Annotated in this window: 212 protein-coding genes and 2 tRNA genes (2 of these 214 cut by a window edge); 104 read left to right on the top strand and 110 right to left on the bottom strand. The window is 65.7% G+C overall.

The genetic code is table 11. From position 1 onward, the window contains the following. Positions 1-2,249 carry the 5' portion of a penicillin acylase family protein gene (locus U1707_RS12090; RefSeq protein WP_332800304.1) on the bottom strand. The gene continues 46 nt to the left of window position 1, outside the view, so the window shows 2,249 of its 2,295 coding nt (coding positions 1-2,249); the start codon lies at positions 2,247-2,249; its stop codon lies off the left edge, out of view. A 175-nt stretch (positions 2,250-2,424) separates the two neighbouring features. Further along, positions 2,425-3,633: a succinyldiaminopimelate transaminase gene (dapC, locus tag U1707_RS12085; protein ID WP_332800303.1), complete on the bottom strand. Its 1,209-nt coding sequence runs from the start codon at positions 3,631-3,633 to the stop codon at positions 2,425-2,427. A gap of 135 nt (positions 3,634-3,768) precedes the next feature. On the opposite strand from dapC, the gene U1707_RS12080 reads away from it, so the two are divergent. The 3 genes from U1707_RS12080 to U1707_RS12070 are packed head-to-tail and all read left to right on the top strand — an operon-like array spanning position 3,769 to position 5,122. Continuing rightward, a complete protein-coding gene (locus U1707_RS12080) occupies positions 3,769-4,140 on the top strand; it encodes a chorismate mutase (RefSeq protein ID WP_332800302.1) in 372 nt (123 codons plus the stop codon). Between the two features lie 39 nt (positions 4,141-4,179). Continuing rightward, the gene (locus tag U1707_RS12075) at positions 4,180-4,620 is read left to right on the top strand and encodes a VirK family protein (RefSeq protein WP_332800301.1); all 441 of its coding nucleotides are present in this window, start codon (positions 4,180-4,182) and stop codon (positions 4,618-4,620) included. After that, entirely contained in the window at positions 4,613-5,122 is a 510-nt protein-coding gene (locus U1707_RS12070) for a cupin domain-containing protein (RefSeq protein ID WP_332800300.1), read from the top strand. The genes U1707_RS12075 and U1707_RS12070 overlap by 8 nt, the downstream gene beginning before the upstream one ends. 268 nt (positions 5,123-5,390) lie before the next feature. On the opposite strand, the gene U1707_RS12065 is transcribed toward U1707_RS12070, so the two are convergent. Next, on the bottom strand, positions 5,391-5,687 hold the full coding sequence (locus tag U1707_RS12065) for a hypothetical protein (RefSeq protein WP_332800299.1): 297 nt from the start codon (positions 5,685-5,687) through the stop codon (positions 5,391-5,393). Between the two features lie 467 nt (positions 5,688-6,154). On the opposite strand from U1707_RS12065, the gene trpC reads away from it, so the two are divergent. The 5 genes from trpC (at position 6,155) to U1707_RS12040 (ending at position 10,746) form a co-directional block, all read left to right on the top strand. Next, on the top strand, positions 6,155-6,970 hold the full coding sequence (gene trpC, locus U1707_RS12060) for an indole-3-glycerol phosphate synthase TrpC (protein ID WP_332800298.1): 816 nt from the start codon (positions 6,155-6,157) through the stop codon (positions 6,968-6,970). 147 nt (positions 6,971-7,117) lie between these two features. Beyond that, positions 7,118-8,113, top strand: a complete 996-nt coding sequence (locus tag U1707_RS12055) for a 2-keto-3-deoxygluconate permease (RefSeq protein ID WP_332800297.1) — start codon at positions 7,118-7,120, stop codon at positions 8,111-8,113. 214 nt (positions 8,114-8,327) lie between these two features. Beyond that, positions 8,328-8,786 carry an MEKHLA domain-containing protein gene (locus U1707_RS12050; RefSeq protein ID WP_332800296.1) on the top strand — a complete coding sequence of 153 codons (459 nt, stop codon included), beginning with the start codon at positions 8,328-8,330 and terminating at the stop codon, positions 8,784-8,786. Between the two features lie 614 nt (positions 8,787-9,400). Then, a complete protein-coding gene (locus U1707_RS12045; protein ID WP_332800295.1) occupies positions 9,401-9,904 on the top strand; it encodes a hypothetical protein in 504 nt (167 codons plus the stop codon). Then, positions 9,901-10,746: a GDSL-type esterase/lipase family protein gene (locus U1707_RS12040; RefSeq protein WP_332800294.1), complete on the top strand. Its 846-nt coding sequence runs from the start codon at positions 9,901-9,903 to the stop codon at positions 10,744-10,746. The genes U1707_RS12045 and U1707_RS12040 overlap by 4 nt, the downstream gene beginning before the upstream one ends. 129 nt (positions 10,747-10,875) lie before the next feature. On the opposite strand, the gene U1707_RS12035 is transcribed toward U1707_RS12040, so the two are convergent. After that, positions 10,876-11,646: a ThuA domain-containing protein gene (locus U1707_RS12035; RefSeq protein WP_332800293.1), complete on the bottom strand. Its 771-nt coding sequence runs from the start codon at positions 11,644-11,646 to the stop codon at positions 10,876-10,878. A gap of 325 nt (positions 11,647-11,971) precedes the next feature. On the opposite strand from U1707_RS12035, the gene U1707_RS12030 reads away from it, so the two are divergent. After that, positions 11,972-13,585 carry a family 43 glycosylhydrolase gene (locus U1707_RS12030; protein ID WP_332800292.1) on the top strand — a complete coding sequence of 538 codons (1,614 nt, stop codon included), beginning with the start codon at positions 11,972-11,974 and terminating at the stop codon, positions 13,583-13,585. A 16-nt stretch (positions 13,586-13,601) separates the two neighbouring features. On the opposite strand, the gene U1707_RS12025 is transcribed toward U1707_RS12030, so the two are convergent. Together U1707_RS12025 and U1707_RS12020 are read right to left on the bottom strand one after the other, a co-directional pair. Then, entirely contained in the window at positions 13,602-14,594 is a 993-nt protein-coding gene (locus tag U1707_RS12025; RefSeq protein ID WP_332800291.1) for an alpha/beta hydrolase, read from the bottom strand. Positions 14,595-14,672: 78 nt separating this feature from the next. Next, entirely contained in the window at positions 14,673-17,675 is a 3,003-nt protein-coding gene (locus tag U1707_RS12020) for a TonB-dependent receptor (protein WP_332800290.1), read from the bottom strand. A 262-nt stretch (positions 17,676-17,937) separates the two neighbouring features. Here U1707_RS12020 and U1707_RS12015 point away from each other — a divergent pair, with 262 nt between their 5' ends. Further along, positions 17,938-18,363, top strand: a complete 426-nt coding sequence (locus U1707_RS12015) for a cupin domain-containing protein (RefSeq protein WP_332800289.1) — start codon at positions 17,938-17,940, stop codon at positions 18,361-18,363. Here the strand turns inward: U1707_RS12015 and U1707_RS12010 are convergent. The 6 genes from U1707_RS12010 to U1707_RS11985 all read right to left on the bottom strand — a co-directional run bounded on the left by U1707_RS12010 (position 18,360) and on the right by U1707_RS11985 (position 25,381). Next, complete coding sequence (locus tag U1707_RS12010; RefSeq protein WP_332800288.1) at positions 18,360-19,919, bottom strand: carboxylesterase/lipase family protein; 1,560 nt, start codon at positions 19,917-19,919, stop codon at positions 18,360-18,362. The two genes, U1707_RS12015 and U1707_RS12010, sit on opposite strands and share 4 nt — an antisense overlap. Then, positions 19,906-20,913 (bottom strand): sugar kinase, encoded by a 1,008-nt coding sequence (locus U1707_RS12005; protein WP_332800287.1) that lies wholly within the window; start codon positions 20,911-20,913, stop codon positions 19,906-19,908. The genes U1707_RS12010 and U1707_RS12005 overlap by 14 nt, the downstream gene beginning before the upstream one ends. A gap of 142 nt (positions 20,914-21,055) precedes the next feature. Next, positions 21,056-21,811: a 2-dehydro-3-deoxy-D-gluconate 5-dehydrogenase KduD gene (kduD, locus tag U1707_RS12000; protein WP_332800502.1), complete on the bottom strand. Its 756-nt coding sequence runs from the start codon at positions 21,809-21,811 to the stop codon at positions 21,056-21,058. Between the two features lie 145 nt (positions 21,812-21,956). Further along, complete coding sequence (kduI, locus tag U1707_RS11995; RefSeq protein ID WP_332800286.1) at positions 21,957-22,799, bottom strand: 5-dehydro-4-deoxy-D-glucuronate isomerase; 843 nt, start codon at positions 22,797-22,799, stop codon at positions 21,957-21,959. A gap of 12 nt (positions 22,800-22,811) precedes the next feature. After that, on the bottom strand, positions 22,812-24,254 hold the full coding sequence (gene uxaC, locus U1707_RS11990; protein ID WP_332800285.1) for a glucuronate isomerase: 1,443 nt from the start codon (positions 24,252-24,254) through the stop codon (positions 22,812-22,814). Between the two features lie 89 nt (positions 24,255-24,343). Continuing rightward, positions 24,344-25,381 carry a LacI family DNA-binding transcriptional regulator gene (locus U1707_RS11985; protein WP_332800284.1) on the bottom strand — a complete coding sequence of 346 codons (1,038 nt, stop codon included), beginning with the start codon at positions 25,379-25,381 and terminating at the stop codon, positions 24,344-24,346. 152 nt (positions 25,382-25,533) lie between these two features. Between U1707_RS11985 and U1707_RS19110 the strand changes: the two genes are divergently transcribed. The 5 genes from U1707_RS19110 to U1707_RS11965 all read left to right on the top strand — a co-directional run bounded on the left by U1707_RS19110 (position 25,534) and on the right by U1707_RS11965 (position 33,579). Further along, a complete protein-coding gene (locus tag U1707_RS19110) occupies positions 25,534-25,815 on the top strand; it encodes a hypothetical protein (RefSeq protein ID WP_503676858.1) in 282 nt (93 codons plus the stop codon). Positions 25,816-25,920: 105 nt separating this feature from the next. Next, entirely contained in the window at positions 25,921-26,718 is a 798-nt protein-coding gene (locus U1707_RS11980; RefSeq protein ID WP_332800283.1) for a 2-keto-4-pentenoate hydratase, read from the top strand. A gap of 39 nt (positions 26,719-26,757) precedes the next feature. Continuing rightward, the gene (locus U1707_RS11975) at positions 26,758-28,065 is read left to right on the top strand and encodes an MFS transporter (RefSeq protein WP_443025691.1); all 1,308 of its coding nucleotides are present in this window, start codon (positions 26,758-26,760) and stop codon (positions 28,063-28,065) included. A gap of 136 nt (positions 28,066-28,201) precedes the next feature. Further along, a complete protein-coding gene (locus tag U1707_RS11970; protein WP_332800281.1) occupies positions 28,202-32,002 on the top strand; it encodes a LamG-like jellyroll fold domain-containing protein in 3,801 nt (1,266 codons plus the stop codon). Positions 32,003-32,151: 149 nt separating this feature from the next. Beyond that, positions 32,152-33,579, top strand: coding sequence for a DUF885 family protein (locus U1707_RS11965; protein WP_332800280.1), 1,428 nt, complete (start codon positions 32,152-32,154; stop codon positions 33,577-33,579). 179 nt (positions 33,580-33,758) lie between these two features. Here the strand turns inward: U1707_RS11965 and U1707_RS11960 are convergent, their stop codons facing one another. From U1707_RS11960 to U1707_RS11915, 10 genes are all read right to left on the bottom strand, one after another. Next, the gene (locus U1707_RS11960) at positions 33,759-34,073 is read right to left on the bottom strand and encodes a hypothetical protein (RefSeq protein ID WP_332800279.1); all 315 of its coding nucleotides are present in this window, start codon (positions 34,071-34,073) and stop codon (positions 33,759-33,761) included. Between the two features lie 20 nt (positions 34,074-34,093). Then, positions 34,094-36,481, bottom strand: a complete 2,388-nt coding sequence (locus U1707_RS11955) for a TonB-dependent receptor (protein ID WP_332800278.1) — start codon at positions 36,479-36,481, stop codon at positions 34,094-34,096. Beyond that, complete coding sequence (locus tag U1707_RS11950) at positions 36,478-37,398, bottom strand: FecR family protein (RefSeq protein WP_332800277.1); 921 nt, start codon at positions 37,396-37,398, stop codon at positions 36,478-36,480. Before U1707_RS11950 ends, U1707_RS11955 begins: the two co-directional genes overlap by 4 nt. Further along, on the bottom strand, positions 37,395-37,931 hold the full coding sequence (locus U1707_RS11945) for an RNA polymerase sigma factor (RefSeq protein WP_332800276.1): 537 nt from the start codon (positions 37,929-37,931) through the stop codon (positions 37,395-37,397). The genes U1707_RS11950 and U1707_RS11945 overlap by 4 nt, the downstream gene beginning before the upstream one ends. 134 nt (positions 37,932-38,065) lie before the next feature. Then, positions 38,066-41,221, bottom strand: coding sequence for an autotransporter outer membrane beta-barrel domain-containing protein (locus U1707_RS11940; protein WP_332800275.1), 3,156 nt, complete (start codon positions 41,219-41,221; stop codon positions 38,066-38,068). 119 nt (positions 41,222-41,340) lie between these two features. Next, positions 41,341-42,663, bottom strand: coding sequence for a sensor histidine kinase (locus U1707_RS11935; protein ID WP_332800274.1), 1,323 nt, complete (start codon positions 42,661-42,663; stop codon positions 41,341-41,343). Continuing rightward, positions 42,660-43,334: a response regulator gene (locus tag U1707_RS11930; protein WP_332800273.1), complete on the bottom strand. Its 675-nt coding sequence runs from the start codon at positions 43,332-43,334 to the stop codon at positions 42,660-42,662. Before U1707_RS11930 ends, U1707_RS11935 begins: the two co-directional genes overlap by 4 nt. A 99-nt stretch (positions 43,335-43,433) precedes the next feature. Then, entirely contained in the window at positions 43,434-43,760 is a 327-nt protein-coding gene (locus tag U1707_RS11925) for a hypothetical protein (protein ID WP_332800272.1), read from the bottom strand. 8 nt (positions 43,761-43,768) lie between these two features. After that, positions 43,769-44,056: a hypothetical protein gene (locus U1707_RS11920; RefSeq protein WP_332800271.1), complete on the bottom strand. Its 288-nt coding sequence runs from the start codon at positions 44,054-44,056 to the stop codon at positions 43,769-43,771. Between the two features lie 257 nt (positions 44,057-44,313). Further along, positions 44,314-45,516, bottom strand: a complete 1,203-nt coding sequence (locus tag U1707_RS11915; protein ID WP_332800270.1) for an MFS transporter — start codon at positions 45,514-45,516, stop codon at positions 44,314-44,316. A 105-nt stretch (positions 45,517-45,621) separates the two neighbouring features. Here U1707_RS11915 and U1707_RS11910 point away from each other — a divergent pair, with 105 nt between their 5' ends. Then, the gene (locus U1707_RS11910) at positions 45,622-46,233 is read left to right on the top strand and encodes a TetR/AcrR family transcriptional regulator (protein ID WP_332800269.1); all 612 of its coding nucleotides are present in this window, start codon (positions 45,622-45,624) and stop codon (positions 46,231-46,233) included. Between the two features lie 92 nt (positions 46,234-46,325). On the opposite strand, the gene U1707_RS11905 is transcribed toward U1707_RS11910, so the two are convergent. Beyond that, positions 46,326-47,342 (bottom strand): LLM class flavin-dependent oxidoreductase, encoded by a 1,017-nt coding sequence (locus tag U1707_RS11905; protein ID WP_332800268.1) that lies wholly within the window; start codon positions 47,340-47,342, stop codon positions 46,326-46,328. A gap of 189 nt (positions 47,343-47,531) precedes the next feature. Beyond that, the gene (locus U1707_RS11900; RefSeq protein WP_332800267.1) at positions 47,532-47,771 is read right to left on the bottom strand and encodes a hypothetical protein; all 240 of its coding nucleotides are present in this window, start codon (positions 47,769-47,771) and stop codon (positions 47,532-47,534) included. Positions 47,772-48,264: 493 nt separating this feature from the next. Between U1707_RS11900 and U1707_RS11895 the strand changes: the two genes are divergently transcribed. From U1707_RS11895 to U1707_RS11875, 4 genes are all read left to right on the top strand, one after another. After that, positions 48,265-48,960 (top strand): glutathione S-transferase family protein, encoded by a 696-nt coding sequence (locus U1707_RS11895; RefSeq protein ID WP_332800266.1) that lies wholly within the window; start codon positions 48,265-48,267, stop codon positions 48,958-48,960. After that, positions 48,957-49,676 (top strand): DUF1428 domain-containing protein, encoded by a 720-nt coding sequence (locus U1707_RS19035; RefSeq protein WP_443025690.1) that lies wholly within the window; start codon positions 48,957-48,959, stop codon positions 49,674-49,676. The genes U1707_RS11895 and U1707_RS19035 overlap by 4 nt, the downstream gene beginning before the upstream one ends. Continuing rightward, a complete protein-coding gene (locus U1707_RS11880; RefSeq protein WP_332800265.1) occupies positions 49,673-49,801 on the top strand; it encodes a hypothetical protein in 129 nt (42 codons plus the stop codon). Before U1707_RS19035 ends, U1707_RS11880 begins: the two co-directional genes overlap by 4 nt. Before the next feature lie 292 nt (positions 49,802-50,093). Then, a complete protein-coding gene (locus tag U1707_RS11875) occupies positions 50,094-50,375 on the top strand; it encodes a hypothetical protein (RefSeq protein ID WP_332800264.1) in 282 nt (93 codons plus the stop codon). 152 nt (positions 50,376-50,527) lie between these two features. On the opposite strand, the gene U1707_RS11870 is transcribed toward U1707_RS11875, so the two are convergent. Next, positions 50,528-51,328, bottom strand: coding sequence for a Crp/Fnr family transcriptional regulator (locus U1707_RS11870; protein WP_332800263.1), 801 nt, complete (start codon positions 51,326-51,328; stop codon positions 50,528-50,530). A 246-nt stretch (positions 51,329-51,574) separates the two neighbouring features. Between U1707_RS11870 and U1707_RS11865 the strand changes: the two genes are divergently transcribed. After that, on the top strand, positions 51,575-52,336 hold the full coding sequence (locus tag U1707_RS11865; protein ID WP_332800262.1) for a Crp/Fnr family transcriptional regulator: 762 nt from the start codon (positions 51,575-51,577) through the stop codon (positions 52,334-52,336). A gap of 67 nt (positions 52,337-52,403) precedes the next feature. Here U1707_RS11865 and U1707_RS11860 read toward each other — a convergent pair whose 3' ends face one another. From U1707_RS11860 to U1707_RS11845, 4 genes are all read right to left on the bottom strand, one after another. After that, entirely contained in the window at positions 52,404-52,853 is a 450-nt protein-coding gene (locus U1707_RS11860) for a BLUF domain-containing protein (protein WP_332800261.1), read from the bottom strand. Beyond that, on the bottom strand, positions 52,837-53,823 hold the full coding sequence (locus U1707_RS11855; RefSeq protein ID WP_332800260.1) for a DarT ssDNA thymidine ADP-ribosyltransferase family protein: 987 nt from the start codon (positions 53,821-53,823) through the stop codon (positions 52,837-52,839). The genes U1707_RS11860 and U1707_RS11855 overlap by 17 nt, the downstream gene beginning before the upstream one ends. After that, positions 53,814-54,725 carry a macro domain-containing protein gene (locus U1707_RS11850; protein ID WP_332800259.1) on the bottom strand — a complete coding sequence of 304 codons (912 nt, stop codon included), beginning with the start codon at positions 54,723-54,725 and terminating at the stop codon, positions 53,814-53,816. Before U1707_RS11850 ends, U1707_RS11855 begins: the two co-directional genes overlap by 10 nt. Positions 54,726-54,980: 255 nt before the next feature. Then, positions 54,981-55,073: transfer RNA gene (locus U1707_RS11845), tRNA-Ser, on the bottom strand. A gap of 262 nt (positions 55,074-55,335) precedes the next feature. Between U1707_RS11845 and U1707_RS11840 the strand changes: the two genes are divergently transcribed. Both U1707_RS11840 and U1707_RS11835 read left to right on the top strand, forming a co-directional pair. Next, positions 55,336-56,115 (top strand): DUF1134 domain-containing protein, encoded by a 780-nt coding sequence (locus U1707_RS11840; protein WP_443025689.1) that lies wholly within the window; start codon positions 55,336-55,338, stop codon positions 56,113-56,115. Between the two features lie 197 nt (positions 56,116-56,312). Further along, a complete protein-coding gene (locus U1707_RS11835) occupies positions 56,313-56,666 on the top strand; it encodes a hypothetical protein (protein WP_332800258.1) in 354 nt (117 codons plus the stop codon). Positions 56,667-56,728: 62 nt separating this feature from the next. Here U1707_RS11835 and pyrC read toward each other — a convergent pair whose 3' ends face one another. Further along, the gene (gene pyrC, locus U1707_RS11830; protein ID WP_332800257.1) at positions 56,729-57,775 is read right to left on the bottom strand and encodes a dihydroorotase; all 1,047 of its coding nucleotides are present in this window, start codon (positions 57,773-57,775) and stop codon (positions 56,729-56,731) included. A 92-nt stretch (positions 57,776-57,867) separates the two neighbouring features. On the opposite strand from pyrC, the gene ygfZ reads away from it, so the two are divergent. Further along, positions 57,868-58,602, top strand: coding sequence for a CAF17-like 4Fe-4S cluster assembly/insertion protein YgfZ (gene ygfZ, locus U1707_RS11825; protein ID WP_332800256.1), 735 nt, complete (start codon positions 57,868-57,870; stop codon positions 58,600-58,602). A gap of 21 nt (positions 58,603-58,623) precedes the next feature. On the opposite strand, the gene U1707_RS11820 is transcribed toward ygfZ, so the two are convergent. The 19 genes from U1707_RS11820 to U1707_RS11730 form a co-directional block, all read right to left on the bottom strand. Next, positions 58,624-59,523, bottom strand: a complete 900-nt coding sequence (locus tag U1707_RS11820) for a hypothetical protein (protein ID WP_332800255.1) — start codon at positions 59,521-59,523, stop codon at positions 58,624-58,626. A 207-nt stretch (positions 59,524-59,730) separates the two neighbouring features. Further along, positions 59,731-60,852: an OmpA family protein gene (locus U1707_RS11815; RefSeq protein WP_131587287.1), complete on the bottom strand. Its 1,122-nt coding sequence runs from the start codon at positions 60,850-60,852 to the stop codon at positions 59,731-59,733. 120 nt (positions 60,853-60,972) lie between these two features. Beyond that, a complete protein-coding gene (locus U1707_RS11810) occupies positions 60,973-61,485 on the bottom strand; it encodes a DUF2793 domain-containing protein (protein WP_332800254.1) in 513 nt (170 codons plus the stop codon). A 24-nt stretch (positions 61,486-61,509) separates the two neighbouring features. Then, entirely contained in the window at positions 61,510-63,693 is a 2,184-nt protein-coding gene (locus U1707_RS11805; protein WP_332800253.1) for a phage tail protein, read from the bottom strand. Between the two features lies 1 nt (position 63,694). Beyond that, the gene (locus U1707_RS11800) at positions 63,695-64,066 is read right to left on the bottom strand and encodes a C40 family peptidase (protein ID WP_332800252.1); all 372 of its coding nucleotides are present in this window, start codon (positions 64,064-64,066) and stop codon (positions 63,695-63,697) included. After that, the gene (locus U1707_RS11795; protein WP_332800251.1) at positions 64,063-64,860 is read right to left on the bottom strand and encodes a phage/gene transfer agent baseplate hub protein; all 798 of its coding nucleotides are present in this window, start codon (positions 64,858-64,860) and stop codon (positions 64,063-64,065) included. The genes U1707_RS11800 and U1707_RS11795 overlap by 4 nt, the downstream gene beginning before the upstream one ends. A gap of 150 nt (positions 64,861-65,010) precedes the next feature. Then, positions 65,011-67,296, bottom strand: a complete 2,286-nt coding sequence (locus tag U1707_RS11790; RefSeq protein WP_332800250.1) for a DUF2460 domain-containing protein — start codon at positions 67,294-67,296, stop codon at positions 65,011-65,013. Positions 67,297-67,465: 169 nt separating this feature from the next. After that, on the bottom strand, positions 67,466-68,014 hold the full coding sequence (locus U1707_RS11785; protein ID WP_332800499.1) for a tail tape measure protein: 549 nt from the start codon (positions 68,012-68,014) through the stop codon (positions 67,466-67,468). Then, a complete protein-coding gene (locus tag U1707_RS11780; protein WP_443025697.1) occupies positions 68,004-68,147 on the bottom strand; it encodes a phage tail assembly chaperone in 144 nt (47 codons plus the stop codon). The genes U1707_RS11785 and U1707_RS11780 overlap by 11 nt, the downstream gene beginning before the upstream one ends. Before the next feature lie 44 nt (positions 68,148-68,191). Then, on the bottom strand, positions 68,192-68,506 hold the full coding sequence (locus U1707_RS11775) for a gene transfer agent family protein (RefSeq protein WP_332800248.1): 315 nt from the start codon (positions 68,504-68,506) through the stop codon (positions 68,192-68,194). A 172-nt stretch (positions 68,507-68,678) separates the two neighbouring features. Next, complete coding sequence (locus U1707_RS11770) at positions 68,679-69,086, bottom strand: phage tail tube protein (protein WP_332800247.1); 408 nt, start codon at positions 69,084-69,086, stop codon at positions 68,679-68,681. 71 nt (positions 69,087-69,157) lie between these two features. Next, positions 69,158-69,541 (bottom strand): DUF3168 domain-containing protein, encoded by a 384-nt coding sequence (locus tag U1707_RS11765; RefSeq protein ID WP_332800246.1) that lies wholly within the window; start codon positions 69,539-69,541, stop codon positions 69,158-69,160. Continuing rightward, on the bottom strand, positions 69,538-70,110 hold the full coding sequence (locus tag U1707_RS11760) for a head-tail connector protein (RefSeq protein WP_332800245.1): 573 nt from the start codon (positions 70,108-70,110) through the stop codon (positions 69,538-69,540). Before U1707_RS11760 ends, U1707_RS11765 begins: the two co-directional genes overlap by 4 nt. Positions 70,111-70,283: 173 nt before the next feature. Further along, on the bottom strand, positions 70,284-71,285 hold the full coding sequence (locus U1707_RS11755; RefSeq protein WP_443025688.1) for a phage major capsid protein: 1,002 nt from the start codon (positions 71,283-71,285) through the stop codon (positions 70,284-70,286). A gap of 130 nt (positions 71,286-71,415) precedes the next feature. Further along, positions 71,416-71,829, bottom strand: a complete 414-nt coding sequence (locus U1707_RS11750; RefSeq protein ID WP_443025687.1) for an HK97 family phage prohead protease — start codon at positions 71,827-71,829, stop codon at positions 71,416-71,418. After that, on the bottom strand, positions 71,817-72,122 hold the full coding sequence (locus U1707_RS11745; RefSeq protein WP_332800244.1) for a DUF6127 family protein: 306 nt from the start codon (positions 72,120-72,122) through the stop codon (positions 71,817-71,819). The genes U1707_RS11750 and U1707_RS11745 overlap by 13 nt, the downstream gene beginning before the upstream one ends. Next, positions 72,122-73,288 (bottom strand): phage portal protein, encoded by a 1,167-nt coding sequence (locus tag U1707_RS11740; protein WP_332800243.1) that lies wholly within the window; start codon positions 73,286-73,288, stop codon positions 72,122-72,124. Before U1707_RS11740 ends, U1707_RS11745 begins: the two co-directional genes overlap by 1 nt. A gap of 168 nt (positions 73,289-73,456) precedes the next feature. After that, entirely contained in the window at positions 73,457-75,079 is a 1,623-nt protein-coding gene (locus tag U1707_RS11735) for a DNA-packaging protein (RefSeq protein ID WP_332800242.1), read from the bottom strand. Continuing rightward, on the bottom strand, positions 75,076-76,218 hold the full coding sequence (locus tag U1707_RS11730; protein ID WP_332800241.1) for a hypothetical protein: 1,143 nt from the start codon (positions 76,216-76,218) through the stop codon (positions 75,076-75,078). Before U1707_RS11730 ends, U1707_RS11735 begins: the two co-directional genes overlap by 4 nt. 293 nt (positions 76,219-76,511) lie before the next feature. Here U1707_RS11730 and U1707_RS11725 point away from each other — a divergent pair, with 293 nt between their 5' ends. From U1707_RS11725 to U1707_RS11710, 4 genes are all read left to right on the top strand, one after another. Continuing rightward, on the top strand, positions 76,512-76,883 hold the full coding sequence (locus U1707_RS11725; RefSeq protein ID WP_332800240.1) for a hypothetical protein: 372 nt from the start codon (positions 76,512-76,514) through the stop codon (positions 76,881-76,883). Between the two features lie 10 nt (positions 76,884-76,893). Then, positions 76,894-77,214 carry a hypothetical protein gene (locus U1707_RS11720; protein WP_332800239.1) on the top strand — a complete coding sequence of 107 codons (321 nt, stop codon included), beginning with the start codon at positions 76,894-76,896 and terminating at the stop codon, positions 77,212-77,214. A 548-nt stretch (positions 77,215-77,762) separates the two neighbouring features. Next, positions 77,763-78,089, top strand: coding sequence for a hypothetical protein (locus tag U1707_RS11715; RefSeq protein WP_332800238.1), 327 nt, complete (start codon positions 77,763-77,765; stop codon positions 78,087-78,089). 490 nt (positions 78,090-78,579) lie between these two features. Then, a complete protein-coding gene (locus U1707_RS11710; protein ID WP_332800237.1) occupies positions 78,580-78,711 on the top strand; it encodes a hypothetical protein in 132 nt (43 codons plus the stop codon). 198 nt (positions 78,712-78,909) lie between these two features. On the opposite strand, the gene U1707_RS11705 is transcribed toward U1707_RS11710, so the two are convergent. Then, the gene (locus U1707_RS11705) at positions 78,910-79,785 is read right to left on the bottom strand and encodes a 3-hydroxyacyl-CoA dehydrogenase NAD-binding domain-containing protein (protein ID WP_332800236.1); all 876 of its coding nucleotides are present in this window, start codon (positions 79,783-79,785) and stop codon (positions 78,910-78,912) included. A gap of 141 nt (positions 79,786-79,926) precedes the next feature. Here U1707_RS11705 and U1707_RS11700 point away from each other — a divergent pair, with 141 nt between their 5' ends. After that, positions 79,927-80,424 carry a hypothetical protein gene (locus U1707_RS11700; RefSeq protein WP_332800235.1) on the top strand — a complete coding sequence of 166 codons (498 nt, stop codon included), beginning with the start codon at positions 79,927-79,929 and terminating at the stop codon, positions 80,422-80,424. Here U1707_RS11700 and U1707_RS11695 read toward each other — a convergent pair. Together U1707_RS11695 and U1707_RS11690 are read right to left on the bottom strand one after the other, a co-directional pair. Then, a complete protein-coding gene (locus U1707_RS11695) occupies positions 80,388-81,755 on the bottom strand; it encodes a chymotrypsin family serine protease (RefSeq protein ID WP_332800234.1) in 1,368 nt (455 codons plus the stop codon). The genes U1707_RS11700 and U1707_RS11695 overlap by 37 nt on opposite strands. 90 nt (positions 81,756-81,845) lie before the next feature. Then, positions 81,846-83,168, bottom strand: a complete 1,323-nt coding sequence (locus tag U1707_RS11690) for a chloride channel protein (RefSeq protein WP_332800233.1) — start codon at positions 83,166-83,168, stop codon at positions 81,846-81,848. 268 nt (positions 83,169-83,436) lie between these two features. On the opposite strand from U1707_RS11690, the gene U1707_RS11685 reads away from it, so the two are divergent. From U1707_RS11685 to U1707_RS11650, 8 genes are all read left to right on the top strand, one after another. Beyond that, entirely contained in the window at positions 83,437-83,811 is a 375-nt protein-coding gene (locus U1707_RS11685) for a PAS domain-containing protein (protein WP_332800232.1), read from the top strand. A gap of 7 nt (positions 83,812-83,818) precedes the next feature. Further along, entirely contained in the window at positions 83,819-85,111 is a 1,293-nt protein-coding gene (locus U1707_RS11680; RefSeq protein ID WP_332800231.1) for a sensor domain-containing diguanylate cyclase, read from the top strand. Continuing rightward, positions 85,108-86,316, top strand: coding sequence for an acyl-CoA synthetase (locus tag U1707_RS11675; protein ID WP_332800230.1), 1,209 nt, complete (start codon positions 85,108-85,110; stop codon positions 86,314-86,316). The genes U1707_RS11680 and U1707_RS11675 overlap by 4 nt, the downstream gene beginning before the upstream one ends. Continuing rightward, positions 86,313-87,131: an EAL domain-containing protein gene (locus tag U1707_RS11670; protein WP_332800229.1), complete on the top strand. Its 819-nt coding sequence runs from the start codon at positions 86,313-86,315 to the stop codon at positions 87,129-87,131. The genes U1707_RS11675 and U1707_RS11670 overlap by 4 nt, the downstream gene beginning before the upstream one ends. A 132-nt stretch (positions 87,132-87,263) precedes the next feature. Next, entirely contained in the window at positions 87,264-91,232 is a 3,969-nt protein-coding gene (locus tag U1707_RS11665; RefSeq protein ID WP_332800228.1) for a Pls/PosA family non-ribosomal peptide synthetase, read from the top strand. Beyond that, on the top strand, positions 91,229-91,828 hold the full coding sequence (locus U1707_RS11660) for a 4'-phosphopantetheinyl transferase family protein (RefSeq protein ID WP_332800227.1): 600 nt from the start codon (positions 91,229-91,231) through the stop codon (positions 91,826-91,828). Before U1707_RS11665 ends, U1707_RS11660 begins: the two co-directional genes overlap by 4 nt. Continuing rightward, on the top strand, positions 91,825-92,385 hold the full coding sequence (locus tag U1707_RS11655) for a GNAT family N-acetyltransferase (protein ID WP_332800226.1): 561 nt from the start codon (positions 91,825-91,827) through the stop codon (positions 92,383-92,385). Before U1707_RS11660 ends, U1707_RS11655 begins: the two co-directional genes overlap by 4 nt. A gap of 224 nt (positions 92,386-92,609) precedes the next feature. Further along, on the top strand, positions 92,610-93,113 hold the full coding sequence (locus U1707_RS11650; RefSeq protein ID WP_332800225.1) for a Ros/MucR family transcriptional regulator: 504 nt from the start codon (positions 92,610-92,612) through the stop codon (positions 93,111-93,113). A 146-nt stretch (positions 93,114-93,259) separates the two neighbouring features. Here U1707_RS11650 and U1707_RS11645 read toward each other — a convergent pair whose 3' ends face one another. The 13 genes from U1707_RS11645 to U1707_RS11585 form a co-directional block, all read right to left on the bottom strand. Continuing rightward, the gene (locus U1707_RS11645; protein ID WP_332800224.1) at positions 93,260-94,162 is read right to left on the bottom strand and encodes a flagellar motor protein MotB; all 903 of its coding nucleotides are present in this window, start codon (positions 94,160-94,162) and stop codon (positions 93,260-93,262) included. Between the two features lie 13 nt (positions 94,163-94,175). Beyond that, complete coding sequence (motA, locus tag U1707_RS11640; protein WP_332800223.1) at positions 94,176-95,039, bottom strand: flagellar motor stator protein MotA; 864 nt, start codon at positions 95,037-95,039, stop codon at positions 94,176-94,178. A gap of 92 nt (positions 95,040-95,131) precedes the next feature. Beyond that, positions 95,132-96,052: a flagellin N-terminal helical domain-containing protein gene (locus U1707_RS11635; protein ID WP_332800222.1), complete on the bottom strand. Its 921-nt coding sequence runs from the start codon at positions 96,050-96,052 to the stop codon at positions 95,132-95,134. A gap of 5 nt (positions 96,053-96,057) precedes the next feature. Continuing rightward, positions 96,058-97,404: a flagellar hook-associated protein FlgK gene (gene flgK, locus U1707_RS11630; protein WP_332800221.1), complete on the bottom strand. Its 1,347-nt coding sequence runs from the start codon at positions 97,402-97,404 to the stop codon at positions 96,058-96,060. A 5-nt stretch (positions 97,405-97,409) separates the two neighbouring features. Continuing rightward, positions 97,410-97,739 (bottom strand): rod-binding protein, encoded by a 330-nt coding sequence (locus U1707_RS11625; RefSeq protein ID WP_332800220.1) that lies wholly within the window; start codon positions 97,737-97,739, stop codon positions 97,410-97,412. After that, the gene (locus tag U1707_RS11620) at positions 97,736-98,827 is read right to left on the bottom strand and encodes a flagellar basal body P-ring protein FlgI (protein WP_332800219.1); all 1,092 of its coding nucleotides are present in this window, start codon (positions 98,825-98,827) and stop codon (positions 97,736-97,738) included. Before U1707_RS11620 ends, U1707_RS11625 begins: the two co-directional genes overlap by 4 nt. 10 nt (positions 98,828-98,837) lie before the next feature. Further along, complete coding sequence (locus U1707_RS11615) at positions 98,838-99,584, bottom strand: flagellar basal body L-ring protein FlgH (protein ID WP_332800218.1); 747 nt, start codon at positions 99,582-99,584, stop codon at positions 98,838-98,840. Between the two features lie 2 nt (positions 99,585-99,586). Further along, positions 99,587-100,375, bottom strand: a complete 789-nt coding sequence (flgG, locus tag U1707_RS11610) for a flagellar basal-body rod protein FlgG (protein WP_332800217.1) — start codon at positions 100,373-100,375, stop codon at positions 99,587-99,589. Between the two features lie 13 nt (positions 100,376-100,388). Beyond that, positions 100,389-101,141 carry a flagellar basal-body rod protein FlgF gene (gene flgF, locus U1707_RS11605; protein WP_332800216.1) on the bottom strand — a complete coding sequence of 251 codons (753 nt, stop codon included), beginning with the start codon at positions 101,139-101,141 and terminating at the stop codon, positions 100,389-100,391. A gap of 25 nt (positions 101,142-101,166) precedes the next feature. Continuing rightward, positions 101,167-102,447, bottom strand: coding sequence for a flagellar hook protein FlgE (locus U1707_RS11600; protein ID WP_332800215.1), 1,281 nt, complete (start codon positions 102,445-102,447; stop codon positions 101,167-101,169). Positions 102,448-102,478: 31 nt separating this feature from the next. Further along, positions 102,479-103,162 (bottom strand): flagellar hook assembly protein FlgD, encoded by a 684-nt coding sequence (locus U1707_RS11595; RefSeq protein ID WP_332800214.1) that lies wholly within the window; start codon positions 103,160-103,162, stop codon positions 102,479-102,481. Between the two features lie 2 nt (positions 103,163-103,164). Beyond that, positions 103,165-103,560 (bottom strand): flagellar basal body rod protein FlgC, encoded by a 396-nt coding sequence (flgC, locus tag U1707_RS11590; protein WP_131587772.1) that lies wholly within the window; start codon positions 103,558-103,560, stop codon positions 103,165-103,167. Between the two features lie 18 nt (positions 103,561-103,578). After that, entirely contained in the window at positions 103,579-103,917 is a 339-nt protein-coding gene (locus U1707_RS11585) for a flagellar basal body rod protein FlgB (protein WP_332800213.1), read from the bottom strand. A 726-nt stretch (positions 103,918-104,643) separates the two neighbouring features. On the opposite strand from U1707_RS11585, the gene U1707_RS11580 reads away from it, so the two are divergent. From U1707_RS11580 to U1707_RS11545, 8 genes are all read left to right on the top strand, one after another. Beyond that, positions 104,644-105,321: a motility protein A gene (locus U1707_RS11580; protein ID WP_332800212.1), complete on the top strand. Its 678-nt coding sequence runs from the start codon at positions 104,644-104,646 to the stop codon at positions 105,319-105,321. Next, positions 105,318-105,872 (top strand): alpha-crystallin domain-containing protein, encoded by a 555-nt coding sequence (locus U1707_RS11575; protein ID WP_332800211.1) that lies wholly within the window; start codon positions 105,318-105,320, stop codon positions 105,870-105,872. Before U1707_RS11580 ends, U1707_RS11575 begins: the two co-directional genes overlap by 4 nt. Continuing rightward, positions 105,869-106,363, top strand: coding sequence for a flagella basal body P-ring formation protein FlgA (locus U1707_RS11570; RefSeq protein WP_332800210.1), 495 nt, complete (start codon positions 105,869-105,871; stop codon positions 106,361-106,363). The genes U1707_RS11575 and U1707_RS11570 overlap by 4 nt, the downstream gene beginning before the upstream one ends. 101 nt (positions 106,364-106,464) lie before the next feature. Further along, positions 106,465-106,788, top strand: coding sequence for a flagellar biosynthesis anti-sigma factor FlgM (gene flgM, locus U1707_RS11565; RefSeq protein ID WP_332800209.1), 324 nt, complete (start codon positions 106,465-106,467; stop codon positions 106,786-106,788). Then, on the top strand, positions 106,775-107,092 hold the full coding sequence (locus tag U1707_RS11560; protein ID WP_332800208.1) for a flagellar protein FlgN: 318 nt from the start codon (positions 106,775-106,777) through the stop codon (positions 107,090-107,092). The genes flgM and U1707_RS11560 overlap by 14 nt, the downstream gene beginning before the upstream one ends. A 208-nt stretch (positions 107,093-107,300) precedes the next feature. Further along, positions 107,301-108,158, top strand: coding sequence for a lytic transglycosylase domain-containing protein (locus U1707_RS11555; protein WP_332800207.1), 858 nt, complete (start codon positions 107,301-107,303; stop codon positions 108,156-108,158). A 3-nt stretch (positions 108,159-108,161) separates the two neighbouring features. Next, complete coding sequence (gene flhA / locus U1707_RS11550) at positions 108,162-110,249, top strand: flagellar biosynthesis protein FlhA (RefSeq protein WP_332800206.1); 2,088 nt, start codon at positions 108,162-108,164, stop codon at positions 110,247-110,249. Continuing rightward, a complete protein-coding gene (locus tag U1707_RS11545) occupies positions 110,246-111,025 on the top strand; it encodes a FliA/WhiG family RNA polymerase sigma factor (protein ID WP_332800205.1) in 780 nt (259 codons plus the stop codon). Before flhA ends, U1707_RS11545 begins: the two co-directional genes overlap by 4 nt. Before the next feature lie 62 nt (positions 111,026-111,087). Here the strand turns inward: U1707_RS11545 and U1707_RS11540 are convergent, their stop codons facing one another. Together U1707_RS11540 and U1707_RS11535 are read right to left on the bottom strand one after the other, a co-directional pair. Then, a complete protein-coding gene (locus U1707_RS11540) occupies positions 111,088-112,755 on the bottom strand; it encodes an MFS transporter (protein WP_332800204.1) in 1,668 nt (555 codons plus the stop codon). A 50-nt stretch (positions 112,756-112,805) separates the two neighbouring features. Beyond that, positions 112,806-114,254, bottom strand: coding sequence for a DcaP family trimeric outer membrane transporter (locus U1707_RS11535; protein ID WP_332800203.1), 1,449 nt, complete (start codon positions 114,252-114,254; stop codon positions 112,806-112,808). Between the two features lie 154 nt (positions 114,255-114,408). Between U1707_RS11535 and acs the strand changes: the two genes are divergently transcribed. Both acs and U1707_RS11525 read left to right on the top strand, forming a co-directional pair. Continuing rightward, positions 114,409-116,364: an acetate--CoA ligase gene (gene acs / locus U1707_RS11530; RefSeq protein WP_332800202.1), complete on the top strand. Its 1,956-nt coding sequence runs from the start codon at positions 114,409-114,411 to the stop codon at positions 116,362-116,364. Then, on the top strand, positions 116,361-116,984 hold the full coding sequence (locus tag U1707_RS11525) for a response regulator (RefSeq protein WP_332800201.1): 624 nt from the start codon (positions 116,361-116,363) through the stop codon (positions 116,982-116,984). The genes acs and U1707_RS11525 overlap by 4 nt, the downstream gene beginning before the upstream one ends. Before the next feature lie 159 nt (positions 116,985-117,143). Here the strand turns inward: U1707_RS11525 and U1707_RS11520 are convergent, their stop codons facing one another. Together U1707_RS11520 and U1707_RS11515 are read right to left on the bottom strand one after the other, a co-directional pair. After that, positions 117,144-120,446, bottom strand: a complete 3,303-nt coding sequence (locus U1707_RS11520) for a PAS-domain containing protein (RefSeq protein ID WP_332800200.1) — start codon at positions 120,444-120,446, stop codon at positions 117,144-117,146. Positions 120,447-120,721: 275 nt separating this feature from the next. After that, positions 120,722-121,543 carry a flagellin N-terminal helical domain-containing protein gene (locus U1707_RS11515; protein WP_332800199.1) on the bottom strand — a complete coding sequence of 274 codons (822 nt, stop codon included), beginning with the start codon at positions 121,541-121,543 and terminating at the stop codon, positions 120,722-120,724. A 289-nt stretch (positions 121,544-121,832) separates the two neighbouring features. On the opposite strand from U1707_RS11515, the gene U1707_RS11510 reads away from it, so the two are divergent. The 18 genes from U1707_RS11510 to U1707_RS11425 all read left to right on the top strand — a co-directional run bounded on the left by U1707_RS11510 (position 121,833) and on the right by U1707_RS11425 (position 138,311). Next, on the top strand, positions 121,833-123,149 hold the full coding sequence (locus tag U1707_RS11510) for a sigma-54 interaction domain-containing protein (RefSeq protein ID WP_332800198.1): 1,317 nt from the start codon (positions 121,833-121,835) through the stop codon (positions 123,147-123,149). Continuing rightward, positions 123,146-123,508 (top strand): flagellar hook-basal body complex protein FliE, encoded by a 363-nt coding sequence (fliE, locus tag U1707_RS11505; RefSeq protein WP_332800197.1) that lies wholly within the window; start codon positions 123,146-123,148, stop codon positions 123,506-123,508. Before U1707_RS11510 ends, fliE begins: the two co-directional genes overlap by 4 nt. A 1-nt stretch (position 123,509) precedes the next feature. Beyond that, the gene (gene fliF / locus U1707_RS11500; protein ID WP_332800196.1) at positions 123,510-125,183 is read left to right on the top strand and encodes a flagellar basal-body MS-ring/collar protein FliF; all 1,674 of its coding nucleotides are present in this window, start codon (positions 123,510-123,512) and stop codon (positions 125,181-125,183) included. Next, positions 125,180-126,190 carry a flagellar motor switch protein FliG gene (gene fliG, locus U1707_RS11495; RefSeq protein WP_332800195.1) on the top strand — a complete coding sequence of 337 codons (1,011 nt, stop codon included), beginning with the start codon at positions 125,180-125,182 and terminating at the stop codon, positions 126,188-126,190. The genes fliF and fliG overlap by 4 nt, the downstream gene beginning before the upstream one ends. Next, positions 126,183-126,944 (top strand): FliH/SctL family protein, encoded by a 762-nt coding sequence (locus U1707_RS11490; RefSeq protein WP_332800194.1) that lies wholly within the window; start codon positions 126,183-126,185, stop codon positions 126,942-126,944. Before fliG ends, U1707_RS11490 begins: the two co-directional genes overlap by 8 nt. After that, complete coding sequence (locus U1707_RS11485) at positions 126,938-128,263, top strand: FliI/YscN family ATPase (RefSeq protein WP_332800193.1); 1,326 nt, start codon at positions 126,938-126,940, stop codon at positions 128,261-128,263. Before U1707_RS11490 ends, U1707_RS11485 begins: the two co-directional genes overlap by 7 nt. 1 nt (position 128,264) lies before the next feature. Continuing rightward, the gene (locus U1707_RS11480; protein WP_332800192.1) at positions 128,265-128,687 is read left to right on the top strand and encodes a hypothetical protein; all 423 of its coding nucleotides are present in this window, start codon (positions 128,265-128,267) and stop codon (positions 128,685-128,687) included. A 46-nt stretch (positions 128,688-128,733) separates the two neighbouring features. After that, on the top strand, positions 128,734-130,707 hold the full coding sequence (locus tag U1707_RS11475; protein ID WP_332800191.1) for a flagellar hook-length control protein FliK: 1,974 nt from the start codon (positions 128,734-128,736) through the stop codon (positions 130,705-130,707). Positions 130,708-130,723: 16 nt separating this feature from the next. Continuing rightward, positions 130,724-131,353 (top strand): flagellar basal body-associated FliL family protein, encoded by a 630-nt coding sequence (locus tag U1707_RS11470; RefSeq protein ID WP_332800190.1) that lies wholly within the window; start codon positions 130,724-130,726, stop codon positions 131,351-131,353. A gap of 3 nt (positions 131,354-131,356) precedes the next feature. After that, positions 131,357-132,319: a flagellar motor switch protein FliM gene (locus U1707_RS11465; protein WP_332800189.1), complete on the top strand. Its 963-nt coding sequence runs from the start codon at positions 131,357-131,359 to the stop codon at positions 132,317-132,319. Next, positions 132,316-132,606 (top strand): flagellar motor switch protein FliN, encoded by a 291-nt coding sequence (gene fliN, locus U1707_RS11460; RefSeq protein ID WP_056054132.1) that lies wholly within the window; start codon positions 132,316-132,318, stop codon positions 132,604-132,606. The genes U1707_RS11465 and fliN overlap by 4 nt, the downstream gene beginning before the upstream one ends. Before the next feature lie 4 nt (positions 132,607-132,610). Further along, the gene (locus U1707_RS11455) at positions 132,611-132,865 is read left to right on the top strand and encodes a flagellar biosynthetic protein FliO (RefSeq protein ID WP_056054129.1); all 255 of its coding nucleotides are present in this window, start codon (positions 132,611-132,613) and stop codon (positions 132,863-132,865) included. Positions 132,866-133,065: 200 nt separating this feature from the next. Beyond that, positions 133,066-133,812: a flagellar type III secretion system pore protein FliP gene (gene fliP, locus U1707_RS11450; protein WP_332800496.1), complete on the top strand. Its 747-nt coding sequence runs from the start codon at positions 133,066-133,068 to the stop codon at positions 133,810-133,812. Between the two features lie 172 nt (positions 133,813-133,984). Further along, entirely contained in the window at positions 133,985-134,254 is a 270-nt protein-coding gene (fliQ, locus tag U1707_RS11445) for a flagellar biosynthesis protein FliQ (protein ID WP_055874447.1), read from the top strand. A gap of 226 nt (positions 134,255-134,480) precedes the next feature. After that, positions 134,481-135,254, top strand: coding sequence for a flagellar biosynthetic protein FliR (gene fliR, locus U1707_RS11440; protein WP_332800495.1), 774 nt, complete (start codon positions 134,481-134,483; stop codon positions 135,252-135,254). Positions 135,255-135,269: 15 nt separating this feature from the next. Beyond that, positions 135,270-136,412 carry a flagellar type III secretion system protein FlhB gene (gene flhB, locus U1707_RS11435; protein ID WP_332800188.1) on the top strand — a complete coding sequence of 381 codons (1,143 nt, stop codon included), beginning with the start codon at positions 135,270-135,272 and terminating at the stop codon, positions 136,410-136,412. Positions 136,413-136,479: 67 nt separating this feature from the next. Further along, on the top strand, positions 136,480-137,916 hold the full coding sequence (gene fliD / locus U1707_RS11430; protein WP_332800187.1) for a flagellar filament capping protein FliD: 1,437 nt from the start codon (positions 136,480-136,482) through the stop codon (positions 137,914-137,916). Further along, complete coding sequence (locus U1707_RS11425; protein WP_131587215.1) at positions 137,913-138,311, top strand: flagellar export chaperone FliS; 399 nt, start codon at positions 137,913-137,915, stop codon at positions 138,309-138,311. Before fliD ends, U1707_RS11425 begins: the two co-directional genes overlap by 4 nt. 18 nt (positions 138,312-138,329) lie before the next feature. On the opposite strand, the gene U1707_RS11420 is transcribed toward U1707_RS11425, so the two are convergent. From U1707_RS11420 to argH, 6 genes are all read right to left on the bottom strand, one after another. Further along, complete coding sequence (locus tag U1707_RS11420; RefSeq protein ID WP_332800186.1) at positions 138,330-139,283, bottom strand: CorA family divalent cation transporter; 954 nt, start codon at positions 139,281-139,283, stop codon at positions 138,330-138,332. After that, a complete protein-coding gene (locus U1707_RS11415; RefSeq protein ID WP_332800185.1) occupies positions 139,280-139,549 on the bottom strand; it encodes a hypothetical protein in 270 nt (89 codons plus the stop codon). Before U1707_RS11415 ends, U1707_RS11420 begins: the two co-directional genes overlap by 4 nt. 104 nt (positions 139,550-139,653) lie before the next feature. Beyond that, positions 139,654-140,547, bottom strand: a complete 894-nt coding sequence (locus U1707_RS11410) for a precorrin-2 dehydrogenase/sirohydrochlorin ferrochelatase family protein (protein ID WP_332800184.1) — start codon at positions 140,545-140,547, stop codon at positions 139,654-139,656. Further along, a complete protein-coding gene (gene lysA / locus U1707_RS11405; protein ID WP_332800183.1) occupies positions 140,532-141,794 on the bottom strand; it encodes a diaminopimelate decarboxylase in 1,263 nt (420 codons plus the stop codon). The genes U1707_RS11410 and lysA overlap by 16 nt, the downstream gene beginning before the upstream one ends. An 11-nt stretch (positions 141,795-141,805) precedes the next feature. Next, positions 141,806-142,048: a hypothetical protein gene (locus U1707_RS11400; RefSeq protein WP_332800182.1), complete on the bottom strand. Its 243-nt coding sequence runs from the start codon at positions 142,046-142,048 to the stop codon at positions 141,806-141,808. Further along, a complete protein-coding gene (gene argH / locus U1707_RS11395) occupies positions 142,045-143,427 on the bottom strand; it encodes an argininosuccinate lyase (protein WP_332800494.1) in 1,383 nt (460 codons plus the stop codon). The genes U1707_RS11400 and argH overlap by 4 nt, the downstream gene beginning before the upstream one ends. Positions 143,428-143,443: 16 nt before the next feature. Here argH and U1707_RS11390 point away from each other — a divergent pair, with 16 nt between their 5' ends. Continuing rightward, entirely contained in the window at positions 143,444-144,073 is a 630-nt protein-coding gene (locus tag U1707_RS11390) for a TlpA family protein disulfide reductase (RefSeq protein WP_332800181.1), read from the top strand. A 30-nt stretch (positions 144,074-144,103) separates the two neighbouring features. Here the strand turns inward: U1707_RS11390 and U1707_RS11385 are convergent, their stop codons facing one another. Genes U1707_RS11385 through U1707_RS11360 form a run of 6 tightly spaced genes read right to left on the bottom strand, consistent with a single transcriptional unit; the run spans position 144,104 to position 150,695 of the window. Continuing rightward, positions 144,104-145,222: a glycosyltransferase gene (locus U1707_RS11385; RefSeq protein ID WP_332800180.1), complete on the bottom strand. Its 1,119-nt coding sequence runs from the start codon at positions 145,220-145,222 to the stop codon at positions 144,104-144,106. Positions 145,223-145,226: 4 nt separating this feature from the next. Beyond that, positions 145,227-145,898 carry a P-loop NTPase family protein gene (locus tag U1707_RS11380; protein ID WP_332800179.1) on the bottom strand — a complete coding sequence of 224 codons (672 nt, stop codon included), beginning with the start codon at positions 145,896-145,898 and terminating at the stop codon, positions 145,227-145,229. Then, positions 145,895-147,262: a GNVR domain-containing protein gene (locus U1707_RS11375; protein ID WP_332800178.1), complete on the bottom strand. Its 1,368-nt coding sequence runs from the start codon at positions 147,260-147,262 to the stop codon at positions 145,895-145,897. The genes U1707_RS11380 and U1707_RS11375 overlap by 4 nt, the downstream gene beginning before the upstream one ends. Next, positions 147,259-148,617, bottom strand: coding sequence for an ATP-binding protein (locus U1707_RS11370; protein WP_332800177.1), 1,359 nt, complete (start codon positions 148,615-148,617; stop codon positions 147,259-147,261). Before U1707_RS11370 ends, U1707_RS11375 begins: the two co-directional genes overlap by 4 nt. Before the next feature lie 58 nt (positions 148,618-148,675). Continuing rightward, on the bottom strand, positions 148,676-149,476 hold the full coding sequence (locus U1707_RS11365) for a polysaccharide biosynthesis/export family protein (RefSeq protein ID WP_332800176.1): 801 nt from the start codon (positions 149,474-149,476) through the stop codon (positions 148,676-148,678). 19 nt (positions 149,477-149,495) lie between these two features. After that, positions 149,496-150,695 carry a hypothetical protein gene (locus U1707_RS11360; protein WP_332800175.1) on the bottom strand — a complete coding sequence of 400 codons (1,200 nt, stop codon included), beginning with the start codon at positions 150,693-150,695 and terminating at the stop codon, positions 149,496-149,498. Between the two features lie 251 nt (positions 150,696-150,946). Here U1707_RS11360 and U1707_RS11355 point away from each other — a divergent pair, with 251 nt between their 5' ends. Further along, a complete protein-coding gene (locus U1707_RS11355; RefSeq protein ID WP_332800174.1) occupies positions 150,947-152,416 on the top strand; it encodes a hypothetical protein in 1,470 nt (489 codons plus the stop codon). 43 nt (positions 152,417-152,459) lie between these two features. On the opposite strand, the gene U1707_RS11350 is transcribed toward U1707_RS11355, so the two are convergent. Beyond that, positions 152,460-153,677, bottom strand: a complete 1,218-nt coding sequence (locus U1707_RS11350) for a glycosyltransferase family 4 protein (protein ID WP_332800173.1) — start codon at positions 153,675-153,677, stop codon at positions 152,460-152,462. Positions 153,678-153,720: 43 nt separating this feature from the next. Beyond that, entirely contained in the window at positions 153,721-154,278 is a 558-nt protein-coding gene (locus U1707_RS11345) for a serine O-acetyltransferase (RefSeq protein WP_332800172.1), read from the bottom strand. Positions 154,279-154,670: 392 nt separating this feature from the next. Between U1707_RS11345 and U1707_RS11340 the strand changes: the two genes are divergently transcribed. Continuing rightward, a complete protein-coding gene (locus U1707_RS11340) occupies positions 154,671-155,876 on the top strand; it encodes a glycosyltransferase family 4 protein (RefSeq protein ID WP_332800171.1) in 1,206 nt (401 codons plus the stop codon). A 50-nt stretch (positions 155,877-155,926) separates the two neighbouring features. On the opposite strand, the gene U1707_RS11335 is transcribed toward U1707_RS11340, so the two are convergent. After that, complete coding sequence (locus U1707_RS11335) at positions 155,927-156,991, bottom strand: glycosyltransferase family 4 protein (RefSeq protein WP_332800170.1); 1,065 nt, start codon at positions 156,989-156,991, stop codon at positions 155,927-155,929. A gap of 243 nt (positions 156,992-157,234) precedes the next feature. Between U1707_RS11335 and U1707_RS11330 the strand changes: the two genes are divergently transcribed. Both U1707_RS11330 and U1707_RS11325 read left to right on the top strand, forming a co-directional pair. Further along, the gene (locus U1707_RS11330; protein ID WP_332800169.1) at positions 157,235-158,623 is read left to right on the top strand and encodes a sugar transferase; all 1,389 of its coding nucleotides are present in this window, start codon (positions 157,235-157,237) and stop codon (positions 158,621-158,623) included. 52 nt (positions 158,624-158,675) lie between these two features. After that, positions 158,676-160,076 (top strand): glycosyl hydrolase family 17 protein, encoded by a 1,401-nt coding sequence (locus U1707_RS11325; protein WP_332800168.1) that lies wholly within the window; start codon positions 158,676-158,678, stop codon positions 160,074-160,076. Between the two features lie 60 nt (positions 160,077-160,136). Here U1707_RS11325 and U1707_RS11320 read toward each other — a convergent pair whose 3' ends face one another. From U1707_RS11320 to U1707_RS11300, 5 genes are all read right to left on the bottom strand, one after another. After that, a complete protein-coding gene (locus tag U1707_RS11320) occupies positions 160,137-160,604 on the bottom strand; it encodes a PilZ domain-containing protein (protein WP_332800167.1) in 468 nt (155 codons plus the stop codon). A gap of 114 nt (positions 160,605-160,718) precedes the next feature. Further along, positions 160,719-161,867 (bottom strand): acyltransferase family protein, encoded by a 1,149-nt coding sequence (locus tag U1707_RS11315; RefSeq protein WP_332800166.1) that lies wholly within the window; start codon positions 161,865-161,867, stop codon positions 160,719-160,721. A 31-nt stretch (positions 161,868-161,898) separates the two neighbouring features. Next, the gene (locus tag U1707_RS11310) at positions 161,899-163,137 is read right to left on the bottom strand and encodes a glycosyltransferase (RefSeq protein ID WP_332800165.1); all 1,239 of its coding nucleotides are present in this window, start codon (positions 163,135-163,137) and stop codon (positions 161,899-161,901) included. Next, positions 163,134-163,697, bottom strand: coding sequence for a serine O-acetyltransferase (locus tag U1707_RS11305; RefSeq protein ID WP_332800164.1), 564 nt, complete (start codon positions 163,695-163,697; stop codon positions 163,134-163,136). The genes U1707_RS11310 and U1707_RS11305 overlap by 4 nt, the downstream gene beginning before the upstream one ends. Beyond that, positions 163,694-165,022, bottom strand: a complete 1,329-nt coding sequence (locus tag U1707_RS11300) for a lipopolysaccharide biosynthesis protein (RefSeq protein ID WP_332800163.1) — start codon at positions 165,020-165,022, stop codon at positions 163,694-163,696. The genes U1707_RS11305 and U1707_RS11300 overlap by 4 nt, the downstream gene beginning before the upstream one ends. A 331-nt stretch (positions 165,023-165,353) precedes the next feature. Here U1707_RS11300 and U1707_RS11295 point away from each other — a divergent pair, with 331 nt between their 5' ends. From U1707_RS11295 to U1707_RS11285, 3 genes are all read left to right on the top strand, one after another. Further along, a complete protein-coding gene (locus U1707_RS11295; protein ID WP_332800162.1) occupies positions 165,354-166,490 on the top strand; it encodes an acyltransferase family protein in 1,137 nt (378 codons plus the stop codon). Then, positions 166,490-167,815 carry a hypothetical protein gene (locus U1707_RS11290; protein ID WP_332800161.1) on the top strand — a complete coding sequence of 442 codons (1,326 nt, stop codon included), beginning with the start codon at positions 166,490-166,492 and terminating at the stop codon, positions 167,813-167,815. Before U1707_RS11295 ends, U1707_RS11290 begins: the two co-directional genes overlap by 1 nt. Positions 167,816-167,901: 86 nt before the next feature. After that, complete coding sequence (locus U1707_RS11285; RefSeq protein WP_332800493.1) at positions 167,902-169,038, top strand: acyltransferase family protein; 1,137 nt, start codon at positions 167,902-167,904, stop codon at positions 169,036-169,038. A gap of 35 nt (positions 169,039-169,073) precedes the next feature. On the opposite strand, the gene U1707_RS11280 is transcribed toward U1707_RS11285, so the two are convergent. The 3 genes from U1707_RS11280 to U1707_RS11270 all read right to left on the bottom strand — a co-directional run bounded on the left by U1707_RS11280 (position 169,074) and on the right by U1707_RS11270 (position 177,889). Beyond that, a complete protein-coding gene (locus U1707_RS11280; RefSeq protein WP_332800160.1) occupies positions 169,074-170,465 on the bottom strand; it encodes an HlyD family type I secretion periplasmic adaptor subunit in 1,392 nt (463 codons plus the stop codon). Beyond that, positions 170,462-172,597, bottom strand: coding sequence for a type I secretion system permease/ATPase (locus tag U1707_RS11275; protein WP_332800159.1), 2,136 nt, complete (start codon positions 172,595-172,597; stop codon positions 170,462-170,464). Before U1707_RS11275 ends, U1707_RS11280 begins: the two co-directional genes overlap by 4 nt. 153 nt (positions 172,598-172,750) lie before the next feature. Beyond that, the gene (locus U1707_RS11270; RefSeq protein WP_332800158.1) at positions 172,751-177,889 is read right to left on the bottom strand and encodes a beta strand repeat-containing protein; all 5,139 of its coding nucleotides are present in this window, start codon (positions 177,887-177,889) and stop codon (positions 172,751-172,753) included. Between the two features lie 254 nt (positions 177,890-178,143). Here U1707_RS11270 and U1707_RS11265 point away from each other — a divergent pair, with 254 nt between their 5' ends. Next, positions 178,144-179,445, top strand: coding sequence for a UDP-glucose dehydrogenase family protein (locus U1707_RS11265; RefSeq protein WP_332800157.1), 1,302 nt, complete (start codon positions 178,144-178,146; stop codon positions 179,443-179,445). A 1,081-nt stretch (positions 179,446-180,526) separates the two neighbouring features. Here U1707_RS11265 and U1707_RS11260 read toward each other — a convergent pair. After that, positions 180,527-180,600: transfer RNA gene (locus tag U1707_RS11260), tRNA-Gln, on the bottom strand. Positions 180,601-180,784: 184 nt separating this feature from the next. Here U1707_RS11260 and U1707_RS11255 point away from each other — a divergent pair. Further along, on the top strand, positions 180,785-181,837 hold the full coding sequence (locus U1707_RS11255) for a Ppx/GppA phosphatase family protein (RefSeq protein ID WP_332800156.1): 1,053 nt from the start codon (positions 180,785-180,787) through the stop codon (positions 181,835-181,837). Further along, positions 181,834-182,505 (top strand): RlmE family RNA methyltransferase, encoded by a 672-nt coding sequence (locus U1707_RS11250; RefSeq protein WP_332800155.1) that lies wholly within the window; start codon positions 181,834-181,836, stop codon positions 182,503-182,505. The genes U1707_RS11255 and U1707_RS11250 overlap by 4 nt, the downstream gene beginning before the upstream one ends. A 196-nt stretch (positions 182,506-182,701) precedes the next feature. On the opposite strand, the gene U1707_RS11245 is transcribed toward U1707_RS11250, so the two are convergent. After that, entirely contained in the window at positions 182,702-183,031 is a 330-nt protein-coding gene (locus tag U1707_RS11245; protein WP_131587184.1) for a PilZ domain-containing protein, read from the bottom strand. Positions 183,032-183,359: 328 nt separating this feature from the next. Between U1707_RS11245 and sucC the strand changes: the two genes are divergently transcribed. The 4 genes from sucC (at position 183,360) to U1707_RS11225 (ending at position 187,859) form a co-directional block, all read left to right on the top strand. Further along, a complete protein-coding gene (gene sucC, locus U1707_RS11240; RefSeq protein WP_332800154.1) occupies positions 183,360-184,562 on the top strand; it encodes an ADP-forming succinate--CoA ligase subunit beta in 1,203 nt (400 codons plus the stop codon). A 264-nt stretch (positions 184,563-184,826) separates the two neighbouring features. Continuing rightward, entirely contained in the window at positions 184,827-185,573 is a 747-nt protein-coding gene (locus tag U1707_RS11235) for an electron transfer flavoprotein subunit beta/FixA family protein (RefSeq protein WP_332800153.1), read from the top strand. 95 nt (positions 185,574-185,668) lie between these two features. Continuing rightward, positions 185,669-186,598 carry an electron transfer flavoprotein subunit alpha/FixB family protein gene (locus U1707_RS11230; RefSeq protein ID WP_332800152.1) on the top strand — a complete coding sequence of 310 codons (930 nt, stop codon included), beginning with the start codon at positions 185,669-185,671 and terminating at the stop codon, positions 186,596-186,598. Positions 186,599-187,100: 502 nt separating this feature from the next. Continuing rightward, positions 187,101-187,859, top strand: coding sequence for an energy transducer TonB (locus U1707_RS11225; RefSeq protein ID WP_332800151.1), 759 nt, complete (start codon positions 187,101-187,103; stop codon positions 187,857-187,859). 12 nt (positions 187,860-187,871) lie between these two features. On the opposite strand, the gene U1707_RS11220 is transcribed toward U1707_RS11225, so the two are convergent. After that, entirely contained in the window at positions 187,872-189,062 is a 1,191-nt protein-coding gene (locus tag U1707_RS11220) for an acyltransferase family protein (protein WP_332800150.1), read from the bottom strand. Between the two features lie 3 nt (positions 189,063-189,065). Here U1707_RS11220 and U1707_RS11215 point away from each other — a divergent pair, with 3 nt between their 5' ends. Continuing rightward, complete coding sequence (locus tag U1707_RS11215; RefSeq protein ID WP_332800149.1) at positions 189,066-190,307, top strand: dipeptidase; 1,242 nt, start codon at positions 189,066-189,068, stop codon at positions 190,305-190,307. 164 nt (positions 190,308-190,471) lie between these two features. Here the strand turns inward: U1707_RS11215 and U1707_RS11210 are convergent, their stop codons facing one another. The 5 genes from U1707_RS11210 to U1707_RS11190 form a co-directional block, all read right to left on the bottom strand. Next, positions 190,472-191,719, bottom strand: a complete 1,248-nt coding sequence (locus U1707_RS11210) for an MFS transporter (RefSeq protein ID WP_332800148.1) — start codon at positions 191,717-191,719, stop codon at positions 190,472-190,474. Next, on the bottom strand, positions 191,709-192,713 hold the full coding sequence (locus tag U1707_RS11205) for a histone deacetylase family protein (protein ID WP_332800147.1): 1,005 nt from the start codon (positions 192,711-192,713) through the stop codon (positions 191,709-191,711). Before U1707_RS11205 ends, U1707_RS11210 begins: the two co-directional genes overlap by 11 nt. A 90-nt stretch (positions 192,714-192,803) precedes the next feature. Continuing rightward, the gene (locus U1707_RS11200; protein ID WP_332800146.1) at positions 192,804-193,361 is read right to left on the bottom strand and encodes a 2'-5' RNA ligase family protein; all 558 of its coding nucleotides are present in this window, start codon (positions 193,359-193,361) and stop codon (positions 192,804-192,806) included. Between the two features lie 257 nt (positions 193,362-193,618). After that, positions 193,619-195,184 carry a lysine--tRNA ligase gene (locus tag U1707_RS11195; protein ID WP_332800145.1) on the bottom strand — a complete coding sequence of 522 codons (1,566 nt, stop codon included), beginning with the start codon at positions 195,182-195,184 and terminating at the stop codon, positions 193,619-193,621. A 59-nt stretch (positions 195,185-195,243) separates the two neighbouring features. Then, a complete protein-coding gene (locus tag U1707_RS11190) occupies positions 195,244-195,549 on the bottom strand; it encodes a hypothetical protein (RefSeq protein WP_332800144.1) in 306 nt (101 codons plus the stop codon). A 267-nt stretch (positions 195,550-195,816) separates the two neighbouring features. Between U1707_RS11190 and U1707_RS11185 the strand changes: the two genes are divergently transcribed. Together U1707_RS11185 and U1707_RS11180 are read left to right on the top strand one after the other, a co-directional pair. Then, positions 195,817-198,516 carry an ATP-dependent DNA helicase gene (locus U1707_RS11185; protein WP_332800143.1) on the top strand — a complete coding sequence of 900 codons (2,700 nt, stop codon included), beginning with the start codon at positions 195,817-195,819 and terminating at the stop codon, positions 198,514-198,516. Between the two features lie 8 nt (positions 198,517-198,524). Beyond that, positions 198,525-199,061, top strand: coding sequence for a SixA phosphatase family protein (locus tag U1707_RS11180; protein ID WP_332800142.1), 537 nt, complete (start codon positions 198,525-198,527; stop codon positions 199,059-199,061). A 327-nt stretch (positions 199,062-199,388) separates the two neighbouring features. On the opposite strand, the gene U1707_RS11175 is transcribed toward U1707_RS11180, so the two are convergent. Further along, positions 199,389-199,913: a YceD family protein gene (locus U1707_RS11175; protein ID WP_332800141.1), complete on the bottom strand. Its 525-nt coding sequence runs from the start codon at positions 199,911-199,913 to the stop codon at positions 199,389-199,391. After that, complete coding sequence (locus tag U1707_RS11170; protein WP_332800140.1) at positions 199,910-200,416, bottom strand: ubiquinol-cytochrome C chaperone family protein; 507 nt, start codon at positions 200,414-200,416, stop codon at positions 199,910-199,912. Before U1707_RS11170 ends, U1707_RS11175 begins: the two co-directional genes overlap by 4 nt. 134 nt (positions 200,417-200,550) lie before the next feature. Between U1707_RS11170 and U1707_RS11165 the strand changes: the two genes are divergently transcribed. The 9 genes from U1707_RS11165 to U1707_RS11125 all read left to right on the top strand — a co-directional run bounded on the left by U1707_RS11165 (position 200,551) and on the right by U1707_RS11125 (position 210,025). Next, a complete protein-coding gene (locus U1707_RS11165; RefSeq protein ID WP_332800139.1) occupies positions 200,551-201,057 on the top strand; it encodes an outer membrane protein assembly factor BamE in 507 nt (168 codons plus the stop codon). A 235-nt stretch (positions 201,058-201,292) separates the two neighbouring features. Continuing rightward, positions 201,293-202,723 (top strand): glycosyl transferase family protein, encoded by a 1,431-nt coding sequence (locus U1707_RS11160; protein ID WP_332800138.1) that lies wholly within the window; start codon positions 201,293-201,295, stop codon positions 202,721-202,723. Beyond that, positions 202,720-203,730, top strand: coding sequence for a hypothetical protein (locus U1707_RS11155; RefSeq protein WP_332800137.1), 1,011 nt, complete (start codon positions 202,720-202,722; stop codon positions 203,728-203,730). The genes U1707_RS11160 and U1707_RS11155 overlap by 4 nt, the downstream gene beginning before the upstream one ends. Before the next feature lie 78 nt (positions 203,731-203,808). Next, the gene (locus U1707_RS11150; RefSeq protein WP_332800136.1) at positions 203,809-204,723 is read left to right on the top strand and encodes a sulfite exporter TauE/SafE family protein; all 915 of its coding nucleotides are present in this window, start codon (positions 203,809-203,811) and stop codon (positions 204,721-204,723) included. 62 nt (positions 204,724-204,785) lie between these two features. Further along, positions 204,786-205,505, top strand: a complete 720-nt coding sequence (locus tag U1707_RS11145; protein ID WP_056054789.1) for a TIGR02186 family protein — start codon at positions 204,786-204,788, stop codon at positions 205,503-205,505. Positions 205,506-205,582: 77 nt separating this feature from the next. Next, the gene (locus tag U1707_RS11140; RefSeq protein ID WP_443025686.1) at positions 205,583-207,265 is read left to right on the top strand and encodes an ATP-binding protein; all 1,683 of its coding nucleotides are present in this window, start codon (positions 205,583-205,585) and stop codon (positions 207,263-207,265) included. Positions 207,266-207,423: 158 nt separating this feature from the next. Then, a complete protein-coding gene (locus U1707_RS11135; RefSeq protein WP_332800135.1) occupies positions 207,424-208,047 on the top strand; it encodes a LuxR C-terminal-related transcriptional regulator in 624 nt (207 codons plus the stop codon). 273 nt (positions 208,048-208,320) lie between these two features. Beyond that, entirely contained in the window at positions 208,321-209,088 is a 768-nt protein-coding gene (locus U1707_RS11130; RefSeq protein WP_332800134.1) for a bacteriorhodopsin-like, read from the top strand. Further along, positions 209,051-210,025, top strand: coding sequence for a Brp/Blh family beta-carotene 15,15'-dioxygenase (locus U1707_RS11125; RefSeq protein WP_332800133.1), 975 nt, complete (start codon positions 209,051-209,053; stop codon positions 210,023-210,025). The genes U1707_RS11130 and U1707_RS11125 overlap by 38 nt, the downstream gene beginning before the upstream one ends. Before the next feature lie 73 nt (positions 210,026-210,098). Here the strand turns inward: U1707_RS11125 and U1707_RS11120 are convergent, their stop codons facing one another. Next, complete coding sequence (locus U1707_RS11120; protein WP_332800132.1) at positions 210,099-211,616, bottom strand: peptidoglycan DD-metalloendopeptidase family protein; 1,518 nt, start codon at positions 211,614-211,616, stop codon at positions 210,099-210,101. Positions 211,617-211,825: 209 nt separating this feature from the next. Between U1707_RS11120 and U1707_RS11115 the strand changes: the two genes are divergently transcribed. The 6 genes from U1707_RS11115 (at position 211,826) to U1707_RS11090 (ending at position 217,621) form a co-directional block, all read left to right on the top strand. Further along, the gene (locus tag U1707_RS11115; protein WP_332800131.1) at positions 211,826-214,318 is read left to right on the top strand and encodes a helicase-related protein; all 2,493 of its coding nucleotides are present in this window, start codon (positions 211,826-211,828) and stop codon (positions 214,316-214,318) included. Further along, positions 214,311-214,619, top strand: a complete 309-nt coding sequence (locus tag U1707_RS11110; RefSeq protein ID WP_332800130.1) for an RNA-binding S4 domain-containing protein — start codon at positions 214,311-214,313, stop codon at positions 214,617-214,619. The genes U1707_RS11115 and U1707_RS11110 overlap by 8 nt, the downstream gene beginning before the upstream one ends. A gap of 281 nt (positions 214,620-214,900) precedes the next feature. Beyond that, a complete protein-coding gene (gene fdxA, locus U1707_RS11105; RefSeq protein ID WP_031393648.1) occupies positions 214,901-215,242 on the top strand; it encodes a ferredoxin FdxA in 342 nt (113 codons plus the stop codon). A 214-nt stretch (positions 215,243-215,456) separates the two neighbouring features. After that, a complete protein-coding gene (locus U1707_RS11100; protein ID WP_056053923.1) occupies positions 215,457-215,990 on the top strand; it encodes a CarD family transcriptional regulator in 534 nt (177 codons plus the stop codon). Positions 215,991-216,112: 122 nt separating this feature from the next. After that, on the top strand, positions 216,113-216,862 hold the full coding sequence (locus tag U1707_RS11095) for a head GIN domain-containing protein (RefSeq protein WP_332800129.1): 750 nt from the start codon (positions 216,113-216,115) through the stop codon (positions 216,860-216,862). A 45-nt stretch (positions 216,863-216,907) separates the two neighbouring features. After that, positions 216,908-217,621, top strand: coding sequence for a GIN domain-containing protein (locus U1707_RS11090; protein ID WP_332800128.1), 714 nt, complete (start codon positions 216,908-216,910; stop codon positions 217,619-217,621). Between the two features lie 19 nt (positions 217,622-217,640). Here the strand turns inward: U1707_RS11090 and U1707_RS11085 are convergent, their stop codons facing one another. Both U1707_RS11085 and mgtE read right to left on the bottom strand, forming a co-directional pair. Beyond that, the gene (locus U1707_RS11085) at positions 217,641-218,057 is read right to left on the bottom strand and encodes a DUF1489 family protein (protein WP_332800127.1); all 417 of its coding nucleotides are present in this window, start codon (positions 218,055-218,057) and stop codon (positions 217,641-217,643) included. A 55-nt stretch (positions 218,058-218,112) separates the two neighbouring features. Then, positions 218,113-219,522 carry a magnesium transporter gene (gene mgtE, locus U1707_RS11080; RefSeq protein ID WP_332800126.1) on the bottom strand — a complete coding sequence of 470 codons (1,410 nt, stop codon included), beginning with the start codon at positions 219,520-219,522 and terminating at the stop codon, positions 218,113-218,115. A gap of 108 nt (positions 219,523-219,630) precedes the next feature. Between mgtE and U1707_RS11075 the strand changes: the two genes are divergently transcribed. Further along, positions 219,631-220,086 (top strand): peptidylprolyl isomerase, encoded by a 456-nt coding sequence (locus tag U1707_RS11075; protein WP_332800125.1) that lies wholly within the window; start codon positions 219,631-219,633, stop codon positions 220,084-220,086. Between the two features lie 236 nt (positions 220,087-220,322). On the opposite strand, the gene U1707_RS11070 is transcribed toward U1707_RS11075, so the two are convergent. Then, positions 220,323-221,207: a LysR substrate-binding domain-containing protein gene (locus U1707_RS11070; RefSeq protein ID WP_332800124.1), complete on the bottom strand. Its 885-nt coding sequence runs from the start codon at positions 221,205-221,207 to the stop codon at positions 220,323-220,325. 321 nt (positions 221,208-221,528) lie between these two features. Between U1707_RS11070 and U1707_RS11065 the strand changes: the two genes are divergently transcribed. The 3 genes from U1707_RS11065 (at position 221,529) to U1707_RS11055 (ending at position 225,042) form a co-directional block, all read left to right on the top strand. Then, positions 221,529-223,802, top strand: coding sequence for a CDC48 family AAA ATPase (locus tag U1707_RS11065; protein WP_332800123.1), 2,274 nt, complete (start codon positions 221,529-221,531; stop codon positions 223,800-223,802). Positions 223,803-223,956: 154 nt separating this feature from the next. Further along, complete coding sequence (locus tag U1707_RS11060) at positions 223,957-224,421, top strand: nuclear transport factor 2 family protein (protein ID WP_332800122.1); 465 nt, start codon at positions 223,957-223,959, stop codon at positions 224,419-224,421. A 336-nt stretch (positions 224,422-224,757) separates the two neighbouring features. After that, a complete protein-coding gene (locus U1707_RS11055) occupies positions 224,758-225,042 on the top strand; it encodes a hypothetical protein (protein WP_332800121.1) in 285 nt (94 codons plus the stop codon). 79 nt (positions 225,043-225,121) lie between these two features. Here the strand turns inward: U1707_RS11055 and U1707_RS11050 are convergent, their stop codons facing one another. Both U1707_RS11050 and U1707_RS11045 read right to left on the bottom strand, forming a co-directional pair. Then, a complete protein-coding gene (locus U1707_RS11050) occupies positions 225,122-226,453 on the bottom strand; it encodes an MFS transporter (protein WP_332800120.1) in 1,332 nt (443 codons plus the stop codon). After that, on the bottom strand, positions 226,450-226,773 hold the full coding sequence (locus tag U1707_RS11045; RefSeq protein WP_332800119.1) for an antibiotic biosynthesis monooxygenase family protein: 324 nt from the start codon (positions 226,771-226,773) through the stop codon (positions 226,450-226,452). The genes U1707_RS11050 and U1707_RS11045 overlap by 4 nt, the downstream gene beginning before the upstream one ends. 180 nt (positions 226,774-226,953) lie before the next feature. Here U1707_RS11045 and U1707_RS11040 point away from each other — a divergent pair, with 180 nt between their 5' ends. Then, entirely contained in the window at positions 226,954-227,568 is a 615-nt protein-coding gene (locus tag U1707_RS11040; protein WP_332800118.1) for a class I SAM-dependent methyltransferase, read from the top strand. 267 nt (positions 227,569-227,835) lie between these two features. Here U1707_RS11040 and U1707_RS11035 read toward each other — a convergent pair whose 3' ends face one another. Continuing rightward, a complete protein-coding gene (locus U1707_RS11035) occupies positions 227,836-228,996 on the bottom strand; it encodes a phospholipase D-like domain-containing protein (RefSeq protein WP_332800117.1) in 1,161 nt (386 codons plus the stop codon). A gap of 129 nt (positions 228,997-229,125) precedes the next feature. On the opposite strand from U1707_RS11035, the gene rpoZ reads away from it, so the two are divergent. Then, positions 229,126-229,470, top strand: a complete 345-nt coding sequence (gene rpoZ / locus U1707_RS11030) for a DNA-directed RNA polymerase subunit omega (protein WP_056053686.1) — start codon at positions 229,126-229,128, stop codon at positions 229,468-229,470. Positions 229,471-229,809: 339 nt separating this feature from the next. Here the strand turns inward: rpoZ and U1707_RS11025 are convergent, their stop codons facing one another. Continuing rightward, positions 229,810-230,686: the 3' portion of a ribose-phosphate pyrophosphokinase gene (locus U1707_RS11025; protein ID WP_093398251.1), read on the bottom strand. It continues 62 nt past the right edge of the window; the window shows 877 of its 939 coding nt (coding positions 63-939); its start codon lies beyond the right edge, outside the window — the gene reads right to left on this strand; it ends in the stop codon at positions 229,810-229,812.

Raw genomic sequence — 230,686 nt, 5'->3', positions numbered from 1 at the left:
ACCGCCGCCCGCGTATACAGCAGCGGAAAATATTCGCCCTTCGTCCATAGCGGGACCAGGTCGCGATAGTGCGGACTCGTCGGGGATCCGGACTGGCCGGGATAGTTGACGGCCCGCGAATTGTCCCAGTTACCAAGGTCGATGATCAATCGCGCCGACGGTCCGATCGTCTGCTTGAACCCGTCATCGTAGCTCGATTGGTTTGGCGTATAGGGGCTCCCGCCCCTTGGGAACGGGCCGACATCCAGCATTTTCGCATCGGCACCGGCTATCGCGCTCATCGGGTGACGAACCAAGCTGGTATGCAGCCTGCCCCACTGCCACTGTGCGGGATCGGGCCCTTGGATCTTCGACAGTTCATTGTACGCGGCATGCAGGCTGTTCAACATCAGGTTGTTCCTGGCGAGTTCGGGCTGGCGGCCGAACGCCGGTCCGGGCTGCTCCAGAGCGTCCAGCAGGACGGCTGTATCGGGAGCCTTGAACGTCTGCGCATCCGATGGCGACAAGATCAGTGCCTTGTAGGCGTTGCCTAGATATTTGCTGAACCACAGCTCTTCCAAAGCCGCGGCGTTCGATTCCGCGCGCAGGACGCCGTCCCACTGCCTTAGCAAGCGGAGCGCGGCACTGGTCACCGGATCGTCCGACTGCAGCGGTTTTAGCAACGCCACCAATCGCTGCGCGGGCAGAGAAACCTCGTCGTTCTGAAGCCTTTCCGAATCCTCGATCGTCACGACCGGCAGGCTGGAAAGCACGTTCGATAGTCTCGAATGTCGCGCGTCGTTCGCCCATTCGAAACCGACCTTTCGCTCGGCAACCGGGTAACCGGCCGGCAGGTTCATGTCGTTGGACGTCGTGAAATATCCCGACGCGGGGTTTAGTGCAGACGGGAGATCGCTGCCTTTCCAGAAGCCCTTCCACTCGTAGGTCCCATCTCCGGGTACCGGCATTAGTCCGTCCCACGTGTCGCGCTTCGGCGTCAGGCCAGCAGCGACCCATCCGATATTGCCCTTCACGTCGGCATAGACCTGGTTGACCGAGGGGGCTTTCCAGTCGGCCAAGGCGGTTTTGAACTGGCTGAAAGACGACGCTGTAAGATATCGGAGCGATCCCATATACGGGGCAGTACCAGGCTCGCTCCACGCCGATTTGACCGCATAGATCTTGCCGCCCTTCGCATCGGTGTAGATCACGGGTCCGTGCCGGGTGAACTGAAGATCGACCGACACGGGAGCTTGTCCGCGAACCGCCACGGACTCGCGGTGCGTAACGATCGGTTCCCATCGCCCCTTGTACCAGTATCGCGACGGGTCGGCCGGGTTCAGCCGGTACGCGTAAAGATCCTCCTGATCGATATTGAAGATGGTCAGGCCGAACGCGCTCTGGCTGTTATGCCCGATCGCAACGCCCGGCGCCGAAGGCTCACCCGCACCGATGATGTCGAGGCCTGGGCTGTTGAGGTGGACGAAGTATCGAAGGCTGGGAACGGTATAGGCACGGTGCGGATCGTCGGCGAGGACGGCGTGGCCGGTCGCCGACTTGGCAGGGGCGATGACCCAGTTGTTACTGCCTTCCGCGGCGGAAAGGTCATCGTTCGATGCCATGGCAACGACAGGTTGCCCGGGTTTGAACTTCGCCAGATCGGGCGTGCTTGTCGCCAACTCATAGACCTCGAGGACATCGTCTGGCAGGCATGGGTCGAGGTTCGCTGGAACGCTGGTCTTCCACGCCGGGCGGAGTTGCAGACGCACCGCGTCGACCGCGAGCGAGGCATGGCATGCCACCTTCGATCGGGCCACTTCGCTTTTCACGTTGCGGCTAAGCCCGGTCGTCCGGATCCTGACCACGTCCTCGGCGGACCATTTTTCGGGCTTATAGGAAAGTCGGCGGAATTCGTATGGGAGATCGCCGGGATGCGCGCCGACCCAATCGATATACGCGTTCACACCCGCCGCAAACCGGGAGACCGTTCGTTTCGCGGCGGGCCCATAGCTGTTCCACTCGGCCGCCATGTCGCCACGGTACAGGAACAGTCGTGCCGCCCTGTCCTGTTCAACATAGGCCGGCCCGAACGCTTGCGATAAATGACCCAGACCCTTCCGGTGGAGGAGATCGATCTGGAACAGCCGATCGCGCGCGACATTGAAACCCTGGAGGAAAAACGCGTCGTCGCCCGTCTTAGCGTAGATGTGCGCGACACCCCATTTATCCACCAATATTTCGGCGGGGTTCGATAGCCCTGGAACAGCCATCGTTGTCTTTGCGGGGCTCGCGTGCGCGGGGCCGCAAACGGCAAGACAGGCGGGAACGAGGAAAAGAGCGCAAAGTCCGGGCTTAACCATTATAGTCATGTACCGACCTTTCCGGATTCGGCGATGTACCGCATCGCTCAAGATACTGTAATCTAACGGTGTAGCCAGCTCGGTATCACCCTGTAGGTTGGGCGCCGAGAATGAAGTCGCGAATCCGTTCGGCTGCCGTTACGCAGTCCGCTAGCGGTGCGACGAGCGCCATGCGCACCCAACCGGCGCCCGGATCGACCCCGTCGACCGGTCGCGAAAGGTACGAGCCTGGGACGACCGTCACATTCGTCTGCTCGAACAGGCGCTGGGTAAATACGGTGTCGTCCATCCCCACCTCGGCCCAAAGGAAAAATCCGCCATCCGGTCGCGCCACATCCAGCACGGAAGATAGGATCGGGAGCACGGCGTCGAACTTTACCCGGTAGAGATCGCGATTGCTTCGGACATGGGCTTCGTCGCGCCACGCCGCCAGGCTGGCCAACTGGACATGAACCGGCATCGCACAGCCATGATAGGTCCGATACAGGAGGAAGCCCTTAAGAATCTCCGCATCCCCCGCCACGAACCCGGACCGCAGGCCCGGTAGGTTGGAGCGTTTCGAGAGACTGTTGAACACGACGCACCGCTTGAAATCGCTACGGCCAAGAGCCGCGCAGGCGCTTAGCAAACCGGGCGGCGGGGCACCCTCATCGAAGTAGAGTTCGCTGTAGCACTCATCCGAGGCGATGATAAAATCATGCTCGTCCGCCAGCATGATCAAGCGCTTCAGTATATCCAGCGGCATCACGGCGCCGGTCGGGTTGCCCGGGGTACACAAATACAAGATCTGACACCGCCGCCAGGTATCGACGTCTATGGCGTCGAAGTCCGGGATGAAGAAATGATTCTTTAGGCAGGGCAGGTAATAGGGCGTCGCTCCGGCCAGAATCGTCGCGCCTTCATATATTTGATAGAATGGGTTGGGCGTAAGAATCAGACCGTCGGCGTCGCGGTCGACCACGGCCTGTGCGAACGAGAACAAAGCTTCGCGCGTGCCGTTGACGGGCAGAACGTGTCGGCTCGCGTCGAGCCAGCCATCCGGAACATCGAACCGTCGTTCGCACCAGCGCGCGATCGTCTCGCGAAGGGCGGGCGTGCCTTGCGTGGCGGGGTAGATCGCCATCTGATCGAGGTTTGCCGCCAACGCCTCCCCGACAAGTGCAGGCGAAGGGTGTTTGGGCTCGCCAATCGAAAGCGCGATCGGCGCGACGTCGTTCCTTGAAGCTCCACTCGACAGGAGTGCTCGTAACCGCTCGAAGGGGTAAGGGTGTAAGCGGCGCAGATCGCTATTCATAGAGCCAACCCTGACGACTGTTTCGCAACGCAGCAATCCTGCGAGTCCTGCGAATCCTGTGCAATCTGGCCAACGGGTTTGGAGATGCGCCGAACCGTCGGGAATCGGCCTCGCCGTAGCGTCAATTGCAGGTATATGGCAGCGAACTGTCAAAAGGGTGTGCGTGTGGCTACCGACCTCCTGAACACATATCGCAAGACCATCGACAACATTGATGCAGCGGTAATATTCATGCTCGCCGAGCGGTTTAAGGTCACGCAGGCGGTCGGGTCCCTGAAGGCAGCGCATGGCCATCCAGCCGCCGATCCCGAGCGGGAAAAACGTCAGATCGCACGATTGCGCCAGCTTGCTGACGAGGCGCAACTCGACCCCGATTTCTCGGAGAAGTTTTTACGCTTCATTATTACCGAAGTGATCCGGCATCACGAGGGGTTCGCAAATGCACAAGCCTGCGATGGGGCACGCGTTAAAAACTTGCATGGCGCTCACTGTCACCAAGCGTTGTAATTTTCCTTCATCGCCAAACCTGTCCGTCGGAATAAATCGATGGGTATCGTTCGTAATATCCTGGTGGGTTTGGCGTTATTGAGTGCCTCTTCCGAAGCGTCCGCCACAACGACCTTGGGCGATCTGCCCGCGGTTGAACATGCGCTCGATGGTGGAGTTTCGGTTGCCGTGGTACTTGACCTGAGCCTGTGCCAACCCGCGTCGGCAGATTCGAAACCCACGAAGACGCGGGGTGGCAGGCACATCGACGCCTATCGTGTGACCGAGGACGGGAGCTTGGCGTTTGCCGACGATCATTTCACGATCGGTCGCGATGGCAAGCCGATACGGCAGTTCCTGCGGTATCAGGTTCATCCGGACGGCGAGGCGGACTTCTCGATGACTGTGTTCAGCGTGCCGGATTTCCAGCGTGTCGGGACGACGCTGGAGTATAAATGCGCGATCAACAGGGGCATGCGCTTCGTCGCGGTTCATGGCTGACTCGGCAGCGGTCCCGGATAAGACGGGGACATCAGCAAACAGAGATCGACACCAGCAGCGGATTTACGAGATTACCGACATCGTACAGTCGAGCGCCAAGACCTGCCGCCTCATGACCGCCGATAAAAGTGCCCAGGGGATCCAGGGCCTTGATTACGCGGTCGGGATTTCGGCGGAGCGCGTGGGCGCTACCGGCCTGCACATGCACATCGTCACGATCCCGCCGGGGGCTCGTGCCAAGGCGCATCTTCACGCTGGGCATGAAACAGCGATCTACGCGCTGAGCGGCGTGTCAGGATGCTGGTACGGCGACGCCCTAGAGGATCATGCCGTGGTCGGGGCGGGTGATTTCTTCTACATTCCTGCAGGCGTCGCACACCTGCCTTACAACCCCAGCGAAACCGAACCATTCGTCGCCGTCATCGCCCGTACCGATCCGAACGAGCAGGAAAGCGTCGTCCTTCGCCCGGATCTCGAGAGTGTGCATCCTGCAAATGGGTAAGCATGGCGCCTTGAGACGGAGGCGCGCAGACGGCCGGTAACGTTCGCGTCTGGAGACCAGCTTCAATATCTGGGTCTTTCGCGGTTTCCACCGCTCTCGCTCTTGGCGTCCCTATTCTCGGCACCGCTTATTCTCGGCGCCATGTCGGCCGATGTCGCGCAATATGCTGTCTACAGTCGCTGACGCTATGTTGGCTGCGCTCGCTTAGGAGCGTGGATACCGCTCAGCCACCCTTCCCGCCTGTCGCTTTGCCGTCGTCGCGCCCGCTTTATCGACCACCGGACTTGCCCAAACCGCGCAGGCCAGCCCGCGCTACGGCGCTTTCCGGATCGATCTCGCCACTGCCGACACAACTGTAAAGCCGGGTAACGATCTCGGCACATTCGCGAACGGCGGCTGGAACGCGGACGACCATTGCCGCGGATCGCTGCTCGGCGGGCGTCAAGGTCGTCGTGGGGGATCGGGCCGAGCAACTGGTTCGCGCGATCATCGACCATGCGGTCCGCGATCCGGCATCAGTAGGCGTCGGTGCCCGACAATTTGGCGGCAGGTATGCGAGTTTCATGGACGGGGCCGCCATTTAGCGGGCTGGCGTCGCACCGCTGAAACCGTAGTTCGCGAAAATCGACGCCGCGACCGACAGGCAGAAGCTTCAGGTGCTGTGCTCCACGATCAGTATCGTGCCTAGCCAACCCTGCTCCCTGTTCGAGAGCGGATGAATCCTTATTTGTGCATCCGTCGTACCGCTCGTGGTTGTATATCAACGATCGTGCGCTTGCCGCTTCGATCCATCTCACGCACGCGCAAACTGCCTTCTCGCAGCTTTGATCGATCACCATTGCAAGCTGCTACCGCCATGGATGTTCGGCTCGCGCAGGGCCGTCGAGGCCGGTCGAAACGGTCAAACTTCGCGATAAAGTACCGATTCGGCCCGATGCGGCAGCGATGATTGCCCTGTAGAAGGCATGCCGCCGTGCTGCCTGACAGCCGGAGTCGTCTTTTACCGCAGCGAATGAAAGAAGTGCGTCCGTCATGACCGGCATTCTTAAAAAAATCGAGGCTTACAAGCGTCAGGAGATCGCGGCAGCAAAGGCAGAAGTTTCGCTTGCAGACCTCAAGGCAATGCAAGCGGATCAATCGGAGCCACGGGGCTTTTGCCGAGCGTTGGTGGACAAGCAGACCGCAGGCCGCTTTGGCCTGATCGCCGAGATAAAGAAAGCCAGCCCTTCCAAGGGTCTGATCCGTCCGGACTTCGATCCACCCGCCCTCGCGAGAGCATATGAGGCCGGTGGTGCCGCCTGTCTTTCGGTGCTGACCGATGCACCCAGCTTCCAGGGCGCTCCCGGCTTCCTCACCGCGGCGCGTGATGTCTGCACGTTACCAGTATTGCGCAAGGACTTCATGTTCGAGACCTATCAGGTCCATGAAGCCCGCGCCTGGGGCGCAGACTGCATCCTGCTGATCATGGCATCATTGTCCGATGACGACGCGCAACGTCTCGAGAACGAAGCCTTCGCGCTCGGTATGGATGTATTGGTCGAAGTCCACGACGCATCGGAGATGGAACGAGCCCTGAAACTGTCGTCGCCGCTCATCGGCATCAACAATCGCGATCTGCGGACCTTCGATGTCAGTCTGGCCAACAGCGAGACTCTGGCACCGATGGTGCCGAGCGATCGTCTGATCGTCGGCGAAAGCGGCATTTTCACCCACGCCGACTGCCAGCGACTAAAGTCTTGTGGGATCAACGCGTTTCTGGTCGGCGAAAGCCTCATGCGCAAGGACGATGTCGAAGCTGCGACCCACAGTCTTCTGACGGGCGATGAATCGGCAAGGACCGAAGGATGATGGAAGACGCGCCGAACCGGACGGCACACATCCGCGCGTAATAAAAGATCGGTCGACCAGCCGTATGGGCCGATCATTCCCATGGCACCGTGAACAACATCGATCTTCGCTTGATTGAGCTAAACTCGCAACGATGGCGGCGTCAGTATGAATATCAAAGACCGTGTTGACCGTATTCCGGGTGGCATGATGATACTGCCGCTATTCATCGGTGCATCATGCCGAACTTTCGCCCCAACCGCACCGACGTATTTCGGGGGCTTTACGCAAGGACTCATGACTGGGATAATCCCTGTACTGGGCGTGTGGTTCTTCTGTATAGGAGCGTCCGTCCATCTGAGCACGACCACGACGGTGCTCCGAAAGTCCGGTTCGCTGTTGCTGACCAAGCTCTTCACCGCCTGGGTGATCGTTTCGATCGCTTCCCGGTACATTCCACCTGAAGGTATCCAGACCGGGTTTTTCGCTGGAATGTCTCTGCTCGCCATGGTCTGCGCAGTCGATATGACCAATGGAGGACTTTACGCGTCGCTCATGCAAAGCTTTGGAAGCACCGAAGAGGCGGGGGCTTTCGTTTTATTGTCAATTGAGTCCGGCCCGCTGATGAGCATGCTCATACTCGGTGCAGCGGGGGTAGCGCATTTCAGACTGGAGATCTTTATCGGCGCTATCCTGCCATTTATCGCGGGGTTTTCTTTTGGTAATCTGGATCCCAAGCTTCGGGCGTTCTTCTCGCCGGGATGTAGAATGCTGATCCCGTTCTTTGCGTTCGCGCTAGGTAATACCATTGATCTGCATACGCTGCTCTCCCCACTCGCTGCACTCGGTATCGTTTTCGCCCTTTTTGTAATTGTCGTAACTGGCGCCCCGCTCATAATCGCTGACATTCTGATTGGACGAGGCAACGGGACCGCCGGCCTTGCAGCATCGTCTACTGCTGGTGCCGCGGTTGCCAATCCATTGGCGATCGCGGCGATTGCCCCACAATTCCTGCCTACAGCCAAAAATGCCACGGCATTGGTCGCTATCTGTGTGATTGTGACATCGATCATTGTGCCAATTATTACTGGGCTTTGGCACAGGCAATTCGGCAGACAGGTGGAATGTATACCGCAGCAGGTCCGTCTTGAGACTAACTTTTGAGTTTATTAGCATAAGAGCCGAGGCGGTTCAGTAAAACTGACCCATCGTCAGTCAATCCTCGGCGGACGCATCGTACCAGATGGAACGGAAAAATTGCAGAAAACTGGCTTGCCGGGACAAAGGCCGGGTGGCTCTGCACACGGCTCAGGCCTCGGCGCCTTCCCAGAGCTGATCGGGTCCATATCCACATCCGCAGTGAAATTAGGAGTCTTTGATGCCCTCCGCTCAATCAGCTAACGAACTTTACAATGATAAGCCGTTCTTCGAACTCTTAGTTAACAGTTATCAACGCATCGTAGGAAAGCCCTTGGTTCCTGACAATCGCGATGAACAGTGGCTTTATGAATCCGCCCCATTTGCTGTGGTCGCACACAACTCCAACCCCGATCCGATCTTCATTTACGCGAATATAGCTGCTCAGCGCTGTTTTGGTTATGATTGGAAAGAAATCACGTCTCTGCCATCACGGCTATCCGCAGAACCAATTAATCGTGCGGACCGACAGATTCTCTTAGATAGGGTTAAAAAGCACGGGCATTACTCTGGATATTGCGGCATAAGAATAGCGAAGTCCGGCCACCGTTTCTCGATCGATGACGGCTGTGTCTGGCAGTTAATCGACCAGGATGGGTCAATGCAGGGACAAGCTGCAATATTTTCAATCCCTGGTTAAGTAAGCGCATTTATCACCCCGGCACGGTGCTGCTGGCGATGGGGCCCTTCCCTTTCGCCGCCGAAGGCTGGCCCGAACTCGGGATCGTCATCTGCAACCCAGCCTAAACGGACGATGCCAAGGGCCTGCGGGTACTTCTGAATGAACGCAAAAACTTTTCTGTGCCGGACTTCACCAATCTGTACGGTCCCCAATTAGACATTCGCGTGCCCTCCCCCCGCTTCCCAACTTCAGACGCTCATTCATCTCCACGATAACCGCTTTTGGCATTTGATATTCCGTTGTAATTGCCGTGGCTGGGAGGTTAGCGGACGTACTGATGCCGCTTCGTAGCGCCGAAATAAACCACCGGGGCGTAGATGCAGCAATCCAAAAAGGTGATGCCAACCGCAACGCGTCCTGCCCCTGAAATAGATCAACGAGATAACCGGTTACACGGTACGGCATTCACAGTGCGAGCATTTAGTCGGTGAGCAATTGATACGTCATACGCGATCTGCTGCATTGCCACAGCTTGACCAGCCCGGATGGTCCAGCCATGCCACGGTCTCGCCCACAGTAGCGGATCGCAGGGGCATTGTGTGGATACTATCAATAGAAGTCGGCGATTGTTGATGGCCGGTTTGACGGCGTCGTTGACCCTGCTCGCCACCTCCGCAGATGCGCAGGCCAGCCCTCTAGACGATACCGTTCCGCTCTGGCCTAGCAACATTCCGGGCGATCACCGCGCTAGAATTGTTCGCAAGGCACACGATCCTGCAAACCCGGACCAGTTCCTGTTCAATTTAGCACAACCGATGCTGGTGATGAAGCGCCCTGCACGCGCCAACGGGGCGGCGGTGCTGATCATATCGGGTGGCGGCTACGGCTTCCTGTCCTATTACAATGAGGGCGTCGATGAGGGGACGCGGCTCAGCGCTCGCGGCGTCACTTTGGTGCCGGTGGCCAACAGCATCGCGTTAGATACTGCGCCGTTCGCCGCCAAGCGCCCGGCAGCGCTGCACGTATCCGACGAAAGCGACCACGGTTTCGGCATTCGTCCGCCAAAGAGCGCCACCACCTCCGCCTGGCCCGACATCTTTTACGCCTACGGCGTGCGCAAGGGCGTGTTCGCGTGAGGCGTGCGCTACTGGCAATGCTGCTCGGCGTCAGCAGTGCCGCCTTTGCCCAGCGATCGGCAAGCCCGCCCGCGTCGAACGTTTACCAGAACTCGCCCGAGCGGCGGGTGGTCAAGGACAAGGACTGGGGCCCATGGCTCGGGCCGTACCGTACCCGGCTGATGCCCAGCCTGATGCAGGATTTCGGCGAGCGTTATATCTATGCCGACGCCGATCGCGCGCTGCCGCCGCCGAAACCCGGCGAGCGCCGGGTCGTCTTCCTCGGCGACTCGATCACCGATCGCTGGGACTTGGCGGCAAGCTTCCCTGGCAAGCCCTATGTGAACCGCGGCATCGGCAGCCAAGTAACCGCGCAAATGCTCCTACGCTTCCATCAAGACGTCGTCGCGCTGCAGCCGAGCGTGGTGGTGATACTTGCCGGGATCAACGACGTGCAGGGCTTCCTGCAACAGGAGACGCCCGAGCAAATCGAGACCAATTGGGAGGCGATGGCCGATCTTGTCGATCACCACAGCATCAAAGTGGTGTTCGCCTCGCTCTTGCCCGTCAACAATTACACAGACGAGGCCAAGGACGTGCTCAACGAGCGCAACCCCGCCGAGCTGCGCGCGCTCAACGCCTGGCTCAGGCGGTTTTGCGCGACCCGCGGCTATGCCTATGCAGATTATTACGCACGGCTGGTGGACGGATCTGGGCTGCTCGAACGGGGCCTGAGCGACGACGGCGTGCATCCGCTCGCCTCGGGCTATGCGCGAATGGCGCCCGTGGCGGAGGCGGCGATCGCGCGAGCGCTGGGGGAGTCGGCAAACCGTCAGATGTCAGTACGTCCGTCGCTGGAATGACGTAGTAGACCCAGAGGCGAACGTCCGCTGCCGATCAAGGGCGACGAAAGCGCTCGATCGTTCCATAGTCGTGCGGCCGGTTTCAGATCTCACGTCGAACAGGTCTGAACACCGCCCCTATTGAACGGATCAATGCTGTTGCCCCAGCCCCGTGGCCGTCCAGTAAATGCCGCCTAACAGATGCTGTAGATACCGCTCGTCACGATACATCTCGACATTGTGCCCGAGAAGGGTGACGAACACGCGCCCTTTTTCATACTGCTGGAACCATGCCGCTGGATGGTCCACGCCCATTCGTTTGCCGACTTGTCCGGGCCAGATTTTGGTAGGATCGTAGCTCGCCTCGTCCACTTTCAACACAGAGTTTATTGTGATGCGATATGGGTTGTTGGTGACGTAGAATTCGTCGCTCCAAATCCATCGATCGGGCAAGCCAAATGTCGCGGGAAATTTTTTGTCTGCAACGGTGACGACCCCTGTCTGAACCATCGGATGGTTGATGAAGGAGCGGCCGACCAACTTTTCATACCATGGCCAGGCATTCGGTGGGATGATCGCTGCACGGTGCACCACCATAGCATTCCCACCCGAGCGCATATACTGCTCGAAATGGCGGCGCTGAGCCTGGTTCAACTGCTCCGCTGGCGTGTTGAGGAAGAGCACCGCTGCATACTGACGCAGGTCGTCGTCGAACACGGCGGGGTCGCTTGTCCAAGTGATCCCGAACGAGTGGAGCCTCGCCAAACGCTCAAGGTTTTCCCGCGCGACGGGGATATACTCATAATGGTACTTGCTGGGTGCTGCGATCACCAGCAGCTTGAACTGATCCTCTGCAAAGCTTGCGGAGGGCATGAAGACGCACACTAGGGCAGCCAGGATCCGAACTACGGCCTTCATCATGTTCTCCCCTCAATATTTCATGTGCTAGTACAGCAGGGATCGGTTAGCGCCAGTCATACCTTTGTCGGTGAGCGACGCTGGTGTATGCCTGCTCTGCCGACAGCGAGCGGCCTCTCAAGCTGGCGGCATTGTCCCACAGCAGACACCTCCGGTCAGGTAGTTTCGCGGCAAGGCGGCCCGTAGCCGAATACTCGAAGATGGTTTTCGTACGCCCGACTCGAGGCACTTGTTAATCTGCATTTGCGCGTTCATCGCTCTAGAGTAACCGCTCTATACTCAATTTTTGCAACTCGGTCCCGGCGACGCATTAGAACAGGACATACCGATGGTTTATAGTCGCCGTGAGACGTTCGGACTGGCGCTAGCGGGCGGTGCGGTAGCACTTGCTCCGCCTACCCCGTCTGCCGCGGAAGCGCCTAAACCCGATACGTCCGTGCGGCGGTTCAATGAGGATTGGCGGGGTGGGTTCGAAGGGCAGCGTATTGCCGACCTCGGCAACGGACGGTTCCTCAATCCGCTGATCGCCGGAGACCATCCCGATCCCGCCATCCTGAAGGACGGCGCGGACTATTACATGACCTTCTCCAGCTTCGATTCCTATCCGGGGCTGACGATCTGGCACAGCCGCGACCTGGTGAACTGGCAACCGCGCAAAGCGGCGCTGACGAAGAACATCGGCTCGGTCTGGGCGGTTAGCCTGGAGAAACACGACGACCGGTACTTCCTGTACATTCCCGTCAAGGCCAAGCCGAACGCGATCCACGTGATCTGGGCCGACCATATCGACGGCCCCTGGTCCGACCCGATCGACCTCGGGCTGCCGGATCATATCGATCCCTGCCATACGGTCGGCGAGGACGGATCGCGCTGGTTGTTCCTGTCGGGCGGCGACCGCATTCGGCTCGCGGACGACGGTCTGTCGACGGTCGGGAAGGTCGAACATGTCTATGACCCGTGGCGCTATCCCGATACATGGGACGTCGAGGGTTTCAGTCCCGAAGGGCCGAAGATCACCCGTCACGGCGGCTGGTTCTACATGATCACCGCGGTCGGCGGCACCGCCGGACCACCGACCGGACACATGGTGATCGTGGCACGCTCGCGCTCGATCCACGGCCCCTGGACGAACGACCCCGCCAACCCGGTGGTCCGAACCGTCAGCACCGATGAGAAATGGTGGTCGCGTGGCCATGCCAGCCTCGTCGAGGCACCCGACGGCAGCTGGTGGTCGGTCTATCACGGGTTCGAGAACGGCTATTGGACGCTCGGCCGGCAGGCGTTGCTCGACCCGATCCGCTGGACCACCGACGGCTGGTTCGCAATGACCGGCGGGGACCTGTCGAAGCCTCTAGCCAAGCCAAAAGGTGGCGCAGCGCTGCCCCACGGCCAACCGCTTTCGGACGATTTCCGTACCTTGCAACTTGGCAGCAAATGGAATTTCTTCCGACCAGGACCGGACGAACACAACCGAGCCCGAACCGAACGCGGTGCGCTGATCCTGAATGCCAGTGGTACTGCCCCCGTCGACTCATCGCCGCTGATGCTGATCGCCGGAGATCAGGCCTATCGCTTCGAATGCGACGTCGAGATCGCGCTCGGCGGCACCGCAGGACTCGTGCTGTTCTACGACGACAAGCTGTATTGCGGCCTCGGCTTCGACGAACACCATTTTGTCACGCATCAATATGGCAACGAACGCGGGCGGCCGGCCAACCCATACGGACGCCGCATGCGAATCCGCATCGCCAATACCCGCCACATCGTCGCAATTCATACCAGCGGTGATGCCGGCAAGAGCTGGCACCGCTTCGATCGCGGGATGGAAGTATCGGGTTACCACCATAATGTCCGCGGCGGGTTCCTCATGTTGCGCCCCGGCCTGTATTCTGCCGGTAGCGGCGAGGCACGCTTTCGCGATTTCCGGTACGAGGCTCTCTAACCCCGGCGCTTTTCCCTCACCCAAGGCCTTGTGCGCGCGCCCATTCTTCGAACAGTTGCGGCCATAGTGCTGCTGGCTTGCCGACCGCCCTGCTGATGCCGAAGCCATGACCGCCGGTCGCGAACAGATGCGTTTCCACCGCCACGCCAGCCTTGATCGCAGCCGCTCGAAACGCCAGCGTATTGTCGACGGCAACGCTACGGTCGTCTTCGGCGTGAACGAGGAAGCAGGGCGGCGTCGCCGACGTGACGTTCGAGGCGGTCGAATGCGCATGCTCCAAGGCCGGCGTCGGCGAGGCCCCGAGCAACAGCGCGCGCGATCCGGGATGCGCGAGCGGCAATGCCATCGATTGCACCGCATACATCAACGCCGCGACGTCGGGCCGTGCGCTGCCTCGATCAGCAGCGTCGACCGGCGCGTAGGTTGGCTGCGCGAACCTCGTCGCCAGATCACCGCAGACATGGCCGCCGGCCGAGAAGCCCATCGCCGCAATACGATCGGGCTTGATCCCGTATAGGCTGGCCCTTGTGCGGATCAGCCGCATGGCCCGCTGCGCATCGGACAAAGCGACGTCCGGCCCCGCCGCCCAGCCATCGCCGGGCAGCCGATAGAACAGCACGAACACTGTCCAGCCGCGATCCGCCAGCCAGCGTGCGATCTCGTACCCCTCGCGGTCGACGACGATCCTGACATAGCCGCCGCCCGGCATCACCAATATTGCCGATCCGTTCGGCCTGGCCGGGCGAAACACGACCATGCGGGGCCGAGCGATGCCGTGGACGGCGCGATCGGTAGCCGCGGTACCGGTCGCCCGGTTTTCGACGATCTCGGTCGGCAACTGTCGCGGCGCCCCCGGCGCTACGACTGGCCAGAGGTCGATCGTTTCGGCCGGGTCCAGTTGCTTCGGCCCCCGGCCACCGACCTGCGCGGGCGGAGGCGTCTGCGCATCGATGCCGGTCGACAGACTGACCGCCAGCGTTCCCAGGATTGCACTCCGACGATCGATCATACGCTTCGGCCCATCAAAAAAATGGGCGCACTCCGTGAAGAATGCGCGCGAGAAGAGGAGAGACTATGCCCGGCGCGCCTACATCTTGAAGCGTGCGCCGACGAGAAAGGTGCGGCCGAAATGATTATTCTCGTAGTTCCGGTTAGCGTCGAGATCGGTGTACCGGCTGCGATAATTATCGGTCAGGTTGGTCCCTTCAAGCGAGACCTCAAGCGCTGGCGTCAGCTTGTAGCGCATCGACGCATCGACGTTGGTCGTCGCGGCATAGCCCTCGAAAAGGTTGCCCGTGGCCGATGCCCCGTCGATGTACGGGCTGCGATAGCTGATCGATCCGCGTGCGCTGAACTTGGCATCCTCATAATACAGCGTGCCGTTATACGCGCGCTTCGACAGGCCGTAGAGCGTCGCCGAGCGGGTCGTGTTCGGCAGCGCGCCGAGCGTGCCACCGGGTACGACGATGGTCGTCGCCGGACCGCCTTGCGAATAGCCTGCACTTGAATCGACGAACGTCGCGTTGGCCAGCGCGCCGAAGTTGCGCAGGAAGCCTGGCAGGAAGCGGAACGTCGTCTGGAGCGAGATTTCCGCGCCCTTCAACGAGGCACCCGTGCCGTTGATCGGCGAGGTGATCTGCCACAGCTGGCCTTCCGGAGCGCCGGCGGCCGGCGAACTCGCCGGGATCACCGACAGCGGCAGTCCGGTCGACGCAAACGTCCCGCTACGCGTTGCCGAGACCGGGAAGCTCTCGACGTTCTTCTTGAACAGCGCGACCGAGAAGATCGACTGCGGCGCGAAATACCATTCCGCCGAGATATCGAACGCGGTCGCACGGAACGGATCGAGCTGCGGGTTGCCGAACGTCACGCGGTAGTTGAAGCCATCGACCGAACCGCCCGGCGTCAGGCTACCCAGGCTAGGTCTTGTCAGGACCTTGGCGATCGCGCCGCGGATGATGACGTCTTCTGCCGGAAACAGCGCGACGTTGATCGCGGGCAACCAATCGTCGTAACTGCGGCCGACCGTCGCGGGCGTATTGACGGTAACGCCGCCGACGGTCGCCGAGGACAGCCCGGTCGAGCGCTGTTTGGTGTGGACGTAGCGGATGCCCGCGTTGGCGGCGTAGCGAAGCCCGAGTATGTCGCCCTTCACGTCGAATTCGGTGTAGCCACCGGTCACCTGCTCGGAGACGCTGCGGGTGTCCCCCACCAGTACGGTCGCGGGACGGTTATAGAGCCCGGTATACGCCGCCGATGCATCGATGTTCGGGATCAGGAAACTGGTCGTCGTTCCCGACGGCTGGCCCGCCTTCCCGAGGTTGAAGATCTCGCCGAGGTTGCCGGCTGGAAAGCCGTAGACCGCGGTCGGCCCGAACAGGGTGTTCGGCGAACAGGTGAGCGTCCCCAGCACGACATCCTTGCCGCCGGCGTTGGGGCAGACGACCGCGTCGCGCGAGAGGCCCTGCGTGTCGAAGGTGAACTTGCGGTACAGCGCGCCCGCCTTGATCTGGAACCCTTCCGCGACGTCCCATTCGGTTCGCAACTGCGCGGTGCGGAACTTGTTGACCGTTTCCGACGGCCGGTCGCGGATTTCCGCCAACTGGAAGTTCGCCGGATCGGTGACGCTGGTGCCGAAGGTCAGCGTCGGGCGCTTCATGTCGGTATAATCATAGCTATACCCCTGCGCATCGCGGTCGTCGAACACGAAGGTCGTCTCGACCGGGATCGTCGCATCCGACTTCGATATGCCGCCCATCAGCGTGAAGCGCAGCTTGTCGGTGACGTCCTGATCCCAGCTGCCGCCGATCTGGTAGAATTCGGTTTGCGACTTGCGCAGATAATGCTCGGTTCGCACCCAGGCGTCGTTGAGCGTTGCCTTGATCAGATTGTTGTTTGCGTCGATCGTGTAATTGCTGATGTCGATCGACCGCTCGTTGGAGCGCAGCAGGACCTCGCCCCATTTTTCCTCGCGGGTTTCCTTGAACCGGGAATACAGGCCGTCGATCGACACCTTGGTGGCATCGCTCGGCGACCATTGCACGCTGCCGGTGATCCCCAGCCGCTCGCGCTCGTGCCGGACCGAGCCGTAGCGCGGGATGCGCGGATGGAAGGCGAGCGCGGCCGCGGTGCATGCCGTGCTCGGCACATAGACGCCGCCCCGGTTCTGCGTGGTGTAGCAGCGCGTGCCGTCCACCGAGTCGAACGGCCCCTGCGCCCAGCGGACCGTATTGTTGCCGAGTTCGAAATTGTTCGTCTTCGAATAGGCAGCGGATGCCGCGACGCCGAAGCTGCCGTCGGCCGACTTCCACGACAGCAACCCGGCAAGGCGAGGCCCGGTATTCTTGCTCAAGTCATTGTAACTGGCCTGCGCCGAGCCGACCGCGGTGAAGCCGATCTTGCCCCCAAGAGGGTTACCCGTATTCAGGTCGACGACCGCACCAAGCGAACCCTCGTCGAGCGAGGCCTCCGCCGTCTTGTGCACGACGATCGAGTTGAACAGTTCGGACGCGAACACGTTGAAGTCGAACGCACGATCGCGGTTCGAGCTAGCACCATCGGTCGAGGTGGCGACCGTCTCCATGCCGTTGACGCGGACGCGCGTGAACTGCGCACCAAGGCCACGCACCGTGATCGCACGACCTTCGCCGGCGTCGCGCTGGATCGAGATACCGGGAATACGCTGCAGTGATTCGGCGAGGTTCTGATCCGGAAACTTCGCGATATCCTCGGCGACGATCGCATCGACCGCGGCGACCGACTGGCGCTTCACGTTAAGCGCGGCGTCGAGCGATTTGCGGAAACCCGTGACGATGATCTCGGCGGTCTCGCCGTCCGGCGTAACCGTCTCCGGTGCGGTTTGCGGTGCTGTGATGGCGGCCGGATCCGACGCGGTTCCCTGCGGGACGACCGCGGTCTGCGCTGGCGATGGATCGATCTGAGCGGGTGTTCCCGGCGTTCCGCTGTTAGGGATTTGCGCCGCCTGCGCCGACGCGATCGACGGCAGTGCCAGTGCGAGAACCAGACTGCCTGCGGATACGCCGCCGAGCCAGCCCATCCGTCGAATCGCAACCGTTGCTTGAACTTCCATTGCATCCACTCCCCGTCCGGCGATTGCCGATGACACCGGTTGCGCGATCGACAGCCCGTCGTGCGCTTCCGACCTGATCATTTTGGAGAGTTGGACCCGTTATCTACTACGGTGGCACCCGATCCTCTCCCGAAAGGTCAGCTCTTGCTGATCCTTCCACCGTCCCTTGCCTGCCTAGGTAACCGGTGTCAAAATAATGTCGCATGATCGGGGGTGTGTCAACATGCCGTGTCACGCATCGTATCAAGCAGGAGATGCTCCGATGAAATTGTTGCGAACTACCGCTCTTTCCGTCGTGCTCATGCTGTCGGCGTCCGGGCTTGCACAGCAGCCGGCATCGCGACCGATGGTCATCGTCGACGAGGCTGATACGGTACGCCGTGAACCGCCTCCGCATGGTGCGATCGGCTCCAGTACCGCCTATCGAATCAGCGATGCTGTCCCCGGGCGGACGATGGAGTTCCGCAAGCGCATCCTGCATCCCGGCAGCGCGATCGGCCTACACCGGATCGCTCACGACGAGGTCTATTACGTAGTTTCTGGAACGGGCGCGGTCTCGTCCGGCGGTACAACGCAGCCGGTCCAGGCGGGCATCGCCGCCTATCTGTTCGACGGTGAGACGGTCGGCATCCGCCAGACCGGCAGCAAACCGCTCGTGCTAATTATCGCCTATCCGATCCCGCGTTAGGTCCCAGGCTGAATATACGGGACACGGGCGAACAGTTCGCGCTCCCATCTGCGGGGATCGTTCTCAACCCTGGATCGGGCGTCGAAGATCATCGTTGCCCGCTTGGCCCGATCGTACCGCGGCCAGCTTGGTGCGCCGACACGACCGGGATCGCCGGTGGTCGCGAACGCGACGAAACTGTCCTGCATCGCCTTGGACGCCGCCTGCGCATCCGCCGCGGTGCCGGTGTGCGATCCTGCAGCATCCAGCGTACCAAACACGAGCGGGATATCCATCGTGTGGAACGCGCCGCGCCGCGGGTCCGTCCGCGAGGCGAAATCCACCTGGTAGACCCAAGTCGGCGCCCCTGCATCGGCCCGCGCCTCTGCCTCGATCACCTGCCCGCGCCAGCTCCGCCCCGCCGTCGTCGCGCCGTAAAAAACGTCGGTCGGCGACCAGTCCGGATAACGCGCACGGTACTGCGCCACGACCCATTCCGGCATGATGTCGATCTTCAGTTCGGGCGCCATCTGCGCCGCGAGGTTGCTCCAGTCGAGCCCCCTCACCTTCGGGGAGTCCAGCCCGATGAACGCCCGCGTTTCGTCATGCGTGTTGCCGAGCATCATCGGGATGCGATTGCCGAGTGGGTTGGCGTCCGGCCAGAACGGGTGCCGCGTCAGCCACGTCATGTCCAGCACCGGTCCGAAATACACGCCGCCACCCATGATCGGGTCGGTCGCCGACAGCGCGTCCACGAGCTTTTCGACCGGCATGGCGAGCAACGGCGCAAGGTCGGTCTCGGCGACCCCCAGCTTCGCCAGATACGCTCTCGCGCGCGACGTTGCGTTGAGAGGTCCGGACGCCGTTACCTGCTGCCCGCTCATCGTCGCCGCCCGGTGGAACAGGCCGGCCGCGGCGGGCATCCCCATCATCGTCGCGATCTTCGCGCCGCCGCCCGACTGGCCGAACACCATGACGCGGGAGGGATCACCACCGAACGCCGCGATATTGTCGCGCACCCATTTCAACGCGAGGATCAGGTCGAGCTGCCCTACATTGCCGCTGTCGGGAAAGCGTGGATCGAGCCGCGCTAGATACAGATAGCCGAGCGCATTGAGCCGGTGATTGACCGTCACGACAACGACATCGCCACGGGCCGCCAGCGCCTGCCCATCGTTCTGCGGATCGGTGACGCTGCCGTTCGAATAGGCGCCCCCGTGGATGTAGACCATCACCGGTTTCTTTGCGCGGCGGTCGATATCTGCGGTCCAGACGTTGAGGAACAGGCAGTCTTCGGATTGCGGCGCGTAAGGGCCCGACTGTGGACAGACCGGCCCGAAATCTCGCGCCGATCGTGCCTGTCCAGGCATTGCCACGGCTACCGGTGCTTGAAACCGCTCGGCACGGCCGTAGCGTATCCCCTTGAATGCGAGAACGTTTCGGTCCGACGATCCCACGAAATTGCCGGCCGGCGCGCGAACCGCGAGCGACGTCGCCGCGCGGGCGCCAGACGCCAGGATCAGCGCAGCGCCTCCACCCAGAGCACTGCGCCGCGTCCAGCCGTCAGCGACGGACATCGAGCCCGCCCGCCAGATACGCATCGATATCGGCCTGCCGGAACAGGCTTGCATCACCCGGCAGCGAATGCTTGAGCGCGGCGAGCGCGAGGCCGATCCGCGCAACGTTGGCGATATCCTCGCCTGATCGCAACCCGTGCAACACGCCCGCCGCGAATGCGTCGCCGCCGCCGATCCGATCGACGATGCCGGCCAACACGACCTCGTCGGTCTGGACATGCGTCGCGCGCGTGTCGATCCGTGCCGACAGCCGGTGGAGATCGACATGCTCGACGTGCCGCGCGGTCGACGCGATCGTCTGCAGCCGCGGAAACGCTTCGAATGCCGCCTCGGCCGCGTCGCGTCGCCGATCCTCCGCATCCCCCGAAAAGTCGCGGCCAAGCAGGAGCGCGATATCGCGGTGGTTGCCGAACATCAGATCCGCATGCGCGACAATTTGCGTGAGAATTGTGCGTGGGTCCGAATCCCAACGCTCCCACAGCTTGCCACGCCAATTACCGTCGAACGACACGGGAATGCCGCGCCGGGTGGCCGCCTCTACGGCGGCGAGCGCGCCCTCCGCCGGCACTGGCCCGAGTGCCGGGGTGATGCCGGACAGGTGGAAGCGGTCGACGCCTGCCAGCAGCGTATCCCAGTTCCACGCGCTAGCCGGCGCCTCGGCAAACGAAGACCAAGCGCGATCGTAGACCACTTCGGTCGCGCGCAGGCCCGCGCCCGAGGTAACGAAATACAGCCCCATCCGCTCGCCGCCGAATGCGATGGTCGAAGTTTCAACCCCGTGACCGCGCAGCGTCGTAATCGCCGCACGTCCCAGGTCGTTGTCGGGCACCATCGTCGCCATGCCGACATCGTGACCGAGCCTTGCCAGCTGCGTGACGACGTTCGCCTCGGCACCGGCAACCCAGACGTCGAGCTTGGGCGTCTGCAACAGCAACTCGCGCCCCGGCGGTGAAAGCCGCAGCATGATTTCGCCAAACGCCAGGAATTTGCTCATATCGCCCTCTCTAGTTCCTCCCCGGCACGGGGAGGGGGACCGCCGCCGAAGGCGGGGGTGGAGGGGGGCTTCCACGACCGCTACGCCCGTGGAGCCCCCCCTCCGTCAGCCTGCGACTGCCACCTCCCCGTGCCGAGGAGGTTTATCGCGCCAGCCAGCCGCCATCGACTGCCAGGATGTGCCCCTGGACATACTTCGCCGCCGCCGACGACAGGAACACCGCCGCGCCGCCGAGATCGCTCGGATCGCCCCACGCGCCAGCCGGAATGCGGTCCATGATCGACTTGTTGCGCACTTCGTCGGCCTGCAACGCGGCCGTGTTGTTGGTCGAGATATAGCCCGGCGCGATCGCATTGACGTTGATGCCCTTGCTCGCCCACTCGTTGGCCAGCAGCTTGGTGAGGCCGCCAATCCCCGACTTGGACGCGGTATAGCTTGGCACGCGAATGCCGCCCTGGAACGTCAGCATCGACGCAATGTTGACGATCTTGCCCGAGCCCTGTGCGATCATGTGGCGGCCTGCCGCCTGACACAGGAAGAACACCGACTTCAGGTTGGTGTCGATCACCGCATCCCAGTCGTCTTCGGTGAAATCCACCGCATCGGCGCGGCGGATGATGCCGGCATTGTTGATCAGGATGTCGAGCCCGCCAAGCGTGGCCAGCGTCTCGTCGACGACACGCTGGACCGGCTCGATCGTCGACAGGTCGGCGGACACGATCGCCGCCTTGCGCCCGATCGCACGGATCTGCGCGACGGTATCCTCGGCAGGCGTGCGACCGACGCAGGCGACGTCCGCGCCGGCGGTCGCAAGCGCAATGGCGATCGCCTGGCCGATGCCGGTGTTGGCGCCGGTGACGATGGCGACCTTGCCGGTCAGGTCGAACGGGCCAGATATGGAAGGAGTGGTCATGCTCTTCTCCTCCCCTCCCGTAGGCGGGAGGGGCCGGGGGTGGGCTCGCGCTTTCCTCACGCGGGTCGGTGGTGGTGAGCGCGTGCCCACCCCCTGCCCCTCCCGCAAGCGGGAAGGGGAACGGCGGACCTCAGGCCAACTGGCAGATATCCAGCACGTTCATATCGGTATAGTCCTGGTTCTCGCCCGCCATTGCCCAGATGAAGGCGTACGCCTTGGTGCCCGAGCCCATGTGGATCGACCAGGGCGGGCTGATCACCGCCTCCTCGTTTGCCATCACGATGTGACGGGTCGCCTCCCCTTCGCCCATGTAATGAAACACGCGATCCTTCTCGAGATCGTCGAGTTCGAAGTAGAAATAGATCTCGCTGCGACGCTCGTGGATGTGCGGCGGCATCGTGTTCCAGACCGAGCCGGGCTTCAACACGGTCAGGCCCATGACCAGCTGCGCGCTGTCGCAGATGCCGGGGATGACCATCTGGTAGATCGTCCGCTCGTTCGACTCCTCCAGCGACCCGCGCTCCAGCGTCGTCGCATCGCCGACCGAGATCACGCGCGTCGTGAACGCCTTGTGGGCCGGGCACGACGCCAGATAGAAGCGCGCGCCGTCGCCCGAGAACTGGACGTCCTTGGCGCCCATCGTCACGTACAGGCAGTCCTTGTTGCCGAGCGTGAACGTCTCGCCGTCGACCGTGACGGTGCCACTGGCCTTGCCGACGTTGACGACCGCGAGTTCGCGACGCTCCAGGAACGGATGACCCGCCGCCGATGCCGGCTCGGCCTGGTCGGGGAGCTTTACGCTACCGCTGGCGACTGCGACGCCGCCGATCACGAAACGCTCGGCATGCGTGTAGTTGAGTACGCATTCGCCGTCGCGAAACAGGTCCTGAATCAGGTAACGATCGCGAAGCTCGTCGTTGGAGACGCACTCCATCATATCGGGATGCGTGGCGTAGTAGGTGCGTTCGTACATAAAATGCTCCGTTCAGGCCGCTTGCGCAGCAAAAAAAGGTTCGTCGATACGGTAGGCGCGGCGGACTAGGCCGCTGGTCAACTCATGCGCGAGGTCCGCGGCTTCCCACTCGGCCAGGCGATGCTCGGCGACCAGTTGCGCAAGAAATCCGCAGTCAATCCGCCGTGCGACGTCGTGTCGCGCCGGGATTGAGAGGAACGCCCGCGTGTCGTCGTTGAAGCCGACGGTGTTGTAGAAGCCGGCGGTCTCGGTCGTCGTCTCGCGGAACCGGCGCATGCCCTCGGGACTGTCGTGGAACCACCAGGACGGCCCCAGCTTGAGACACGGATAATGCCCTGCGAGCGGCGCCAACTCCCGGGCATACGAACTCTCGTCGAGCGTAAAGAGGATGATCGACAGCTCGGTCGAGGTGCCGAACCTGCCGAGCAGCGGCTTCAACGCATTGACGTAATCGGTCCGCGTCGGGATATCCGCACCCTTGTCGCCACCATGGCTCGCGAACAGCCCGGCATTGTGGTTGCGTGACGATCCGGCGTGAATCTGCATCACCATGCCGTCCTCGACCGACATCGCCGCCATCCCGGTCAGCATCTGAGCGCGGAAGAGTTCGGCGTCCGACGGCGTCCAATCGCCGCGCGTCACCTTGGCGAACAGCGCGCCCGCCTCGACGTTGGACAGGTTGGCGGTCGCGGCGGTCGGGTGCCCATGGTCGGTCGCGGTCGCTCCTGCCGCACGGAAGTCCGCGCGGCGCTTGCGGTGCGCGGCCAGATAGCCCTTCCAGTCGTACACGTCCTCACCGGTCAGTTCGGCAAAACGCGCCATTGCCGGTTTGAACGTCTCATGCTCGACGTCGATGACGCCGTCCGGGCGATAAGTGGTGACGACGCATCCGTTCCAGCCCGACTGGCGAATCCGCCGATGCGCAGCGAGATCGTCATGCGCGCCTTCGGTCGTCGCGAGGAACTCGATCCCGAACCGGTTGAACAGTGCGCGAGGACGGAACGCTTCGGACGCCAGCTTCTCTCCGATAATGTCGAAATACTGGTCCGCAGTCGACGCTTCGAGCGCGACGTCGATCCCGAACACGTCGGCGAACACATGATCGAGCCATAGCCGCGACGGCGTGCCACGGAACAGCGGGTAATGCTCGGCGAACAGCTTCCAAGCCGCGCGGGGGTCGGTCGCGGGCGTACCATCCCGCCGAGGGATCGCCAGCGCATCGAGATCGCCGCCGTGGCTGTAGAGCATGCGGTAGAGATAATGGTCGGGCGCGACCAGCAAGGAAGTCGCGTCGGTCCAGTTGGCGTTGTCCGCGAACCAGCTAGGATCGGTATGGCCATGCGGGCTGACGATCGGCAACGCCGCCACTTCGGCGTATAGCGCCCGCGCACTCGCACGCGTCGCCGGTTCCGCCGGAAAAAGGCGGTCCGGATGCAGTTCCAGAGCTTTTGCCACCGTCCATCCTCCTTGCCGCTTCGCGCGATCCTAGGTCGACCTGGTAACCGGTGTCATCAAATCGCGCAACGTGATTTCTGCCGATCAGCTTACGGCTCTCCGTCGGACGGTGGCGAAACCGACGCGCGCCGGATCAGGGTCGACAGGAACAGCGATGGCTCCTCGACCAGATCGCTGCCATCATCGACGCCGGCGATCAACTTCAACGCGGCCGAGCGGGCCATCGACGCGATCGGCCAGCGCACCGTGGTCAGCGGTGGCCAGACATGCGCGGCGATCGGCGTATCATCGAAGCCGATGATCGAGAGGTCGCGCGGAATGTCGAGCCCGCGTTGCCGCGCCGCATGGATGATCCCAGCCGCCATCTCGTCGTTGGACGAGAAGATCGCGGTCGGTCGTGGCATCACGTCCAGCAACCGCTCCGCCGCGACCAACCCCGACTCGAACGTGTAGTTGCCGTCCGCTATCATGCTGCGTGGCAAGGCGATCCCCGCCGCGGCCAAGGCATCCTCGAACCCGAGACGCCGCTCGCGCGCCGATCGGAATCCGTGTGGTCCCGCAACCAGTCCGATCCGGCGATGGCCTTGCTCGATCAAATATTCGGTCGCGGTCCGCACCGCCTCGCGGTCGTTCGACGCGACCATATGCTCGGTATCGTCGATCACCGCGGAGCCCATGCGGACGTAGCGACAGCCGATCGAATCGCAGAGCTTGGCGACCGAATCATTCTCACTGACCGGTGGCATCAACAGCACGCCGAACAACCGCTGCCGCTCGAGAAAATGCCGAAGGTCGTCGAGCATCGTCGCAGAGCCTCGATCGAGCGGGCGTACCACCATCTCGAACTCGGTGCCCTGCAACGCCTCCAGCATACCCTGCTGCACGTTCAGCACGGTCTGCGCATTGGGATTGTCGTGGACCAGCCCGATCAGGAAATTCCGCCGAAGCGCCAGCGCCCGCGCCTGTGGATTGGGAATATAGCCGAGTTCGCCGATCACATCCTCGACGCGCTTGCGCGTATCGTCGTTGAGCAGCGGCGATCGGTTGATTACCCGGCTCACCGTCTTCTTGGAGACCCCGGCGATCCGGGCAACGTCGTTGATCGTCGGCTGACCGGTCTTTTGCATTACAACGGCATAGCCGGACCCGACCGAGCCGTCTTGCGGAAAAGTCTTGGCAGCCGCATCATGCTGATACGGGTTACCAATGCAAGAGGTTCGAGGGTGAAGGCTCTGAAGATCGATCCGCGCGACGGCGTGGCGATACTACTGACGATGCGATGGCAGGCGAGATTGCTACGATTGGCGACGGGGCGCTGCCGCCGACCGTCGATATAGGGCGCGGCCACAAGGTTGCACTTGCACTGATCGCCGCGGGCGATCACGTCGTGAAATACGGCTTGCCGATCGGTACTGCGACGCAGGCGATCGCAGGCTGGCAATACATACCCCGCGGATATCATCACACACTTGACTGGGGAAGGCCTTGGCATTCCTCGCGAAGTGCATGGGGATGCTGCGTTAATGGTCGCGCTCGGCCGCCCCGGGACCGATACCCCTGACGAACATAGACCCTCGCTGGTCGCTCACCAAGCTTGGACGCTTGCCAATGACACCGGTTTCCCATACACTTTGGCAAAATAGAATTGAGATTATAGGAGGGGTTCTTGGCGGCACAGCCGAACACGACCGACAACACGACACGGATCGCCAGGACCTTCGTGGAGGCGCGCCGAGAGGGTCATGCCGTTCCCGAATTCCCCGGGGACGTGCCGGTCACTCTAGACCAGGGCTATGCCGTGCAGGATACCGCGTTGCTGCTCGCGGACGGCCTCGTCGCGGGTTGGAAGGTCGGCCGGATCAACCCGCCACTCGACGGCATCGACCGATTGACGGGACCGATCTTCGCCGATCAGGTCGTCACGGCCAGCGCCGATCCCGTTGCGATGCCCGTGTTCGCGCAAGGATTTGCCGCCGCGGAGGCCGAGTTCCTGCTCAGGATCGGCTTTGCGCCCGACCCCGCCAAGTCGACCTACACGATCGACGAAGCCCGAGCGGTGATCGACGCGGTGCATGTCGGGATCGAGATCGCGAGTTCACCCTTCCCCGGAATCAACGCACTAGGGCCCACCGTCACGGTGTCCGATTTCGGCAACAACAATGGGCTAGTCGTTGGTGCGGATGCCGAAGGATGGCGCGATGCAGACATCAACGACTGGCCGGTCGAACTGTGGATCAATGACACGTTGATCGGTGCCGCGACGAGTGCGACGATGCTTGATGGACCGTTCGGTGCGGTCCGCTATCTGCTCGAACACATGGCGGTGCGCGGTATCGCGTTGTCGTCGGGACAATGGGTTTCGACGGGCGCGGTCACCGGCGTCCATGTCGTCGAAATAGGCGACCGGGTCGAGGCACGCTTCGACGGACGGTTCGCCGTCCACTGCACCATCAAGGCCCGCTAGAGGCTGATTTCAGGAGAGAGGCCAATGGCGAGCACGAACATGCCAGAGGTGGGAGCGAACGCCGGAGTCGGGCCGGCGATCGGCGATGCTGGCGTAGGTGGCAAGATCGGTCGGTATCGCTGGTTGATCTGCAGCCTGTTGTTCGCCGCCACCGCGATCAACTACGTCGACCGCCAGATGATAGGCGTGCTGAAACCGACCATCTCGGCCGAACTCGGCTGGAACGAGACGACCTATGCCGACGTCATCTTCTGGTTCCAGGCCGCCTATGCGATCGGGTATCTGAGTTTCGGCCGGATCGTCGACGTGCTGGGCGCGCGGATCGGCTATTCGGTGGCTTTCGTGATTTGGACACTCGGCCACACGCTGTGCGGATTCGCCGGCAACGCATTCCAGTTCTCGGCGGCGCGCGTCGTACTTGGCCTAGGCGAGGCTGGAAATTTCCCCGCAGGCATCAAGGCGGTCTCGGAGTGGTTCCCCGCCAAGGAGCGCGCGTTCGCGACCGGGGTGTTCAACGCAGGCGCCAATATCGGCGCGGTGATCACGCCGCTGATCGTCCCGATCATCACGATCGCGTTCGGCTGGCGAATGGCGTTCATCATCACTGGCGTAATCAGCCTGATCTGGCTCGTCGCCTGGATCGCGATCTATCGTCGTCCACGCGAAGTGGCGAAGCTATCGCCGGCCGAGCTTGCGCATATCGAGAGCGATCCGGCGGACCCAGCCAAGAAGATCGGCTGGCTCAAGCTGCTCGGCTACCGCGAGACCTGGGCCTACGCGCTCGGCAAGTTCCTGATCGATCCGATCTGGTGGCTCTTCCTGTTCTGGACCCCCGATTTTCTCGCCAAGACCTATCATCTCGATCTCAAGAGCTTCGGCCCACCGCTGGTCGCGATCTATCTGCTGTCCGATGTCGGCAGCGTCGCGGGGGGCTGGTCGTCGTCGAAGCTGATGAAGCGCGGCTATTCCGCTAATTTCGCGCGCAAGGTCACGATGCTGGCCTGTGCGTTCCTGGTGATGCCGATCTTCTTCGCGCAATATGTCGATAATCTCTGGCTCGCGGTCGGTATCGTCGGGCTTGCGACGGCGGCGCACCAGGCATTCTCGGCAAACCTTTACACCATTCCGTCGGACATGTTTCCGCGCGGCGCGGTCGGGTCGGTTGTGGGTATCGGCGGCACGGTCGGCGCGATCGGCGGTATGATGATGGCCAAGTTCACTGGCTATGTCCTGCAGACCACAGGGAGCTACACGCTTATCTTCGCGGTCGCCGGCAGCACCTACCTGATCGCGATCACCGTCGTCCATCTGCTGTCGCCGCGCCTGGCGAGAGTGGACGCGGGCTGAAACTCCCCCGTCACCCCGGACTTGTTCCGGGGTCCACCGTCCCGCACGCTCGTAGGCTCCTGAGTTTGCGGAACGGTGGATGCCGGAACAAGCCCGGCATGACGGGGTGCTTGCTGAATTCCTCTGGGATAGAACCATGAAGCGTTTCACCACGGTGTCCGTCCTCGCGCTAGCTGTCGCCAGCATCGCTCCCGTACAAGCGCAGGACGCGACCGGACTCCTCTTCCGCGTTTCCGCGGACAAGTCCCTCACCGCGGACTACGCGACCGGCGACCCCGTCCCGAATTTCCGCAGCGGCGTCGACATCACGCCAGATGGCGCGATCGGCATGGCTGCGCGGTGGGCGGACGACGGTTACGTCGCGTGGAAAGCCCCCGGCAACATCCGCGCCGACCGCGGTACGCTCGCCTTCTTCTGGCGCTCGCGAACGCCGGTCGGCGAAGCGCCGTTCGTGATCTTCCGCACTGGTTTCGCAGATCATACCAGCTGGGACATGGCGTTCCTGCGGATCGACTGGAACGGCCACGGCTTCGACGCCTTCGTGACCGACGCGAACCTCTCGCGCGTCCGCGTCTCCTGGACGATCCCGCAAGCTCCTGCCGCCGCCGCGTGGTCGCACATAGCTTTTGCCTGGGATGAAACCTTGGGAGTGCAACTCTTTGTCGACGGCAAGCTGGTCGCGCTGAAGGACCAGAAGGCCGATCTCGACAGCGGCCTCGACCAATTCGGTCTCGCCGGCCGCGTCATATCCCCGCACCAGGTCCAGAGTCGCTACAATTTCATGCGCGGCTCCGACCTCGACGAGATCCGCATCTACAACCGCATGCTCGCCGCCACCGACGTCGCGTCCCTCGCCGACAAGCGCGAACCAGCCTCCGCTCCCGAGACCGACCCCACCGCCAAACGTGCCGCGTGGCTACATCGCTACGGCTGGAACAAGACCGCGCCGCCGGTTCTCGACGCCGCCGTAACCCGGGTCCGGAAGGTCGAGTTCGCTGGCGCGAAGGACTTGAAGGAGTGGATGTGGAAGGGCGTAGACGGCATCGCAGAGACGACCTGGCCCGGCGTCTACAACCGCTCTCGCCTGCCCGGCCGTAACGATTATTTCGAGCTGCCTGACTGGAATACGTATGTCGAAGGCGGCAAACGCTATGATCTGACGATCCCGCCAGGCGAACGCGTCAACCGCGTTGAAATCCGGGGGGCGGCGTACGGCCGCCTCGACTGGAGCGACGGCAGCAAATCCTCGTCGATCGCCACGCGCGCGCAAGGCATGGTCCGCAGCGTCGACCAGTTCGTCCCCCGCACCGGCGGCACGCTGAGCTTCACGAACACTATGCAGGAGCAGCCGATTCAGGAACTCTGGGCGTACGACATCGGCGCCGGCGCTGAACCCGCAGGCAGCTTCAAGCTCTCCTACACCGTAGACGCAACCGCCTCCCCCAACCTCGCCGTCCTCGCCCCCCTCAACGCCTACATCGCCGGGCGCTTTGCTCCGGACGAACGCAGCACCGTCGTCGCGATGCCTTCCGCCGGCCTGAAAGCCGCGGTCGGCGCAGGCACCGGCGGCGCATCCGGCGCCCCCGTCCGCCGCGACAATGCCGCCCCGATCGTCCACATTCTGATCCCGGCCAGCTTCGGCGACGCGCTCCCCGACCGCCCGCTCGCCCGCGCGTTCGATTACGGCTGGCAGAATCTCAACGACGGCCTCGACGGCATCGCCCTCGACATTCCCGCGCTGAACGCCAAGCCCGACGCCGCCGGCCTGATCGCGCTGAACATTCGCGTGAAGGACCCGATCTGGCCGGGCCGCGACATGATCGACCTGTCCGTCTCGGTCCGCCCGAACGAAGCGCGTACATTGTGGCTCGACCTCCGCGACCGTGTCCTCCCCAACGACAGCCTCTGGCTGACGATCGCGAGCGCCGCCCCCGACTTCGACGCCGCCGCGCTGAACGGTGCCAGGATCCGTTTCGTTTTCAAACCCCGCGCCGCCGCCCTTTCCGAACACATCGCCGATCGCATGGCGCAGGTGAAAGACAATTGGGGCTTCCTTGTCGAGGAGCACACCGCGTCGAAACGTGCTGGCCTCTACCAGCGCCTGTTCGCGGATATCTCCGATCTGCTCCGTGTCGACCCCGGCAATGCCCGCGCCCGTGCCTATTGGGCCGACATCAACTATCGCCCCGAAAACCTGCCCGCGTTCGTCCAGCCGGTCGCCCCCGCCGGCGTCCCCCTGTGGGCCTTCCGCCAACTCGAAGACCTGAAACGCGTGCGGCAGTTCGTCATGTGGTGGATCGACGAGCGGCAAGTCACGTATGGCGATTTCGGCGGCGGCTTATCCGATGACACGGATCTCACCCAGCAATGGCCCGGTCTTGCGCTGATGGGAGTCGAGCCCGACAGGATCAACGCCTCGCTCCGCGCCCTGTCCGATGCGGTCTACAAGAACGGCATGATCGTGAACGGCCTCGGTTACATCACCGCCGACGAACTCCATGCGTACGAAGAGGGGCTGAACAGCAACGCCGAGCGCCTGTATCTCAACTGGGGCGAACCTAAGGCGGTCGAGCGCCTGATGGACAATACGCGTGCCCTGCAGACCGTAATCCTGAAGAACCCCGCCGGTCACATGCACTTCGCCAGCAACTGGTATGGCGGCCGAAAGATGTACCGCGAGGGCGCATGGGAATGGCAGAAACCCTATGCCTTCACCGTCATGCACGGTCCGATGCTGGTCGGCCTCTACAACGCCAACCCGCTCGCGCGTGGCCTCGTCACCGGCGTGATCGACGGCTGGATGGCGCACGGCAAGCAGGGGCCGGATGGCAGCTGGAATTATCCCAACGAGATCAACTGGCGCACCGATGCCGAACGCGTGGGCGACGGCGGCGGCATCACCACGTCGCTACAGGCGACCTGGGCCGCGTGGCGCTACACCGGCGATGCTAAGTACCTCCGCCCGATCGACGCTCGTCTCACCAAGGCCGGCCCCGGCGCACTCGCCGAGTTCAACGAGAACGCTTTCGACGCACTTCCCGGCGGCCCCGCGGCCCGCACAAAGCTCGCCGCCACCCCGTCGCAAGACCCGTTCGCCCGCTACACCGCCTGGGCCGCGACCGGCGACATCGCTCCGCTGGAAGCGCTCCACGCCGACGCCATCGCCGACAAGTCGCAGCACATGGACATGTACACCGAGGGCCATTGGTGGAGCGACCGCGTCGACCAACCGAGCGAGATCCTCCAACGCGAGCGCCTCGGTGGGATCGCGCTGCGGCGCAACCAGAGCTGGCCCGGCAACACGGTCAGCTGGCGCTTCGCCGAAGCGGGCGCGGCCGAACGAGTCGCGATCTTGCTGCCGGGCGCGACGCCGACCAAGTTCCGCGTGATCGCCTATAACACCAGCGATCGCGTCCAGCGCGCAACGATGTCCACCTGGACCGTCACGGCGGGCCGCTGGTCGATGCAGGCATCGAGTAGCACCGACGGCGGCAAGACCCTCTCACCCATCGGCAACGCGCAGACCATGACGCTCGAACGCAGCGCCAGCACCGACGTGACGTTCGCTCCCGGCACGACGCTCTTCGACTTCGCATTGGTTGAGGCCGGTGCACCAGTGGACGAGCGCGCCGACCTCGGCATCGGGGCGGACGACGTGGTCGTGAAGGGTCGAAGCGTAGCGGTCACCGTACACAGTCTCGGCGCAAAGGACGCAAAAGGCGGCCCGGCAGAACTAATCGACGCGACCGGCAGGATCTTTGCCACCGCGAACATTCCGCCGCTAGCGGCGCCACTCGATCTGCAACCCAAAACCGCGACGGTGAAGTTAAAGGTCCCTCCGGGCGTGGATCCCGCAACGCTGTTCGTCCGCATCGCGCTGACCGATGACGAGCCCGAGATTACCCGAGCCAACAACCGCGTGGCATTGATCCGATGATGTCCCCCCAATGACACTTCCCCAAGGTCTTTACGCCTGCCCCGTCGGTAGCGGGTCCACCCAAACCCTGCTCGTGCGGCGCGAGGTCGAAGCGCGCCTGCGCAGGGCCCATTCGTCGCCTTCGTTCGCGACGAATGGAGGCGTGGACGGTGATTCTTAACCGGAGAAGCATACTCGTTGGCCTGGGAGCATCAGCGTTCGCCCCCGCAAAGATCGATGCCCAAACCACCCCACCCCTGCGCCAGGCCCTCGATGCGGCCGCAGCAACCGATCCAGACACCGCGCTCGGACTGCTAGCCCCCTTCGACGCACACTCCCTGCCCACGGGCGACCGCCTCGACCTTACGACGGCGCGCGCCGGTCTTGCGATCGACGCCGCGATCGCACGGTCGTCGTTCGGCCCAACCGGACGCAGCCCCTACCGGGTCACGCCCACGACCGGCGCATGGAAGGCCACCCCTCCCGACGCAACCCGGATCGACGCAGACACCGCTGCACTTCTCGTCGACGCCAAGGCAGACATCATCCTTCCCCGCCGGTCTCTCGACCGCACGATTGACGCTCTTCGGACCGCCCCGGCAAACCTCGCGATCGACCGACAGATCACCGCGCTCGAAAGTCTTCGAGGCGTCGCGCCGTCGACTCCCGGAGTCGGTCGGTTCCGGGGTGGCGCAGACTGGTACGCTCTCCAACTTCGCCGCCCGCTAGGCACGATGACGCCCACCTATGCCGAACGTCGACTATTCGTCGTGCTGAACCGCCTGCACGCCCGCGCCGCCCGCCTGTTCGACCAGATCGGGGCGCCCAAGGGCACGGTCGCGGCACGCTACACCCAACTCTGGCTAGATGAGCGCTTTCTCTATCCCGACACTGACGCTGGCCGCACCCAAGCCATCACCGACATGAACCGCATGCGAGCCACCGCGCGAACCAATATCCAGGCGACGTTCGGCACGCTCCCGCCCTGGTGCCTAAACGCTAGCGCCCGCGCGCTTTCCCCGCAGGAAGTCGCCACCGGCCGCGCCGGTTATCGGGAGGTTCCGACACCGGCACACCCGGGCGCCTATGTCGTCGACCTCCAGGACATCCGCCGGCGCCCACGCTGGACGCTCCCTAGCGTCGTGGCGCACGAACTACTCCCTGGCCATATGATCCAACTGGGTCTGGAGGGTGCCAACCCGCCGCACCCGCTCCGCATCGAATACGCGTCGGCATTCGTCGAAGGCTGGGGCATCTACGCCGAGCAACTCGCCGAAAAAGGCGGCGCCTACGCCGACCCCTACGACGCGCTCGGCCACATTCACTGGCTCCTGTTCCGCGTCGCCCGCGCGCTCGTCGATCTGGGCATCCACCTTCACAGCTGGTCCATCGAACATGCCCGAGAGCGCCTTACCGAATGGCAAGGTCAACCTGCCTATTTTGCACCGTTCGACGTCGAACTAACCCGGATCCCACTCGAACCGGGCACCCGCGTTGCAGAGGCAATGGCGTGGTTGGCGATTGTGGACAATAGCCACAATAGATCGCTTACCAGCTATAATTCCGGCCTATTGCTCCCAGGACGAAAGCGATTGTGATTTCGAGACTTATAAATTAGCCTGATTTGACCTTTCCCACTATCCATAAATGTCGAGCGCCTCATAGCCCTGCCCTTTATATCATGTTGATCTCAGAATTTTTATTTGCCTATTGTGATTTACCATGTCTTTCTAGACTGGGTCACAACGATCTATGCCGCCTCTATCACCGGTCATCTTCAAACGACGGGGGTGCTTCGGTCAACAGAGGTATTTCTGGTCTGATAGATGCCTTTGCTCAGTTTCCGAACCGCGAGATCATCCTTCTTGTAGTCGCCCGGTCCGGGTTCGGCAGCGCCGGCGTTCAGCCCCGACCCTACAGTGGCCGCGCCTTCCTGGCCGGCAAGGCGAGTGCTTGCGGTGAGATCCACCCGAAAGCCTGCCGGTGCCGAACCGGACCTCCTTGCACCGTGCTCTCCATGCTTGAAAACTACGGAGTAACGAATGCCGAGGTAGGCCGAGTCTACTGATCCGTCGATAACATGCGCCGCCATCGCTCTCTCGCGGATGACGATCAGAAAGCGGTGTCGAGACCCAGGCGGAGCGTTCGGGGGCGGAGTGGGGTGACCTGGTCGCGGCCGGTGGTGAAGGGCGTGCCGAGCGCGAAACGGTTGCCGCGGACGTCTGCCAGGTTTGTCACGCCGATGGTTATTCCGAGTGTCCCCAAACCCAGCCGCGCGGTGAGGCCGGTATCGAGATAGCTGCCCTGGAGTTGCCCCAGCACCGGCCCGACCCCGAGCCTCGACGATCCGACGTAGCGCAGCCAGCCATCGACCTTGAGGTCCTTCGATCCGCCCAACCGACGTCGGTAGATCGCGCCGGTGCGCACGGTGATCCGGGCGATGTTCGGAATCTGGCGTAGCCGCGCAAGGATCTGGGCGCGGTTCTCGACCGCGATACCGCCGACGAGCGCGGACAGGCCGGCCGCGGACGCCGGATCGTCGATCCGCCCGTCATTGTACGACACCGCAGCCTCCAGCCGCAGCGCATCGCCGACCGGCCCGCCGATCATACCCTCGATCGTCCAGAGCTGCCCGTCGCCGATATTGGCGGTGCTGGGCAGGCCCGATCCGTCGATGAAGTCGGCCTGGATGTCGCGCCAGGAGGTATGCGCAAGCGTCACCGAGGCGTCGATGCCGGGCCCGCCCGTCCGCAACCCCGCCTCCATTGTCGCGACCCGGTCGTTGCGGAAGCGGCGGACGAAATCGCCGTCGATTGCGAGGCCGCCAGGGCGAAAGCCCTGCTGATAGCGCAGGAACACCTGCATGCGGGGCGTGAGGTCGATCAGCGCCGCGGCCGACGGCAGCACGATCGTCTGCACGCGTTCGGCGGTTGTCGCCAGTTGGACGAGCGCGATGCGTTCGGTGACATCGGCGCCTTCGCCGTCGAGCACCGACCGGGTCACGCGCAGGCCGCCAGTGGCGAGCAGGCCCGGCAGGATGCGCCAGCTGCCCTCTCCGTACAGCGTCGTCTCCGATATGCCGTTGACGACCCCGGTGACGGGTATGAGCTGGTCAGGCGTACCGAACAGCCGCGTCAGTCGGCTGCGGTTGTGGACGTAGCTGAAGCCCGCGAGCCAGCCGGATCCGTCGGGACGCGACGACCAGAGCCGGGTCTCGTTGGCCTGCATGCGCGTGCGGTTGGCCTGCGCGAACAGCCGCACGGGCTCGCCGGGCATGGTGGCGTCGTAGCGTTCCATCAGATCATGCGCGGTCACGCCGCTCGTCGAGCGAACACGTACCGCACCGATCGCGCCGTCGACGACGAGCTGTAGCTGCGTGAAATCCGCCGCGAACCCTTCGGTAACGGGCGAGGAGCGACTGAGCGGGCGACCGTCGCGGTCAGCATATTGGCTGTCGTCGCCACGAATGCGCTGGCCGATGCCGATCAGCCCGACGCTCCAGCCCGGCGCCAGGTCGAGATGCGCGGCGGCGCGGCCGCCTTCGATCCGCGTGCGGTTGACGTCGGTGCGGCCGAGCAGCGGCTTGTCGATATAGCCGCCCTCGGTCGCCGCGTTGGCGACGATCCGGATCGCGAGCCGGTCGGCGATCAGCGGCACGTTCGCCATCAGTTGCGTATCCGCGCCGGGAGCACCGTGCGCGGTCGTCGCTCCACCCAGCGTGGCCGATGCGCTGAACCGCGAGGAATCGGGCGCGTTGGGGACGAGACGGATCAGCCCGCCGAGCGAGCCGGCGCCGTACAGCGTGCCTTGCGGCCCCTCCAGCACCTCGACCGCGGCGAGGTCCGACAGGCGGAGGTCGGGATCGGGCGCGTTGTAGCTGAGCCGAAGATCGCCGAAATACTGGCCGACGGTCGCCTGGGTCGGGCCCGTAAAGCTAGAATCCGCGATACCGCGAATGAACAGCTTGTTACGGCCTGCGCCCAGATAGGTCGATGCGACGCTGGTCAGCCGATTGGCGAGACGTTCGGTGCCCCCTGCACCGCCGAATTCCAGATCGGTGCCAGCGACGCGGGAATATTGCCCCGCGAAATGGCGACGGCTGGTGTCGCGCTTGCTGGCGGTGACGACGATATCCGCGCCGCGATCTTCGGGCATCGGTACCGGCCGTTGGCGGGGGCGCGGCGGGCGCATCACTTTAACGCGGTGCTGCGGCACCAACCGCCAGCTTGCCGGACCGATCGCCTGTATCCTCGCCCCCGCGTCGCGTGCGATCCGGGCGAGCGCGGTCTCGATCGTCAGCTGCCCGTGCAAGGCGGGCACGCGTCGGGACCAGAGTTGCGCATCGGGCACGACGATGCTGGCCCGGCCGAGGCGACCGAGCGCCACCACCTGCTGGCCGACGCTGCCGGCGGGCAGATCGATGGTTATCGGCTCGGCGCCGGCGGTGGTGGTCAGCGCCACGACCGCCACGATCGCCGCAACGCCGCGCCAAGACTTCATCGCCGCGGTTCCAGCATCCAGCCCTCCCCGGTCTGGCGTACCGTGACGTCGAGCAAGGTGCCGAGCAGCGCCGGCCGGTCCGCGACCGTTGTCACGTTCAGCGTGCCGCGGAAGGTCCGTCTCGCGATCGCCGGCGCGGCGGTGACACGCCGGCCGAGATGGCGCGACAAATCCGCCGCGACCTCGCTCAAGGGAACGTCGTCGAACGCCAGCCGTCCTGCATGCCAGCCGCCGACATCGGCGACATCGACCGCGCGGCGGACGAGCGTGGTGCCGTCCGCGACGACCGCCTGGCCGGGAGCGAGCCGCATCGCGGCACCGTCAGGGTCAACCATCACCGCGCCCTCGGCGACCGCCACGACGGTGCGTCCCGCCGCAGTCTTGACGTCGAAGACGGTGCCGAGATCGATTAGGCGGAGCCCATCGACGCGGACCGCGAACGGCCGGGCGGCATCGTGACGGACGCGGAACAGCATCTCGCCACGGTCGACGGTGGCAAGGCGGGGATCGTTGGCGTCGAGCGTCACCTTCGATGCGCCGGCCAGCAGGATGCTGCTGCCATCGTCGAGCGCGACCGTGCGCCGCTCGCCGGCGCGGGTCTCAACGGCGTAGGGCCGCGGCATCTGCGTCCATGCACCAAAACCGATCGCGCCCGCCAGCGACGCCGCGAGCGCCGCACCGACCCAACGCCGCGACCGTGGGGACGCTATCGAATGCGGCACCGCCGCCAACTTCTCCGCGGCCGGCAACGCCGCCGCGGTCGCAGCGTCCTGGATCGCGACGACGGCGCGGTCGTAGCGTGCGCTACGCGTCGCGTCGCCTTCCAGCCACGTCATGAACGCGTCCCAGTCTGCATCCGGCTCGGCCATGCGGATCGCCCAGTCCAGCGCCTCGTCGTCGATCGGGAGGTGGGTCATCGCATCCGTTCCTTGAGGTCTGCCACCGCGCGGCAGGCGATCCGCAGGTCGCTTTCGACGGTGCTGAGGCTGATCCCCAGCTCGGCCGCGATCTGCCGCTGCGGCACGCCGTCGATCCGTGCGCGGCGGAAGATCATTTCCTTGCGCTTGCCGAGCGAGGCCAAGGTCTCGGCGACGCGTGCCGCTTCCTGGCGCGACGCAACGATCCGATCGGCCGACGGATCGCTTGCGACATCGCCATCGCCCTGCCCTTCGCTCCAATTCTGGTCGCGCTGCCCGGCCTGGCGCTGGGCGCGGTAACGATCGATCATCAGCGTGTCGGCAGCACGGAACAAATAGGCGAGCGGGTTGCCGATCGGACCATCGACCCGCCCCGACACCTTTATCCACAGATCGTGGACGAGATCCTCCGCGGCATCGCCGGCCCCGCGCGCCATCAGGAACCGAACCAGCTTGTCGCGATTGACGAGATAGACGGCCTCGATCCCGCTGAGAGACCCGGGGGGAGATCCGGGCGGAGAACCGGAGGGCATAATGGTGACCGGTGGAGAGGAACGGGAGGACAGCCGTCTAGCCGATCCGGTTGCGGTAAAGAAGGCGCCCCACCCCGGGGCAGGGTGGAGCGCCGGTAGACCGCACGTGCGGGGGTGGCGCACGCGCGCTTCGCCTAGAAGGCGAACTGGAGGGCGGCGCGCACCGAAAGCGCGACGTCGCCAAGCCGTTGTTCGGCGCCCGCCTCACCACTCAGGCGGACCTCGCTGGTGCCGGTGATCGCGCGGACCTTGCCGGTCCAGCCGCTGTCGCGCGCTTCGGGGTCGAGCGTGAAGGCGGTGCCGCTGCCGAAGCTGGCGGTGGTGCTGCCCAGCGTGCCGGCGAGATGCTGGCGACGGCCGCCCTCAAGCTCGAGGCGGCTCCACTGGGTGTAGCGATCATCGCCGCCGAAGTTGATACCCGCCGCGAGACTCGCGGTCAGCGCCAATTCGTCGCTGCTGCGCTTGCGCACCGTCAGGTCGTAGCCGGTGCCGCCGCCGGTTTCGCGATAGGCGTCCTCGTTGAACTTGTAGTAATCGAGCGCGAACACCGGGCGCAGGCTGAACTGGCCGACGACATGCTCGTACGATACCGACCCCGAACCGGTGTAGAGCATGCCGTTCCAGTCGCTGTTGGCGATGCGCTGCACCGCCTCGGTGCCGATGACGCCGTCGAACTGGCGAATGCCGTCGAGCGACACAAAGGCGGCGGACCCGCGTGCCTGTGCCGATATCCCGCCCCAGCGCCCGCGCCAGAAGCCGGCGAGTTCATACTGGCTATGGTTCACGCGGTTGACCGCCAGCCCCTCGCTGTCGCGCCCCTTCAGATAGCCGAGCGACACGCCGAAATTGCCGGCTGCGGTCTTGCGTTCGAGCCCGCTGCTGAGCCCCCAGCCGCGCACGTCGTAGCTGGTCGTACTGCGCGCCGCCTTCGACGCGTCCCAGCCGAACGGGGTGAGCCAGAAGCCCCAGCCGCCCTCCTCGCTGAACGCGCCCGCGGGTTCGCGAAGCTGCGCGGCCGCCGCGCGCGACCCCAGCGTCACGCTCTCGAACACGCCGCCGGCATAATTGGGCAGCATCTGGTCGACCGCACCGCGGAACGCCGCGCCGTCATAGATACCGCGCACCGCGGTGGCGAGCTTGGCATCGCTGCCGATCGCCGCATCGATCGCGTCGAATGCGCGGGTGGCGGCGCGGTTGAGGCCGAGCTCGGTCGTGGCCTTCCGGGCGACCTCGACCGCGATCTCGTTCGCCGCGCCGGCAACGATCGCGCCCTTGTAGATGAACGGCACCGCGGTGGCGGTTAGCGTCAGATTGTCGACGCCGGTCAGCGTGCCCGATCGCAGCACGACGTAGCGGCCGGCGATGTCGGCCCCGCCCGCGACGCGCAGGGCCAGCTGGCTGCCCGCGCCGATCGTCGTCGCGCCGCCGACCTGGATCAGGTTGCCGGTCGGGTTGGCCTTGTCGAGCGCGACGCTGAGGATCGATTGGTCGCCGAGCGCGAGCGAGGCGATCGACGCGCCGCCGCTGGCCGCGAACGTCCCGCCGCCGGACGCCACGGTGACCGCAAGGTTGGTCGCATTGGCCAGCTTGCCCGCGAACACGCCCTTGCCGCTGATCGCCAGCACGTCCTGCCCGCCGCCCGCGAAATCGGCAGTACCGTCGAACCGGGCGGTGCCGCCGATCGCAACCGTGTCGGCACCGCCCCCGAAGCTGGCCGACCCGGCATAGGCGCCGGTGCCGCTGAGATCGAGGCGGTTGCTGCCCGTACCGAACGCGACGTCGCCCGCGACCGCGCCGGCGGCGACCTCGAGCCGGTCGTTGCCGGTCCCGAAGCGGATCGTACCGGTGACCGTCGGTGCGTTGCCCGTGGTCGGCGCGGTCTGACGGACGACCGCACCGCTGGTGTTGGCGGTCAGGTCGATCGCGACCGACCGCGCGGCGTCGCCGCCCGCAGCACCGATGACGCCGCTGTTTTCCACCAGCGTCACGCCGCCGGTGCGATCGAGGACCGCGAAGGCGGTGGCCCCCGTGGCGGCCGAACGGATCGTGCCGCTGTTGCGGATCGTCGCCACCGACGCGCCGGTGTCGATCAGGACCGCGGTGGATTGCGTCGTCGCGGTGCCGCCGCCGGCTGCGTTCACCGCGCCCGTCACGCGCAGTTCGGGCGTTGTCGCCCCGGCACCGAAGCGGATGCCGGTCGCCGCCGCACCGTTTGCGGTCGCCTGGACGGTGCCGCCGATCGCCACGCCTTGCGCGATCGCGACGCTGCCGCCGAGACCGCCGATCGCGATGCCGGTTGCCGCGATGCCGCTATAGATGCCGTTGCCGGTGACCTTGCCGTTGACGATCAGCCCTGCCGCGGGCGCTGCAGCGGGCGGCGTGGCGGCGACGGCGCCGATCGTGATGCCGCGGTCGGCCGCGCCGATCTGGAAGGCTGGTGCGGCGCCGAACGACGCCACGTCGGCGGTCTTGCCGGTGGCGTTCGACAGCGTGATCCCGCCGGCCACGTCGCCCGCGACGATCAGCGCGGAGCCGCCCTGCAACAGATCGTCGGCGTCGAGCTTCGATACATCGGCGGGGGGCGTCGTGTACCGGTACCCGGTGGTGCCGATCGCGCCTTCGACGACGAGCGCACCGCCGATGTTGCCGTCGAACCGCGCGCCGACCGCGTCGCGACCGATCGCGGTGATCGTACCGCCCAGCGTGACGGTGCCGCTCACCGCCCCGGCCCGCACCCCGGTCGAGCGATCACCGAGAACGACGGTCTTGCCGGCATGGACGAGGTTGCCGGTCAGCGGGCCGCCCAGATGTATGCCCGCGGAGTCATTGCCTTCGACTGTGATCTCGCCGCTGTTGGTGACGGTGCCGGTGAACGCGCCCGCCGTGCGGATGCCGGTGCGGCTTGACCCTTGTGCGAACGGTCCGTCGAGATCGCCGTCCTTGTCGGTATCGGTGGCGGTGTAGCTCTCGTCGACGATGATCTTGCCGCTGTTGGTGATGTCCCCGCGCACCCCTGCCTGCGCCAGGATGCCGGTCGCGCCGTTGGCGTCGGCGACTTGGATCGTGCCGGCATTGGCGACGCTGTTGTTGCTGTCGATCGTCACCGCGGTGCCGCTGGTGGGAGTAACGCTGCCCGCTGCCGTGATGCTGACGGAGTCGGCGCTGCCGGCCTTGACGGTCGCGGTGTTGATGGGGGTGTTACGTTTCGTGTCGATGACCGTCTGTGCCGAAGCGGACGCAGCGGCGACGAGGGCGAGCGTTGCGGACGAGGTGAGAAGCAAGCGGTACACGTAATCGATCCCCTTCGGATGTCTTCATCCTCCAGACGGAGCCGATGTCCCCCAGCCTTGGTGCACGTCGATTTCACGTGTCTCATTCATAACAGCGCAGGCGCCTGCAGCGGGCACGATCAGCGAACGGGAAACGCCATTCGGACGATCGTGCCCCCGCCCGGTGCGCCGAGGATCGACACAATGCCACCATGTCGTTCGACGACCTGCTGTACCAGCGCGAGCCCGAGGCCAGCCCCGGTCGATCGCGGCCTCAGGCGATGGAATGGCTCGAAGACGCGTTCACGTTCATCCAGCGGTATCCCCGGCCCGTCATCCTCGACCTCGATGATCGATCCGGTGACACGAATGGTCACGCGCCGCCCGCCATGGTCGATCGCATTCTGCACCAGATTGACGATCACGCGTTCGATCGCGCCCGCGTCTCCGCTTATCGGCAGTGCCTGTTCGATCACGACCTCGATCGTGAGGTCCGACGCGATCAGCAGCGGTGCAAGATCGCCGGCGACACCTTTCACTAATGCTGGGAGGTGAATATCCGCGCGGGTCCCGATGACATCCAGCCGCTGAAGGTCGAGCAATTGCTCGGCAAGGTTGGCAAGCCGTTCGACGTCGCCAGCGAGCCGCCGCGTCGCAGGCTCGTCCGCCGCATCGACCTTGACCCGCAGGATGGCGATCGGCGTCCGCAGCTCATGCGCTGCAGACGCGATGAACCGGCGCTGGCGTTCATATCCCATGTCGAGGCGGCCGAGCACGTCGTTCACCGCGCGCACGAGCGGTAGGATCTCCCGTGGAACATCTGCTTCGCCAAGCCGCCAGCCGTGCTGGTCGGGGTCCATCTGCGTCGCTTCCGCCGCGATCCGGTTCACTCCGGCAAGCGATCGCCGGACCGTCCACGGCGTCACGATCAGCGATATCAAGGCGAGCACCAGAAACACCGGAATCGTGAACATGTTCGATGCCATGAAGACGACAAGGGTCAGTCCGGTCAGCTTGCCATGCCCCAGGACCGTCAGCGGGCCGGCTGGCCCCGTCTCACGTCGGATGACGGCGGACAGGCGGTACGGCGCCGATCGGTCGCGCAGGTGCGCGTAGGACAGTCCGTGCAGCTTCCCGATGAACGACGTGTACGCCACCGGGATCTGGCCGAACGCGACGCTTCGGCCGGTGTCGTCTTCCGCCACGAACCAAAGGTCGGGTGACGTCTTGTGCAGCTCGACAAGGTCGGGAGTCATACGGAATGACAGCCCGCCGCCTCGATCGCGGACGATCGCGTTGGCGATCACCGGGGTAATTGTCTCGTCGGTGTACAACCCGCCGCTATCGAGGCGCGTCGCGACGGCCAGTATGATCCAGAACGATATAAACAGCGTCACGAACTGAAAGATCAGCGGTTGGACGATCAGACGCCGCTTCAGCGACCGCGATTTCCTCGCCGTCATGGCAGCGCGCGTAACAAATAGCCGACACCCCTGATCGCGTGGATCTCGATCCCGGCCCCGGCTTCGGTGAGCTTGCGTCGAAGCCGCGAGACATGGGAGTCGAGTGTGTTGGATTGGACATCGTCGTCGAACCCATAAACCGCCTGTTCGAGCGCCTCGCGCTGGACGGTCCTGCCGCGTCGCTTCACCAGTGATCCGAGCACCAACAGTTCCCGGCGACCGAGGTCCAGCCGGTTGCCCCGAACGGTCGCCTCCTCGTTCGTCAGATCGAAAACGAGCGAGCCGACACGGACCTCCTCCAAACCCAGTTCGGCCGGACGACGTCTGACGGCACGGATGCGGGCGAACATCTCGTCGAGCGCGAACGGCTTGATGAGATAGTCGTCGGCCCCCTCGTCGAGTCCGGCGACCCGATCGAGCACTTCTCCCTTCGCGCTCAGCACGATGATCGGCAGCCCGGGATTCTCGGTGCGCAGTGCCGGGATGATCGAAAGGCCGTCACCGTCGGGCAGGGTCCGATCGAGAAGCACGAGGTCATAGCAGAAGCTGAGCGTCGCTTCGCGCGCCATCGCCAGCCGGTCGGCATGATCGACGATGAAATGCTCGCGTTCGAGCGCACCGCGTAGCGTGTCGGCAAACTCGAACTCATCTTCTACCAGCAGAATCCGCACCAAGGCACCTCATGTCGACGTTAATGGAAACTCCATCATCCAAACGATGGGCACAAGATGTCCCCGGAGCGGGGGGCTCGGCGGCACCCGGATGCCAGTCTAGTTGTTGTACTGGGCGCGTTCCTTCTCGCGGGCTCTGCGCGCCCGCTTTTCCGCGAGCTTTTCCCGGGCCGGTCTTCCCAGTTCCTGGTGCATCAGCTGCTGGTCTAGAAAGGTCGACATCTTCTGGTCGCGCCGTCGCTGCTGTTGCAGCATGCAATCGGTATAGGCCGGCGAGCCACGATGTGCGCCCATCGTGGCACAGGTAGCCTGATCCTTGTCACGTTTCTTTGCCGTGGCACCGCTGCTCAGCGTCATGGCGACCATCATGGTCGCGCCGATCGCAAGGTTGCGCAACACCGGCGCGTTTATTTTCAAATTGATCATGGGATCTCTCATGGTTCTGCGTGGGCAAACCAGCGCCAGGGCGTGCGTAGTCGGGGTTTGAACGGCGGCGTAAAGGCGGCAGCGGCAATCGCTGGTATTGGCCGCCGCCCATGCGTTCTACCGATACCGCCAACCGCCATGATGCCGGTAACGTTGATGGTAATAGCGCCCGTTATTATAGTATCGGCCGCGATACCGACGGTCGTCATGGCGACGAGCATTGTTGCCATATCGACCGGGACGATGCCGGATCTGATGACGATCAGGTCGACCACGACGGACTTCGCCGCGATCATGGCGCTGCTCGTAGCGAGACCGGCGGTCACCCTGTTGCGCAATGGCAGGAATGGCCGCGCCAAGCGTAACGAACGCGGCGACGGCAATCATAAGTCTTTTGATCATGTCACTCTCCTGTGACCTTACACTGTGGTCACCAGACGATGTGACAGGCGTAGATTGCCCGAACATGGCGGGTCAGCTTGATGCCAGATTAATCCGAGCCCGTTCCGAACGTCCGACCGCAAGCTTCAACCGGGTAACGCACGCCCTTCGGTCAAGCATGCACACGCGGACCGGGCTTGAACCCGTGCCGACGCGCACTGAAAGCAATGCACAGCGCGGTCAGCGAAAGGACAAGCACCACCCAGGAGAAGGTGCCCGCGCCCGAGCTATCGAGCAATATGCCGCCGACGATGCCGCCCGCGGCAATTGCGCTATTCCAGACGGTGGTGATCATGGCGTTAGCGAGGTCGACACCGTCGCCGGCAGCATCGGCAGACGCCGTCTGAAGCTGTGTCGCGGCACCACCGAATGACAGTCCCCAAACCACGATACCCCCGATCACCACCGCAGGGATCGTACCGAACAGGCTGAAGGCCAGCGCGACGGCCACAAAGGCGATCAAACTGGTCAATACCAGGCGGCGCAACATGCGGTCCACCAGCAGCCCCGTCACCCAGATGCCGACAAGCGCGGCAACTCCAAAGGTAAGCAGCAGCAGATCGACCCGACTTTGCAGGCCCGACAGCACGGCGAACGGCGCGACATACGTGTAGAGGATATTGTGAGCCGTCATCCAGGCGAAGATGGTCGCAAGGATCGGACGGACACCGGGGGTGGTGAAGACGGCGCGGATCGACACGCGCCGGTGCGCCGCTTGGCCAGCGAAGTCGGGCACGGCCCACAGCACCCAGCCTATGAGCAGGACAGTCGTTCCCGACATCGCGAAGAACGCCGCCCGCCAGCCTACGGTCGCACCGAGAAAGGCGCCAGCCGGTACGCCGAGCGAAAGGGCGATCGGCGTGCCGACCATGGCGATCGCCAGCGCTTTGCCCTTGAGCGGACCGATCACCATTCGGCGCGCATAGCCTGCCAGGATACCCCAAGCGAGGCCCGCCGCTACGCCGGCAAGGAAACGGACGACCAGCGTCAGCCAGTAATTACCTGAGATGGCGGTGATGGTATTGAAGAACAGGAAACCGACGATAGCCGCCAAGAGAGTAGGCTTTCGACGAAATCCTTGCGTCCAGGCGGTCAATGGTATCGCAGCGACCAACGAACCCGCAGCATAGGCGGTGACGGTCTGCCCGGCCAGCGCTTCGGAGACCCCGAGTCCCTCTGAGATGCGCGGGAGCAGCCCTGCTGGTAGCGTTTCCGTCAGGATTGCGGTGAAGCCGGTCATGGCAAGCGCCAGGAGCGCAGCGATCGGCAGCGTATCGCGCTCGCCTTCCGCGCGTGCGGGAATCGGGATTGCCATAGCATACCTCATTTGTGGATTGGATAGTCCATAAGTGCGCGGCGCGTTGCCGGTTGTCAACGATTTATGGATCGACTATTTCAGAAGTCAGCAGAGGAGCTCGATATGGCCCGCACCGGACGTCCGCGCGAATTCGATCGCGACGATGCAGTTACGCAGGCCATGCATCTGTTCTGGCTGCATGGCTTCGAAGGTGTGTCGTTGGAACAGCTGCGCCGATCGATGGGCGGCATTTCATCGGCAAGCTTCTACGCGGCGTTCGGGTCCAAGGAGGCGCTGTATCGCACCGCTCTTGAAAAATACCGCGGGACGCATGGCAAGGTGATGCTGGCTTTGCATGATGAGAGTCTTTCGCCGCGCCAACGCATCGAACAAGCGTTGCGCCGGTCGGCCGAGATGCAGACCGATTCCAGCCATCCGACGGGCTGCATGGTCACGCTTTCGAGCATGATCTGCTCTGCCGACGGGGGATCCGTTCAAGCGCTGACGTCTGCGGAGCGGGCAGCAAACCGAGAGGCCATCCGTGCCTGTGTCGATGCCGCCATCAAGGCCGGTACACTTCGGCACGACACCAATCCGGCTGGCCTGGCGGCGCTGTTCGAGGGAGTTCTGGTCGGCTTGTCTATTCAGGCGCGAGATGGCGTTTCACGCAACGACCTTGATGCGGGGGTCACGCAGGCACTGGCCGCTTGGGATGCGAACTCCGGTCGGCCTTGAAGTTGTGGTGGCAAACTGATTACCCAAAACAGTAAATCGATGACGCGCGCGCTCGTAGCCGCACACGGGAAAGCATGGTCGATCGCGCCGCCTCAACGCCATCCGAGCGCTGGTGCGACGTGGGTCAGGACGGACTCGAGCACATGCGCGTTGTAGTCGACGCCGAGTTGGTTCGGCACCGTGAGCAGCACCGTATCGGCTTCGGCAATGCCCTCGTCGGCGCGTAGCTGTTCGATCAGCTGCTCGGGTTCAGCCGCATAGGACCGGCCGAACACGGCGCGCATGTTGTCGATCACGCCGATCTGGTCGCTGCTCTCCCCGCGCCCGAAATAGGCACGGTCGCGATCGTTCATCAGCGCGAAGATCGAGCGCGAGACCGACACGCGCGGCTCCCAGTCATGCCCCGCATCCTTCCAGGCCTGACGGTAGAGCCGGATCTGCTTGGCTTGCTGGACATGGAGCGGTTCGCCGCTCTCGTCCGCCTTTAGCGTCGAGCTTTGCAGGTTCATGCCGTTCTGCGCAGCCCAGACCGCGGTCGCGTTCGACGACGATCCCCACCAGATGCGCCGTCGCAAGCCCGGCGCATGCGGTTCGAGCCGCAACAACCCCGGTGGATTGGGAAACATCGGGTTCGGGCTGGGCTGCGCGAACCCTTCGCCTTTCAGCACATCGAGCAGGACCGCGGCATGTCGGCGACCCATGTCGGCGTCGGTTTCGCCCTCGGCGGGCGCGTAACCAAAGTGACGCCACCCTTCGACCACCTGCTCGGGCGAGCCGCGGCTGATACCGAGCTGCAAGCGGCCACCGCTGATCAGGTCGGCCGCCCCTGCATCCTCCGCCATGTAGAACGGATTTTCGTAGCGCATGTCGATCACGCCGGTGCCGATCTCGATCCGGCTGGTCCTGGCACCGACCGCAGCCAGAAGCGGAAAGGGCGATGCGAGTTGCTGGGCGAAGTGATGCACGCGGAAATACGCGCCATCGGCACCCAATTCCTCGGCAGCGATGGCCAGGTCGATCGACTGCAACAACACGTCCGAGGCGGACCGCGTCGCGGATTGGGGCGACGACGACCAATGGCCGAACGAAAGGAACCCGATCTTCTTCATGACACGATCCTGATGTTCATCGCCGTCCAAGCTGATCTCGGCGAGTTGACTTCGTCCCACATAGATAGGGAGTGGGCGACGTCGCGTCGCGGCAACGGCGGGAAACGCAGCTATTCCGTTTTGCCGGCGACCCGCGATGATGCAGCGACACCCTCCGCGGTGCGCCTGCCCTGCGCGGAATTGATGACGTCAGTGGCCATCGTCCAGGTACCGCGAGCCGTGCAGGGCAAGGCCGGCCGACAGCATCGAACCGAGACGATCGGGGGAGGATACCGACAGGCTGTTCCACGAGAATGCCGAACGGGATGCCCCGCCATCCGACCAGATGCGCTGCGCAACGATCATCATTTCCTCGGGCGTGGGTGCTCTCCCCTCACCCACGCAATCGATGACGGCATCCACGAACAAGGGGCTGGTCGATCGCGACATGCTGAAGCTCCTCTTTGCGGCTGGAGTTGGATGTAGGTGTCGCCAGCTGCACCGACATGGCCTTCGACTTGATACGCGCCAGACGGACTATTGCGCGAGCCGGTTGACACGAACGCTGTATCTCCCGGACCCGTATCGGCGTAGGCTGCGGTATCGCCATCACCCTTGCCGCGAGCACGGTGACGATAGAAAGCTGGAACCAGCTTCCGCCCGCAGTGCCGAGTGCCTGCCATGCCCAACGTTCAAGACTACGATCTCGCCTACAGCAAGAAGCGCGAGCAAGCCGAGCGGCAGGCGTCCGCCTTGGCGAAGGACAGGTGTTCTAAAGCCGTCCATCGATCCTTGGCGATGCTGTACGGTGACCGCGTTATTTCCGCCCGGCGCGCGATCAATGAGGGCGGCTTGAAGCCATAGCGTCGCCGATGGCGCGCAGGTCAGTCCGAATATGGCCGTCGCAGCGATGGGCCAACAGAACCGCAACAGGAGTATTCCGATGCGTCCCACCATCACCGCGTTCGACTGGGTCCCCGATTTCGCGAAGGGGCAGGTCCGCGACCTCCGCGTCCGCTGGGCGCTCGAAGAGGTCGGCCAGCCCTATGACGTGATCTACCTGAGCCAAGGCGAGCAGAAGCAGGCGCCGCACCGGGGGCGCCAGCCCTTCGGCCAGGTCCCGACCTATGAGGAAGGCGACGTGTTGCTGTTCGAGTCGGGCGCGATCGTCCACCATATCGCCAACACGCACGGCGATACGCTGCTGCCAGCCGATTCCGCGGCACGGGCGCGCGCCGTCGAATGGATGTTCGCCGCGCTCAACACAGTCGAGCCGCCGATCATGGATCATGCGATCGCCACGCTGTTCGAGCGCGGCGAGCCGTGGTCGGCGCCGCGCCTGCCCTCGGTGCTCGACCGGATCGACGAGCGGCTCGGCGAACTGTCGCGACGGCTGGGCGACCGGACCTGGCTCGACGGCGACGTCTTCACCGCGGGCGATCTGCTGATGGTGACGGTGGTCCGAATCGTCGCCCAAGATGGTATGCTGGACGGCCATCCCAACCTGATCGCCTATGTCGAGCGGGGCACCACGCGTCCTGCCTTCGTAAAGGCACTGGCCGACCAGATGGCCGGCTTCACCGGCAGCCCCCCGCCCGAATTCGCCGCATGGCTCGCCACGCAGGGAGAACAGGCATGACCTATATCGAAGGCTTCGTCGTCGCGGTGCCGACCGCCAATCGCCAGGCCTATCTCGAACATGCGACCGGCGCGGTGGCGTTTCTCAAAGAGTTCGGCGTGGCGCGAATGGTCGAGAATTGGGGCGACGACGTTCCCGCCGGTACGCTGAACGACTTCGCAGGGGCGGTGCAGGCGACCGCGGACGAGACCGTCGTCTTCAGCTGGTTCGAATATCCCGACAAGGCTGCCCGCGATGCCGCCAGTGCCAGGATGATGACCGACCCGCGGATGGAGGCGATGGGCGCATCGATGCCCTTCGACGGCAGCCGGATGATCTATGCCGGTTTCCAGGCGGAGGTCGAGGTAGGCTCGGCGGCGGGTACGGGGTATGTCGATGGCATCATCCTGCCCGTCTCGCTCGCGAACAAAGACGCGTATTTCGCCTTGGCGCGTACGGTGTCGGCAGCCTTCCTCGAAAACGGCGCGATCCGCGTGGTCGAGACATGGGGCGACGATGTCCCCGCCGGCGAGAAGACCGACTATGCCCGCGCGGCGCATGCCACCGGAGACGAGGTCGTCGTCTATTCCTGGGTCGAATGGCCAGACAAGGCGACCCGCGACGCCGGCATGCCCAAGGTCATGGCGGACGCGCGGATGCAAACCCCGCCCGCCGACCTGCCGTTCGACGGCAAGCGCATGATCTATGGCGGCTTCTCCACCATCCTGGACGCATGAGGATACAGCCGCTGCACAATCCCGAAGGCGGTCCGATCCGGTTCGAACTTAACACCGCCGACGAGGCCAAGCACTTTTACGCGGCGACGATCGACTGGACGATAGCACCCTCGCCCATGGCCTAGCATGGCAGCTATTTGATCGCGCGTCTTAGCGGGACAGCCGGCGCTCCTGATCCGATCATCGACCCCGCTTTTGGTCCATCAGCACCACCTGCTCGGGGGGGCTTGTCTGTACGGCGGATGCAACGCGCCTTTTGCCCTCGAGCAGTTCCTCGCGCGTCCGATCAATGTAGGCCGTGCGCGATGCCGATTGTCTCGGAAATAACACCAACGACGTTTTCGGGACGCGCGTAGCTTCCCCATTCCACGATGGTGAAACGGGAATGGCAGGGCAACACGGGCAATTCGCGCATGATTGATCGATGTTGTCGATAACAAGATCGCTATCGATATACTTGATCCTATGCCTAGCTACACCGTCACCATCGTCAACGAACACTTCATTCAGTCGGGGGAGCAGGAGTCGCCCGATAATATCGAAGCGTGGAAATCTGCTGTCTCGAGCGCGATCACGATCGCTGCCGACCAGGTTTCACATGGTAGTCCTTTTTTCGGTGCGGAGGTTACCGTCGCGCTGGGTAAAGAGCAGATCGGTCGATACCTTGTTTCCGTGGGCGCCATCGCGTTGAAGGACTAAAATTAGGGATCGTGCGCAATCATCCAAACGGTGTTGCCGGAAACGAGCCGCGATCGATACGGCCGGCGTTGGAGCAATTGCGATAGCTGGACGGGAACTGTTCGGGCATTCGCAAGCTTAATATATGTCGACATGCGCTGATTTGACGGCAGCTAAACGACCTCTCCCTCGATCGTAGAGGCCAGTTCAAATGTCCCACCCAAAGCCCGCGTCGAAGTTTTCGGATTGTCCGCGTGCAGATAGGCTGCGTCAAAATCGCCGACCGCTGAAAGGGCTTCCCAGTTCTCGATCTGGACTGCCCGCTTGTCCCGCGTAACGAGCCCATCAGTACGGAGAAGCTGAAGCGTGCGGTTGACGTGCACCGGGGTAAGCCCCGTAGCATCGCCAATCTGCTCCTGCGTCATTGGCAGTTCATAGCGGTTTCCCGTCATCAGCCCCGCGGATCGGAGGCGTACCGCGATCTCGCACAGAAGGTGCGCGACGCGCGTTCTCGCGTCGCGGCGACCGATATTGGCTATCCATTCACGAAAAATCGAGCCTTCGACCAGCGTTTCGAGCCACAGTGCGCGGCCGATCGCAGGAAACGCAATGGCGATATCCTGCACTGCTCCTGCCGCCACGTAAGCTACGTCTCCCGCAGTAAGCATTTGAATGCTGTGATCAGCAACGCCCAAGAAGGCGTTCTGTATATCGAGCATGTCGCCCGGTATATGGATCGACAGGATCTGGCGTCCGCCATTCCCGACGATCTTGCTTCTAAACGCGAAACCGGAAATCAGGACGCAGCAATTCTTCGTCAGATCCCGTTCGCGAATTACATAGGAATGGGGACTGAGCGACCTGACATTGAAAGGTAGACCGTGAAAAGCATCCCGGTCCTTTCTAGATAATACGGCTCTCTGCTCCAGCTTGCGCAGTGCAGGCGCGAGATATCCCGTAGACGACAGGTGCATAAAAGTCTCACCGTTGCGGTGATGCGCAACCCATGCGGGTAAATATTTGCCTGCGCTATGCAGATTAAATCACGTTATTTGAGAAATCTCTGCGCTAGATCACAAGGGTCGAATTTATAATGGATTTGCTATGGTCTGATGCGGTGTTGAATGGGGGGTATAATGCGTCGCCGAACGTTCTGTTGGCACGGCATATGCCACGATGGGGCTAAACGAGCCGTATGCCCCGAACGGTGCGAGGACGCGATGAACAATCCCTGGGCGATTAAAATGGAGCAATTCACGTCGTTTACCGATAGCGAACGCGCTCGCCTCGACGCCATCATCAGTTCCAAACAGCGTGAATTCCAGGCACAGTCGGACGTGATCGCCGACGGTTCGCATTCGGAATACTGCCATGTTCTGCTGACGGGGCTGGCATGCCGTTACAAGATACTGCCGGACGGCGAACGCCAGATCATGGCCTTTCTGGTTCCGGGAGACCTTTGCGACGCCGAGATATTCATCTTGAAGAAGATGGATCACGCGGTTGGCGCGCTTGCCCCCAGCACAACGGCGATGATCCATTCCAGCGAGATGAAAACGCTTTTGCGTGAAACGTCTTCGATATCCGAAGCACTGTGGTGGGGGACGATGACGGATCTGGGAGTCCTGCGCGAACGCATCGTCGATCAGGGCAGGCGCGACTCCAGCGAACGCCTTGCCCATCTGCTGTACGAAATGCTGGTCCGCTACCGGGTCAGCGGCGCTACCAAGACAAACTCGATCGACTTCCCCATTACCCAGACCGATCTCGCCGATGCCACCGGCATGACGCCGTCGCACGTCAACCGCGTGTTGCAACGCTTTCGCGAGGACGGGACGATCGAGCTTCGGAACAGGACGTTGACCGTAACCGATCCGGCGCGCCTGAAGTCCCTCGGACAATTCAATCCTGCCTACCTACATTTGCACAGGACCGAGGCAAATGACCTGGCCGTCTCAGGCCGCGTCGGCGACCTGATTTAAGCAGCGAGTCGTTCGCTATGACGGCGCTTTTACTGGTGGGTTGAGTGAATTTGTGGGTTTCGACAAGTCACCGCGGATGAAGCCCAGTTGCGGTCTGGATGACTAACGGAGGCGTTGGTGTCGCGGTGCCAAGCAAGGCTGTAAAATGACCGCGAACTCCGTCCGATGCTTGATGAAGTAGCCGTCGTACTTGAGCATCGTACAGACTAGCCTCTTCGTTTGCTCGCCGGTGTATCATGTTCCACGTTCCAAATTCCGGAGTCGTGATCCGACGGTCGGACAACACTGTTAGATAATAATGCCGAGTATCGCGCTTGATCCGTTCGAAACATGCTTCGACGCTGACGCGAGGTCCTTCGATGGCCTGAAGAAAGCTTTTTCCGTCGGACCAGAGCAATCCGGTAATGCCGTCTATGGCGTTGTTGTGGCGGGACTGGTTGAGAATGCTGGCTAAATCAGCACCGTCGCCCCGAACACTACTCAGGCTCACATACACGATTTTAAAAAAGCGAATCACCGAGAACGATTGAATTTCTATACGCCAGATGCTTTTCCAAATAAACTTCAACTAAATACAAGTCGTCCTTCAGTTTTTTTCTAAATATCCAGTTATTACTTGGATTTGGTGGTAGCGGGGCGTGGGCGGAATTATAGAAGTCTATAACTTTATTACCATCGCTATCCCATGCGTTGATTTTCACCTCGACTTTTCCTCCATCTTTCCGGGGATTTAATCGAAATAAAATTCCATCATTTTTTAAACTTACGTGCTGCACAAAGGTATATTCTTTCTGGAAAACCTTTAGTGCATCGGAGACTTGGCAATACTTCTCCCATTCACGACTTTCATTACCCAGCATATGTAGCAACGTCTCTCGTTCTGGCTCCGATCTAAGGCAGATATTTCTTAAGCACTCGCGCAAATTAAGCGGAGAGTCGCATAGAACTTCAGCGCATCGCGCATCTGTATAGGATCGATCACCCCCGGTAGATCCTTCGGAAAAAACTTTCGAAAAGGGAATTTTCGAGAAATAATGCTCGGTGCTTCCTGGAACAGTATCCCCAAGTTGCATATTTTTGTTAGAGAACTGTACATTTTCACTTGTCAGAATCGTCTTCGCATCAAGTAATAACATGACAAATACGGGCGCATGCGCGGCCTCACCGTAGTTGCACTCACCTATTTTACGAATACCTTCAATATGCCATTGCGTTGGCGTTTTCGGCCTAAAGTAGAGCCTAGCCGAGTTGTGCGCATGGTCACGGGCGTCGATAACACCCGGCGCAGCAACATCTCTTTCGCGTTGATTTTGATCGTCGTTTCGCGAGCGGATACAGCCATCACGAAGAATACCAATCGCATTTTCGATTGGAGCATGATGAAAAAGATGGGCAGGCCAATGCTTGCGATGGGCATAAAACCCAGTCGTAAGGTTCGCCTGCCAAGTCGAGATATGATTGTCTACAAACGCCGCACTTAGTGCCATGATAGTTCATGCTGTTCTTTAGTCTGGCCTGTGGAGGCCAGACCGCGAAATTGTGGCTTGGGCTCTACCGCAAACTCTGGCTCGTTCTGACCCGCGCGCTGGATTTGAACGGGCCTCATGTCCGGCAACACGCTAAGAAGCGATAGTATCGGTTCAGCACCGACACTACTAGCCCAGCCAGCATCCCGCTTTGTTACCAAGCCGGATTGCACGTCAAACCAAACACCGCGCAAATCGTCCTCGTCCAACAGACAACTACTTTTTTCCGTCTCGATAGCCAAACCTCTGTCATGGCGTAAAGTCGCCCTGAAACTTGACGCAGAATCCAACGTTGTAAGACGGCCCTGTGAATAGGATATCACCTTACCGATGGATTCCATAAAGCCCGTAAAGTCGCTACTGGACGAGCGGTCGTTACGCAGAGCCTCGGCAATCGGCTCAAGATGCTCCGGCAATCCTACGTCGACGGTAAAGTCATGGATATAGACGGGAATATTGACCCGGCATAGGTAATGTTCCATTACGGGACGTACTTCGGCCCAGTCCAGCCCGCCATTTCCACAACCAAGCTGTGGGAAGGAAACTTCAGTAATACCTTGACCTACGTAGGCATCCACAAATTTTTCAAGACCCCGCTCGATCCACTCAATTTTGGAAGGGTTCTTCCAATGGATCTTGGTAGGAAAATTTAACACCCAGCCTTGCCGACCGCGCCATAGCCAAAGCTTACCGGGTTCAAGAGCCTTACGATCGCATATCTTCTTATAACCAGAAAACATGTCGGGCTCACGATGCTTAAAAGCTTGAGCCAGCCCCTTGCCCATAACGCCAACACAGTTGACGGTATTGACGAGCGTTTGCGCAGGCGAGTCAAATATACTTGTCCTGCGATAAATCAGCATTCGCCGTACCCCTTGCCGTGGTGTGAGGCGCTCGACACTCGCACATGGCAGAACATAATGAGAACAATCGCGTTAGCAGCTTCAGTATGCTCTGTCCACCTTAGTGAAGCATAAATCCAAAGCGCATGACAAGCGTTTGGCGAGATCAGTGTTAGGCGGCGCACAACCAAGGGGTTTGACTTTGTTGGGCGCTATGCTGGGTGCCGCCACGCCATTGCGCCCAAGGCCTTGATTTAGCGTTCTTTTTTGAACCGCTGGCGGAGACGGAGGGATTCGAACCCTCGGTACCAGTAAACCCGGTACGGCGGTTTAGCAAACCGCTGGTTTCAGCCACTCACCCACGTCTCCGGCTGCGGCAGATGCGGGGCTATAGCGAGGGTCGGCGAACGGAGCAACGACTGTATTCGCGTCATTCATCGCGAATTCGCCCAAATTCGACACGGGCGACCGGATCGTTCATTGCGCGGCAAGGACGAGGTTGGTTAACCTCGCTGCGTGATGGGGTCGTATCTACCGGTCTGGTCGGGCGACTTGGTCGGTCGGTTCAGGATCGACGATTTCGAAGGCGATCGTTTTGGTGCCCCATTTTGCGGACGCCGTTTTGGGGACAATGATCATGCGTAACTTCTGGCTCGGCTTCGGTGCCTTCGCCGCGGCGATGTGTGGAGGAATCGACGGGGCGGCCGCTCAGGTCCGCACGATCGATCCCAACCAGGCGATCGATGGCGATCTCGCGCCGCGGTCCTATTCCCAGCCCCCGCGCGCGGCGACGACCCAGCCATCGCGGCCTGCCGATCCCGACACCTCGATCCCGTCCGATCCGGCGCCCGCCCAAGCCACCGCTACGGCCCCGCCACCGGAGACGTCTTCGCAGGCCTCGCGTGCAGAGGCTACGACGCAGGCGGCCGAAACCTACCAGCGCGACGACCTGATGGCCGCGGGCGAAGGCGTGTTCGGTAAGGGTGCCGCAGGTCTTGGCGGGATCCTGGAGAAGATCCTCAAGGATCAGGGCGAACCGAACGCCTATATCGCCGGCCGCGAGGCGTCCGGCGCGTTCATCCTCGGCGTGCGCTACGGGTCCGGGATCATGAGCCACAAGGTCGAGGGGCAGCAACCCGTCTACTGGACCGGACCATCGGTCGGCTTCGACGTCGGCGGCGATGCGAACAAGGTCTTCGTGCTGGTCTACAACCTCTACGACACCGCCGAACTGTTCAAGCGCTTCCCGGCTGTCGAGGGCCGGCTGTACCTCGTCGGCGGGTTCGCCGCGACGTACCTGCGTCGCGGCAACGTCGTGCTGATCCCGATCCGCCTCGGCGTCGGGTGGCGCGCAGGCGTGAACGTCGGCTACATGAACATCACCCGCAAGAGCCGCTGGCTGCCGTTCTAGGCGCAGGCGGGCAGCCGGCCACGTCCGGCCAACTCCGCCAAGCCCGGCCGGCGGGCATAGCCCGTCCGACGGCATCGGCTTTGCCCATGACGCGCGCCGCACGGTACGATACGCCTATGTAACCCTGTGGCACCGCTACCGACGAATCGCTGCCGATCAAGGCTGCGAGTTGACGCCCCCACGCCAGGCGCTACCCCATGCGAATGGCAAAACCCGATCGTCTCGCCCGCCTCGATGCGCAACGCGAAGATCTCGAAACCGAGTACCGCGACACCCTGATCGTCGCGCTCGAAAAGACTGCGTCGGGATCGCTCGGGCTGTTCGACCGCAGCCCGGACCGCCGCGTCCGCGCCGCGATCGCTCCAACGGTCGACGCGCTTAACGAGATGGGCGCGGACATCGACGCGATGCGTGACCGCCTGATGCTTGAGCGCTTCGCCCTCCACCATGATTTCTTCGCGGCGCGGGGTCCAGTCAGTGCCAGCGCCATCGGCGAGCAAAAAGAAGCACGCCTATGGCTGGAACGACTGCGCCCGGTCGGGCCGGCCTGACGTTCGCCGTCCCCGATCGTAGTAACCCCGACGCCGCCTACGCCTGACGGCTAGATGCGCGGTCAGCCCTCGAACCGCCACCCAACCGTCGTTCCGGCCAGAAACGGCACGACCGCCGTCGCCCCCTCGCCGATCGACGCCGGCACGTCGACCGCATCGCGCACCAGGGTCACCGTTCCGTCGTTCAGCGGCAGCCCGTAGAATCGCGCGCCATGCTCCGATGCGAACCCCTCGAACCGGTCGATTGCGCCCTCTGCCTCGAACACGCTCAGATACGCCTCGAGCGCGAACGGCGCGTTGAAGATGCCGGCGCACCCGCAGCCGGATTCCTTCGCACCGACGACGTGGGGCGCACTGTCGGTGCCGAGGAAAAAGCGGGGACTGCCCGATACCGCAGCCTTGCGAACGGCCAATCGATGCGTCTCGCGCTTCAGCACCGGCAGGCAATAGGCGTGCGGCCTCAGTCCGCCGTCGAACAATGCGTTGCGATTGATCATCAGGTGCTGTGGCGTGATCGTCGCGGCGATCGGATGCGCCGCCTCGGTCACGAACGCTGCGGCTTCGGCAGTCGTGATGTGCTCCAGCACGATCTTGAGCGCCGGGTAGTCGCGCGTGAGCGGCGTCAGAACGCGTTCGACGAACACCGCCTCACGGTCGAAGATGTCGATGTCGCGATCGGTCACTTCCCCGTGGATCAGCAGCGGCATGCCGATCCGCTGCAACGTCTCCAGGACTCCGGTCAGCGCGCGGATATCGGTGACGCCGTGCGCCGAGTTGGTCGTCGCATGCGCAGGGTACAGCTTGCAGGCGGCGAACACGCCCTCGCCGTAACCGCGTTCGATCTCCGCGGGATCGCTGCCATCGGTCAGATAACAGGTCATCAGCGGCGTGAAGTCGCGTGCCTGCGGACCGTCGGCGAGCGCCGCCATGATCCGTTCGCGGTATGCGCGCGCCGCGGCGATCGTCGTCACCGGGGGTGTCAGGTTCGGCATGATGATCGCGCGCGCGAATTGCCGCGCGGTATGTTGCGCGACCGCCTCCAGCATCGCGCCATCGCGCAGGTGGACGTGCCAATCGTCGGGGCGGCGGATGGTGAGGCGCTCGGTCATGCCCTCCTCCTATCGGCGCAGACGCGCCGGCGCCATATCCGTCGTGCCGCGATCCGGCTTGGAAATCGCCCGCGCCGCACTAGGTGATGGTGATGGACCAGCAAACTCCCGGAACGATGCTCACCGATCGCAGTGTGATCCGTGTGGCCGGCGAAGACGCGCGGGGCTTCCTGCAAGGGCTGGTCACCGCCGATACCGCGGCACTCACGCCAGACGCACCGGCCTGGGCGGCGCTGCTCTCGCCGCAGGGAAAGGCGCTGTTCGACTTCATTCTTTGGGCCGATGGCGATGCAGTCTTGATCGACGCGGAGGCGGCCCAGGCCGATGCGCTCGCAAAACGCCTGACGCTCTACCGATTGCGGCGCGCGATCACCCTCCAGCCCGATGATCGCAAGGTCCATTGGTCGACAGATGGCGCGGGCACCCGAGACCCCCGCCTCGCAGCGCTGGGCCGGCGATGGCTTGCCCCCGCCGCCGAACCCACGCGCGATTGGCACGCGCATCGCCTATCGCTGGGGGTCACCGAGGGGGTCGCCGAACTCGGCGCGGGCGAGACGCTGTGGCTAGAATGCAACGCTCGGGAGCTGAACGGCGTCAGCTTCACGAAGGGATGCTATGTCGGGCAGGAGAACACCGCGCGGATGCATCACCGCGCCAAGGTCAACCGCCGCCTCGTTGTCGCACCGCTGACCGAAACCGGACCGCGGACCCGCGCGGCGTATCCGGAACTCCGCCTGATGGTCGAACATCGCCGCATCGACGCGCTGGGCGACGCGATCGTCCCGGATTGGATGGCCGCGGCGCTGGCGGACACCGCCTCGGACTGACGACCGTCCGACGGCACGCGGTCACTTCGCCGACGACGGCGTGATCTCGCTGCCCTTGACCCGCCACACGCGCTTGTCCGGCGTCGCGACGAACACCGGCATGTGCAGGCTGTACGAGGCGAACACATGGATCTCGGTCGGGACGGGATCGAGCAGATGATTGACCACGAACCCGACCGGAGTCGCGCTCGGCGGCAGTTTCGGCGCGGTCATGGGGAGGCAGCCGAGCGTGTAGGGGCGTGACGTCGACACCTTGCCGTCGCGATCGACGAGCACGCAGTAATGGCCGCCCATCGGAAACGTCGCCGCCTCCTTCTGCGCCGACAGCAGGTAGACCGCGATCAGTCCATCCTTTTGCGGCGGGAGCACGACGCTGTTGAAGGGCAACGGTGTGCAGGGCTTGGACCCGCGCGCGACGACCGCCTGTGTCGCAACCTCGCGGGCGCGCACCAGCAGAGCCTGCGCGGGTGTCAGCGCGGCCGCTCGCACGAGGACCTCTTGCGAAACGACCTTCCCGCCACGCACATCCGCCACGAAGAACGCCTGCGCCGCAGCGCCCGCGCCGCGGTAATAGGTCACGTGCAGCGTCCGCGGATCGGGCTGCTCGACGACATACCCGTCGGCACCGCGCAATTCACTTTTCGGGATCGCCGCGGTCAACGCATCCGAGCTGACCCACGCCGCCCGATCGAAGGTATAGAGCAGCGATCCGAGCCTTGCCGCCTGCGCGATACGTTGAGCGTCGGACGGCCCGTCCGGAATGGGGCTGCTTGGCGTTGGCCTGCTCGGAGTGGGCGGCGATGCTACCGAACCGGCAGATGACGCCTCATTTTGCCGGAGCACGGCGGGTTCGCGAGGAACGATCGCCCCCTGGAGAACGGCGGCACCGATCGTCAGGATATGCGCGATGACCAATGTCATGTCCCCCAGGGCAAAGCGCTATGCTGGACGCTGCACCGGCGACAGGCAAGGCCACGTCAATCTCGCCTAAGCCCGTCTCGATCAAAGCCCCCGGTCCAAGCCCCGAAATGCTGCACACCCCCGCATACAAAAGAAAAGGGAGGCCGGCTTGCGCCGACCTCCCCGATCTTCGTTCCGTAGCCGACCCGAGGGTCGACTGCGAAAGTCTTACTGGCCCGAACCCGGACCGTAGGTGACTTCCACGCGACGGTTCTGCACTTCGCGAACGCCATCGGCGGTCTCGACGCGCGGACGGGTCTCGCCGAACGCTTCCGTCGAGATGACACCCTCTGGGATGGCATGCGACGAGAGGTACGCCTTGGCGGCGTCTGCACGACGCTGCGAGAGGCCCACGTTGTACGATGCTGCACCCGACTTGTCGGTGAAGCCCGCGATCATGACCTGGGCATTGCCGCACGACTGGTACTGCGTGACGGCGTTGTCGAGGATCGATGCTGCCTCTGGCGTGATGTCCGACTTGTCCCATTCGAAGAACACGATGAACGGACCAGGCGAGCAGACGACTTCTGCTGGCGGCGGCGGCGGCGGCGGAGCAACTGGCTCCGGCGGCGGCGGCGGCGGCGGTGCGGCCGGCTCGGCAGGCGAACCGAAGTTGTACGTCAGGCCACCGAGGATGCTGTGCGAACGATAGCGACCGTCGAACACGCGGTTCGAAACGTCGACCAGCTTGACGTTCTCTGCATTGAAGAAGCGATACTTCAACGTTGCATCGACGTGGCTGCTGAGCGGCGCACGGATACCGGCGAGGCCCTGATATGCGAACACGGTGTCCGAATCGTTCAGGAAGTCACCACCCGAGGTCAGGCCGTACTTTGCCTTGACGCGAGCAACACCGACACCACCGCCGACGAAGCCCTGGATGCCGTCATCCGGACCGAAGTCCAGAAGGCCGTTCAGCATGAAGCTGAGCGCCGACGACGAACCACCGGCGCCGTCGAAGCTGCCAGCTGCTGCGTTGCCGCGAACGCCAGCCTGCGTGAACGTTGGCGTGGTCGTGGACGACGTGTAGCCGTCAACCGTTGCACGACGGTAGCCGACTTCGGTTTCCAGACGGAAACCACCGAAATCGTAACCCATCACGCCATCGACGTCATAACCATAGTTATGATCGACCGAACCGGCGCTGTTCAGGTTACCGATGTCATAGTTGATATCTTCAACGATCATCGCACCGCCTTCGACGCCAACGTACCACGACTTGTCGCGGGCGAGGGCGGGAGTGGCGAGTGCGGTGGAGGCGAGTGCCAGAACGACGGCAAGCTTCCGCATACTAAATCCCCTTTCATGAGTGTCACACGGACATCGCAAACTCCCTATCCTCGGCCTTGTTTCCACGCAAGCTAACAAAAGTTCCCACTGTGGCAGGAACGACACAGTTTTCGCTGTGTTTCAGGAAGATATCAGCCCGTGTCCCCGCAATGCCTCCAGAATAGCCTGAATCGCCGTTCTGGCATCCACATCCACGGGCGCGGAACCGGCCGGAACCGACGGGGGATTCGCGATCGCCGCACGCCGCGCGCCCACCACCGCCTGTCCCCCGATCGTGAGCGCGCTCCCCGACAGGACGCCGCTCGTCCAGGTTCCCGCATCGAAGCGCGCGACCTCCCTTTTGTCGATATTCCACACCGTCATGCCGTCGTGCGGTGCGACGAACCGCCACCCGCTGGTCGTCCAGCCCGCCAGCGCGAACGCGTGTCCCGCCCAGTCGCCGGTCGGGGTCGCGCCGAGGATCCAGGCCGCGCCCGGTTCCGGATCGGTTGGTGGCACCGTCGCGCCGACCGCATGGACGCTGGCCTGGACCGCGATGTCGAGGATCGCCAACGCCTCGTTGTGCGTCGATTCCTTCTGTGCCTGCCCTGGTTGCAGCAGCGGCAGCGAAAGCCGCGATGTCGTGTCGCTCATGGTCCACTCCCCTATCGTTCGAATTCAGGCCGGTATCGCCAGACGCGCCACGCGCGATTCCCCGAAGATCCCGCGCTGCGATATCGTCACGGAGACCGCGCCACCGGCGAGATCCGCTGCGGTCAGCCTGATCTGCGGCGTCGTCGTATCGACGATGCGCTCGACGCCGTGCGCGCCGATCGTGACCCGATATGCCTCGCTTTCCTCGGCGAGCGGCGCATCCACGCCATCGATCCAGCGCCACCCGGCGCGGCTGCGGCGAACCCAGCGCACCGTGGCCCCACCCTCTCCATCACGCACATACGTGAGATGCGTCGGCGAAGGCGGCACCACCGATGCACCGCGCATCGCACACCGCATTTCGACCGGCGTCACGTCGCCGACGCCCGACGCCATCACCCGCACGTCGCGACCCAGTACGGAAAGCGGCAGGTCGATCGTCCGCGCCGCATCCGTCTCCAGCAGGACGAACCGATCGCCGGCAACCGGCATGCTGGCCGCCTCGGTGCCGCGTCGCCCGCGCAACAGGGTCCGCAGCCGCCAGCGACCGCCGCCAAGCGGCTCGGCTCGTCCGAATTGCACCAGTTCGTCGCCGATCACCGCAAGATTTTCGCCCCTGTCGAGGGCATCCGGATCGGCATCCCCCAGTATCATGTCGGGATGCGCGAGCCGCACGTCGAACGCGCTGCGCCGGTCGATCATCGTCGCGGGCATCGTCACGGGCATCCTCGCTGGCATCGTCGCCGCCCCGGCCGGTACCACCGCCTCGACGACACCGATAACGCCCGGCGCCGCGCTCGCCCCCCCGGCAGCCCAGCTCACCCCGTCATCGACGCTGTAGAGGAGTGCCGCCTGTCGCCACGCCGCCCCCCCGCCCGCCGCGACCACCGTCAGCCGCGGCGTCGATAGCGGCGTGTCGTCGAGACCCGGTATCTCGAACGCCTGCAGGATCGTCGCGCCGACCACCGCATCGACCGCGCCGACGACCCGGCCGCTGGTCGCGGTCGCCGGGATCGAGGCGACCGTCACCGGCACCAGGCCAAGCGTCGTCACCATATTCTCGATCGCGCTGTCGGTCACACGCCAGACGCCAGGCTCACCTGCGATCGTAACGCAGGCACCCGGTGCGATCGCCATCGCCGCGAACCCGGCGGTCACGGTCCGCCGCACGCGGGTCGCTTCGGCCCGCGCCAGCATCGCCTCCGCCACCGTCTTTGCCGCGCCCGCGTCCAGCACCGCCGGCACCTCGACCCGTTCGTCCCGCAGGCCGGCGCCCGGCCGCCGCGCCCGCTGTACGCTCGTCTGGTAATCGCGCGCCGCATCGTAATACCCGAGCGTCACAGTACGCGGCACCGTCTCGATCGCGGCAACGGCACGCGTCCGCCGCGCACCCTTGCCGCCGACCGCAAAGCCTTCGTCGGTGACCGCGACGACCGACGGCGCCGCATCACGCATGTCCAGCCCGTCGCCGGCCGGCGCGAACCACGCCCCGCTAGCCTGCCCGAGCAGGTCCAGCACCGCGCGGACGCTACCCCCGGACGCCGCGAACCCGCCGACCGACAACGCAGCCTGCCCGGTCACCTCTGGCGCCAGCACCGCTGCGATCGTCGACACCAGCACCGGCCCCTGGTCCGCGATCACCTCGAACGTCAGCGACGGGATCCGATTGCCGAAATCCGCCAGCTGCAGCATTTCGAACACTGCATAGGCCGCCCCCCGATACGCCGGCGTCGCGCTGCCCTCCGCCGAAGCGATCAGCGGGTCGACCGCCTGATCCTCGCCTCCCAGGTGCAGCCGAAACCCCGTCGCCGTCTTGAAATCGCCGCCCGCCCCGCGCAGCAACTTCCCCTCCGCCCAGATCCGCCCCACCCCCAAAATCGCGCGCGCCGACAGCAGCACCGCGAACGATGCCGCATAGGAATAGGTCGCGGTGCCGGGCTGCCCCTTGCCGCCCCGCGACGTCGACCGGGTCTCGATCAGGTCGGTCGCCCAGATCACCGTCCCCGCCACCCGCAGCGTTCCGAACAGCGTCGGAATCTGGCTGCCGTACGACGAGGTCTGCACCGCCAGCTCGACCAGCCGCGGGCCTTCGCGTCGCTTGGGGGCGAACAGCGCCTGGTCCACCGACTGCCCGATCAGCGCACCGATCGCGCCGCCGATCGGCCCACCCACCGCGGTGCCCACGGCCGTCAAAATCAAGGTCGCCATGTCACCCCTCCATCCGCCACACACCGAGTATCGGCCAGGGCGGCTCACCCGGCCGCGCCACGACGCGACGCAGGCCCGCATCCGCATGCACGAAGCCCGCCGCCGTCCTGATCCCCAGGTGAAACTGTCCCGGCCCGACCGCCATCGCCAGCACGTCGCCGGGCTGGGCTTCCGTCACCCGCACCAGCAGCCGGTCGAGCATCGCCACATCCCCGCCGCGCAGCGCATAGCCGGTCGGCACCTCACCGCGATGGCCACCGGCCCGCAACGCCAACGCCACCAGCCCGACGCAATCAAGTCCATCCGCGTCCCGCCCATGCAACCGAAACCGCGTTCCGACCGCACGCAAGGCCGCCTCCGCGACGACGCTCACGCCCCCGGATACCGCGTAAGCAGGTCGATCCCCGGCAGATGCGGTTCGCCGCGAAAGTTCGCCGCGTTGCCGAACCGTCCGGCACAGGTGGCGAGGCTCTTGTCGCACCCCTCGACGACCTCGACCAGCACGCCCGCCTCGACCGCAAAGGTCGGCACGTACCGCACCGTCACCGCCGCGCCCTCGGCAGCCGCGATCACGCTCTCCAGCCCGCAATTCGCCCCGCCGAACCAGCGCAACAGCCCTCCGCCGAGCCCGGAAATCTCGCCATCGAGCGTCACCACCGCCCCTGCGCACGCCACCACCCGCGCGAACCTTTGCCGGCCCGCCATCGCCACCCGACAGCGCCGATCGCCCAGTTCCGCGCGACATTCGGGCGACGTCTCCTCCACCACCGATCGATCCAGCGCCGCGCTGCTGCCCCGCAACTCGGCGGTGAAGCCGGTCTCGCCCAACTCGACCGCGCCGATCAGGCCACTACCCAGATCCACCCGCGCGACCGGGTTCGTCCAGTCCACCGCGAACACCGCGACGCGTGCGCCATCCCAGCGCCCCGCGAGCAGATCCTGCTCGTCGATCGCCACACTCGTCAGCGCACCCGCGACATCCATCGTGTCCGCCTCCAGCCCGGCCGATCGCTCGATCGCCGACGGAGTCATCCCCGGTGCCGCGTGGTGCATCAGCCCGTCTACCACCAGATCGCGATCATGCGCGGTCAACCCGACCGCCACCCCATCGCGCCGCTCGATCCGCCAGCACAGCGCGATCGTCGCAAGCTCTGCATCCAGAAACATGGCAGCCTCCTTCTAAAGAGAACCCTCACCCCTCCGGGGAGAGGGAGGGGCCCGCGCGCCCTTGCGCGTGGGAGGGAGAGGGGAGTGAGGCTCGGGACATCCGCCCCAACTCCCCCTCACCCTCCCGCCGCCGCAGGAGAGAGGGACAAATCAAGCCTCGCGCACCTCGACCAACGGCACGCTCGCCGCGACCCCCGCCAGGAACGTCGCCCGCGCCACGCTCAACCGATCCTCGGCGAACCGCACCGGCACATCGAACACGAACCCCGCGATCACCGCGACGCCAGGCCCAGGCGCCACGTCAAGCACCACCCAGCCGCCGGCCTCGACCGCGAACGCGTTAGTCCCGACCCCGTCCACGCTCACCGAAACGCTGCCCGCGACCGGCCGCGTGATGCGCCGGGCGGCACGCTCGTACCATTTCACCAGCGCGAACCGCCGCGCGACGCCGTCCCCGGTACCGATCGCCTGCCCCCCCGCCGCGAAGTCGAACGGATCGCGCAACCGAAACCCCCGCGCCGCCCCCATCCGCGCCCGAAAGAACGCGAGCAGCACCGCGATATCCGCCTCGCTGCGCAGCCCGGGCCCGACATCATACGACGTCCGCGCCTCGGCCCAGGCCGCATTGCGCGCCTCGCGCCCCCCCGCGCTCGTCAGGATCGCGGTCGAGAACCCCGGCGCCACCTCCGCCTCGCGTCCCAGCTCCAGCGGAAAAAGCACATCGTCGAACGCGTCCACAGGCTCGGTCTCCCCGGTTGAACTGGCAGTATCGAAATGCACGAACCCGTCCCGCATCACCTGCGGCAGCGCCCACAGAAACGTCTCCGCCACGCCGCGCCGACGCGCGATCTGCGCCGCCGCCTCGATCAGCGTCCATTGCACCGCCTGATCCGGCTTCAGCACGAACCCCGACAGGTAATGCTGCCGGTCCACCGGATAGCCGAGCCGCGCGAACGCCACCGCCACGCCCTCGGCCGACGACGCGGAATCCCCCGCCGTCACCCAGTCGTAATCCTCCAGCTGCAACACATCGAACGCCGGGCTCGCCCACCCCACCGGCATGTTCGCGCGCTTCGCCTCGGGCGCCGCCGCATCCAGGACAGTCGGCAGATACGTCAACAGATGCGTGACACACCCCGTCGCCTCGGCCTTCGCCGCCGTCACCAGCGCCGCCGTAGACGCCGCCAGGCACACCCCGGCCGCATCCAGCGTCGCGATCCGCGCGGCATTCTTGGCCCCCAGGATGCTGCCGATCGCCACCGGCGCAAACGCCGCCACCGCGCTCGCATCGTACAGGCACGGCCGCCCGTCCGGCATGATCCACCACCACGGCTCGCCGACCTGAAACTTCGGCGCCAACCCCGCCGCCACCGCGATCGCCATGAACGCCCGCGCCACCGCCTGCAGATACCCCATCGCTCCGCCATGCGCCGGCGACAGCAACGTCGACGGCGGCTCCCACCCGGTCAGCGCCGGCGACCCATCGGCGGCCCGCTGCTTCCAGTCGTTCCAACAATGCGCGTCGAACAGCTCGTAACTCAGCGACCAGATCACGTCGAACCCGAACGCCCGCGCCCGCGCCGCAAAATCCCGGTGCCACGCTGCACACGCCGCGTTCAAAACGCCCCCCGCAGCCGAAACGTAAAGCCCGCCTCCAGCCGCCTCGAGCCGGAAATAATGGCTCATGCCCACATAATGCGTGATGCTCCCGCGGTACCCGAGATGTAGCGCATTGCGCAGCAACCGCGCCGGCGTCAGGTTGTAGCTGTCGTCATACCCGCCCGCGATCCGAAACCCGTGCTCGGGCACCACCGCATCGCCGATCGCCAGCACCGACCCCGGCCCCTCGCAGACCAGATCGGTCCACTCGACCCACCCCTCGCGCGGCGCAGCCAGCGGCAGGTCTGTCTCGGTATAGTCCGGCGGCACGACCGACACGAACATCCGGTCGATATCCCCCGCCCAGACCGGATCGGCATCCTCGGGCAGTTCGAACCCGCCCACCATCGCCGCAAAGTCGAGCGAGACGACCGCATCCTCCGGCGTCCCCACCGCATAATTCCACAACCGCACATACCACGCGCGAGAGACCCCAGCCGCATCGCGCCCCTCGATCGTCAGCGTCGGGCCGTTGATCGCGTCCAGCGCCATCACCCCCGCCGACCGCCACCGAAAGCGCAGCCGACAGTCCCGAAAGTCGCGCGAAGTCTCATACTTCAGCAGCGGATGATCGAACCGATCCTCCGCCGCCCAGATCACCCCGGCCAGATCATCCGCCTGATAAAACACCGCATCCACCCGCAGCGACGCGGGGCCGGTAGTCACAACGGAGGCCATCATCGGCCGAGGAAAATCCACGGTCCAGAACCGAGGATCGAACCGAGACACAAGCCCCTCGACCTGCACAGTCCGCCCCAAGCAAAGCCAATGCGCCATGAACATTCTCCTCTTACCCTCGCCCCTCCGGGGAGAGGGAGGGGCCCGCGCGCCCTTGCGCGTGGGAGGGTGAGGGGCGCGAGGCTAAGGACCCAAATCCCAACCACCCCTCACCCTCCCGTCGCCTACGGCTCCTCCTTCCCTCTCCCCGACGGGGAGAGGGACCAACTCATTCCACCGCCAAAGCCGCCTTCACCGCCCGCGCCACCTGCCGCCCCGACTGCGCCAACGCCCCCGCCGCACTCCCCCCGGCAGCATTGACGGTAATCGCCACCCGCACCTCCCGCACGCTACCGCCAGAACCAGTCTCGACCCGCCCGCTCGTAGTAGGCACGAACACCTCCGCCCCCCGCTCCCCGACGACGTAAGCCCGCCCCGGAGACACCGGCCCGCCGGTCGCCCGCCCCGGCAACCCACCAACCAGCCCCGCCAGCGCCCCACTCAAACCCCCACCACTCAACACCGACTGAACCCCAGCCTTCAAAGCCGACGAAGCGATCGCATCCAGCGCCGACAGCGCGACCCCCTTCAGCTCCTCGAACCCCAATTTCCCCGACCGCACCGCGCGCAAAAGCCCCGCCTCCAACCGAAGCGCCGCCCGCTCCGCCCCAGAGCCGAGCACCCCCTCCAGCTCCCCCCGCATCGCCTCGACATCACGCGAGAACCCGGCCGTATCCGCCCGCACGCTGACCAAAGCCGTGTCGAAATCATCCATCAGGAAAAGCCCCCCTCAACCGCGCGATCGTCGAAGCATCGGGCGGCACTGCCACGTCCCCGACCAAAGCCTCCACGACCCCCGCCAATTCCACCGGCGTAGCCCGCCAGAAAACCTCCGGCGCCCACCCCAACACCGCCCCCGCGAACCCCGCCAACCGCCCGGCGTTGTCTGCGAACGTCACTTCCCCGCCAAAATCTGCCGCAACAGCACCCGCAACACCGGCGTCACCGCCGCCAGCCCCGCCTCGACGACAGCCTCCCCCAACCGCTCCCGAGTAACCCCCTCGGGACACTCCCGCAGGCAATGCCAGAACAGCCCCACCATCTCTCCGATCCCGAGCTTCCCCTCCGCCGCACGCTCGACGAGCGCAAACAAAGGCCCCAACTCGCTTTCGGCAGCGACGAGCGCCGCAAAGCTAGGCCGCAAGACAAGCGTCTCCCCCGCGACCCGAAGAGAAGCCTCCCCCCGAACCGCATTCGCCAGATCCGTCATAAGATGTCTCCAAAAATTCCCTCGCCCCTCCGGGGAGAGGGAGGGGCCCGCGCGCTCTTGCGCGTGGGAGGGAGAGGGGCGTGAGGCTAAGGACACCAATCCCAACCACCCCCCACCCTCCCGTCGCAAGAGCTCCTCCCTCCCTCTCCCCGAAGGGGGAGAGGGACAGCACTCACCCCACCACCACCGCCCCGGAACTCTCCAGGCTAAGCGTATAAGACCGCTCCCCATTGAAATCCCCAGCGTAATCCAGCCGCGACACCAGGAACTTCCCCGTCATCGTATCCCCCCCCTCGAACGCCAGCCGATAATCATCGAGCACCCCGGTCAGCGCGCTGGCCTTCACCCGCAACTCCGCCACCGACCCGGTAAAAACCCCCGCGCCCGACACGGACACACTCCGAATCCCAGCCCCAGACAGCAACTGCCGCCACCCCCCAGAGTCCTTCGTCGTAACAACGATAGCCTCGCCATTCACCGACATCTGCGTCGTACGCAGCCCCGCCACCGTCGCGTAGACCACCGGCACCGCCCCGTTCCCCACCTTCAGCAGGAACGCACTCCCCTTCTCCACCGCCATGTCCGTCTCCCCCAGTGTTTCCCCGCGAAGGCGGGGACCCAGCCTGCACCGCGTCTTCGCGGCGCAAAATCTCAACTCTCCCGGTACATCCGCACCAGAAACTCGGACGTCCCCCGCCACCGATCCCCGACCCGCAGCACGCGCGACCGCACCAGCGCCAACCGGACCACCCGCCACCCCTCGCCGAGATCGGGATCGAGCGCCTCCAGCGCCTCCTCCGCCACTGCCAACAGCGTCCGCAGCCGAACCGGCCGCTCGCCCCCGTCGAACAGCGTCAGCATGACGCGTCCCTCCCGCCCGACCCACGTCTTCGTGCTCCAGTCCGACAGCACCGGCTCGTCGACCACCGCATAAGGCAGCCCGCCGCGTACCAGCGGCGCATCGAACACGCTCACGTCCAGCACCGCATTCAACCGCGCCACCAAAGCCGCCTGCAAAACCGCGCGGCCGCTCACGCCAGGGCTCCGGCCAGGGCTCCGGCGTACACCGCGGGCCCCAGCCGCATCCGCCGATACGGCCGCCACAAAGCCGCCACCGCCGCCGGCGGCGCGACATCGCTCTCGCGGTGATCGAACAGATGCGCGACCAGCATCGCCACGCCTTGCGCGACCGGCGCCGGCACGGCCGCGAAACTCGCAGCGAGCCCGGCGGAATAGGCGACGGCCACCCGCCCGGCCGACCCGGGCGACAGGATGCGAACCCAGCCGATCCCGTCCGCATCGATATCGACCGCATACGCCCCGACCGGCAGGACGAACGGCGCCCCCTCGCTCGGCAACCCGGTGACCCCCGCGATCACGGTAACCGGCGCCACCATCAACCGCCGCCACCCCGCCGCACCGGTCACCACGTCCTCGAACGGCCGCACGATCACCGCCGCCCCCAGAAACGCCTCCGCCAACAGCAAGGCCGTCTGCGCCAACCGCGCGAGCACCGCATCCTCCCCCGTCTCCACCCGCAACAAAGCCCTCGCCGCGACGACCACCTCAGCGATCACCCCGGCAGAAATCGCCGACCCCGTCATAACGATGTCTCCTATTTTCCCTCGCCCCTCCGGGGAGAGGGAGGGGCCCGCGCGCCCTTTGCGCGTGGGAGGGTGAGGGGAGTGAGGCACGGAACCCCCGCCCCAACTCCCCCTCACCCTCCCGTCGCAAGAGCTCCTCCTTCCCTCTCCCCGCAGGGGAGAGGGAGCACCACTCAAGCCACCGAGAACTTCATCAGCTTGATCGCCTCGGAATTCGTCACGCACCCACCGACCCGCTTGGTCGCGTAGAAGTTTACGAACGGCTTGTTCGAATAGGGATCGCGCAGGATTCCCGTCTCGGTCCGCTCGGCGATGATGTACCCCGCCTTGAAGTTGCCGAACGCGATCGCCAGCGCATTCGCCGCGATATCCGGCATGTCCTCGGCCTCCACCACCGGATACCCCAGCAGCGTCGCCGGCACCCCAGCCGCCAGCGAAGGCGCCCAGACGAACGCCCCGTCCGTGGTCTTGAACTTCCGGATCCGCGCCAAGGTCGCCGCATTCATGACGAAGCTAGCCCCCTGCCGATACGGCCCGCGCAACGACTGGACGAGATCGATCAACCGCTCCTGCGGACTGGCCGAAAAGTCCCCCGCCGCCCCGCTGGCCAGATACTGCAAAGTCCCGAAAGCCCGAACCCCATCCGCCGTCGCCGCGGTAGCCGACGTCAAAAACCCCTTGGGCCGGGAAACCCCCGACCCGGACACGAAAGCCGCCCCCTCGGCCTTAGCAAACTCCATCGCGATCTCGCCCGCCAGCCACTCCTCGACATCGAACGCGGCATCGTCGAGCATCGCCTGGCTAGCCGAGGGGTTCGCATACAGCTCCCCCGTAGGCGGTGCGATCTCGACGAAGACCGGCGAAGCCGTCTGCGGCCGCGCCGCATCCTCCGCCGCCCACCCGGACGGCGTGCCGCCCGTGGTGACCAGCTTGCGATACCCGGCGCTGCCGACCTTCACGACATTGGCAATCGCTCGGATCGGCGACACCGCCTTCAGCAAAGTATCGATCTGAGCATCGATCTCCCGCGGCACCGCAAACCCGCCCGAATCCCCCGTAACCCCGGTAAACGCCTTCATCTCCAGCGTAGCGCCAGTCCGAACGAACCCCGCAAACGCCGCATTCTGCATCAAGGGGAAAGCCCCCGCCAAAACCGGCCGGTCAACAACACTCATGCCCATCTCCTCCACCAAAACGAAAAAAGGCGCCCCGCAGGACGCCTCGTGAAACTTGCCGCCGTCATCCTGACGCAGCCTTCTCGTCATCCTGACGAAAGTCAGGACCCAAGGTACCGAACACCATCGCTCATGGGTCTGGATCCTGACTTTCGTCGGGATGACGGACGATCTCCAGGCGCGCCAAGACCTGCATCGGCACCGCCACCAGACTGACCTCAACCAGCGCCACCCGAAGCAACTCCCGCCGCCCCCCCTGCCGCACCGAAACCGCCCGATACCCGACCGACAATCCCGCCACCGCCCCGGACCGCACCAGCCGCGCCAGCTCCGGATCCTCGACCACCCCCTCGACCCGCAACCCCCGCGCATCCTCCCGAACCGAAGCGAGCGAACCCACCGCGTCCCCACGATGCTGCCACAACAAGGGCACCACCCCAGCCCCGGCAAAGGCCCCCCGCCGCACCACATCCCCCGCGCGGTCGACGACATCGAACACCGCCGCATACCCAGCGAACGCGACCGCGCCCGTCACTTCAACCACCCGGCAAACCCCAGCTTAACCGCCAGCCCCGCCAGCATCAGCGCCACCGCCAGCCGCGCCACCCACCCCGCCGCCGCCTTCCACACCGATCGCTTCGCATCACGCCACGCCGCCAGCAGCTCGCGCAGCTCGGCCACGTCCCCCCGCGCCCGCTCGTCGCTCAAGCCCAGCCGCGCCAGCGCCCGCGTCGCGCCCAGCTCCCCCGCCTCTTCCGCAATCGCCCTCAGCGTCACGAGGTCCGCGCCCCGCTCGCTCCCCTGCCGCATCAACTGCGCCAAAACCGCCCCATCCATCACGCCACCTCCTTGCCCGTCGCGCATCGCGCGACATCAAACGGCATCGCGCCCGGCGCGATCTCGAGCAGAGCCCGCTTCTCCGCATCGCTGAGAAACGAAGCCGCAGACACCATCCCCCAAAGCCGCTCGCGATCCTCCGCCAGCGCCGGCACCCGGTCGAGATCGACCGCCAGCGCCGCCCCCTCGAACCACCCCCGCAACCCCTGCGCGATTCCGCCCAGCACCGCCGTCGCCAGCGGCAGGATCGCCAGCCGCCACAGCGCGCGATTGGCCTCGCGGTAATTCGCATAGGCATTGTCCCCCGGCAGCCCGAGCAGCATCGGCGGCACCCCGAATGCCAGCGCGATCTCGCGCGCCGCCGCCGCCTTCGTCCCCATGAAATCCATGTCCGCCGGCGACAGGCTCAGCGTCTGCCAGCGCAGGCCGCCCTCCAGCAGCATCGGCCGCCCGGCATTGCCCGCCCCGGCAAAGCTCGCCTCCAGCTCACCCCGCAACCGTTCGAACTGCTCGGTCGACAGCGCCGCGCCGTCCTTCGGATCGTACATCAGCGCCCCCGAAGGCCGTGCGGCATTGTCGAGCAACGCCTTGTTCCACCGCGACGCCGCATTGTGGATCGCCACCGCCCCCGACGCCGCCCCCAGGCACCCCAGCCCATAATGATCGTCGACCGGATTGAAGCTTTTCAGGTGAATCACCTCGGGCCGCACCGGATCGGCATGCAGCCGCGTAACCCGCTCCCCCACCCGGTACCGGTAAGCAGCCGGCCACCCACTCGCATCCGGTTCGACCGTCACCCGCTCGGGCCGCAGCGCGTAAAGTTCCGCCGCCCCGCCCTCGACATCGCGCAACACCTGCACATACGCATTGCCGTGCAGCATCAGATGCGCCGCCACCGTCTCGATCAGCGTCTGCCCCCCCGATCGCACCGTCGCCAGCGCCAGCAGCGCCGGATCCGACGCGACGATCGCCGCACTCCCCAGCCCCTCCACCACCAGCTTGACCGCCCGCTGCGCGATCGGATTGTCGAGATACGCCTCGCGCACCTGAGCCTCGTAACTCCGCGGCCACTCGCCAAACGCCGCTCCCCCGATCGCCCCCGCCGAAGACCGAGACAACACCGGCCGCGACTCATCGCGCCCGGATTTCCACCCGAACAATTTCATGCCGATCTCCTAAATTTCCCTCGCCCCCACGGGGAGAGGGAGGGGCCCGCGCGCCCTTGCGCGTGGGAGGGAGAGGGGCGTGAGGCTAAGGACGTGAATCCCAACCACCCCTCACCCTCCCGTCGCAAAAGCTCCTCCTTCCCTCTCCCCAAAGGGGAGAGGGCCACCCTACAAAACCCGCACGGAAACCCGCGCCCGCGGCCCCAGCATCACCTCGGTCATCGCCCAAACCAGCGCATCCGCCCGATCCGGCGACCGCCCCGGCCCCTCATACCCGCCGCCTGCGATCAGCCCGCAAAGCTCGTCCTCCAGGTCCGGAAACGCCCCGACATGCCAGGCCCGCCCGGACTCATACAAAGCCGCCACCGGCTCGGCTCGCGCCACCTTCCCCAGCGACGCATGCACCAGCTTCACCGGCATCGCCCGGTCGGCGCCGGAAAGAACGCTCCCCACCATCTTCCCCCCCTGGTTGGCCTCCGCGATCACCCGGTCCGCCCCATGCCGCGCCGCGCACTCGGCCACCGCCCGAGCCCACCCCTCGGGACTGGCCCCCGAAACGCTCGCATCCTCCAGCACATACGCAAACCCGTCGCCCCCGAGCGCCACTGCCACGATCCCGCAAGCATCCCCCGGCCCCCCGGACACGCTGCCCGCGGGAGGATCCACGCCCACCACGACGCGCACGACGGCAGGCGCAAAAGCCACCCGCCGGGACTCCACCAGTTCCCGCGTCCAGAGCGCCCCCGCGACATCCTCGATCAGCTCGCCATCCAGCTCCTGCCGCCCCAACCGCGTCCCCGCATACGTGGCCGTCACCGCCGCGACGAAGCTCGGCGGCAGGTGCGGATTGTCGCGCGTCCGCCCGTGCGTCTCGACCAGGTCGGGCAGCGCCATCACCCGTCGCATCAGCGCGATCGGCCGCGGCGTCGTCGTCACCAGCGCGCGCGGCGTCTCGCCCAGCCGCAATCCCATCATCAGATTGTCCCAGGTCGCATCGCCGTGCCGCCACTTCGCCAGCTCGTCGCACCATGCCCAGCCGTGCTCGGGACCGCGCAGCGATTCGGGCGCTTCCGCCGAATAGGCATAGGCCTTCGCGCCGTTCGCAAAGTGCAGCTCGCCCACCGCACCGCGCCACACCGGTTCCTCGTCGTCGTGCGCCACCGCGATCAGCCCGCTTTCGCCCTCGATCATCACCCGCCGCACGTCGTCGAGCGTGGCCCCGACCAGCGCGATCCGCGCGTCGGGATACGCCCGTGCGATCTGCCACACCCATTCCGCCCCCGCCCGCGTCTTGCCAAAGCCCCGCCCCGCCCGGATCAGCCAGATCCGCCAGTCACCCTCCGGCGGATATTGCCCCGCATGCGCCCAGTGTCGCCACCGATCGCGCAATTCGTTGCGCTGGCCGCGCGTCAGCTTGCGCACGATCTCCGCGCGGTGGACGATCGGCAACCGCGCCAGCTCCGCCACCAGATCGCGATCCGGCCCCAAGTCGGGTGCCGGATCGGGTGCCGGGTCGGACCTCAAGGCGGGGCCCAGGGCAGACCCCGCAGCCAGCCCCGCAGCCAGCATCGCGGCGTCCTTCGCCTGTTCCACATCCGTGTCCCCCGTCACTCGCGCGACCGCCTGTCCCGCGACCGTCCTTCCCGCGAGCCGCGCCGCCTCCACCCAGGGACGCGGCACGCCCTTGCGCTTGGGTGCCACCGGCTTGGCGTTCGCGGTGCGTCCCTCGCGAGGGTCCGTCCCGGCGATCGGGCCGTCCGCGTCATCGGGACCCCCGCGCCACCGCGTCACGAGTCTTTCGCCATGCGTCGTGCCAGCGAATCCAGCAGCTTGCCCAACGCGGCGTCGGTGTCGATCGATGTCGCCCGATGGCTCTGGTTCTTCCGGCGACCGCGCGCCTGGTCCGCGCGATGCTGGTTCAGCATCGACAGGGCGAACTGTATGGCGGTCACGCTCGAAAGCTGGATCAATCCGGCGCCGGGTACCGCCTGCCCCCGTCCGAACGGCCCCGTCGCCGTCCCGCCCCCGCTACCAAAATCCCCACCGACACCCCCACCAACACCCCCGCCAACATTGCCGCCAACGTCCCCGCTCTCGCTCTCGTCGTCCGCTGTCTGTCCACCGGCAACGGTCCCCCCGACGGTCCCCCCGACGATTCCGCCGACGGTCCCCCCGACAATTCCGCCGCCGACCGACTCCAGCGCGGTCGCCAGCAGCAGTTCTTCCAGCCGTTCGTACCCCCGCACCAGCGCGGCCTGCCATCCCGCAGCGAACGCCGGATCGCGCGCCCGGCGGTTATACGCACCGCCGACCGACATGCCGACCACCGCCACCGACGTCGTCACGTTGCCGGTCATCGCCAACGCATCCAGGAACCGCATTTGCATCGCCGTGCTCCATTCGTTCACGCGCGGTTTGCGGATTTGCACGAGGCGGTTCTTGCCCCCTCTGATCCTCCCCGCTCGCGTCGTCCCCGCCCCGGTCGGCCCCGTCTCGATCGTCCCCGTCTCGATCGGTCCCGTCTCGATCGGTCCCGTCTCGATCGGTCCCGTCTCGATCGGTCCCGTCTCGATCGGTCCCGTCTCGATCGTCTCCGTCTCGATCGTCGCCGCCCCCGTCGTCTCCGGCTCGATCGTCCCCGTCTCGATCGTCACCCTGCCCCTCGCGCTCGTCATCCCGGCGCCAACGGGCTTGCTCCCAATGGCCCTGGTTTCGGCGATCGTGGTGTCAGCGACCGCGATTTCAGCCCCCTCGATTTCAACGACGGCGGTTTCAAAAACGGCCGTTTCAGGATCGGCGGTTTTGGGAACGGCGGTTTCGGCAATGGCGGTTTCGACCGAATGTCCGCTGATCCGAATTCGCCCTGCACCGATATCGGCCGGCGCAGAATCCCGTGTTTCCGCCAGCGCGACGGACTGCGTATGCGCCATCGGTTCTCCCTTTCCGCAACGACCACCAGAACACGAAAAAGCCGGCGACGTCCGAGGCTCCCACCCCGACCGTCCCGGCTTCCGTCACGCCGGACCAACCAGCCCGACCCGCAATTCTGCAGCGTTCCTGTTATGTACCAAAAGAGCGTGACGATGTCAATCGAATTAACCCTTCTGGATCATTGCGAGGGTCAGGTCGGTTTTTGGAAAGATCCCGGCAGTCTCGCTCCCCAAGCAACAAAGCATTTACCGTTCACGCGCTACCTCGATGGGACGATAGATCGGGAGCAGGTATGAATGGAGCTCATCTAGGGGCAACGCTGCTCGTTTTGGCGGGTTGTGCGCCTGGCAGCGCTTCTGCGATCAATCCGTCCGACGATCTGCACTGCGCTGTCGTGATTCGGACGTTGGAGAGAAACGCTGATCAGCTTGGAGCCAGCCCCACCGCCAAGAAGGGGCTCTATGTGCTTCAGACGTGGTACTTCTCAAAGATAAAACGCGAACGCCTCGAAGAGGCTCGAGGTGTTCTGGAGGCAACGAAAAAGTACCCGGCAGAAGTATCTTCTGTCGGTCAAAAGTGCTCGGATCGAGCGTTCAGTGATCCCAGCTTTACGCGCTGGATGTCGGTCGCTTCCGACGATTACGATCGAAAGGCGATGCGGTGAATCGCTACCGATGACGATCAATAAACGAATGCGAATTTTCGCATCAGCCGTTGCCAGCGGATGTTTTGTCATAGCTACCGTGCTTGCAGGCGGTGGACAGCCGGTGACATCCGAATGGATCTTTCCTGGCCTGGTGATGCTGCTGAATGGCTGGGGCATGATGTTCAATTTGCTGACGCTTGGCAGCGGGCGCGAAGCTGAGGCGTTCACGGTCAATTATCCGAACGATGGCGATGGGCCCGACCGTCCAATGTCGCCGCGCCGAACGACTGTCACGCTTGCATTATTTTGGGTCAACGGCGCGGCGTTGCTCGCAACCGCGACCCAATGACATCTTCCCCTGTCGCGCGATCCAACGAGTTTTGGAAAGCCGCGCGATTTCCCAGTCGCTGATCCCTCGCGAGCAAGCCAGATCGGACAAAAACGCCCATTCCCAGACATCTGGCATTTACTATGGCTTGCCTGCTAGCCGCCGTTCGTTCAGCATAACCCGATGGACCTCCAAGGCAATACACTTCGAAATGTCTACTTGACCATATCGCTGGCATGGATGGTGGTATTGGCACCATTAGTTTGGCTCGGAATTGGTTTCGGAGGGCTCGAAGCGTTTATAAAACCAGATAATGACTTAGCTAGGCTGGTTGGCGGCGCATTTGTAGGCTTGCCTATCCTCGTCTTGTTCCTGTGGATTGCTGATACAGTGAGACGAAGAACACGGCGTTGATGCAGGTGTAGTAATCGCCATCTGCCTTCCCATAAGCGGCCTGTCCGCTTTCCTTCCCATTCCGGCTATTCCGCTTACGCCCAATGTCAGACGTCACGTCATGTTGCGGCGTTACCCGAAAGCGGCCGTTCGCAAGGCTGCTCAGGCGCGCCCTGTTGGTGACCAGCCTTCCTATTCGGTTGCCGATCAACGCTCCTTACCCTGAGCGTTCCTCTCAGCGTTCGGGTCGTCTTCTCAACATCGCCGGTTACGATCATCCCGAACTCACAAAGGCTTATGTCCGCGCTGGATGCTGGTTGAATGACTTCTTCGGCAATCTTGCAACTTTGGCACTCAGGATCGAAAATCACACCGTAAAGGCCGGTTTTTCCCTCAATGCGGGCCAACGGACCGTCGTCACCATAGTGAACTATTTGGACGGGTTGCCGGCTCAGCCAAGAACCTACCTCCGGCAGGCTATCAGCGCGTCGGCATGCATATAGCGATGACACGGCGACGGATGCCCACAAGGCGGCTGGCTTGAACTTCATTCTCAGAGGTTTGCAGAACAGGACTATTCAAGCAATGACCGCTTTCCGACCTCCAACACCCAAAGCAGTCAGTCCGCTTTCCTTCCCATCCCGGCCATTCCGCCTGCGCCCAAACGCGGAGGTAGCTGGCCTGGTTCGCTGATCCGAACAGCGGACATGACCGACGCGGTGATACCGAAACGAGCACAAATCGATTGTTGCGCTGCAACATATATCAAGTCATTTTGAGGGAATGAGATCTCGCAAACCCATCAACGCCTTCGAAAGAAGGCTGGACAGATGGTTGACGCAGTCCGGGTTCATGCGACTCTTGCTTTGGCTATCTGCCCTTCTCAGCATCATACTGGCGGTAAAATTATATCATGGCGTTCCAGGTACGCGCCATATTCCGTCTGTTCTAAGCATCTTGTACGCAACCGGCGCATTGGCGGTCTCGCGCCATATGGGAAAGGTCGAACGTCCTTCGATCGCAACATGGCTGGCCGGCGTGTCGTTCCTGCTCCCCCTCCTGATCTACGTTGCGCAATTCACCGGCCTATGGGACGTGCTCGCGAAGCTCGCGCATTCCCGCTGATACGCGGTTGCACCGGGAACGGCTGCGTTCGGACCGTGCGGCGGACATCGACTACGCGAACCTTCGCCTGTCTCGACGAGATCGACGCAAGCCAACGCCCGCGCCAAGCCCAGCAGCGCTACGCTGTCGAACGCGCCATCGCGATCCTCGCCGCCAGGCTCTTGCGGCCACCACATGGCGAAGCATTGCGCCCCCACATCACCGCGTGGGCACAGGCTCCGCGCCCGAATAATCGTAGAACCCGCGCTTGGTCTTCCGCCCGAACCACCCGGCCTCGACATATTTCACCAGCACCGGCGCCGGCCGGAACTTCGGATCGCCCGTGCCCTCGAACAAGACCCGCGTAATCTCGAGGCACGTGTCGAGCCCGATGAAATCGGCCAGCGTCAGCGGCCCCATCGGATGGTTCAGCCCCAGCTGGCACGCCAGGTCGATGTCGCGCACGCTCGCCACGCCTTCGCCCAGCGCGAAGCACGCCTCGTTGATCATCGGCATCAGCACGCGGTTGACGATGAAGCCCGGCGCATCGTTCGCATGCACCACCTGCTTGCCGAGCGTCTCCGCATACGCCTCGACCGCCGCCACCGTGGCGTCCGACGTTGCGAGGCCGCGGATCAGTTCGATCGGCCGCATCACCGGCACCGGATTGAAGAAATGCACCCCCATGAACCGCGCCGGATCGGGCGCCGCCTGCGCGAGGCGCGTGATCGGGATCGACGACGTGTTCGACGCCAGGATCGCGTCGGGGCCCAGCACTTTGCCGACCTCGGCGAAGATCGCGCGCTTGACGGCTTCGCGCTCGGTCGCCGCCTCGACGACGATCGCGCAGTCGCCCATGTCGGCTACGCTTGCGACCGGCTCGATTCCCGCCAGCGCCGCGTCGCGCGCCTCGCCCGCGATCTTCTCCTTCTCGACCAGCCGGGCGAGCGCCTTGGCGATCCCCGCCTTGCCCTTTTCCGCCGCTTCCAGCGACACGTCGGCCAGCAGCACGCGGTAGCCCGCCTGTGCCGACACCTGCGCGATGCCCGCGCCCATCTGCCCCGCGCCGATCACGCCGATCGTTTGCCCAGCCATATCCGTCTCCATCGTTGTTGGCGCCGTTCCTACCCGCTTTTACGCGCGCGACCAGTCCCGATCGCAGTCCAGACCCATCCGCGTGGCACCAGCGCGGGTGCGGTGCGTTGTCGGCGCATCATCGTCAGGAATCCCATCACCATGATCGACACCATCGCCGAACTCGACCGCGTCCGCGACGACTGCAAACGCCTCGTCACGAACCGCTCGATGCTATCGGCGGGCGCCGCCGTGGTGCCGATCCCCGGCGCGGATCTGATCGCCGACATCGGCCTGCTGACCAAGCTCCTGCCGCAGATCAGCACGCGCTTCGGCCTCGATCACGATCAGGTGCAAAAGCTCGAACCCCATCTCGCGCAACAGGCGCTCGTGATGGCGTCCAGCCTGGGCAACACGATGATCGGCCGGATGGTGACGAAGCGGATCGTCGCGTCGCTGTTGCGGCGGATCGGTGCGCGGGTCGCTGCCGGGTCGATCGCCAAGTTCGTGCCGTTCGCGGGGTCGGCGGTCGCCGCGACGATCAGCTTCGGCGCGATGAAGCTGATCGGCAATTCGCATATCGAGGATTGCTACAAGACCGCGCTGGCGCTGCTCCCCGCCGATCAGCGGGCGATCGCGGCAGGCGCCGGCAAAGGCTGAACCATGATCGGCGCCGCTGAGGGCTGATGCACCAGCGTCCACCCTGGCGGCAAATAGTCGGTCGACATGTAATAATAGAACAGGCATGTCCCGTTCTTCGCATACGTCCCGCCCTTGACGATCCCCAGCGCCGCCGTGCCGTCGAACACAGGTGCGCCGCTATCACCGCCTCGGCATGTGGGCCCCTCCACCGCCACCCAGGTCGGTAGGCACGCGCCGCCGCACAGGTCCCCAGCGGGCGCGAAATCGACCATCGCGATCAGTGCGCAGCTATAGCCGGTCCGCTCGCCGCGATGACACACGAAGTCGCCCGCGCGCGTGCTCGTGCGGTACCGCCAGGTCACGACCGGGCGGGCCAGCATCTTGGCGGTATCGGCATAGAATAGCGGCCCCAGCGGACCGGTCGCGCCGTTCACCTGCACGTCCTGATAGCCCCACCCCCATTGTCCGACGAAGGTCAGCGGCCAGTCGCGGCGGGCGGCATCGACATAGGCGAGCGTATCCGGGCAATGCGCCGCGGTCGCCACGCCGTAACGCGCACCGTCGGTCACCACGAACCCGGTCGTGCACGCATAGCGCTTGCCGTCCACCGCGCCGATGACCCGCCCTCCGCCCCTGACCGGTTCGCTTCCGATCGCACCAGCCGTTTCGTCGGGCAAAGTGCCCACCACGTTTTGCGCCATGTTCTGGGCCGGCTGGTCTAGCACATCGATCCGCACGGGCACGCCGGTCATCGCCGCGATCCGCTGGCGCAGCGTGCCGTCGCGATTGAGATCCGCATCGCCCGACGAGATCGCCACGACCAGTTCGCCGGTCCGCTGGTCGACCCCCATGCCGGGCGGATGCGGCAACGATTCCCGGATCTTCGCCTGATATTTCGACAGTGCGGCGATCAGTGCGTCGCGCGTCGCGCCGGCGCCGGTGCGGAAGACGATCGGCATGACGATCCCGCCCGCCACGATCGTGCGGTCCGGCACCGGATCGGTCCCGGTCAGCAGCACGACGATACGGTAAGCCGGCTGATGCTCGATCGCGATGCCCGCCCAGCGATCGGCGAAACTCGTCCGCAGCGCATCGGTCGTCGGCACGCTGTCCGCCTGCGCCCGCAACCGGTGCATCGCGGTGTCGAGAGGCACGCCGAACCGCTGCGCGTACACCGCCGCATCCTGCATCGCCGCGTCGACGGGCAATTGCACGCCTGGCGTGACCGGCGTGACCGGCGCGCCTTGCACAACTGGCGAGACCAACACGGCCTGTTCGGCCGCAGCCGACGTACCAAACAACGACAATGCCGCGCAGGCTGCCGTCCACCATTCCCACCTTCTGCCCATGGACGACGCGATTCCGGTCTTGGAGTTTAGGGTTTGCGCATGGACCTTACGGCCTGAACCGGCGCTGTCGGTCCGCGACGGCACCGAGGCTTAGGTCGCGTGCGCTGCGCCCGGCGATGCCGCCCCGTCGGTCCGCAGGAATCCTGCCGACAGCACGTGGTACAGCCGCTCCTTCGACACCGCCTGCGCGACGAAATCCGCGATCAGCGCGGACGCGACGAGGGGCATCATCAGCCCGCGGCTGGCGGTCGTCTCGGAGATGATGATGACCGCGGTCAGCGGCGCGCGGACGACGCCGGTGAAATACGCGACCATCCCCAGCAGGACGATCGCGCCGGGTGGATAATCGGGGAAGACGCTGCGCAGCATGTCGCCGATCCCCGCCCCGACCGACAGCGACGGCGCGAAGATCCCGCCCGGCATGCCCGACACCGCGGTCGCGAGCGTCGTCGTGAACTTGGCCGCACCGAACCAGTGCGGCACGTCGCCACCGGTGATGATCCCGCGCGCGGCGCCGTATCCCGTGCCCCAGGTCAGCCCGCTCGCAACGCCGATGACCGCCACGACCATGCCGAGCCCACCGGCGAACAGCGTCGGATGCGCGCGCAACCATGCCACCGGCGCCAAGCGCGTCCGCCCGGTCGCGATCACCGACCGCGAAAACAGCGCACCCGCCAGTCCCCCCAGGATACCCGCGACGGGTGCCGCAAGCAGGGTCTCGCGGACGGTCAACGTCTGCCGCATCACGCCGAAATACACGTAATCCCCCGACAGTCCGAGGCTGACCATGCCCGCGATCAGCACCGCGGTCATCACCAACAGAGTCATCCGCTGTTCGTATGCGGCGGCGAGTTCCTCGATCGCGAAGGCGACGCCGGCCAGCGGCGTGTTGAACGCGGCGGCGACGCCCGCCGCGCCACCGGCGATGAACACCGATGCGCGCAGCGGGATCGCCATCACGCGGTGCGCATAGCCCATGATCGACGCGGCGACCTGTACCGTCGGCCCCTCGCGCCCGGTCGACGCACCTACGAACAACGTCCCGATCGTCAGCACCAGCTTGACGATGACCGTCCTGGCGGAGACCAGCCCGGTCATCGCATGATCGGGATCGCGCGTCGCTGCCATGACCTGCGGGATCCCCGATCCGCGCGCTGCCGGTGCGATACACAGCGTGATCCACGCGATCGCCGCATACCCTATCGGCGTCATCAGCAGCGGTGCCCACCACCAGCGCGCGACGATATCCGTGAAGGCCTCGCCCGCGCGATCCGCCGCTGCGGCAAACCCTAGCGCGACGACGCCGATCATGATCGCCCCGCCGAGGATCGCGACGCGCCGCCGCCAGACGACCGCGCTCGGCGCGTGCCGCTGCAACAGGATCCGCACGCGCGTCTTGGTCGTGCGCTTCATGCCCGCCCCCCGACCGACGCAGGGGCGGGCGCGGGAACCGGGTGGGCGGGGGCGATCATGCTGGTCATGCATCGGCTTATGCCCCGCAGACGACGGCGCGTCACCCTGGCGAGACGGAAAGGCCTTGCGGACCTGCACATATTTGCGAGCGCACGTCGTACCCGCATGCCCGTCCGCACGCGTTCGGACAGCCTTGTCGCCTGCGAACCGGTGCCGATTTTAGGCGATGCTTAACGCTCTCTGGAGCATAGCATCCTTACAAGGAGTCATGGTCGTGTCGCTGAACGAATCGAGTTTTGAAGCGGTTGCCCTGAGCGACCTCGAGAGCATGAGCGCGAGCCGGCGCGATGCCCTGCCGTTCGGGGTGGTCGGGTTCGCTGCGGATACGGTCGTGCAGGTCTACAACGCGGCCGAGGCGCGCATGGCGGGGCTCGATCCCGGCGCGGTCATCGGCGTGCCGTTCTTCGACGCCGTCGGACAGTGCATGAACAATTTCATGGTCGCCCAGCGGTTCGAGGACGAGCCCGAGATCGATGACATCATCCCCTATGTCCTGACGTTGCGGATGCGGCCGACCCGGGTCCGGTTGCGCATGCTCGCGAGTGCTGGAATGCCGCGCCGCTATATCCTCATCGAACGGTGAAACCGCGATGATGTGCGACACGTCCAGCGAGGAACAGCTGCTCGAATTCCTGTATGCCTGCCCCGTCGGGCTGATCGAATGCGATGCGACCGGCGAAATCGGGTTGATGAACCCGCACGCGATGCAGCATCTGTTGCCGCTCGCGGGGCCGCGCGATCCCGGCAACCTGTTCGCGGCATTCGAACAGCACGCGCCCGAGTTGCGCAGCATCGCCGCTGCCTATGCGCCCGCGACCGGGCGTATCTGCGACGGTCATCGCATCTTCGTCGACCTCGGCACCCGGCGGCATGTGGCGCCGCCGAAGGTGCTGGCCTGTACGCTGGTGAAACTGGGGCCGAACCGCCTGATGGCAACGTTGTCGGATATCAGCCAGCAGGTCGTTCAGGAGGAGCGGCTGCGCCAGGCGAATACCTGGTTTGCGACGCTGCTGGACGGGGTGAGCGACTATGCCGCCCTGACGATCACGCCGAGCGGCAGGATCATATCGGCCGACGCCTGCTTCACGCGCCAGACCGGGCATGCCTGTGCCGACGTGCTGGGACGCGATCTCGCGCATATCCTGGACACCGACACGCCCGGTGGCGACCTGCGGCTCGACGAGCAGCTGGTGATCGCCGCGCGCGAAGGATGGTATCTGCAGGAAGGGTGGCAGCAGCGTGCTAACGGCGAACGCTATTGGTGTCAGCGCCTCGTCGTCGCGCGATCGGGCCCCGACGACGACTGCCCATCCAGTTTCTCGGTCGTCCTGCGCGACGTTCCGCGCGGCGGCGAACCCGCCGAGGACATGCGCCGGCTGCTGACTACCGATCATCTGACCGGGGCGTCTAACCGGCGGTATTTCGGCCAGGTGATGGAGCGCGAGCAGACCCACTGGCGCGAATTGCGGCAATCCCTGTCGCTGGTCGTGATGGATCTCGATCACTTCAAGACGGTCAACGACACCTATGGCCATCCGGTCGGCGATACCCTTTTGTGCCGCGTTACGGACGCCTGCAAACTGCTGCTGCCGCCGTGCGGGATCTTCGCGCGACTGGGAGGCGAGGAGTTCGGCGTCCTCCTGCCGCGCTACGATAGCGACCAGGCGGTGCTTCTTGCCGAGCAGATACGCACGGCGATCGCCGCGCTCGAGGTGGAAACACCGAGTGGGCCGTTGACCGTCACCGCGAGCCTTGGATGCGCGACGCTCGATGAGGCCGATGGTTCGATCGATACGCTCATCGCGCTTGCCGACAAGCGCCTTTACGCCGCCAAGCGTGCCGGACGAAACCGGGTGTGCCACCGCCAGGCCTGCGCCGCGTGACGCTGTCCGTAGTGGCGCCCGAATTATCGCCCGTGTTGCAGCGCCCGGCGGCGCACCGCATCGCCTGCGCCGTGGTCGCAGCCGAACTGCGCCGCCTGCGCGATACCGACGACCGGCACGCTGCTCCCCGGACCTTGGCATGCGGGGACTGGCTGGACTCGACGCCGATCGCCGACGACGGGCTCGGACTGGATTCGATGGAACAGCTGGGTGCGCTCGGTGCCCTGGCCGAGACGTTCGACCTCGATGACAGCGTGCTGAGCCATGAACCGCCGCGCACCGTGGGGGCCTGGGTCGACTGGATCATGCACGCGCACGCCGCGGGCGACGGACGGATGACGGTGGCCACGTCCGGTTCGACCGGCAGCCCGCGCCCCTGCGTCCACGCCATCGCCGACCTGCTCGACGAGGCCGCGTTCCTTGCGACGCGGTTCGCGGATCGGCGCAGGGTCATCGCGCTGGTACCGGCGCATCATCTGTACGGGATCGTCTGGACCGGCCTGCTTCCCGACGCGCTGGGCGTTCCGGTCGTCGTGCGCACGATCGGCGCATCGTTGGGCCTTGATCCGGGTGATCTCGTCGTCGCGGTCCCCGATCAGTGGCAGGCCCTGAGCCGTATCATCCGCCGTTTCCCGGACGATGTCGTCGGCGTCAGCTCGGCGGGATCGTTGGACGATGGCGTGGCGGCGGGGCTGCTTGCCGCCGGGCTGGCGCGACTGGTCGATGTCTATGGCGCCTCGGAGACGGGGGGCATCGCCATGCGGGACGTGCCCGCGACCGGGTATGATCTGCTGCCCCGCTGGCACCTGCGGCCGAACGGCGCAGGCGATCTGCAACTCGTCGACCGCGACGGCCGGTATTTCGACCTGCCCGATCATGTCGAACGCATCGGCGACCGCGCGCTGCGGCCGATCGGCAGACGCGACGGGGCGGTGCAGGTCGCCGGACACAATGTCTGGCCGGAACGCGTCGCACGGGCCCTTCGCGCCGTCGACGGCGTCGCCGACGCCGCGGTACGACTGCATGCCAACGGGCGGTTGAAGGCGTTCGTCGTGCCGGGCGATGGTCAGGACATCGTGCTGCTGTCGGCGCGTATCGACCGGGTCGTCACCCCTCGCCTGACCGACCCCGAACGCCCACGCAGCTTTCGCTTCGGGCCGATTTTGCCGCGCAACGCCATGGGAAAACTGGAAGACTGGGCATGATGCACGCACCGATCCCGGCGGCCGATACCGCCCGCGCCACACCCGTGGCCGGACCGGCCGCCTGCCAGGGGTGCCGGACGGGCGCCCCGCTGCGCACGGCGATCACGATGGCGTTCCAGCCGATCGTCGATATCCATACCGGGTCCGTCTTCGCCTACGAGGCGCTGGTCCGCGGGACGGAGGGTCAGTCGGCGGGCCAAGTGCTTGCCGGCATCGAGCCCGACATGATCTACAAGTTCGATCAGGCGTGCCGGGTGAAGGCGATCGAACTGGCGGGCACGCTCTTCGCCCCCGACGACGGTGTGAAACTGTCGATCAACTTCATGCCCAACGCCGTCTACGAACCGAACGCCTGTATCCGTGCATCGCTGTCGGCGGCTCGCCGCGTCGGGTTCGACCCCGGCCGGCTGATGTTCGAGTTCACCGAGAACGAGCAGATGGTCGACGTCGTGCATGTCCGGCACATCATCGAAGCCTATCAGGCGCGCGGTTTCACCACGGCGATCGACGATTTCGGCGCGGGGTACGCCGGGCTCGGCCTGCTCGCGGACCTGCGGCCGGACATGCTGAAGCTCGACATGGCGTTGATCCGCGGCGTCGACAGCTCGGCGTCGCGCAGGACGATCGTCGCGAGCGTGGTTCGCATGGCCGACGAACTCGGCATCCGCTGCATCGCAGAGGGAATCGAGACCGCGGCGGAATTGCAGACGCTGCGCGAGATCGGCCTGCGCCTCTGCCAAGGATATCTGATCGCGCGTCCCGCGGTCGAGGCCCTGCCCTCCTTCGCGCTCGCCGACTCCCCGCTGGCGGCGTGACGAACGCACCCGCACGTCAGCCGCGCCGTTTCTGACATATAGCAAACTATCCAGGAGATGGGCTAAAGCCCGCCGATGCATCCAGACCTCTCGTCAAGCACCTCGCAACGCACGCTTTTGCCAGGTGCGGGCGTGCCATCGATCGTGCCCGCCCCGGCGCTGCGGCCGGCCGAGCCGTACGCACGCGACGAATTGCTGCACGAGCTGTTCGACGCCACGCGCGCCGCGCACCCGTATGCTACCGCGCTGCGGCTGATCGGTGCGGACGAGGAACATGACCGCAAGATCCGCTGGACCTATACCGATCTGGCGACGCGCAGCCTGGCGCTCGCGCACCGCCTCCGCGCAATGGGGATCGGCCGCGGCGACCGCGTCGTGCTGTGCCTGCCGCGCGGGCTCGATCAATATATGGCGATCCTCGGCGTGCTGCGCGCCGGCGCTGCCTATGTGCCCGTCGACTGGGGCTATCCGCAGGACCGCATCGACTTCATTGTCGAGGACAGCGAAGCCGCGCTGACGATCACCGTCGCCAGCCGGGTCGCCGATCTGAAGGGCAAGACGCTCGCACTCGACGCCGCGATGGGCGACCTCGCCGCGGAACCGGTCGAACCGATCGGCCGCGACGTGACGCACAGCAACCCGCAGGACCTCGCCTACATCATCTACACGTCGGGCACGACCGGGCGGCCGAAGGGCGTGATGATCTCGCACACCAATGCGTGCCACCTCGTACGCTCCGAAAGCGCGATCCTCGATCTCAACCCCGACGACGTCGTGTTCGGCGGGTTCAGCCTCGCCTTCGACATGTCGGTCGAGACGATGTGGAGCGCGTTCTTCGTCGGCGCCGTCGTGCTCGTCGCGACCGAGGCGCTGGCGACCAGCGGGCCCGACGTGGCGATCGCGCTGGCCGAGGCGGGTACGACGATCTGGCACGTCGTCCCCTCGCTGATCGCGCTCGTCGAGCATCCCGTTCCGACGCTGCGCCTGCTCAACATGGGCGGCGAGGCGTGCCCCGCCGACCTGCCGCGCAGGCTCGCGCGTCCCGGATTGCGGCTGCTCAATACCTATGGCCCGACCGAGACGTCGGTCACCGCGACCTGGACCGAAGTCTTTCCCGGCCAGCGCATCACGATCGGCAAGCCGCTGCCCGGTTACACAGCCTGGATCGTCGACGAGCATATGCAGCCGGTCCCCGACGGGCAGGAAGGCGAACTCGTGATCGGCGGCCCCGGCGTCGGCGTCGGCTACGTCAACCGCCCCGACCTGACCGCCGAGAAGTTCATCATGACGCCGTTCGACGGGCCGTCGGGCGCGCCTGAGCGGATCTACCGCTCCGGCGATCTCGTGAAGCTCGACGCCGCGGGTGACATCGATTTCGTCGGCCGCATCGACACGCAGGTGAAGATCCGCGGCTTCCGCGTCGAACTCGCCGAGATCGAGGCGGTGATCGGCGAATGGCCGGGCGTCGCGCAGACCGTCGTCCAGCTCTTCACCGACGACGACGGCTCCGAATTTCTCGCCGCATTCCTGATCGCACGCCCCGCCGAAGAAATCGACCTTGTCGGCCTCAAGACCCGCGTCGCCGAGCGCTTGCCCAACTATATGCGCCCGGCGGGCTACCAGATCCTGTCGCATCTGCCGACGCTGCCGGCTTCGGGCAAGGTCGACCGCAAGGCGCTGGTCAAGCCCGAGATCACCGTCACGTCGGACCGCGAGATGGTGCCGCCCGCGACGCCGCTGGAGGAAAGCCTCCACCGCGTCTGGACCGACGCGTTCGCACCGCAGCCGGTTTCCGTACTCGACGACCTGTTCGAGGATCTCGGTGGCCATTCGCTGAAGGCCGCACGCCTCGTATCGGCAGCGCGCAAGGTGCGCGGCCTAGAAGGCCTGTCGCTCGAAGACGTCTACGCCGCGCCCACCATTCGCGCCCTGGCGCTCCGGATCGGCGGCACCACGCCGGTCGCGATCCTCGACGAGACCAGTTTCCACCATATCGCGCCGTGGAAGCGCCGGCTGTGCGTCGCCGCGCAGACGCTCGCGCTGCTGCCGATCTACACGCTGGCGGGGCTCCAGTGGTTCTCGCCCTATCTCGCCTACACGCATCTCGCCGGCGACATGCCGCGGGTCGATGCACTGATCCTCAGCGGGCTGTTCTTCACGGTCGTGCCGATTGCGTCGATGTTCCTGTCGATCGTGCTCAAATGGCTGATCGTCGGGCGGTTCAAGGCAGGCGATTACCCACTCTGGGGCAGCTATTATTTCCGCTGGTGGCTGGTCCGCCGGATCATCGGCGTCACCGCGACGCCGTATCTTGCCGGCACGCCGATGATCCGCGGCTATTACCGGATGCTCGGCGCGACAATCGGCGAACGCGTGCATATCGGCACCGGGATCATCGACACCGCCGACCTGCTCCACGCCGACGACGATGCGATCATCAGCGACCAGTCGGTGCTGTCGACCAGCTCGGTCGAGCGCGGGTTGCTGCGGCTCGGCACGGTCAAACTCGGCAAGGGCGCGTTCGTCGGGTCGATGGCGGTGGTCGGCCGCAACGCCGCGCTCGGCGACGATGCGATGCTCGACGACCTGTCCGCACTGCCCGCCGATACGACGATCCCCGCCGGCCAGCGCTGGGCTGGCTCCCCCGCTGCGCATGACGGCGATGCGCCCCGCCGCCCTGCTATCCCGGCCCCGCGCCGCGCCGGCCCGTCGATCGGCCTGCTGCTGTGCGCGCTGATCCTGCCGCTGGTCGCGATCCTGCCGATCGCGCCCGGCCTGATCGCACTGATGGAGCTCGACTGGGCGACCAGCGGCTATGCCTATGTCGCGGTCGCGCCGCTGCTCGCGGTCACCTATGTCGTGATGATGTGCGTGCTGACCGTAGCGGCCAAGCGCCTGATCCTCGGCCGCGTCGCACCCGCGGTCTATGCGCTCAACAGCGGGTTCTACGTCCGCTACTGGTTCGTCCAGCAGATTAACGACCTCGCGCTACGCCTGCTCCACCCGATCTTCGCGACGTTGTACGTGGTGCCGTGGTACCGCGCGCTCGGCGTAAAGGTCGGCCGCCGCGCGGAAATCTCGACCGCCAGCGCGATCGTCCCCGACCTCGTCGAGATCGGCGAGGAGAGCTTCATCGCCGATTCGGTGATCTTCGGCGCAGCGCGGATCGGCCACGGCACGATCGAACTCGCGCATACCAAGATAGGCCGCCGCAGCTTCATCGGCAATTCCGCGCTGCTGCCGAGCGGCACGCAGATCGGCGACGAGGTGTTGGTCGGCGTTCTCTCGAAGCCACCGGCAGACCCGGCGCTCGCCACCGAGCCCGGCAGCACCTGGTTCGGGTCGCCCGCGATCAAGCTGCCGGTACGACAGGTCAACACGATGTTCGACGAGGGCGCACGGTTCAATCCGTCGCGCGCACTAATCGCCACGCGCCTGTCGATCGAGGCGGTCCGCACCACCTTGTCGCTGACCGCGTTCCTGGTGTTCTTCAGTCTGTTGCTCTCGGTGGTCGGCGACCTCGACGATCTCGACCATGGCGGGCTGGTGATCGCGGCCACCTTCCCGTTCCTCTATGTCGGCTTCTGCCTCGCCTGCGGCATCTTCGTGCTTGCGCTCAAATGGCTCGTCGTCGGCCGCTACAAGGTGACCACCGCGCCGCTGTGGAGCCCCTTCGTCTGGCGCACCGAACTCGTCACCGCGACCTACGAGAACCTCGCCGTCGCGAACCTGCTCGAACCGTTGCGCGGAACGCCGTGGATCGGCGTGTACCTCCGCCTGATGGGCGCGCGGATCGGCAAGCGCTGCTACATCGACACCACCGACCTGACCGAGCACGACCTGATCGACATCGGCGACGACGTCGCGCTCAACGATTTCGCGGGCCTGCAGACGCACCTGTTCGAGGACCGCGTGATGAAGGTCGGCGCGATCCGCGTCGGCGACCGCGCGACGATCGGCTCACTCGCGATCGTACTGTACGATGCGGAGATCGGCGCGGACGCACAACTCGGCGACCTGTCCGTGGTCATGAAGGGCGAAACGCTCCCCGACGGCACGAGCTGGGACGGGAGTCCCGCACGGATCGCCGTCGCCACGTGACGCCGATCTGGCACGATGGCCCGCTCTCCGAACTTGCTTGGGACGGGCAGTCGCCAGTGGCGTGGAGCGTTGCCGAGACCGGACCGTACGCCGCCGGGCTGCCCGGCGATGCGCGAGCGATCCGGCACGGCGAAGCCTGCGCCCTCATCCGCAAACTGGCCGGCGGGTCGTGCGATGTTCGACTGACCCACAGCCCCGCCGGCGCGCCAATCGTTGCAGCTCCCAACGGCTGGTATCTCGGCCTGTCAAGCCGCGGCGCGCGCGCCCTGATCGGCGTCGCGCGCGATCCGATCGCAGTCGACCGTGAAGTCGTCGACGCTCACCCCCCGCTCTGGGACATGCTCACCCCGACCGAAGCCGACGCCCTCCGCCGCCTGCCCGCCCCCGCCCAGCCCCACGCGTGGCTCCGGCGCTGGACCATCAAGGAGGCACACGCCAAGCTCATCGGCGAACCCCGCCGCATCCGCCCCGAGACAATCGAAACCGTCGTGACCGACGCGACCCACGCCACCGCGACCTTCGAAGGCACATCGCGCTGCTGGAGCCGTGCCACCAACGACGCGATCGAGACCATCGCGCAGTGGAGCCCGCAATGAGCAGAATCCTGACCCGCCGCTACGAGGAACAGGACCGCGCCGCCGTCCTCGCGATCTTCGACTCCAACCTCCCCGACTATTTCGGCGCAGGCGACCGCGAATGGCTGGAGGAGACGCTCGACGACCCCGACGGCCCCGCGTTCGTGGTCGACGTCGACGGCATCCCCAGCGCATTCGGCGGCTATGAGATCTGGGAGCATTACAACAAGGCGCTGCTTTTCTGGGGCATGGCCGCGCGCGCCCATCACGGCTCCGGCCTCGGCAAGCTGTTGCTGTTCGAACGCCTGCTCCACGTCGCTACCAGCGCCGAACCCGCCACGCGCTACGTCACCGTCGATACCTCCCCACAGGTCTCGCCCTTCTTCCTGCATTGCGGCTTCGAACTCACCAGCATCTGGCCCGCCGGCTACCGCTCCGGCATGGACATGCACGAACTTCGCTTCGATCTCGCGCGCACCTCGCTCAAAAGCCTCGAACAAAGCCGTGATGCCGCCCTTCGCCTCGCAGAGGCGCGTGTTGGGAACGTCAGCACACGCAGGCCGACCACATCATTGTGATCCCGTCCACCAGCACGGCTTGATATCGCCGGAATGAATACGGCAATGAAGCTGGCGCAATTCGCGCACGGCATTGACTGATCCACAGCAATCAAAATGAACTTATTTGGCCGCGAAACGACTTTCCATCATGTTTTTCTTGGATTAAAGACCCCGATTGCCCGCCATGTGGTTGAATACGTTGCCGATGCTCGCTAATGGGGCATTGGACAATGGAGTGTAGCATGGCCGAAGATACAACAGACCTTAATGCGGTCGAGCTCGCAACCGAACTGACGATCGCATGGCTCGGCAACCCGAACACGCGTAGTTCGGCCGAAGATGTCCCTGCATTCTTGGGCAAGATGCACGAGACGGTCTCTACCCTGCTCGACGGCACGACCGATGCCGCACCGACCGAAACCGCGACCGAATACACGCCGGCAGTCACCGCGCGCAAATCGCTCGCGTCGAAGGATCACATCATCTCGATGATCGACGGCAAGTCTTACAAGACGTTGCGTCGCCATCTCGCGACCCACGGCATGACGCCCGCCGAATATCGCGAACGCTACGGCCTGAAGCCCGACTATCCGATGGTCGCCGAGAATTATTCGGAGAGCCGCCGCGCGATGGCCAAGAAGATCGGCTTGGGCCGCAAACCCGGCGCACGCAAGGCCGAAGCGGCGCCCGCACCGGCCGCCGCCCGTAAGCGCAAGACCGACACTGCCGGCGCCGGCGCCGAGTAACCGCCGCAATCAGCGGCGGCGTCGTTCGACGCCGACAGTCATGACTAAGGCCCGGCATCTCGCGATGTCGGGCCTTAGTCATGTCACGTGGCGCCTTTCCCCGATCAGCGGTGCACGATTACTCGTCCGCACGTACCGGTCCCCGCTTATTTGCCGAACACGCCCCGCCGATAGAGCAATGTGATCGCAACGCGCCGGTTACGGGGATCGGCGCGATCCTTGACGATCAGCGGTTCGCGGTCGGCAACGCCTTCGATCCGTTCGAACCGCGTCTCGGGCGTACCGCCTAGCAACAGCCGGCGGCGAGTCGCCTCGGCACGACCCGACGACAGCATCCAGTTGTTCATCGCGCGCGGGTCGCCATACGGCACGCTGTCGGTATGGCCGCGGATCATGATCGAGTTCTGCGTCCCCTCGATCGATTTCGCGATCATCCCGATCAGGTCGCCCGCCTGCTGATCAAGCGCGGTCGTGCCCAGTGCGAACATCGAATAATCCGCATCGTCGACCAGGTCGATCCGCAGGCCGTCCTGCGTGGGCACGAAACGGACGTGGCTCGCCAGCCGCGACAGCTTGGGCGAGGCGGCGATCTGGCTCAGCACGCGCTTGCGCATCGATTCGAAGTTCTTGCGATCCTCGCTGGCGAGCGCCCGGCGGTTCTTGATCTTGCCCTGCTCGCCGGTACCGGTCGACGCGCCGCCCTTGCCCGCATCGGGAACCGCGATCTGCGGCATGTTCGTCTGGCCCGCCTTGGATCCGATCTTGTTCTTGTCGAGGATCGATTCGCCGCCGAACAGCGCGCCGCCGCCGATCCCGAGCGATCGCGTATCGAGCAGCGTCGGCGCGAAGTAATCGGCGATTCCCTTGCGCTGTTTCTCGGTGGTCGCACCCAGGATCCAGAGCAGCAGGAAGAACGCCATCATCGCGGTCACGAAATCGGCATAGGCCACTTTCCAGGCGCCGCCGTGATGGCCGCCATGCCCTTCGATATAGACCTTCTTGTAGATGATCTTGGGCGGCTGGTTGATGCCGTGCGGGGCGCGGGCCATGTCGGATCGTGCCTTACTTGCCGCGCAGGCCGTCGAAGACTTCGGCGAAGCCCGGCTGATTCTTGTGCGCGATGCCCGAGCGCGCGGCCTCGATCACCAGCGGCTGGGGATGACCATGCAGCGAGGCGATGATGATCTGCTTGACCACGCCGTAGATCGCCGCGTCGGCGTCCAGCACCTGCTTCAGCCGGTTGGCGAGCGGCGCGACCATGCCGTATGCCAGCAGCACGCCCATGAACGTGCCGACCAGCGCCGATCCGATCATCGAGCCGAGGATCGACGGCGGCTTGTCGATCGATCCCATCGTCTTCACCACGCCCAGCACGGCCGCGACGATGCCGAGCGCAGGCAGCGCATCGGCAAGGCTGGTCAGCGTGCCATGCGCGCTTTCCTCCTCGTGATGATGCGTCTTGATGGACTGGTCCATCACCTCCTCGACCGCGTGGACGTCGAGCGTGCCCGACGACACGACGACCAGCCGCAACGTGTCGGCGATCAGGTTGATGAGCGCCTTGTCCTTCAACAGCTTGGGATATTCCGCAAACACCGCCGACGACTGCGGGTCCTCGACATGCGGCTCCAGAGCGATCGGCCCGTCCATCCGCAGCATCTTCATCAGCTTGCTGACCAGGAAGATGACGTCGAGAAAGTCCTGCTTCTTGTATTTTGGGCCCTTGAAGACCTTGCCGAGTCCGGCGCCGAGCGCCTTCAGTTCCTTACCCGAATTGCCGATGATCAGCGCGCCGGCAGCGGCGCCGCCGATGATCAGCATCTCGTGCGGAATCGCCTCCAGGACGGGGCCGAGCGCGCCGCCGGTGAACGCGAATCCGCCGAACACCATGACGAGAAGGACGACGATGCCGATGACCGGAAACATGGTGCTGAAAATTCCCTCTGGGCCGACGATGGCGAATACTTAGCCAGAGAGTTAACCGGATTTCGTAGCCATCCGGTTACCGGACACGCAGATCAGCGAAGATAATCGAACAAGGACAACCCCGACAGCTTGGTGAAGCTCGCCTGCGTGGCCGACAGGATGGTCATCGTCTTCTGCAGTTCGATGACTGTGCTGGTGATATCGGTATCCTCGAGCCCCGATCGCGTCGCCTCGCGGTCCGCCGCGACGTCGGTCAGCCGCGAACTCTCCAGATCGACTCGCACCGCGCGCGCGCCGAGCGACGCCTGTACGGTCGACACCTGATCGGACGCCGCGCTGATATCGGCCAGCGACGTGTCGAGCGAGCTTGCCTTGAAATCGTCCGATTGCAGCGCAGTCGCGATCGCCGACAGCATCGCCAGCGTGTTGGTGCCGCCGTCGATACTGCCATCGGCCTTGGTCTTGCCGCCGACCGTAAAGATTCGCGCGGCGGTCTCGTTCGCCTGCACGCTCTGGCCGTCGCCGATCGGGATCCCCGACACCGGCTTTGCCGCAAGCGCATAGCTGCCATCGGTCGCGACTGCCGCCGCGCCGTCCGCGCCGCCGAACAGCGCCTGTCCGCGCGCATCCTTGGCGTTGGCGATGTTGGTCAGCGAGGCGACGATCCCGGCGATCTGCGCGCCGATCGCCTTGCGATCCAGTGCGCTGAGCGTCCCGTTCTTCGCCTGCGTCACCAGCGTCGTCGCGCTCTGCAACTGGTCCGACATCGCGCTGAGACTGGTATCGCCCTGCTTCAGGATCGATTCGGCAGTGCCCAGGTTCGCGGCATAGGCCTTGTCGTTCGCGGTATCGCGCGCCAGTCCGGCCAGCCGCTGATACGCGACGCTGTCCTGCGACGGCGCGGAAAACCGCTTGGTGGTCGCAATCTGGGTCTGCAGCGCGTCCGCCTTGCTGGCGAGCGACGTCATGGTCGCCGCCGACCGGTCGTAAAAGAGGCTCGTCGAGATCTGCATGGGCGTTACCGGATCTCGAGGATGGACTGGAACGTGTCGCGCGCAGTCTGGATCACCCGGCTCGACGCCTGATAGGCTTGCTGGAAGCGCAACAGGTCGACCGCTTCGTTATCCAGATCGACGCCGGACGCAGACGCCAGCGCGCTGACCGCGCCGTCGCGGATCGCGCTCTGCGCATCGGCAACGGTCGTGCGCTGTTCGAGTGCGGCGGCATTGCCGGCGATCAGGTTTACGGTGCGCGTTTCGAAGCCGCCGCTCGATCGGACGCCCTGCAACGCCGCCAGGTTCGACGCGTCGCGCATGCTGCCGTTCGCGCCGGCGGCGGCGATGCCGCGGGGGTCGGCCAGCACGACGGAAATGTCGGTCGGCGTATCGCCGGTCGCGAACAGCGCGGCACCGGCCTTGCCGTCGAGATCGCGCCCCTGCATCTGGACCGCATTGACCTGCGCGGTAAAGTCGCTGGCGATCGCGTTCAGCCCCTCGCGTGCCGTCGCGAGCCGCTGCGCGCCGTCGACGAACCCGGCGAGCGCCCCGCCCGAGGGCGACACCGTGGAGGTGACGCCTCCGCGCGCGACCGTGAACGCCATCGCGCCTTCGTCGTTGCGGGCGAACGACACCTGGCCGCTATCGTTACCGACGACGAACGCGGGTCCGGACGGACCACCGAGCCGCACCGTCGCACGCCCGAGTTCGTCGAACGCCGTAGTCACGTCGGTGAGCGTACTCATCTGTTCGAGCACTCGGTCGCGCTGGTCGGCGAGCTGCGCCGCACTCGACGATCCCGGCTGCGACCGGGCGATACCGTCGTTGACCTTGGCGAGCGCGACACCGAGCGAATTGAGCGAATCGACCGCCTGCGACGTCGAGGCCTCGAGTTCCGCGGTCGCGGTGTCGAGCGCCTTGCCGGTGGTCGCAAACGCGGCCGCCGCGCTGCCCGCCGACTCGAGCATGACTGCACGCGCGGGGATCGAGGTCGGGTCGGCGGACAATGTCTGCGCCGCGCCGAAGAACTTGGTGAGCCGGTCGCCGAGCTTGTTGTCGCCCAGCGACGATTCGATCCGGCTCATCCATGTGATGCTGGTTGCGGTCTTCGCCAGGTCGGTGCCGGCGCTGCGGACCGCTTGCGACCGATACGCGTCGGCGCTGCGACCGATACCGAGGATCGTCACCCAACTACCGGTCGACGAGATCCGCGAATTGACCCCGCCGCTGATCGACGACACTTCGCCGAGCGTGGTCGTCCGCCGCGTATAGCCCGCGGTGCCGGTGTTCGCGATGTTCTCCGACACCGTGGACAACGCGGTCTGATACGCGCGCACGCCCGAAGCGCCGATCGAGAGGAGATCGCTCATGTCGGCTAGTCTGGCGCGGCCGGGTTAATATCCGATTGAGATTTGCTGAGAAAATCGGTCATCGCCTTGCCGATGCCGAGCGGCGTGTGCTCGGCCATCGACTTGGCGATCAGCCCGTCCTGCATGTCGGTAAAGGTGTCGATAGCCTTCGAACTGAACAGCGGATCGGCAAGCTTGGCCTGCCGCATGCTCTTCAGCATCATGCCGGTGAACACCGCCTCGAACTTCTCGCCGGCCTTGTCGAGATTGTCCTTGGACTTGAGCCGGCTCGTGTCAGTCGAGATGCCGGTGGTCGCGGCAGTCGTCGGCGCGGCGGGTGCGTTGAGCGGGCTCACAGGACGATCAACTCGGCCTTGAGCGCGCCGGCTTCCTTCAACGCCTCGAGGATCGCGACCAGATCGGCCGGCGATGCGCCGATCGCGTTGACCGCCTTGACGATGTCGGCAAGCTTGGGGCCGGGCGCGAGCAGGAACATCGGGCGACGCTCCTCCTCGACCGCGACGCGGCTGTTCGGGACGATCGCGGTCTGGCCCTGGCTGAACGGCGCAGGCTGGCTGACCTGCGGCTTCTCGTCGATCCGTACCGTCATCTTGCCGTGCGTGATCGCCGCAGGACCCACGCGCACCGCAGAATTGATGACGACCGTCCCGGTGCGCGCATTGACGATCACCTTGGCGGACGGCTCGGCAGACACGACGGCGAGATTCTCGATCGTCGACATCAGGGTGGCGCGGATATCGGCACCGATCGGCGCACGCACCGCGACCGACACCGCGTCGATCGCCTGCGCACTGCCGAAACCGAGCTTGGAATTGATCGCTCCCGCGACGTTCTGCGCGGTGGTGAAATCGGCACGCGCGAGGTTGAAGGTGAGCATCGGCGCGCTGTCGAACCCGGTCGCCACCGCCCGTTCGACGGTCGCCCCCTCGGGAATGCGCCCGGTCGAGGGCACGTTGACGACGATCTTCGACCCGTCCGCACCTTCCGCACCCAGGCCGCCGACCGCAAGGTTGCCCTGCGCCATCGCGTAGATCTGGTTATCGGCACCGAGCAGCGGGGTCATGATCAGGCTGCCACCGCGGAGCGACTTCGCCTTGCCCATCGACGCGACGGTGATGTCCAAACGCTGGCCGGGCTTCGCGAACGGCGGCAGTTCGGCGGTGATCATCACCACCGCCGCGTTCTTCATCCCCGGATTCGCGGACGGCGGCAGCTGCAGGCCGAACCGCGACGCGACCGCCTTCAGCGACTGCACGGTGTATTCGAGATTGTCGTCGCCCGTGCCGGGCAGGCCGACGACGATGCCATAACCGGTCAGCTGGTTCGAACGGATACCCTGGAACCCGCCCAGATCCTTGATCCGGTCGGCCGAGGCCGGCGCGGCGATCAGGAGCGATGCGAGGAGGGCGAGCAGGAAGCGCATGGTCACGGCCTTAGAAGGGGCTGACGACGGAGAAGAAGCGGCCGAGCCACCCCTGGCGGCCGGCGCGGGCGACGTCGCCCTTGCCGGTGTACGAGATCTGCGCATCGGCCACGCGCGTCGACAGCACGCGGTTGTTCGCATCGACGTCGGCGGTGCGGACCAGTCCCTTGATCTTCAGGAACTCGTCGCCGCGATTGAGCGTCACGCGCTTCTGCCCCTGCACCAGCATCGTCCCGTTGGGATAGACCTGCGCCACCGTCACGCTGACCTCGCCCGACAGCGAGTTCGCCTGGTCGGCCGCGCCGGTGCCGTTGAAATTGCGTCCGCCGCTGATCGCCGCATCGCTCTTGTTGAACAGGTTCAGCGCACCGGTAGTCGGCGGCGTGATGCTCGCGCCGCCATTGCTGTCGAGCTTGGACCCCGACGACTTCGACGCGGCGGTCCGCTCGACCAGCACGATCGTCAGCGGATCGCCGACCTTCCGCGCACGCCAGCCCTCGTAGAGCGCCGCATAGCCGTCCTGCGCCTGGAAGATCGAGCCGGTCGCCATCACCGGCACCGGCACGACCGATACAGGCCGCGCGACCGAGAAATCCTCGGGCGGCGCCTTCTTGCCGAACAGGCCGGCATGGGCCGGCGAAGGACTGAACCCGGCGACGGCCAGCGCACCGGCGATCGCCACCAGCGTGATCTCCGCCCAGTGCGAACCGATGTGCGACGCGCCGAGGCGAAGCGTCGTGGAAGCCTTGGATGTCATGATCAGATGTTCTGGTTGACGTATTTGAGCATGTCGTCGGTCGCCGAGATCATCTTGGAATTGACCTCGTACGCGCGCTGCGTCTCGATCATGTCGACGAGTTCCTCGACGACGTTGACGTTGGATGCCTCGAGCATGCCTTGCTTGATGTTGCCGCGACCGTCCTGCCCGGCCACGCCGACATTGGCCGCGCCGCTGGCCGCCGTCTCGACCAGGTAATTGTCACCGGTCGCCTGCAGGCCTGCGCCGTTGGGGAAGTTCGCGACCTGGATCTGGCCGAGCTGCGTCGCTTCGGTCTGGCCGGGGACGGTCGCCGACACGGTGCCGTCGGACCCGATCGTGATTGCGGTCGTACCCTCGGGCACGGTGATGCCGGGCTGCACCTGATAGCCTTCGCTGGTGACCAGCAAGCCTTCCGCCGAGCGCGAGAAATTGCCCGAACGCGTATAGCCGAGCGTACCGCCGGGCATCTGCACCTGGAAATAGCCGTCACCATCGAGCGCGAGGTCCAGGCTGTTGCCCGTCGTCTGCATCGCGCCCTGCGTATCGATGCGCGCGGTGCCCTGGATCTTGACGCCGGTGCCCAGGTTGAGGCCGGTCGCGTATTTGGTCTCGGACGTGCTCTGCGAGCCCGGCGTCGTCACGACCTGATAGGCGAGCGTCTCGAACGCGGCGCGGTCCTTCTTGAACCCCGTCGTGTTCACGTTGGCGAGATTGTTCGAGATGACGCGCATGCGCATGTCCTGGGCGTCGAGCCCGGTGCGCGCGATATGCATGGCTGCGGATGACATTCGTCGGTTCCTTCTAGCTCGGCAGGCGCATCACGGATGCGCCGCTTTCATCCATGTCCTTGGCGGACTTCAACATGTTCGCCTGGACTTCGTAACTGCGCTGGTTCTCGATCATGTCGACCAGAGCCTGCGTCATGTTGACGTTCGATCCTTCGATCGCGCCGCCCTGTACCTTGGCATCGAGATCTTCGGGCAGCGTGCCCCCGCCCCGCACACGCAGCAGGTTGTCGAGCCCCTTGACCGTGTCCGACCCCTTGGTGTCGGCTAGCTTCAGCTTGTCGATGACCTGCGGGTTCTTCGCATCGCCACCCTGCGGCACGATCGAGATCGTCCCGTCGCCGGCGATCGACAGCGACTGGTAGGGCGGCAGGGTGATCGGCCCCCCCGAGCCGATCACCGGATGCCCGTCGCCGGTCTGGAGCACACCCGATGGCGCGACCTCCAGGTCACCCCGCCGCGTATAGGCTTCCGATCCGTCGGACGCCTGTACCGCCAGCCACGCGGTGGTGCCGGTGATCGCGACGTCGAGCGGCCGGCCGGTTAGCTGGATCGCGCCCGGCGAGCGGTCGGCGTCGGTCACCTCTTCCGAGGTCGGCGCACGCGCCTCCAGCGTGGTGCCGTCGCCCTTCAGGGTCATCCGGTCGAACACCACGCGATCGGCGCGGAATCCGGTCGTCGATGCGTTCGCCATGTTGTTGGCGATCGCCGCCTGCGCCGCCATGTGCGCACGCAGGCCCGATGCCGCGGTGTAGACCAGCTTGTCCATTCAGGGTCCCCTGCGCGCTGTTCGGTTAGCTGCGGATGTTGAAAATGGTCTGCGAAATCTGGCTGGCGGTATCCAGGGCCTTGGAATTCGCCTGGAAATTGCGCTGTGCCGCGATCAGGTTGACCAGCTCCTCGGTGATGTCGACGTTCGACCGTTCGATCATCCCCGACGTCAGGTTGCCGAGGCCACGCTGACCGGCCGATCCCGCGATCGGGCTGCCCGAGACGCCGGTCGATGCCCAGCCGCTGTCGCCGAGCTGGCGCAGACCCGACGGGTTCGAGAAGTTGACGAGTGCCACCTGGCCCAGCGCCTTGACGTCGCCGTTCGAAAAGCTCGCCTTCACGATGCCGGCATCGTCGACCGTCACGCCCTGCAACTGGCCGACCGCAAGGCCGTCCTGCGTCTGCGAGGCGACCTTGAACGGCGCCGCGGTCTGGCTGCTTGCGGTCAGATCGAGGCTGATCGACTGGGCGGAGCCGCTGCCCGGCGCGAATGCGTCGAACGTGGTCTTGGTCGTCGGGGTGGTCAACTGCCCGGTGCTGCCGAACTGAAGCTGCACGCTCTTGGCGGCGCCGACCTGCATCGGCTTGTCGCCGACGAAGCTGTAGACCGACCATGTCGACGACAGGTCGGCGGTGCCTCCGGGGGTGGTCGCGACCGGCGCCGTGTCGCGGACGTAATAGCTCGTCATCGCCATCGGATTGCCCTGCGCATCGTAGACCGAGGTCGTCGTCGCCTGATTGTAGGACGATACGTCGAGGCGGTTGAACGTCGCGGTTGCCGGCATCGCGGTGTTGGCGTTCAGGTTGACGCCCAGCTTGACGTCCTGCGTCGCCTTCAGCGTGCCGCTGGTCGCGGGCAGCGTCAGGTTCTGCAGCGTGTTCATGCTCGCCTGGATGACGTTGCCCGAACCGTCGACCGGATACACTTGCAGGAAGTTGCCGTTCGCATCGGTCACGTTGTTGTTGGCGTCGACCAGGAACGAGCCGTTGCGCGTATAGTTGACGCTCGCCGAGCTCGGATCGGGCTTGACCGCGAAGAAGCCGTCGCCCGACACGGCGAGGTCGAGCGCGTTGGCCGACTGGAGCAGGTTGCCCTGCCCGAACTGCTGGCGGTTGCCCTTAACCATGACGCCCGAACCGACCTGCTGCGCCGGTGCAACCGAGACGCTCGATGCGATCACGTCGGCGAAATCGGTGCGGCTCTTCTTGAAGCCGTTCGTCGAGACGTTTGCAAGGTTGTGCGAGATCGTCGCCATTTCGGCCTGCGAAGCCTGGAGACCGGAGAGCGAGGTATAGAAAGACATGCGGTGAACTCCTTGAGATTAGGGGGTGCGATCAGCCGATCTGGCGGACGGCGCTGACCGGCACTTCGCCGATGCCGGGGAGAGTGAGGATTGCGGAACCGGTGGTGGTCGAAACCGACTGGACCGGCGCCCAGACCAGGCTGGTCGCGGCGACCGAGGCGCCGCCGCTCTGCGCTGCGACGCTGATCGTGAAGGGGCCGTTGCCGGCATCGGCCCCGGACGCATCCTTGCCGTTCCAGTCATAGCCGACCGTGCCCTTGGCCTGCGGCCCCAGCGCCATCGTCTTCAACGCCACGCCGTTCGCATCGCTGATCGTCACGTTGACGCCGGACACGGCGGCGGCCAGCTCGACCGATCCGGCGATCCCGCCGCCGGTACGGCCATAGGCGGTGTTGCCTTCGGTCAGCACAGTCTTGCCGACATAGCCGAGCGCTTCGCTGGTGCTGGTGACGCCGAGCTTGTCGGCGATCGCCTTCATCGTCGAATTCATCTCGGAGATGCCCGAGGTGGTCGAGATCTGCGCCATTTGCGCGACCATCTGGGTGTTGTCGACCGGGTTGAACGGGTCCTGGTTCTGCATCTGCGCGGTCATCAGCTTCAGGAAATCGGACTGGTCGAGGTTCGACGAGCCCGTCGCGGTTGCCGTCTTGGCGGTGGCCGTCGAGGTGCGCGCGATGCCGAGACTGTTCAGCGTGGTATCGAAAGATGTCGCCATGATCAGCGGCCTAGCTTGAGGGTATCGATGATGAGCGACTTTGCCGTGTTCATCACTTCGACGTTGTTCTGGTAGCTGCGCGCGGTCTCCATCATGTCGACCATCTCGCGGGTTTCATCGACCGACGCCTCGAAGATGTTGCCGTCCTTGTCGGCCATCGGATTGTCGGGATCGTAGCGCTTGGTCGGCGCCTCGCCCGCGGTGACGACACGTTCGACGTCGACCGTCGACATGCCGCTGGCGGCGTCGAAGCTGGTGCGGAACACCGGCCGCATCGACTTGTAGGCGGTCTCGGCGGATCCGGTCGTGCCGCCCGCATTGGCGAGGTTGGACGCAGTGGCGTTCATCCGGACGAGCTGCGCGGACATCGCGCGGCCGGCCACCTGGAAGATCGTCATGGGCTGGTTGGACACGTCTTATTCCCCCTTCAGCGCGCGGGTGACCTGACTGATCCGCCCGTTCAGGAACGACAGCGTCGTCTGATACTGGACGGCGTTCTCGGCAAACGCGGTCTGCTCATGGCTCAGCTCGACGGTGTTGCCGTCGAGCGAGGTCTGCGTCGCTACGCGATATTTGGTCGCCGCGCTGGTGCTGCCGTCGTTCTCGACCGACGCGAGCGCCGCATTGAAATCGATGTCGCGCGCCTTGAAGCCGGGCGTCGATGCATTGGCGATGTTCGACGCCAGCACGCCCATGCGCTGCGAGCGCACCTCGAGTGCCGCCCCATGAACTCCGAAAAGCGTGTCGCCTGACACAGACCCGTCTCCTGGCGCAACCGTTGCGCAAACAGACCTAAGCAATGGCCGTGCCAATTCCCGTGCGGTGAGTGGAGGATGTCCGATTGCCGGGCAGCGGCAAGCCCGCGGCAGCCCGAACGGCAACGCCTTGCCGGTGCGGCAGCGGCGACCGGCAACGCCGTTGCCGCTTTGCGGCTCACCTAGATTGAAGGGGTTAGCGGGAACTTGGCGAGCACGGCGGCGAGCCATGCAGCCCACCCACCCCCAGCCCCTCCCTTCACGAGGGAGGGGAGCCAGGTTCCGGCGCACATCCCGCGCCGCCCCATGTTTCCCCACGAAGGCGGGCACCGAGCCTGGCCTCCCGCCTTCGCGAGAGAACAACGGGGAGTCACCCCGCTCCCCCACTCATCATCCCTCTCAGACGCGCCCTACAAACAATAGCACCACCCCGGCGAAGGCCGGGGCCCAATTGGAAAGGTCGCAGTAACCGCGCACCCCCTCAGTTAGCGACTTCCCCCAACTGGACCCCGGCCTCCGCCAGGGAGGTATTCATGCGGAGTATGCGAAGCGGGCAGGAAAACAGATCACCCTTACTTCCCCCCCCTCCCTCGTGAAGGGAGGGGCCGGGGGTGGGTGGGCCGCTTGGCGGACAAAACAGCCGCACAATCCGCCCCACCCTTCCCCACGCCACAAGACAGCGCCGCCCACCCCCAAACTGGCCCACACCTTGCAGAGGTCGCGCATATGATCACGCCCGACCTCCTGTTCGATCCCGTCGCGCTCGCCATCGTCGGCGGCGGCACGGCACTCGCCGTCGTCCTGCGCACGCCGGCCCGCGACCTCGGCCGCGCGTTCGTCGCGGTCACGACGCTCGGTCGGGGCCGGTTCGACGCCGACCCGTTGCTCCAGCAGATCACCGCACTCGCACGGATCGCCAAGCGGCACGGGGTGATGGCGCTCGATCGCTCGGTTATCACCGACAATGACGTCGCCGCCGGCATCGCCGCGATCGTCGATGGCGGCACGGCAGGCAGCGTGGCAGCGCTCGTCCAGCATCGTCGTCGTGCGCGGATCGAGCGTCACGTCGCCGCCGCCGACGTCTGGGCCGGTGCCGCCGACGTCGCACCAGCGATGGGCATGGTCGGCACGCTGATCGGCCTGGCGCAGATGTTCGCGACGATGAACAACCCCGACGCGATCGGCGGCGCGATGGCCGTCGCGCTGCTCGCGACGCTGTATGGTGCGCTGCTCGCCAATCTGGTGTTCATGCCGATCGCCAACCGCCTACGCGCGCAGGGCCGCACCGAAGCGTTCGAACGCGCCCGGATCGAAGCGCCGCTGGTGGCACTCGCCGAGCGCGAAACGCCGCGCGGCTACGTCGCACCCGTTCCGACATTGGTCCCAACGGTCTCGGCGGCATGACCGCGAGCGACTATCCCGAAACGCCGCCCGGCAAACCGCTGTGGCTGATGACGCTCGCCGATCTCGCGCTGCTGCTCGTCGGCTTCCTCGTGCTCGTCCAGGCAAGCCAGCACCTCGGCGCACGCGATCTGGCGAAGGGCATCCGCAAGGGCTTCGGCGCGAGCGTTACCGAACCGACGCCGATGCCGGTGGCCGCCGCCGGCATGCTCGATTTCGCACCCGGCTCGGCGATCATGCCGACCAGCCCCGGCGCGCTCGTCGCCTGGGCGCGCGAGGCCGGGCGCGATCCCCGCGTGATGCTGACCGTCACCGGCTCGACCGACGGTACCCCCGCCGACGTCGACCCCACCACCGGCAGCGCCGCGATCCTCGCCGCCGACCGCGCCCGCACGGTCGCCGCCGCGCTCTCGGCGGTCGCGCCGTCGCGCGTGACGATCGTCACCACGACCAAACCCGGCCGCCGCGCCGCCATCGTCTCCCTCGCCTTCGTCGGCGAGCCGCAGAAGGCTGCTTCCATGCCGAAGATTGCCCCCATGAGGACCATGCCATGATTCTTCCCCTCCTGCTGGTCGCCGCCAGCTTCCAGGACACCGCCACCCTCGACGCCTCTGTCGCCGCCTTCACCGGCCGGCCGACGGGTGCCGAGGGCGGCGCCCGCACGCCGGTCGACGCGCGCTTGCGGCTTGCGACCTGCCCGACCGTCTCGCTGTCGTGGCGCTCCGAACAGCATGACGCGGTCGTCGTCTCGTGCGCAGGACCGGCATGGCGTATTTTCGTGCCGGTGATCCGCCCGGCCACCGCGCCCGCCGCGATCGCCGCGTCGTTCGCGCCCCTGGCCAAGGTCCCGCCCGTCATCAAGCGCGGCGATCCGATCGTGATCGAGGCCGGCACCGAGGGTTTCTCGATCAGCCGCGAGGGCGTCGCGATGGGCGATGCCGCCCCCGGCGGCCGGTTCATGGTCAAGGTCGACGACACCCGCACGCCGGTCCAGGCGATCGCCGTCGAACAGGGGCGCGCGACGCTGCCCGGTTGGTCGAACTAAAGCCCGATCCAACTAAAATTCGGCGCATTGATTAATTTCGCTAAAGGTTTTCGCGGTGCGGTCGTTCCTCCAGATGTCAGCGCAAACCAAAGGATGCGGACATGGTGGACCCTATCGGCGCGAAGCCGTCAGTAGCCGGAGAACGCTCCGTCACGCGCGTCGCCGCCGCGACGCCGGCAATGATCGTGCAGACCCCGGTGCAGGCGCAGGCCCAAGCCCCGGCTCAGCCTCAGCCTCAGGCGTCGGCACTGCCGGAGTCGATCGCGCTCGCCAGGTCGATGGCGTCGTCGCCGCCGATCAACGCGACCCGCGTCGCCGAGATCAAGAAGGCGATCGCCGCCGGCACTTTTCCCATCCTTCCCGCGACCATCGCCGATCGGCTGATGGCGCTCAGCCTGGCCTGGAATTCCAATGAAACGGCGTGATGCCCTGATCCGCGTGATCGACGCGCTGCATGCCGAGATCGCCGCGCTGAAGTCGAACGACGTCGCCAGCCTCGAGCGCGCGACCGCTGACAAGCTCGCCGGGATCGAACAGGTCGCGTTGCTCGGCACGACGCCTGCAGGCACCGAGATCCGCGAGCTCGCCGACGAGGCGAACCGGCTGAACGAGACCTGCCGCATCTACACCAACCTGATGGCGGCAAATGTCCGCCGCCGCCTGCAAACCCTGACCGGTGACGGTGCCGTTGCCGGGTATCGGCCAGGGCTCAGGGCGGCGTACGCTTAAGCAGCGCGCTTACCCCTCCCCATCTCCGTCATCCTGACGAAAGTCAGGATCCAGGGTAACAGAGGGCGACACTACGTGGCTCTGGATCCTGACTTTCGTCAGGATGACGGCGTTATTCGTCAGGATGACGGCGTTACGGGAACCAAATACCCAAAACTGGCACGCCCCTTGCTGATCACCCCCTGAACCAGGGGCACCGCACACGGGCATGACCGTCAATCCTATCACTACCGGCCGGATCCAGTCCGCGATCGCGCTTGCAAGCAGCAAGACGGGCGTGGATTTCGACTATCTGCTGGGCCAGGCGAAGCTCGAGAGCGGGCTCAACGCCAACGCCAAGGCCGGCACGTCGAGCGCATCCGGCCTCTATCAGTTCATCGAACAGAGCTGGCTCTCGGTCGTCAAGAAGCATGGCGCCGAGCACGGCATGGCGTGGGCCGCGAACAGCATCGGCCAGTCGTCGAGCGGGCGCCTGTCGGTCGGCGATGCCGGCACCAAGGCGGCGATCCTCGCGCTGCGCAACGATCCCAATGCCGCCTCGCTGATGGCCGCCGAATATGCGTCGGACAACAAGGCCTCGCTCGAAGGCACGCTGAATCGCCCGACGTCCGGTACCGACCTCTACATGGCGCATTTCATGGGCCTGGGCGGCGCGACCAAGTTCCTGAAGACGATGCAGGGCAACCCTCAGGCGAGCGGCGCCGCGCTGTTCCCCGCCGCGGCGCGCGCCAACCACAACGTCTTCTACGATTCCCACAATCAGCCGCGCACCCTGTCGGCGATCTACGACCGGTTCGCCGACAAGCTCGGCGGTGCAGCCGTCGGTGCCAGCGCGACCGCAACGCCCACCCGCTACGCCGCGCAAGCCCTCGACATGGACGGCAGCACGGTCATCACCGGCGCCAACGAGAGCGCCGACGACGCGCTCGCCTGGGCGCAATCGGCAATGGGCACGGCCATGAACAGGTTCTCGGGCAAGGCGACGCAAACGGCGGTAAACGTCCTGCGCCCGACGCCCGACACCGCACGGCTCGCGTACATGATGCTCGCACGGTTGGGCGGCTAAGCCATGAACCGCATCCTTTCCAACGCCAGGGCGTCCGTCCTGCCGCTTGCGATCCTGCTGCTCGTGCTCGTCATGGTCGTGCCGATCCCGGCATTCATGCTCGACATCTTCTTCGTCGCGAACATCGCGATCAGCCTCGCCGTGCTGATGGTCGCCTTGAACGCGCAGAAGCCGCTCGATTTCTCCGCCTTCCCGACCGTGCTGCTGTTCGCCACGCTGTTCCGCCTCGGCCTCAACGTCGCATCGACCCGCATCGTGCTAGTCCACGGCCACGAAGGCGAAGCTGCCGCCGGCCACGTCATCGAGGCGTTCGGCACGTTCCTGATCGGCGGCGATTACGTCGTCGGCATCTTCGTCTTCGCGATCCTCATGATCATCAACATGATCGTCGTCACCAAGGGCGCCGGCCGCGTCTCCGAAGTCAGCGCGCGCTTCACGCTCGACGCGCTGCCCGGCAAGCAGATGGCTATCGACGCCGACTTGAACGCCGGCCTCATCACACCCGACGAAGCGAAAGCCCGCCGCGTCGAAGTCTCCACCGAAGCCGACTTCTACGGCTCGATGGACGGCTCGTCGAAGTTCGTGAAGGGCGATGCGGTCGCGGCCATGCTGATCCTCGCCGCCAACATCATCGGCGGCCTGATCCTCGGGCCGATCAGCCACGGCATGACGATCGCCGACGCCGCGCACAACTACATCCTGCTCGCGATCGGCGACGCGCTGGTCGCGCAGCTGCCGTCGCTGATGCTATCGATCGCCGCCGCCTCGATCGTCACGCGCGTCACCTCCGACAAGGATCTCGCTGGCCAGATCGGCGGCCAGTTCGGCTCGCCCCGCACCTGGACCCCCGTCGCGGTCATCCTCGCACTGCTCGGCATCCTGCCCGGCATGCCGCACATGGTCATCCTGCCCGCCGCGGCCATCGCCGGGTTCGCCGCGTGGAAGCTCCGCCAGATCGAGCGTCGCCCTGCCCCCGTCGTCGTCGTCCCGGTCGAGACGATCGACCAGTCGAAGATCGGCTGGGAGGAAGTCACCGACGGCATGCAGGTCAATCTCGACATCGGCTACGGCCTGGTGCCGCTCGCCGACGAGCGTCGCGGCTCGCCGCTGATGGGCCGCATCACCGGCGTCCGCCGCCAGCTGTCGAAGGAACTCGGCTTTGTCGTGCCGCAGGTCCGCGTCCGCGACGACATCAACCTCGCCCCCTACGTCTACCGCATCCTCGTCAACGGCGTCGTCGTCGGCGAGGACACCGTGTCGCCCGACGAGATGCTCGCGCTCGATACGGGGCAGGCGTTCGGCGACCTGTTCGGCAAGAAGGTCAAGGACCCGACCTTCGGGCTCGACGCGACCTGGGTCGATGCAGGCGATGCCGATGCCGCGACCGGTGCCGGCTATCTCGTGGTCGATCCCGGCACCGTGATGGCGACGCACCTAAATCACCTGCTCGGCCAGAACGCGGCCGAGCTGCTCGGCCAGGACGAAGTGCAGGCGCTGCTCGACGGTCTCAAGGAGCGCGCTGCGCAGCTCGTCGCCGCGCTCACACCGTTGCCGATCACGACGCTGACGCAGGTACTGAAAGGTCTGCTCGCGGAGAACGTGCCCCTCAAGGAATTTCGCCGCATCGCCGGCGCGATCGCGGTCGCCGCGCAGCGCACGCAAGACGCCGAAGAGATCATCGAGACGATCCGTCCCGAGCTCGGCGCGCTCATCATCCAGAAACTGTGCGGCGTGCGCGAACCGCTGCGCGTCATGACGTTGGAGGGTCAATTGGAAGGTCTGCTCGGCCAGGCGATGCGCGCCGATCAATCGCGCCGCCACGTCATCGAACCCGATCTCGGCCGCCGCATCGTCGAGGCGCTGCAACGCGCCGCCGAACCGCTGATCGCCGAGGCAAAGCCGTTCGCGCTGGTCGTCCAGCCCACGATCCGCATCGCCGTCCGCAAGCTGGTGCGGACGTGCCTGCCCGATACGCCCGTGCTCTCGTTCTTTGAAGTACCCGAGGAGAAGGCCGTCGAGGTCGTCGCGGTCATCGGTGCGTCCCAGCCGGCGCAAGTCGGAAACTTTGGGCAACAGGCGCTGGCCGCATGAGCGCGCTCCCGATGCGCGGCGCCTTCGCCGATGCCCAACCCCTCACCGGGCAGCCCTTTACAGGCCAGCCGCTCACCTACCGCCCGCACCAACGCCCCGGCGGCGACGCGGACCAGTTGGTGAAGCAGCATCTCCCCCTCGTCCGCCGCATCGCCTGGCACGTTCACGGCAGCATGAGCAGCAGCGTCGAGGTCGAGGATTTGATCCAGGTCGGCCTGGTCGCGCTGGTCGAGGCCGCCGCGAATTTCGACGAGCGCGGCATGCCGTTCAAGACCTATCTGATCACCCGGCTGCGCGGCAGCATGATCGACGAACTGCGCCGCCAGGCGACGTCGACGCGAGGCGCGATGCGTCGTCGTCGCCAGTACGCCGAGGCGATCTCGACGTTGACTGCCCGCACGGGGAAAGCCCCAGGAGAAGACATGATCGCGCAGCATATCGGCGTCACGATCGAGAAACTGCGCGCCGACTACGTCACCGCCGACGCGATCCGCTTCGACTCGATCGACGAGATGTACGCCGACGACCTGCCGTGGTTCGCAGACGACACCCCGGACGCGTTCGAACAGCTCGCCGACAGTGACATGCGCGACGCGTTGATCAGGGCGATCACCGCCTTGCCGGAACGTGAAGCCCAGGTGATCCAGCTCTATTACGTCGAGGAACTGAACCTCGAGGAGATCGGCGAAGTCTTCGGCATCGGCTCGGCGCGCGTCTGCCAGATCAAGGCGTCCGCACACGCAAAGTTGAAGAAGGCCCTCGCCCGTCAGATCTGACATAGTTCGGCCCGGAACCCGTGGACGCGTTCGGCGCCCTTCGGGTTCCGGGCCGACCTCGGTCAGCTATGGAGCGACCGGCGGAACGTCTCCGGCAGGAACACGAGGCCGACCAGCGCGGTCACTGCACAGGCAAGGATCGGGTACCACAGGCCGTAATAGATATCCCCGGTCGCCGCGACCATCGCGAACGCCGCGGTGGGCAGGAACCCGCCGAACCAGCCATTGCCGATATGATAGGGCAGCGACATCGACGTGTAGCGGATCTTCGTCGGGAACAGCTCGACCAGCAGCGCCGCGATCGGTCCGTAGACCATCGTCACGTACAGCACGAGCAGGACGAGGATCGCGACGACCATCGGCTTGTTGATCTGCGCCGGGTCCGCCTTTTCGGGGTAGCCGACTGCGGTGAGGGCGGTCTTTACCTCGGTCCCGAACGCCTTGATCGCCGCGGCACGGTCGGGACCGGTGACGACGGCTGGATCGACGACCGGAATGGTCGTGCCACCGATATGGATCTGCGCGACCGTGCCCGCGGGTGCGACGACGTTCGTGTACGAGATCCCGGCCTTCGCCAGATACGACTTGGCGATGTCGCACGAGCTGCTGTCGAACTTGTTCTTGCCGACCGGATCGAACTGGACCGAGCATTCCTCGGGGTTGGCGACGACGCTGACCGGCGAATTGGCCTGTGCTGCGTAGAGCGCCGGGTTGGCGGCCTTCGACAATGCATGGAACAGCGGCATGTACGTCAGCGCGGCGAGCGCACAGCCGGTCAGGATGATGTATTTCCGACCGATCTTGTCCGACAGCCAGCCGAAGAAGATGAACGCCGGCGTCGCGATCAACAGCGCGATCGCGATCAGGATGTTGGTGGTCGGTCCGTCGACGCGCAGGTTCTTCTCGAGGAAGAACAACGCGTAGAACTGGCTGGTGTAGAACACGACGCCTTGGCCGACGACCGCACCGAACAGCGCGATCAGCACGATCTTCAGGTTGCTCCACTGCCCGAACGCTTCGGTCAGCGGCGCCTTCGACGTCTTACCCTCGTCCTTCATCTTCTGGAACACCGGGCTCTCTTCGAGCTGCATGCGGATCCAGAGCGACACCGCGAGCAACGCGATCGAGACGATGAACGGGATACGCCAGCCCCACGACGCGAACGCCTCTTCGCCGACCAGCGTCCGTACACCGATCACCATCAGCAGCGCAGCGAACAGGCCGAGCGATGCAGTGGTCTGGATGAAGCTGGTGAACAGCCCGCGCTTTTTGTCCGGCGCGTGCTCGGCGACATAGGTCGCGGCACCGCCATATTCGCCGCCGAGCGCGAGGCCCTGCAACAGGCGCAATACCACCAGCGCGATCGGCGCTGCGACGCCGACCGACGCGTAGCTCGGCAGCAGGCCGACCAGGAACGTCGACAGGCCCATGATCGCCATCGTCACGAGGAACGTGTTCTTGCGCCCGACGACATCGCCGATCCGCCCGAACACCAGCGCGCCGAACGGCCGCACCGCAAACCCGGCCGCGAACGCCGCGAGCGCGAAGATGAACCCGGTCGTCTCGTTGACGCCCGAGAAAAACTGCGCGGTGATAATCGTCGCGAGCAGGCCGTAGAGATAGAAATCATACCATTCGAACACCGCACCCAAGGAGGATGCGATGATGATCAACGGCTGGCTCTGCTTCACGTGACCAAGGGGCGATGCGTCCCCGGTTGTCGTCGCCATGGCGGTATCCTCTCAGATGGGTTGGGTGGGGATCCTGGAGCGTTGCGCAGTCAGAACCCGTATTTGAATGCGAATTCGAGGCGGTCGAGCGCGCCGGTGTCACCCGAAACCAGCTCGCGGACGGCGTGGCGATATTCCACGCCGATGTCGAAGCCCTTGCCCGGCGACCAGAACAGGTTGCCAGCGCCGCCATAGGACTTGGCATTGGCCAACCCCGTGACGATCACGCCGGCCGGATAATTGGCCGATTGGTAACTGCCCATGACCGTCGAGTGGATCGCATCGGTCCAGCCGATGCGCAGCGCCGCGAAGCCCGCGAAATTGTCGATCCGCTCGAGCTGGGTGGCGGCGCCGCCATAGATCGCGTCGGGCACGTATCCCAATCCCAGGTACCGGCCGATGCCTTGCCCGTAAGTCGCCATGAAGCGCAGGTCGTGGCGCTTGCCGATAGGAATCTTGCCGGACCCGGAAACGCCCCACCCGAAGGCGGTATCGCCGCTGCCCAGCGTATCGGTGCGCAGCTCGCGGGCGATGCCGGCCAGCGCGAAATCGCCGAATTTCGGCTTCCAGTTCATCCGTGCCACCACGTCGGGCAGGCGGTCGTCATCCGTGTCGACCAGCGCCGCGTTGCCCGGCAGTGCGGTTTCCGTTTCGGGATTCTCGGCCGCGATCTGCAACGTCAGCCCGGATCGCAACGGGATGGAGTAGCGGACCTGGGCCTGGCGGTTGAACACGGTGCCGTCCAGCGGACCGACGAAATCCGTCGTCTCCGGCAGCACGGCGATGTTCTGGAAGGTCGACCATTCCTGCCCGACCAACAGGTTGCCATATTCGATGAAGCCACGGCGGAAGGTGGGCGTGTAGGGATTGGTCGCGCGCTGCGCACCGACCGGCGCCGTCGCGAGCGCAAAATCGAACTCCACCAGTGTCTTGATGTCGGTGCCGTTCATTGGGGTCGCCGTGCTGAACTGCAGGCGGGTCTGGCGCGCGGAGAGCAGCAGATCCTGTGTGGAGAACCCGCCGCCGACCGGAATCTGCTGCGGCAGGAAGAACTCCTTGCCCAGCCCGCCGACCGCGGCCTCGCCATCGCTATAACGGCTGGCGATAGCGTTGAGGCGGACGAAGCCGCCCAGCTTGACCGTGGTGTTGCCGACGCGAAAACCGTCGGTCGGTGCAGACTTTGTCGCAACAGGCTTGGCCTGGGCCACATTGGTCGCGCCGGGCGATCGGCCCGGCGACTCGGATGCCGCGCTCATCGAAGACGCGGTCATGGGATTGGCGGTCATCGGAGACGCGTTCATGGAAGTCGGGGCAACCGGCGCCGCAGCCGTCGCGCGCGCCGCGGTCAACTCGCCGCGCAGATCCTGCACGGCCGCTTCGAGCGCCTTCAGCCGTGTTTCGAGCTCGACCTCGCGCGCCGTCTGCGCCTGCGCCATACCCGGTATCAGTGCGGTGCTCGCGAGCAGGGCCGTCAAGGCCAGTCGCGTCCTGAACGCCATCCGTGTCATCCCCGTCTCCGCGCTTTTCCACTGGTCTTGCGCGTGGAATAAGCCTCGTGATCATGGCGCATTGCACACCCGCGTCCATCCCTTACTTTGGTTAGGGATGATCGCCCGACCGTGACCGCGTACAGCGCGGCAAAAGGAGAGCCAGATGACCGAGGCCAGCTATCCCGTCCCCGCGGCATGGGCAAAGGATGCCCTGATCGACGCCGCCGCCTACGACCGGATGTATGCCGAGGCCGCGACCGATCCCGACGCGTTCTGGGCGAAGGAGGCCAAGCGCCTCGACTGGATCGTGCCGCCGACCAAGATCAAGGACACCTCGTTCGACGAGGCCGACTTCCACATCCGCTGGTTCGAGGACGGCCAGCTGAACGTCGCCGCCAACTGCGTCGATCGCCACGCCGACGCCCGCCCCGACGCGATCGCCCTCCTGTGGGAAGGCGACAACCCCGCCGACGATCGCAAGATCAGCTATGCCGAACTGCGCGACGAAGTGTCGAAGCTCGGCAACGCGCTGAAGGCCAAGGGCGTCAAGAAAGGCGACCGCGTCACCATCTACCTGCCGATGATCCCCGAGGCGGCGTTCGCGATGCTCGCCTGCGCGCGGATCGGCGCGATCCACTCGGTCGTGTTCGGCGGCTTCTCGCCCGAGAGTCTCGGCAACCGCATCCACGATTGCGACAGCCGCATCGTCATCACCGCCGACGAAGGCTTGCGCGGTGGCAAGACCGTGCCGCTCAAGGCCAATGTCGACGCCGCGCTGACCCAGGACGGCGTCTCGGTCGACGCCGTCATCGTCGTCCGTCGCACTGGCGGGACGGTGACGATGACCGAAGGCCGCGACTGCTGGTATACGGACTGCGTCGAGGGCCAGTCGACCGACTGCGCACCCAAGCCGATGAATGCCGAGGACCCGCTGTTCATCCTCTATACCAGCGGCTCGACCGGCCAGCCCAAGGGCGTGCTGCACTCGACCGGCGGCTATCTGGTCTGGGCGTCGATGACGCACGAATACGTCTTCAACTACCGCCCCGGCGAGATCTTCTGGTGCGCTGCCGATGTCGGCTGGGTCACCGGCCACACCTATTCGCTGTACGGCGCGCTCGCCAACGGCGCGACGACCGTGATGTTCGAGGGCGTGCCCAACTATCCCGATCACAGCCGCTTCTGGCAGATCGTCGACAAATACCAGGTCAACATCCTCTACACCGCGCCGACCGCGCTGCGTTCGCTGATGCGCGAGGGCGACGACTGGGTCACGCGCACCAGCCGCAAGTCGCTGCGCCTGCTCGGCTCGGTCGGCGAACCGATCAATCCCGAGGCGTGGAACTGGTATCACACTGTCGTCGGCGAAGGTCGCTGCCCGATCGTCGACACCTGGTGGCAGACCGAGACCGGCGGCCACATGATCTCGCCACTGCCCGGCGCCACCGCGCTGAAACCCGGCAGCGCGACCAAGCCCCTGTTCGGCGTGGTCCCCGAACTGGTCGATGCGGACGGCAATGTCCTCGACGGCGCAGTCGAGGGCAACCTCGTCATCGCCGACAGCTGGCCGGGCCAGATGCGGACCGTGTGGAACGATCACGATCGCTTCTTCCAGACGTATTTCTCGACCTACCCCGGCAAGTATTTCACCGGCGACGGCTGCCGCCGCGACGAGGACGGCTATTACTGGATCACCGGCCGCGTCGACGACGTCATCAACGTCAGCGGCCACCGCATGGGCACCGCCGAGGTCGAGAGCGCACTCGTGGCGCATTCGAAGGTCGCCGAAGCCGCGGTCGTCGGCATGCCGCACGACGTAAAGGGCCAGGGCATCTACGCGTACGTCACGCTCAACGCGAACGCTGAACCGAGCGAGGACCTGCGCAAGGAACTCGTGCAATGGGTCCGCCGCGAGATCGGCCCGATCGCGACCCCCGACATCCTCCAGTTCGCACCCGCCCTGCCCAAGACGCGCTCGGGCAAGATCATGCGCCGCATCCTGCGGAAAATCGCCGAGAACCAGCTCGACCAGCTCGGCGACACCTCGACGCTCGCCGATCCTGCGGTCGTCGACGCCTTGATCGCCGGGCGCGAGGAGGCCGTTCCCCTCCCGGCATGACGCGCACGATCCTCATCGCCGACGACCACCCGCTGTTCCGCCAGGCACTCAAGCTGGCGGTCACCCGCGCCGCGCCCGATGCGCTGGTGATCGAGGCCGGACAGCTCGGCGAGGCGGTCGAGGCGGCGCGGACGGCGGCGCGCCTCGACCTGATCCTGCTAGACCTGCGCATGCCGGGCTCGGAAGGCTTTGCAGGCGTCGCATTGCTCCACGCCGAACGCCCCGACACGCCGATCCTCGTCATCTCCTCGGCCGACGAAGCCGAAGCGGCACCGCGGGCGCGGGCGTATGGCGCGATCGGCTTCGTCTCCAAGACCGCCGATCTCGCCACCCTCGAAAACGCCGTAGCCCGTGCACTGGCGGGCGAACGCGACGCGCCGATCGACGGCGCGCCCGTCGATGCCATCGCCGAGCGCGTCGCGAGCCTCACCCCGACCGAACTGAAGGTCCTGCTCGGCGTGCTAGCCGGCCGCCTCAACAAGCAGGTGGCGTTCGACCTCGGCATCTCCGAAGGCACGGTAAAGGGTCACATGACCGCCATCCTCCGCAAACTCGGCGTTCAGAACCGCACGCAAGCCGTACTCGCGGCGCGCGCGATGGACATTCACTTCGCGGATTAGGCGCGCACGGCCTGCCCCTCCCCAACGTCATCCTGACGAAAGTCAGGACCCAGGATACCACCCACCCCGACCGTGGCTCTGGGTCCTGACTTTCGTCAGGATGACGGCGTATGTCCGTGCCCCTCTTGATCCCCACCGCCGGGGGGGGATTTAGGAGGCTCAGCTCCCCCGCGCCGCCGCCGCCGAAGCCTCCTCGATGAACCGCCACAAATCCGCCGGCACCACCGGCTTCGTCAGCACCACTAGCCCAACACAGCGCGGATCGTCCGCAACCTCACGGTCGGCCGTCACCAGCGCAATCGCCGGGGCCGGGTTCATCGCCCGCAACCGCGCGACCACGTCGAGTCCGTCCTCTGCCGCCTCCAGATGATAGTCGACCAGCGCCACGTCCGGCTCCTCGTCCGCCGCCAGGTCCATCGCCTCGGCGATCGTCGCCGCCAGCAACGGCACGCACCGCCGTGCACGCAACGCCGCGTCGAGCGCCGCGAGGATCGTCGCATCATCGTCGAGGCACAGAACCCGCAACCCGGGCACCAGCGCGCGCGTCGCCGAGGGTGTCGGCAGCGGTACGTCGAGCCCGGCGGGCGCAAGCGGCACACGCACCGCAAACGTCGTCCCCCGCCCCGGCGCCGACCGCAACTCCACCGCCGCGCCGAGCAGCCGCGCGATCCGCCGGACGATCGCCAGCCCCAGCCCGACGCCACCGCCCGCGCTGCCCTTGCTTTCCAGCCGCTCGAACTCCTCGAAGATCCGCTCGCGGTCGGCCGCGGCGATCCCCGGCCCGTTGTCGCGCACCTCGATCAGCACGTCGTCGCCCCTTCGCCGCGCGCCGATCCAGATCCGCCCATCCGCCGAGTACCGCACGGCGTTCGACAGGAAATTCTGCAGAATCGAGCGCAACAAGGACCGATCGGTCGCCACGCTGAACGCCCCCGCATGCGACGCCAGCACCAGTCCCCGCTCGGCCGCCAACGGCCGGAACTGCATTACCAGTTCGTCGATCAGCGCGCCGAGCGCAAACCGCTCGACCTTCGGCACCACGCCCCCGGCATCGAGCCGCGACACGTCGAGCAACGCGCGCAGCAAAGTGTCCGCCGATCCGATCGCGCCATCGATCGCGCGCACCAGCTCGCCCTGATGCGGTGCCCTGTCCTCATCAAGATCCTCGTCGAGCGCCGCGCAGAACAGTCGCGCGGCGTGCAGCGGCTGCAACAGGTCATGGCTCGCCGCCGCCAGGAAGCGCGTCTTGTCGCGGGTCGCGGTCTCGGCCACCGCGCGCGCCTCATTCAGCATGTGGTTCGACTGCGCCAGGTCCTGCGTCCGCGCCGCCACCCGCGCCTCGAGATCGGCCTGCGCCTCCTTTTCAGCGGTGATATCGGTGAAGCTCTGGACGTATCCCCCACCCGGCATGGGCCGCCCGACCATCTTGATCCAGCGCCCGGACGGCCGTTGCCGCTCGAAACTATGCGGCGTCCCGCGCGACAAATGCCCTATTCGCCGCGCGACATGCGCTTCGATGTCGCCGGTGCCCCGGCCGTCGCGCTCGGCGTTGTAGCGGATCAGGTCGGCAATCGAGCGGCCGACGACGACATACCCCTCGGGATAGTCGAACATCTCGACATAGCGGGGATTCCACGCGACCAGCCTCAGGTTCGCGTCGATCACGCTGACGCCGGGGTCGATCGTCTCCAGCGTCGCCGACAGCAACGTGCGCGAGAAGCGCAGCGAACGCCCGCGCTGGTCGAGCAGGCCGACCACGTCGCTGACGTCCATCGCCGACCCCGCGATGCTGGATGCGACGATCTTGCGGGCCGACGGTGCGCCGATGACGCCGGCGATCAGACGCTCGGCGGAGCGCGCGGCGGGGCCATCGATCGGCGCGTCGGGGTCGCGCCACGCCCCCTCCAGCGCTTCGGGCGACTCGGCCTCGCCGACGAACCGCGCGACCAGCATCTGCAACTCGCCGATCGTCGCCACGTGATCCAGCGCGCTATGGCCGCGATAGCGCTTCATCGCGTAGGGCCCGGCCATCAGCGCGATGTTGACCGCCAGGCTCGATACCGTGCCGTTGACCAAAGGCGATCCGATCCGCCACCCCAGCAACGCGTCGGGATCGAGCCAGCCATAGGTCGCATGCGCCATCGCCGGCCCGACGCCGTCCGCGATCGACGGCAGCAACAGGCAATAGAGCCAGACGACGACCCCGCCCAGCAATCCTCGGCGCGCCGCATCATGGTCGGCAAAGCCCCAGCCCACCGTCGCGATCAGCGCGGGGGCGAACTGCGCGACCCCGGCAAACGCGATCAGGCCGATCGACGCGAGCGACAGGTCCGGCTTGACGTTTCGCCCGTACAACAATGCAGCGGCGATAATCGCGACGATGATGATCCGCCGCACGAACAACAGGCGACGGCCGAGATCGCCCTCGCGTCCGTCGGTCCGCCGCCGCAACAGGGCCGGCGCAAGCAGGTCGTTGGTCGCCATCGTCGACAGCGCGATCGTCTCGACCACCACCATCGCGGTCGCCGCAGAGAACCCGCCGAGAAAGGCGAGCAGTGCGACCAACTGATGCCCCTGACTCAGCGGCACGCTCAGGACGTACAGATCGGGCAGCGCCGAGGTCGGCAGGATGGTCATCCCCGCCAGCGCGAGTGGCAGGACGAGCAGCGAGATCGCGACCAGATAGGCGATGAATGGCCAGCGTGCGTGCGCGACCGCATCTGGTCCGTCCGCCTCCACCACGCCGATGTAGAATTGCCGCGGCAGACAGACGATCGCCATCGCCGACAAGAATGTACGGACCCAGAAGTCGGAGGTCAGCGCCTGCCAGGTGAAGCCATCGGCCAGCTTTGCGAGCGACGGTGCCAGCGCCACCGGTTCCAGCGTCGTCAGCAGATGGATGGTGACGCCGCTCAGCACGACGAAACACACGAGCTTGATCAGCGATTCCGCGGCGATGGCCGCCACCACGCCGGGATTGCGCCGCGCGACTTCGAACCGCCGGGTGCCGAACAGGATCGCGAACCCGGCCAACAGCGCGGCGACGAACGTCCCGGCCAGCGATGAACTCTCATACCCCGCGATCGCGCCGAAGCTCAGCGTGACCGAGCGTAGTTGCAGCGCGATATACGGTATCGACGCCAACAGCGCGGTGCCGGCCACGATCGCCGCCGTGCCGCGACTGCGCCCGTACCGCGCCGAGATGAAGTCGGCGATCGAACTCGATCCCTCGTCGCGGGCCAGCTTCACCAACCGCGTCAGGAACGTCGGTGCCAACAGGAACACCAGCGCCGGGCCGAGATAGATTGCGAGATAATCCCAGCCGCGCGTTGCCGCGGTGCCGACGCCGCCGAAAAACGTCCAGCTGCTGCAATAGACCGCAAGCGACAGCGGATAGGCGATCCGCCCGAGCCGCGGCGACAATCCGCGCCGGTCGACGATCCAGGCGATGCCGAACAACACCGCGCAATAGGCGATGATGGCAAAGATGACATGTGGCCCGCTTATGGCCCGGCTCCCAATCTGCCCGAATTCGTCCTGCTCGAAATCGTCCTGCCCGAAATCGTCTTGCGCGTCTCAGCGTACGCGTTCGCCCTGCGCTTGCAATGCGAGGTGACTGAGCGAGAGCCGAAAAACCCCGGCGGCCGAGGCCACCGGGGTTCTGTCCGTCCGCGTCGGCGGACGGGTCCGGTCGGCACCGACACCCTTTGGGGGGGCGGTGCCGGTGCCGTTCCGGATTACTGAAGCAGCTTCAGGACGCTCTGCTGGCTCTGGTTGGCCTGGCTCAGCATCGCGGTCGATGCCTGGCTCAGGATCTGCGCCTTGGCGAGTGCGGTCGTCTCCGACGAGAAGTCGGTGTCTTCGATACGGCTCTTGGCGTCCGACAGGTTGGTCGAGTTGGAGGTCAGGTTGTTGACCGCCGACTGGAGCTGGTTCTGTGCCGCACCGAGGTTTGCACGACGGTTCGAGACGTTCGAGATCGCCGTGTCATAGTCGGCGAGCGTGCCTGCCGAACCGGTTGCCGTCACGACCGTGCCGAGGCCCGTGCCAGCAGCCTTGAGGTCGCCGCCGAGTGCGAGATCGATCGCGTCGGTCGAGTTCGCGCCAGCCTGGATCTTCACCGTGCCGGCGGTACCGGCCGAGCCGTCGAACAGGGCCACGCCGTTGAACTTGGTGTTCGTCAGGACGTTGGTGATCTGGGTCGACAGCGCGTCCTGCTCGGCCTTGATGTTCAGGATGTCGCTCGGCGAATACGTGCCGTTGCCCTTCTGGACTTCGAGTTCGCGCATACGCTGCAGGTTGTTGGTGACCTCGTCGAGCGCGCCTTCAGCGGTCTGCGCCATCGAGATGCCGTCGTTGGCGTTGCGAATGCCCTGGTTCATGCCCTTGATCTGCGACGTCATCGACGTCTTGATCGCCATGCCGGCTGCGTTGTCCTTGGCCGAATTGATGCTCTTGCCGGTCGACAGGCGCTCCATCGAGGTCGACAGCGCCATGCTGGCTGCATTCGAAGCATTGGCGGCGCGCATGGCCGAGACGTTGGTACCGATGACAGTCATTGCGAAATCTCCGTGAAATTTTTCAGACGATCCGCGCCGCCCCCGTGGCGAAGTGCCGATCTATCGAAATGAGTAACGGCCGGGTCTGCACGGGCTTTAGGAAAAAAATCGCATCGTCCCGGCCGCTGTCCGCCCGGCCTCTCACGCGGGCAGGCAGGGCTCGCGCGCGCGCCCGCGACCGCACGTGTCCGCTCGGACACGCCCGGAAATATTCTGCCGGCAGGCGGCAGCGTTTAACCACAAGTTTACCAGCAATGCCGCATTCGCCGAATCGTCCAGGGGGAACACCATGCGTTCGATTTTTCCATCAGCCGCAGTAACTTCGCGAAAATACGCGCTTGTCTCGTCGCTGCGTGCGCAGGGTTTCGGCGTAGGCTCGTTCGAAACCGGTCAACCCGGTGCGAACGACCTGTTCCTGGTGGCCGATGGCGAGGGCATCGTCGCCCCCGCGCGCACCGTGGTGATCGGCTGCGAGGGTCGTGAGGTGACCCCGTCGCGTGACGGCATGCCGGCGCGGATCAGCTTCGGCGCAGAGGACGCGTCGGTCGGCAACGGCTTCGCGCGTGCCCTGATCGGCGGCCCCGAGATGCCGACCGCCGCGGACCCCGAATCGCTCGCGCTGCTCGCCCTGGCAGAGCGTGTCGCCGCCGCCGACATCACCGTCCTGATCAACGGCCCGACCGGCACCGGCAAGGAGGTGCTCGCCCGCGCCATCCACAACGGGTCGGCACGCAAGGACAAGCCGTTCATCGCGATCAACTGCGCCGCTCTCCCCGAATCGATGCTCGAGGCGCTGCTGTTCGGGCACCAGAAGGGTGCGTTCACGGGCGCGTCGTCGGGCGGCGACGGATTCTTCCGCGCGGCCAACGGCGGCACGATCCTGCTGGACGAGATCGCCGAGATGCCGCTGCAGCTGCAGGCGAAACTGCTCCGCGTGCTGCAGGAGCGCGAAGTCGTGCCGCTCGGCGCATCGGTGCCGCAGGCGATCGACGTCCGCGTCATCGCCTGCGCCAACCGCGATCTCCATGCCGAGGTCGCCGCCGGCCGGTTCCGCGCCGATCTTTATTACCGCCTCGCCGTATTCCCGCTCGCGACCAAGCCGCTGGCCGAACGCCCGCAGGACGTTCCCGCGCTGGCCGCCACGCTGATCCTGCGGCACGCCGGCAACCGCAACGTCATTCCCTGGCCCAGCCACGCCGCGATCGATCAGTTGATGGCGCATGACTGGCCCGGCAACGTCCGCGAGCTCGAGAACGTGATCCAGCGCGCGCTGCTGTTCTGCGGTGGCGACACGATCGAGGCGAACCACATCGTGTTCGATCGCCCGGTATCGTTTACCTTCCAGCGCAGCGTCCCGATGGCGTCGATCATGCCGGTCGCGGTCGTACCGGCCGAGGTCGAAACGCCCCCTGGGACCTTGGGCAACATCGTCCAGATGAGCGAATTCGCCGCGATCCGCGAGACGCTGAAGGCGTGCAACGGCAGCCGGATCGAGACCGCCAAACGCCTCGGCATCTCCGAACGCACGCTGCGCTATCGCCTCGCCAAGGCACGCGAGCAGGGCGACGATATCGGCAACGTGCATAACTGGGCCGCCTCGGCATGAGCGGCGTCTCGGGCATCGGCGGCGGCGCGATGAGCGTCGACCGCGTGATGGCGCTGCGGTCGCAGATCCTCGAACGCAACCAGGCGCTGTCGCGCGCCGGTGCCACGGGGAACGTCTCGCCGACCGAAACGGTCAAGCCGGCCAGCTTCGTCGACACGATGGAGACGGCGCTCAAAAGCGTCAACGAGGGCCAGGCCCAGGCCGCCAAGGTCAGCGAAAGCTATGAGCGCGGCGAGACGGTCGACATCGCGAAGGTGATGCTCGCCCGCCAGCAGGCGTCGGTCGGATTCGAGGCGACGTTGCAGGTCCGCAACAAGCTGCTGTCCGCCTACAAGGATATCATGAGCATGCCGGTCTGACATGAGCACCGCACTCATCCCTTCGCCCGGCGGCACAGAACGGTTCGCCAATCCCCTCCAGCAGATCAAGGGCGTGCTGTCGCAACCGGCGGTCCGCCGCTCGTTGCCGATGGCGCTGATGGTCGGGCTGATCGCCGCCGCGGCGCTCGCGTGGATGAGCCTGTCGACGCCGACGCAGAAGACGCTGTTCAGCGGGCTGCCCGATTCGGACAAGGCCGCCGTCACCTCGGCGCTGACCACCGCTAACATCAAGAGCCGCATCGACGACGGTACCGGCGCGCTGACCGTGTCCGAAGAGGATTACAGCCGCGCCAAGATGCTGCTCGCCGGCCAGGGCCTGCCCAAGGCGGCACCGGGCGGCTACGCGATCCTCGACCAGCTGCCGATGGGCGTTTCGCGCGCGGTCGAAGGCGAACGGCTCCGCCAGGCGCGCGAGTCCGAGCTCGCCAAGTCGATCGAGGAGATCGATGCGGTCGCCGAAGCGCGCGTGCATCTCGCGATGCCCGAAGCGTCGGTGTTCGTCCGCGACAACGCCGCGCCCTCGGCGTCGGTGATCCTGAAGTTGCAGGGTGGGCGTTCGCTAAGCGAAGCGCAGGTCAGCTCGATCATCAATCTCGTCGCCTCGTCGGTGCCGGGGATGAAGCCCGAGGCGGTGACGATCGTCGATCAGATGGGCGCGTTGCTGACCAAGAGCGGTGGTGGCGACGGTGCAGGGGCGGCAAGCGACGCACGGATCGATATCCAGCGCCGCATCGAGGACAAGTATCGCACGCAGCTGATCGCCTTGCTCACGCCGCTGGTCGGTGCCGGCAACTTCACCACCGAGGTTCAGGCCGACGTCAATCTCGACGAGAGCCAGGCGACGCGCGAAAGCTACGAGAAGCAGGGCGTGTTGCGTGCCGAGACGGGCAACTGGACCGGCAACCAGAAGGAAGGCGCCGCCGCCGGCCCCGGCGGTATTCCCGGCGCGCTGAGCAACGTGGCCCCGGCCGCGAGCACCTTGTCGACGCCGCAAGCGCAGAACGGCAATCCAGGTCCTCCGGTCGCCGGCGGCGCTGCTCCCGATCCGATGAAGCAGTCCGACCAGTATCAGCGTGCCTACGACCTCGGCCGCGAAGTCTCGGTGACGCGGGCCACGCCGGGCGGGGTCAAGCGCCTGTCGGTCGCCGTGCTGCTCCGCGATCCCGACAAGACGCGTCGCACCGCGATGGAAATCAACCAGATCAGCGATCTCGTGAAGAGTGCGGTCGGCTTCGATGCGGCCCGCAACGACAACGTCACGGTGATCAGCCGCAAGTTCGCCGGCGTGGATGCCGCCGCCGACACCGGCCCCGCCTGGTACGACAACGCCTGGCTGCCGGTCCTCGCACGCAACGGCACGGCGATCGTTATCGCGCTGCTGGTGCTGCTGCTCGGCGTGCGGCCGATCGCCAAGGCGCTGATGAAGAAGCGCGACGATGCCACGACGCGTCCTGCCTTCGGCCAGCCGATCGGCGAGGTCGATGGTGATGGCGCGCCGTCAGGGATCGGCGTCTCCGCCCCCGTCAGCCTCGACCAGCTCGAGAATACGCGCGGCTATGACGACCGGATCGGCGCGGTGCGCGGCTTTACTCGTGACAACCCGACCCGCGCCGCGCTGGCAGTGCGCGACATGATCAAGGCCGACGCGAAGTGAGCGACGTCGCTATCCGCACCTACACCGGCGTCGAGCGCGCCGCGGTGCTGATGATGCTGGTCGGCGAGGAAGAGGCCGCGGCCATTCTCCAGAAGCTCGACCCCGAGGAAGTGCGCCAGCTCGGCGCGGCGATGTTCAAGGTCGCCGACGTCTCCGAACAGGAGGTCGAGGACGTGCTCGACGATTTCGTCGGCCATGCCCGCGAACGCACCGCGATCGGCTTCGACCCGCGGCCCAAGATCGAGGCGGTGATGAACCGCGCGCTTGGTCGCGAAAAGGCCGAGAGCGTGCTCGCGCGGATCACGCCGGCAGAAGCCGCGTGCGAGCTCGAACTGCTCGACTGGCTCGACGCGCCCGAGATCGCCGCGATGATCGAGAAGGAGCATCCGCAGATCGCCGCGGTCCTGATCGCCAATCTCGATGCGTCGGTCGGTGGTCAGGTCCTCGAACTGCTGCCCGATGCGGTCCAGCCCGACATCCTCCACCGGATCGCACGGCTCGGGCCGATCACGCCCGAGGCGGTCGATACGCTGCGCACCTTGCTCGCCAACCGCACCAGCACATCGTCGGCGGGCGCTGGCGTCACGCTCGGTGGCACGCGCGAAGCGGCCAAGATCCTCTCGGGCGCACGGAAAGCGACCGAGCAGCGCGTCATGCCCAAGCTCTTCAAGATCGACCGCGACGTCGCCAAGGCGATCGAGGAGGCGATGTTCGTCTTCGACAATCTGCTCGAACTCGACGACAAGAATCTGGGCACGCTGATCCGCAACGTCGACAGCGAGATTCTGACCAAGTCGCTCAAGGGCGTCGACGAGACGATCCGCAACCGCTTCCTCGGCTGCATGTCGGCGCGCGCCGCGGACGGTATCCGCGACGAGATGGAGGCCCGCGGGCCGATGAAGCTCGCCGAAGTGCTCGAAGCGCAAAAGGCGATGATCGCGATCGCGCGCGGCCTTGCCAAGGACGGCACGATCCAGATGGGCGGAGGCGAGGACGATTATGTCTAACGGGTTCACCGCAGGCTTCGCATCGCGCCACACGACGACCGCCAACGTCCTCGCTAGCGCGTTTGCACCGTCATCCGGTTTCGCCGCGGCGGACATTCGCCAGCGCGCGACGATACGGCCCGCCAATGATTTCGGTCAGGCTTTCACCGCCGAGCCGATGCGCGACGCCGTGGGCGATACCGGCACACCGCGCCACTTCAGCCCTGCCGACAAGGATTTGAACCCGACGGCGGGCTGGGATCCGCTCGACCCGGTCAGCGAATCGGCGTTCATCGACCCGCTTGTCGCCGCGCATGCCGCAGGCTTCGAAGAAGGCCTCGCCGCGGCAGCCGCTGCCGCGCGCGATGCCGGTACCCGCGACACGGCGTTGCTCGGCGATCTCGCCACCGCGCTCGGCGCCGATCGAATCGACCGCGAGCGCGTCGCCGGACAGCTCCGTCAGACCGTGCTGTTCCTCGTTTCCAAGGTGGTCGGCGAAGTCGGCATCGCGCCCGACGTGCTTGCCGGCCGGATCGAGACCGCCGCCGACCTGCTATCCGACGCCGCCGAATCCGCGCTGCTTCGCGTCCATCCCGACGACGTCGCGCTGCTCGAAGGTCGCTTGCCGAAATCGATTTTCGCGGCGGGCGATCCCAGCATCGCGCGCGGCAGCTTCGTCCTCGAAAGCGCGTCGACGATCGTCGAGGACGGTCCCGAACTCTGGCTCGACCAGTTGGCGCATGCGATCGACCGGGTGCCGGTGCCCAAATGCTGAACCGGTTCACCGCGGATTACCTCGAAACCCTGTCCAACGCCGATTTCGTCGCCAAGCCCAAGGTCTCCGGTCGCCTCGCCTCGTTCGACGGGCTCCTCATGGAGGCCGTCGGCCTCACCTTACCGGTCGGCACCGTCTGTCAGGTCGGCGAAGGCACGGCGAGCGTCGAGGCCGAGGTCATCGGCTTCCGCAACGGCCGTACGTTGATGATGAACCTCGGCGGCACCGCGGCGCTGCTGCCGCGTGCGCCGGTCAAGCCGATCGGTGCGCCGGGCGAGGCCGAGGTCGGTGCTGCGCTGCTCGGCCGCGTCGTCGATGGTGCCGGCAAGCCGATCGACGGGCTCGGCCCGATCCGCGGCGCCGGCCGCTGGCCGCTCGCCGGCAAGCTCCAGTCGCCGCTCGACCGCGGCCGCGTGCGCGAACCGCTCGACGTCGGCGTGCGCGCGATCAACGGCCTGCTGACGATCGGCCAGGGCCAGCGCGTGGGCATCATGGCAGGGTCGGGAGTCGGCAAGTCGGTTTTGCTCGGCATGATCGTCCGCGCCGCGCAGGCCGACGTGATCGTGATCGGTCTGATCGGCGAGCGCAGCCGCGAAGTCGCCGACTTTCTCGAGACCAAGGTCGCAGGCGAGGCGCGCAAGCGCTCGGTCGTCGTCGCCGTGCCTGCCAACCACTCCCCCGTTCTGCGCATCCGCGGCGCGCTGCGCGCCCACGCGATCGCCGAATCCTTCCGTGACGAGGGCAAGAAGGTCCTCCTCATCATGGATTCGCTGACGCGCGTCGCGCATGCCGGTCGCGAGATCGGCCTCGCGCTGGGCGAGCCAGCGTCCGCGCGCGGCTATCCTCCCAGCGCCATCGCGATGCTGCCGAACCTCATCGAGCGCGCCGGCGTCGACGTCCACACCGGCGGCTCGATCACCGCGATCTACACGGTGCTGGCGGACGGCGACGACGGCAACGATCCGGTGGTCGATTCGGCGCGCTCTATCCTCGACGGGCACATCGTCCTCAACCGCCAGCTCGCCGAGCGCGGCGTCTACCCGGCGATCGACATCGGTCCCTCGGTCAGCCGCGTGATGACCGACATCGTCGGCGCGCCCCACGCAAAGGCTGCGCGGACGCTGCGCCGCCACCTCGCCACGTACGAGGAGAATCGCGATCTCGTGCTGATGGGCGCCTATCGTCACGGTGCCGATCCGGCGATCGACGCGGCGATCGCGTGCCACCCGGCGGTCATGGAATATATCCGTCAGGACGCGGACGAGACCGTCTCGCTCGACGATGCCGTGGCCGAACTGACCGGCGTCTTCGGCGGCTGAGATGGACAAGCGCGGCAAGACGCTCGCCCGCATCCACCGCGTCCGTACGCTCCAGCTCGGCCTGACCCGCGCCGACGAGGCACGCGCGCATGACAAGTTCGCCAGCGAACAGGTCCTGTCAGGTCGTATCGCACTCCTCGTCGAAGCGGTCGCGCCGGTTCACGAAACGCAGGTCGCGGTGTCGCTGGGTGCCGCTGCGCATTACCGCGAACGCCTGCAGAAATCTGCCGATGCCGCTGTCGAACGCGTGCAGGCGGCCGGACATCATGTCGGCCGCGCCGCCGAAGCGACCCGCGCCGCCAAGCGCGATCAGACCGCGGTCGAGAAGCTGCTGGCGCGTGCCGATGCCGATGCGGTGTTGAAGGCGATCCGCGCGATGGAAGAATCCCCCGCCTTCCGAAAGGTTCGGCACGATCCTTGCTGAGCGGTAGCGGAACGGCAGCTTGCCGACGTCCCGAACGAGTAGCTGCATGATCCAGACCGCGACCCTTTCACCCCTGCTGCCGACCCAGGCACGGTCGACGACCGTGCCGAACGTGCGGCCGACGGGCGATTTCGCGGGCGCCTTCATCCTGGCGAACGACGACGCCGGCGCCGAAGCCGCCCCACCAGCGGCGCTGCCGATCACGACACTCCCCTCACCAGCATCCGTAGTCACCGTCCGGCAGGACGCCGCCGCGACCGGCAACGGCTTGCCGACCCCGGCCTTTTTGGACACCGCCCCGACGATCGTGGCGCAACCCGCAAAGCCACTCCCCGAACCGCCACCGTCGTCGCTGCCGCCGCTCACACTGGCCAAACCAGCAATTCCGGCAGCCACGGACCCTGCATTGCCGGACGCCACCGCCAAACGCGCGACCGCCCCGCGCTCGACCGTTGCGACGGCGCGCCCCACGGCGTTCGCCGTTTCGCCCCGCGCCGGCAAAGCCAAGGACGACGCCCCCACCACCCCGTCGGACAATACCGTCGACGCGCCCCTCGCCGATCAGCCGGTCCTGCCCGCTCCGGCCATGCCCGATGCTATCGTGCCCGACCCGGCTCCTGCTGTTCCGGCACCGTTCGATCCGATCCCATCCGCTCCGGCGATGTCCGATCGCACCGCAAACGATCCGCCCGCGCGAAGCCCGTCCACCCCGCTATCGTCCGCCCCAACATCCCCCGATCGAACCGCGATCGATCCGCGCATCGTCACGGCTAGCGCGGACGTACCGTCATCCGTTGCCCCGCCCTCCCTCGCCGCCGTCGCGACGCCCCCAGGCGAAACCGTCGTCGCACCGACTGCATCGACGGTCGGGAGTGCGAAGCCCGTCGGCAAAGCCGTGATAGCAGCCAAGCCCCGCGGGTCGCGCGAACCGGCCCCGTCGACCAGCGACTTACCGACGATCGCTTCCTCCCCCGAGCAATTCCGCGAGTTGGCAAAGGGCACGCAGGCCGAACCGACGCTCCCGACTGCGATCCCTGCTGCACAACCCCAGGCCACAGCCGTCGTCTCGTCTCGTCCGCGACCGGCGGCGGACTTTGTCGATCCCAAGCAGCTGGTATCCGCGCCAACCGCACCCGCGGCCGTGATGTTCAGCGCTCCGGTCGGCACGCAGCCCGCCGCCGCGCGGATCACGAACCCGCCATCGCAGATCGCCGGGCTTGCCGCGGCGATACCGATCGCGCCGCAATTCTCGGGCGTAATCCTGGCGCCGCAATCGTTGGAGGTAACCTTCGCCCCGACTGCAGCGCGCGAACAGGTGATGGCGCAGCCGCTCCCGGTGGCAGGCCTGCCGCCCATCACCGACACGGTAACGATCGCGACTCCCCGCTGGGTCGCGACCGACGCGACCACCCCCGTCGCCCTCACTGTCGCCCGGCCCGACGCAGTCCAGCCGCAACCCGGCACGGTCGCGCCCGCAAGCCAGGTGTTCGGCGCCGCGATCCAGGCCGCCACCAGGATCCGCGACGATCGCGACACGACCGACACCACCGCCTTCCCGCTCGCCGCCAGCGCACCCGTATCGCCGCCGACGATCAAGACCGCCGAGGCCCACCAAGCCCCGCTCGACATGCGGCAGGAGCGCTGGCCGCATGCGATGATCGAACGGATCGAGATGCTGCGTGACTCCGCCGACGCGTCCGATACGCGGATCCGCCTGATCCCCGACGCGCTTGGCGCGATCGACGTGTCGATGAAGACCGACGGCGACACCGTGCACGTCCACTTCAACGCCGAACAGGCCGCGACGCGGACGTTGCTGGCGGACGCCCAGCCACGACTCGCCGAACTGGCCGAAGCACGCGGGCTGAAGCTCGGCCAGGGCACGCTCGGTGACGGCAGTGCGGGCTCCGGGCAACGCGCGCCGGCCTCGCCGCAAACCCCGAATCGCACCGCCCCGAATCGCACGACGACAGCATCCGCCATGATCGCGGACGCTGCCGAAGATACCCGAATCGCTTGAACCGAAGGACCCCGACATGGCCGAGAAGAAAGATACTGCCGACACCGCCCCGAAGAAAAAGGGCAAGATGAAGACGATCCTGATCGGCGGCGCCGCGCTGCTGATACTGGTCGGTGGCGGCGTCGGCGCGGGTGTCTATGCCAGCAATGCCGGGCTGCTCGGCGGGGGCCATGCCGCCGCCGACGACGGCAAGCCCAAGCTCGTTCCAAAGAGCGAGCAGAAGCATGCCGGCGAGGGCGGCGAAGACAGCGGCGGCCACGGCGGCGGCGAGGAAGCCGCGCCCGAAAACCACGGCATGAAGCCCCCCGCAGGAGAGGGCGGCGACAAATATGCGTCGACCTATTACCCGATGGAGAAGGAATTCACCTCGAACCTGCAGGACTCGTCGCACTTCGTCCAGGTCGGCATCGCGGTCGCCACGCCGTACGACGACACCGTCATCACCAACCTCAAGACCAACGATATCGCGGTCCGCTCGGCGGTCCTGATGGCGCTCGGCGACACCACCGAGGAGCAGGTGATGAGCAGCGACGGCAAGCGCCAGTTGCAGGTCCGATTGGCCAAAGCGATCAACGATACGCTCAAGCAGAAGGAAGGCTTCGGCGGCATCGGTAACGTTTACTTTACCAGTTTCGTTGTTCAGTGAAGCATGGTTAACGAGGCCCCAGCAAAGACACGCGAGCGACGCGACCGGGATCGCTCCGGCGCGCCCCAGGGGGGCGTGCTGCATCAGGGCGTGCTCGGCGGGGCCAAGCTCAATCCGTTCGGCGACCTGCATTCGTTGCAGCATCTCTCGGCCCGGTTCGCGCGCGGCCTGCGCGGTGTGTTCGAGCCGTTGCTCCGCCAGGAGGTCCGCTGCTGGGCCGAGCCGTTGGTCGTCCAGCGTTTCACCGATTACCGCGCGGAGCGCAGCGATACGCTGACCGCGTGGCTGCCGCTGATCATGACGCCCGGCATGGCGCAGGCGCTGTGCATCATGGACGGCAAGTTCGTGCTCGAGATGCTCGACATGTTCTTCGGCGGCACCGGCGCCGCGCCGCACACGCTGCCGACCGAGTTCTCGCCCGCCGCCGAAGCGATGGTCGCACGGATCGGCCAGATGATCGCCGCGCCGCTGAAGACCGCGTGGGAGCCGATGGCGCGGTTCGACTTCCTGCCGACCCGCGTCGAGGTGAACCCGGCGATGATCGCCGATCTCGACGGCGAGGATGCGATGATCGTCACGCGCTTCGGGATCGCCGCAGGGCCCGCAAAGCCGGTGTTCCTCGATCTAGTCTATCCGGTCTCCGCGCTGAAGCCGCACGCGCCGTCGCTGACCGCCAAGGTCGTCGGCAAGTCGGCCGAGCCCGATCCGGCGTGGCGCAACGAGCTCACGCGCGCCGCCATGAACGTGCGCTTCCCGATCCGCTCGGTGCTCGCCGAACCGGTCGTCAAGCTGACCATGCTGATGGACCTGAAACCCGGCGACGTGATCCCGATCACCATCTCGGGCGACGTGCCGGTGATGGTCGGCAACAATCGGCTCGGCTGCGGCACGGTCGGCACATCGAACGGTTTCGCCGCCATCCAGCTCACCTCGATTACCAGTTTCGACGAAGGATTTGCAGCATGAACGACATGACCGGAGGCTTCCCAGTCGATGCCGCGGTGGCCGCCAATTTCCGGCTGCTCCAGGATGTCGACGTCAAGCTGACCGTCGAGATCGGCTCGACCAGCCTGACGCTGCGCGAACTGCTCGCGCTCGGCGAATCCAGCGTGATCGAACTCGATCGCCAGGCCAACGAGCTGCTCGACGTGTTCGTCAACGGCACGCTGATCGGGCGCGGCGAAGTCGTCACGGTCGGCGAGCGCTTCGGCGTGCGGATGACCGAGCTCGTCAGCCCCGACAAGCGCGGCTGATCCGGTGCTCTGGACCTATATCCTCAAGCTCGTCATCCTGCTGCCGCTGGTGTGCGGACTGATGTTCGGCTGCCTGTACCTGTGGCGCAAGTTCGAGAGCCGGATCCCGGGCAAGCCGTCGACGCGGCTGATCGGCGTCAAGGAAACGATGATGATCTCGCCGGGCTTGCGCCTCGCGGTCATCGATTTCGAGGGCCGCCGGCTGCTCGTCTCGGTCGGCCGTGGCGGCGTGCACCTGATCGACAAGGTCGACGCATGACGTCTGCAGCTCGTCCGACGGTAACGCGCAAGGGTTCGGGTCCTGCCCTGTTTACCGCGCCGAAGCGCTCCCCGTTTTCCCGCGAACGCGGGAATCCAGGCGCCACGAACGGTGCGCTTCGTAACCCTGGATCCCCGCGTTCGCGAGGAAACAGCTTGGTGTGGATCGGCCTGGCCCTCCTCCTCGCCCTCTTCCTCGCAATGCCCGCCTTCGCGCAAGGCGTCCCCGCCCTGACCAACCCCGCCGTCGGCGACGCGGTCGATCGCGCACTCGGCCAGCTCGGCGGCCAGGCCGCGGGCAATACCGGCCAGAGCGGCTCGCTATCGCTGTCGCTGCAAGTCCTCATCATCATGGGGCTGCTCACGATCCTGCCGGGCATCCTGCTGATGATGACCAGCTTCACGCGGATCATCATCGTGCTCGCGATCCTGCGCCAGGCGCTGGGCCTGCAACAGACGCCGCCGAACCAGGTGCTGCTCGGCCTGTCGCTGTTCCTCAGCTTCTTCATCATGGCGCCGACGATCAACCAGATCAACACGACCGCGATCCAGCCCTATGCCGCGGGCCAGCTCGCCGGCACGCAGATGATCACCAGCGCAGGCGTTCCGCTCCACGCGTTCATGGTCAAGCAGACCCGCGTCAAGGACGTCACGATGTTCGCGCAGATGGCCAAGTCCGGTCCCTACGCGTCGTCGCTCGACATTCCCTTCTCGGTCCTGCTCCCCGCATTCGTCACGTCCGAGCTGAAGACCGCGTTCCAGATCGGCTTCCTGATCTTCCTTCCTTTCATCGTCATCGATCTCGTCGTCGCGACCGTGCTGATGTCGCTCGGCATGGCGATGTTGTCCCCGACGATCATCTCGATGCCGTTCAAGCTGCTGCTGTTCGTGCTGGTCGACGGCTGGGCGCTGACGATGGGCAGCCTCGCCAACTCGTTCGCGACGTAGAGCCATGCACGGCCCCACACTCCTGTTCGCCCCACACCTGCCGTTCGCCCTGAGCGAAGTCGAAGGGCCTGAGACTCATGTGCTTCGACTACCGCACTCGGCGGTAGTTCATCCTGAGCGCCTGCCTTACAGGCAGCCGAAGGGCTCAGCACGAACAGCAGTTTTATAAGCCATGGACGCGCAATATTTCCTGACCGTCGCCAACCAGACGATGTGGGTGCTGGCGCTCGCCAGCGCGCCGATCCTGATCCCGGCGCTGCTGGCCGGGCTGATCCTCGGCATGATCCAGGCGGCGACGTCGATCAACGAGCAGACGCTGTCGTTCGTGCCCAAGCTGGTGGTGGTGGCGGTGTCGATCCTGATCTTCGGGAGCCTGATCCTCGGATTGCTGAGCGATTTCACCATCGGCATCTTCGAGCGCATCCCGGATCTGGTGAAGTGAGGCGCAGCGCCAGCGCGGCCACGCCCGCGCTGCTAGCGCAAGCCCGGCCGGCGGGGCAAAGCTCCCGTCCGACGACGCGGCTTTGCCGCGGCGTGGCGCATAATCCGAACACGGATCCGAACAGCATTGCGACACGGCAAAGCCGCGTCGTCGGTCCTCGGCCCTGCCGAGGCCGGCCGGGCTTACCCACGTGGCGCGCAGCGTGCGCGCTCTCGCGGTCTGCGCCATGTTAGGCTTCGGCCTCTCGATCGAACCCCAGCTCTGGGCGCTCATCTTCGTGATGATCCGCATCGGTGCGACGTTCATCGCCGCGCCCGTCTTCGGCAACGTCTCTGTCCCGGTCACCGTGCGCGTCACCCTGTCCGGCGCGATCGGGTTCCTCGTCCTCGCGGCGCACCCGATCGTGCCGCCGCAACAGATCTTCGCGGTCTCGACCATCCTGTCCGCCGCCGCCGAAGCGCTGGTCGGGCTCGCGCTCGGCTTCGTCCTCCAGATTTCCTTCGCCGCGCCGATGATCGCGGCCGAAGTGATCGGCGGCGCGATGGGGCTCGGCTTCGCCTCCTCGATCGACCCGCAGAACGGCAAATCGAGCCCCGCGCTCGGCCAGTTCTTCTCGATCATGCTCACGCTGCTGTTCCTGTCGGTCGACGGCCATCTGATCCTGATCGACCTGATCGTCAGGAGCTACGACGTGCTCCCGCCCGGGGCCGCGTGGATCGGCGTCGAGCGGCTGAAGGCGATCGCGTTCTTCGGTGGCTATGCGTTTCTCGCCGGCCTGCTGCTCGCGCTGCCGGTCGGGTTCCTGCTGCTGTGCCTCAACATCGTCGTCGGCATGCTGAGCCGCGCCGCGCCCGCGCTAAACCTGTTCGCGGTCGGCCTCCCCGCCAGCCTTGCGGTCGGCGTCGTCACGCTGGCGATCGCGTTCCCGACGATGGGCGACTACATGCTGGTCATCGTCCGCGAAGGCCTGGCCGCCACCGAAAACCTGGTGCTCGGCTGATGGCAGAGGTGGCGCATGTCTGAGGATGGCGGTGAAAAGACCGAATCCCCAACCGCCAAGCGCAAGAAGGATGCCGTCGAGAAAGGCGACATCCTCCGATCGCGCGACTTCGCCACTGCGCTCAGCATGGTCGCCGGCGTCGGCTGGCTGATCTATGCCGGTCCGTCGCTGATCGCCGCCTGCAAGCAGGTGATGGCGTCGAGCTTCCAGTTCACCCACGCTGATGTCGAGGATTTCTCGCCGTGGCGGCCGCTGATGGACGCGGGCGGCAAGCTTGCGCCGTCGCTGATCAGCCTGTTCGTCGTCACCATCGCCGCCGCGATCCTCAGCCAGGCCGGGCTCGGCTCGCTCGGCTTCAACGGCAAGCTGATGGCGCCCAAATACAGCCGGGTCGATCCTGCCGCGGGTCTCAAGCGGATCTTCGGGTCGAACGGCTGGATCGAGCTCGGTAAGTCGCTGCTGAAGGTGATCCTGCTCGGCACGATCGGCGGCTGGATGCTGTGGAACGCCGCGCACACGACGATGGGCCTAGCCTCGTCCGCCGATCTGAACCAGGCGCTGTCGACGCTAGGCGGCACATTCAAGGCGATCCTGATCGCGATGGCGTTCGGGCTGTGCGCGATCGCCGGGATCGACCTGCCGATCCAGATCATCCGTCGCCTCGGCAAGATGCGGATGTCGAAGCAGGAGGTAAAGGACGAGCACAAGTCGACAGAGGGCAATGGCGAAGCGAAGGGCCAGATGCGTGCCAAGATGCGCGCGATGGCGAGCGGCGGCCTGCGCAAGTCGGTCGCCGAGGCGCATGTCGTGCTGACCAACCCGACGCACTTCGCCGTCGCGCTGCGCTACGATCGCGGCAAGGATCAGGTACCGGTGGTGGTCGCCAAGGGCCGCGGCGCGACCGCGCTGGCGATCCGCGAGCTGGCCGGCGAAGGCCAGGTGCCGATCCTGGAATATCCGATGCTCGCCCGCGCGATCTATTACACCAGCAAGGAAAACCAGGAGGTCCGCGACGACCTCTACATGGCGATCGCGACGGTGCTCGCCTTCGTGTTCGGGCTGAACGCCGCGGCTGGCGGTACGGCGCCGGGAGTCCAGCCCTTCGTCACCGTGCCGAAGGATGCGCGGTTCGACGAAAATGGGATGAAACAATCCTAAAGATCGGTGGCGAACGGCCGTTCTTGAGGGGGACGCGCACGCCGACTTCAGGTGCAGGGACTTCGCCATGGTAACATCGACCACCAGCACGACGGCTACGCCGACCCCCACGCCGACCGCGACCAGCGTCGTGCAGTCCGCGACGCAGGCGCTGCTGACATCGCTCAGCACGGGGTCCGGGATCGATACCGCCACGCTGGTCCCAGCCCTGGTGAGCGCGCAGTTCGCGACGAAGACCGCGACGCTGAAGGCGAAGGCCGACACGTTGACCGCGCAGATCTCCGGGATCGGCACGATCAAGAGCGCCATCACCGGATTTTCCACAGCACTCGCCAATCTGGTGAAGGGCGGCACGCTCCAGACCCAGCCCAGCAGTTCCAGTCCCGCAACGCTCTCGGCCACCGCGCTTCCGGGCGCCAAACTGTCGACCCTGTCGGCGAGCGTGACCGTCACGCGCCTGGCCACGCCGCAAGTCGCGCGCACGACGAACCCGATTGCCGATCGCACCGCTGATCTCGGGACGGGCACGCTGACGTTGACGATCGGCAGCGCGACGCCCGTCTCGATCGATGTCGGCAATGGCAGCATCGATTCGATTGCCTCGGCGATCAACGCCTCGAAGACCGGCGTGACCGCCTCGGTCGTGACCGATGCGAACGGCGGCGCCTATCTGTCGGTCAAGGGCGGCACCGGCGACGCGCAGGCGTTCACGCTGAAAGGGGCGAGCGGCGACCGCGTCGACATCGGCGGCAGCGCGACGAAGACCAGCCTGGTCTCGACCGCGCAGAACGCGCAACTGACGGTCGATGGCATCGCCGTCGAGCGCCCGAGCAACACGGTCAGCGACCTGGTCGACGGCGTGAAGCTGCAGCTCAATGCCGTGTCCGCGGTCCCCGTGACGCTGGGCAGCACGCCGCCGACCGACGCGCTGACGCAGGCGGTCAACGACGTCGTCGACACCTATAATCAGGTGCTGGCGGCGATCACCGCACAGACCGACCCGATGACCGGCACCCTGCGGTCCGATACGGCCGCGACCGGCCTGCTGCGATCGTTCAAGGCCCTGAGCGCGAAGGCCCTGGTGGGCGGGGCCGTCACCGGCATCCCGCGAACGCTGTCCGAGATCGGCGTCGCGACCAACACCGACGGCACGTTGCGCGTCGATGCTGTGTTGCTCGCCAAACAGGTCGCGGCGAACCCCGACACGATCGAATCGATGTTCGCACCGTCGGGGACCAACGCGCTCGGCCTGTCGGCCACGCTCGCCGCGCTGACGACCAGCGCGACCAGCACGCTGACCGGGCTGGGCGCGTCGGCCCTGCGCTACAGCGCGGCGCAATCCGTCGTAACCGAGCAGCAGGACAAGGTCACCGACCAGTCGGCGCAGCTGAACACCCGGCTGACGCAGCAATATGCGAGCATGAATTCGCGTGTATCCGCCTACAAGGCGACGCAGACCTTCCTGACCGGCCAGATCGCCCAGTGGAACAAGAGCGACTCGTGACCTACGCGACCACCCTGACACGCGATCCGTTCGCGACCTATCGCCAGATCGATGCCGTCGGCCGCACCGCGACGGCGGACGGTCCGGCGCTCGTCCAGCTGCTCTACAAGGAGCTCGTCGCCGCACTGCGCGCCGCCGCCTGGGCCGCCGAAAAGGGCAAGCTGGCGATCAAGAGCGAGCGGATCACGCGCGCCACCGCGATCCTGTTCGCCCTGGAATCGGGTCTCGATTTCGAAAATGGCGGCGCGGTCGCCGAAACGCTCGCCCGGTTGTACGGCGGCGCGCGGAAAACCATCATCAACGCGTCGATCGGCCTCGACCCCCGCCCGTTCCGCGACTCCGCCGACATGCTCGACGAGATCGCCCAGGCCTGGCGCACCGCCAGCGCTGCCTAAGCACGAAGATCTGGAGTCCTACCGCCGGAACCAGTGACGGGCGGAGAAATACCCGACGACGCCCACCGCGATCACCAGGCACGCCGCCGCGATCGCGTCGAACGCCCACGGCTCCTCGGCATAGGGCAGGCCCTTCACGTTCATGCCGTACAATCCGGTCAGGAACGTCAGCGGCAGGAACACCATCGCCGCGATCGAGATGATCAGCGAGCGATTGTCGATCTGCTCGGCGCGCAGGTCGGTCAGCGTCTCGTGGACCAGCGCCGACCGCTCGCGGATCGATTCGAGCTCCTCCGCCATCCGCGCCGCTCGGTCCGCCGCCGCCGCCAGATGCAGCCGGTCGTCGTCGGCAAGCCAGTCGCCGGGCAACGCCGCCAGCTTCTCCAGCGCCGCACGTTGCGGATTGAGAAAGCGTTTGTAGCCGATCGCCGCCACCCGCACCTTGCTGACCGTGCGGCGCAGTTCGAACACGCGGTTGGCGTCGAGCTGTTCCTCGCAATCGTCGAGTTCGTCGCCGAGCGTCGCCACGTCGGGATCGAGATCGGCGGTGATCGCGGTCGCGAACGCGGCGATCAGGTCGCCCGGATCGCGGATCTCACCGCGTTCGACCATCTTTTGAACCTCGACGACCGCGATCAGCGGTTTCCGCGTGACCGAGAAGACCCGCCCCTTCACCGCCCAGATCCGCACCGACGCGAGCATGTCGGAGGTGTCGAGTTCCTCGTGCGAACGCCCGCGCAGGTTGACGAACGCGCCGTCGCCGACCGCCTCGCAACGTGGCCGGGTCTCGGTCGCGGTCAGCGCATCGACCACGTAATCGAGCAGCTTGGCCTCGTCGCGCAGCCAGGTCTGCGCGTTCTCCGCCGTCGTTGACAGGTGCACCCAGACCAGGTCCGCGGTACAATCGAGCGCTTCCTTGACGTCCACCGGCGTCGCTTCGCCGTTGACGATGCGAAAACCGAAACCGCTCACCGCGCCATCTCGATCGCCACCGACAGGCCCGTGCCCGGATCCGCCGGCATCGCCGCGCAGTGCCGGGCCGCATCGGCGCGTGCGCGGTCGAGGATCGCCGCGGGCACGTCAGGGCTATGATAGACCCAGTCGGCGCTGGCCAGCGCACGCACCTGGCGCAGCGTCAGGTCGTCCGGATCGGTGGAGGTCAGGCGGATCGCAACCTGCTCCCCTCCCCGGGAGGGAGGGGTTGGGGGTGGGTCGGCCGATTGGGAGTCGGCACGCACATCAGCGGCCAACCCACCCCCTGCCCCTCCCTTCCAGGGAGGGGAGCCTGGTGTGGATTGGGCCAGCCATGCGTCGCCGCTGGTGACGTGAAATCCGAAGCAGCTCACCGCGCCATCTCGATCGCCACCGACAGGCCCGTGCCCGGATCCGCCGGCATCGCCGCGCAATGCCGGGCCGCATCGGCGCGCGCGCGGTCCAGGATGGCCGCGGGCACGTCAGGGCTATGATAGACCCGGTCCGCGCTGGCGAGCGCGCGCGCCTGGCGCAGCGTCAGGTCGTCCGGATCGGTGGAGGTCAGGCGGATCGCAACCTGCTCCCCTCCCTGGAAGGGAGGGGTTGGGGGTGGGTCGGCCGATTGGGCGTCGGCACGCACATCAGCGGCCAACCCACCCCCTGCCCCTCCCTTCCAGGGAGGGGAGCCTGGTGTGGATTGGGCCAGCCACGCGTCCACATCATGCGTCGGCGACAGCGGATCGAGCATCCCCCCCGCCCCCATCGCCGTCGCCAGCGCGCGGCGGCGCTCGCCCATATCGGGCCAGCGCTTGCGCAACGCGCCACGTGCCGCCTGCAACGCCAGCGCGAGTTTGCCCAGATCGGCCGGCACCAGCGCCTCCAGCCGCTGCCGCACCGCCGCCGCGAGTCCCGCCGAAACACCGCTCGTTCCGATCGCGATCAGCACCGGCGCGCGGTCGACGATCGCGGGCAGCGTGAAATCGCACAACGCCGATCGATCGACCGCGTTGACCAGCAGCCCGCGTGCCTTCAGCCGAGCGACCGCCGCAAGCGCCTCGTCCTCATCGTCGATCGCGACGATCGCCAGCGCGGCCGTCGCGTCCTCGCCCACGACCAGCGCGCCCGCACGATCGAGCAACCGCCGCTTCGCATCCGCCGCCTCGCCCTCGCCCAGCAGGATCACCGGACGTCCCGCCAACCTGACGAACAGCGGCAGGCTCTGTAGAGTACCGGGCGGCGGCGCGGGGGTCACCGCTTCAACCATTCCGGCACGCGCTCGGCGGCCAGGATCGTCTCGGGCTGGATGCGGTCGGCGACCACCGCGAACCGGTCGCCGTCGACCAGCACTTCGGGCACCAGCGCACGGCTGTTGTAGGTCGACGCCATCGTCGCGCCGTACGCTCCGGCGGTACGGAAGATGCCGAGATCGCCCGACTTCACCGCGTCGATGTCGCGCCCCATCGCGAACGTGTCGCCGGTCTCGCATACCGGACCGGCGATGTTCGCGGTCATCCGTTCGCCGCTCGGCGCGACTGCTACGAAATCGTGATACGCGTCGTACATCGCGACGCGCGCGAGATCGTTCATCGCCGCATCGACGATCACATACGGGTTCACGACGCCGGGCTTCACCCAGATGACCTCGGTCAGCAGCACCCCGGCATTGCCCGCGATCACGCGACCCGGCTCGAACATGAGTTCGACGTCCCACCCGGCGGTCGCGCGCGCGACCATCGCACCATAGTCGGCCGGGCTCGGCAGCACGTCGCCGGGCTTGTACGGCACGCCGAGCCCGCCGCCGAGATCGACGCGGCTGATCGCATGCCCCGCCGCGCGCAGCTCCGCGACGAGTTCGCCGATCCGCGCATAGGCGGCCTCCAGCGGGGCGAGGTCGGCAAGCTGGCTGCCGATGTGGATCGCCACACCGCGCAGGTCGAGGCCGTCATGCTTTGACAACCGATCGAACATCGCGACGGCCTGATCGATCGCGACGCCGAACTTGTTCTCCTTGCGCCCGGTCGAAATTTTCGCGTGCGTGCCCGCATCGACGTCCGGGTTGACGCGCAGCACCGCCGGCGCGCGTTCGCCACGGGCATGCGCGAGCGCAGCAAGCACTTCGCCCTCCTCTTCCAGCTCCAGATTGAACTGGCCGATCCCGGCGTCCAACGCCTGCGCCAGTTCACGTCGCGTCTTGCCGACGCCCGAGAACACGATGTCCGCCGCAGGAATGCCCGCCGCCAGCGCACGCTGCATCTCGCCGGCCGAGACGACGTCGGCGCCATAGCCCTCGTCGGCCAGCACGCGCAGCACCGCGACGTTCGGATTGGCCTTGATCGCATACGCCAGATGGACCCGCCCCACGCCTTTCAGCGCATCGCGGAACACCTGCGCATGACGACGGAAGGTCGCGGTCGAATAGACATAGACGGGCGTACCGACGGCCTCGGCGATGGTCGGCAGGGCGACGTCTTCGGCGTGCATCACACCGTCACGATAGGCGAAATGGTTCATGGATCGGATCTTCAGTTAGGCGGCGGCAGGTCGAACTCGTCGCTACGCCGCTCGTCGGATTGGGTCAGCAGCTCGTCGCTCCGCTTGGGGCGTTGCTGGGTGGTGGGCGTCAGCAACTCCGCGGGCGTCGGCTGGGTCTTCGCACCATAAGGTGCGACCGGCAGCGTCTTGCCCTCCGCCGGTTTCAAGCCGTCCGCCGCGCCGCATCCGGTTAGCGCCAGCGCCAGTCCCGCCAATCCCAAAAGCCGCTTCATGCCGTCTCTCCCCGAGCCGCTCGACCCCGTTCGACGTTGATCGCCGCCCGCACATTGGCCGGCGCCGTGCCGCCGAAGCTAGTCCGGCTGGCGACCGACGCATCGACCGACAGCACGCCGTACACGCGTTCGTCGATCCGCGCATCGATTGCCTTCAGATCCTCGATCGGCAGCGCGTCGAGCGCAACCTTCCGCTCCTCCGCCAGCTTCACCGCGCGCCCCGTCACGTGATGCGCCTCGCGGAATGGCAGGCCGGCCTCGCGCACCAGCCAGTCGGCGAGATCGGTCGCGGTCGCGAAGCCGCTTTCGGCCAGCCCGCGCATCCGATCGGTGCGGAACGTCGCGCTCTCGACCATCCCGGTCATCGCCGCGATCGACAGCGCGAGCAGGTCGTGCGCCTCGAATACCGGCGGCTTGTCGTCCTGCATGTCCTTCGAATAGGCGAGCGGCAGGCCCTTCATCGTCACCATCAGCGCGGTCATGCAGCCGAGGATGCGCCCGGCATGGCCGCGCACCAGTTCGGCCGCATCGGGATTGCGCTTCTGCGGCATGATCGAGCTGCCGGTCGACCATTGATCGCTCAGCGCCACGAAGCCGAACGGCTGCGACGCCCACAGCACGAACTCTTCGGCCAGACGTGACAGATGCAGCGAGGTCTGCGTCGCCGCGGTCAGATACTCGATCGCGAAGTCGCGGTCGCTGACGCCGTCGAGCGAATTGGTCATCGGCCCGTCGAAGCCAAGCGCCGCTGCGGTCATCTCGCGGTCGATCGGGAAGCCGGTCCCGGCCAGCGCAGCCGACCCCAACGGCGAACGGTTCATCCGCGCCCGCGCATCGGCAAAGCGCCCGACGTCGCGCGCGATCATCGCATGATACGCCATCAGGTGATGGCCTAGCGTCACCGGCTGCGCGGACTGCAAATGCGTGAAGCCGGGCATGACGCTCGCCGCATGCTCTTCCGCCCGTGCCAGCAACGCCGCCTGGAATCCCGCGAGCGCCGCCAGCGCCTGGTCGATCGCGTCGCGCACCCACAGCCGGAAGTCGGTGGCGACCTGATCGTTGCGCGAGCGCGCGGTGTGCAGCCGCCCCGCGACCGGCCCGATCGCGTCGGCCAGCCGCGCCTCGGTCTGCATGTGGATATCTTCGAGGACCAGATCCTCCTCGACGCCGTTCGCCGCGTAATGCGCCGCGACGGTATCGAGCCCCGCGGAGATCGTCGCCGCGTCCTCCGCCGACACGATGCCCTGCTTGCCGAGCATCGCGACATGCGCCTTCGAGCCGGCAATATCCTGCTGCCAGAGCCGCTTGTCGAAGGGAATGGAGGCGTTTATCTCGCGCATGACCGCTGCCGGCCCTTCGGCGAACCGCCCGCCCCACATCGAATTGGAACCGTCCATGTTCTCGCGTCCTGTGTTCAATTCGCGCCCAATCATCTGTTTCGTCGGGATGGGCCTGCTGGTCGCCGGCTGCGATAGGAAATCGCCCGCGCCGGAGCAAGCAAACGTCGTCGCGGCGAACACGGCGTCCGCCGACGAAGTCGCGCCCGGCCCCGCTCCGGACGAAGCGACCGGCCCCACGGCAAGCGCGGAAAAGCTCGACCGCAGTCACAAGGGCGAGACCGGCCCGACCGTCGCCTTCACCGCCCCCGACGGCAAGCCGGTCACGCTGGCGTCGTTCAAGGGCAAGCCGTTGCTGCTCAACCTGTGGGCGACCTGGTGTGCGCCGTGCGTCGCCGAAATGCCGACGCTCGACGCCGCGGCGAAGTCGATGGCCGGCAAGGTGCAGGTCATCGCCGTCAGCCAGGACATGCAGGGCGCGGAGAAGGTGACGCCGTTCTTCGCCGCCAAGAAATTCTCGACGTTGCAGCCTTATCTGGATCCAAAGCTCGGCCTCAGCCTCGCCTATCAGGCGAACCTGCCGACCACGATCCTCTACGATTCGGCGGGCAAGGAAGTCTGGCGGATGACCGGCGGCTATGAATGGAACACGCCCGCCGCCGCCAAGCTGATCGCGGAGGCGTCGTAACCCCCGCAGCGAGACGCGTGCTCGACCGCGTCAATCGTCGAGCGCGGACCGGTACACCCGGTCGACCGCATCGACCATTTTCTCCGCGGTATATTCGGCGATGAAGCGCGCATGGCCCCGCTCGCCCCATTCGGGCAGCGTGGCGGGGTCGAGCGTTTCCAGCGTCCGGCGCAGCGCAGCGGCATCGTTCGCGGGGAAGCTCACTCCGTAACGGCCGCCCTCGAGGATATCGTTCAGCCCGCCGGCGTTCGATGCGATGACCGCGCGACGGACTCGCATCGCCTCGATCGCAACCAGGCCGAAGCCTTCCCAGCGCGACGGCACGATGATCGCATCAGCCGCCATCATCTCGGCGACCACGCCGTTGCGGTCGCGCCATCCGACATAGTCGACGAAATCGGGTGTCGGGGCGCCCGTATTCGTCGACAGCACCGCCTGGCCGACCACCCGCAACGTGTAGCGGTCGCCCAGATCGGCGATCGCCTCGAGCAGCAGGTCGAGACCCTTTTGCCGGTCGAGCCGACCGACGAACAACAGCTTGATCCGGGCGTCGTCCCACTGCGCCGGCGCGACTGGTGGCGGCGCCGCGGCGATCGCGTTGTTGATCGTTACCATCTTGCGCTCGGGCAAACCGACTTCGCGGGCGACGTCGCGTTCGTGCGGCGAGATCAGGATGATCCGGTCCGCCTGCCGCGCCAGATACCGCTCGACCGCGACGATGAAGCGCCGCACGTTCGCCGATACGTCCATGCTGAACGCCCAGCCATGCGGGCAGAACAGCACGCGGGGCCGCCGACCCAAACGCAGTATCCGCGTGATCACGCCTGCGCCGAACGAATGCGCATGGACGATATCCGGACGGGTCGCGCGACGGACCCGCCGATACGCGAAGAACAGCTTGGCCATGCCGCGCAGCCGGTTGGGCCGGTCGAAATATTCGAACCGGATGCCGCTGTCGCGCAGCCGCGGTTCGATATGATCGCGGTGCTGCTCCGGCATCAACAGCGTCAGCGCGGCGGGGCCATAGCGCTCCGCCTGCGGCGTCAGCAGCTCGGCGAGAAAGCTGCCCGTCCCGCCGATGATGCTGTCGCACACATGCAACACGCGGGGGGCGCCGCCCTCCGCCTGCGTCCCTGTCGGCAAGGTCATATGATCAGACGAGGACGGTGCCGGTGATCGGAATGCCGTGTTGGTCGAGCACCTCGATCAGCCCGCGCACGTCGCTGCGCTTGGTCCGATGCTTGCGCACGACCACGACGGCCGCGTCGAAACCGGTGATCGCGTCGGCGATGCTGGTCGCACCGTTGGTCGAATGGATCGCTGCGACGGCGATCATCTGGCCGGCGGACATCGCCACCGCATCATGCTGTTCGAGCAACGACCGACGCTCGATCGGCTCGCTGCCGCCGCCATCCGATCCGGTCCCCTGCACCATCAGTCCGGGGACCGCGGTGACCTGGTGATCGGCATGATCGACCAGTTGGAACAGGGTCGCGACGCGGGGATGCGCGCGGTTCGTATCGACGAGCAGCGTCTGCGTTCCGGCCTGCGCCATCACGACGCCCAGATTGGCGGCGAGTACGGCCAGCGCCTCGTCGCAATCCACGCCGATCAGCGCACACGCGCGGGACCGGCGATCGGTCTCGCCGTAGGATTGCAGGATCGAACTGCGGATGGCCCGCGCCGCGACCACATAGGGCGTATCCGTCGAATAGGCGGCGACGACCAGTGGATCGACGCTGCCGGGGGCGACGGTGTGGCCCGATGCGGTATCGTCGCCGTCCGAGCGAAACGATGCCGGACCCGTGGTTGAACGAAGCCTCACGTCATTGCCTCCTTGCGCGGGGCACGCCAGCCCGTCGTCCCGCTTTCGATGTCCGTCATGTCGGCGATCACGTCGAGATCGAGCGCACTCGCGGTGCCCGACGGCGTCCGCAGTCGCGGCGCGAGCAACTCCTGGCCGATCGCGGCAGCCAGCCCGGCGCCTGCACCCATCACGATCGCCGCGATGAACCATAGGATCAGGTTCGGCTTCGACGGCAAGGTCGGCGGCACCGCCTGGTCCAGCCGGCTCGCATTGGCCTGCGACACCTCGGACTGCAGCGTCGCCTCGTTGTAGCGCTGGCGCACCGTGTCGTACGTCGCCCGCGCGGCATCGACGTCGCGCTGCAGCACGTTCAACTGATCCTGCACGCCCGACAGCGCGAGCATGCGCGTCTGCTGTGAGGCGAGGTCGGAACGAATGCTCGATTCGCGACGCCCCGCGGCCGAACTCGCCGCGGTCAGCGCCTGCGCCTGGACGTTACGCGCCGACTCGAGCTGGCCCCGCAACGCCGCCAGCTGCGCATTGGCCGCGAGCATGTCGGGATGGTTCGGCCCGAGCGTCTTCGACAGTTCGGCGACCTTGCCGGCCTGCAGGCTGCTTTCGCGCTGGAGATCCTGGACGATCGTCGACTGGGCGACCTCGGGCTGTGCGGTCGAGCCCGACTTGGACTGCGCGACCGCCGCGGCGGCCTGTGCTGCGACCAGTTCGGTCGACAGGTTGCGGACGCGGTCCGCCTCGACGTCCATCCGGTTCATGCCGACGATGCCGTGCTGGCGCTGGAAGTCGGACAGTCGCGACTGCGCAGCTTCCAACCGGTCGCGGACGTCCTGGGTCCGCGCGTCGTACCATTTGGCGTTGCCGCGCGCGTTGCCGCTGCGCAGCGTCACCTGCTTTGTCAGGAACGTGTCGACGATCAGGTTCAGCGTCTTCGCCGCCTGCTCGGGCGTCTTCGCGGTCAGGCTGAGCCGAATGACGTTACTGCCCTTCTCGCTGCTGATCGCGAGATCGCGGCGCAGCAGCGTGAGCCCGTTCTGGTTGCGCTCGGTCGGCGTATCACCCAGCGTCTCGCTCTGGAACTGCGGGCTGCGCTGGACGACGTCGCTCAGCACGGCGTCGCTGCGCAGGATATCCTGCTGCGTGCCGATCACCGATTCGAGAACCGAGCTGTTGTCGGAGCCGTTGGCGCTGTTGGCGCTGACCGGATCGCGTTCGGTCAGGTCGACCAGGATCGACGACGTCGCGGTATAGGCGCGCGGACGCGTGAAGCCGAGCACGGCGATGGCCAGAAACACCACCCCGCCCACCAGCAGGACAAGGCGAATCCGATGGCGGATCGCGCTTATCAAGTCAGCAAAACTGATCACAGATCACGCACTCCCCGTTCCAGAACCGTTCGCAGATCGTCGAACCCGGGCGTCTTGACCCGGGTCGGATCGATCCTGCGATTGTACACAAGCAAATAGAATTGCGGCGCCAGCGTATCGTCGAAATAATAGCTGCCTTCGATGGCACTGGCGTGAAGGATCGGGCTCAATGCCGCAAACGCCGCAGCGATGGTCGCATCGTCATGCCCGTCTTCGTTGAGCACCTGGACCACCTCTGGGCGCTCGATGCGGGTGCGCATCGCCGCAGCAAGACAGATCACCGCCGCTGCCATAGCCGTCGGCTTCGGCAGCCGCTGGACATCGGCGACCACCGCAGCCGCGCTCGGGCTCAGCGCGCTCCATTCGGCATAGGCGTCGACCAGTCCCTCATGGACCATCGCGTCGTCGATGTGCTCCTTGCCCGCACGGCTTGCGGCGATCGCGCAATTCGATCCGAACAGCCGCAGATGATAGGGCGAGCCCACCGCGGACCGCGCGATCTTGGCGGCCGCATCGTCGTCGATCGTCAGGCCCGCGGCGTCGCAGCAGCGCACCAGCAGAGCCTTGAGCTGTTCGGTCTCGATCCCGCCGATCGGCACCGACACGATATGCCGGCGCAGCGACGGATGCCCCTGGATCAGGTCCTCGAGATTGGCGGCGATGCCGACCGCGACGATCCGCACGGGCGACCGCATGTCGGACAGCAGCTTCATCAGCGTCGCCATCTCGGTCTTGGTCGCTGGATTTTCGATCCGGTCGAACTCGTCGAGCACGAAGATCGTCGGCCGGCGGACCTTCTCGACCAGGATGCTCGCCATCTGCCGCGCGTCGAACGGCGCGGTGAGCAGCGGCTGGATGTCGGTCCGCCGCACGCCTTCGCCGGGGATCGACATCAGCTCGACCAGGTAGGGCCGGCACAGCTCGGAGAAATCGATGTCGCCGCCGGCAAGGTTGTACAGCACCGTCGCGCCGGCCTCGTCCGCGATATCGCCGAACACGCGCGACAGCGACGTCTTGCCCGATCCGCGCGCGCCGAACACGATGCCGTGCTTGCCGTGCTCGAGTACCGCCTCGACCAGCCGGTCGAGCTCGCGGGCGCGCCCTGCCAGTCCGGCACGATTCTCGACCGGCATCCCGGCATCGAACGCGGCATGGATGCGCGTACGCTGCGAGCTGACGGCCTGGGTCCGACCTGGCTGCGGAACCGGCTGGATCGCCGATCCCGACAGCACCGGCACCGGGGTTTCCTGGGCCGGTATGCCGACCGCTATGCGCAGATCGGGCAGGCTGGACATCGGCGGCTCGGGGTCGAGCAGACCGGACAACCAGTCGCGGAGGCGTGAGAACAAACTCACGGGTGGCCTCGTTGCGTGAGCAACGTGAACAGGCTGGACTTGAAAGGGATCATGGCGATCAGAACCACTTTTCCTTGATGACCAGCACGTCTTCGGGCTGGACCACCATGTCGAGATCGGGCTTGTCGATCTTCTGCCCGCCGCGGCGCACTTCGATCCGCTTGACCGAACCGGCCAGCGTCGGCCCGCCGGCCAGTGCCAGCGCCTGGCGGAAGGTCATGCCGGGCTGGACGGGGAACGCGCCGCCCTTGTTGACTTCGCCGTAGACATAGACCGTCTCGGCGGTCGGGACGAACAGCGTATCGCCCGGCTGGACCATGCGCGACGCGCCCCCTGCCAGATCGGCGAGCGAGATGCGGACGGGCTGGCCACCGATCGGGGTCAGGATCACGGTGTTGGCGCCGTCGATCCGCGGTCCGCCCGCACGCGCGACCATCGCCGAGACGGTGTAGGGGCGATCGATCGGATACAGGCCCGAATTGGGCACCGCGCCCAGCACGGTCGCGGTCTTGCTGCTATAGGCGGTGATCTCGACGTTGATCGACGGCTTGCTCAGATACCCGCCGCGGACATAGGCCTGCGACAATTCGGTGCCCAGCTGCGCGGTCGTCTTGCCGGCTGCCTGTACCACGCCGAGGAAGGGCGCGGTGATCGTGCCGTCGGCGCGAATCCGCGTTTTCGACGACATCGCCTCCTGCCCGAACACCGTGACCGAAATCTCGTCGTTGGGGCCGAGCACGTAGGAACTTGCCTGATCGACGGGCGCATTTGCAACCTGCGCCACGGCAGCCTGCGCGAGCGGAACCGCCGACAACGCCAAAGCGCCAGCCAAGCGTGCGAAGTGCCAGCTAACTGTCATGATGTGCCTCGTCATTTTGTCAGAACCTGTACGATACACCGGCCGCGGCGCGGTTGGCATCATAATTGTTGAGTCCGGTATTGGTGCGGCGCGACGTGCGCTGCCCATCCAGGGTCAGATACAGTCGCTCGCCCAACGCGCGGGTCAGCCCCACGGTCAGGGTGGAAAACCGATCGCTGGAAAAAGGGGCCGCGATCACAAGCGGATCGCCGCGAAACTGTCGCCGTCCCAGAACCGCACCGCCACGCAGCGTCGTCCGCTCGGCAAACCGCCATTCGGTGCTCAGTGCATAGTCGGACTGGACGGTGAAACCGGCCGGCACCAGCGAATCGTTGACGATGCGCCTGCCGGCCTCGCCCTTGAACAGGATGCGCGGAATCGGGCGGAAGACGAGGTCCACGTCCCAGCCGGCGCCGCGATAGGGCCGCACATTGGCGCCCTTGCTGCGGGCCTGCAGGTAATGCAGGTCGACGTTCAGCTCGACCCGGCTGACCACCGCGCGATTGAACGTCACGCCGGCCTCGTCGATGCGATTGACGACGCCGATCGTCGGACGATCCGCGCGCGAATAGCGATAGAAGAGTGCCGCCTGCCCCAGACTGGGACGCGCATAGCCGATGCCGCCCGCCGCGGAGACAAGCGTCTGGTCCGCGAAGTCGAACTGGGTGTCGTTGCGCGTCGTCCGCCGCGACAGCTCGACCAGCGGGAAGAAGCCGACCGCACGCGGGCAACTCGCCTTGACCGCCACGGTCGAGAACGTCTGAAAATTGTCGACCGGGCCGTTGATGTCGCCGTAATCGGCCTGCTGCCGGGTGAACCGCAGATCGGGCTGGATCTGGCAGATGCCGGCAACCCGGATCGTACCGGTCCCCTGCACGTTGGCGCGGGCGCGGCTGCGATCGGTGTTCCGGGTATAGAAACTATAGGCGAAATCGCCGTCCACGCGCAGGTCGTTATGCCCGACCTGACGCTGATAGCTGGCGCGCACGGCAGGGGTGACGATGATATCGTCGACCGGCGCCGTGCGATCGTCGTCGGTACGGAAGATATTGTCGTCATAGGCGACCTCGCCCGTCGGCGTGACGCTCAGCCCGGGCTGATTGATCGTCGTCGTCCCGTCGATGAGCGGAATCGGTAATAACGGCACCCCGAGCCGCTCCGACTGTGCCGCGGCGGCTTGCGGAATCACGAGCGCGGCGGCGCCCATGGCCCCGGCCATGACACTGAAGACTCGCCCGTTTTCCGTGCTGCGACGCAGCATGGAACGACGGACCGGAGGGGGATAACAACCGAACATAGAGCCTGCGTGCCTTCTCGTATCCTCGACGTCAAGACGCTCCGGGCCAATGCACCGATGTGCACCAACCTCCAATCACGCTGCATCGCCGCATAAGTCCGCCAATATGTCCCAGCTATTAACCGCATGTAAAATCTTGCCGATTAGACGGTGCCGATCATCGAGGGACAGATATGGCTCGCCGTTTCGCAGCTTTACTCAGCGTATTGCTCGCATCCTGTGGTGGCGGCGATGGCGGCACCGCAGGATCGACCCAACCGGTCACGACGGTCCCTGCCGGAACGCCGACACCTGCGCCCACCCCGACGCCTGCTCCGGCCACGGCCTTGGGGGACGCCTCCGCGCTCCCGACCGAATCGGGAACGACCGCGGTCGTGTTCGCCGCGTCGGACCTGGCGGTTCGCGCATCGCCCTATATCATCGGGTCGGCCACGCACTTCTCCTATGCGGCATCGGCAGGCTACGATCCCGACCGCGTCGTGCAGCGCTTTACCGACTCCGGCATCCGTGCGTTTCGCGAGGATCTCTTCTGGAACGCGCTGGCGCCCGACTGGGACGTCATCGGCGCGCACCTGCCGCAGCCGCTCGTGACCTTCCTCGCCAAGACCACCGCGCGGCCGCTCTATATCCTCAACAACGGCAACGACTTCATTCCGGGCGCCTCGCCCCCGATTGCCGAGGCCGGCCAGACCGCGTTCGCGGCCTATGCCCAGCGCGCGGTAGCCGCGACGGCGGGTCGCGACGCGATCTACGAGATCTGGAACGAATGGAATCGCAATGCCGTGCGCGACAGGCCGGTACTCGTCGGCCCGGGCGATGCGTCGGACTACCGCGCCTCGGTTTTCTATGCGCCGTTGGCCGCGCGGGCGACGACCGCGATCAAGCAGGTCGCGCCCGGCGCCAAGGTGCTGGTGGGTGCGGCCGGCGACGATCCGGACTGGCAATGGACGCTGGACGTGCTGGCACGCGGTGCGGCGGCGCAGGCGGACGGCGTCTCGGCGCACATCTACAATCACTGCGCCAACACCGCGAATCGGACGGCGTCCGAGGCGCTGGGTCGGCTGACGACGCTCCACAACAAGATCGCCGGCGCCAATGGCGGGCGCGACCTGCCGTTGTACGTCACCGAATGGGGCTGGCCGTCGGGCACCGCGACCTGCTCGGTGGCCGCAACGCGGCTCGCGACCAACGTACCGCAGTTCCTGTTGCACACCGCCGCGCTGCCCTGGGTGGCGGGATCCTGGTATTACGAAACCAAGGATTCGGGCGTGGATCCTGCCAACATCCAGCATAATTTCGGGCTGTACGACGCCAATTACGCCGCCAAGGCGGGACAATGCTCGTTCGCCGATGCCAGCGCGGTGATCGCGGACGCCAAGGCGATGGCGGTGCAGAGCGTCGACAACGGCTTGACGGTCGTTCGGGTGACGACCTCACGCGGCTTGGCGATCGTCGCATGGAGCGCGGTATCCGGCCGGCAGGGGCGAATAACCGTCGGCGGCACCGCCGCCTACACGACCCACACCCTGTGCCAGCCCACCGCTGTCGGCGCCCCCAACCGCACCATAACAATCGGCGAAATGCCGGTGGTGATCGACGTGCCCGCCGTCAGCCGGCTCGGGGTGAACGCCCGCCTGCTATAAACGCGTCGGCGAGCGTTCACCGGATCTTCGGGCTTGCGGCCGGTCAGCGTTGTCCGGTGCCGGCGGCGATCTGTTCGAACGCGCCCAGCATCTGTTTCGCCAGTCCGTCGTAATCGTATCGCTCGGTCTGCTTGGCCGCCAACTCGCGCAGGACCAGCAACTGCTCGGGATGCTCGAAGACGTCGATAATGGCCGCGCGCCACTTTGCGGCGTCGCCAGGCGGCACCAGCATGCCGTTGATTCCGGGCTCGATCAGTTCGGGCAGCCCGCCCTTGTCGCTGCCCATCACGGGCAGGGCATTGACCAGCGCCTGGAACACGACGCCCGGCGAATTCTCGGCCCATAGCGACGGCACGATCAGCAGATCGCTCTCGGCCATCAGATCGGCGACGTTCTGCTGTGGCACATGGCCCTGCATCGTCAGCCATTTGCGATTGCCATACGTGGCCCGCAAGGCCTGATACTCCGGCCCCTTGCCGAGCACGGTCAGATGGAAATCATACCGGGCAGCCAGCGGATCGAGCAACTCGAGGAGGAAATTGATCCCCTTGGTCTTCTCCACCCGCCCGACGAACACGAGCCGCACTGTGTCCGACGGCGTATGGGTCTTACGCGGGACCGGATACCGGTTGGGATTGAGGATGTGAAACCGCGGATAGTCCGCGATCGGCAACAACGACGAGACCGTATCGAGGTTGGACTGCGACGGCGAGATGAAGCCCAGCCGTGGGATTTCGTTCAGGAACCCCATCTTGACCTTCGAACTCAATCGGCAACCAGTGCACTGGCCGACGCACTCGTCGCTGCCGCGGAACATCGTCGTCCGCAGGCAGGCGTAAGCAAGGTCGTGCAGCGTGATCGCGGTCGGGATGTCGTGGCGACCGATCACCTTCAGTCCGTTATAGCCCAGCCCCGATATCCAGTGGATATGGATGAAGTCGGGTTTGAAATCCTCGATGACCTTCTCGAACATCGCCTCGTTGCGCGGATCGTAATGATCCTGCGCATGCCAGATCGGCTTCTTCCAGCCGGGTGCCTGACTGGCCCTGAACACCGGATAGATGTGCGGCGTGCCGACCCGGTACAGCGTATAGCCGTCCTGCGGCGTCGCCCAGCTTTCATGCTCGACCATCGGCGCCGCGGTCAGCACCGCCGCCTCGTGGCCATTGGCCGCGAACCAATAGGTGAGGCTGTGCGCGCACAACTCCGCGCCGCCGATCACGTACGGCGGATAGAAGGCGGAAATGCTCAGGATGCGCATGGCGTGTGCTTTCGATATCCCCATGGCAGGGTCGCGCGCCGCATCATGATGCGGCGACGATCCGGGCCGGAACGCCCACGGCGACCGCACCGTTGGGCACGTCGCGTAACACTACCGCATTGGCGCCGATCATGGCCCCCTCTCCAATTGAAATCGCGCCGATTATGGCAGATCCTGCCGACAGATAGGCGTCTCGACCGATCCGGGCATGCCCCGGACTGTGAGAATGTCTAGAGCCGATCGTCACGTTCTGCAAAATCGCGACGTTTTCGCCGAGCGTACAGACCCCAATGACGATGCCGTACGGATGAGGAATATAAAGACCCGGCGAAACCGTGCAGCCGATCGCGATCTCCGCGCCGAACGAACGGCAGGTCCACCACCACCAGATCCGCCGCAACGGCCTGCCGACGATCGGGATACGCGCAAGCGCGTCCTGGATGCGGCGCGCGAGCACGAACTGGAACCCTTGCGTCAACAGGATCATGCGCACCGCAAAGCCCATCGTCACGGTGGTCGATTCGTGATGCGCGAACAGGTCCAGATCGCAGCGAACCGTGGCAATGAAACCCCTGCCGCTGGCTGTGCTTAGGCTGGTCATGGACGGACGATACCTCTGCTGACTGGGGCCGTTTGGCGTCATGAAAATTTATTGTGCAATGCGGCATTTGTGACGTCGCGGAAAGCCATCTCGATGATCTTGTATCATTTTTTATAAAAATACGGTATTGGCCGACTCGATATCCCGTGCATTCCCGGCAACTTCGCTGTTGCGGGAACCGGTAAGGACGCGATATCGCACCTGCGAGATGAACGTTCGGTGGCCCGATGTCTTGACTGGACCCATGATCGGCACCTCGGTGTTGATCGACCGGAATGGCCGGGCCGAGCCTGGGATCAGGCAGCCGGAAATTACAGAGCGCGATTGCGCCGCGATGTTCGCACCGCGGCAAATCCGCCGAAGACGATCCGAAGGGTCGCCCGAAGGGTAGCATGCGCATTCTGATCGTGAACACGTTGTATCCCCCCTCCCTGGTCGGTGGCGCCGAGCGTTCGGTCGCCCTGCTCGGCCAGGCGGTAGGCGCGCGGGGTCACGAGGTCCATGTCGCGTCGCTGCACGAGGGCGATACGATCCTTGAGGAACGCGACGGGCCCGTGACCGTGCACCGCCTGCCGTTGCGCAACATCTACTGGCCGTTCCGCCCAGATCACCGCCCGTCCAAACCTGCGCGACTGGTGTGGCATCTACGCGACCGGAACAATCGTCGCGCGACTCGCGACCTGATCGCGCTGGCCAAGCGGATCAAGCCCGATGTGCTGCACACCAACAATCTGCAGGGGTTTTCCACGGAGATCTGGCACTGGGCGCGCGCGAACAACATCCGGATCGTCCACACGCTGCGCGACTACAGCCTGATGTGCGCGCGCGCCGCCCTGTACCGCGACCGCAAGGATTGCGTCGAGCGCTGCGCCGATTGCCGCCTGCTGACCGACCGCAAGAAACGCAACACGCCGCTCGTCGATGCGGTCGCGTCCAACAGCCGCTACGTGATCGATACGCACGAACGTCACGGCTTCTTCCGGGATACGCCGAGCCGGGTGATCTTCAACATCGCCGATGTGACGTCGGTCGTGTCCAGCGCCGAACGGCCGGGCCGCGAGGATACCCCCGGCGTCGTGTTCGGCGTGATCGGCCGGGTCGAACCCGAAAAGGGTATCGAAGTGGTGCTCAACGCGATCAGCAGCGTCGAGGGCGACTGGCGGCTGCGCATCGCCGGCGGCGGCCAGACCGACTATATCGAGGGACTGAAGGCGCGCTATCCCGATCCGCGGATCGACTGGATGGGCTTCGTGAAGGCCGATGCGTTCTACGACAGCATCGACGTCCTGATCATCGGCTCGACCTGGCCCGAACCCTTGCCGCGGACGATGATCGAGAGCCTCGCCCGAGGGACGCCCACGCTGTATTCGGACGCCGGTGGCACGCCGGAAATCGGACATATGGCACCGCTCGCCGCGATGTACGCGAAGGACGATCCCGACGCGCTCGCCGCGCAGGTGCGCCGCGCGCTCGCCGACCCCGCCACGTGGCGGGCGCGTCGCACCGCAGACCCGGCCTTGCTCGAGCAATTCTCCGAAGCCGCCGTCGCAGGCCGTTATATCGCGCTATATAGCGGGGACACCGACCAGACGACCTGATCCGGGACGTCCTGCCCGCCCCCACCGGGACGCGGAAGCGTTCCGCTTCGTCAGATCGCCGCAAGCGCCGCGATCAGATCGTCGGTACTGGCGGCCCAGGTGTAGGCGTTGGCGCGGACAGCGGTGCGCTCGGCCAGCGTTTCGACCAGCGCATCGTCGCGTAGCATGCGTTCCATGCCCGCGGCGATCGCGTCGACGGACATCGGATCGACGTATAGCGCCGCATCGCCGCAGACCTCGCGCACCGGGGGGATATCGCCCGCGAGGACGGGACGGCCGAACCGCATCATCTCGAGCGGCGGAATGCCGAAGCCCTCGTAAAGGCTGGGAAACACGAGGGCGCGGGCGGCGCGGTACAGCCCCATCAAGGCGGCGTCGCTGATCCGGCCCGGCAGGATCACGCCCGGCGGCACCTCCTCCATGCCGTTCTGGGCGAACGACTTGACCGCAGCACCGACCAGCACGAGCCGGTCGTCCGGCCGGGCGACACGCGCGAACGCCTCGAGCGCGCGCGGCAGGTTCTTGTTCGGCGCGAACGATCCGACGAACAGCAGGAATCGTCCCGGCGTCAGGTGCAGCTGGTCGACGATATCGGTATCGGGGACGATCGCGTCGACATGATTCGCGGCGTTCGGGATCACCGGGATCCTGGCGGGATCGATCTTCAGCACCGCGGCAAGCCGATCGCGCGAAAAACCCGAGACCGTCGCGAGATGCGATCGACGCGCGATCAGATGGCCGAGCGTCTGGTGCATCGTGCGATACGGCCGCGAAAAATTCTCCGGCAGGTCGTAGACCAGCGCGTCGTGGATCACGGTCAGCGAGCGTCGCGGCGCGATCGGCCCCGAGTTGCACAGGTTGAGCAGCGTCGATCCGCGCGCCGCCCTAGGCAGCTGGAATTGCTCCCAGGCATGACCGCCGCCGCGGCCGACGGTACGGGCCGAAAACAGCGGCCATTCTGGCGGTGCAGCAACGCCGGGGGGCAGCAACAGCTCCCATCGAGGCGGCTCGGCACCCGCCGCAATGCGCGTATGTACCTCACCGAGCAGCATGCGCGCGAACCGTTCGACACCCGTCACGGTGCGGCCCAGAAAACGACCATTAACTGCGATCATTGTCTATATTTCCCAATTCTACCCGTCGATAAGCACGGTGCGACGCCATAATGTTGCAGGCGTGCAAGGCGCCGTCATGGGTGGTCGTCTAGACTGATTCGGACGCGCTGTTCAGCTTAGATCATACTTTGACGGCTATAATGACGTGATTGCTCCACGATGGTCCAACCGCTATCACTGTTGCATCGCAGCGAAAACCGGTCGGTTGACCTGGGGCCGATTTTCTAGGGATTTAGTCACGCGATGGAAGTAGCCATGGAGCATCTCGGCGAAGTTTCGTTGGCCGGCGCCCTCCACAGACGGAACCTGCGCCTCCGGCTTTACTGCCTGTTGATCGCAACCGATCTGCTGGCGATCTCGATCGGATTCGCGATCGGCAGCATCGTCCGGGGCGACAATTGGCTGTCGCTCAGCGGCATCGATCTCGCCTATCCGGTCCTGCCGATCTACCTGCTGATCGCCTTCAACAATAAGGCCTACTCGCGGCCGGCCATTACCAGCGGTACCGAATCGATGGCGCGGGCGATCGTACCGCTGGCGATCACCGGGTTCGCGCTGCTGACGCTGATCTTCTTCGTCCAGGCCGGCAACGAGATCTCGCGAGTCGCGTTCGCGATCGGCTTTGGCGGTACGACGATCCTGATGGCGACGTTCCGCATGATCGTCGTCGTCATCGTCCGGCGCACGGTCGCACCGAAGCTGGTCGCCGAACTGCTGATCGTCGACGACGTGCCGCGGGCGAAATGGACCGAGCGGCAGGTTTGCGACACGATCTTCGCCGCCGAGGCCGGCATCGAGCCGGACATGGGCAATCCCCATATGCTCAACCGGTTCGGCCAGATGGTCAGCAAGTACGAACGCGTCGTCGTGCATTGCCCGGTCGATCGCCAGCTCGACTGGTCGCTGCTGTTGCGCGGCGCCAACGTGGACGGCGAGATCCTGTCGGCCGGGTTCGGCAAGCTCGGCGTGCTGGGCCTGCAGAAGTTCAAGGGCCGCCAGACCCTGCTCGTCGCGCGCGGGCCGCTCAGCTACACCGACATGGCCAAGAAGCGCGCGCTCGATATCATCGTGACGCTGATCGTGCTGATCGCGATCTCGCCCGCCCTCGTGCTGATCGCGATCGCGGTGAAGCTCGATTCGCCCGGCCCCGTCCTGTTCCGGCAGGAGCGAATCGGTCGCGGCAACCGCATCTTCAACATCCTGAAGTTCCGATCGATGCGGGTCGAGACGCTGGATGCGACGGGTACGACCTCGACGCAGCGCGACGACAAGCGAATCACCCGCGTCGGTGCGTTCATCCGCAAGACCAGCCTCGACGAGATCCCGCAGTTCCTGAACGTCCTGCTCGGCGACATGAGCCTGGTCGGACCGCGGCCGCACGCGCTCGGCTCGCTCGCCGGGAACCAGCTGTTCTGGGAGGTCGACCGCGAATATTGGCATCGTCACGCGCTGAAGCCGGGAATCACCGGCCTCGCCCAGGTTCGCGGGTTCCGCGGCGCGACTCACCGCGACGTCGATCTCAAGAACCGGCTTCAGGCCGATCTCGAATATCTCCATGACTGGAGCCTTATGCGCGACGTGAAGATCCTGTTCCGGACGATGACCGTGCTCGTGCACAGCAACGCCTATTGAGCCCGCACCGCGACAGCGGTAAGGCGCGATTCCGGGGGTTGAGGAGACGCAAATGCCATCTATCCGATCCCCGAAATCACCTGTTGCCGCCTGGAAGATCATGGCGCGTGCCGGGCTTGCGCTGACCGGCCTCGTCGGCGGCGCGGTCGCGCTGGCTTCGATGGCGCCGATGGCGTCTTCGTCCGGCCCGTTACGGCCGCTACCCGATGGACCGCTGACCCCGCGCGCGGTGCCACTGATAATCGGCGTCGGCGTCCACTTCGGCATCGGCGGCGAATATGGCTATGATCCCGCCCGTACCGCACAGGCGATGAACACGGTCGGCGCATCGTCGTTTCGCGACGATCTGACCTGGGCCGGCTTCAAGAGTGCGGGCATGAACGCACCGGGCACCATGCTCCCTCGTCAGGCCGCGTTCCTCGCCGCGACGCGGGCGCGCCCGCTGTTCATCCTCGACCATCCCAATCCCGCGATCGGCGGCGACGGCGTGCCGGTCACCGACACCGGCCGCGCAGCCTTTGCCGCTTTTGCCGACGATGCCGCACGCCAGACCGCGGCGCGGCGCCCGATCTACGAGATCTGGAACGAGTGGAACCTGAATGCCGCGCCGGCGATGGGCAAGCTGATCGGCCCTGCCGCCCCCGGTGACCCGCGGGGCGGAGATGCCTATGCCCGGCTTGCCGCGCGGGCGACTGCCGCCATTCGTGCAACCCAGCCGAACGCCACGATCCTGTCCGGTGCGGCCGGTACGGATGCTGGCTGGCAGTGGGTGCGTTCGGTGGCCGGCGGCGGCGGGATGAGGGGCGCCGACGGCCTGTCGGTGCATTACTACAACCACTGCGAACGCCCCGAAAACCGTACCGCCGCCGAAGCGATCACCAGGATGCAGGCGCTGAACGGCGCGATGCGGACACGCGGCGGTCGGGCGATGCCAATCTATGTCACCGAGATCGGCTGGCCGACGACGCAAGGCGGATCGTGCGATATCGCGCGCAACGATTCGGGCAACAACATCGCGCAGTTTCTGCTGTGGTCGGCAGCCACACCCTGGATGCGCGGCGTGTGGGTCTATCAGTTGAAGGACCAGGGGCGGAAGCCGAACGACATCGAGGACAATTTCGGGCTGTTCACGTACGATTACAAACCGAAGCCCGCCGCGTGCATGATGCGCGATGTCAGCCGCCTGATCGGTCGCGCCAAGAGCTGGCGGATCGATCGCCCCCAGCCCGGCCTGACCGTAGTACGGATGAGCGACGGCCGGTCGCGTACGCTGATCGCCTGGACCGATCATGCTGCGCAGAAGGCGGAGCTGCAACTCGACGGAGCACCGACGCCGTATCGCCAGATCTGTACGCCGGACGGTCAGCGCGACACGACGATCCCCGTTGGGTCGCGCCCGGTCGTGGTGTCGCTGTCGGGAGACGGTGCGGGCATACGCTACCGCATGATGTAGTCGCCTAAATGGCGCTGGCCGACGGTGTCGGTCAGCGCCCGGAACGTCAGACCAGCAGGGTCAGACCAGCAGGTGCTCGACCACCAGGGTGATCGCGGTCCATCCTGCCAGGCTCAGCACGCCGAGCAGAAGCAGGCGGCCGCGAAACTGCCATTTGAACGTGGCCGGTGCACGGATCGCGCCGGTCACGGTACCCAGACCGATGACGTTGTCCGTCATCGCCGCGGTGACGCTGCCCGGTGGCAATGGCCGATCGAACTTGCAACCATAGTCGCGATCGCCGGCCCAGGTGATCTGCGCATCGCGCACGCCCACGCCCGGGATGCCGATCGCGACCTGCTGATTGAGCAGCAGCGGAACCGCCGACTGGATCCGGCACCCGTCGCGGTTCAGATCGGCAATCCGCACCTGACGGGACATCGCCTCGTCGTGCAAACGCAGCGTACCGGTCCGTGCCAACGCCACGCGCGAGTCGGAGCGACGCTCGGCCGAATCGACCAAAAATGCTGCGTTATGTGCCGTTGCCACCATGTGTTCCCTAGTGCGGGCGAAACCCTAAACCCTTCGACCCATCTAGGCGGCATGCATTGAAAAATTGCTGTTATTTTATAGTTGCCTGCATCTTAACTAATATTTGTTTTACTAGCGGGCGCCGGTGGCTGGGCGTGGCGATGTCGTGCCGAGAAGCCTGCCGAAGGCGCGTTGGAACACGCGCTTGCGACGCTCCGAGACTTCGGCGATCAGCAGAGCAAGGATGACCGCCGCGACGATTGCCGCTGGGCCACCGAACGGGCTCGCGCGCAACTTTGGAAATACCGATGCGACCATCACGAAGAACGGCTGGTGCACCAGATAGAGCGTGAAGCTCGCCCCGGCCAACCAGCGGATCGCGCTTGCGAGTTGGGCGGGAAAGATCGTCCGCCCCTCGGTCGCACGACGGAACGCGACGATGTTGACGGTGACCAGCCCGCCAACGAGCGCGAAATAGACGAAACTCTTCACCAGCTGTGCCAGATCGGCTTCGTCGTACATCGGCCAGGCCCAATGCTCCAACATCCGCTTCACGACGAAATAGGCAAGGATCGTCGCGACGAACGCCGCGAGCGCGAGGCGTTTCGTGATGGTCACGCGGCCGGCGCGAATATAGCGATAGGCGAGCAGGCCGAAGACCCAGATCGGCATGTACGCGACCACTTTCGGCCCGAAGGCGACCATCAGCATGAGGCCGATCACCGCGCCGCGGACCCGGCCGAGATAGAAGAATGCCGCGAAGATGACGTAATAGGCCGCCTCGAACCCGAGCGACCAATAGGGCTCGTTACTGCCGAACACGCGGTGGCTGAACCAGAGTTCGTTGGTGAAGGTCAGCGCGAACGGCAGGTTGGTCAGGTATGCGGGGTCGTAGAAGGGGTGATCGGTGAGCGGTACGACACCGTATCGCCGGGTGATCATGTCGCAGACGAACCCGGCCGCCAGCGCGATCAGGCATACCGAATACAGCCGCGACAGGCGCGCCGTCGCATAGGCGCGCAGGCTGTGTTCCTTCTCCTCGGCGACGAAGGCGATCACGAACCCCGACAGCACGAAGAACACCGCGACCGCCTCGCCGGTATGGCCCGAGATGAATCCGGGCAGGCGCGGCATGACGAAATGCCGGGCATGGCCCAGTACCACCTCGAACGCCGCGACCAGCCGGAGCAAATCGAGATAGATCGACAGGTTCGGATCGAGCACCCGGACCTTCGTGGGATTGGCACCGGTCGATCCTGTGCGCGTCTGCGTCTCGCTCACGATGCCCGCTCCTTGTTCGTCATCGGGCCCATTACCGGGCCTGTCCTGCGCGCGCCTCGACCAGCGTGTCGACCAGTGCGCCGTCGCGCCGCCGACTGTGCTCGGCCCAGCGGTCGCGTACGTGCGTCCGCGCTGCCTCGACCGCCGCGGGGTCCTGCGTCAATGTCTGGATATGCCGGGCAGCGGCCTCGGGCTGGTCGAGGTCGAGCAGCGGCGGCACCCCCATGAACTCGAAGCCTTGCAGCGACAGTGGCGTCGCCATCACGGGTGCTCCCGCGGCGAACGCCTCGAGCATCTTGATCTTCAATCCGCTGCCGTGGACGACCGGGCTGAGCATGCACAGGCAAGTGCCGAGCAGCCGCTCCATCTCGTCGTCGGCGACGAAGCCCAGCGTTTCGACGTTCGCGGCAGGCGTGCCGATATGCTCGCGCGTGCCCTTGCCGATAAACGTCACGATCGCGGGGGCGTCGAGCGCTAGCAGCGCCGGCGCGAGCGAGTGCGTGATCCAGTCGATCGCCGCGCGATTGGGGGGAAAGCCGGGACTGCCGATGAACAGGACGCGCCGGCTGTCGCGCTCCACGTCCTGCGCCGCCGCCGGGGCGCCCGGCGCATGCTCTGCGCGGTCGATCACCGGACATAGTGCGACCCCACGCGCGCCCGTCAACCCGCGATAGTGACGCGCGTCGCTGTCGGAGATGAACACGGTTCGCGCGGCACGCCGCACCAGCAGCGCCTCGATCAGCCAGGCCTGGACCGCCTCGACGCGCAGGAACGCCGCGGATGCCCGCGATTTGCGCAGCCGCGCGCCGTCGATCAGCGTATCCGGGGTGACGTTGTGCGCGATAAAGACGAACGGCGTGCGCCCCAGCACGAGGCGCCACATCGACACGTTCGCCAGCGCCTGGATATGGTCGACGACGATCAGGTCGGGCCGCGCCGCCAATCCCGCGCGGATCGCTTGCCGTGCCGGCGTCGAGACGAAACCGATGCTCATGAGCAGCTTGCCCGACAGCAGATGCACCAGCTTGCGCGCCTTGGACGGCGTCTTGGTATCCGCACGATAACCGGCGACGCCGCCGAACGCGGGCGCCGCAGTCTCGGTCGGCAGCGTCGTGAACGCACCGCTCAGCACGACGTCAGGCGACGCCGCCAGTTCGCCGATATGCGCGCGCGCGACAACGTCCATCCCCGATCGCGGGGCGACGGGATCGCCCGCACCGATGTAGAAGACGCGCAGCGCCGGGCGTTCTGACGCCGCAGCCCCGCTCATTTCGGACCGCCGAGAACCCGTGCCGGCGATCCTGCGGCGACCGCACCCGCCGGCACGTCCTTCAAGACGACCGAATTGGCGCCGATCTTGGCGCCGCGGCCGATCGTGATCGGTCCGAGGATGGTCGCGCCGGCGCCGATCTCGACATCTTCGCCGATGATCGGTCCGCGCGGCGCATCGTCGCCGCGCTTGCCGATCGTGACGCATTGCAGGATCACGACGTTGCGCCCGACCGTGCAGTCGCCGAGCACGATCGCATAGGGGTGCGGCATGTAGCAGCCGGGACCGACGTTCGCGATCGCCGCGATCTCGGACCCGGACCGCCGACAGGTCCGCGCCCAATAGAGCCGCGCGACGACACGCCCGATCACCGGGAGCGACGCGAGCAGGCGCTGGATCCGGTGCTGCAGGATAAAGCGGAAGCCCGGGAGGAACAGCCACGCATAGACGAAGAACGCGCTGCCCGGCCGCTGACCGCCGACCTTGGCGACGCGGACCAGGTCGCCCTGGATATGGTCGACGCACGTGCGCCACGCCGACGTCGCAAGAGTATCGGTCATCGCTGCGGCATCCCCGTTGCCGGATCGTCGCTCGACTCGATTCGCGAGTCGAGTGACGGATCGGGCTGCTTCATGTTGCGCAGGACATGGCGCAGGTACACCAAACGAACGATGAACAGCGTGCTGGCGGTCGCCGCGGCGGACAGCCCCGCACCGATCAGCCCGAAGAAATACATGAACCCGGTGCCGAACGCGATCGCCACGATCACGCCGGCGACGTTGTTGACCGCGTACATCCGGTCGCGGCCCATGCTGGTGATCGACACGTTGAGCAGGTCCGACCCCGAACGGATCGTCGCCGCGAGCAGCATGATCGCGAGCAGCACGCGGAACACCGGGAAGCGGCCCGGCGGCGCGAAGTAGAAGATGACCTCGGTCGCCAGGAAGATGCCGACGCTAAACACCGCGGCGAAGGTCAGCGTCTTGATCATCTGGCGGCGCAGTTCGGCCTGCCACTCGACCGGATCGCCGCCGCGGAACGCCCGCACCATCCGCGGCAGCGCAAGCTGGACCACGGCGGTCGAGATCAGCGTCTGCAATGCGTTGGTGATCGAGAAATAGAAACTGTAGATGCCCGTCGCGACCAGCCCGAGCAGCGCGTTCAAGATGAAGCGATCGGCATAGCCCAGGCCGACGATGCCGAGATCGCTGAAATAGATATACCAGGCGCGGCGCGCGCGTGTGACCAGGACCCGCAGCTTCTTCTCTTGGCGCAGACCCGCCTTCATCGGCCACCGCCTGAGATAGACGAACAGCATGGCGATCGCGAGCACGTGGCTGAGGATCCAGCCGATGAAGATCATGTCGAGCGTCTTCAGCGCAGGGACCGCGAACCCGATCGCCACGACGATCGGAATCCAAAGCGCCGAGCGGACGAACACGAGCACATTGGCGAACAGTGCCAGTTCGAGCCCGATCATCGGCATGTAGATGTCGAGCGCGACCGTCTCGAGCCACAGCAGGATCAGGATCAGGATCTGCGTCTGCGTGATCTCGCCGGTCTGCCAGATCAGCACGGGCACCGCGATCAGCGTCCCCGCCAGCAGCGAGGCGAAGGTGATGATCAGGCGGTCGCGGATCAGCGGCGCGGCGGTCGCGGGGGTATGCCCGACGACTTCGCGCGACACGAAATAGTTCAGGCCCCAGCCGACCGTCGCGGGAACGATGCCGATCGCGCCGATCGCCAGGCCGTAGACACCCGCCGACGCGAGTCCCAACTGGCTGACGATGTAGAACGACAGGGCAAAGCGCAAAAAGAGCGTCGAGCCGCGCAGGGCCATGTTCGGCGCGCCGCCGCGGATCAATCGTGTCAGTAAGACAGACATGATGAAGGCGGCATCTCCGCTAGGGCATCCGCGCAGTTCCGATTGCCGGCCGACTGCCGGGTCATACTGCACTACAGCACGCCACTAGGCGATTTCGGGCCCATACGTCCACCCGCGGTGGTCGTGCGAACAGCGCCGTTCGGTCGCTACGTCGTCAAATACGGTCGGCGTATCGCAGGCAGCGCATTACAGGCCCTCTGCCTCATTTCGGGCCGTGCTGCACTGCAACGCATTTTTCGACAATTGACGTCAATCCGGGTATTCCGCAGTGAGTATGTCCCAGGGCGCGGTTTTCGGACCGGGGTCTTCCTGCCCAACCAAAGGGTTTTCGATGCGTCTCGGCCGGATAGACAGCCTTCAGATCCTGCGGTTCCTCGCCGCATTCCTGGTGCTGTGCGGGCATAGCCAACATGCACTGGTCGAACATATCGGCGCGCGCGCGGGGACCTGGGGCTTCATCCCGTTCGACTGGGGACTCGGCGTCGACGTGTTCTTCGTCATCTCGGGCTTCGTGATGTATTACATGATGCACGACCGGTTCGGGAATCCGGGCGCCGCCGCCGATTTCCTGCGCCGCCGGCTGATCCGGATCGCGCCGCTCTATTGGGTGTTCACGACGCTCGCGCTGGTCGTGCTGATCGCGACCGGCGCGCCGCGCCCCGGCATCACGAACATCCTGTTCTCCTATCTTTTCCTGCCCGGCCCGGTCTGCGGCGACTATTGCTTTCCGGTGTTCACGCTTGGCTGGACGCTGAATTACGAGATGATGTTCTACGTCGTGTTCGCGGTCGCACTGCCATTTCGGCGTACCGCGGGCCTCGCGATTATCGTCGCAGCGATCCTGGGGCTGATGGCGGTCGCGCATGCCGCACCGCTGGACTGGCGGATGCTGCATTTCTGGGGCTATCCGCTGACCGGCGAGTTCCTGGCCGGGATCGCGCTCGCGCACCTGTTCCTGAAGGGCGTCCGCATCCCCCGGCCGGTCGCGTTCGCGATGCTGCCGCTTGCGCTGGTGCTCGCGGTGATCGGGTATCAGACCGGCGCGTACGACACGATCGGCCGGATCGTCACCGGCGGCATTCCCGCGACGCTGATCATGGCCGCCGCGGTGCTCGGACTCGAGCCGGTCGGCGGGCAGCATGTCGCGCCGTCCGGCCTGACGCGGTTGCTGATCGCGGGCGGCGATGCGTCCTACGCGCTGTACCTGTCGCATCCGATCGCGATCAAGGTGGCCGAGGCGATCACGCAGAAGCTCGGCCTGTTCGAGCGCGCGCCCGTCCTGCTCCTGCCGATCGCGATCATCGGGGCCTTGATCGGCGCGGTGATCGTGCACCGCTTGCTGGAAAAGCCGATGCTCGCCTTTTTCAACCGACGCTGGAGCCGCTTCGGCAGCACTGGTATGGGAGACGGCCAACCCGCGCCCGGCCGCGCCGGCATCGTCGTTACTGAAGAACCGGAATCTCGCTGATGGCAAGTATATGGTATAGCCCCGAAACGAGGGACGACGCCGCAAGCACGATCGACAAGAAGGATCTGGCGTTCAAATGCGCCGCCGCGGTGCTTTGCATGTTCGCCGTCCGCGACGCGCTGACGGGCATGTTGCGGTACCTCCTGCAACTGGCGCACCTGTCCCCGTTATGGTTCGTGCCCGATCTGCTGGCGATGGTCGCGTTCGTCTATTTCGTCTGGCATTATGCGATCCAGAATCGCTCAGCCTTCGCCATCGTCGCGACGTTGAGCACGATTTCGGCGGCGGCCGTGTCGATCATCTTCATGTCGTGGACGCCGTCGATGTTCGCCTCGTCGGTGAAGTCCTTCATGCCGATCTTCGTCGGGTTCATCTGTTGCGGGCGCAGCGTCGTGCGACTGCCCGCGGTCAGGGTCTGCCTCGCGATCATGTCGGCAGTGTCGATCATCGGCCTGATCTTCGCACCGCATATCGACTATCCGTGGGTCGGCGCGGATATCGATAGCTTCAACGGGCTGCGCAACATCTCGCGCGTGTGGTGGATCGACGGCAAGGTGCGCTACGGCGGGTTCGCCGGCGACAGTACGATGGCCGCGTTCATGGTGCTGTTCCCGTACATGATGGTCTATCGCTATGTGCCCAAGTGGATGAATCTTCTGATTCTTCCGCTGATGCTGTGGGCGATCCAGATCTCGACCAACCGCACCGCCCTGCTCACGCTCATAATGTTCACGCTCCACCTCGTCGTGGTCGACATCCTGATCCCGGCAAAGAACCGGCTCGACGTCGATCGACTGATCGCCAAGTTCTCGTTCCTGACCGTGCTGGTGCCGTTCGTGCTCGTCTTCGCCCTGGCGGGTGCGGACCTGCAGAACGTGTCGTCCAAGTTGATGAGTCTGCAGGACCGGATCGACAATAGCTGGCAGCTGCCCTTCACCTATCTCCAGCAGATATTTCCTGCCGGTCTTCTGATCGGCTGCGGCCTTGGCTGCTTCGCCTATCCGATGAAGTTCTCGGAAATGGCCAACTACAACGTGCCGGTCGATAACTTCTACATGACGACGTATCTGATGCTGGGCATACCGTTCCTGATCATCGTCGCCGGCGTATTCGTCTCGTGCTACCGGACGGTCGACCGCACCAAGCTGCTGATGCTGATGATGCTGAACGTCTACGCCATCACGGTGCAGTGCTATGGTCCGGCGTTCGCCACGCTGATGATGGGCTACGCGTTCAGCGATTCGTTCATGACCGAGACCGGCGGATGGCGCCGCCGCGTCCGCAAGCCTGTCGGCTCGGACGAGAAAGCATTAGTCACGTCCTGATCGTCGACTACGAGTAAGTATCCGGAAGATGCCGACACGATAATATCGTGGACTCGCGAGTGAATCACCGCGTACTGCAATGACATATTGCGGGCGGGGGCTCTATCATCATTACATATATCAATATTCAGGCGCTGAGAGCGATCGCTGCTCTTATCGTGGTATGGGCTCATGTCCGGGAATTATTTCCCGATCTAGCCATTATAAAATATCTACCCAGCGGCTTGGCGGGCGTCGATTTATTCTTTGTGATCAGTGGCTTCATCATGGTCGTAAGCACGCAATCGCGCGCTATCGGACCTTTGGAGTTTCTCGCAAACAGATGGGGACGGTTAGCGCCAATCTATTACATCGTTACAATCTTCGTTTTTCTGCTCGCGGCATTCGCCCCTGCGATCATGAAAAGCTCGCGGCCTGATGCGGACTCACTGCTCTATTCGCTTCTCTTCATTCCGCATCTGAAATCCGCGGATCGCATTTACCCGCTATATTATCTCGGCTGGACGCTCAATTACGAGATGTTCTTCTACGCCACCTTGGCGCTGGGCATGCGGATTTTCCGGACATGGCGCTATGTCGCGACAGCCGTTTTCATCTGCGCGCTGGCGGCCTTGGGCTTCGCCATGGACGACCTGTTCGACGAGAGCATCGTGCTTTACGCTTTCACACGGTCGATAACGCTCGACTTCGTGCTGGGCATCGCGATCGCCTTGAGCATTCCCGCACTGACGCGGATCGGGCACAACCGCGTACTGGCCGGCCTAGCGCTGGTTTTAGGCTTAGTGGCGCTTGCCGTTGCGGGGCGCTTCGTCCCACATTTCGACGAACGTTTGATCGCACCCGCGGGCGATACGATTCTGCGCTACGGCATACCGGCGGCGTTGATCGTGGCCAGCGCGGTCGCCCTGGAATTGAACGGGGCCATCATCAAAAACAGGCTGGTTCTTTTGATCGGAGACGCCAGCTACTCGCTCTACCTGACGCACTTCTTCGTGATTGCGGTGGCGATCATGGCAAGCAACCGCTTGGGGCTCGGCACACCGGCGCGCATCGGCGTTGCCGTGGCCGCGTATGCCGCGAGCATCGCCGTTGCGATCGGCTTCTACAAAATGGTCGAACAGTCACTGAACCGCATCGTGCGCGCCAGATTACGGGCACTGTTCCACCGCGATACCCATCGCCGCCATGATCCTCCCGCCGGTGTCGTCGACGTAACCGTGTGATCGGCGGCCGGCTGCGTCGACGCCGTCCACCTTACCTAGCGCTCGCGTCCAGCCTCCGAAACGTCGCGCGATACCGGGTCGAGCATGTAGTCGAGCAGGCGGCGGCGGCCGGTGCGGATGTCGGCGGTGACCGCGAGGCCGGGGGTCAGCATCATCTGACGCCCGTCTGCGGTGACCGTCCTGCGGTCCATCGCGATCCGCGCCATGTAATAGGACGGGCCCTTCTCATCCTGCACCGCGTCGCGGCTGACCGAGACGATCCGGCCCGGCACGGTGCCGAACCGCGTGAACGGATACGCCTCGAGCTTGAGCGCGACCGGCTGCCCCGCGTGGACGAAGCCCGCGTCGCGGTTGAGCAGCTTGGCCTCGACGGTCAGCTTGCCGTCGGGCACCACCACCATCAACGCGCGGACCGGCTCGACCACGCCGCCGACGGTGTGGATCGCCAGTTGCTGGACGGTGCCGTCGACCGGCGCGACCAGCCGCTGCATCCGGCTCTGCTGGCTCGCCTTGGCGAGATCCTGGCGGCGCTGCATCGCATCCGACTGCGCCTTGGCGAGATCGCCGAGCGCGGTCTGGCGCGCCTGTTCGCGCGAATGGTTCAACTCCTCGCCGAACCGCTGCGCCTCCGACAGACCGCGCGTGCGCTGTTGCGCGGCGACGTCGCGGCTGCCCATCTCGCTGTGCCGCTGGCGCTGCATGTCGAGCACGCGCAGGCCACTGGCATAGCCGCGCGCGGCCAGCGTCTCGATCGCCTTCACCTGGCGTTCCATCAGCGGCCGGTTGGCGTCGAGCGCGCGCATCTGGTCGCCCGCCCCCGCCGCATCGGCAAGCGCGGAGCGACGTGCGGCGGCGAGCCCGGCATCGGCCGCGCGCGCGCTGCCGAGTTGGGCGGCGACCAGCCGACGTTGCGTGTCGAGCACGTCGGCGGGGGTGCCGGGCGGCGCCGTGAACACGCCGCGGCCGCCGCTCAGCCCGTCGACGATCGCGGCGTTGCGCGCGACGTCGATCTCGGCGGTGAGCAGCGCCTGGCGGGCCTGCGCTTCGTCGGCCGATGACAGGGTCGGATCGAGATCGACCAGCGGCTGGCCGCGCTTGACGACGTCGCCGTCATGCACCCAGATCCGACGGACCAGACCGCCGCTGACCGACTGGACCAGCTTGACGCTGTCGGCGGGGATCGTCCGCCCCTCCGCGGTCGCGACGATATCGACATGGCCGAGCGTCAGCCACAGCCCACTCGCCGCCATCCCGCCGAGCAGCAGCCACGCGGTGATCCGCGCGGTCGGCGACACCGGGCGCTCGATCACCTCGAGCGCGGCGGGCAGGAACGCGGTCTCCAGCGGGATGCGACGGTCGCGGCGGGTGGCGCGATCCTCGATCCAGGCGCGACGGACGAGCGACAGATGATGGGTGAGCGCGGTCATGAGGCGATTCCGTACAGGACGCCCATCTGGCGTCGGTAGAGGTCGGCGTAGCGGCCGCCGTGGCTGAGCAGTTCGTCGTGCGAGCCCTGTTCGACCAGGCGACCCTTCTCGAGCGCGACGATGCGGTCGCACTGGCGGATCGCAGACAGGCGGTGGGCGATGATGATGACGGTGCGGCCGACCGCCATCTGCTTGAGGTTGGTCTGGATGATCTCCTCGCTCTCGGCATCGAGCGCGGAGGTCGCCTCGTCGAAGATCAGGATGCGTGGCTGCGTGACGAGCGCGCGGGCGATCGCGAGCCGCTGGCGCTGGCCGCCCGACAGATTGGCGCCGCGCTCCTCGATCATCGTGTCATAGCCTTGCGGCATTCGCGTGATGAACTCGTGCGCGCCCGCCATCTCGGCGGCGGCCATGACCTTGTCGATCGGCAGCGCGGGGTTGGCGAGCGCGATGTTCTCGCGCACCGTGCGGTTGAACAGCACGTTCTCCTGTAGCACCACGCCGATCTGGCGGCGCAGCCACGCCGGATCGATCTGCGCGACGTCGACGCCGTCGACCAGCACGCGGCCGTTGGCGGGGACGTACAAACGCTGGAGCAGCTTGGTCAGCGTCGACTTGCCCGAGCCCGACGAGCCGACGATGCCCAGCGTCGAGCCCGCGGGGACGACCAGGTCGATGTCGTCGAGCGTCCAAGGACCGTCGTCGGCGTAGCGGAAGCGGACGTTCTCGAAGGTCACGCTGCCGCGGATCGCGGGCAGCGCGGTCTGGCTGCCGGCGCCCGGCTCGACGCGGTGGTTGAGGACGTCGCCGAGCCGCGCGACCGCGATCCGGACCTGCTGGAACTCCTGCCACAGCTGCGCCATGCGGATCACCGGGCCCGACACGCGCTGTGCGAACATATTGAACGCGACCAGCCCGCCAACCGTCAGGTCGTGCGCGATCACTGCCTGCGCGCCAAAATACAGGATCGCCGCCATGTTGAGCTTGGAGATCAGCTGGATCGCGTTGTTGCCGGTGTTGCCGAGGTCGATGACGCGCTGGTTGGCGGCCGAATAGCCCGCGAGCCGGCGTTCCCACGCGTCCTGCCACTGCGGCTCGACCGCGGCGGCCTTGACCGTCTGGATCCCGGCGATGCTCTCGACCAGCAATGCGTTGTTGGCCGCACCGCGTTCGAATTTCTCGTCGAGCCGGCTACGCAGCGGGCCGGTCACCAGCAGCGCGACCGCGAGATAGGCGGGGATCGCGAGTATCGCGACGAAGAACAGCTTGATCGAATACAGCGCCATCACCGCGAGGAAGACGACCGCGAACAGCGGGTCGATCAGCACCGTCAGCGAGGCGTTGGTGAGGAATTCACGGATCGTCTCGAGCTGGCGGACGCGCATCGCAGTGTCGCCGACGCGGCGCGATTCGAAATAGCTCAGCGGCAGGCGGAGCAGATGGCGGAACAGCCGCGCGCCGAGCTCGACGTCGATCTTCTGACTCGTTTCGGAATAGAGCCGGGTGCGCAGCCAGCCGAACGCGGTCTCCCAGAACGATACCGCGACGAAGCCGATCGTCAGCACCGACAGCGTCGACAGCGTGCCGTGCACGAGCACCTTGTCGACCACGCTCTGGAAGAACAGCGGCGCGGCGAGACCGAGCAGGTTGAGCGCCAGCGTGATCAGCAGCACCTCGCCGATCAGCCGGCGATAGCGGACGATCTGCGGGATGAACCACGAGAAGTCGAAACCCTTGCTCGCCAGCGCCGCACTCTCGCGCGTCGTGACGAGCACGAGCGTGCCCGACCAGAGCGTCTGGAGCGTCGCGAGGTCGACCTTGGCGACCGGCTGGTTCGCGCGCTGGATTAGCACCTCGTCGCCCTGCATCCGGCCGATCAGGAACCAGCCCTCGGGACCGTCCGCCAGCGCCGGGAGCGGCAGGCGGGCGAGATCCTCGGGCTTGGCGTTTCGCGTCTTGGCGCGCACGCCGTCGATGCCGCCCGCGAGCCGCACGAGCGCATCGGCATCGAGCGAATGGAAATGGCCGAGACCATGCCGCAACTGATCCGCATCGACCGCGATGCGATGGATCGCGAGCAGCGCGGTCAGCGCTACGAGGCCGCTGTCGTCCTGGATCGCCTGATGCTTCATGCGTCGGGTCGATCAGCGGCGGGAATACGGACGGGGTTCATAACATTTTCCACAAAGCCGATTCGGTGGCGTTATGGTTAAGCCCTAATTCCTAATTGGATGTTGCGGTGCGGCGCGCTTCACCGCTGAAACCGGTGCGCGCGCCGCAAAGCGTCAGCCGAAGGCGTAAATGCCGCTGTTGGCCGAGGTCTGTACCAGCCGATGCGATGCCGCACCGGTCAGCGTGATCGTCGCCCCCTGATCGTATTTCACGGTCAGGTCGCTGCCCGAAATCTCCATCATCGGCTGATACCCCGACTTCGCGAAGGCCGAGAGATCGAGCAGGTCGTGGCCGGCACCGAAGTCCGCGATCGTCGCCGACGTGCCGAGCGTCACGAGGAACCGGTCGTCGCCGCCGCCACCCGCGACGGTCGCGCCGCTACGGTCGACCAGCAGCAACTCGTCCGCCACCGAGCCCTTAACGCCGCCGGCGCCGCCCACCACGATCGCATCATAGCCGCTGGCCGCACTCCGGACGTCGGCGATCGCATGACCCGTCGTCGCGAAGCTTTCGGTCGTCGACACGCCCGCAGCGCTGGTCGTCGTGCGGCCCGTCATGACGCCCGCGCTGTAGCTGCGGACGATGCTGCCGCCGTCCGCAAGCTCGGTCTTGCTCGCGGAGAGCTGGTCCCTGGCGGTGTCGAAGGTCATCGTCGTCCGTCCGGTCGTGTCGGTCACGACCTTGCTCTGCTCGCGGCCGGCAACGTCGAAATATTCCTGGGTCTTACCGGTTGCGTCGTTCACTTCGGCGTAGGCGCGGCTGCCGTCGGCGCGGGTACGATCGACCGACAGCGTCTTGCCGGTCGCATCGGTCGTCACGACGCCGACCGCATAGTCGGACCCCGTCGGCATATAGACGGTGTTCACCGCCGAGCCGTCCGGCGCGGTCACGTACTTGCGCGTGACCGTGCCCGCCTGATCGTACAGCAGCGTCGTCCACTGCCCCGTGGCGGTGACGGCGACGTCCTTGACGACCCGACCTGCGGCGTCGAAACCGCGGCTGTGCGTGATCCCGCCGCCTTCGTCGGTGCGGGTCAGCAGCGTGCCGGTCGCGGCGTCGTACTCGCTGGTCACGGTCGTGTCGGCCCCGATCGTCGCGGCCTTCGTCTTACGCCCCTTCGCGTCGAAATAGGTCAGCGTGCGGGTACCGTCGGGATCGCGCGTTTCGGTATAGTCGAGCGTGCCGTCCGCATGACTGCGCGAAACCGATACGACGTTGCCCTTGGCGTCGACCATCTGCGTCTGCGTGACATAGGAGTGCCCGGTCACGTTGTAGATGGTGTTCTCGGCGGTACCGTCGGTGCGCTCGACGAACTTGTACGTCTGCTTGCCGGTCGTGGCATCATATTGCGACGTGGTCCACGTGCCGGCGGCATCGACGATCACCGCGGTCGTGCGGAGCCCGGCGGCGGTGTAGGTGTCGGCGGTGCGCGATCCATCGGCGTTATAGACCTCGAGGATCTTGCCACCGCCTGCGAGTTGCGTGCGGCGGCTCGCCAGACGCCCCTTCTCGTAGAGCGAGGTCGCGACATCGCCGTTGACCAGCTGGCCGATGTCGCGCGTGATGAACCCGGTCGCGGCGTCGATGCTGGTGGTGTGGCGTTCGCCACCGACCGCGATCGTTACCGACTGGGTGATCTTGCCGGTCGCATCATAGGTCTGGAGCAGACGCGATCCATCGGCGGCATTGGCCTCCTGATAGGCCAGGCTGCCATCGGCATGGCTGCGTACCAGAGCCGTAACCCTGCCCTTCGCATCGAACACGCTGCGCTCGGTCGTCCAGGTTTGGCCGGTGATGCCGAACGACTGCGTCTCGCCGCTGCCGTCGGCGTTCTTGATATAGCGTTTCGATACCGCACCCGCGCCGTCGAGGACCGACGTGGTCCAGGTGCCCGCGGTATCGACCGTCACTTCGTTGGTCTTCTTGCCCGCCGCATCGTACGTCAGCGTCGATCGGCTGCCGTCGGGCAGGACGGACACGATCTGCGCGACGATCCCGTTCTTGAAGCTGGTGGTGACAGTGCCGTCGACCGCCGACTGGACGACCCGCGACATTAATTTCGCGGTCGCCGGATCGTAGGTCAGCACCGTCCGCGTGCCGTCCTTCGCGACGTCGCCGGTCAGCGTCGTCTCGATCTGGCGACGGCCCTGCGAATCATAGGCCGTCGTGATCTTCGACGTGCCCTGCACGACGTCGGTCGAAACCAGTCGGCCCCCAGCCGCGCTGCGGGTCAGCGACAGCATCTTGCCGGCCGCGTCGGTGACCTGGATCTCGGTCGTCCAGGCGAGCCCGGTCAGGCCGTAAGCGCGCGTTTCGCCGCTGCCATCGGGATTGGCGACATACACCTTGGTAACCGCGCCCGACGTCGCATCGTACAGCGTCGTCGTCTTCGTACCGTCGACATCGGTCTGCAACTGCGAGATCTTCACGCCGGCGCTGTTGTAGGTGTAGCTGACCTTGCCCTGATCGTTCGGCACCTCCTCGTTCGTCAGGCCGCCGCCGCTATAGCTCTGGCTGCTGATGATCGCACCGTTCGCGGCCAGTTCCTGCCGGCTTTTCAGCCCGCCGGTGGTCGGTTCGTATGTGGTGATCACCCGGCCGCCGCCGACCGCGGTGACGGTCTGGTTCAGCTTGCGCCCGGTTGCGTCATAGGCGGTCGTCGTCCGCACCCCGTCGCTCGCATACGAGTCGGAATAATCGAGCGTGTTGTCGGCATGGCGCCGCACGACCGACACGACCTTGCCCGCCTTGTCCGTCGTCTGCGTCTCGGTCACGTAGGATTTGCCCGTGACGTTGTAGCTGGAGACGATGCTGCGCCCGTCCGCATATTGGACGAAGGTGCGCTGCGGCTTGCCGGTCGTCGCGTCGAAGACCTGCGTGGTGAAGGTCTTGGCGGTATCGACATCGACCTGGCGCGTCTTCATGCCGGTCGCATCGAAGGTTTCCGACGTGCGGCTGCCGTCGGCCCGAACCAGCGTACGATCGGCCATCACGCCCGCGGCGTAGCTGATCGTGGTGGTGGCGCCGGCCGAGGTCTGGACGACGCTGGATGCCAGCTTGCTGGTGGTGGCATCGTACGTCAGGGCGGTGCGCGTGCCGTCCGCCGCATTGGTGACCTTCGTCAGCAGCTGGCCCTTGGTGCCGAACGTGCTGGAGATCTTGCCGCCGTCGGCAAAGGTCTGCGCGGTGCTCACCGGCGTACCGTCGGCGCGCAGCCGCTCGACCAGAGTCACCACGCCCTTCGTGTTCACCACCTGATGCTCGGTCGCATAGGCGAGGCCGGTCAGATTATAGGCATAGCTCTCGCTGCTGCCGTCGGGACGCTGCATGAACTTGCGCGTGACCGCGCCGTTCGCGTTATATTGCAGCGTCGTCCAGACGTTGCGGGTATCGACCTGGACCTCGCTGATGCGCTTGCCGGCGGCGTTATACGTGTCGGTGACCTTGGACCCGTCGGCAGCGGTCATGGTGTACGTCGCAACGATGCCGTTCTTGTACACGGTCGCGGCATTGCTGCCGTCCCTGCCGGCGACCGTGATCGTCGTCGGCTTGCCGGTCGTGATGTCGTAGCTGGTGACGGTGCGGCCGAGCTTCGGATCGTCGACGATCGTCGACGACAGCTTGCCGGTCGTGAAGCTCTGGTCGCTCACCAGGCCGCCGGCGAATTCGGTATGGATGTTGGAAATGACGCCGCCGATATAGCCGTAGTCGGCGGTCGACACGAGAACGCCCTTGGCGTCGAACGACTGGTCTTCCTTCCAGCCGTTGCCCGTTTCGGTGACCATGAACGAATAGCCGCCCGAAACCTTCGCCAGCACGTCGGCATAGTTCGCGATCATGTACCGCATCGTCGCGACCGACGCGACGTCCAGCACCGATCCACCGGTCAGCGTCACGCTCTGCAACCCGGTCGACCCTGCCAGCTTGTCGATCTGCGCGACCAGACCGTCCGCGGTCGTGCTCAGCGTGGCCGGAACGACGGTGACGGGATCGGCATAGGCCGACTTCGACCCGACCTCGACGACCAGCGCATGATCGCCGACCGCGAGCGTGATCTTGCTGACATTGGTATAGGTCGCGATCGGCGTCGTGCCCTTCAGCGGATCGTAGACGTACACCGTCTTCTGCATCCCGCCGAGGTCGACGGTGACGGTCTGCGCCGCGACCGTCGTTTCGCTCTGCGTGGTGGTGTTCCACAGATTGGTGTCGCGCCACAGCATGATGTCATAGGCGCCATTGGCCTTGGTCAAGGCCATCGAATGACCGTCCGCGGGCATGCCGCTCACCGAATATGCACCGGCGGCCGAGGCCGCGGTGCCGGTCCCGGCATCGACATAGGACAGCAGGCTGGTCAGGTTGTGGACCGCCGTCGCCGCCAGCTTGGGCGAACCATCGACGTTGAACAGGCCGAAATGGAATTCCTTCTCGGCACCGTCCGGATTGAGGCTGCTGTCGAACAGCTCGTACAGGAACGTCTGGCTCGATCCGTTCTCGAACGCGTTGAGCAGCGAGTTCACCGTCAACTTGGCCTGCGCACGCTCGTTGACGCCGAGGCCTGCATCGGTCGCCAGCGTCGTGTAGCCGGTTTCCGTGATGACGGTCTTGTCGCCCGTGCTGGCCGCCGCGGCCCGCGCCATCGACGCCTCCATGACCTTGTCGGCGGTGCCGCCCGACGCGGTATAGGCATGCGCGTTGGCATAATCCGAATAGGCGCCGAGATCGCCGATCGCCGCATAGGCCGAGGGGCTTTCGAGCGCGACCGACATGTTGATGACCGACACGCCGGACAGGCCGGCATTGCCCTTCACCGCCGTGTATAACGCCTTCTGGTAATCGACCGCCGCCGCCAGCGATCCGCTGCCGTTGTAGCTGAACGGCTGGGTGTTGATCTCGTTGAGACCCTCGACCGATACGATGCTGCCCGCATGGCGCGTCTGAAAATCGTCGAGCGCCGCGATGTAGTTCGCCAAGCCGGTGGCCCCGGTCGCCGGCAAGCCCGACGACGTGACGAAGTCGAACTTGATGCCGGACGCCGCCATCGCATTGACCACCGCGTTGCCGGTGCCGGTGCCTTTCAGCGTATCGCGGACGGTATTTATGCCGAGATAGTCGAGGCTGGCGATGACCAGACTGGCGTTCGCATACGCCCCGTTGGCATTGCCGGAATGGGCGTTGACGCCAAGCGTCGACAGGAAGGATGAAGCGGAAGCGGTCGTTTTGGGCACGGTGGGCATCTCCATGACGTCACTCATTCCCACTCGCAGAAACTCGTGCCGGCAAACCTAAGCAAAGCCGTTAAAATCGCGTTAGCTGTATTATTTTTACAATATATCTCGCACTGCAGCATATCCACGCTGCTGCGGCGAACGGCGCCAAGCGGGCGACCGGAACCATGGGCGACCCTTGCCAAAATGGCTAAAACGCGGCACCAGCACGATCTACACGCTGCCCTGCAGCATAGACGGCGTGCCTCCTCGCAGGCTTCGCATAATGTGAGTAAACGACCATGCGGATCGCAGTAATTGGAACCGGGTATGTCGGGCTCGTGTCGGGGGCATGCTTCGCCGACTTCGGTCATGACGTCATTTGCGTCGACAAGGACGCCAGCAAGATCGACGCGCTGCACGCCGGTCGCATTCCCATCTTTGAGCCGGGTCTTCAGGCACTTGTCGAAACCAACGTGAAGGCGGGTCGCATCGCGTTCACCACCGACCTGACCGAAGGCGTCAAGGACGCCGAGGCGGTGTTCATCGCGGTCGGCACCCCGTCGCGGCGCGGCGATGGCCATGCCGATCTCGGCTATGTCTTTGCCGCCGCTGCCGAAGTCGCCAAGGCGGTGAGCGGCTTCACGGTCGTCATCACCAAGTCGACCGTCCCGGTCGGCACCGGTGACGAGGTCGAGCGGATCCTACGCGAAAACAATCCCGATGCTGAATTCGCGGTCGTCTCCAACCCCGAATTCCTGCGCGAAGGCGCGGCGATCGACGACTTCAAGCGTCCTGATCGTGTCGTCATCGGCGGCGACGACCAGCGCGCGATGGCCGTGATGCGCGAAATCTATCGCCCGCTGAGCCTGAACAGCTCGCCGGTGATCGAGATGTCGCGGCGCGGTGCCGAGCTCACCAAATACGCCGGCAACGCGTTCCTCGCGACCAAGATCACGTTCATCAACGAAATCGCCGACCTTTGCGAAAAGGTCGGTGCCGACGTCCAGGAAGTCGCCCGCGGCATCGGTCTGGACAAGCGGATCGGCGCCAAGTTCCTTAACGCCGGCCCAGGCTATGGCGGCTCGTGCTTCCCCAAGGATACGCTTGCGCTGCTCAAGACCAGCCAGGATTACGAAGCGCCGCAGCGGATCGTCGAGGCGGTCGTCGCGGTCAACGAGAACCGCAAGCGCGCAATGGGCCGCAAGGTCATCGCGGCGATGGGCGACGAAGTCCGCGGCAAGACCGTCGCCGTGCTCGGCCTGACGTTCAAGCCGAACACCGACGATATGCGCGACAGCCCCGCCATCGCGGTGATCCAGCTGCTCCAGGATGCCGGTGCGCGTGTCCAGGCCTATGATCCCGAGGGCATGGAGCAGGCTGCGAAGATGCTCCAGAACGTCGACTTCAAGGACGATACCTATGCGACGATCGAGGGTGCGGACGCGCTCGTGATCGTCACCGAATGGGATGCGTTCCGCGCGCTCGATCTGAAGCGTGTGAAGTCGTTGCTGTCGACGCCGCTCCTCATCGATCTGCGCAACATCTATCCGCGCGATGTCGTCGAGAATGCCGGCTTCACCTACATCGCGGTAGGCCGCTGATCGCTACCGCGGGCGGGCCACGCGTCGTGGCCCGCCCGCGGTAGCGTGTAGCAGCGGCCGCGTACCCGGCCGTGAAACACCTCTACTCGAATGATGTGGCGGCGCGATGAGCGCCGCCACTGCCGTTTCTGGACGGTCCGTCGCGGACTTGGCGCCACGCCTCCGCTACAGATATCAGGCTCAGTTTGCCTCCATACGCGTCGCGCACGGCTCGGTAGCTCGCCGGTCCGAAGGACCACGACGATGCCATCGCTGGGTCAGTCGCCGATCCGTCCGCTAAGAGGCCGCGTCTCCGCTGAAACAATCGTGCGCCTTTTCGGTTCTACCCCGAAAATTATCTTGAAGTTTGTCTCACAATAGAACATTTTTACAAAGACGGCGCTAATCGCCGCTGGAGAGAGATGATGAATTTGAGCTCGACCTGGGACGCGCGCAAGGCAAAGGGCGCCTTGGTGGTATTGTCGATGTCGACCGTGTGTTGGGCAGTCGCGATCGGTGTAGTCGTACTGCGCTGATCGACCGGCGAATCCGCGTCGTGTCGTTGCGCGTTCGTGACAAACTGATTTCCACGCCGCGGGCGCGTGACCGGCATAGCAAAAGCGATTTTAGTCGGCGGCGGATACTTCCTGCCGCGCGTTTTCAGCCGTCTTGACGCTTTGAGAAATCTGATCGCGCCACCGTGATCAAACTCCCACCTCGATCATACCGAAGGTCGTTGGGCCCGCGGCGGTGGTAATCGACAACGGGCGGCTTTGCGCCCTCGTGTTATCGTTCAAAGTCGAAGCAGCACTGAGCCTGCCTGGCTCCTTCATTCACCGTCGCGTGATATCCGACCCCCGGAATGGCGGAGACGTCGCATCCGCATGGCCCCCAGAAGTTAATCCCTGTCCCCCAGGTCTCCGATAGCGTCGTGCAACCGGAATTCGTCTGGGACGACCACGCGTCCGATCGCCGGGATACGGAGGCGGGTTAGAATGTAGCCAAACCACGGCCAACGCTAGCTGCCCGCCTGTCGATCACGCGTAAACGCCAGCGCTCGTCCGTTTCCGGCCGGCATCCTCACGACGATTTCAGGAAGCGCTGGATGCCCCGTGAGGATTCGAACCTCAATAGGCGGTATCAGAAACCGCAGTCTTACCATTAGACGACGGGGCATCAGCGAGGGCGCGATCTAGGCGGGGCGGTTCGGGCTGTCAACGCCAAGATGCGTCGGCGTACCACGTCGCTTGCGTAATTTCTTGGTGCCGCTACATTCGATGCCAAGCACCGAGCGGGTATTTTCCCGCGGCGGCAGACATAGATAGCGAGTTTTGCGGCGATGGGGGATGTTTCCACCCGAATGCCGTTCCGGCAGGGTAGTACTGCCCGTCCGGCGGCGACCCGGCCCAGTCGTGGGCGGTGGGCCGATGCGCAGGCGTTTGCCGCGCTGGATCTTGGCACCAACAATTGCAGATTGCTGATCGCGCGACCGCAGGCGGGCGGGTTCGCGGTGATCGACGCGTTCTCGCGAATCGTCCGACTCGGCGAAGGCCTGGCATCAACCGGCAAGCTGAGCGATGCGGCGATCGAGCGGACGATCGCGGCGCTCCGGGTGTGCTCGGACAAGCTCCAGCGGCGCAACGTGACCCTGGCGCGCTCGGTTGCGACGGAGGCGTGTCGGCAGGCGTCGAACGGCCCCGATTTCATCGCCCGCGCGCTGGCCGAGACGGGCATCCATCTCGACATCATATCGGCCGAGGAAGAGGCGCGGCTGGCCGTGCTCGGCTGCCATGCGCTGATCGAGCCCGGCGAGGACCCCGCGCTGGTATTCGATATCGGCGGCGGATCGACCGAATTGGTACTGATCGACACCTCGACCCCGACCCCGACCGTGCTCGACTGGCATTCGGCGCCGTGGGGCGTGGTGTCGCTGACTGAACATGCCGGCGGCGGCGAAGGCGAGGACGGTCGCCGTGCCGCCTATGCGCGGATGCGGAGCGTCGTCGCCGACAGCTTCGCCGGGTTCGCGGCCCGCCTGCCCCGGCAGATCGCGCGGCCGCGGCTGCTTGGCACCAGCGGGACCGTGACGACGCTCGGCAGCGTCCATCTGGGCCTCAGCCATTACGACCGCACCGTGGTCGACGGGCTGATCGTGCCCGCCTCGGCGATGCGCAAGATCAGCGCCGACCTTTCCCACATGTCGATCACGGAACGCGCGAAGCTGCCGTGCATCGGCAACGAGCGCGCCGACCTGGTGGTCGCGGGCTGTGCCATTCTGGAGACGATCATGGATTTGTGGCCCGCCGAACGGCTCGGCATCGCCGACCGCGGCATTCGCGAGGGCATTCTCCGCCGGCTGATGGGCGCGCCCCGACCTGGTAGCAAGCCAGGCAAGTCGGGGGTCGCGGCATGAGCCGGGGTGGATCCGGCGGGCATGTCCGCGTGCTCACCGCACGGAAGCGGACGGCGCAGTCGACGCGCTGGCTTGAGCGGCAGTTGAACGATCCGTATGTAAAGCGCGCTAAGGCCGACGGCTATCGCAGCCGGGCCGCGTACAAGCTTATCGAGTTGGACGAACGCTTCGAACTGATTCGCGGCTCAAAGCGTGTGGTCGATCTGGGGATCGCACCGGGTGGTTGGGCGCAGGTCATCCGGCGGCGGATACCCAAGGCGTCGGTCGTGGGTATCGACCTGCTGCCGGTCGATCCGATCGAGGGCGTGACGATCTTCGAGATGGATTTCCTAGACGATGCGGCGCCGGGCAAGCTGATCGATGCGCTCGGTGGCGCACCGGATCTCGTGCTGTCGGACATGGCGGCGAACACGGTCGGGCATCCGCAGACCGATGCGCTCCGGACGATGGCGTTGGTGGAGACGGCGCTGCAGTTCGCGTGCGAGGTGCTGGAGCCGGGTGGAACGTTCGTATCGAAGGTGTTCGCCGGCGGTGCGGATTCGGAGCTCGTCGCGGAGATGAAGCGCAACTTCAAGACCGTGAAGCACGCCAAGCCGCCGGCGAGTCGCAAGGGGTCGGTCGAGTGGTTCGTGGTGGCGCAGGGATTTAAAGGCAGAGACCCGAAATAGCGCAGCTATTTCGGACCAGTCGATAGCCGGGCCAGCGTCGCACAGCGACGACTGACGACGTGGCTTCGCCACGGCGCGACCTGCTGATTCTTGCACAAAGCCGCCGGCAAAGCCGTCGTCGGATGGGTTCGCTTGAGCGACCCACCGGCCGAGCCAGCGATTGCGCGCTCGCGCATCGGCTCGGACGTGGCCGAGCCTATCGCTGGCTTAGCGCTACGATATGCTCAAATACCGCGGGGTGCAGCGGCTTGGCGAATGCGCAGCCATATTTGAACTTGTCGCGCCACGCGACCACCGCCTCTAGCGCAGCCAACCCCGGCAGCGTCAGCCACACCACGGTTCCCGGCCAGAGCGTGAAGCTGGTTTCTGCGCGAAACCCCGAGAGCGACAGGTCGGTGACCTCGATCTCGAACCGTGTCTGACCACGATCGCGCAAATGCGCCCGCATCTTCACCGCTTTACGGAGCGCCTGACGAAGCTCTTCGCTGGTCGGATCGTGGGGCAATGGAGTCGCGGGCTGTGTCATGCCGGGATATTGCCCTGAAAAGGGTTACTTTTATGCAAACGCACACGATCCGGTCCGTGATCCGTCGGTCAGTCGCGTACCGTTTCCCGGCAATCCTAGTATCTTACGAGCAGAACGCTACCGAAAACCATCGCGATGGTCGACGTAGCGGACAGCACGACTCGGAACGGCGGATTTCACACGAACCGCACGCGGGAAATCACGCCAAACAGTATCTATTGAGAACGCGACGCAACTGCAAACGCCTTAAGGGTGGATTTGCGGCCCGCCCTGTGCTTTACGCCTAGGAAATTCCCGAGTTTCCTAAAAATTGCGTGGAGCCTTCCCGATGAACATCCATGAATACCAGGCCAAGGAACTGCTGGCCAAGTTTGGCGTCCCCGTCCCCGCCGGTTTCGCGGCGCTGACAGTCGAGGAAGCCGTCGAGGCCTCGAAGAAGCTTCCCGGACCGCTCTATGTCGTTAAGGCGCAGATCCACGCCGGCGGCCGCGGCAAGGGCAAGTTTGTCGAGCTCGGCCCCGATGCAAAGGGCGGCGTCCGCCTCGCCAAGACCGAGGACGAGGTTCGCGCCGCGGCGACCGACATGCTCGGCAACACGCTCGTCACCATCCAGACGGGTGACGCGGGCAAGCAGGTCAATCGCCTGTACGTCACCGACGGCGTCGACATCGACAAGGAATTCTACCTCGCGCTGACGCTCAACCGCACCACCGGCCGGGTGATGATGGTGGTCTCGACCGAAGGCGGCATGGACATCGAGGCGGTCGCGCACGACACGCCCGAGAAAATCCAGTCGATCGATATCGACCAGGCGACCGGCTTCATGCCGCATCACGGCCGCGCCGTCGCTGCCGCGCTCGGGTTGACCGGCGATCTCGCCAAGCAGGCCGCGAATACCGCGTCGAAGCTGTATGACGCGTTCATGGGCACCGATGCCGAGCAGATCGAGATCAACCCGCTCGCGGTCACCAACGACGGCAAGCTGATGGTACTCGACGCGAAGGTCGCCTTCGACGGCAACGCGCTGTTCCGCCACAAGGACCTGCTGACCTTGCGCGACGAGACCGAGGAAGATCCCGCCGAGCTCGAAGCGTCGAAGTACGACCTCGCCTACATTAAGCTCGATGGCGACATCGGCTGCATGGTCAACGGCGCCGGTCTCGCGATGGCGACGATGGACATCATCAAGCTCAACGGCATGTTCCCGGCCAACTTCCTCGACGTCGGCGGCGGCGCCAACAAGGAGAAGGTGACGGCCGCGTTCAAGATCATCCTCGCGGATCCGAACGTTAAGGGCATCCTGGTTAACATCTTCGGCGGCATCATGAAGTGCGACATCATCGCCGACGGCATCGTCGCTGCGGCGAAGGAAGTGAACCTGTCGGTACCGCTCGTGGTCCGCCTCGAGGGTACGAATGTCGAGAAGGGCAAGGAAATTCTTGCGAACTCCGGCCTCGCGATCGTTCCTGCTAACGACCTCGGCGATGCCGCCAAGAAGATCGTCGCAGAGGTGCAGAAGGTCGCGGCGTAACCGCCGGGCCTGAGGAGCCTGCGGCGCAATCGCCGCGGGCTTCGCATACTGATTCTGCGAAAAACGGGGCTCGGGCGGAAACGTCCGGGCCCTTTTTCGTTGATGTCGCACGCTATACCACAGGTGGTCCGGTAGGCATCTCGTCGTGACGCTACGGCATAGCGATGTTTCCATACCGGACTTGCGAAAACGGCTCGAAACCGCCATCTGTCGCGCCAACGCCCAGTTGGCGAAAAGAATGATTTCACCTTGGAAGGAACCCCGATGAAGGTGCTGGTGCCGGTCAAGCGCGTGCTTGACTACAACGTGAAGCCCCGCGTGAAAGCGGACGGAACGGGCGTCGATCTGGCGAACGTCAAGATGAGCATGAACCCGTTCGACGAGATCGCGGTCGAGGAAGCGATCCGCCTGAAGGACAACGGCGTCACCGAGATCGTCGTCGTCTCGATCGGCGAGCAGAAGAGCCAGGAAACGCTCCGTACTGCGCTCGCGATGGGCGCCGACCGCGCGATTCTCGTCGTCAGCGAGACCAAGGTCGAGCCATTGGGCGTCGCCAAGATTCTCGCCAAGATCGTCGAGGAGGAAAAGCCCGACCTCGTGATCCTCGGCAAGCAGGCGATCGACGATGACAACAACCAGACCGGGCAGATGCTCGCCGGCCTCCTGAACTGGGGCCAGGGCACGTTCGCGTCGAAGGTCGAGATCGCCGATGGCTCGGTCAACGTGACGCGCGAAGTCGATGGCGGCGCGGAGACGGACACGCTCAAGCTGCCCGCGATCATCACCACCGATCTTCGCCTCAACGAGCCGCGCTACGCCTCGCTGCCGAACATCATGAAGGCGAAGTCGAAGCCGATGGCGCAGAAGACGCCGGCCGATTTCGGCGTCGACGTGACGCCGCGCCTGACCACGCTGAAGGTGGTCGAGCCCGCCAAGCGCTCGGCCGGGATCAAGGTCGCCGATGTCGACGCGCTGGTCGGCAAGCTCAAGGAAATGGGCGTCGCCAAGTAATCCCCCGTTCGCCCTGAGCGAAGTCGAAGGGCACGCCCCAGCGAGGGGGCTTCGACTTCGCTCAGCCCGAACGGAATTTTGGAAAAGGTTTTGTCATGAAGACATTGGTTTGGGTCGAACATGACGGTCAGGCCGTCAAGGATGCCACGCTGTCGGCGGTCACTGCCGCATCGCAGCTTGGTGAAGTCCATCTGCTGGTCGCCGGCCAGGGCGTCGACGGCGTCGCTGCCGAAGCCGCCAAGATCGCCGGCGTTGGCAAGGTCCACGTCGCCGACGACGCCGCGTTCGCGCATGCGCTCGCCGAGAACGTCGCGCCGCTGATCGTCGAGCTGATGGCCACCCACGACGCGTTCGTCGCGCCGTCGACCACGCATGGCAAGAACATCGCGCCGCGCGTCGCAGCGTTGCTCGACGTCATGCAGATCAGCGACATCCTGTCGGTCGAGAGCGAAGACACGTTCACGCGGCCGATCTACGCGGGCAACGCAATCGCGACGGTGCAGTCGACGGATGCGAAGAAGGTCATCACGGTGCGCGGCACGGCCTTCGCCAAGGCTGCGACCGAGGGTGGTTCGGGCGAGATCGAGGCGGTCGCGTCGACCGGCGACAAGGGTCTGTCGACCTTCGCCGGCTCGGAGATCGCCAAGAACGAGCGTCCCGAACTGACCAGCGCGAAGATCATCGTCTCGGGCGGCCGTGCGCTGGCCTCGAGCGACCAGTTCCACGCGCTGATCGATCCGCTTGCCGACAAGTTGGGTGCGGGCGTCGGCGCCTCGCGCGCTGCGGTCGACGCGGGCTACGCCCCGAACGACTATCAGGTCGGCCAGACCGGCAAGATCGTCGCGCCGGAAGTGTATGTTGCGATCGGCATCTCGGGCGCGATCCAGCATCTCGCCGGCATGAAGGACTCGAAGGTCATCGTCGCGATCAACAAGGACGAGGACGCGCCGATCTTCCAGGTCGCGGACATCGGCCTGGTCGGCGATCTGTTCAAGATCGTGCCGGAATTGACGGAGAAGCTGTAGGCCCGAGCGAGGCGTGCAGCAGCACGCCGCTGCGACCCAGCGAAGCGCAGGGTCGCACGCGAAAGGCCGGCCGGCGGCGCTCCAGCGCCGACCGACGACGCGGGATTTACTCCCGCCTCGCGCGCCAGGAACGGGCGGTGTGACTTCGGTCGCGTCGCCCGTTCCAGCGTCTGCCGAACGTACAGGTCTGCCGATGCCGAACCGCTACGCTTACAACACGAGGTCTATCCGACCAAAGCGAGCACCTCCCCGGCGAAGGCCGGGGCCCAGTTGGGTGACGTCACTCATGGAGCGTAGCGCTTCGTTACTGCGACCTCTCCACCTGGACCCCGGCCTTCGCCGGGGAGGTGCTTGTGAGATCAGCAGGCTCCGCCTCGAAAACCCAAGCCCCAGGAGCAGTCGCGGCCGTCTGCCAACGAACCCCGAAGGGCTGACCGATTGGTCGCCATGGTCCCAACATCAGCCAGTTGCCGCCCACCGCCCGCCTCCCCAATTACCCAGCATGTACGGCGTCCACCCGAGCCCGCGCGATCGCCTGATATCCGCCGCCAGCGCCGCGATACTCTGCGCCGTCATCGGCGCCGCGCTCGTCCTCGGTCTCGGCGTCAGCATCCCTACCGCGATCCCAGACGCGCTCAAGACCTTCGCGGTCGGCCCTGCGCCACCGCCGCCACCGCCCAAAAAGATCGTCCCCCGCCCCGCGAAAAGCCACCGTCCCGAAGGCGCGGCGTCCCCCGCCAATCTCCGTTCGCAGGCGACCGAAGTCGTCGTGCCCGAACCAATCGTGCCGCCGATCGTCCCGCCACCACCCGTCATCGCCGCCTTGAAACCGGGCCCCGGCAGCGCCGCTACGACCGGCGCTGCGCCCGTTCCCGGTCCGGGCACGGGAGCCGGCGGCGTGGGGAACGGCACGGGCAGCGGCCGCTCCGGTGATGGCGACGGCGATGGGGGCGACGAGACGCCGCCCCGCCTCCTCAAGGGCCGCTTCAAGAACAAGGACTTCCCCAATGCCGAGGCGGTGATCGGCGCGGGCGGGATCGTCGCCGTGCGCTACACCGTCGAAACCGACGGCAGCGTCACGCATTGCGGGGTGACGCGGTCGAGCGGCAACGCGGTGCTCGACGCGACCACCTGCCGCCTAATCGAACTGCGCTTCCGCTACCGCCCCTGGCTCGATGCCGCCGGCCGTCCGGTTCGCTCGACGGTCGTGCACAACCAGGAATGGGTGAACCAGCTCGGTCCGCCGTCGCGCGGGGACTGATCGCGAGGTAAGTTATCTTCCCAACCGCCCGCCACTCAAGACGCGCGCGGCCGCCGGCGAGACCGCCATCAATCCGCGCCCCAGGACGATCGTCGCCCCCAGCACGAGCAACGGCTGCACAAGCAGATACGCCGGATAAGGCGCTGCCCCCAGCGCACCGGTCGCCAGCCCGATCACCGGTCCGAACAGCCACAACAGCACCAGATGATCGCAAAACGCTAGAAACCCGTACCGCTCGGCAGCGCGCAACCGCTCCGCGACGCCACTCCCCGCAAGCGCCCAGGCCACCCGCCAGAACACCACTGCCGACGCCAACCGAAACACGATATCGAAAAACGCCATTGAATGCGGATGCGCATCGAAGAACGCATTGCCCAGCAGCGCGGTCCATAGCCGCGGCGCGATCAGCACCGCGAACGGCAGCGCGCAGAGGATGACAGGCCACCCCGCCACCCGTTCCGCCAACCCAAACCGTCGCACGGCGATACCGGCGGTGAAGAAAACCAGGATCTGCGGCCGCAGCAACAGCGGCACGTGCACCCCGGACACGCTCCACGCGACCGCCACCGTCGCCACCAGCGCCAGCCACCGGTTCGACACGCGTACCAGAACCGGCGCGACCATCATGCAGACGAACAGGTCGCGCAGGAACGGCATCTGCACGTTGATGTCATCCGCCTGGATAAGCGGCACGAGTTCGTTCAGCGTCCAGCCGATGCTCGACGGCGTCGGTGCCTTCAGGGTGCCGAACGTCGCCGCGGCCCCGACCAGCACGAGCGCGATCGCATTCCACAGGACCATCGGCAGCAGGATCGTCCGCGCCTTGCCCAGCAGGAACGGCCGATACGGCTGGCGCGTCGCAGTCGATACCACCAGCCAGCCGGAGATCATGCCGAGCAGCGGCACCGCGCTACGCCCGAACACTTCTCCCAGCAGCGTGCGGAAAATCGCCTGTCCGCTGAACGACGCCGCTGCCAGTTCCTCGGCGGTGCGTCCGGTCCACGCATGGACATAGACGATACCCATGATCCCGATCAGCCGTGCGATCGCGATCGCGGTGGACAGGCGACTATCCGCCTTGCCCGCCGGTTCGGCCGTTCTCGTATGCAATCCGACCCTCCGTCCGCGTTCGGCGAGCGCCTTACCCGGCTTGTCGCTCGTGAACACCTCCTTCAGGATGGAGTGGACGCTACGGGGGACCAAGACATGATCGCTGCATTCCTGCTGCTGGCCGCGCAGACGAGCCCCGACGCCGCCCCGGATTCGATACTGTCTCGCCGGGTCGCGCGCGTGCTGAAGCGTAGCCCGGTTATCGACGGGCATAACGACCTCGCCTGGGAACTCCGCGACCTGCACGACGCGAAGGTCGAGGCCGTCGATCTCTCCATCGATACCGCACGTCTGCCGAACTCGTTGCAGACCGACATTCCACGCCTCCGCAAAGGTCATGTCGGCGGGCAGTTCTGGTCGGTCTACATCCCGGCCGACGCGCCCGACCCGGTCCGGATGACGCTGGAGCAGATCGACATCGTCCGCCGTTTCGTCGCCAGGAACCCGGCGACGTTCGAACTCGCGACCACCGCTGCGGATATCCGCCGGATCGAGAAGGCCGGCCGGATCGCGTCGCTGATCGGCGTCGAGGGTGGGCATCAGATCATCGGGCGGTTGTCGATCCTGCGCCAATATCGCGCGCTCGGCGTCGCCTATATGACGCTGACGCACGGCAAGAGCCTGAACTGGGCTGACAGTTCGACCGACGCACCCCGTGCGAACGGGCTCAGCGCGTTCGGGCGGCAGGTCATCGCCGAGATGAACCGGATCGGCATGATCGTTGACGTCTCTCACGTCTCGGACGCGACGATGGCCGCCGCACTCGCCGCCACGAAGGCGCCGGTAATCGCCTCGCACTCCAGCGCTAGGGCGATCGCAGACGCGCCGCGCAACATTCCCGACGACCTGCTCCGTGCGATAGGCGCGAATGGCGGCGTGGTGATGGTCAATTTCTACCCGTCGTTCCTGTCGGCGCGGTGGCGTGCCTGGGACGTGGCGCGCTCGGCCTATGCGAAGAGCGTCGGCGTGCCGGCGAACGTCTATGGCGCGAAATCGCCTGCGCCTCTGATCGCGTGGGACGCCGCACATCCCGAGCCTCAAGCCACCGCCGCGACCGTCGCCGATCATGTCGAGCATATCGCAAAGATCGCCGGCCACGACCATGTCGGGATCGGCGGGGATTTCGACGGGATCCAGGGGACTGGGCCGATCGGCTTGAAGGGGGTCGACGGCTATCCGCTGCTGTTCGCGGAACTGGCGCGGCGGGGGTGGAGCGATGGTGATCTGGCGAAGCTGTCGGGCGGCAACGTCCTGCGCGTCATGGAGCGCGTCGAGGCGGTCGCTAAGGGGATGGCAGGTATGCCGCCGGTCGACGCGACCGACGTGGCGTCGCGGTAGAGCGGGTTCCCGCTCTCAATTCTGGGCGAAGCCGGACTTTTGCTCCCCTCCCTGGAAAGGGGGGGGCGGGGGTGGGTCGGGTTCCCCGAATTCCAGGGCTTGGTGACTTAAACTGGCCAACCCACCCCCGGCCCCTCCCTTTCAGGGAGGGGGGAATTCAGCCTTTACGGATCCGGCATCCGCTGCGGCACCGGCGGCTCCACCACCAGCGGCGGCACCGTGCGCAGCACCAGCCCGAGCACCAACGCCGCCACGCCGAGCAACAGGCAGAACGCCGTCACCCCCGGCCACCCCGCATGCGTCCAGGCGAACCCGCCGGCCGATCCCAGGACGCTCGACCCCATGTAATAGAAGAACAGGTAGAACGCCGCCGCCTGCCCGCGCGAACCGCCGCCGCCTGCAACCTGTGCGCGCCGCCCAACCCAGGCACTCGCGATCGAATGCGCGCCGAAGAAGCCGATCGTCACCACCGCGATCCCAGCGATCACCAGCACCAGCGACGTCATCGCGGTCAGCGCGACGCCGGCGATCAGCAGCACGACCGGTATCCAGAAGACCTTCCGCCGCCCGAGCCGTCCCGCAAGCGTCCCGAACTTCGCCGAGCTCACCGAGCCTAGAACGTAGAGAAGGAAGACCGCGCCGACCGCCGCCTGGCTGAGGCCGTAGGGCGGGCTCATCAGCCGGAAGCCCGCATAGTTATAGATCGTGACGAACACGCCCATCAGCAGGAACGCCTCGAGATACAGCAGCGGCATCGCACGGTCGACGAACAGCGAGCCGGCGCTCCGCAGCAGCGCGCCGGGCCGTCCGACGCTCGGCGTGAAATTGCGCGAGGGCGGCGCGAGCCGGCGGAACGCTTCCGCCATCGCAAGTCCTGCGACGCCGACCGCGGCGAGCGCCCAGCGCCAGCCTTCGAGCTCGGCGACGATGCTGACGACCAGCCGCCCGGCCATGCCGCCGAGTGCGCTGCCCGCGATATACAGCCCCATCGCGGCGCCGACCGAGCCTGCGTCAACCTCCTCCGCGACATAGGCCATCGCCACCGCCGGCACGCCCGCGAGCGCGACGCCGGTCAGGAAGCGCAGGACGAGCAAGCCGCTCCATCCCGGTACGACCGCCGCCGCCAGCGTCAACGCGCCGGCCGCGAACATCGCTGCGATCATTAGCGGGCGTCGGCCGACACGGTCCGAGACGAACCCGGCGAACAGGATGCCGATCGCAAGTGGTCCGGTCGCCAACGACACCGCGAGCGATGCGCCCTCCGCGGTCAGCCCGAACTGGGCGGCGAACAACGGCAGCAACGGCTGCACAGAATAGAGCAACGAAAAGGTCGAGAACCCCGCGAACAGCATCGCCAGCGTCAGTCGGCGATAGGCCGGCGTACCAATCGCAATAGGCGCCTCAGAACCCATCGATGAAACTCGCGACGTTGTGGCCAAGCGCATCGACGGCATAGCCGCCTTCCATGACGATGACGGTCGGCCAGCCGCGTGCGGCGATGTCGCGCGCGAGGACTGCATAGTCGGGCGTCTTCAGCGCAAAGTACGAGATCGGATCGCCCTCCCAAGTGTCCGCGCCGAAGCTGACGACCAGCAGGCCCGGATCGAATGCCGCGATGGCGTCGAGAGCGGTGGTCTGGGCGGTGCGGAACGCGGCGATCTGCGTGCCGTGCGGGAGGGGGATGTTGAGTGTGGTGCCGACGCCGTCGCCCTCCCCGGTCTCGTCGGCATGGCCCCAGTAGAAGGGGTAGTCGGTCTTTGGATCGGCGTGGACCGAGGCGTAGAACACGTCGCTGCGGCCATAGAAGATGTCCTGCGTGCCGTTGCCGTGGTGATAGTCGATATCGAGGATCGCGACGCGGTCGACGCCCGCGTCGCGCGCAGCCTGCGCGGCGATTCCGGCGGTGTTGAGGTGGCAATAGCCGCCGCAATAGTCTGCGCCGGCGTGATGACCGGGCGGGCGGCACAGCGCGAACGCGGCGTGGCCGCCGTCGAGCACCGCGTGAGTCGCGGCAAGCGCGGACTGCGCGCTGCCGTAGGACGCGGCCCAGACCTCGGGGGTGATCGGCGTGGTCGCGTCGAAGCTGTGCGCGCCGATCAGCGCGTCGATTCGGGTGAGGTCGAGCGGCCGGCGGCCGCGGATCGGGAAGGTGTAGGGGATCGCGTCGCCCTCCCGCCCCGCCTCGCGCCACAGTCGCGCGGCATCCTTCAGGAACGCGACGTACGGCGCGGAATGCACGGCCAAAATCGGTGCCTCGCCGCGGTCCTCCGGCGTCTCGACCGGACCGATCGCGCGCAGGATCGCATCGATGCGCGCGGGTGTCTCGGCATAGGTGGTGAATGCGCCGTTGTGCAGTTCGCGCGCCGGCGCGTGGGTCCGCTGGGCCTGGTCGAAGAACAGTCGCATCGTTGCTCCTTCACGTGCGGTCACGGAAGAAGAACCAACCGGCCGCACTCAGGCTCCTACCGGGTAGCGCGCCGACAACAAATCAAAGGCTCAGAACAGCGCCAGTTGCCGATCGTCGACGCCGCTCAGCATCCAGCGCCCGATCACGTCGTGACGTGTTCGGCCAACATGGCTGTGGACCAGCACGAACGCATCGGCGGTCCAGCCGATCGGCGCGATGGCTTGGGTGAACGGCGTGCCGGCACGGTAGCCTAGCGTCATGTGCGGGCTGGAGCGAAAGCCAGCGCGGGCGCGTAGCCCTGCCGCTTCGCGCGCCACGGCGATCCGCCGGTACAGCGCAGCGAAGGAGTCGTTCTTGCGGCGCGGACGCAACGCGATGGAGCGATCGGTGCCGACCGCGGTATCGAACTGGAGCGCGAACGGCGCGGCTTCGACCGCATCGCCGATCGCCTTCAGGTCGCGCTCCAGCACCGTCGACACGCGGTCTTGGTCGTCGAGAATGTCGATCGTGACGTGCAGATGCTCGGGTCGCAGCTTGTCGCCGTCGGTCTCGAACCACGACGCCGCAGCGGTGATCTGGCGCGCTAGCGGGAGCGGCGGGCGGAGCGCGAAGAACAGGCGATGACGCGCGAGCGGTCGATGGAACATGCCGGTTTCCAAATCAGGGATGCGCTCTTGTTGCTAATATGTTCTCGATATATTGTCGAGGTGATACTGCCGCGTGGCCAACCCGAAACACCACCCCGGCGGAGGCCGGGGCCTAGTTGGAACGGTCGAGGTAACCACGCCCTGCACTCGGTTATGAATGTCCCCCAAATGGGCCCCGGCCTCCGCCGGGGTGGTGCTTCTTAAAGCAGGGGTGGTGGTTCCTACCGCCGTGGTGTGTGCCTTCGCGCGCTCGCGCCTTACCGCGCCAGCGCCTCCGCGATCAGTTTCCGCGAGTTCGCAACGCCGTACAGCGCGATGAAGCTGCCCATCCGCGGACCCTGCTCCGAGCCCAGCAACGTCTCGTACAGCGCCTTGAACCAGTCGCGCAGATTCTCGAACCCGCCGGTCTTGCCGATCTCGTAGACGATGTTCTGGATATCCTCCGCGCTTGCCTCCGCCGGCAACGCGGCAAGCTCCGCATCCAGCCGCTCCAGCGCGGCCACCTCGATACCCTCGGGCGCGCGGCGCTTGAGCGTCGGCGCGACGAAATCGCGGCTGTAAGCCAGCGCATACCCGATGAGCCGGTCGAGCTCGGGGTATTTCTCCGCCGACGCATCGGGCACGTAGTTCGCCAGATAGCCCCAGACCTGCTCCTTGCTCGCATCGCCCATCACGCCGACGAGGTTGAGGAGCAGCCCGAACGTCACCGGCAGCTCGCCTGTCGGCAGCTTGCCGTCGTGGATGTGATGGACCGGATTGCCGAGCTTCTGCTTGAGGTCCTGGCCCGCATAATTGCCGCGGAACTGCCAATATTCGTCCACAGCGCGCGGTATCACGCCCATGTGCAAGGACTTCGCCTTCTTCGGCTCGCGGTATGCGTAGAACGCCAGCGATTCTTCGGGGCCATAGGTCAGCCACTGTTCGAGGCTGAGGCCGTTGCCCTTGGACTTCGAGATCTTCTCGCCATTCTCGTCGAGGAACATCTCGTAGTTGAAGCCCTCGGGCGGGCGGCCGCCGAGCACGCGTGCAATCTTCGACGATTGCGTGACCGAATCGATCAGGTCCTTGCCCGCCATCTCGTAATCGACGCCGAGCGCGACCCAGCGCATCGCCCAGTCGACCTTCCACTGGAGCTTGGCCTTGCCGCCGAGCACGCTCTGCTCGATCCGCTGGCCGTCGTCCTCGAACGCGATCAGCCCCGCTTCGGCATCGATCACTTCGATCGGCACCTGCAACACGATGCCGCTGGTCGGCGAGATCGGCAGCACCGGGGAGTATGTCGCGCGACGTTCTGCTCGAAGAGTCGGCAGCATCACGTCCTGGATACCCTGGAAGTGGCGAAGCACGCCCTTCAGCGCCTCGTCGAAGCGACCGGACGTGTAATATTCGGTGGACGAGGCGAACTCGTAGTCGAAGCCATAGCGGTCGAGAAATTCGCGCAGAATCGCGTTGTTGTGCGCGGCGAAGCTGGAGTGCGTGCCGAACGGATCGGGAATCTGCGTCAGCGGCTTGCCGAGATGCTCGCGCAGCATGTCGCCGTTGGGGACGTTGTCCGGCACTTTGCGCAGGCCGTCCATGTCGTCAGAGAACGCGATCAGCCGCGTCGGCGTGTCGCTCATCGCGTGGAAGGCGTTGCGCACCATCGTCGTGCGCAACACCTCGTTGAACGTGCCGATGTGCGGCAAGCCCGACGGTCCGTAACCCGTCTCGAACAGCACCGGATCGCCCGACTTGCCCTGCGGATACCGCTTGAGGAGTTTGCGAGCCTCCTCGTACGGCCAGGCTTTGGACTCTAGGGCGGCGGTGCGGAGTTCGTCGGTCATGATGCAACGCGACTAGCGCGCGCACTCCGATCCGTCACCCCCACCGCCGCATGTGCCTATCAGCGGCAACGATCCTTCGCAGTGATCGTCCGGTCGACCGCACGACCACCGAGCGCACCCGCTGCGCCGCCGGCCAGCGTGCCGAGCAGACCGCCGCCGACGGCATTGCCGAGCACCGCGCCGCCGACGCCGCCTGCAACGAGGCCGGTCGTGCCGCTCGAATGGCGGCAACGCTTCGCGCGGTAACGGCGATCATGGCCGCGATACTCTCGCTTCGAGCGTGCCTCGGCCTTGCCTGTGGGGATCACGGCGGCGGCCGGGATTGCGAGCGAGAGCGCGCTCAGCGCCATGAAAAACTTCCGCATGATGATCGTCCCTGTTGATGTAGCGATTGATGTAGCGATGGAGGCGCAACGCTCGTGAACCGTGCCGGTTGCGTAACGGCCGATATGGATGAGTGCGCTGGTGAAGGTGAGGTCGGCACTATCTGAGGTGGTGCAGCACTCCAGGCTGAAACCGACGACAGCATGTTTCCCCCACGAAGGCGGGCATCCAGACTGCGCTCCTGCCTTCGCGGGAGAACACGGAAGCGAGAGGTTGCCCTTTCGTTCTCATTGCAGCAAGGTCGCGTTGTGCTTCGCTATCCCGCCCTCCACGCCAGCCACGCCGGCATCTGGATCGCGAATGCGGATGGCGCGCGGCCGATCGGGCGGGGCGAGGCGATCCGGATCGCGGCCGATACGCCCGTCATCATGCTCAACGCGCCGCTGGTCGGGCAGCGGCTTGGCTATCCCGATCTGTCGGGGCTCGACCTGCTCGAACTCTACGCGTTCTTGCGCCCCGCGCAGTTTGCTGTGCCGACGCCGAAGGGGATCGCGCGGGTCACCGGGCTGGACGTGCCGAGCGAGGATGCCGAGGTCGCGCCGTTTCTGCTCCGCGCGGTCGAGGCGATGCTGGCACTGACGGACGGTGATTGGCCTGAGCGCGAAGGCGCGTGGACTGCGGCGCAATCACTTTTCCGTTTGCGCTGGCCCTGGGCGCCCGTCGTTGCAGAGCGGCTGAAGAAACCCGCGGTCAACGAACGCTGGCTGTTCTCGTCGCTCCCCGAATGGGAGGAGCACGCGCCCCGCCCCGCCCCGCGCACCGTGACGATCGAGCCTGGCGATGCCGAAGCGCGTCTCGTCGACCTCACCGGACACGGCGCCGAGGAGCGTCCCGGCCAGCGCGCCTATGCTGGCGCCGCCACTGCCGCCTTCGCACCGCGCGCGATGCGTGACACGCCGAACCTCGTCCTCGCCGAAGCGGGTACCGGGATCGGCAAGACGCTCGGCTATCTCGCCCCCGCCTCGCTCTGGGCGGAGAAGGCCGGCGGCGCGGTGTGGATCTCGACCTATACCAAGACGCTGCAACGCCAGCTCGGCCAGGAAACCGCGCGGCTCTATCCGGACGCGGCGATCCGGAAGGCAAAGGTCGTTACGCGGAAAGGGCGCGAGAATTATCTCTGCCTGCTGAACCTGGAGGACGCGCTGCAAGGCGGGTTCGCGGGGCGCGCTGCAATCCTCGCGCACCTCGTCGCGCGTTGGGCCGCGTATAGCGCGGATGGTGACATGGTCGGCGGCGACCTGCCCGGCTGGCTGCCGACGCTGTTCCGCCGCAATGGCTCGACCGCGCTGACCGACCGGCGCGGCGAGTGCGTGTATGCCGGCTGCCCACATTATCGGAAATGCTTCATCGAGCGCGCCGCCCGCGCCTCGTCCGACGCCGACATCGTCATCGCCAACCACGCGCTGGTGATGGTCAACGCGGCACGGGGCCGCGAGCTCGCGACCCGGCCGACGCGCTACGTGTTCGACGAGGGGCATCACATCTTCGACGCCGCCGATTCGATGTTCGCGACCGCGCTGACCGGTGCGGAGACGATCGAACTGCGCCGCTGGATCCTCGGCCCCGAATCGAGCGGTCGTGGCCGACGGCGGGGGCTCGCCGCACGCCTGTCCGATCTCGCGAGCTATGACGAACAGGGTGCGCGGGCGATCTCGGATGCCGTCACCGCGGCGGGGGCACTCGCGAGCGATGGCTGGCTGCAACGGCTTGGCGAGGGTGCACCGTTCGGGCCGATCGAGACGCTGCTCGCGGCCGTCCGCGGGCTCACCTATGCGCGGGCCGAACAGCCGGGCGACGCAGGTTATGGGCTGGAGACCGAACTCGCCGAACCCGACGCGACGCTGATCGACGCCGCCGCGCCTGCCGCGGCCGCACTCGACGCTTTGGTCCGCCCGCTCGTCACGCTCGGCCGCCGTCTCGAAGCCGTCCTCGCTGAAGCACCCGACTGGATGGACGCGCCCGCCCGAGCGCGAGTCGAGGGCGCGATCGCATCGATCGGCTGGCGCGCGGAGACGGTGGCATCGTGGCTGTCGCTGCTCGCGCGCGTCGGCGGGCCGGTCGACGGCGATTTCGTCGACTGGCTCGCGGTCGACCGGATCGAGGGACGCGAGTTCGATATCGGGCTGCATCGCCACTGGCTCGACCCGACGCGGCCATTCGCCGAGATCGTGCTGAAGCCCGCGCACGGTGCGCTCGTGACGTCCGCGACTCTGACTGGCGGCGGCGATTGGGAGGTGGCCGAGGCGCGCACCGGCGCCCCGCATCTGCTGCGCCCCGCCGCGCGGTTCGAGGCGAAAAGTCCGTTCGACTATACCCGGCAGGCCGAAGTCCTGATCGTCACCGACGTGAAGCGCGGCGATATCGGTGCGCTCGCCAATGCCTATGCGCAGCTGATCGTCGCCAGCCGCGGCGGCACGCTCGGGCTGTTCACCGCGATCCGGCGGCTGCGCGGCGTGCATGGCCGCATCGCCGATCGACTTGCGCGCGAAGGCCTGCCGCTCCATGCGCAGCATGTCGATCCGATCGATACCGGCACCTTGGTCGACATCTTTCGCGACGATCCGGGCGCCTCGCTGCTCGGCACCGATGCCTTGCGCGACGGCGTCGACGTGCCGGGTGAGTCCCTGCGGCTGGTAGTGATGGAAGGCGTGCCCTGGGCGAAACCCTCTGTCCTTCACGCCGCGCGCAGGCTCGCGGGCGGCGGTTCGGCGTATGACGATCGGCTCGTTCGCGCCAGGCTTGCGCAGGCATTCGGCCGGTTGATTCGCCGTGCAGACGACTCCGGCGTGTTCGTGATGCTCTCCGCCGCAATGCCGTCGCGGTTGCTCAGCGCGTTCCCGCCAGGGGTGCCGATCGCCCGCGTGACGCTCGAAGAAGCGGTGGCCCGAGTCGGAAGCCGGCTTTCCTCGCGAGCGCGGCTGGGGCATGAAAGCCGCGAACCGGCTTGAGGATTGCCATGAAGACGTTGACGCTGTTGCGCCACGCCAAGTCCGGCTGGGACGACCCGGTCGCACGCGATTTCGACCGCCCGCTCAACGCCAAGGGCAAACGCGCGGCCGCGATGGTCGGGCATCATATGCGTTCGTTGGGGCTGGCGTTCGACCATGCGATCGCGTCGCCTGCGGTGCGCGTGGCGGAAACGCTGGAACAGATCGAATCGGGCTATGGGCAGGCGATCGCGCCGACGCTCGACCGCCGGGTGTATCTTGCTTCGGCGGCGACCCTGCTCGACGTGGTGCACGCCTTTCCGGCGAATGCGCAGAGCGCGCTGCTGATCGGGCACAATCCGGGGTTGGAGGATCTCGTGCTGCTGCTGGTCGCGGACGGGGCCGATCCGCTGCGCGATGCGGTCGAGGACAAGTACCCGACGGCGAGCATCGCCGAGCTGCAGTTCGAGGGGGAGTGGGGGAATGTTGCGACTGGCACCGCCCGCCTGACCCGCTTCATCCGCCCCCGTGATCTCGATCCGACTTTAGGCCCCGACGCCGACTAAACGATGTTTCCCCGCGAAGGCGGGGACCCAGACTGGGCTCTGGCCTTCGCGGGAGAGCAAGGGAAGTGGGAGGTTCGCCCGCCACGCACGCCGCACCGCCACACACGCGCCGCCCGTATCAACCCACATGCGCGCCACCCCGGCGGAGGCCGGGGTCCAGTTGGGAGACGGCGCTACGAAGGGCATCGCTTCGTTATTCCCACCTTTCCAACTGGGCCCCGGCCTTCGCCGGGGTGGGGCGGGTATTTTAACGGGCTGATCCTTACGCGTACGAAGCGTGTATCCAGATAAGCTAATCCTTACCGCGTACTAACACAGCGCCGCCGCTCAGCTCTTCCCCGCCATCCTCGCCTTCAGGTCCGAAAACGCGTTCGCCGGTCGGAACTCGTCCTCGCTGATGACTCCGGCCGCCGCTAGCGCCGCCGCGGCGTTCGGCCCGCGGGGGAACGGGTCGATCGACAAGGCCAGCGTATCCGCCGCAGCCTCGCCAAGATCGATCGTACCGCCCTGGATCGCGACGGTGTCGAGCGCGTCGTCGGACAGTTCGACCTCGTCGCCCTCAGCCACGAGTTGCTCGACGAACAGCAGCGCGACCGGCTCGTCGATGCGCGTATCGAGCGGTTCGTCGGTCACCGAGCATGCCTGCACCGCCGCGCCGGTCACGCGCCCCTTCACGACGATGCCGCTGTCGGTGCGCTTGATCCCGAGGCGCGCCTCGAGTCGCGCGATCGAGAGCAGGGCAAACCGCTTCGCCAACGCCGCGCACTCGTCCTCGTTCGCGACGATCTCGACGATCCGCTCGCGCTCGCCGATCGTGTCGAGGCGTTCGGGGCGGCTGAATTCGGTCTTCACGGCAAGTCTCCAGCAAGCAAGGTCGTCATCGGCGTAGAAGCCAGCGCGGCATGAAACGCCATCACCGACTTGCGAACGTGCGCGAGCGCCGCGTCGTCAGGCGTCACGCCGCGGTACAGGTTGCGCACCAGCGCCGGCCCGATATCGCCCGCCGCCAGTCCGTCGCGGTACGCGCCGAGGCGTCCGCCGAGCATGCTCATCATCTTGCCGATATGCTTGCCGACGATGATGTCGCCGATCCCGATCTCGCGCAGCTGCCCGTCCATGTCGTCGACGAAGCGTTCGGCGAGCCGCGCCGCGGGGTCTCCGCCAGCCGACTCCGATTCCAGCCGCAGCATCACGACCGCCAGCAACGTGGCGATCATGTCGAACCGGCCGTCGACCGTATCCGGCACCGCGCCGTCCAGATACCAGTGCGGCTCGCGAGCGCGGGCGACGACCGCGTTGTACAGCCGCAGCGCCTCGTCGGGCTTCTCGCCGAGCAGTCTTCCCAACCAGCTCAAAATGTATCGTCCTCAACTCGAAGCCGCGCTTCGGCTTGTTTGCCCGCGCATCCTCGCATATCGAGGCGATCGGCGGCCGATGCAATCGCGTGGGACCCGTCACGTGTTTTCGCGTGCCCCGGTTGGGAGTTTATATGAGCGTGTTTTCCGCCCGTACGGGTCTCGCCGCAGCGCTTGCGGTTGCCGCATTGGCCAGTGCGGGCTGCACCCAGTTGCGCTCGCACCAGGGCTATGTCGTCGACACCGACCTCGTCAACTCGGTCCAGCCCGGCGTCGACAACCGCCAGTCGGTACTCGCGACGCTGGGCAAGCCGACGCTCGCCGGGCAGTTCGACCAGGGCGATTGGTATTATCTCGCCCGCGACAGCCGCAACCTCGCGTTCCGCAATCCGCGACCGAACGCACAGATCACGCTGCAGATCAGCTTCGACCAGAAGGGCACCGTCACCGCGATCCGCCGCGGCGGGCTCGATCAGGTCGCCTCGATCAAGCCATACGGCAAGAAGACGCCGACGCTGGGTCGCGAGCATGGGTTCTTCCAGGATCTGTTCGGCAACATCGGCACGGTCGGTGCGGCTGGCAGCGGTGGTAACGGCAACAATGGCAGCAACACCGGCGGTGGCGGCCGCGACCGGCCGTAAGGTCGGTCTTTCCGCAGCCGGCAGCGCGGAGTTTGGCCGCGCCGCGTGCTAAGCATCGGCGCGGCCGGCCCGATATGGTCGGCGCCGATCCCGAAAGGGGGGAAAGGGATCGGCTGCATAACGCGTGCGTCCCGGGAAGGTTCGAATAATAGCGCGAGTCGCAAACATTCGATTCCGATCAGGTTAGGGCCGACGCGGACACGTCCTCCTGTACCCTCCGTCCCGGGGGTGCGATTTGGTCGAGTCGGTATGGATCGTCGACGTTTTCGCGCACGAGACCTTGCTGTTCGCCGGGGTCGGATTGCTGCTTGGTGGCATCGACGACCTGCTGATCGACCTCGTCTTCATCGTTCGGCGCATTCTTTACGGTCGCTTGCCCCGCCTGACGCTTGCGACTCTTCAACCGCCCCGTGCTCCCGGCCGAATCGCCGTCTTCGTTGCCGCCTGGGACGAAGTGGCGGTGATCGGCGGCATGCTGTCGACGGCGGTCGACCGGTACGAGCATGACGACTACCGCATCTATGTCGGTCTTTATCCCAACGATCCCGCGACCATCGATGCCGCCGCCGCGGTGGCGGAACGCGATCCGCGCATCCGTCTGGTCATAGGTCCGCGCGACGGACCGACCACCAAGGCGGACTGCCTCAATACGCTCTGGAAGGCCTTGCGCCGCGACGACGCGCGCGAGGACACCCGGACGAAGGCGATCGTCCTCCATGACGCCGAGGATGTCGTCCATGCGCAGGAATTGCGCGTCGTCGACAGTCTGATCGATCGGTACGAGGTGGTGCAATTGCCCGTCCTGCCGCTGGTCAACCGCGGCGCCCGGCTGGTGTCAGGTCATTATGCCGACGAGTTCGCGGAATCGCATGCCAAGCAGATCGTTGTGCGCACCGCGCTCGGCGCCGGCATGCCGCTCGCCGGTACGGGCTGCGCGATCGCTCCCGACGTGCTGGCGATGATCGCCCAGGCGCGCGGCGGCGAACCGTTCGATGCGACCAGCCTTACCGAGGACTATGAGCTTGGCCTGCGTCTCGCCGAACTCGGTGCACGCGGCATCTTCGCGCGCGTGGCGACCGACGATGTCGGCGGCGTCGTCGCGGTCCGGGCCTATTTCCCGGGGACGATCCAGGCCTCGGTCCGCCAGAAGACGCGCTGGATGACGGGTATCGCGCTCGCCGGCTGGGATCGGACCGGATGGGCGCCGCCGCGCGCGTTCGCCGATCACTGGATGCGGATGCGCGACCGCCGGGCACCGCTCGCCGTGGTGGTTCTCGCGGTCGCCTATCTCGCGATCCCCGCATGGGGCGCGGCGATACTGCTGCATTGGCAGGGTGGCCCGGCGATGTCCTATCCCGCGCCGCAGCCGATCGCCTTCGTCCTGCTCGTGGCCAACGCCGTGCTGCTGGTCTGGCGGCTCGCGATGCGGATGATCTTCACCGGGCGAAGCTATGGCCTGCGCGAAGCCTTATGGTCCTTGCCGCGTTTCCTGGTCGGCAATGTCGTGTCGTTGCTCGCCGCCCCTCGCGCGGTCATCGTCTATATCGGCATGCTGCGTGGCGCGGCGCCGGTGTGGGACAAGACTCGCCACGAATTTCCCGACCTGATGGCCGACGTCGATTCGCTACCGACCGATCGGCCGCAATCCATCGCCGCCGCGGGATGACCGGTGGTCGTCCGCTGCGGTTCTTGGCGATGACGCTGGGCGGATGGACGATGATCCGGATCGCGCTCGCGCTTTCCGACGAGGGCGCGCTGCCGGAGGGCGGGCTGCTTCCATCGGTGATCAAGATCCTCGTACCCGACGCGGTATCGGCTGTGTTCGCGAAACCGAACGATCACGGGCAGGTGGCCGACCAGCCTATCGCCACCCCGATCGCGGAACCGATCCTTGCGTCGCCGCTGCCCCTCCTCCCGATCACAGCGACGATGCCCAGCCTTCCCGAACCGAGCGGCGATCGCCGACTTGCGCCGACGCCCACCGAGTCGAAGCGCCGAACCCTGCCGCTGCCGTCCCCGTTCGCACCACCGGCACGCGTGCGCGCCGCAAACCGGCTGAACGGCAGCGCGTGGTTTCTCGTGCGTGGTGGCCCGTCCGGTACCTTGTCCGGCGGTCAGCTCGGCGCCTCGCAAGGTGGCATACGACTGACCTACGCGCTGGGGGCACACCGTAGATTTGCAGTCGCCGCACGCCTCGCCGCCCCGTTGAAGGGGAAAGGCCGCGAAGCCGCGCTCGGCATCGAATGGCAGCCGACCGCCCTGCCGATCCGCCTGATCGCCGAACAACGCTTCGTGCTGGATGGCGGGCGCGGCGGCCCGACACTGGGGATCATCGCCGGCTACGGCCCGGCCGACATCGCTCCCGGCGTTCGCGTCGAAGCGTATGGCCAGGCCGGCGTCATCGCCCGCGACGGTCTGGACAAGTTCGTCGACGCATCCGCGCGGCTCACGCATCCGCTCGGCCAAATGGCGGGTGTCCGAATCGATGTCGGGATAGGGGCCTGGGGCAGCGCGCAACGGGCCGCCGAACGCTTCGACATCGGTCCGTCGCTGGTCGTCGGCATGCCGATCGCGGGCAAATCCCTGCGCCTCACGCTGGACTGGCGCGAACGCGTGGCAGGCGCCGCCCGCCCCGGCTCCGGCCCGGCCCTGTCGATCGGTAGCGACTTTTAAGACGGCCTAACCGCTCACACGCCCCGGCCCGCTAACACGGCCTAGCCCCGCCATCGGATTCCGGTGTAACGCGGAGACGTGGACCTGTATCTTCCCGTCGCCAACCTGTCGGTCAATGCGCTCGTCATCATCCTGCTCGGCGGGGGCGTCGGGCTGCTGTCGGGCATGTTCGGCATTGGCGGCGGTTTCCTGACCACCCCGTTGCTGATCGTCTACGGGATACCGCCGACGGTCGCGGCCGCATCGTCCGCCAGCCAGGTGACCGGCGCCAGCGTCTCTGGCGTGTTCGCGCATTTTCGGCGCAAGGGCGTCGACACCAAGATGGGCGGCGTACTGGTCGCGGGCGGTATTCTCGGCTCGTTCTTCGGCGCATGGCTGTTCCGCCTGCTCCAGCAAAGCGGCCAGATCGATACCGTGATCGCGATCGTCTACGTCGTCATGCTCGGCTCGATCGGTGGGCTGATGGCAAAGGAATCGATCAGCACGATCGGTCGTGCGCGGACCGGACGTCCCCCGAAGGCCCGCAAGCGGCGCCATCATCCGCTGGTCGCCGCGCTGCCGCTGCGCACGCGCTTCTACGCGTCGGGGCTCTACATATCGCCGCTCGCGCCGCTGTTGCTCGGCTTCTGCACCGGCATCCTGACGATCCTGCTGGGGATCGGCGGCGGCTTCATCCTTATTCCGGCAATGATCTATCTGCTGGGGATGGCGACATCGGTGGTGGTCGGTACGTCGCTGTTCCAGACGTTGTTCGTGACCGCGGTCGCGACGATGGTCCACGCTACGACGACCAAGGCCGTCGACATCGTGCTCGCCGGGCTGTTGCTGCTGGGCTCCGTGGTCGGTGCACAGATCGGCGCGCGGTTCGCGACGAAGTTCAAACCGGAATATCTCCGCCTCGCGCTGGCGGTGATGGTGCTGCTGGTCGGCGTCCGTATCCTGCTCGGCCTGGTATGGCGGCCCGAAGAAATCTTCTCGGTGACGCTATCGTGAAGGACGGGCTTGCAGCACGGGCGCTGAAGCCAGCGTGGCTCGTCCTGCTTGCGCCGCTAATGATGGCACAGGCCAAGCCCGTGCTCGTCCCCGACGTGTCCCAACGCAATATCGAGATCGCCTACAGCTTTACCGGCGCCGAACTGCTGCTGTTCGGCGCGATCCTGTATCCTGGCGGGCGCTTGCCGAGCGGCGAGCATCCCACCGATATCGTCGTGGTCGTGAAAGGCCCGACCCAGTCGATCCTGATGCGCGAAAAGGAAAAGGTCGCGGGGATCTGGGTCAATGCGTCACGACTGCGGTATCGCTCCGCCCCCAGCTTCTATGCGATCGCCTCGTCCAAGCCGATCGGGCGGCTGGTCGACGACCGTACGCGTGCGATCTACGAACTCGGCCTCGACAGCCTGCAACTGTCCCCCGCGTCCAGCGCGCCGACCGATACGCAGGACCGGTTCCAGAAAGGCTTGGTCGATCTCAAGCGCCGTGCCGGCCTGTATTACGAGGCACCGCGCGCGGTCGAGATCACCGACGACGTGCTGTACCGCGCGCGCGTGACGATTCCCGCGCGTGTGCCGGTCGGTCGCTTCACCGCGGAGACGTTCCTGATTCGCGACGGTCGCGTGCTGGCGGCGGCCGTGCGCGACATCGACATCCGCAAATCGGGATTCGAACGCTTCGTCGCGCGCGCGGCCGAGCGCTCGTCGGTCGTCTACGGCCTCGTTGCCGTCGCATTGTCGGTGTTTCTGGGGTGGGCCGCGGGGTGGATCGCGCGCAAACTGTAAGGAAATTCTCCATCCTCACCGGATATTTACGCCTTTGACGACATAGCGTCGGTCCGATTGAGCGGAGTCCACGAACGATGACCGAAATGCCGGGCTCGAACGCCTTTCAGCAGGCCGTACCCTTGATGGGTGCGCCGTTGAACGACGGTTTGGGTGAAGCACTGGCCCACGCGCCGATCGGCGTGGTCTACGCGATCGCCGGATCGAGCAGTCGGGTATTGCTGGACCGCGCGTCGATCGTCGCGCTGTTCGACGACGCCGATCCCGTCGTTGCGGCGGCGGGGCAGGTCGGCAGCCAGATCAAGATGCGGATCGGCGCGTCGTGGCTCGTCGCCAACATCCGTTCGCTCAAGATGGAAGATGCCGCCGGAACCTGCATCGCCGCGGAGATCGACTATCTCGGCGAGGGCGACGAGGAACGGCTGACCGGAAAACTCTACACGTTCCGCCGCGGCGTGACGCGGTACCCGATGCCCGGATGCGAGGTGTTCCCCGTCACCAGCGCGGACCTCAAACAGATCTATGCCGCAGGCGACCGCGCGAACATCGAGGTCGGCATGGTCTATCCGACCAAGGATATTCGCGCCGCGCTGTACGTCGATGCGATGCTGGGCAAGCATTTCGCGCTCGTCGGCTCCACCGGCACCGGCAAGTCGACCGGGGCCGCGCTCATCCTGCACCGGATCTGCGAACTGGCGCCACAAGGCCACGTCGTGATGATCGATCCGCACGGCGAATATGCCGCGGCGTTCAAGACCAACGGTGCGATCTACGACGTCACGAACCTGCAGATGCCGTACTGGCTGATGAACTTCGAGGAGCATTGCGAGGTCTTCCTGACCAGCAGCGGCTCCGCGCGGCAGTTCGACGCGGACATCCTGGCCAAATGCCTGCTGATGGCGAAGACGAAAAGTCGCCTCGGGCAGGAGATCGCCAAGCTGACGGTCGACGCGCCGATTCCGTATCTACTCAGCGACCTGACCAGCATCATCGCCCTCGAAATGGGCAAGATGGACCGGGCCGGCGACACCGCGCCCTATCTGCGACTCAAGACCAAGATCGACGAGATCAAGGCCGATCCGCGCTATGGCTTCATGTTCTCGGGCCTGCTCGTGGCGGATACGATGGCGGCTTTCCTCGGACGGATCTTCCGGTTGCCAGGCGACGGCAAGCCGATCTCGATCATCGACGTCTCGGGCGTACCGTCCGACATCACCTCCGTGGTGGTCGCCGTGCTGGCACGGATGACGTTCGATTTCGCGATCTGGTCGCGCAACGAACCGCAACGGCCGATCCTGCTCGTGTGCGAAGAGGCGCACCGCTACATCCCCGCCGGCCAGGACGCCAACACCGCAGTCGGCCGTATTCTCGGCCGGATCGCCAAGGAAGGCCGCAAATACGGCGTGTCGCTCGGGCTCATCACGCAGCGTCCCTCCGATCTCGCGGAGGGCGTGTTGTCGCAATGCGGCACGATCATCGCGATGCGGCTGAACAACGACCGCGATCAGGCGTTCGTCCGCGCTGCGATGCCCGAGGGCGCGCGCGGTTTTCTCGATTCGATCCCTGCGCTGCGCAACCGCGAATGCATCATCTGCGGCGAAGGCGTGACGATCCCCATCCGGGTTTCGTTCGACGATCTGGCGGACGCGAAACGACCTGCGTCCGGCGACCCGCTGTTCTCCGAGCTGTGGCGCGATGTCGGCGGCGAGGAGCAGATCATCTCGCGCACGATCCAACGTTGGCGGGCGCAGGGAAAATAAAGGACCGGCGTTTCGACACGCGGCACCGGCACGCTGTCCAGTCGAATCGGACGCGTTAATCGTACGTCGGGCCGATGCCATGTGGTAGACGATCATCAAGAGCGGACTCGACGTCGAACAGGCGCGGGAACAGGCGTGGAAACAGGAGAGATGACGCCATGGCGATCACGATCGAACCACCGCGTCCCGACGATCGGGTGGCCCGGCTGGTGGCCGACAGCCCGATCGCCTCGGTCATCAGCAATCCGCGCCTGCCCGACAATCCCATCGTCGCCTGCAATCAGGCCTTTTGCCTTCTGACCGGCTATCCGGCGCGCGACGTGGTCGGGCGGAACTGCCGTTTCCTGTCCGGCCCGGCCACCGAACACTGGTTGTCCGAGGAAATCTGCCGCGGTGTCCGCGAGCATCGGCCGGTGCTGGTCGAAATCCTCAACTACAAGCGCGGCGGACAGCCATTCCGCAACGCCGTGCTGGTCGCGCCGATATACGACGATGACGACCAACTCGTGTATTTCCTTGGATCACAGGTCGAAATCGACGCGGAAGCGACGCCGCAGACGAGCATGCGCCGGATTCGGGCGGCCGAACTCGTGAAGTCGCTTTCGGTCCGCCAGGGTCAGATTCTGAAGTTCGTCGCCAACGGCCTTCTCAACAAGCAGATCGCCGCCGAACTCGATTTGTCCGAAAAGACGGTGAAGATGCATCGCGCGATCCTGATGACCCGGCTGGGTACGAGGACGACGGCGGACCTGATCCGGCTGGCCGTCGAAGCCGGGCTCTGACGCCCGGACGACCGACCGGTACGACCGGGTACGGACCAAGTACCGTATCGCCGACCTTTTGCGGCGGGCGTAGGACGGTGGCGGTCGTCGCAGCGATGGCACCATCATCGGGCGCCGGTTCGTTGATGGGATGAGCTTGACCCTCCGTTAGTCTCGCCGTCGCTGTGGCGCCATCGTCGGTGGCATGAGATCGATCCGTGTATCGGCCTTTGGCCTCCTCAGCCCCGCCGTAGCGCGATCATGGCGTGCGCGGCCCATATGATCGAGGCCCCAATGGATGTCGTGACCCCTTTCCAGTTTTCGCTGGTCTACAACGCCTTCTCGTTCACGCTCGCGGCGATGGGCGCGGCGACCGCGTTCCTGTGGCTGAGCCGGTCGCAGGTCGCGCCGGCGTATCGCACCGCGCTGACCATATCGGGCCTCGTGACCGCGATCGCCGCCTATCATTACCTGCGCATCTTCGAGAGCTGGAACGAAGCCTATGTGCTCAAGGACGGTCTCGTGACGGCGACCGGTTTCGCCTTCAACGACGCCTATCGCTATGTCGACTGGCTGCTGACGGTGCCCTTGCTGCTGATCGAACTCGTCCTCGTCATGCGGCTGTCGGCGGAGGAAACGTCGTCAAAGGCGGTCCGTCTGGGTTCGGCCGCCGCGCTGATGATCATCCTGGGCTATCCGGGCGAGATCGCGACCGACATTCCCACCCGCGCGCTGTGGGGTACGCTGTCGTCGATCCCGTTCGTGTACATCGTCTGGGAACTGTTCCGTGGTCTCGGCAGCTCGATCGACCAGCAGCCGATCGAGGCGCGGAGTCTGGTGCGCAAGGCACGCCTGCTCACCTTCGCATCGTGGGGATTCTATCCGATCGTCTACATGGCGCCATATGCCGGGATCACCGGTGCCTCGGCGACGACCGTCATCCAGCTTGGCTACACGATCGCGGATCTGGTTGCGAAGGCCGGCGTCGGAATCCTGATCTTCATGATCTCGTCCCGCAAGTCGCATGCAGAAGCCCGTGGCGGCACCGCGCACTTCGCCTGATCCCCGCCGCCTCGCCATGATGCCGGAAAGCATGCAGTTGATCCGCCGCGCCTCGATCGGGCGCGGCGGACTTTCGCATCCCGTGTTCTGGCTTGCCACGGCCTGCCTGATGATCGCGATCGTCGCGGGGCTGCCGTTGACCGGACGACCGGCGACGATGCTCGCCACGCTCCTGTTCATCGGCGGCGGCATGCCGCACGGCGCCTACGACATCGCGTTGCTGGCGCGGACATCCACCGTGGGACGACGCCAGCTTGCACTTGCAGTGGCCGGCTATGTCGGGGTCGCAGCCGCGATGCTGGTGCTGTGGTCGACCTTGCCGCTGATCGCCCTGATCCTGTTCCTTATCGCCGCCGCGATCCATTTCGGCGAAGACTGGACGATGCTTGACGAACCGGTGCTGAAGATGGCGGCGGGTACCGCCATCATCGCCGCACCCGCGATCGGCCATCCGGCCGCGGTCGGAGGATTGTTCGCGGCGATGGCCGACGGCGCCGGAGGGCTGGGCATCGCTCGCGCCATGATCGCCGTTGCACCCGTCGCGCTGCTCGTCACGGGCGTCGGCATCGCCGTCGCATGGCGTGACGGTGCGCGCGAATGGGCCGCGGCGATGGCGGTCGCGATCGCGATGCTGATGATCGCGCCCCCCGTTCTCGGGTTCGCGCTGTTCTTCGTCTTCCTGCATTCGCCGCGCCATCTGGCCGATGCCCGGTTGCGCCTGCCGGATATGTCGATCGTGCGGTGGCTGGCGACCGGCGCGGCGATGTCCGCCGCGGCGATCGCCGGCTGGCTGGTGTGCACGCTGAGCCTGCCGGCAGCCTTCACGCCCGACATCACCGCGCAGGCGTTCCAGTTGCTTGGCGCCGTCGCGGTACCGCACCTGATCGTGTCGCGGTGGATAGAGCGGGCAAACCAGACCGCCCTGACCCGCCGCTAGATCGGCCAGGTCCCAAGGGCAATTTCCAGCAGGGACTTCGCGGCAGGAAATCGGCCGGCGAAGCAGCGATGTTTCAGCCTCCGACCCGCACCGCGAGTAGTTGGGCGACCTTCGCCTTGAACGCACGCAGCTGCGCGCCCGAGAGTTGCGCGGCGCTTGCGAAGGACACGGAACGCGGATTGATCGCGGCGCCGTTCTTCCACACTTCCCAGTGCAGATGCGGTCCGGTCGACATGCCGGTCGATCCGACATAGCCGATCACCTGACCCTGCCGGACCCGAGTACCCGACGACACCACGATCCGGCTCATATGGCCGTAGCCGCTCGCCATCCCGCCGCCGTGGACCAGTTTGACGAAATTGCCATAGCCGCCGGTTCGTCCGGCGAACGCGACGATGCCGTCGGTCATCGCATGGATCGGCGCGCCGTAAGGGGCGCCGATATCGAGCCCCTTGTGCATCCGCGTGAAGCCCAGCAGCGGGTGCCGCCTGAGCCCGAAGCTCGAGGTGATCCGCCCGATCACCGGCATGCCCGACACGGCGCGCCGCTCGGTCTGGCCGTTCGCATCGAACCAGCCGCCGCGGCTCGAGTCGCCGTCGACGTTGGAATCGTTGTCGGCGTTAGCCTCGCCGGGTCCGAACCGGACGAGCTGCACTTTGCGGCGGCCCTGGTCGATACCGGCGAACAGGAGATCGCCGATCCGCGTTTCGCCGGTCGCGGCACGCTCACGCTGGACGATCAGGTCGAAGCTGTCGCCGGCGGTAACGTCGCGGCCGATGGACAGCCGGGTCGAGATCGCCTTGATGAAGGACTCGACCGCCTTGGCCGGCACCCCCGCCGCGCGGGCAGAACGGTAGAGGCTGGAGCCGACGAGTCCCTGGATACGCAGCGGCGTCGAGTCGACCGCGATCGGCTTGCGGTCGATCGTCAGCCCACCCGCACCGCGCGCAAGCGACAGCGCCAGATCGAACCGTGCGCGGAAATCGAGCTTTTCCAGCGGCCGCGCGACGGTGCGGTCCGTGCGCCGGCCAAGCGTCAGCGCGATCCGCGTTCCGGCGGGAATCGTGCTCGGTTCGACCGATCGCGCGACCAGCGCCGCCGCGGCCTCGGCATCGCCCCGGCCGACACCTGCGCGGATCAGCGCACGGTCGAAGCTGTCTCCCTCGCCGAGCGTCGTGGCAAGATCGATGCTGGGTCGTTCGGGCACTTCGCCGAGCGGCGCGACGAGATCGTTCGATGCCATTCGCCGCCCCGTCGTCGCGCCTTGTGCCAGCGGTGAGATACCCTGTGCGCGGGTCTCCTCCCATTCGGCACCGGCGAGCGGCGCAGGTACCGCGCCGAACAGCGGCCTCACGCCCGGCGACAGCATCCAGGTCGCGGCACACAGCGCGGTGCAGGTCGCGAGGCCGCGCCACCAGTCGAGGCTCCCGATCCGCGCGCCGAGATCGGGCACCCAGTCGATTCGCGTCGCCCGGTCGCGCAACGGATCGGCGCGAGTCGGCTGGCCGAGCGGCGTCGCCGGCGCGCGGCCGAAACCGGAGCCTGCCGTCGCGCTCGCCAATTCGAAGCCCTGATCGTTACGAAAATACACGCCGGTCCCGCCCGATGATGCCGCCCGCTGATGCTGATCGCCCGGCGCCGCTGCTGGTTGTGATCGCAATCCGCTAAAGTCAAATTAACCGGCCTGTTCGCACCTGCCGAGTTGCGGTCGGGTGTGCGCGTGCGGCGGCAGATCGCCAATGCCGACGAAACTCGTCCCAGGTCATTGCGCACGCATGCTTTACCCCCGATGTTGGTGGCATGAACGACGGCGCGAACGACGTGGTCACGGCGGTTCTCGGCCCGACCAACACCGGCAAGACGCACCTCGCGATCGAGCGGATGTGCGCGCATTCCAGCGGCATGATCGGCTTCCCGCTGCGATTGCTGGCCCGGGAGGTCTATGACCGGGTCGTGGCGATCAAGGGCGCCAACCGCGTCGCGCTGGTCACCGGCGAGGAAAAGATCGTTCCCGCCGATGCGCGCTGGTTCCTCTGTACCGCGGAATCGATGCCGGACCGCGACGTCGCCTTTGTCGGTATCGACGAGGCGCAGCTCGGCGCCGATCCCGAACGCGGACATGTCTTCACCGATCGGCTGATGCGGGCGCGGGGGCGCGAGGAAACGATGATCCTCGGGTCCGAGGCACTCCGGCCGATGATCAAGGCGCTCGTTCCCAAGGCGGAAATCGTCAACCGGCCTCGCTTCTCGACGCTGACGTACGCAGGCGCGAAGAAGATCAGCCGGCTGCCCAAGCGCTCGGCGATCGTCGCCTTCTCGGCGGAGGAAGTCTACGCGGTCGCCGAGATGCTCAGGCGTTTGCGCGGCGGCGCGGCGGTGGTGATGGGCGCGCTGTCGCCGCGTACCCGCAACGCGCAGGTCGCGATGTTCCAGGCGGGCGAGGTCGATTATCTAGTCGCCACCGACGCGATTGGCATGGGGCTCAACATGGACGTCGCGCATGTCGCGTTCGCCAGCCTCAACAAGTTCGACGGCAAGCGGCAACGGCGCCTGACGGTGGCGGAGATGGCGCAGATCGCGGGGCGCGCGGGACGACACCAGCGCGACGGCACGTTCGGTGCGCTGTCCGACGACGGTCCCGGCGCGTTCCTGCCCGAGGAAGTGCTGGCGATCGAGGAGCACCGGTTTCCCCGCCTCGAAAACCTGTACTGGCGTCAGGGCGAGCCCGATTTCGCCAGCATCGATGCGCTGGTCGCGAGCCTCGAGGCGCGTCCACCCGCGGGTGTCTTGCGCGCGGCGCCGCAAGCGCTCGACCTGGGCGTGTTGAAGCGGCTGGCGGAGGAAGGCTGGGTGCGCGAGCGGGCGCGGCATCCGGCGATGGTCGCGCGGCTGTGGGCGGCATGCGGCGTGCCCGATTTCCGCAAAGTCGGCCTCGACCCGCATGCGCGCTTCGTCTCGCGTCTGTTCGGGCATCTGAGCGAGGGGCGCGGGCATATCCCGCACCAGTGGTTCGCCGACGAGATCGCGCGGCTCGATACGGTGGCGGGCGATGTGCCCGTGATCGCCGGGCGGATCGCGGCGGCGCGGATCTGGGCGTATATCGCGCAGCGCGCCGACTGGCTCGCCGAACCGACGCTGTGGGCGGCGCGGACCGCCGCGCTTGAGGAACGCCTGTCGGACGCGCTGCACGCCAGCCTGACGCAGCGCTTCGTCGACAAGCGCACGACCGCGCTGATGCGCCAGATCGGTGCAGATGCCAGCGCACTGCCCGTGGTAATCGGGCCCGAGGGCGAGGTGATGGTCGAGGATCACCCGATCGGTCGCCTCGACGGGTTCCGCTTCACGGTCGCGGCGGACGCGCGGGCGAGCGACAAGCGCCTGCTGCTCGCCGCCGCCGAAAAACGCCTGACGGGCGAACGCGCGCGCCGCGGGCAATCGCTGGTCGATGCGCCCGACGCCGATATCGCGCTCGACGATGCGGCACAGATCGTCTGGGCGGGGCATCCGGTCGCCAAGCTTGGCGCAGGGCCGTCGTTCGCACGGCCGAAGCTGATCCTCGACCGGTCGCTCGATTGTCTCGACAAGCCCGCACGCGACAGGATCGAGACGCGATTGTCGCTGTGGCTTGCGGCGATGCTGAAACGGCGGATCGCCGTGCTGGTCCATCTCGCCGAGCTGAGCCGCGACGTGAACGCGACGCCAGCGTTGCGCGCGGTCGCCAGCGCGATCGAGGAGGCCGGCGGGATCCTGCCACGGTTGCCGATGCGGCTCGCGCTCGATGCGATAGATCCCGACGAGCGCAAACGGCTGCGCAAGATCGGCATTACGATCGGTGCGCTCGACGTGTTCGATGCGCGGTTGCTCAAGCCCGAATCGGCACGGTGGCGGCGCATCCTCGCAGCGGCTCGCGGGGTGACGATCACCGCCCCGCGCGATGGCGCGACCGTGCTCGCGCGGGGCAGCGAGGGCGCAGTGTTGGCGGCGGGGTTCCGTCCGCTCGGGCTCCAGGCGGTCCGGATCGACCTGATCGAGCGCATCGCTCGCGCCGCGCACGATTCGCGGCAGGGTCGCACGCCGTTCGCGCCCGACCCGGCGCTGGCCACCTCGATCGGGGTCGACCCCGCATCGCTGGAGCGACTGATGGCCGAACTGGGCTTCAAGGCGCTGGCGGGGGACACCGCGCGCTGGGTCTGGCGGGGCCGCCCGCCTGCGCGTGCCGTGACACCCGCCCCGATCGATCCCTCGCGGCAGAACGCCTTTGCCGGGCTTGCCGCACTGGTTCGCCATGGTTGAAGGCGCGATGCGGATCGACCGGTTCCTGTGGTTCGTGCGGCTCGCCAAGACGCGGAGCGCGGCGCAGGCGATCGCGGAGAAGGGGCATCTGCGCATCGACGGCCGGCCGATCGATCGTGCGCATTGCCCGGTGCGGATCGGCAACGTGCTGACGTTTGCGGTGTCCGATCAGGTTCGCGTCATCCGCATCGAGGCGTTGCCGGAGAGACGCGGTCCGGCCCCGGAAGCGCAGGGATGCTATCAGGATTTGATTGCCGGGAAGACGCCGGCCGATACCGTCCGCGATCCTGCTTCGGAGTGACCGAAGTGCTCGACACGAGCGATTGTCGCAGCGGATGACGCAGCAACAGCGACCGCCGTCATCCTGACGAAAGTCAGGATCCAGAGCCACGAGACGCCGTCCTTGGTATCCTGGATCCTGACTTTCGTCAGGATGACGCAGTGGGTTAGGCAGTGTGGGATCGGAACGGCAAAGCCTGATAACGTCTCGCAGAAGACTTGCTATGATTGACGCGAGGGGCAGGCGCGCATAGTCGCTGGCGCGTTCGTCGCCGGAAAGGAATCCGGCCCAGGAGTTCTGCAATGACCTACGTCGTCACCGACGCCTGCATCCGCTGCAAGTACATGGACTGCGTGGAAGTGTGCCCGGTGGATTGCTTCTACGAGGGCGAGAACATGCTGGTGATCAACCCCAGCGAGTGCATCGATTGCGGCGTGTGCGAGCCGGAATGCCCCGCCGAAGCGATCCTGCCCGACACCGAAAGCGGGCTGGAGCAGTGGCTCGAGCTGAACACGACCTTCTCTGCGCAATGGCCCAACGTCACGCGTAACGACAACCAGACGCCGCCCGACGCCGACGCCATGAAGGGCGTCGAGGGCAAGTTCGACAAGTATTTCTCGCCGGAACCCGGCGCGGGCGACTGACGGACGGCGAGTAATCCTTAATAGGACAAGCCGGCTGCCATGTGCGGCCTATGTGCGGCTGGTAATTTTGTTGCAAAGCTGCTATTGGGTCCGCGACGGGCGCGATGACGGATGTCGTGCGCCTGGCGTGAGTTAGACCTATCCCTCCCCGATGCAGCTGCGACGAGTCCTTCGTCGAGGCGTCGCGTGGAGGCTTGATCCGGAAAGGCCCCAAATGGCTGCCAAGGCACTGTCCTTCGATGTCGGTGATTTCGTCGTTTACCCAAAGCACGGTGTCGGCCGTGTGATCGAGCTGCAACGCTCGGAAATCGCCGGCATGACCCTCGAACTCTACGTCCTCCGGTTCGAGAAGGAGCGCATGACGCTCCGCGTACCGACCAACAAGGCCGAAAGCGTCGGCATGCGCAAGCTGTCGTCCGACAAGACGATGCGCGAGGCAATGGACACGCTCAAGGGCAAGCCCAAGGTCAAGCGCACCATGTGGTCGCGCCGTGCGCAGGAATATGAGGCGAAGATCAATTCGGGCGACCTGGTGTCGATCGCCGAAGTGGTCCGCGATCTGTTCCGCGCCGACGACCAGCCCGAGCAGAGCTATTCCGAGCGCCAGATCTTCGAAGGCGCGACCAGCCGCCTCGCGCGCGAACTGGCCGCGATGGAAGAGCTCGACGAGCCCAAGGCGCAGGAGAAGATCCTCGATATCCTCCGCGCCGCGGCCGCGATCTACAACAAGGATAAGGTGCCGGCATAACTGCCGCGGCATCCGATCCGACTACGAAAGGGCGGTCCTGCGGGGCCGCCCTTTTTCGTTGAAATCCTGTTTGCAGATGTCGTGGTATGGCGTATTGCATCAGCAACACACAGGAGGATGCGATGAACTTTCTTGCGCTCGGACTGATCATTCCTCTCGCGGCCTGCTCGTTCAGCTGGAACGGCAACGACACCGGCGCGAGCGCTAACTCGGGCTCTAGGGCTGCGGCGGCAGGATCGGGAACGACCCGAACCTACCAGGTCGCCGGGTTCGACGGCATCGACCTGCAGGGTTCGGACGATATCGATGTGCGCGTCGGCACCGGTTTTTCGGTCCGGGCGGAAGGGCCATCGGACCAGCTCGACCGACTGACGATCGAGCGCAGCGGCGAAACGCTCAACATCGGCCGCAAGAACGGAGCGAGCTTCGGCTGGAACAAGGGTGGTAAGGTGAAGGTGTACGTCACGCTGCCACGGCTGACCGACGCGACGGTCTCGGGCTCGGGCGACATCACGGTTGACCACATCGAGGGTGCCAGGTTCGCGGGCGGCATCCCAGGCTCCGGCAACCTGAATATCGCCGCGATCCGGGTCGAGGATGTTTCATTCTCGATCGCCGGATCGGGCAACGTGCGCGCCGCGGGTACGGCGAACATGCTCAACATCGCCATTGCCGGCTCGGGCGAGGTCGATGCGCCGAGGCTGCAGGCGCGGTCTGCCAAAATTGAAATTTCGGGCTCGGGCAAGATCCACGCGATCGTCGACGGACCGGCCACGGTCAACGTGTTGGGCTCGGGCGATGTCGATCTCGGCCCGAATGCGCGGTGCACGACGTCGAAGATGGGCTCGGGGCGCGTGCGCTGCGGCAACTGACTTGCAGGCGGGCACGGAAGCGGCGACGATAGCGACGTGAGATATATGGCCGCCCCGCTCGTCCTCCTGTGCTCGCCGGCGTTTGCCGCGCCAGCGCCGGTCGTGAGCCGAACGGTCTCGGTCGGCAGCTTCGATCGGCTCCGGGTCGAGGGGCCGTTCGAGGTGCGCGTGACGACCGGCTCGCCGCGCGCGACGATCACCGGCGATCCTCAGGCAGCCGAAGGCGTAGCCGTCCGCATCGACGGCACGACGATGTCGGTGCGCAAGGGCACCGGTGGCTGGGGCGAACAGCCACGTGGCGGGAGCGGGGCCAGCGGGCCGACCGTCGTGACGCTTTCGACGCCGGGTCTCGTCGCCGCAAGCGTCGCTGCCGGCGGGAGGCTGACGATCGCTGCGATGCGCGGGATGAAGGTCGACGTGACGGTCAGCGGCAATGGCAGCCTGGCGCTCGCAGCGGCGGACACCGATCAGTTGAACGCGACGATGATCGGCACGGGCCAGATGACGCTCGGCGGCCGCGCCGCCCGCGCGCGCCTGATCGCCAGCGGGCCGGGCGCGATCGATGCGACCGGGTTGGCGGTCAACGACCTGACCGTGCATCTCGACGGTGTCGGCGAGATCAAGGCGGCGGCGCGGTACACGGCACAGGTGACGAACAGCGGGCTTGGCAGCGTGACGATCACCGGCAACGCGAAATGCCGTGTCGATGCTGCTGCGGGTGGCCCGGTTACGTGTGGCAAGGCCGGCTCCCCACCCTGAACGCCGGTGAGCCGCGTCGCTAGATCAGGGCGAGCTCGGCCAGCTTGGTCATCAGTGCCGGCGGCATCACGTCCAACCCCGTCGCATCACCGCCCAGATCGAGCGGTGCGTCCGCTCCCTCAAGATATCGCCACCCCTGGTGCGCGCGCTTGGGGCGGGCCTGGACCAGTACCAGCTTCGGGTCGATGTGGATCGCAACGCGACCCTCTTCGGCCTCGCCGAATCCGAGAATGGGTGAGCGCGCGATCAGCTGGTGCTTCAGGATCCAGAACATCGAGCCCCCCTCACCAACGGGGCCCGCGACCTCCTCATGCCGCTTCGGCAGATAGCGCGTGGTGAGGAACACCGGCCCCTCCTCACCGCGCAGCCGGAGCCGCTCGGCGAGATGGTCGACGCTTTCCGCGCCGAACGCGACTTTAGTGAGGTGGAGCGGCATGGCGTTGGAAATGGGCGCTAATCGTCGCCAGTCAACCGGGCAGTCAACCGGCCGATCAACCGTGCAGCCCCCACAGACTCGCCAGCCCGAGGAACGAGAAGAACCCCATAGTGTCGGTCATCGTCGTCACGAACACCGCCGACGATACCGCCGGATCGATCCGGAACTTGTCGAGCGTCACCGGCACCAGCACGCCGCTGAGCCCTGCGACGATGTTGTTCGTCAGCATCGCCGCCGCGATCACGATCGACAGATTCTGGTTGTGAAAAATCACATACGTACCGAGCCCGATCAGCGCCCCCAGCATCACGCCGTTCGCCGCCGCGATCCGGAACTCGCGGCCGATCATACGCTTGGTATTAGAACTCGTCAGCTGGTTGGTCGCGAGCGCACGCACCACCACCGCCAGCGTCTGCGTTCCGGCATTGCCGCCCATTCCCGAGACGATCGGCATCAGCACCGCGAGCAGCGCGAAACTCGCGATCGTCCCCTGGAACAAGCCGACGACCGAAGACGCGACCATCGCGGTGCCAAGGTTGACCACCAGCCACGTGAACCGCGTCCGCACCGTCAGCCGGATCGGCTCGTTGATGTCGCCGTCACCTGCACCTGCGAGCCGCAGCGTATCCTCGCCCGCCTCTTCGGAGATGATGTGGACGATATCGTCGACCGTGATCATGCCGACCAGCCGTCCGCCATGATCGACCACCGCAGCCGAGATCAGCGCGTATTTCTGGAAGCGCAGCGCGACTTCCTCCTGGTCCATGTCGACCGGGATCAGCGTCTGCTCGCGCTTCATCACGTCGGCGATCGCGATCCCGCGCGGCGTGCGCAGCATCCACGAAAGCTGGCACGTGCCGATCGGCTTGTGCGCAGGGTCGACGACGAAGATCTCCCAGAAATCGGTGGTCAGCTCCTCGTGGCCGCGCAAATAATCGATCGCGTCGCCGACCGTCCAATGCTCGGGTACCGCGATCAGCTCGCGCTGCATCAGGCGACCGGCGGACTCCTCGGCATAGCTCAGCGCCTCTTCGATCGCCGCCCGGTCGTCCGGATCGAGCGCGCGCAGCACCGCACGCTGCTCGTCCTCGTCCATGTCCTCGATGATCGCGACCGCATCGTCGGTATCGAGCTCGGACGCGAGATCGGCGACCTGGTGCGGCTCGAGCGCGTCGATCAGGTCCTCGCGGACGTAATCGTTCATCTCGGCGAACACGTCTCCGCCCAGCAGGTCGGTGACCGCACGCGCCAGGGCCGCGCGATCCTCCTGAGGGGTAAGCTCGAACAGATCGGCGATGTCTGCGGGATGCAGCGGCTCGACCAGCGCACGCGCGCCCTCGTCGTCGCCATTCTCGACCGCATCGAGCACCGCGCGGACGAATTCCGGGCGCAGATGATCGTCGCGATCGAGTTGATTTTCGGGCTGGGTTTCGGTTTCGACCTCGGGAAGCTCGAGTTCGCTCATGGCTGCCTCCCTTAAAAGTGGTGCGGTTGGGCCCTAACGCGACGTGGCGACATTTGCCAGTCGGAGTGCGGCTCCCTATCTGCCGCGCATCAATTCAGGAGAACATGAATGGCTGATACCCCCGAAACGCTGACGCTCACCCTCGAAGGTGGCGACGTCACGATCAAGCTGCGTCCCGATCTCGCCCCCAAGCACGTCGAGCGGATCGTCGAGCTGGCCAATGACGGCTTCTACGACGGCGTCGTGTTCCACCGCGTGATCCCGGGCTTCATGGCGCAGGGCGGCGATCCCACCGGCACCGGCACGTCGGGTTCGGACAAGCCCAACCTGAAGGCGGAATTCTCGGCCGAGTCGCATGTCCGCGGCGTCTGCTCGATGGCGCGTACCAACCAGCCCGACACGGCGAACTCGCAGTTCTTCATCGTGTTCGACGACGCGCGCTTCCTCGACAAGCAGTACACCGTGTGGGGCCAGGTCACCGACGGCATGGACCTGGTCGACGCGCTGCCGAAGGGCGAGCCTCCGAAGGCGCCGGGCAAGATCATCAAGGCACGCGCGGCCTGAGCTGAAGCCTGTCTCCGGCGCAGCACAGCTGCGCCGGAGACAGGCTAAGCCGACCGGCGGAGCAGAGCTTCGTCCGACGGCGCGGCTTTGCCGCGACGCGCTTGAGTGGAGGGTGACGTAGTACCAACCACCTCCGTCAACTCGGACAAGTTCCGGGGTCCACCGTTCCGCATTCTCAAGACTATCGAATTTGTGGAACCGTGGATGCCGGAACAAGCCCGGCATGACGGACGTCTCTAGACTTCGGTCACCGTTCTGATCAGCCAATCGTGGAACAGCTTCACCGGCTTGGTCTGCAACGCCCGTGGGCGGCAGACGAACCAGTAGCTGTACGGGCTCTCCACTTCGATATCGAACAGCCGGACAAGTCGTGGATCGTTCGCGTCCTCGAAATGGCTCGCATGCATGAACGCGACGCCGAGGCCCTGCGCGGCGGCCTCCAGCATCAGCGCACCCGAATCGAAATGATCGATCGCCAGCGGTTCGATATCCTCGAGCCCCGCCGACGTGCGCCATGCGGTGAAGGTATCCGTCATGTCGCGGTGTACCAACGCGGTCAGCGTCGCGAGTTGTTCGGGCCGCGTGATCGGATCGGCGCGCTCGAGCAGGCTACGCGCGCCGATCACGTACACCGAATTGCGATCGAGCCGCCGCGCGTACAGCGACGGATCGATCTCGCGCGACAACGCGATCACCGCGTCCAACCCATCGCCGAGCCGCGTCACCAGATGTGCGGCGGTATCGATATCCAGATGCAGCTCGGGGTGCGCCACGCGCAGTTCGCCGAGCCGCGGAAACAGCTTCTGCGAGGCGTAGAGCGGCAGTATCCCCAATCGCAGGCGCACGACTTCGGTCGCGCTCGTCATCGATTCGACCGCATCCGACAGCGAGTCGAGCACCGGGGCGATCTGCGCGAGCAGGCGTTCACCGTCCGCGTTCAGCACCATCGCCTGGTGGCGCCTGGCGAACAGCGGCTTCGCGATGAACCGTTCGAGGCTCTGCACACGCCGGCTAAGCGCAGGCGCGGACAACGCCAGATCCTCGGCGGCGGCCTTGATCGAACCCAGTCGCGCGACCTGCACGAATGCCTCGATCGCCCCGAGTGGCGGCAGCCTGCGCATGATATCCCTATCTCGATCGTGACCATGACTGCCGGACGCATTCATGCGTACGATTGCAGTTAGCGCAATCGTAGCGGTTTCATTCGCACTTGCAACATGAACCGCCTCGACGCAAAAAGACCTCGCCTTTCAGGCATCCTCTCCTAAAAACTTTCACGGGCTGGCCTTCATTGGCCGGCCCTTTTTTTGTCTTGTCGACAGCCCTTTTATCGTCGCTGCGACGGCTGGTGGCAGCGAATTCGAGCCGGTGCGCCGGTTCAAGTCCTCGCAAGCCCGGAACCCATTCCCCATCTGACACGCTTCGAGTTCGAAGGAGTCGAGATGCCCGATAGCGAAACCCCGACGCGGAAAATTCAGGTCGCCAATGCGCGTCCCGAGGATAGTGGACGCGGTCTGGCGCATGTGCCGCGCGCGCTGATGGCGACGCTCGGCATCGGCGAAGGCGACGTGATCGAGATCCTCGGCAAGCAGAACACGCCCGCGCGTGCCGTCGGTCCGTATCCGGAGGACGAGGGTCTCGACATTCTGCGCCTCGATGGATTGCAGCGTGCCAATGCCGGCGTCGGCTCGGGCGATTACGTCGAGGTGCGGAAAGCCGAGTCGAAACCAGCGACCCGCGTCGTCTTCGCGCCCGCGCAGCAGAACCTTCGCCTCCAGGGCTCGACCAACGCGCTCAAGCGCACCTTCCTCGGTAGGCCGATCTGCCAGGGGGACATCGTCGCGACCGCAGGGCATCAGCGCGTCGGCGACATGCCGCCGGGCGTCCAGCAGTTCATGAACGCGCCGGCGTACGCGCTCCAGGAGATCCGCCTCGCGGTGATCGCCGCCAGCCCCAAGGGCGTGGTGCATATCGACGAAAATACCGAGATCGAACTGCGCTCAGAATATGAGGAGCCGCAGGCCGCGCGCCGCGCCGACGTCACCTATGACGATATCGGCGGCATGGCACAGACCATCGACCAGTTGCGCGAGATGGTCGAATTGCCGCTGCGCTACCCCGAATTGTTCCAGCGGCTGGGCGTCGATCCGCCCAAGGGCGTGTTGCTGCATGGTCCTCCCGGCACCGGCAAGACGCGGCTCGCGCGGGCCGTCGCCAATGAGTCCGACGCGCAATTCTTCCTGATCAACGGGCCCGAGATCATGGGCTCGGCCTATGGCGAGTCCGAATCGCGTCTGCGAGACGTGTTCGAGCAGGCCGCCAAGGCTGCGCCCTCGATCGTGTTCATCGACGAGATCGATTCGATCGCGCCGAAGCGTGGCCAGGTATCGGGCGAGGCAGAGAAGCGCCTCGTCGCGCAGTTGCTGACGTTGATGGACGGCATCGAATCGCGCGCCAACCTCGTCGTGATCGCCGCGACCAACCGTCCCGAGGCGATCGACGAGGCGCTGCGTCGTCCCGGCCGGTTCGACCGCGAGATCGTCGTTGGCGTGCCCGACGAGCGCGGCCGTCGAGAGATCCTCGGCATCCACACGCGTGGCATGCCGCTCGGCGACCGCGTCGATCTCGACGAGCTGTCGCGCACGACCTACGGCTTCGTTGGGGCCGATCTCGCCGCGCTGACCCGCGAGGCGGCGATCGAGGCCGTCCGCCGGATCATGCCTAAGCTCAACCTTGAGGAGCGGACGATCCCGCCCGAAGTGCTCGACGAATTGTCGGTCACGCGCGAGGATTTCCTGGGGGCGTTGAAGCGCGTCCAGCCATCGGCGATGCGCGAAGTCATGGTGCAGGCGCCGACCGTGCGCTGGGCCGACGTCGGCGGTCTCGACGATGCGCAGATGCGGCTGAAGGAGGGTGTCGAACTCCCGCTGAAGAACCCCGACGCGTTCCGCCGGCTCGGCATCCGGCCGGCCAAGGGCTTCCTGCTCTATGGTCCGCCCGGGACCGGCAAGACGCTGCTGGCGAAGGCGGTCGCGCGCGAGGCGGAGGCGAACTTCATCGCTACCAAATCGTCCGACCTGCTCAGCAAATGGTATGGCGAAAGCGAGCAGCAGATCGCTCGCCTGTTCCAGCGCGCACGCCAGGTCGCGCCGTGCGTGATCTTCATCGACGAACTCGACTCGCTGGTGCCGGCGCGCGGTAGCGGTGCAGGCGAGCCACAGGTGACGGAGCGGGTCGTCAACACGATCCTCGCCGAGATGGACGGGCTTGAGGAACTGCAGTCGGTGGTCGTGATCGGCGCGACCAATCGCCCGAACCTGATCGATCCGGCGCTGCTCCGCCCCGGTCGGTTCGACGAGCTCGTCTATGTCGGCGTTCCCGATAAAGCCGGCCGCCGCCGCATCCTCGGCATCCAGACCCAGAAGATGCCGCTCGCGTCCGACGTCGATCTCGACCGCCTCGCCGACCGCACCGATCGCTTCAGCGGTGCGGATCTGGAGGACGTCGTCCGTCGCGCGGGCCTGGTGGCATTGCGCAGGTCGATCGATTCGATCGACGTGACGATGGCCGACTTCGACGGCGCCCTGAAGGAGTCCCGCGCCAGCGTGACCCCGGAAACCGAACGCGAATACGAACAGATGGCTGCCCGCCTCAAGCAGGACGCGACGGCCATCCAGCCGCTCGGCTTTGCCTTCCCCAAGAAGACGGACGACTAAACCGCGTTCTGTGACGCATAGAAGGACGACTCCCACCCGGTTGCTGCCGGGTGGGAGTATCGAGGATGGCGCGACCGACGGGCATGCCGCCGGACCTTCGCGCTAGAACAGCCATGTTGTACCGTTCGGTACGAACCCGTCTACAGGTGCTGCCATGTCTCGACCCCCACTACCGCCGTTCACCCATGCGACCGCCTCGCAGAAGGCGCGCATGGCCGAAGATGCATGGAATAGTCGCGATCCCGCGAAGGTGGCGTTGGCCTATACGCCCGACAGCGTCTGGCGGAACCGTGATCAGTTCCTGACCGGCCGCGATGCGATCGTCGCCTTCCTGACGCGCAAATGGGCGAAGGAACTGGACTATCGCCTGATCAAGGAGGTCTGGGCGCATGACGGCAACAGGATCGCCGTGCGGTTTGCCTATGAGTGGCGCGACGATAGCGGTGCTTGGTTCCGATCCTACGGCAACGAGAATTGGGAGTTCGACGATGCCGGGCTGATGGCCCGCCGCATCGCCTCGATCAACGATCGCCCGATCGCGGAAAGCGATCGCAAGTTCCATTGGCCGCTCGGTCGTCGCCCAGACGATCACCCCTCGCTGAGCGACCTAGACCTCTGAGCGCGAGGCGAGTCCCACCCGATCGCGCTAGGTGATCGCCGCCCCTCTGTAATACTGGAGAGGAGCCTTTACGTATTCGCGATATGCATAGGCCAGCGATCGAACGACTATTCGCGCCCCGATCGCCGCGTGTTGACATTACCGGGAATGACCCCGATGTAATCTCCATGTACGCTCCCGCGACACATAAGCGTTTCCGCGACCACTCCGGGCAACTCGCCGCACGTGGTTAGCCCGGACTCGCGGCTATCGGCCGTTTGAGTTCGGGCTTTATTCGATCTGACCTTTGGGACGTGCTCTGCGCGCCCATGATCTCGAGTAAACGGAAACCACAGCATGTCAGACCCTGTTTCGAAGTCCGGCGATACCCCGTCGGTGAACCCAGACCTGCAAGATCACGCTAATTCGACGCAACCTTTCTTGCGGATGCAACCCAGGCATTTCTTTTCGAATAAATTCGACATGGACGTTGTCGAGGACTTTCGGACGGTGGAGGCGGATGACGACTCCGGCGAGCAGCCGACATGGCTGAACCGGATGCTTCAGATAAATCTGTTATTGATGATCCTGCTGATCGGGGTTCCGGTGCTTTTGTACTGCATCGCGGCCTCGGCAAAGTAGCGGAGCGGAACGCAACGGTTTGACGGGCTCAGGGACGCGCGCATCACAATGATGCGTGCATCCCAACCGGCCATTCGCATCATCCAGCCGAACCGTCTTGCGCGTCTTTCAGCGCTACCCAGGCATAGGCGATCATCACCACGCACGCCGCGCCCGCGACCAGATACGGGAGGGAATGCTGGGCCTCGTACAGCCCGACGCCGATCGACGGCCCCAGCACGAAGCTCGCGCCGTTGATGCTGGTCACCTTGCCGGCGACCGAGCCTTGCGCGTTCGCCCCGACCGCGAGCGACGACCCCGCCGTGAAGCCCGGTCGCGTGAAGCCGAAGCCGAGGCTCGCGAGCGCATAGGCCGTCGCGATCCCGTAGAGCGATGTCGCCAACCCGGTCAGCGCGGTCCCTGCCGCCGCCAGCACGAGGCCGGTCAGCACGAGTTGCCGAGGGCTCATGTTCAGGCGCGGGATGATTCCCCATTGCGCCAGCAGCGCCGCGCCCGCGCCCATCATCAGGACGATGCCGGTCGGCTCCAGCGCGAGTGCGGGGGCCAAATGGAGCCGGTCGATCACCAGGAAGCCGATCGCCTGCCCCGTCATCGCCTGCGCATGGCCCATCACCAGCCCGGCGATCATCCACGCGCGGATCCGGGGATCGGTGTAGCCGACATGCTCGACATGTGATCCGGTCGCAGCGGCGACCGAAGCGCCGGTCGGGGCGCCGCCGATCGACGGATACGCCGAACTCGCGCCGTGGGTTTCGTGCGGGGCGACTATGCGGTCGTCGGGCAGCATCCGCCGCACCGTGATCCACACCGCCACACCGAATATCGCGAACAAAAACGCAGGTCCGGCCAGCCCGATCTCGACACCGCCGATCGACCCCAGGATCAGATACGGTGCGATCGCCGGCCCCAATATGGTGCCCAGCCCAAACGCGGAGGCGAGCAACGTCAGCGCCTTGGTCCGTTCCTCGCGCGTCGTCTCGCCGGCGACGAGCGCCTGCACGGCGGGTGGCGCGGCGGCGCCGAACGTTCCGTAGATCAGCCGCCCGCCGATGAAGCACAGGAACGCCGCGGTGCCACCGATCCACGCGTTGATCCCCGCCATCAGGAATACCCCGCACAGGGTCAGCGACACGCTGAACCCGCCGACGCCGAGCAGGATCATCGCGCGCCGGCCGTGCCTGTCCGACCGGTTCGCCCAGAACGGCGCGGCGATCACCCACAGCAATGCGGAGACCGAGAACGCCGCCGCCACCGCGCTGTCGGCGACACCCAGTGACCGGCCGAGCGCGGGCAGCACCGACTGCAGTGCGGTATTGCCTGCCGCGATCGTCAGCATGACGAGGAACATCAACGCGAAGCGACGGTCGACCTTAGGGCCTTCGGTCGCCCCCCCAATCATCGGGCCGATCATGACCGCACCCAAGCATAGCCGCGCTCGACCCGCGCGACGGTCACCGAGTAGCTGTCGTACCACAGCGCTCGTCCACGCTCGCGAATCGCGGCGTGCTCGGGATGGTCGCGCCACGCGATCGCCGCCGCGTCGTCCTCCCAATAACTCACGGTGATCCCGGTGCCATTCTCGTCGCGCGTAGTGTCGACGCCGCGATAGCCGGATTGCTCGGCGGCCAGCGCATCCATGGCCGCTGCGGCTTCGCCATAGCCGACCGCGTCCGCGTCGTTACGGATCGACACGAAAACGACGGCTATCTGTCCTGTACGATCATCGGCCATCATTCATGCTTAGGCGATGCGATACGCTTGGCAAGGCAGTCAGAACCACTTGGCACAGCACGACTTCCGCTTCGGTTCGTCGCCGCATGCAACCCGGAGCCTTGAAACGCGTTCGGAATTCGTGCGACGGGAGGGCCAAAGCCTCGCCAGCGTGCGGGACCCCTGACCGTAAGGAACGCGATGCCCAGTTCGACCACCGCCGCCCGGCGTGCACGCAGCAGACCCGCTGGCGTGCCGTCCCCGTGGCAGATGTTCTTTTCAGGGTTCCTGAAACACCCGGTCATGGTCGGATCGATCGTGCCGTCGTCGGACAAGCTGATCCGCAAGATGCTCGGTCCGGTCGACTGGGCGAACTGCAAGCTGTTCGTCGAATACGGGCCTGGCGTCGGCACCTTCTGCCGCCCGATCCTCGACCGCATGGCGCCCGACGCCAAGCTGGTGGTGATCGATACCAACCCCGAGTTCATCCAATACCTGCGCCACACGATCACCGATCCGCGTTTCTTCGCCGTGCTGGGGTCGGCGGACGAAGTCGAGACGATCGTTGCGGATCACGGCTTCGAAAAAGCCGATTATGTCCTCTCGGGCCTGCCGTTTTCGACGCTGCCCCCCGGCGTCGGCCCGGCGATCGCGGCAGCTACGCATGCGGTGTTGCGCACCGGCGGCGCGTTCCTGGTCTATCAGTTCTCGCCCAAGGTGAAGGACTTCCTGACGCCGCATTTCGTGTCGATCGATCACGACATGGAGTGGTGGAACGTGCCCCCGGCGCAGTTGTATTGGGCGTGGAAGGACTGAAGCAGGCGCGGCAACGCCCGCGCCGATGCGCGGAGCGCAGCTTCAGGCCCGGCCGGCGGGTAGGCTAAAATAGCCGAACCCGTCCGACGGCGGCTTTGCCGTCGGCGCTGGTGCTACTCCAGTTCAGGCCAAACCTTCTCCGTCATCCTGACGAAAGTCAGGATCCAGGGTCACAAGCCGCTGCCCTTTACCATCCTGGATCCTGACTTTCGTCAGGATGACGGGACGGGAAGGTTCGATCCCCCAACTCACCCAAGCCCCCGCCCCCTACTCGTCGATCCCGAAGTTCAGCCCGCGCGACAGGCTCGGGTCCACCACTGCCACCACGAAATACGCACCAAGCTGCTTCAGCCGCTGCATCCAGCCGGTGTTCGCCTTGTACGAGACCTTCGTCACCTCGGTCGACTTCGCCACCTCGCCGTCGATATACGCCCGGACGTGCGTCGCAAACGCGACATCCTCGATCCGCAGCATGAGTTCGAGGTTGATGAACAGGCTGCGCATGTCGAAGTTCGCCGAACCGATATGCACCGCATTGTCGATCACATAGAGCTTCGTGTGCAGCTTGGTCGGCTGGTATTCGAACAGCCGCACGCCCTTGCGCAGCAGTCCGGCATAGGTGAACCGCGCGGCGGCGATAGTCGCGTTGTTGTCCGATTTGCTGGCGGTGACGATGCGGACGTCCGCCTGCCGTCGCCCGGCCTTGTCGAGCCGCCGCAGCAGCGCGGGGCTCGGCGTGAAATACCCGGCGATGATGTCTATCCGTCGCCCATGCCGCATGTCGTCGCGCACCGCGCGCGCCCAGGGCGACAGTTTCCGCATCGGCCCGCCGATCAGCCACCGCGTCGCACCCTTGGTCTCGCTCCAGTGCGACAGGGCCGCGTTCAGTCGGCGCAGCTTGCCCTTGGGCTCGTGGATCCAGTCCTTCAAAGCGTCGAAATACCCCGCAAGCCTGCCAGCCGCCGGCCCTTCGACGAGCAGGCCGAGATCGCGCCAGGCCTGCTCCGCGGCAGTGCCGAAATAATCGTCCTCGATGTTGAAGCCGCCGATGATGATCCGCGCTTCGTCGGCAAGCGCGAGCTTCTGGTGGTTGCGCAACAGGTAGCGGCGGCCGAATCTGGCGGAGAAGCGGCAAACCGATATGCCGACGGTTTCCAACGGCTCGAAAAAGGCCTGGGGGGCGTCGTCGCTGCCGAAGCCGTCGACGATCAGCGCGACCTCGACCCCGCGCTCGGCGGCGGCGATCAGCGCTGCATTCACCCGTTTGCCGGACTCGTCGTCGGCGTAGATGTAGTAGAGTATGCGCAACGTCCGCTCGGCACCATCGATCAGCGCAAGCACTGCGTCGAGGCGTCGCGGGCCTGTATCGAGCAGCGTCATCTGGTTGCCGTCGACGGCGAAAGTCGGCTGGTCTGCAGGATCGTCCATGCGACGCGTGATGGACAAGCGGGGTACGAGTGGCAACCCGCGGCGGGCTCGCGGCGGATTTCTTGACTTTGCAGGCCATCTCCCCTAGGCGACGCGTTCTCATTCTATCGTTGTTACGAAGGAAGCCGCATGGCGCGCGTTACCGTCGAGGATTGTGTCGACAAAATCCCAAACCGGTTCGACCTTGTGTTGTTCGCGGCCCAGCGTGCGCGCCAGATTTCGGGCGGCGCCGAACTGACGCTCGAGCGCGACCGCGACAAGAACCCGGTCGTCGCGCTGCGTGAGATCGCCGACGAGAACGTCAAGCCGGCGCATCTCAAGGAACAGGTCATCCAGGGCCTGCAAAAGGTTCGCGTCGATGACGACGACGAGGTCGATGCAGTCGGCAGCCTGTCGGCGTCGGCAGAGGCGCTTCGCCTGACCGCGGCAGCGCCGCCGCGGAACCAGAATCTGGGTGCCGACTACGAGGGCTGATCCGCTCTTCTGTCTGGTATTCGAAAAGACCCGCGGCACACCAAGTGCCGCGGGTCTTTTCGTATCTGCCGATGTGAGAAGGCGTAACGGCGACGACAAACCCATCCCGTCATCCTGACGAAAGTCAGGACCCAGAGCCACAGGCGCCATCGTTCGTAACCCTGGGTCCTGACTTTCGTCAGGATGACGGGCGGGGTTAATACGGCGGAGGTAGAGGTGGTGCCGGTTGGCGCGCCGTCGGCAAAGCCGCCGTCGGACGGTTCGGCCTTAGCCGACCGCCGGCCGTGCCGGGCGCCGCCCGCTATTGCGGGCATCGGCGCTAGCGCCTGCGCCCGTCAGTCAGTCAAACAGGCTCGACACACTCGTTTCGTCCGCAATCCGCTTGATCGCCTCGCCGAGAAGCGGTGCGATCTGCAGATGTCGGATCTTGCCGTGCGCGCCCTTGATGACCTCGTGATTCCCGATCGAATCGGTGATGACCAGTTCGCGCAGTTCCGAGCCCTCGACGCGCGCGACCGCACCGCCCGACAGCACGCCGTGCGTGACATAGGCGACGACATCCTCGGCCCCCGCTTCCTTCAACGCCGCCGCCGCGTTGCACAGCGTTCCCGCCGAATCGACGATATCGTCGACCAGGATGCAGAAGCGTCCCTCGACCTCGCCGATGATGTTCATCACCTCAGACTCGCCCGCGCGTTCGCGACGCTTGTCGACGATCGCGAGCGGGGCGTTGTCGAGGCGCTTGGCGAGCACGCGCGCCCGGACGACACCGCCGACGTCGGGCGACACCACCATCAGGTTCTTGCCCTTGAACCGCGCGAGGATGTCCGCCGACATCACCGGCGCCGCATAGAGATTGTCGGTCGGAATATCGAAGAAGCCCTGGATCTGGCCGGCGTGCAGGTCGACCGACAGCACGCGGTTCGCGCCCGCGACGGTGATCAGGTTGGCGACGAGCTTGGCGGAGATCGGCGTCCGCGGGCCCGGCTTCCGGTCCTGCCGTGCATAGCCCATGTACGGGATCACCGCAGTGATGCGCCGCGCCGACGCACGCTTGAGCGCGTCGATCATGATGAGCAGTTCCATGAGGTTGTCGTTGGCCGGATACCCGGTCGACTGGATCACGAACACGTCCTCGCCGCGGACGTTCTCGTTGATCTCCACGAAGACCTCCTCGTCCGCAAACCGCCGCACGCTGACGTCGGTCAGCGGGATC

The organism is Sphingomonas sandaracina, assembly GCF_036663695.1.
Taxonomy (GTDB): Bacteria; Pseudomonadota; Alphaproteobacteria; order Sphingomonadales; family Sphingomonadaceae; genus Sphingomonas.
The sequence above is the reverse complement of the archived record's forward strand: the minus strand, read 5'-3'. Positions and strand labels throughout refer to the sequence as shown.

Coding starts and splice junctions, on each gene's coding strand:
- U1707_RS12025 (WP_332800291.1), bottom strand. CDS start 14,594: ATGATCGATCGTCGGAGTGCAATCCTGGGAACGCTGGCGGTCAGTCTG.
- U1707_RS11350 (WP_332800173.1), bottom strand. CDS start 153,677: ATGCGCATCCTGAGCATTTCCGCCTTCTATCCGCCGTACGTGATCGGC.
- U1707_RS11125 (WP_332800133.1), top strand. CDS start 209,051: ATGCAGAAGCCCGTGGCGGCACCGCGCACTTCGCCTGATCCCCGCCGC.
- fliP (WP_332800496.1), top strand. CDS start 133,066: ATGCCCGCCTTCGCGCAAGGCGTCCCCGCCCTGACCAACCCCGCCGTC.
- U1707_RS11145 (WP_056054789.1), top strand. CDS start 204,786: ATGGCACAGGCCAAGCCCGTGCTCGTCCCCGACGTGTCCCAACGCAAT.
- mgtE (WP_332800126.1), bottom strand. CDS start 219,522: ATGAGCGAACTCGAGCTTCCCGAGGTCGAAACCGAAACCCAGCCCGAA.
- U1707_RS11365 (WP_332800176.1), bottom strand. CDS start 149,476: ATGACAGTTAGCTGGCACTTCGCACGCTTGGCTGGCGCTTTGGCGTTG.
- U1707_RS11135 (WP_332800135.1), top strand. CDS start 207,424: ATGGCGATCACGATCGAACCACCGCGTCCCGACGATCGGGTGGCCCGG.
- fliN (WP_056054132.1), top strand. CDS start 132,316: ATGAACGACATGACCGGAGGCTTCCCAGTCGATGCCGCGGTGGCCGCC.
- U1707_RS11090 (WP_332800128.1), top strand. CDS start 216,908: ATGGCCGCCCCGCTCGTCCTCCTGTGCTCGCCGGCGTTTGCCGCGCCA.
- U1707_RS11400 (WP_332800182.1), bottom strand. CDS start 142,048: ATGAAGCGGCTTTTGGGATTGGCGGGACTGGCGCTGGCGCTAACCGGA.
- fliE (WP_332800197.1), top strand. CDS start 123,146: ATGAGCGGCGTCTCGGGCATCGGCGGCGGCGCGATGAGCGTCGACCGC.
- sucC (WP_332800154.1), top strand. CDS start 183,360: ATGAACATCCATGAATACCAGGCCAAGGAACTGCTGGCCAAGTTTGGC.
- flhA (WP_332800206.1), top strand. CDS start 108,162: ATGAACCGCATCCTTTCCAACGCCAGGGCGTCCGTCCTGCCGCTTGCG.
- U1707_RS11360 (WP_332800175.1), bottom strand. CDS start 150,695: ATGGCCGGGGCCATGGGCGCCGCCGCGCTCGTGATTCCGCAAGCCGCC.
- U1707_RS11680 (WP_332800231.1), top strand. CDS start 83,819: ATGATGTGCGACACGTCCAGCGAGGAACAGCTGCTCGAATTCCTGTAT.
- U1707_RS11670 (WP_332800229.1), top strand. CDS start 86,313: ATGATGCACGCACCGATCCCGGCGGCCGATACCGCCCGCGCCACACCC.
- U1707_RS11085 (WP_332800127.1), bottom strand. CDS start 218,057: ATGCCGCTCCACCTCACTAAAGTCGCGTTCGGCGCGGAAAGCGTCGAC.
- U1707_RS11835 (WP_332800258.1), top strand. CDS start 56,313: ATGCGAATGGCAAAACCCGATCGTCTCGCCCGCCTCGATGCGCAACGC.
- U1707_RS11180 (WP_332800142.1), top strand. CDS start 198,525: ATGAAGACGTTGACGCTGTTGCGCCACGCCAAGTCCGGCTGGGACGAC.
- fdxA (WP_031393648.1), top strand. CDS start 214,901: ATGACCTACGTCGTCACCGACGCCTGCATCCGCTGCAAGTACATGGAC.
- U1707_RS11730 (WP_332800241.1), bottom strand. CDS start 76,218: ATGGCGCATACGCAGTCCGTCGCGCTGGCGGAAACACGGGATTCTGCG.
- U1707_RS11740 (WP_332800243.1), bottom strand. CDS start 73,288: ATGAAATTGTTCGGGTGGAAATCCGGGCGCGATGAGTCGCGGCCGGTG.
- U1707_RS11060 (WP_332800122.1), top strand. CDS start 223,957: ATGTCTCGACCCCCACTACCGCCGTTCACCCATGCGACCGCCTCGCAG.
- U1707_RS11040 (WP_332800118.1), top strand. CDS start 226,954: ATGCCCAGTTCGACCACCGCCGCCCGGCGTGCACGCAGCAGACCCGCT.
- lysA (WP_332800183.1), bottom strand. CDS start 141,794: ATGAACCATTTCGCCTATCGTGACGGTGTGATGCACGCCGAAGACGTC.
- U1707_RS11700 (WP_332800235.1), top strand. CDS start 79,927: ATGATCGACACCATCGCCGAACTCGACCGCGTCCGCGACGACTGCAAA.
- U1707_RS11935 (WP_332800274.1), bottom strand. CDS start 42,663: ATGACGGCGAGGAAATCGCGGTCGCTGAAGCGGCGTCTGATCGTCCAA.
- U1707_RS11250 (WP_332800155.1), top strand. CDS start 181,834: ATGAGCCGGGGTGGATCCGGCGGGCATGTCCGCGTGCTCACCGCACGG.
- U1707_RS11510 (WP_332800198.1), top strand. CDS start 121,833: ATGCGTTCGATTTTTCCATCAGCCGCAGTAACTTCGCGAAAATACGCG.
- U1707_RS12080 (WP_332800302.1), top strand. CDS start 3,769: ATGGCAGCGAACTGTCAAAAGGGTGTGCGTGTGGCTACCGACCTCCTG.
- pyrC (WP_332800257.1), bottom strand. CDS start 57,775: ATGACCGAGCGCCTCACCATCCGCCGCCCCGACGATTGGCACGTCCAC.
- U1707_RS11340 (WP_332800171.1), top strand. CDS start 154,671: ATGCGCATTCTGATCGTGAACACGTTGTATCCCCCCTCCCTGGTCGGT.
- U1707_RS11190 (WP_332800144.1), bottom strand. CDS start 195,549: ATGCGGAAGTTTTTCATGGCGCTGAGCGCGCTCTCGCTCGCAATCCCG.
- U1707_RS11035 (WP_332800117.1), bottom strand. CDS start 228,996: ATGGACGATCCTGCAGACCAGCCGACTTTCGCCGTCGACGGCAACCAG.
- U1707_RS11195 (WP_332800145.1), bottom strand. CDS start 195,184: ATGACCGACGAACTCCGCACCGCCGCCCTAGAGTCCAAAGCCTGGCCG.
- U1707_RS11690 (WP_332800233.1), bottom strand. CDS start 83,168: ATGAAGCGCACGACCAAGACGCGCGTGCGGATCCTGTTGCAGCGGCAC.
- U1707_RS11595 (WP_332800214.1), bottom strand. CDS start 103,162: ATGGCGACATCTTTCGATACCACGCTGAACAGTCTCGGCATCGCGCGC.
- U1707_RS11475 (WP_332800191.1), top strand. CDS start 128,734: ATGATCCAGACCGCGACCCTTTCACCCCTGCTGCCGACCCAGGCACGG.
- U1707_RS11900 (WP_332800267.1), bottom strand. CDS start 47,771: ATGTCGCGATCGACCAGCCCCTTGTTCGTGGATGCCGTCATCGATTGC.
- U1707_RS11575 (WP_332800211.1), top strand. CDS start 105,318: ATGACCGCGAGCGACTATCCCGAAACGCCGCCCGGCAAACCGCTGTGG.
- U1707_RS11955 (WP_332800278.1), bottom strand. CDS start 36,481: ATGAAGTCTTGGCGCGGCGTTGCGGCGATCGTGGCGGTCGTGGCGCTG.
- U1707_RS12050 (WP_332800296.1), top strand. CDS start 8,328: ATGCCCTCCGCTCAATCAGCTAACGAACTTTACAATGATAAGCCGTTC.
- U1707_RS11100 (WP_056053923.1), top strand. CDS start 215,457: ATGGCTGCCAAGGCACTGTCCTTCGATGTCGGTGATTTCGTCGTTTAC.
- rpoZ (WP_056053686.1), top strand. CDS start 229,126: ATGGCGCGCGTTACCGTCGAGGATTGTGTCGACAAAATCCCAAACCGG.
- U1707_RS11805 (WP_332800253.1), bottom strand. CDS start 63,693: ATGGCGACCTTGATTTTGACGGCCGTGGGCACCGCGGTGGGTGGGCCG.
- U1707_RS11275 (WP_332800159.1), bottom strand. CDS start 172,597: ATGAAGCATCAGGCGATCCAGGACGACAGCGGCCTCGTAGCGCTGACC.
- U1707_RS11225 (WP_332800151.1), top strand. CDS start 187,101: ATGTACGGCGTCCACCCGAGCCCGCGCGATCGCCTGATATCCGCCGCC.
- U1707_RS12005 (WP_332800287.1), bottom strand. CDS start 20,913: ATGAGCAAATTCCTGGCGTTTGGCGAAATCATGCTGCGGCTTTCACCG.
- U1707_RS12030 (WP_332800292.1), top strand. CDS start 11,972: ATGGTTTATAGTCGCCGTGAGACGTTCGGACTGGCGCTAGCGGGCGGT.
- U1707_RS12020 (WP_332800290.1), bottom strand. CDS start 17,675: ATGGAAGTTCAAGCAACGGTTGCGATTCGACGGATGGGCTGGCTCGGC.
- U1707_RS11115 (WP_332800131.1), top strand. CDS start 211,826: ATGAACGACGGCGCGAACGACGTGGTCACGGCGGTTCTCGGCCCGACC.
- U1707_RS11865 (WP_332800262.1), top strand. CDS start 51,575: ATGAACAATCCCTGGGCGATTAAAATGGAGCAATTCACGTCGTTTACC.
- U1707_RS11490 (WP_332800194.1), top strand. CDS start 126,183: ATGTCTAACGGGTTCACCGCAGGCTTCGCATCGCGCCACACGACGACC.
- U1707_RS11720 (WP_332800239.1), top strand. CDS start 76,894: ATGACGATCAATAAACGAATGCGAATTTTCGCATCAGCCGTTGCCAGC.
- U1707_RS11710 (WP_332800237.1), top strand. CDS start 78,580: ATGGGAAAGGTCGAACGTCCTTCGATCGCAACATGGCTGGCCGGCGTG.
- U1707_RS11580 (WP_332800212.1), top strand. CDS start 104,644: ATGATCACGCCCGACCTCCTGTTCGATCCCGTCGCGCTCGCCATCGTC.
- U1707_RS11850 (WP_332800259.1), bottom strand. CDS start 54,725: ATGCTGATTTATCGCAGGACAAGTATATTTGACTCGCCTGCGCAAACG.
- U1707_RS11305 (WP_332800164.1), bottom strand. CDS start 163,697: ATGACCGATACTCTTGCGACGTCGGCGTGGCGCACGTGCGTCGACCAT.
- flgG (WP_332800217.1), bottom strand. CDS start 100,375: ATGTCATCCGCAGCCATGCATATCGCGCGCACCGGGCTCGACGCCCAG.
- U1707_RS12065 (WP_332800299.1), bottom strand. CDS start 5,687: ATGAAACTCGCATACCTGCCGCCAAATTGTCGGGCACCGACGCCTACT.
- U1707_RS11205 (WP_332800147.1), bottom strand. CDS start 192,713: ATGCGACTGTTCTTCGACCAGGCCCAGCGGACCCACGCGCCGGCGCGC.
- U1707_RS11325 (WP_332800168.1), top strand. CDS start 158,676: ATGCCATCTATCCGATCCCCGAAATCACCTGTTGCCGCCTGGAAGATC.
- flgK (WP_332800221.1), bottom strand. CDS start 97,404: ATGAGCGATCTCCTCTCGATCGGCGCTTCGGGCGTGCGCGCGTATCAG.
- U1707_RS11525 (WP_332800201.1), top strand. CDS start 116,361: ATGACGCGCACGATCCTCATCGCCGACGACCACCCGCTGTTCCGCCAG.
- U1707_RS11345 (WP_332800172.1), bottom strand. CDS start 154,278: ATGACCAGCCTAAGCACAGCCAGCGGCAGGGGTTTCATTGCCACGGTT.
- U1707_RS11840 (WP_443025689.1), top strand. CDS start 55,336: ATGATCATGCGTAACTTCTGGCTCGGCTTCGGTGCCTTCGCCGCGGCG.
- U1707_RS12045 (WP_332800295.1), top strand. CDS start 9,401: ATGGCCGGTTTGACGGCGTCGTTGACCCTGCTCGCCACCTCCGCAGAT.
- fliQ (WP_055874447.1), top strand. CDS start 133,985: ATGGACGCGCAATATTTCCTGACCGTCGCCAACCAGACGATGTGGGTG.
- U1707_RS11555 (WP_332800207.1), top strand. CDS start 107,301: ATGACCGTCAATCCTATCACTACCGGCCGGATCCAGTCCGCGATCGCG.
- U1707_RS11775 (WP_332800248.1), bottom strand. CDS start 68,506: ATGACGGATCTGGCGAATGCGGTTCGGGGGGAGGCTTCTCTTCGGGTC.
- U1707_RS11045 (WP_332800119.1), bottom strand. CDS start 226,773: ATGGCCGATGATCGTACAGGACAGATAGCCGTCGTTTTCGTGTCGATC.
- U1707_RS11055 (WP_332800121.1), top strand. CDS start 224,758: ATGTCAGACCCTGTTTCGAAGTCCGGCGATACCCCGTCGGTGAACCCA.
- U1707_RS11570 (WP_332800210.1), top strand. CDS start 105,869: ATGATTCTTCCCCTCCTGCTGGTCGCCGCCAGCTTCCAGGACACCGCC.
- U1707_RS11540 (WP_332800204.1), bottom strand. CDS start 112,755: ATGGCGACGACAACCGGGGACGCATCGCCCCTTGGTCACGTGAAGCAG.
- U1707_RS12035 (WP_332800293.1), bottom strand. CDS start 11,646: ATGATGAAGGCCGTAGTTCGGATCCTGGCTGCCCTAGTGTGCGTCTTC.
- U1707_RS11870 (WP_332800263.1), bottom strand. CDS start 51,328: ATGCACCTGTCGTCTACGGGATATCTCGCGCCTGCACTGCGCAAGCTG.
- U1707_RS11855 (WP_332800260.1), bottom strand. CDS start 53,823: ATGGCACTAAGTGCGGCGTTTGTAGACAATCATATCTCGACTTGGCAG.
- U1707_RS11485 (WP_332800193.1), top strand. CDS start 126,938: ATGCTGAACCGGTTCACCGCGGATTACCTCGAAACCCTGTCCAACGCC.
- U1707_RS11600 (WP_332800215.1), bottom strand. CDS start 102,447: ATGTCTTTCTATACCTCGCTCTCCGGTCTCCAGGCTTCGCAGGCCGAA.
- U1707_RS11065 (WP_332800123.1), top strand. CDS start 221,529: ATGCCCGATAGCGAAACCCCGACGCGGAAAATTCAGGTCGCCAATGCG.
- U1707_RS11330 (WP_332800169.1), top strand. CDS start 157,235: ATGGAAGTAGCCATGGAGCATCTCGGCGAAGTTTCGTTGGCCGGCGCC.
- U1707_RS11165 (WP_332800139.1), top strand. CDS start 200,551: ATGAGCGTGTTTTCCGCCCGTACGGGTCTCGCCGCAGCGCTTGCGGTT.
- U1707_RS12015 (WP_332800289.1), top strand. CDS start 17,938: ATGAAATTGTTGCGAACTACCGCTCTTTCCGTCGTGCTCATGCTGTCG.
- U1707_RS11655 (WP_332800226.1), top strand. CDS start 91,825: ATGAGCAGAATCCTGACCCGCCGCTACGAGGAACAGGACCGCGCCGCC.
- ygfZ (WP_332800256.1), top strand. CDS start 57,868: ATGGACCAGCAAACTCCCGGAACGATGCTCACCGATCGCAGTGTGATC.
- U1707_RS11470 (WP_332800190.1), top strand. CDS start 130,724: ATGGCCGAGAAGAAAGATACTGCCGACACCGCCCCGAAGAAAAAGGGC.
- U1707_RS11755 (WP_443025688.1), bottom strand. CDS start 71,285: ATGAGTGTTGTTGACCGGCCGGTTTTGGCGGGGGCTTTCCCCTTGATG.
- U1707_RS11245 (WP_131587184.1), bottom strand. CDS start 183,031: ATGACACAGCCCGCGACTCCATTGCCCCACGATCCGACCAGCGAAGAG.
- U1707_RS11465 (WP_332800189.1), top strand. CDS start 131,357: ATGGTTAACGAGGCCCCAGCAAAGACACGCGAGCGACGCGACCGGGAT.
- U1707_RS11985 (WP_332800284.1), bottom strand. CDS start 25,381: ATGCAAAAGACCGGTCAGCCGACGATCAACGACGTTGCCCGGATCGCC.
- kduI (WP_332800286.1), bottom strand. CDS start 22,799: ATGTACGAACGCACCTACTACGCCACGCATCCCGATATGATGGAGTGC.
- U1707_RS11620 (WP_332800219.1), bottom strand. CDS start 98,827: ATGCGCTTCCTGCTCGCCCTCCTCGCATCGCTCCTGATCGCCGCGCCG.
- U1707_RS11945 (WP_332800276.1), bottom strand. CDS start 37,931: ATGCCCTCCGGTTCTCCGCCCGGATCTCCCCCCGGGTCTCTCAGCGGG.
- U1707_RS11070 (WP_332800124.1), bottom strand. CDS start 221,207: ATGCGCAGGCTGCCGCCACTCGGGGCGATCGAGGCATTCGTGCAGGTC.
- flhB (WP_332800188.1), top strand. CDS start 135,270: ATGTCTGAGGATGGCGGTGAAAAGACCGAATCCCCAACCGCCAAGCGC.
- U1707_RS11970 (WP_332800281.1), top strand. CDS start 28,202: ATGAAGCGTTTCACCACGGTGTCCGTCCTCGCGCTAGCTGTCGCCAGC.
- U1707_RS11920 (WP_332800271.1), bottom strand. CDS start 44,056: ATGATCGCGGCGAAGTCCGTCGTGGTCGACCTGATCGTCATCAGATCC.
- dapC (WP_332800303.1), bottom strand. CDS start 3,633: ATGAATAGCGATCTGCGCCGCTTACACCCTTACCCCTTCGAGCGGTTA.
- U1707_RS11270 (WP_332800158.1), bottom strand. CDS start 177,889: ATGAGTGACGTCATGGAGATGCCCACCGTGCCCAAAACGACCGCTTCC.
- flgF (WP_332800216.1), bottom strand. CDS start 101,141: ATGGACAAGCTGGTCTACACCGCGGCATCGGGCCTGCGTGCGCACATG.
- U1707_RS12055 (WP_332800297.1), top strand. CDS start 7,118: ATGAATATCAAAGACCGTGTTGACCGTATTCCGGGTGGCATGATGATA.
- U1707_RS11355 (WP_332800174.1), top strand. CDS start 150,947: ATGGCTCGCCGTTTCGCAGCTTTACTCAGCGTATTGCTCGCATCCTGT.
- U1707_RS11975 (WP_443025691.1), top strand. CDS start 26,758: ATGCCAGAGGTGGGAGCGAACGCCGGAGTCGGGCCGGCGATCGGCGAT.
- U1707_RS11140 (WP_443025686.1), top strand. CDS start 205,583: ATGACCGAAATGCCGGGCTCGAACGCCTTTCAGCAGGCCGTACCCTTG.
- U1707_RS11410 (WP_332800184.1), bottom strand. CDS start 140,547: ATGGTTGAAGCGGTGACCCCCGCGCCGCCGCCCGGTACTCTACAGAGC.
- U1707_RS11815 (WP_131587287.1), bottom strand. CDS start 60,852: ATGCGGAAGCTTGCCGTCGTTCTGGCACTCGCCTCCACCGCACTCGCC.
- U1707_RS11705 (WP_332800236.1), bottom strand. CDS start 79,785: ATGGCTGGGCAAACGATCGGCGTGATCGGCGCGGGGCAGATGGGCGCG.
- U1707_RS11310 (WP_332800165.1), bottom strand. CDS start 163,137: ATGAGCGGGGCTGCGGCGTCAGAACGCCCGGCGCTGCGCGTCTTCTAC.
- U1707_RS11770 (WP_332800247.1), bottom strand. CDS start 69,086: ATGGCGGTGGAGAAGGGGAGTGCGTTCCTGCTGAAGGTGGGGAACGGG.
- U1707_RS11960 (WP_332800279.1), bottom strand. CDS start 34,073: ATGGCGGCGCATGTTATCGACGGATCAGTAGACTCGGCCTACCTCGGC.
- U1707_RS11645 (WP_332800224.1), bottom strand. CDS start 94,162: ATGGCCCGCGCCCCGCACGGCATCAACCAGCCGCCCAAGATCATCTAC.
- U1707_RS11255 (WP_332800156.1), top strand. CDS start 180,785: ATGCCGTTCCGGCAGGGTAGTACTGCCCGTCCGGCGGCGACCCGGCCC.
- U1707_RS11480 (WP_332800192.1), top strand. CDS start 128,265: ATGGACAAGCGCGGCAAGACGCTCGCCCGCATCCACCGCGTCCGTACG.
- U1707_RS11155 (WP_332800137.1), top strand. CDS start 202,720: ATGACCGGTGGTCGTCCGCTGCGGTTCTTGGCGATGACGCTGGGCGGA.
- U1707_RS12070 (WP_332800300.1), top strand. CDS start 4,613: ATGGCTGACTCGGCAGCGGTCCCGGATAAGACGGGGACATCAGCAAAC.
- U1707_RS11295 (WP_332800162.1), top strand. CDS start 165,354: ATGCGTCTCGGCCGGATAGACAGCCTTCAGATCCTGCGGTTCCTCGCC.
- fliR (WP_332800495.1), top strand. CDS start 134,481: ATGTTAGGCTTCGGCCTCTCGATCGAACCCCAGCTCTGGGCGCTCATC.
- U1707_RS11515 (WP_332800199.1), bottom strand. CDS start 121,543: ATGACTGTCATCGGTACCAACGTCTCGGCCATGCGCGCCGCCAATGCT.
- fliD (WP_332800187.1), top strand. CDS start 136,480: ATGGTAACATCGACCACCAGCACGACGGCTACGCCGACCCCCACGCCG.
- flgC (WP_131587772.1), bottom strand. CDS start 103,560: ATGACGATCTTCCAGGTGGCCGGCCGCGCGATGTCCGCGCAGCTCGTC.
- U1707_RS11110 (WP_332800130.1), top strand. CDS start 214,311: ATGGTTGAAGGCGCGATGCGGATCGACCGGTTCCTGTGGTTCGTGCGG.
- U1707_RS12010 (WP_332800288.1), bottom strand. CDS start 19,919: ATGTCCGTCGCTGACGGCTGGACGCGGCGCAGTGCTCTGGGTGGAGGC.
- U1707_RS11910 (WP_332800269.1), top strand. CDS start 45,622: ATGGCCCGCACCGGACGTCCGCGCGAATTCGATCGCGACGATGCAGTT.
- U1707_RS11545 (WP_332800205.1), top strand. CDS start 110,246: ATGAGCGCGCTCCCGATGCGCGGCGCCTTCGCCGATGCCCAACCCCTC.
- U1707_RS11925 (WP_332800272.1), bottom strand. CDS start 43,760: ATGATCAATTTGAAAATAAACGCGCCGGTGTTGCGCAACCTTGCGATC.
- U1707_RS11230 (WP_332800152.1), top strand. CDS start 185,669: ATGAAGACATTGGTTTGGGTCGAACATGACGGTCAGGCCGTCAAGGAT.
- U1707_RS11095 (WP_332800129.1), top strand. CDS start 216,113: ATGAACTTTCTTGCGCTCGGACTGATCATTCCTCTCGCGGCCTGCTCG.
- U1707_RS11385 (WP_332800180.1), bottom strand. CDS start 145,222: ATGACCTTGCCGACAGGGACGCAGGCGGAGGGCGGCGCCCCCCGCGTG.
- U1707_RS11215 (WP_332800149.1), top strand. CDS start 189,066: ATGATCGCTGCATTCCTGCTGCTGGCCGCGCAGACGAGCCCCGACGCC.
- U1707_RS11390 (WP_332800181.1), top strand. CDS start 143,444: ATGTTCTCGCGTCCTGTGTTCAATTCGCGCCCAATCATCTGTTTCGTC.
- U1707_RS11290 (WP_332800161.1), top strand. CDS start 166,490: ATGGCAAGTATATGGTATAGCCCCGAAACGAGGGACGACGCCGCAAGC.
- U1707_RS11760 (WP_332800245.1), bottom strand. CDS start 70,110: ATGACGGGGTCGGCGATTTCTGCCGGGGTGATCGCTGAGGTGGTCGTC.
- U1707_RS11745 (WP_332800244.1), bottom strand. CDS start 72,122: ATGGATGGGGCGGTTTTGGCGCAGTTGATGCGGCAGGGGAGCGAGCGG.
- U1707_RS11235 (WP_332800153.1), top strand. CDS start 184,827: ATGAAGGTGCTGGTGCCGGTCAAGCGCGTGCTTGACTACAACGTGAAG.
- U1707_RS11130 (WP_332800134.1), top strand. CDS start 208,321: ATGGATGTCGTGACCCCTTTCCAGTTTTCGCTGGTCTACAACGCCTTC.
- flgM (WP_332800209.1), top strand. CDS start 106,465: ATGGTGGACCCTATCGGCGCGAAGCCGTCAGTAGCCGGAGAACGCTCC.
- U1707_RS12075 (WP_332800301.1), top strand. CDS start 4,180: ATGGGTATCGTTCGTAATATCCTGGTGGGTTTGGCGTTATTGAGTGCC.
- U1707_RS11820 (WP_332800255.1), bottom strand. CDS start 59,523: ATGACATTGGTCATCGCGCATATCCTGACGATCGGTGCCGCCGTTCTC.
- fliF (WP_332800196.1), top strand. CDS start 123,510: ATGAGCACCGCACTCATCCCTTCGCCCGGCGGCACAGAACGGTTCGCC.
- U1707_RS11200 (WP_332800146.1), bottom strand. CDS start 193,361: ATGTTCCATCGACCGCTCGCGCGTCATCGCCTGTTCTTCGCGCTCCGC.
- U1707_RS11265 (WP_332800157.1), top strand. CDS start 178,144: ATGCGGATCGCAGTAATTGGAACCGGGTATGTCGGGCTCGTGTCGGGG.
- U1707_RS11335 (WP_332800170.1), bottom strand. CDS start 156,991: ATGATCGCAGTTAATGGTCGTTTTCTGGGCCGCACCGTGACGGGTGTC.
- U1707_RS11685 (WP_332800232.1), top strand. CDS start 83,437: ATGGTCGTGTCGCTGAACGAATCGAGTTTTGAAGCGGTTGCCCTGAGC.
- U1707_RS11635 (WP_332800222.1), bottom strand. CDS start 96,052: ATGCAGATCTCGACGAGCCTCTTTTACGACCGGTCGGCGGCGACCATG.
- trpC (WP_332800298.1), top strand. CDS start 6,155: ATGACCGGCATTCTTAAAAAAATCGAGGCTTACAAGCGTCAGGAGATC.
- U1707_RS11905 (WP_332800268.1), bottom strand. CDS start 47,342: ATGAAGAAGATCGGGTTCCTTTCGTTCGGCCATTGGTCGTCGTCGCCC.
- U1707_RS11535 (WP_332800203.1), bottom strand. CDS start 114,254: ATGGCGTTCAGGACGCGACTGGCCTTGACGGCCCTGCTCGCGAGCACC.
- U1707_RS11280 (WP_332800160.1), bottom strand. CDS start 170,465: ATGACCGCGCTCACCCATCATCTGTCGCTCGTCCGTCGCGCCTGGATC.
- U1707_RS11950 (WP_332800277.1), bottom strand. CDS start 37,398: ATGACCCACCTCCCGATCGACGACGAGGCGCTGGACTGGGCGATCCGC.
- U1707_RS11915 (WP_332800270.1), bottom strand. CDS start 45,516: ATGGCAATCCCGATTCCCGCACGCGCGGAAGGCGAGCGCGATACGCTG.
- U1707_RS19035 (WP_443025690.1), top strand. CDS start 48,957: ATGACCTATATCGAAGGCTTCGTCGTCGCGGTGCCGACCGCCAATCGC.
- motA (WP_332800223.1), bottom strand. CDS start 95,039: ATGTTTCCGGTCATCGGCATCGTCGTCCTTCTCGTCATGGTGTTCGGC.
- U1707_RS11790 (WP_332800250.1), bottom strand. CDS start 67,296: ATGGCGCATTGGCTTTGCTTGGGGCGGACTGTGCAGGTCGAGGGGCTT.
- U1707_RS11075 (WP_332800125.1), top strand. CDS start 219,631: ATGGCTGATACCCCCGAAACGCTGACGCTCACCCTCGAAGGTGGCGAC.
- U1707_RS11300 (WP_332800163.1), bottom strand. CDS start 165,022: ATGTCTGTCTTACTGACACGATTGATCCGCGGCGGCGCGCCGAACATG.
- U1707_RS11795 (WP_332800251.1), bottom strand. CDS start 64,860: ATGTTTCTGGATGCAGAGCTTGCGACGATCGCGCTGTGCTGGCGGATC.
- U1707_RS11650 (WP_332800225.1), top strand. CDS start 92,610: ATGGCCGAAGATACAACAGACCTTAATGCGGTCGAGCTCGCAACCGAA.
- U1707_RS11210 (WP_332800148.1), bottom strand. CDS start 191,719: ATGGGTTCTGAGGCGCCTATTGCGATTGGTACGCCGGCCTATCGCCGA.
- U1707_RS19110 (WP_503676858.1), top strand. CDS start 25,534: ATGGCAGGCGAGATTGCTACGATTGGCGACGGGGCGCTGCCGCCGACC.
- U1707_RS11560 (WP_332800208.1), top strand. CDS start 106,775: ATGAAACGGCGTGATGCCCTGATCCGCGTGATCGACGCGCTGCATGCC.
- argH (WP_332800494.1), bottom strand. CDS start 143,427: ATGTGGGGCGGGCGGTTCGCCGAAGGGCCGGCAGCGGTCATGCGCGAG.
- U1707_RS11050 (WP_332800120.1), bottom strand. CDS start 226,453: ATGATCGGCCCGATGATTGGGGGGGCGACCGAAGGCCCTAAGGTCGAC.
- U1707_RS11810 (WP_332800254.1), bottom strand. CDS start 61,485: ATGAGCGACACGACATCGCGGCTTTCGCTGCCGCTGCTGCAACCAGGG.
- U1707_RS11895 (WP_332800266.1), top strand. CDS start 48,265: ATGCGTCCCACCATCACCGCGTTCGACTGGGTCCCCGATTTCGCGAAG.
- U1707_RS11695 (WP_332800234.1), bottom strand. CDS start 81,755: ATGGGCAGAAGGTGGGAATGGTGGACGGCAGCCTGCGCGGCATTGTCG.
- U1707_RS11725 (WP_332800240.1), top strand. CDS start 76,512: ATGAATGGAGCTCATCTAGGGGCAACGCTGCTCGTTTTGGCGGGTTGT.
- acs (WP_332800202.1), top strand. CDS start 114,409: ATGACCGAGGCCAGCTATCCCGTCCCCGCGGCATGGGCAAAGGATGCC.
- U1707_RS11880 (WP_332800265.1), top strand. CDS start 49,673: ATGAGGATACAGCCGCTGCACAATCCCGAAGGCGGTCCGATCCGGTTC.
- U1707_RS11615 (WP_332800218.1), bottom strand. CDS start 99,584: ATGACATCCAAGGCTTCCACGACGCTTCGCCTCGGCGCGTCGCACATC.